The organism is Lysobacter yangpyeongensis, from assembly GCF_042655745.1.
Classification (GTDB): domain Bacteria; phylum Pseudomonadota; class Gammaproteobacteria; order Xanthomonadales; family Xanthomonadaceae; genus Agrilutibacter; species Agrilutibacter yangpyeongensis.
In genome coordinates this window covers 505,179-732,530 of sequence record NZ_JBHSNM010000002.1, presented here as the reverse complement: position 1 = coordinate 732,530, position 227,352 = coordinate 505,179, and the positions used below count along the sequence as shown (strand labels likewise).

197 protein-coding genes, 1 tRNA gene and 3 pseudogenes (2 of these 201 running past the window's edge) are annotated in these 227,352 nt (G+C 69.1%); 97 read left to right on the top strand and 104 right to left on the bottom strand.

Annotation, left to right across the window (positions count from 1 at the left end; all coding sequences use genetic code 11):
* A protein-coding gene (gene pip / locus ACFPN1_RS10115) for a prolyl aminopeptidase (RefSeq protein WP_386754786.1) crosses the window boundary here: on the bottom strand, window positions 1–6 show its start. 951 nt of this gene lie to the left of the window's left edge; 6 of the gene's 957 nt are visible here — the first part of the coding sequence; it begins with the start codon at window positions 4–6; its stop codon lies off the left edge, out of view.
* Window positions 7–419: 413 nt separating this feature from the next.
* Between pip and ACFPN1_RS10110 the strand changes: the two genes are divergently transcribed.
* Window positions 420–1,529 carry an alpha/beta hydrolase gene (locus ACFPN1_RS10110; RefSeq protein ID WP_386754785.1) on the top strand — a complete coding sequence of 370 codons (1,110 nt, stop codon included), beginning with the start codon at window positions 420–422 and terminating at the stop codon, window positions 1,527–1,529.
* A 45-nt stretch (window positions 1,530–1,574) separates the two neighbouring features.
* Here ACFPN1_RS10110 and ACFPN1_RS10105 read toward each other — a convergent pair whose 3' ends face one another.
* Window positions 1,575–2,507 carry an AraC family transcriptional regulator gene (locus ACFPN1_RS10105; protein WP_386754784.1) on the bottom strand — a complete coding sequence of 311 codons (933 nt, stop codon included), beginning with the start codon at window positions 2,505–2,507 and terminating at the stop codon, window positions 1,575–1,577.
* A gap of 171 nt (window positions 2,508–2,678) precedes the next feature.
* Between ACFPN1_RS10105 and ACFPN1_RS10100 the strand changes: the two genes are divergently transcribed.
* The 4 genes from ACFPN1_RS10100 to ACFPN1_RS10085 all read left to right on the top strand — a co-directional run bounded on the left by ACFPN1_RS10100 (window position 2,679) and on the right by ACFPN1_RS10085 (window position 8,234).
* A complete protein-coding gene (locus tag ACFPN1_RS10100; RefSeq protein WP_386754782.1) occupies window positions 2,679–3,680 on the top strand; it encodes an aldo/keto reductase in 1,002 nt (333 codons plus the stop codon).
* A 269-nt stretch (window positions 3,681–3,949) separates the two neighbouring features.
* On the top strand, window positions 3,950–4,372 hold the full coding sequence (locus tag ACFPN1_RS10095) for a BlaI/MecI/CopY family transcriptional regulator (RefSeq protein ID WP_386754781.1): 423 nt from the start codon (window positions 3,950–3,952) through the stop codon (window positions 4,370–4,372).
* Window positions 4,369–5,934 (top strand): M56 family metallopeptidase, encoded by a 1,566-nt coding sequence (locus ACFPN1_RS10090; RefSeq protein WP_386754780.1) that lies wholly within the window; start codon window positions 4,369–4,371, stop codon window positions 5,932–5,934. The genes ACFPN1_RS10095 and ACFPN1_RS10090 overlap by 4 nt, the downstream gene beginning before the upstream one ends.
* Window positions 5,935–6,002: 68 nt before the next feature.
* On the top strand, window positions 6,003–8,234 hold the full coding sequence (locus tag ACFPN1_RS10085) for a DUF5916 domain-containing protein (RefSeq protein WP_386754778.1): 2,232 nt from the start codon (window positions 6,003–6,005) through the stop codon (window positions 8,232–8,234).
* 48 nt (window positions 8,235–8,282) lie between these two features.
* Here ACFPN1_RS10085 and ACFPN1_RS10080 read toward each other — a convergent pair whose 3' ends face one another.
* Window positions 8,283–9,086 (bottom strand): MBL fold metallo-hydrolase, encoded by an 804-nt coding sequence (locus ACFPN1_RS10080; RefSeq protein WP_386754777.1) that lies wholly within the window; start codon window positions 9,084–9,086, stop codon window positions 8,283–8,285.
* 81 nt (window positions 9,087–9,167) lie between these two features.
* On the opposite strand from ACFPN1_RS10080, the gene pdxR reads away from it, so the two are divergent.
* Window positions 9,168–10,643 (top strand): MocR-like pyridoxine biosynthesis transcription factor PdxR, encoded by a 1,476-nt coding sequence (gene pdxR / locus ACFPN1_RS10075; RefSeq protein ID WP_386754776.1) that lies wholly within the window; start codon window positions 9,168–9,170, stop codon window positions 10,641–10,643.
* A 204-nt stretch (window positions 10,644–10,847) separates the two neighbouring features.
* Here pdxR and ACFPN1_RS10070 read toward each other — a convergent pair whose 3' ends face one another.
* The 4 genes from ACFPN1_RS10070 to ACFPN1_RS10055 all read right to left on the bottom strand — a co-directional run bounded on the left by ACFPN1_RS10070 (window position 10,848) and on the right by ACFPN1_RS10055 (window position 14,110).
* Window positions 10,848–11,753, bottom strand: coding sequence for a ParB/RepB/Spo0J family partition protein (locus tag ACFPN1_RS10070; RefSeq protein WP_386754775.1), 906 nt, complete (start codon window positions 11,751–11,753; stop codon window positions 10,848–10,850).
* Window positions 11,750–12,556 carry a ParA family protein gene (locus tag ACFPN1_RS10065; RefSeq protein WP_386754774.1) on the bottom strand — a complete coding sequence of 269 codons (807 nt, stop codon included), beginning with the start codon at window positions 12,554–12,556 and terminating at the stop codon, window positions 11,750–11,752. Before ACFPN1_RS10065 ends, ACFPN1_RS10070 begins: the two co-directional genes overlap by 4 nt.
* 260 nt (window positions 12,557–12,816) lie before the next feature.
* Window positions 12,817–13,470 (bottom strand): 16S rRNA (guanine(527)-N(7))-methyltransferase RsmG, encoded by a 654-nt coding sequence (rsmG, locus tag ACFPN1_RS10060; protein ID WP_386754772.1) that lies wholly within the window; start codon window positions 13,468–13,470, stop codon window positions 12,817–12,819.
* A gap of 34 nt (window positions 13,471–13,504) precedes the next feature.
* A complete protein-coding gene (locus ACFPN1_RS10055) occupies window positions 13,505–14,110 on the bottom strand; it encodes a 4'-phosphopantetheinyl transferase family protein (RefSeq protein WP_386754771.1) in 606 nt (201 codons plus the stop codon).
* A gap of 65 nt (window positions 14,111–14,175) precedes the next feature.
* Here ACFPN1_RS10055 and ACFPN1_RS10050 point away from each other — a divergent pair, with 65 nt between their 5' ends.
* Window positions 14,176–15,540 carry an AMP-binding protein gene (locus ACFPN1_RS10050; RefSeq protein ID WP_386754870.1) on the top strand — a complete coding sequence of 455 codons (1,365 nt, stop codon included), beginning with the start codon at window positions 14,176–14,178 and terminating at the stop codon, window positions 15,538–15,540.
* 197 nt (window positions 15,541–15,737) lie between these two features.
* Window positions 15,738–16,010 carry a GlsB/YeaQ/YmgE family stress response membrane protein gene (locus ACFPN1_RS10045; protein ID WP_386754769.1) on the top strand — a complete coding sequence of 91 codons (273 nt, stop codon included), beginning with the start codon at window positions 15,738–15,740 and terminating at the stop codon, window positions 16,008–16,010.
* A gap of 261 nt (window positions 16,011–16,271) precedes the next feature.
* On the opposite strand, the gene xth is transcribed toward ACFPN1_RS10045, so the two are convergent.
* On the bottom strand, window positions 16,272–17,045 hold the full coding sequence (xth, locus tag ACFPN1_RS10040) for an exodeoxyribonuclease III (RefSeq protein WP_386754768.1): 774 nt from the start codon (window positions 17,043–17,045) through the stop codon (window positions 16,272–16,274).
* 347 nt (window positions 17,046–17,392) lie between these two features.
* Here xth and ACFPN1_RS10035 point away from each other — a divergent pair, with 347 nt between their 5' ends.
* The 8 genes from ACFPN1_RS10035 to ACFPN1_RS10000 all read left to right on the top strand — a co-directional run bounded on the left by ACFPN1_RS10035 (window position 17,393) and on the right by ACFPN1_RS10000 (window position 25,548).
* Window positions 17,393–17,935, top strand: coding sequence for a gamma carbonic anhydrase family protein (locus ACFPN1_RS10035; RefSeq protein ID WP_386754766.1), 543 nt, complete (start codon window positions 17,393–17,395; stop codon window positions 17,933–17,935).
* Window positions 17,936–18,205: 270 nt separating this feature from the next.
* On the top strand, window positions 18,206–18,886 hold the full coding sequence (locus ACFPN1_RS10030; RefSeq protein WP_386754868.1) for an RDD family protein: 681 nt from the start codon (window positions 18,206–18,208) through the stop codon (window positions 18,884–18,886).
* A complete protein-coding gene (locus tag ACFPN1_RS10025) occupies window positions 18,883–19,917 on the top strand; it encodes a stage II sporulation protein M (protein ID WP_386754765.1) in 1,035 nt (344 codons plus the stop codon). Before ACFPN1_RS10030 ends, ACFPN1_RS10025 begins: the two co-directional genes overlap by 4 nt.
* Window positions 19,914–21,482: a DUF4129 domain-containing protein gene (locus ACFPN1_RS10020; protein WP_386754764.1), complete on the top strand. Its 1,569-nt coding sequence runs from the start codon at window positions 19,914–19,916 to the stop codon at window positions 21,480–21,482. Before ACFPN1_RS10025 ends, ACFPN1_RS10020 begins: the two co-directional genes overlap by 4 nt.
* On the top strand, window positions 21,479–22,726 hold the full coding sequence (locus tag ACFPN1_RS10015; protein ID WP_386754763.1) for a DUF4350 domain-containing protein: 1,248 nt from the start codon (window positions 21,479–21,481) through the stop codon (window positions 22,724–22,726). The genes ACFPN1_RS10020 and ACFPN1_RS10015 overlap by 4 nt, the downstream gene beginning before the upstream one ends.
* Window positions 22,723–23,748, top strand: a complete 1,026-nt coding sequence (locus ACFPN1_RS10010; protein WP_386754762.1) for an AAA family ATPase — start codon at window positions 22,723–22,725, stop codon at window positions 23,746–23,748. Before ACFPN1_RS10015 ends, ACFPN1_RS10010 begins: the two co-directional genes overlap by 4 nt.
* Before the next feature lie 70 nt (window positions 23,749–23,818).
* Window positions 23,819–25,120: a DUF58 domain-containing protein gene (locus ACFPN1_RS10005; protein ID WP_386754760.1), complete on the top strand. Its 1,302-nt coding sequence runs from the start codon at window positions 23,819–23,821 to the stop codon at window positions 25,118–25,120.
* 2 nt (window positions 25,121–25,122) lie between these two features.
* Complete coding sequence (locus ACFPN1_RS10000) at window positions 25,123–25,548, top strand: energy transducer TonB (protein WP_386754759.1); 426 nt, start codon at window positions 25,123–25,125, stop codon at window positions 25,546–25,548.
* Window positions 25,549–25,588: 40 nt separating this feature from the next.
* Here the strand turns inward: ACFPN1_RS10000 and ACFPN1_RS09995 are convergent, their stop codons facing one another.
* Complete coding sequence (locus tag ACFPN1_RS09995; protein WP_386754758.1) at window positions 25,589–25,843, bottom strand: YkgJ family cysteine cluster protein; 255 nt, start codon at window positions 25,841–25,843, stop codon at window positions 25,589–25,591.
* A gap of 14 nt (window positions 25,844–25,857) precedes the next feature.
* Window positions 25,858–26,703 carry a shikimate dehydrogenase gene (gene aroE, locus ACFPN1_RS09990; RefSeq protein WP_386754757.1) on the bottom strand — a complete coding sequence of 282 codons (846 nt, stop codon included), beginning with the start codon at window positions 26,701–26,703 and terminating at the stop codon, window positions 25,858–25,860.
* 224 nt (window positions 26,704–26,927) lie between these two features.
* On the opposite strand from aroE, the gene ACFPN1_RS09985 reads away from it, so the two are divergent.
* A complete protein-coding gene (locus tag ACFPN1_RS09985) occupies window positions 26,928–27,821 on the top strand; it encodes a TolB-like protein (protein WP_386754756.1) in 894 nt (297 codons plus the stop codon).
* A gap of 296 nt (window positions 27,822–28,117) precedes the next feature.
* Here the strand turns inward: ACFPN1_RS09985 and hemB are convergent, their stop codons facing one another.
* From hemB to ACFPN1_RS09940, 9 genes are all read right to left on the bottom strand, one after another.
* Window positions 28,118–29,107 carry a porphobilinogen synthase gene (gene hemB / locus ACFPN1_RS09980; RefSeq protein WP_386754755.1) on the bottom strand — a complete coding sequence of 330 codons (990 nt, stop codon included), beginning with the start codon at window positions 29,105–29,107 and terminating at the stop codon, window positions 28,118–28,120.
* Between the two features lie 316 nt (window positions 29,108–29,423).
* The gene (locus ACFPN1_RS09975) at window positions 29,424–30,539 is read right to left on the bottom strand and encodes a sulfate/molybdate ABC transporter ATP-binding protein (protein WP_386754754.1); all 1,116 of its coding nucleotides are present in this window, start codon (window positions 30,537–30,539) and stop codon (window positions 29,424–29,426) included.
* Between the two features lie 151 nt (window positions 30,540–30,690).
* Entirely contained in the window at window positions 30,691–31,545 is an 855-nt protein-coding gene (gene cysW, locus ACFPN1_RS09970) for a sulfate ABC transporter permease subunit CysW (protein WP_386754753.1), read from the bottom strand.
* A 231-nt stretch (window positions 31,546–31,776) separates the two neighbouring features.
* Entirely contained in the window at window positions 31,777–32,643 is an 867-nt protein-coding gene (gene cysT / locus ACFPN1_RS09965) for a sulfate ABC transporter permease subunit CysT (RefSeq protein WP_386754867.1), read from the bottom strand.
* Between the two features lie 441 nt (window positions 32,644–33,084).
* Window positions 33,085–34,104, bottom strand: coding sequence for a sulfate ABC transporter substrate-binding protein (locus ACFPN1_RS09960; protein ID WP_386754752.1), 1,020 nt, complete (start codon window positions 34,102–34,104; stop codon window positions 33,085–33,087).
* 12 nt (window positions 34,105–34,116) lie between these two features.
* Entirely contained in the window at window positions 34,117–35,556 is a 1,440-nt protein-coding gene (locus ACFPN1_RS09955) for an OprO/OprP family phosphate-selective porin (RefSeq protein ID WP_386754751.1), read from the bottom strand.
* A 463-nt stretch (window positions 35,557–36,019) separates the two neighbouring features.
* Window positions 36,020–36,268: a hypothetical protein gene (locus tag ACFPN1_RS09950; RefSeq protein WP_386754750.1), complete on the bottom strand. Its 249-nt coding sequence runs from the start codon at window positions 36,266–36,268 to the stop codon at window positions 36,020–36,022.
* Between the two features lie 100 nt (window positions 36,269–36,368).
* Window positions 36,369–37,361, bottom strand: a complete 993-nt coding sequence (locus ACFPN1_RS09945; protein ID WP_386754748.1) for a chorismate transformation FkbO/Hyg5 family protein — start codon at window positions 37,359–37,361, stop codon at window positions 36,369–36,371.
* A complete protein-coding gene (locus ACFPN1_RS09940; protein WP_386754746.1) occupies window positions 37,358–37,720 on the bottom strand; it encodes a hypothetical protein in 363 nt (120 codons plus the stop codon). The genes ACFPN1_RS09945 and ACFPN1_RS09940 overlap by 4 nt, the downstream gene beginning before the upstream one ends.
* A gap of 238 nt (window positions 37,721–37,958) precedes the next feature.
* Between ACFPN1_RS09940 and ACFPN1_RS09935 the strand changes: the two genes are divergently transcribed.
* The 10 genes from ACFPN1_RS09935 (at window position 37,959) to ACFPN1_RS09890 (ending at window position 45,769) form a co-directional block, all read left to right on the top strand.
* Window positions 37,959–38,243, top strand: a complete 285-nt coding sequence (locus ACFPN1_RS09935; protein ID WP_386754745.1) for a phosphopantetheine-binding protein — start codon at window positions 37,959–37,961, stop codon at window positions 38,241–38,243.
* A 56-nt stretch (window positions 38,244–38,299) separates the two neighbouring features.
* Window positions 38,300–38,992, top strand: coding sequence for a ketosynthase (locus ACFPN1_RS09930; RefSeq protein ID WP_386754743.1), 693 nt, complete (start codon window positions 38,300–38,302; stop codon window positions 38,990–38,992).
* A gap of 47 nt (window positions 38,993–39,039) precedes the next feature.
* On the top strand, window positions 39,040–39,321 hold the full coding sequence (locus ACFPN1_RS09925) for an ApeI family dehydratase (protein ID WP_386754742.1): 282 nt from the start codon (window positions 39,040–39,042) through the stop codon (window positions 39,319–39,321).
* Window positions 39,318–40,325 (top strand): LpxL/LpxP family acyltransferase, encoded by a 1,008-nt coding sequence (locus tag ACFPN1_RS09920; protein ID WP_386754741.1) that lies wholly within the window; start codon window positions 39,318–39,320, stop codon window positions 40,323–40,325. The genes ACFPN1_RS09925 and ACFPN1_RS09920 overlap by 4 nt, the downstream gene beginning before the upstream one ends.
* Window positions 40,234–40,908: a LolA-related protein gene (locus tag ACFPN1_RS09915; protein WP_386754739.1), complete on the top strand. Its 675-nt coding sequence runs from the start codon at window positions 40,234–40,236 to the stop codon at window positions 40,906–40,908. The genes ACFPN1_RS09920 and ACFPN1_RS09915 overlap by 92 nt, the downstream gene beginning before the upstream one ends.
* Window positions 40,909–40,996: 88 nt before the next feature.
* Window positions 40,997–43,387, top strand: a complete 2,391-nt coding sequence (locus ACFPN1_RS09910; RefSeq protein WP_386754866.1) for an MMPL family transporter — start codon at window positions 40,997–40,999, stop codon at window positions 43,385–43,387.
* A gap of 19 nt (window positions 43,388–43,406) precedes the next feature.
* Window positions 43,407–43,844 carry a hotdog family protein gene (locus ACFPN1_RS09905; protein WP_386754738.1) on the top strand — a complete coding sequence of 146 codons (438 nt, stop codon included), beginning with the start codon at window positions 43,407–43,409 and terminating at the stop codon, window positions 43,842–43,844.
* The gene (gene fabG, locus ACFPN1_RS09900) at window positions 43,841–44,608 is read left to right on the top strand and encodes a 3-oxoacyl-ACP reductase FabG (RefSeq protein WP_386754737.1); all 768 of its coding nucleotides are present in this window, start codon (window positions 43,841–43,843) and stop codon (window positions 44,606–44,608) included. Before ACFPN1_RS09905 ends, fabG begins: the two co-directional genes overlap by 4 nt.
* Window positions 44,609–44,714: 106 nt before the next feature.
* Window positions 44,715–45,272 carry a hypothetical protein gene (locus ACFPN1_RS09895; RefSeq protein ID WP_386754736.1) on the top strand — a complete coding sequence of 186 codons (558 nt, stop codon included), beginning with the start codon at window positions 44,715–44,717 and terminating at the stop codon, window positions 45,270–45,272.
* A gap of 92 nt (window positions 45,273–45,364) precedes the next feature.
* On the top strand, window positions 45,365–45,769 hold the full coding sequence (locus ACFPN1_RS09890; protein ID WP_386754735.1) for a hypothetical protein: 405 nt from the start codon (window positions 45,365–45,367) through the stop codon (window positions 45,767–45,769).
* 21 nt (window positions 45,770–45,790) lie between these two features.
* On the opposite strand, the gene ACFPN1_RS09885 is transcribed toward ACFPN1_RS09890, so the two are convergent.
* The 3 genes from ACFPN1_RS09885 to ACFPN1_RS09875 are packed head-to-tail and all read right to left on the bottom strand — an operon-like array spanning window position 45,791 to window position 48,587.
* Window positions 45,791–46,606, bottom strand: a complete 816-nt coding sequence (locus ACFPN1_RS09885) for a glycosyltransferase family 2 protein (RefSeq protein ID WP_386754865.1) — start codon at window positions 46,604–46,606, stop codon at window positions 45,791–45,793.
* Complete coding sequence (locus ACFPN1_RS09880) at window positions 46,600–47,400, bottom strand: beta-ketoacyl synthase chain length factor (RefSeq protein WP_386754734.1); 801 nt, start codon at window positions 47,398–47,400, stop codon at window positions 46,600–46,602. Before ACFPN1_RS09880 ends, ACFPN1_RS09885 begins: the two co-directional genes overlap by 7 nt.
* Entirely contained in the window at window positions 47,397–48,587 is a 1,191-nt protein-coding gene (locus tag ACFPN1_RS09875; protein WP_386754864.1) for a beta-ketoacyl-[acyl-carrier-protein] synthase family protein, read from the bottom strand. The genes ACFPN1_RS09880 and ACFPN1_RS09875 overlap by 4 nt, the downstream gene beginning before the upstream one ends.
* Before the next feature lie 90 nt (window positions 48,588–48,677).
* Between ACFPN1_RS09875 and ACFPN1_RS09870 the strand changes: the two genes are divergently transcribed.
* Window positions 48,678–49,403, top strand: a complete 726-nt coding sequence (locus tag ACFPN1_RS09870) for a YdcF family protein (RefSeq protein ID WP_386754733.1) — start codon at window positions 48,678–48,680, stop codon at window positions 49,401–49,403.
* A gap of 264 nt (window positions 49,404–49,667) precedes the next feature.
* On the opposite strand, the gene ACFPN1_RS09865 is transcribed toward ACFPN1_RS09870, so the two are convergent.
* The 5 genes from ACFPN1_RS09865 to ACFPN1_RS09845 all read right to left on the bottom strand — a co-directional run bounded on the left by ACFPN1_RS09865 (window position 49,668) and on the right by ACFPN1_RS09845 (window position 59,237).
* A complete protein-coding gene (locus ACFPN1_RS09865; RefSeq protein ID WP_386754732.1) occupies window positions 49,668–51,470 on the bottom strand; it encodes a DUF885 domain-containing protein in 1,803 nt (600 codons plus the stop codon).
* Window positions 51,471–51,556: 86 nt separating this feature from the next.
* Window positions 51,557–54,157: an EAL domain-containing protein gene (locus tag ACFPN1_RS09860; protein WP_386754731.1), complete on the bottom strand. Its 2,601-nt coding sequence runs from the start codon at window positions 54,155–54,157 to the stop codon at window positions 51,557–51,559.
* Entirely contained in the window at window positions 54,154–54,600 is a 447-nt protein-coding gene (locus tag ACFPN1_RS09855; protein WP_386754729.1) for a response regulator, read from the bottom strand. Before ACFPN1_RS09855 ends, ACFPN1_RS09860 begins: the two co-directional genes overlap by 4 nt.
* Window positions 54,597–56,828 (bottom strand): PAS domain S-box protein, encoded by a 2,232-nt coding sequence (locus ACFPN1_RS09850; RefSeq protein WP_386754728.1) that lies wholly within the window; start codon window positions 56,826–56,828, stop codon window positions 54,597–54,599. Before ACFPN1_RS09850 ends, ACFPN1_RS09855 begins: the two co-directional genes overlap by 4 nt.
* 111 nt (window positions 56,829–56,939) lie before the next feature.
* A complete protein-coding gene (locus ACFPN1_RS09845) occupies window positions 56,940–59,237 on the bottom strand; it encodes a S9 family peptidase (RefSeq protein WP_386754727.1) in 2,298 nt (765 codons plus the stop codon).
* Window positions 59,238–59,604: 367 nt separating this feature from the next.
* On the opposite strand from ACFPN1_RS09845, the gene ACFPN1_RS09840 reads away from it, so the two are divergent.
* Window positions 59,605–60,651, top strand: a complete 1,047-nt coding sequence (locus tag ACFPN1_RS09840; RefSeq protein ID WP_386754725.1) for a saccharopine dehydrogenase family protein — start codon at window positions 59,605–59,607, stop codon at window positions 60,649–60,651.
* Between the two features lie 161 nt (window positions 60,652–60,812).
* Window positions 60,813–61,463 carry a TIGR00645 family protein gene (locus ACFPN1_RS09835; protein WP_386754724.1) on the top strand — a complete coding sequence of 217 codons (651 nt, stop codon included), beginning with the start codon at window positions 60,813–60,815 and terminating at the stop codon, window positions 61,461–61,463.
* 20 nt (window positions 61,464–61,483) lie between these two features.
* On the opposite strand, the gene ACFPN1_RS09830 is transcribed toward ACFPN1_RS09835, so the two are convergent.
* A complete protein-coding gene (locus ACFPN1_RS09830) occupies window positions 61,484–62,470 on the bottom strand; it encodes a M61 metallopeptidase family protein (RefSeq protein WP_386754723.1) in 987 nt (328 codons plus the stop codon).
* A gap of 108 nt (window positions 62,471–62,578) precedes the next feature.
* On the opposite strand from ACFPN1_RS09830, the gene uvrD reads away from it, so the two are divergent.
* The gene (uvrD, locus tag ACFPN1_RS09825) at window positions 62,579–64,765 is read left to right on the top strand and encodes a DNA helicase II (protein WP_386754722.1); all 2,187 of its coding nucleotides are present in this window, start codon (window positions 62,579–62,581) and stop codon (window positions 64,763–64,765) included.
* Between the two features lie 173 nt (window positions 64,766–64,938).
* The gene (locus ACFPN1_RS09820) at window positions 64,939–65,307 is read left to right on the top strand and encodes an HU family DNA-binding protein (protein ID WP_386754721.1); all 369 of its coding nucleotides are present in this window, start codon (window positions 64,939–64,941) and stop codon (window positions 65,305–65,307) included.
* A gap of 156 nt (window positions 65,308–65,463) precedes the next feature.
* Here the strand turns inward: ACFPN1_RS09820 and ACFPN1_RS09815 are convergent, their stop codons facing one another.
* Window positions 65,464–65,754 carry a DUF2782 domain-containing protein gene (locus ACFPN1_RS09815; RefSeq protein ID WP_386754720.1) on the bottom strand — a complete coding sequence of 97 codons (291 nt, stop codon included), beginning with the start codon at window positions 65,752–65,754 and terminating at the stop codon, window positions 65,464–65,466.
* Window positions 65,755–65,878: 124 nt separating this feature from the next.
* On the opposite strand from ACFPN1_RS09815, the gene polA reads away from it, so the two are divergent.
* Window positions 65,879–68,638: a DNA polymerase I gene (gene polA / locus ACFPN1_RS09810; RefSeq protein WP_386754719.1), complete on the top strand. Its 2,760-nt coding sequence runs from the start codon at window positions 65,879–65,881 to the stop codon at window positions 68,636–68,638.
* A gap of 795 nt (window positions 68,639–69,433) precedes the next feature.
* Window positions 69,434–69,949, top strand: a complete 516-nt coding sequence (locus tag ACFPN1_RS09805) for a DUF421 domain-containing protein (RefSeq protein ID WP_386754718.1) — start codon at window positions 69,434–69,436, stop codon at window positions 69,947–69,949.
* 29 nt (window positions 69,950–69,978) lie between these two features.
* Here ACFPN1_RS09805 and hemF read toward each other — a convergent pair whose 3' ends face one another.
* The 4 genes from hemF to ACFPN1_RS09785 all read right to left on the bottom strand — a co-directional run bounded on the left by hemF (window position 69,979) and on the right by ACFPN1_RS09785 (window position 75,944).
* Complete coding sequence (gene hemF, locus ACFPN1_RS09800; RefSeq protein WP_386754717.1) at window positions 69,979–70,890, bottom strand: oxygen-dependent coproporphyrinogen oxidase; 912 nt, start codon at window positions 70,888–70,890, stop codon at window positions 69,979–69,981.
* 92 nt (window positions 70,891–70,982) lie between these two features.
* The gene (locus ACFPN1_RS09795) at window positions 70,983–71,879 is read right to left on the bottom strand and encodes a hypothetical protein (protein WP_386754715.1); all 897 of its coding nucleotides are present in this window, start codon (window positions 71,877–71,879) and stop codon (window positions 70,983–70,985) included.
* Window positions 71,876–74,236, bottom strand: a complete 2,361-nt coding sequence (locus ACFPN1_RS09790) for a prolyl oligopeptidase family serine peptidase (protein WP_386754714.1) — start codon at window positions 74,234–74,236, stop codon at window positions 71,876–71,878. The genes ACFPN1_RS09795 and ACFPN1_RS09790 overlap by 4 nt, the downstream gene beginning before the upstream one ends.
* A gap of 118 nt (window positions 74,237–74,354) precedes the next feature.
* A complete protein-coding gene (locus ACFPN1_RS09785; RefSeq protein ID WP_386754713.1) occupies window positions 74,355–75,944 on the bottom strand; it encodes an FAD-dependent oxidoreductase in 1,590 nt (529 codons plus the stop codon).
* Window positions 75,945–76,180: 236 nt separating this feature from the next.
* Here ACFPN1_RS09785 and ACFPN1_RS09780 point away from each other — a divergent pair, with 236 nt between their 5' ends.
* From ACFPN1_RS09780 to ACFPN1_RS09755, 6 genes and pseudogenes are all read left to right on the top strand, one after another.
* Window positions 76,181–77,602 carry a cytochrome ubiquinol oxidase subunit I gene (locus tag ACFPN1_RS09780; RefSeq protein WP_386754712.1) on the top strand — a complete coding sequence of 474 codons (1,422 nt, stop codon included), beginning with the start codon at window positions 76,181–76,183 and terminating at the stop codon, window positions 77,600–77,602.
* Complete coding sequence (locus ACFPN1_RS09775; RefSeq protein WP_386754710.1) at window positions 77,599–77,802, top strand: hypothetical protein; 204 nt, start codon at window positions 77,599–77,601, stop codon at window positions 77,800–77,802. Before ACFPN1_RS09780 ends, ACFPN1_RS09775 begins: the two co-directional genes overlap by 4 nt.
* A gap of 72 nt (window positions 77,803–77,874) precedes the next feature.
* A pseudogene (locus ACFPN1_RS09770) lies at window positions 77,875–78,054 on the top strand (GIY-YIG nuclease family protein); the annotation flags it as partial.
* Window positions 78,055–78,299: 245 nt separating this feature from the next.
* On the top strand, window positions 78,300–79,307 hold the full coding sequence (gene cydB / locus ACFPN1_RS09765; protein WP_386754709.1) for a cytochrome d ubiquinol oxidase subunit II: 1,008 nt from the start codon (window positions 78,300–78,302) through the stop codon (window positions 79,305–79,307).
* A 181-nt stretch (window positions 79,308–79,488) separates the two neighbouring features.
* The gene (locus ACFPN1_RS09760) at window positions 79,489–79,758 is read left to right on the top strand and encodes a YcgL domain-containing protein (RefSeq protein WP_386754707.1); all 270 of its coding nucleotides are present in this window, start codon (window positions 79,489–79,491) and stop codon (window positions 79,756–79,758) included.
* Between the two features lie 76 nt (window positions 79,759–79,834).
* Window positions 79,835–83,119: an ankyrin repeat domain-containing protein gene (locus ACFPN1_RS09755; RefSeq protein WP_386754863.1), complete on the top strand. Its 3,285-nt coding sequence runs from the start codon at window positions 79,835–79,837 to the stop codon at window positions 83,117–83,119.
* A gap of 94 nt (window positions 83,120–83,213) precedes the next feature.
* On the opposite strand, the gene ACFPN1_RS09750 is transcribed toward ACFPN1_RS09755, so the two are convergent.
* Window positions 83,214–85,079: a monovalent cation:proton antiporter-2 (CPA2) family protein gene (locus ACFPN1_RS09750; RefSeq protein ID WP_386754706.1), complete on the bottom strand. Its 1,866-nt coding sequence runs from the start codon at window positions 85,077–85,079 to the stop codon at window positions 83,214–83,216.
* A gap of 154 nt (window positions 85,080–85,233) precedes the next feature.
* On the opposite strand from ACFPN1_RS09750, the gene ACFPN1_RS09745 reads away from it, so the two are divergent.
* The 6 genes from ACFPN1_RS09745 (at window position 85,234) to ACFPN1_RS09720 (ending at window position 92,069) form a co-directional block, all read left to right on the top strand.
* Window positions 85,234–86,073: a hypothetical protein gene (locus ACFPN1_RS09745; RefSeq protein ID WP_386754705.1), complete on the top strand. Its 840-nt coding sequence runs from the start codon at window positions 85,234–85,236 to the stop codon at window positions 86,071–86,073.
* Between the two features lie 316 nt (window positions 86,074–86,389).
* Complete coding sequence (gene zwf / locus ACFPN1_RS09740; protein ID WP_386754703.1) at window positions 86,390–87,847, top strand: glucose-6-phosphate dehydrogenase; 1,458 nt, start codon at window positions 86,390–86,392, stop codon at window positions 87,845–87,847.
* A gap of 28 nt (window positions 87,848–87,875) precedes the next feature.
* Window positions 87,876–88,592, top strand: a complete 717-nt coding sequence (gene pgl, locus ACFPN1_RS09735; protein ID WP_386754702.1) for a 6-phosphogluconolactonase — start codon at window positions 87,876–87,878, stop codon at window positions 88,590–88,592.
* On the top strand, window positions 88,592–90,418 hold the full coding sequence (gene edd, locus ACFPN1_RS09730) for a phosphogluconate dehydratase (protein WP_386754701.1): 1,827 nt from the start codon (window positions 88,592–88,594) through the stop codon (window positions 90,416–90,418). The genes pgl and edd overlap by 1 nt, the downstream gene beginning before the upstream one ends.
* Window positions 90,415–91,413, top strand: a complete 999-nt coding sequence (gene glk, locus ACFPN1_RS09725) for a glucokinase (protein WP_386754699.1) — start codon at window positions 90,415–90,417, stop codon at window positions 91,411–91,413. Before edd ends, glk begins: the two co-directional genes overlap by 4 nt.
* Window positions 91,410–92,069, top strand: a complete 660-nt coding sequence (locus ACFPN1_RS09720) for a bifunctional 4-hydroxy-2-oxoglutarate aldolase/2-dehydro-3-deoxy-phosphogluconate aldolase (RefSeq protein WP_386754698.1) — start codon at window positions 91,410–91,412, stop codon at window positions 92,067–92,069. Before glk ends, ACFPN1_RS09720 begins: the two co-directional genes overlap by 4 nt.
* Window positions 92,070–92,242: 173 nt before the next feature.
* Here the strand turns inward: ACFPN1_RS09720 and ACFPN1_RS09715 are convergent, their stop codons facing one another.
* Window positions 92,243–92,599, bottom strand: a complete 357-nt coding sequence (locus ACFPN1_RS09715; protein ID WP_386754697.1) for a hypothetical protein — start codon at window positions 92,597–92,599, stop codon at window positions 92,243–92,245.
* Window positions 92,600–93,184: 585 nt separating this feature from the next.
* Window positions 93,185–95,992: a TonB-dependent receptor gene (locus tag ACFPN1_RS09710; protein ID WP_386754695.1), complete on the bottom strand. Its 2,808-nt coding sequence runs from the start codon at window positions 95,990–95,992 to the stop codon at window positions 93,185–93,187.
* 409 nt (window positions 95,993–96,401) lie between these two features.
* On the opposite strand from ACFPN1_RS09710, the gene ACFPN1_RS09705 reads away from it, so the two are divergent.
* Window positions 96,402–97,826: a sugar porter family MFS transporter gene (locus ACFPN1_RS09705; protein WP_386754694.1), complete on the top strand. Its 1,425-nt coding sequence runs from the start codon at window positions 96,402–96,404 to the stop codon at window positions 97,824–97,826.
* Window positions 97,827–97,992: 166 nt separating this feature from the next.
* Here ACFPN1_RS09705 and ACFPN1_RS09700 read toward each other — a convergent pair whose 3' ends face one another.
* The 3 genes from ACFPN1_RS09700 to ACFPN1_RS09690 form a co-directional block, all read right to left on the bottom strand.
* The gene (locus ACFPN1_RS09700; protein WP_386754693.1) at window positions 97,993–99,828 is read right to left on the bottom strand and encodes an alpha/beta hydrolase-fold protein; all 1,836 of its coding nucleotides are present in this window, start codon (window positions 99,826–99,828) and stop codon (window positions 97,993–97,995) included.
* Window positions 99,829–99,921: 93 nt separating this feature from the next.
* Complete coding sequence (locus ACFPN1_RS09695; protein WP_386754691.1) at window positions 99,922–101,967, bottom strand: glycoside hydrolase family 97 protein; 2,046 nt, start codon at window positions 101,965–101,967, stop codon at window positions 99,922–99,924.
* A 156-nt stretch (window positions 101,968–102,123) separates the two neighbouring features.
* Entirely contained in the window at window positions 102,124–103,740 is a 1,617-nt protein-coding gene (locus ACFPN1_RS09690) for an alpha-glucosidase family protein (RefSeq protein ID WP_386754690.1), read from the bottom strand.
* 158 nt (window positions 103,741–103,898) lie between these two features.
* Here ACFPN1_RS09690 and ACFPN1_RS09685 point away from each other — a divergent pair, with 158 nt between their 5' ends.
* Window positions 103,899–105,422 carry an MFS transporter gene (locus tag ACFPN1_RS09685; RefSeq protein ID WP_386754689.1) on the top strand — a complete coding sequence of 508 codons (1,524 nt, stop codon included), beginning with the start codon at window positions 103,899–103,901 and terminating at the stop codon, window positions 105,420–105,422.
* 10 nt (window positions 105,423–105,432) lie between these two features.
* Window positions 105,433–107,169 (top strand): alpha-amylase family glycosyl hydrolase, encoded by a 1,737-nt coding sequence (locus tag ACFPN1_RS09680; RefSeq protein ID WP_386754688.1) that lies wholly within the window; start codon window positions 105,433–105,435, stop codon window positions 107,167–107,169.
* Between the two features lie 288 nt (window positions 107,170–107,457).
* Here the strand turns inward: ACFPN1_RS09680 and ACFPN1_RS09675 are convergent, their stop codons facing one another.
* The 3 genes from ACFPN1_RS09675 to trxA all read right to left on the bottom strand — a co-directional run bounded on the left by ACFPN1_RS09675 (window position 107,458) and on the right by trxA (window position 111,050).
* A complete protein-coding gene (locus tag ACFPN1_RS09675; RefSeq protein WP_386754687.1) occupies window positions 107,458–108,492 on the bottom strand; it encodes a LacI family DNA-binding transcriptional regulator in 1,035 nt (344 codons plus the stop codon).
* Window positions 108,493–108,721: 229 nt separating this feature from the next.
* On the bottom strand, window positions 108,722–110,392 hold the full coding sequence (rho, locus tag ACFPN1_RS09670) for a transcription termination factor Rho (RefSeq protein ID WP_386754686.1): 1,671 nt from the start codon (window positions 110,390–110,392) through the stop codon (window positions 108,722–108,724).
* A gap of 331 nt (window positions 110,393–110,723) precedes the next feature.
* Window positions 110,724–111,050 carry a thioredoxin gene (gene trxA, locus ACFPN1_RS09665; RefSeq protein WP_386754685.1) on the bottom strand — a complete coding sequence of 109 codons (327 nt, stop codon included), beginning with the start codon at window positions 111,048–111,050 and terminating at the stop codon, window positions 110,724–110,726.
* Between the two features lie 257 nt (window positions 111,051–111,307).
* On the opposite strand from trxA, the gene rhlB reads away from it, so the two are divergent.
* The 5 genes from rhlB (at window position 111,308) to ung (ending at window position 116,418) form a co-directional block, all read left to right on the top strand.
* Complete coding sequence (gene rhlB / locus ACFPN1_RS09660) at window positions 111,308–112,996, top strand: ATP-dependent RNA helicase RhlB (protein WP_386754684.1); 1,689 nt, start codon at window positions 111,308–111,310, stop codon at window positions 112,994–112,996.
* A gap of 96 nt (window positions 112,997–113,092) precedes the next feature.
* Complete coding sequence (ftsE, locus tag ACFPN1_RS09655) at window positions 113,093–113,779, top strand: cell division ATP-binding protein FtsE (protein ID WP_386754683.1); 687 nt, start codon at window positions 113,093–113,095, stop codon at window positions 113,777–113,779.
* Window positions 113,776–114,711, top strand: coding sequence for a permease-like cell division protein FtsX (gene ftsX, locus ACFPN1_RS09650; protein WP_386754682.1), 936 nt, complete (start codon window positions 113,776–113,778; stop codon window positions 114,709–114,711). The genes ftsE and ftsX overlap by 4 nt, the downstream gene beginning before the upstream one ends.
* A gap of 91 nt (window positions 114,712–114,802) precedes the next feature.
* Window positions 114,803–115,645 (top strand): response regulator, encoded by an 843-nt coding sequence (locus ACFPN1_RS09645; RefSeq protein WP_386754681.1) that lies wholly within the window; start codon window positions 114,803–114,805, stop codon window positions 115,643–115,645.
* Window positions 115,646–115,710: 65 nt separating this feature from the next.
* A complete protein-coding gene (gene ung, locus ACFPN1_RS09640; RefSeq protein WP_386754680.1) occupies window positions 115,711–116,418 on the top strand; it encodes a uracil-DNA glycosylase in 708 nt (235 codons plus the stop codon).
* Between the two features lie 85 nt (window positions 116,419–116,503).
* On the opposite strand, the gene ACFPN1_RS09635 is transcribed toward ung, so the two are convergent.
* From ACFPN1_RS09635 to ACFPN1_RS09625, 3 genes are read right to left on the bottom strand one after another with little or no spacing between them, the layout of a single operon-like run.
* Complete coding sequence (locus tag ACFPN1_RS09635) at window positions 116,504–117,424, bottom strand: DUF4097 family beta strand repeat-containing protein (RefSeq protein ID WP_386754679.1); 921 nt, start codon at window positions 117,422–117,424, stop codon at window positions 116,504–116,506.
* Window positions 117,425–117,471: 47 nt separating this feature from the next.
* Complete coding sequence (locus ACFPN1_RS09630) at window positions 117,472–117,951, bottom strand: hypothetical protein (RefSeq protein ID WP_386754678.1); 480 nt, start codon at window positions 117,949–117,951, stop codon at window positions 117,472–117,474.
* Window positions 117,948–118,520, bottom strand: a complete 573-nt coding sequence (locus ACFPN1_RS09625; RefSeq protein WP_386754862.1) for an RNA polymerase sigma factor — start codon at window positions 118,518–118,520, stop codon at window positions 117,948–117,950. The genes ACFPN1_RS09630 and ACFPN1_RS09625 overlap by 4 nt, the downstream gene beginning before the upstream one ends.
* Window positions 118,521–119,072: 552 nt before the next feature.
* Here ACFPN1_RS09625 and rpoH point away from each other — a divergent pair.
* Window positions 119,073–119,963: an RNA polymerase sigma factor RpoH gene (rpoH, locus tag ACFPN1_RS09620; RefSeq protein ID WP_386754677.1), complete on the top strand. Its 891-nt coding sequence runs from the start codon at window positions 119,073–119,075 to the stop codon at window positions 119,961–119,963.
* A gap of 72 nt (window positions 119,964–120,035) precedes the next feature.
* Here rpoH and ACFPN1_RS09615 read toward each other — a convergent pair whose 3' ends face one another.
* The 9 genes from ACFPN1_RS09615 to ACFPN1_RS09575 all read right to left on the bottom strand — a co-directional run bounded on the left by ACFPN1_RS09615 (window position 120,036) and on the right by ACFPN1_RS09575 (window position 131,254).
* Entirely contained in the window at window positions 120,036–121,916 is a 1,881-nt protein-coding gene (locus tag ACFPN1_RS09615) for an XVIPCD domain-containing protein (protein WP_386754676.1), read from the bottom strand.
* A gap of 205 nt (window positions 121,917–122,121) precedes the next feature.
* Entirely contained in the window at window positions 122,122–122,637 is a 516-nt protein-coding gene (locus tag ACFPN1_RS09610; protein WP_386754675.1) for a hypothetical protein, read from the bottom strand.
* A 9-nt stretch (window positions 122,638–122,646) separates the two neighbouring features.
* Window positions 122,647–123,195, bottom strand: coding sequence for a hypothetical protein (locus tag ACFPN1_RS09605; protein WP_386754673.1), 549 nt, complete (start codon window positions 123,193–123,195; stop codon window positions 122,647–122,649).
* Window positions 123,196–123,286: 91 nt separating this feature from the next.
* Window positions 123,287–124,558, bottom strand: a complete 1,272-nt coding sequence (locus ACFPN1_RS09600; protein WP_386754672.1) for an NAD(P)/FAD-dependent oxidoreductase — start codon at window positions 124,556–124,558, stop codon at window positions 123,287–123,289.
* Window positions 124,559–124,605: 47 nt separating this feature from the next.
* On the bottom strand, window positions 124,606–125,928 hold the full coding sequence (locus ACFPN1_RS09595; protein ID WP_386754670.1) for an MFS transporter: 1,323 nt from the start codon (window positions 125,926–125,928) through the stop codon (window positions 124,606–124,608).
* 11 nt (window positions 125,929–125,939) lie between these two features.
* A complete protein-coding gene (gene tal / locus ACFPN1_RS09590; protein WP_386754669.1) occupies window positions 125,940–126,881 on the bottom strand; it encodes a transaldolase in 942 nt (313 codons plus the stop codon).
* Window positions 126,882–126,984: 103 nt separating this feature from the next.
* Complete coding sequence (locus tag ACFPN1_RS09585) at window positions 126,985–129,171, bottom strand: primosomal protein N' (RefSeq protein ID WP_386754668.1); 2,187 nt, start codon at window positions 129,169–129,171, stop codon at window positions 126,985–126,987.
* Between the two features lie 518 nt (window positions 129,172–129,689).
* Window positions 129,690–130,034 (bottom strand): DUF4286 family protein, encoded by a 345-nt coding sequence (locus ACFPN1_RS09580; RefSeq protein ID WP_386754666.1) that lies wholly within the window; start codon window positions 130,032–130,034, stop codon window positions 129,690–129,692.
* Window positions 130,031–131,254, bottom strand: coding sequence for a DUF3667 domain-containing protein (locus ACFPN1_RS09575; protein WP_386754665.1), 1,224 nt, complete (start codon window positions 131,252–131,254; stop codon window positions 130,031–130,033). Before ACFPN1_RS09575 ends, ACFPN1_RS09580 begins: the two co-directional genes overlap by 4 nt.
* A 194-nt stretch (window positions 131,255–131,448) precedes the next feature.
* Between ACFPN1_RS09575 and ACFPN1_RS09570 the strand changes: the two genes are divergently transcribed.
* Window positions 131,449–132,804, top strand: a complete 1,356-nt coding sequence (locus ACFPN1_RS09570) for an MATE family efflux transporter (RefSeq protein ID WP_386754664.1) — start codon at window positions 131,449–131,451, stop codon at window positions 132,802–132,804.
* A gap of 213 nt (window positions 132,805–133,017) precedes the next feature.
* A complete protein-coding gene (gene sppA / locus ACFPN1_RS09565; protein WP_386754662.1) occupies window positions 133,018–134,925 on the top strand; it encodes a signal peptide peptidase SppA in 1,908 nt (635 codons plus the stop codon).
* 67 nt (window positions 134,926–134,992) lie between these two features.
* Here the strand turns inward: sppA and ACFPN1_RS09560 are convergent, their stop codons facing one another.
* Window positions 134,993–135,211, bottom strand: coding sequence for a hypothetical protein (locus tag ACFPN1_RS09560; RefSeq protein WP_386754661.1), 219 nt, complete (start codon window positions 135,209–135,211; stop codon window positions 134,993–134,995).
* Between the two features lie 70 nt (window positions 135,212–135,281).
* Between ACFPN1_RS09560 and ACFPN1_RS09555 the strand changes: the two genes are divergently transcribed.
* Window positions 135,282–136,058, top strand: a complete 777-nt coding sequence (locus ACFPN1_RS09555; RefSeq protein WP_386754660.1) for an SDR family oxidoreductase — start codon at window positions 135,282–135,284, stop codon at window positions 136,056–136,058.
* A 175-nt stretch (window positions 136,059–136,233) separates the two neighbouring features.
* Here ACFPN1_RS09555 and ACFPN1_RS09550 read toward each other — a convergent pair whose 3' ends face one another.
* From ACFPN1_RS09550 to ACFPN1_RS09530, 5 genes are all read right to left on the bottom strand, one after another.
* Complete coding sequence (locus ACFPN1_RS09550) at window positions 136,234–136,785, bottom strand: NADPH-dependent FMN reductase (RefSeq protein ID WP_386754658.1); 552 nt, start codon at window positions 136,783–136,785, stop codon at window positions 136,234–136,236.
* Between the two features lie 45 nt (window positions 136,786–136,830).
* On the bottom strand, window positions 136,831–137,241 hold the full coding sequence (locus ACFPN1_RS09545; RefSeq protein ID WP_386754657.1) for an OsmC family protein: 411 nt from the start codon (window positions 137,239–137,241) through the stop codon (window positions 136,831–136,833).
* Window positions 137,242–137,261: 20 nt separating this feature from the next.
* Window positions 137,262–137,663, bottom strand: a complete 402-nt coding sequence (locus ACFPN1_RS09540) for an OsmC family protein (RefSeq protein ID WP_386754656.1) — start codon at window positions 137,661–137,663, stop codon at window positions 137,262–137,264.
* Window positions 137,664–137,796: 133 nt separating this feature from the next.
* Complete coding sequence (locus tag ACFPN1_RS09535; RefSeq protein WP_386754655.1) at window positions 137,797–138,438, bottom strand: hydrolase; 642 nt, start codon at window positions 138,436–138,438, stop codon at window positions 137,797–137,799.
* A 110-nt stretch (window positions 138,439–138,548) separates the two neighbouring features.
* Window positions 138,549–139,412, bottom strand: coding sequence for a pirin family protein (locus tag ACFPN1_RS09530; RefSeq protein WP_386754653.1), 864 nt, complete (start codon window positions 139,410–139,412; stop codon window positions 138,549–138,551).
* Window positions 139,413–139,551: 139 nt separating this feature from the next.
* On the opposite strand from ACFPN1_RS09530, the gene ACFPN1_RS09525 reads away from it, so the two are divergent.
* The gene (locus ACFPN1_RS09525) at window positions 139,552–140,457 is read left to right on the top strand and encodes a LysR family transcriptional regulator (protein ID WP_386754652.1); all 906 of its coding nucleotides are present in this window, start codon (window positions 139,552–139,554) and stop codon (window positions 140,455–140,457) included.
* A gap of 24 nt (window positions 140,458–140,481) precedes the next feature.
* Entirely contained in the window at window positions 140,482–141,270 is a 789-nt protein-coding gene (locus ACFPN1_RS09520; RefSeq protein ID WP_386754651.1) for an alpha/beta hydrolase, read from the top strand.
* 3 nt (window positions 141,271–141,273) lie between these two features.
* Here ACFPN1_RS09520 and ACFPN1_RS09515 read toward each other — a convergent pair whose 3' ends face one another.
* From ACFPN1_RS09515 to ACFPN1_RS09470, 10 genes are all read right to left on the bottom strand, one after another.
* Window positions 141,274–141,969, bottom strand: a complete 696-nt coding sequence (locus ACFPN1_RS09515; protein WP_386754650.1) for a DUF4124 domain-containing protein — start codon at window positions 141,967–141,969, stop codon at window positions 141,274–141,276.
* Window positions 141,969–142,667 (bottom strand): DUF4124 domain-containing protein, encoded by a 699-nt coding sequence (locus ACFPN1_RS09510; RefSeq protein ID WP_386754649.1) that lies wholly within the window; start codon window positions 142,665–142,667, stop codon window positions 141,969–141,971. The genes ACFPN1_RS09515 and ACFPN1_RS09510 overlap by 1 nt, the downstream gene beginning before the upstream one ends.
* Window positions 142,668–142,838: 171 nt before the next feature.
* Window positions 142,839–143,399 (bottom strand): L-threonylcarbamoyladenylate synthase type 1 TsaC, encoded by a 561-nt coding sequence (gene tsaC, locus ACFPN1_RS09505; protein WP_386754648.1) that lies wholly within the window; start codon window positions 143,397–143,399, stop codon window positions 142,839–142,841.
* Window positions 143,400–143,410: 11 nt separating this feature from the next.
* Window positions 143,411–145,942: a DNA topoisomerase I gene (locus ACFPN1_RS09500; protein WP_386754647.1), complete on the bottom strand. Its 2,532-nt coding sequence runs from the start codon at window positions 145,940–145,942 to the stop codon at window positions 143,411–143,413.
* A 194-nt stretch (window positions 145,943–146,136) separates the two neighbouring features.
* Entirely contained in the window at window positions 146,137–147,177 is a 1,041-nt protein-coding gene (locus ACFPN1_RS09495) for an RDD family protein (RefSeq protein WP_386754646.1), read from the bottom strand.
* A 9-nt stretch (window positions 147,178–147,186) separates the two neighbouring features.
* Window positions 147,187–147,900, bottom strand: coding sequence for a GYF domain-containing protein (locus ACFPN1_RS09490; RefSeq protein WP_386754645.1), 714 nt, complete (start codon window positions 147,898–147,900; stop codon window positions 147,187–147,189).
* Window positions 147,901–147,914: 14 nt separating this feature from the next.
* The gene (locus ACFPN1_RS09485; protein WP_386754644.1) at window positions 147,915–148,667 is read right to left on the bottom strand and encodes a GYF domain-containing protein; all 753 of its coding nucleotides are present in this window, start codon (window positions 148,665–148,667) and stop codon (window positions 147,915–147,917) included.
* Between the two features lie 83 nt (window positions 148,668–148,750).
* On the bottom strand, window positions 148,751–149,239 hold the full coding sequence (locus ACFPN1_RS09480; protein ID WP_386754643.1) for a DUF494 family protein: 489 nt from the start codon (window positions 149,237–149,239) through the stop codon (window positions 148,751–148,753).
* Window positions 149,240–149,323: 84 nt separating this feature from the next.
* Entirely contained in the window at window positions 149,324–150,496 is a 1,173-nt protein-coding gene (dprA, locus tag ACFPN1_RS09475) for a DNA-processing protein DprA (RefSeq protein ID WP_386754642.1), read from the bottom strand.
* Between the two features lie 288 nt (window positions 150,497–150,784).
* Complete coding sequence (locus tag ACFPN1_RS09470; RefSeq protein WP_386754861.1) at window positions 150,785–151,933, bottom strand: LysM peptidoglycan-binding domain-containing protein; 1,149 nt, start codon at window positions 151,931–151,933, stop codon at window positions 150,785–150,787.
* A gap of 274 nt (window positions 151,934–152,207) precedes the next feature.
* On the opposite strand from ACFPN1_RS09470, the gene def reads away from it, so the two are divergent.
* From def to ACFPN1_RS09450, 4 genes are all read left to right on the top strand, one after another.
* Window positions 152,208–152,729, top strand: coding sequence for a peptide deformylase (gene def / locus ACFPN1_RS09465; RefSeq protein WP_386754641.1), 522 nt, complete (start codon window positions 152,208–152,210; stop codon window positions 152,727–152,729).
* A gap of 133 nt (window positions 152,730–152,862) precedes the next feature.
* Window positions 152,863–153,783 carry a methionyl-tRNA formyltransferase gene (fmt, locus tag ACFPN1_RS09460; RefSeq protein WP_386754860.1) on the top strand — a complete coding sequence of 307 codons (921 nt, stop codon included), beginning with the start codon at window positions 152,863–152,865 and terminating at the stop codon, window positions 153,781–153,783.
* Complete coding sequence (rsmB, locus tag ACFPN1_RS09455; protein ID WP_386754640.1) at window positions 153,780–155,075, top strand: 16S rRNA (cytosine(967)-C(5))-methyltransferase RsmB; 1,296 nt, start codon at window positions 153,780–153,782, stop codon at window positions 155,073–155,075. Before fmt ends, rsmB begins: the two co-directional genes overlap by 4 nt.
* Window positions 155,076–155,134: 59 nt before the next feature.
* On the top strand, window positions 155,135–156,835 hold the full coding sequence (locus ACFPN1_RS09450) for an ArnT family glycosyltransferase (RefSeq protein WP_386754639.1): 1,701 nt from the start codon (window positions 155,135–155,137) through the stop codon (window positions 156,833–156,835).
* A gap of 21 nt (window positions 156,836–156,856) precedes the next feature.
* Here ACFPN1_RS09450 and ACFPN1_RS09445 read toward each other — a convergent pair whose 3' ends face one another.
* On the bottom strand, window positions 156,857–157,615 hold the full coding sequence (locus ACFPN1_RS09445) for a glycosyltransferase family 2 protein (RefSeq protein WP_386754859.1): 759 nt from the start codon (window positions 157,613–157,615) through the stop codon (window positions 156,857–156,859).
* A gap of 28 nt (window positions 157,616–157,643) precedes the next feature.
* Here ACFPN1_RS09445 and ACFPN1_RS09440 point away from each other — a divergent pair, with 28 nt between their 5' ends.
* Window positions 157,644–158,696 (top strand): CDP-glycerol glycerophosphotransferase family protein, encoded by a 1,053-nt coding sequence (locus ACFPN1_RS09440; RefSeq protein WP_386754858.1) that lies wholly within the window; start codon window positions 157,644–157,646, stop codon window positions 158,694–158,696.
* Between the two features lies 1 nt (window position 158,697).
* On the opposite strand, the gene ACFPN1_RS09435 is transcribed toward ACFPN1_RS09440, so the two are convergent.
* From ACFPN1_RS09435 to ACFPN1_RS09425, 3 genes are read right to left on the bottom strand one after another with little or no spacing between them, the layout of a single operon-like run.
* Window positions 158,698–160,209 (bottom strand): PH domain-containing protein, encoded by a 1,512-nt coding sequence (locus ACFPN1_RS09435; RefSeq protein ID WP_386754638.1) that lies wholly within the window; start codon window positions 160,207–160,209, stop codon window positions 158,698–158,700.
* Window positions 160,193–160,690 carry a PH domain-containing protein gene (locus ACFPN1_RS09430; protein ID WP_386754856.1) on the bottom strand — a complete coding sequence of 166 codons (498 nt, stop codon included), beginning with the start codon at window positions 160,688–160,690 and terminating at the stop codon, window positions 160,193–160,195. Before ACFPN1_RS09430 ends, ACFPN1_RS09435 begins: the two co-directional genes overlap by 17 nt.
* 16 nt (window positions 160,691–160,706) lie before the next feature.
* A complete protein-coding gene (locus ACFPN1_RS09425; protein ID WP_386754637.1) occupies window positions 160,707–161,636 on the bottom strand; it encodes a lauroyl acyltransferase in 930 nt (309 codons plus the stop codon).
* Window positions 161,637–161,769: 133 nt separating this feature from the next.
* Between ACFPN1_RS09425 and dtd the strand changes: the two genes are divergently transcribed.
* Both dtd and rpoD read left to right on the top strand, forming a co-directional pair.
* Window positions 161,770–162,210, top strand: a complete 441-nt coding sequence (gene dtd, locus ACFPN1_RS09420; RefSeq protein WP_386754636.1) for a D-aminoacyl-tRNA deacylase — start codon at window positions 161,770–161,772, stop codon at window positions 162,208–162,210.
* Between the two features lie 177 nt (window positions 162,211–162,387).
* Entirely contained in the window at window positions 162,388–164,250 is a 1,863-nt protein-coding gene (rpoD, locus tag ACFPN1_RS09415) for an RNA polymerase sigma factor RpoD (RefSeq protein ID WP_386754635.1), read from the top strand.
* Window positions 164,251–164,309: 59 nt separating this feature from the next.
* On the opposite strand, the gene ACFPN1_RS09410 is transcribed toward rpoD, so the two are convergent.
* Window positions 164,310–164,765, bottom strand: coding sequence for a cupin domain-containing protein (locus tag ACFPN1_RS09410; protein ID WP_386754634.1), 456 nt, complete (start codon window positions 164,763–164,765; stop codon window positions 164,310–164,312).
* Between the two features lie 74 nt (window positions 164,766–164,839).
* Between ACFPN1_RS09410 and ACFPN1_RS09405 the strand changes: the two genes are divergently transcribed.
* Window positions 164,840–164,915 (top strand) — tRNA-Ile (locus ACFPN1_RS09405).
* Window positions 164,916–164,969: 54 nt separating this feature from the next.
* On the opposite strand, the gene ACFPN1_RS09400 is transcribed toward ACFPN1_RS09405, so the two are convergent.
* From ACFPN1_RS09400 to ACFPN1_RS09340, 13 genes and pseudogenes are all read right to left on the bottom strand, one after another.
* A complete protein-coding gene (locus ACFPN1_RS09400) occupies window positions 164,970–165,449 on the bottom strand; it encodes a VOC family protein (protein WP_386754633.1) in 480 nt (159 codons plus the stop codon).
* Window positions 165,450–165,671: 222 nt separating this feature from the next.
* Window positions 165,672–166,655, bottom strand: a complete 984-nt coding sequence (locus tag ACFPN1_RS09395) for a GlxA family transcriptional regulator (protein ID WP_386754632.1) — start codon at window positions 166,653–166,655, stop codon at window positions 165,672–165,674.
* A 20-nt stretch (window positions 166,656–166,675) separates the two neighbouring features.
* Window positions 166,676–167,782 carry a DJ-1/PfpI family protein gene (locus tag ACFPN1_RS09390; protein ID WP_386754631.1) on the bottom strand — a complete coding sequence of 369 codons (1,107 nt, stop codon included), beginning with the start codon at window positions 167,780–167,782 and terminating at the stop codon, window positions 166,676–166,678.
* A 287-nt stretch (window positions 167,783–168,069) separates the two neighbouring features.
* Window positions 168,070–168,675 carry a M15 family metallopeptidase gene (locus tag ACFPN1_RS09385; protein WP_465262151.1) on the bottom strand — a complete coding sequence of 202 codons (606 nt, stop codon included), beginning with the start codon at window positions 168,673–168,675 and terminating at the stop codon, window positions 168,070–168,072.
* A gap of 133 nt (window positions 168,676–168,808) precedes the next feature.
* Entirely contained in the window at window positions 168,809–169,996 is a 1,188-nt protein-coding gene (gene prpF, locus ACFPN1_RS09380; RefSeq protein WP_386754629.1) for a 2-methylaconitate cis-trans isomerase PrpF, read from the bottom strand.
* Window positions 169,997–170,150: 154 nt separating this feature from the next.
* Window positions 170,151–170,597: a VOC family protein gene (locus tag ACFPN1_RS09375; RefSeq protein WP_386754628.1), complete on the bottom strand. Its 447-nt coding sequence runs from the start codon at window positions 170,595–170,597 to the stop codon at window positions 170,151–170,153.
* Window positions 170,598–170,616: 19 nt separating this feature from the next.
* Window positions 170,617–171,066: an SRPBCC family protein gene (locus ACFPN1_RS09370; protein WP_386754627.1), complete on the bottom strand. Its 450-nt coding sequence runs from the start codon at window positions 171,064–171,066 to the stop codon at window positions 170,617–170,619.
* Window positions 171,067–171,290: 224 nt separating this feature from the next.
* On the bottom strand, window positions 171,291–173,903 hold the full coding sequence (acnD, locus tag ACFPN1_RS09365) for a Fe/S-dependent 2-methylisocitrate dehydratase AcnD (protein WP_386754626.1): 2,613 nt from the start codon (window positions 173,901–173,903) through the stop codon (window positions 171,291–171,293).
* 217 nt (window positions 173,904–174,120) lie between these two features.
* Entirely contained in the window at window positions 174,121–174,795 is a 675-nt protein-coding gene (modC, locus tag ACFPN1_RS09360) for a molybdenum ABC transporter ATP-binding protein (RefSeq protein WP_386754625.1), read from the bottom strand.
* Window positions 174,782–175,507 carry a molybdate ABC transporter permease subunit gene (gene modB, locus ACFPN1_RS09355; RefSeq protein ID WP_386754624.1) on the bottom strand — a complete coding sequence of 242 codons (726 nt, stop codon included), beginning with the start codon at window positions 175,505–175,507 and terminating at the stop codon, window positions 174,782–174,784. Before modB ends, modC begins: the two co-directional genes overlap by 14 nt.
* Window positions 175,507–176,277, bottom strand: a complete 771-nt coding sequence (gene modA, locus ACFPN1_RS09350; RefSeq protein ID WP_386754623.1) for a molybdate ABC transporter substrate-binding protein — start codon at window positions 176,275–176,277, stop codon at window positions 175,507–175,509. Before modA ends, modB begins: the two co-directional genes overlap by 1 nt.
* A gap of 260 nt (window positions 176,278–176,537) precedes the next feature.
* A pseudogene (locus ACFPN1_RS09345) lies at window positions 176,538–179,309 on the bottom strand (Lhr family helicase); the annotation flags it as partial.
* Between the two features lie 387 nt (window positions 179,310–179,696).
* A pseudogene (locus ACFPN1_RS09340) lies at window positions 179,697–181,499 on the bottom strand (DEAD/DEAH box helicase); the annotation flags it as partial.
* 505 nt (window positions 181,500–182,004) lie between these two features.
* Between ACFPN1_RS09340 and ACFPN1_RS09335 the strand changes: the two are divergent.
* From ACFPN1_RS09335 to ACFPN1_RS09325, 3 genes are read left to right on the top strand one after another with little or no spacing between them, the layout of a single operon-like run.
* Entirely contained in the window at window positions 182,005–182,712 is a 708-nt protein-coding gene (locus ACFPN1_RS09335; RefSeq protein WP_386754622.1) for an alpha/beta hydrolase, read from the top strand.
* Between the two features lie 8 nt (window positions 182,713–182,720).
* A complete protein-coding gene (locus ACFPN1_RS09330) occupies window positions 182,721–183,848 on the top strand; it encodes a sensor histidine kinase (RefSeq protein ID WP_386754621.1) in 1,128 nt (375 codons plus the stop codon).
* Window positions 183,845–184,579 (top strand): LytR/AlgR family response regulator transcription factor, encoded by a 735-nt coding sequence (locus ACFPN1_RS09325; protein ID WP_386754620.1) that lies wholly within the window; start codon window positions 183,845–183,847, stop codon window positions 184,577–184,579. Before ACFPN1_RS09330 ends, ACFPN1_RS09325 begins: the two co-directional genes overlap by 4 nt.
* Before the next feature lie 72 nt (window positions 184,580–184,651).
* Here ACFPN1_RS09325 and ACFPN1_RS09320 read toward each other — a convergent pair whose 3' ends face one another.
* Together ACFPN1_RS09320 and ACFPN1_RS09315 are read right to left on the bottom strand one after the other, a co-directional pair.
* Entirely contained in the window at window positions 184,652–184,996 is a 345-nt protein-coding gene (locus tag ACFPN1_RS09320) for a hypothetical protein (protein WP_386754619.1), read from the bottom strand.
* Window positions 184,997–185,067: 71 nt separating this feature from the next.
* Entirely contained in the window at window positions 185,068–185,307 is a 240-nt protein-coding gene (locus ACFPN1_RS09315; RefSeq protein ID WP_386754618.1) for a hypothetical protein, read from the bottom strand.
* A 288-nt stretch (window positions 185,308–185,595) separates the two neighbouring features.
* Here ACFPN1_RS09315 and hemC point away from each other — a divergent pair, with 288 nt between their 5' ends.
* Entirely contained in the window at window positions 185,596–186,516 is a 921-nt protein-coding gene (gene hemC, locus ACFPN1_RS09310) for a hydroxymethylbilane synthase (RefSeq protein ID WP_386754617.1), read from the top strand.
* Between the two features lie 131 nt (window positions 186,517–186,647).
* Here hemC and ACFPN1_RS09305 read toward each other — a convergent pair whose 3' ends face one another.
* The 6 genes from ACFPN1_RS09305 to ACFPN1_RS09280 form a co-directional block, all read right to left on the bottom strand.
* Entirely contained in the window at window positions 186,648–187,367 is a 720-nt protein-coding gene (locus ACFPN1_RS09305) for a DUF481 domain-containing protein (RefSeq protein WP_386754616.1), read from the bottom strand.
* Window positions 187,368–187,395: 28 nt separating this feature from the next.
* Window positions 187,396–188,349, bottom strand: a complete 954-nt coding sequence (locus tag ACFPN1_RS09300) for a dimethyl sulfoxide reductase anchor subunit family protein (protein WP_386754615.1) — start codon at window positions 188,347–188,349, stop codon at window positions 187,396–187,398.
* A 17-nt stretch (window positions 188,350–188,366) separates the two neighbouring features.
* A complete protein-coding gene (locus ACFPN1_RS09295; protein ID WP_386754614.1) occupies window positions 188,367–189,221 on the bottom strand; it encodes a 4Fe-4S dicluster domain-containing protein in 855 nt (284 codons plus the stop codon).
* Window positions 189,218–189,448, bottom strand: coding sequence for a hypothetical protein (locus ACFPN1_RS09290; protein ID WP_386754613.1), 231 nt, complete (start codon window positions 189,446–189,448; stop codon window positions 189,218–189,220). The genes ACFPN1_RS09295 and ACFPN1_RS09290 overlap by 4 nt, the downstream gene beginning before the upstream one ends.
* The gene (locus tag ACFPN1_RS09285; RefSeq protein WP_386754612.1) at window positions 189,445–192,465 is read right to left on the bottom strand and encodes a molybdopterin oxidoreductase family protein; all 3,021 of its coding nucleotides are present in this window, start codon (window positions 192,463–192,465) and stop codon (window positions 189,445–189,447) included. The genes ACFPN1_RS09290 and ACFPN1_RS09285 overlap by 4 nt, the downstream gene beginning before the upstream one ends.
* A gap of 190 nt (window positions 192,466–192,655) precedes the next feature.
* Window positions 192,656–193,306, bottom strand: a complete 651-nt coding sequence (locus ACFPN1_RS09280) for a LolA family protein (RefSeq protein WP_386754611.1) — start codon at window positions 193,304–193,306, stop codon at window positions 192,656–192,658.
* Between the two features lie 187 nt (window positions 193,307–193,493).
* Between ACFPN1_RS09280 and ACFPN1_RS09275 the strand changes: the two genes are divergently transcribed.
* The 11 genes from ACFPN1_RS09275 (at window position 193,494) to hslU (ending at window position 206,858) form a co-directional block, all read left to right on the top strand.
* Window positions 193,494–194,462 carry a helix-turn-helix transcriptional regulator gene (locus ACFPN1_RS09275; protein WP_386754610.1) on the top strand — a complete coding sequence of 323 codons (969 nt, stop codon included), beginning with the start codon at window positions 193,494–193,496 and terminating at the stop codon, window positions 194,460–194,462.
* A 194-nt stretch (window positions 194,463–194,656) separates the two neighbouring features.
* On the top strand, window positions 194,657–194,968 hold the full coding sequence (locus ACFPN1_RS09270; protein ID WP_386754608.1) for a hypothetical protein: 312 nt from the start codon (window positions 194,657–194,659) through the stop codon (window positions 194,966–194,968).
* A 123-nt stretch (window positions 194,969–195,091) separates the two neighbouring features.
* Window positions 195,092–197,242 (top strand): prolyl oligopeptidase family serine peptidase, encoded by a 2,151-nt coding sequence (locus tag ACFPN1_RS09265; RefSeq protein ID WP_386754855.1) that lies wholly within the window; start codon window positions 195,092–195,094, stop codon window positions 197,240–197,242.
* A 1,395-nt stretch (window positions 197,243–198,637) separates the two neighbouring features.
* The gene (locus ACFPN1_RS09260) at window positions 198,638–200,824 is read left to right on the top strand and encodes a S9 family peptidase (RefSeq protein WP_386754607.1); all 2,187 of its coding nucleotides are present in this window, start codon (window positions 198,638–198,640) and stop codon (window positions 200,822–200,824) included.
* Window positions 200,825–200,952: 128 nt separating this feature from the next.
* Entirely contained in the window at window positions 200,953–201,324 is a 372-nt protein-coding gene (locus ACFPN1_RS09255) for a YbaN family protein (protein ID WP_386754606.1), read from the top strand.
* Between the two features lie 64 nt (window positions 201,325–201,388).
* On the top strand, window positions 201,389–201,715 hold the full coding sequence (gene lptM / locus ACFPN1_RS09250; protein ID WP_386754605.1) for an LPS translocon maturation chaperone LptM: 327 nt from the start codon (window positions 201,389–201,391) through the stop codon (window positions 201,713–201,715).
* 16 nt (window positions 201,716–201,731) lie between these two features.
* Entirely contained in the window at window positions 201,732–202,619 is an 888-nt protein-coding gene (dapF, locus tag ACFPN1_RS09245) for a diaminopimelate epimerase (protein ID WP_386754854.1), read from the top strand.
* Entirely contained in the window at window positions 202,616–203,290 is a 675-nt protein-coding gene (locus ACFPN1_RS09240) for a DUF484 family protein (protein ID WP_386754604.1), read from the top strand. The genes dapF and ACFPN1_RS09240 overlap by 4 nt, the downstream gene beginning before the upstream one ends.
* 156 nt (window positions 203,291–203,446) lie before the next feature.
* On the top strand, window positions 203,447–204,376 hold the full coding sequence (gene xerC / locus ACFPN1_RS09235; RefSeq protein ID WP_386754603.1) for a tyrosine recombinase XerC: 930 nt from the start codon (window positions 203,447–203,449) through the stop codon (window positions 204,374–204,376).
* A gap of 389 nt (window positions 204,377–204,765) precedes the next feature.
* Window positions 204,766–205,323, top strand: coding sequence for an ATP-dependent protease subunit HslV (gene hslV, locus ACFPN1_RS09230; protein WP_386754602.1), 558 nt, complete (start codon window positions 204,766–204,768; stop codon window positions 205,321–205,323).
* A 137-nt stretch (window positions 205,324–205,460) separates the two neighbouring features.
* Window positions 205,461–206,858 carry an ATP-dependent protease ATPase subunit HslU gene (gene hslU, locus ACFPN1_RS09225; protein WP_386754601.1) on the top strand — a complete coding sequence of 466 codons (1,398 nt, stop codon included), beginning with the start codon at window positions 205,461–205,463 and terminating at the stop codon, window positions 206,856–206,858.
* A gap of 182 nt (window positions 206,859–207,040) precedes the next feature.
* Here the strand turns inward: hslU and ACFPN1_RS09220 are convergent, their stop codons facing one another.
* Both ACFPN1_RS09220 and ACFPN1_RS09215 read right to left on the bottom strand, forming a co-directional pair.
* Window positions 207,041–209,653, bottom strand: a complete 2,613-nt coding sequence (locus ACFPN1_RS09220) for a DEAD/DEAH box helicase (RefSeq protein WP_386754600.1) — start codon at window positions 209,651–209,653, stop codon at window positions 207,041–207,043.
* Between the two features lies 1 nt (window position 209,654).
* Window positions 209,655–211,172: a site-specific DNA-methyltransferase gene (locus ACFPN1_RS09215; RefSeq protein ID WP_386754599.1), complete on the bottom strand. Its 1,518-nt coding sequence runs from the start codon at window positions 211,170–211,172 to the stop codon at window positions 209,655–209,657.
* A gap of 214 nt (window positions 211,173–211,386) precedes the next feature.
* Between ACFPN1_RS09215 and ACFPN1_RS09210 the strand changes: the two genes are divergently transcribed.
* Window positions 211,387–211,785, top strand: a complete 399-nt coding sequence (locus ACFPN1_RS09210; protein ID WP_386754597.1) for a hypothetical protein — start codon at window positions 211,387–211,389, stop codon at window positions 211,783–211,785.
* 225 nt (window positions 211,786–212,010) lie between these two features.
* Here the strand turns inward: ACFPN1_RS09210 and ACFPN1_RS09205 are convergent, their stop codons facing one another.
* The 4 genes from ACFPN1_RS09205 to ACFPN1_RS09190 form a co-directional block, all read right to left on the bottom strand.
* The gene (locus ACFPN1_RS09205) at window positions 212,011–212,271 is read right to left on the bottom strand and encodes a DUF6522 family protein (RefSeq protein WP_386754596.1); all 261 of its coding nucleotides are present in this window, start codon (window positions 212,269–212,271) and stop codon (window positions 212,011–212,013) included.
* Window positions 212,272–212,415: 144 nt separating this feature from the next.
* Window positions 212,416–212,913 (bottom strand): cupin domain-containing protein, encoded by a 498-nt coding sequence (locus ACFPN1_RS09200; protein ID WP_386754595.1) that lies wholly within the window; start codon window positions 212,911–212,913, stop codon window positions 212,416–212,418.
* A 136-nt stretch (window positions 212,914–213,049) separates the two neighbouring features.
* Entirely contained in the window at window positions 213,050–213,868 is an 819-nt protein-coding gene (locus tag ACFPN1_RS09195; protein WP_386754594.1) for a D-hexose-6-phosphate mutarotase, read from the bottom strand.
* 117 nt (window positions 213,869–213,985) lie between these two features.
* Entirely contained in the window at window positions 213,986–214,441 is a 456-nt protein-coding gene (locus ACFPN1_RS09190; protein ID WP_386754593.1) for a nucleoside deaminase, read from the bottom strand.
* 246 nt (window positions 214,442–214,687) lie between these two features.
* Between ACFPN1_RS09190 and ubiE the strand changes: the two genes are divergently transcribed.
* On the top strand, window positions 214,688–215,449 hold the full coding sequence (gene ubiE / locus ACFPN1_RS09185) for a bifunctional demethylmenaquinone methyltransferase/2-methoxy-6-polyprenyl-1,4-benzoquinol methylase UbiE (RefSeq protein WP_386754592.1): 762 nt from the start codon (window positions 214,688–214,690) through the stop codon (window positions 215,447–215,449).
* 134 nt (window positions 215,450–215,583) lie between these two features.
* Window positions 215,584–216,507, top strand: a complete 924-nt coding sequence (locus tag ACFPN1_RS09180; protein ID WP_386754591.1) for a GGDEF domain-containing protein — start codon at window positions 215,584–215,586, stop codon at window positions 216,505–216,507.
* Here ACFPN1_RS09180 and ACFPN1_RS09175 read toward each other — a convergent pair.
* Window positions 216,471–216,707, bottom strand: a complete 237-nt coding sequence (locus ACFPN1_RS09175) for a hypothetical protein (protein ID WP_386754590.1) — start codon at window positions 216,705–216,707, stop codon at window positions 216,471–216,473. The genes ACFPN1_RS09180 and ACFPN1_RS09175 overlap by 37 nt on opposite strands.
* On the opposite strand from ACFPN1_RS09175, the gene ACFPN1_RS09170 reads away from it, so the two are divergent.
* The 8 genes from ACFPN1_RS09170 to ACFPN1_RS09135 all read left to right on the top strand — a co-directional run bounded on the left by ACFPN1_RS09170 (window position 216,706) and on the right by ACFPN1_RS09135 (window position 223,508).
* Entirely contained in the window at window positions 216,706–218,655 is a 1,950-nt protein-coding gene (locus tag ACFPN1_RS09170) for a M1 family metallopeptidase (protein WP_386754589.1), read from the top strand. The two genes, ACFPN1_RS09175 and ACFPN1_RS09170, sit on opposite strands and share 2 nt — an antisense overlap.
* A gap of 499 nt (window positions 218,656–219,154) precedes the next feature.
* Window positions 219,155–220,045 (top strand): alpha/beta fold hydrolase, encoded by an 891-nt coding sequence (locus tag ACFPN1_RS09165; protein WP_386754588.1) that lies wholly within the window; start codon window positions 219,155–219,157, stop codon window positions 220,043–220,045.
* Between the two features lie 86 nt (window positions 220,046–220,131).
* Entirely contained in the window at window positions 220,132–220,860 is a 729-nt protein-coding gene (locus tag ACFPN1_RS09160; protein ID WP_386754587.1) for a hypothetical protein, read from the top strand.
* The gene (locus ACFPN1_RS09155) at window positions 220,857–221,201 is read left to right on the top strand and encodes a hypothetical protein (RefSeq protein WP_386754586.1); all 345 of its coding nucleotides are present in this window, start codon (window positions 220,857–220,859) and stop codon (window positions 221,199–221,201) included. The genes ACFPN1_RS09160 and ACFPN1_RS09155 overlap by 4 nt, the downstream gene beginning before the upstream one ends.
* A 72-nt stretch (window positions 221,202–221,273) precedes the next feature.
* Window positions 221,274–221,522 (top strand): hypothetical protein, encoded by a 249-nt coding sequence (locus tag ACFPN1_RS09150; protein ID WP_386754585.1) that lies wholly within the window; start codon window positions 221,274–221,276, stop codon window positions 221,520–221,522.
* Between the two features lie 164 nt (window positions 221,523–221,686).
* Entirely contained in the window at window positions 221,687–222,154 is a 468-nt protein-coding gene (locus ACFPN1_RS09145) for an aminoacyl-tRNA deacylase (protein ID WP_386754584.1), read from the top strand.
* Window positions 222,155–222,304: 150 nt separating this feature from the next.
* Window positions 222,305–223,042, top strand: a complete 738-nt coding sequence (locus ACFPN1_RS09140) for a glycoside hydrolase family 16 protein (protein WP_386754582.1) — start codon at window positions 222,305–222,307, stop codon at window positions 223,040–223,042.
* 226 nt (window positions 223,043–223,268) lie between these two features.
* Window positions 223,269–223,508 carry a hypothetical protein gene (locus ACFPN1_RS09135; protein ID WP_386754581.1) on the top strand — a complete coding sequence of 80 codons (240 nt, stop codon included), beginning with the start codon at window positions 223,269–223,271 and terminating at the stop codon, window positions 223,506–223,508.
* Between the two features lie 198 nt (window positions 223,509–223,706).
* On the opposite strand, the gene ACFPN1_RS09130 is transcribed toward ACFPN1_RS09135, so the two are convergent.
* Window positions 223,707–224,639: a carbohydrate kinase family protein gene (locus ACFPN1_RS09130; RefSeq protein WP_386754580.1), complete on the bottom strand. Its 933-nt coding sequence runs from the start codon at window positions 224,637–224,639 to the stop codon at window positions 223,707–223,709.
* A 240-nt stretch (window positions 224,640–224,879) separates the two neighbouring features.
* Here ACFPN1_RS09130 and ACFPN1_RS09125 point away from each other — a divergent pair, with 240 nt between their 5' ends.
* The 3 genes from ACFPN1_RS09125 to mreD form a co-directional block, all read left to right on the top strand.
* The gene (locus tag ACFPN1_RS09125) at window positions 224,880–225,926 is read left to right on the top strand and encodes a rod shape-determining protein (protein ID WP_386754579.1); all 1,047 of its coding nucleotides are present in this window, start codon (window positions 224,880–224,882) and stop codon (window positions 225,924–225,926) included.
* 206 nt (window positions 225,927–226,132) lie between these two features.
* Window positions 226,133–227,221, top strand: a complete 1,089-nt coding sequence (gene mreC / locus ACFPN1_RS09120; protein WP_386754578.1) for a rod shape-determining protein MreC — start codon at window positions 226,133–226,135, stop codon at window positions 227,219–227,221.
* Window positions 227,218–227,352 carry the 5' portion of a rod shape-determining protein MreD gene (mreD, locus tag ACFPN1_RS09115; protein WP_386754852.1) on the top strand. The gene runs 351 nt beyond the window's last position, so only the first 135 of its 486 coding nucleotides appear in the window; the start codon lies at window positions 227,218–227,220; its stop codon lies off the right edge, out of view. Before mreC ends, mreD begins: the two co-directional genes overlap by 4 nt.

Below are 227,352 nucleotides of genomic sequence, written 5' to 3'. Positions count from 1 at the left end.
ATACATGTGTGCAGAACGTTTGAACTGTGGGGCCGGGCACAGCGTAACTCTTTGGTGCCGGGGGGAAGTCGCCATTGACTACAACAGTGGCGCATACCAATTGCTCGTCCCGGGAAGAAGGGCGGCGTTGGTGCAGTTGTTTTTCGTGTCTGGTTCGAATGCGGACTTGGCAAATGCGTGCATGAACGCCTGCGGAGTGCTGAAGCAGCGCGGGGAGGCGGAATGGGTGCGGGCATCGCGCTACGACCCAGTAGCAGTTGTTCAGTTGCATGAAGAGATTTGGACTTGCCATTTCCAACTGAACGGACTTCACGATCGGCCGGATTTGATGTGAAATGGCCTCCTCGAGTAAGGAAGCGAGCCTGCCAGCGCGACATCGGCAGAGCTCGTGGAGGTATTCCATCGTTTAGGAGCGACCCATGAAGCACTTGATCGCCGCCGTACTATTGGCCGCTATTCCGTTTTCCTCCCAGGGGACGGAAGGGCCCAAGCCGCGCAACCGGGCCGAGGCCACCGCGGTCATCCGCGAGCTGCGCCGCATCGTGACGCCGCACGGCATCGAGCGGGCGGAGACCGTGCGAATCGGCGGCATCGACCAGTTCGTCACCATCCGCGGAAGCGACCGGCGCAACCCCGTGCTCCTGGTCCTCCACGGCGGTCCCGGTTTCGCCGAGTTGCCGCTGGCGTGGCGAAACACGCTGGCGCTGGAGGAATACTTCGTCGTGGTCCACTGGGACCAGCGCGGCTCGGGAAAGACCCACCTGATCAACGATCCCGACGCGGTCGCGCCCACGATGAACAGCGAGCGCTTCATCGATGACATTGAGGAGATAGTCGCGTTCCTGCGTCGCGACCTGGGCAAGCAGAAGATCTTCCTGCTGGGCCATTCGTGGGGCAGCTACATCGGCCTGGAGTTCGCCCGCCGTCGCCCGGAATGGCTGCACGCCTACATCGGCACCGGCCAGGCCACCGACATCCGCGCGAGCGAACGTCGCGGCTACGCCTATGCGCTCGATGCCGCGAGGAAAGCCGGAAATGCCCAGGCCGTGGCGGAACTGGAATCCATCGCGCCCTACGCCGAACCCGGCAAGCCGATCGCGCTGAAGGACATCGCGCTCGAACGCAAGTGGTCGGACTTCTTCGGTGGCGTGATGGCCGGACGGACCGGTCAGGTCGACGGCCAGGCCGCACGGCTCTCACCCGACTACACCGACGAGGAAGCGCCGCACATCTACGACGGCAACGGGTTCTCGCAGAAATACCTCTTCGAACCGCTGATCAACCTCGACCTCAGCGCCTCCACCAGCTTCGCCTGCCCGGTCTTCCTGTTCGAGGGCCGCCACGACCGCACGGTGAACTCCGAGGTCGCATACGAGTGGTTCCAGAAAGTGAAGGCGCCGCAAAAAGGTTTCGTCTGGTTCGAGAATTCCGCCCACGAGGTGATGACCGAAGAGCCGGGCCGTTTCCTGGTGACGATGGTCGAGCAGCTACGCCCCATCGCGGAGAAGGCCGGCGACGTCGCGCCTTGAGCCAGTCGCATCGAGAATCGCCCGGTCGGCGACGCATGCTTCCTTTCAGGCACCGCTGAGCCGCACCGCGGCGATTTCACGCCGCGGCGGCGCGCCGAACAGCCGCCGGTATTCGCGGCTGAACTGCGATGGGCTCTCGTAGCCGACGCGATGGCCTGCCGCGGCGGCTTCCAGTCCGTCGCTCAGCATCAGCCGGCGCGCTTCCTGCAGCCGCAGCTGCTTCTGGAATTGCAGCGGCGACATCGACGTCACGGCCTTGAAGCGCTGGTGCAGCGAGGAGGGGCTCATGTGCGCGGCAGCGGCGAGATCCTCGATGCGCAGCGCGTCGGCGTAGTGCGTCTTCAGCCGCTCGATCGCGCGGGCGATGCGTTGCGCGGGACCGTCGACTTCGCACAGCTGGCGCAGGCGTTCGCCCAGTTCGCCGGTGAGCACGCGGTAGTGGATCTCGCGCAGTGCCAGCGGCGCGAGCACCGCGGCTTCCTCCGGCGTGTCGAGCAGGCGTGTCAGGCGCAGCACGGCGTCGAGCAGCGGTGCGCCGGTGCGGGCGAGGTACAGGGCGCGCGTGGTCGATTCGCGCGCGGGCGCGGCGGGGCCCAGTTGCGCCAGCAGTTCGCTGACCAGCGCGGGATCGATGTCGACGCGCACGCACAGATACGGCTGCGCGGGCGTCGCCTCGAGGATCTGCCCGGTGATCGGCAGGGTCATCGACACCACCAGGTAATGCAGCGGGTCGTAGACGAAGACCTCCTCGCCCAGCTGCGCCTGCTTGCGGCCCTGCACGACCACGCACAGGCAGGGGTGGTAGACGCTCGGGAGCGGCTGCGAGGGCGCGCTGGCGCGGATCAGCGCCAGGCCGGGCACGACGGTCGCGGTGAGGCCGTCCTTGCGGGTGTTTCGTGCAACCCGGTCGGCGAGTTCGGCCTGCTGCGCCGACAGTTCCGGGCGCGCGGCGATCACGTTGGAAGCCTTGTCGTGCATGGCAATGCCTCGCGGAAAGCGTGCCGCGATTATGCGCGCGCGCTTCCGCCGCGGCAGTGCGTGGAACAGCGGTCTGGAGGATCGGGCAAGAATCCGCGAGCAATCGGCTAACGGCACGACGGCACGGGGCGTACGGTGAGCGCACTCCCCCAACGCATCGGAGCGACCCGCATGACCACCGCGAATTTCCCCCGCCGCAGCCTTGGCCGTCAGGGCCTCACCGTCTCCGCGATCGGCCTGGGCTGCATGGGCATGTCCGATTTCTACGGGCCCAGCGAGGAGACGACCAACCTTGCCGTGCTCAACCACGCCCTCGACATCGGCGTGAACTTCCTCGACACCGCCGACATGTACGGCGTCGGCGCCAACGAGCGCCTGCTCGCCAAGGTGCTGGAGACGCGCCGCGACGAAGTGGTGCTGGCCACGAAATTCGGCAACGTGCGCGCGCCCAACGGCGACTTCCTCGGCGTCAGCGGCACGCCCGAGTACGTCGCCGCCGCCTGCGATGCGAGCCTGCAGCGCCTCGGCGTCGACCACATCGACCTGTACTACCAGCACCGCGTCGATCCCAAGGTGCCGATCGAGGACACCATCGGTGCGATGCAGCGCCTGGTCGAAGCGGGCAAGGTGCGGTTCCTCGGCATGTCGGAAGCCTCCGCTGCGACGCTGCGGCGTGCCGCGGCGGTGCATCCGATCGCCGCGCTGCAGAGCGAGTACTCGCTGTGGACGCGCGATGTCGAAGCCGAGATCCTGCCGGCGTGCCGCGAACTGGGCATCGGCTTCGTGCCGTACAGCCCGCTCGGCCGCGGCTTCCTCACCGGCGCGATCCACAATGCCAGCGAGCTCGCCGCGAACGACTGGCGTCGCACCAATCCGCGCTTCCAGGACGGCAACGCCGAGCAGAACCACGCGCTGGTCGAAGCGGTGACCGAACTCGCGCAGGCGCGCGGCTGCACGCCGGCGCAGCTCGCCCTGGCCTGGCTGCTCGCGCAGGCGCCGGACATCGTGCCGATTCCCGGCACGCGCCGTGTTTCGCGGCTGGACGAGAACGCGGGCGCAGCGAGCATCGTGTTGAGCGACGCGGAACTGCAGCGCATTGCATCGGTGCTCGACGCGCACCAGGTCGCCGGCCTGCGTTATCCGGAAGCGAACATGGCGGCGGTGAACCTCTGACCTTCGCTGTCGGGTCGACATCGCGGGCGATCGCGATGTCGGGGCGGGGTGCGGCGCGCGCGGCGCGCCGCGCCCTTTTTTGTGTGCGCGATTTTGCGCGTGTGATGCGGTCTTCCGGCTGCCGGGCGCCGGCCTTGTCGGAAGCAGGTGGTGCGGCCGCGGACCGCCGTCCGTGGAGCGGGACCGACTACTACTATTTCCATAGTTGACAGCCCGGCGAGGGGCCGATTAAGGTGCGCGCCATCAACTAGTTAACTAGTAGGTACGCCATGGCCCGACCACCCTCGCCCACGCTGACCGAATCCGAGCGCGCCATCCTCGAAGTCCTCTGGGACAAGGGCGAAGCCTCGGTACGCGAAGTCACCGACGAGCTCTCGCGGAGGAAGGCCGTCGCCTACACGACCGTGCTGACGATGTTCGCCACGCTCGGCAAGAAGGGTTTCGTGACCCATCGCGCGGAAGGCCGCGCCTTCATCTACCGCGCCGCGATCACCCGCGAGCTGGCCCGCAAGCAGGCGCTCGATCACCTGTTGCAGCAGTTCTTCGACGGATCGCCCAACGTGCTGGCGCAGCACCTGCTCAGCGAGCACGACATCGAGCAGACCGAACTGAAGGCGCTGCAGCGCAAGGTCAGCGCCGCGAAATCCGGTGCTGCCAGGGCCGACGCCACCAAGCCGAAGGGGAAGCCATGATCGCGAACCTGATCGATGCGGCGATCGCCATCGCCGGCCAGCACCTGTGGCAGAGCGCGGTGCTGTTCGCAGTCGCGCTGCTACTGATGCGGCTGCGTCCGCTCGGCGCCGAGCTGCGTTCGTGGCTGCTGCTGTCGGTCTTCGCGCTGGCGGTACTGGCGCCGATGACCGCGCTTCTGCCGGCCGTCCTGCCGGGCACGTCCGTGCCGCCGAAGACCCACGCCGAGCAGGTCGGGCACAACTACGAGATGACGCCGACGGCGGCGGAAGGTGCGTCGCTCAGCGAACAGTCGTTCGAGGCCGGGCTGTGCCCCGACACGCTGTACATGGAAATTCCCAAGTCATGGTCGTCGGTCTTCGCGCTGGCGTGGCTGCTCGGCGCGTTGTGGCAGGTCATGCGGCTCCTGGAAGGCGCGTTCCAGGCGCGCCGGCTGCAACGTTCCGCGCGGCCGGCGCCGGCGCTCATGGCGGCGATGGCGCACGTCCTGCCTCCGCGCACCCGCATCGCCACCACGGCCGTCGATGGCCCGATGGTGGTGGGCCTGCTGCGTCCGTGCATCCTGATCCCGCGCGCGCTGGTCGATACGCTCGAACCGCAGGCGCTGCACGACATCCTTCAGCACGAGATCGCGCATATCCGGCGCGGCGACCTGTGGCTGGCCTGCGTGCTGCGCCTGGCACTGGCGGTGTTCTGGTGGAATCCGTTCCTGCGCCTGATCGATGCGCGGCTCGCGTTGGCCCGCGAGATGGCCTGCGATGCGCGCGCCGCGCACGGCTGCGGCGCGGGTACCGAGTACGCCGGCTCGCTGCTGGCCAGCGTCGAGAAGCTGCTGGCGATCGGCGAGCGACCGCCATCGCTCGCGGTGGGCATGTTCGAGCACCGCAGTCATCTCGCCCAGCGCATCGATGGGCTGATCGAGGACGGTGTCACCGGCGTTGCGCCGGTGCGGCGCCAGGTCGTGATCGCGTCGAGCGTCGCGCTGCTGGTCGCGTTTGCCGGCGTGGCCGCCGCGACCACGCCGCGGCTGACGCTGGCCTCCGCGCCTGCGGCCGAACCCGCGCCGCAGGTGCTGGCGCTGCTCGCGGCCGCACGCAGCGGCGACATCGATACGGCGCGCCGGCTGGTCCGCAACGGGGTCGACGTCAACGCACGCGTGCTCGATGAAGGCACGGCGCTGATCCAGGCGATCCGCGCGCACCGTCCGGCGATGGTCGACGCCTTGCTCGCGCTCGGCGCCGATCCCGATCGCGCCGCGCTGGGCGAGGGCAACCCGCTGATCGTCGCGGCCGCGCGCGGCGACCTGCGCCTCGTGGACCGGCTGGTGCGCGCCGGCGCCGACGTCAATCGCGTGGTGACCTACGACGAGACGCCGCTGATCAACGCCGCCCGCGAGGGCCATCTGCCGACGGTGAAATACCTCGTCGCGCACGGCGCCAACGTCAATCTCGGCGTGGTTGCCGACGGCTGGATGGGACGGTGGCGGTCGCCGCTCAACCAGGCCAGCGATCCCGGCGTGCGTGCGTACCTGGTGAGCCAGGGCGCGGTCCCCGGCCGACCCTAGACCCGCTTTCCTCCTCCGACCCCCAACCGACTCTCCCCGCACAGGGGAGGGAACAGACGAGCATTGCCATGAAGAAATGCGTTGCCCTGCGTTGCACCCGCCTTGCCCTCGCACTCGCCGCCTCGCTCGCCGGCACCGCGCACGCCGCGATCAGCGTCGACGGCCAGCTCGACGAACCCGAATGGGCGCAGGCGCGCGAATACGACGATTTCCGCATCACCGAACCCTACCGGCTGACGACACCCGAAGCCGGCGTGCGCACGAAGGCGCGACTGCTGTCGACGCCGGAAGGCATCGCGGTGGCGTTCGTCCTCGACCAGGCGCCGGGCGTGCAGCGGATCAAGCCGCGGCTTGAACGCGACCAGGTGCGCAATGCCGACCGGGTGAACTTCAACATCGACTTCGACGGCGATGGTCGCACCGCGTACGCCTTCACCGTGTCGCTGTCCGGTTCGATCCAGGACGGCGTGCTGACCAACGAGAACCAGCTCAGCACCGACTGGGACACCGAGTGGAGTTCGGCCGTCAGCGAAAGCGCGACCGGCTGGCAGGTGGAGATGCTGATCCCGTGGTCGGTCGCGCCCATGCGCAACGCCGACAGTGCCACGCGCACCGCGAAGGTGTACTTCGCACGCGTGGTCGGCAGCACCGGCGAGCGCCAGGCGTTTCCGGCGGTGGCGCAGGACCGCGGCGGCCGCTTCGTTTCCGATTTCGACCCGATCGAGATTCCGCAGTATCGCAGCGCGCTGTTCCACTATTGGCCGTACGCGACTGCGCTGCACGACTTCATCGACGATCGCACGCGCTACAAGGCGGGCGTGGACGTGTTCTGGAAGCCGTCGCCGGATTTCCAGCTCAGCGGCACGATCAACCCGGACTTCGGCCAGGTGGAGGCCGACGATCTGGTCATCAACTTCGACGCGGTGGAGACCTTCTTCAGCGACAAGCGCCCGTTCTTCACCGAGAACCAGAGCATCTTCGACCTGCGCACGCCCGATTCGGGACGGCTGATCCACACGCGCCGCATCGGCGAACGCAACGACATCGACGCCGCGCTCAAGCTCAACGGCGCGTTCGGCCGCATGAGCTACGGCCTGCTTGCGGCCACCGAGGACGGCGACGACGGCCGCGACTTCTACGCCGCGCGCCTGCAGCTGCCCGTCAGCGACGCGATGAGCGTCGGCTGGCTCAGCACCGACACCGGGCGCGCGGACATCGATCGTCGCGCGCAGGTGCACGCCGTGGACCTGCGCTGGAAACCGTCGCACTCGCTGATCGTCAGCGCGCAGGCGCTGGGCAGCTTCATCGACCAGCAGGGCACCGCGAGCAACGACATCGGTGCGTGGGTGCGCACGTTCTGGACGCCGACGGACCGCTGGAGTTTCGAGGTCGAGGCGACGCACTTCGGCGAGCGGCTGAACTTCAACGACCTGGGCTACCAGCGCCGGCCCAACGTCAACGAACTGGAAGTCACCGGCGACTACAACCAGCGCATCGCCGACGCGCAGTCCGCGTTGCGCAACATCCGCTGGATCGCCGAACTGCAGGCGCGCAGCAACGACCAGGGTTACCACCTGCCGACCTACCTGCTGCTCACCAACGTCTACAACTTCCGCAGCGGGGACCGGGTGGACCTGTACGTGGCCCCCCGCACCGCCGGCTGGGACGACCGCATCTCGCGCGGCAACGGGCTGTGGCGCACGTCCGGTCGCTACGAGGCGCAGGCGCAGTTCACCAGTGCGCGCTACGGCGACTGGACCTTCAGCGCCAACGCCGGGTTGCTCCCGGTGGGCCTGTCGGCGACGCCATCGCGCACGGTGATGCTCACCGCGGGCTGGTATCCCGGCGACCGCTTCAATGCCGAGTTCGAGTGGGGACCGGAGTGGACCCGCGACTGGCTGGTCTGGCGCGAGGGGCGCACGTTCGGGCGCTACGGGCGGCGTCTCGACTATGCGGGCGTGAACCTGAGCTGGTTTCCCGCCGCACGTCACGAGTTGCGTCTGAAGTCGCAGTGGATCGCGATCCGCGCGCACGACGGCACGCAGTACGAGTTGCAGCCGCAAGGCGACCTGCAGGCGACCGGCGCGGCGCTGCCGGACTTCGACATCAACGAGCTCGGCCTGCAGCTGCGCTACCGCTACCTGCTGGGGCCGCAGTCGGACCTGTTCCTGGCGTATTCGCGCGGCGGCTCGAGCGAGCTCGAGCGCGAAGGCGGCATCGGCACGGGCGACATGCTGCAGGAGGCGCTGGAACTGCGCGATTCCGACCAGTTGCTGGCGAAGGTGCGTTACCGCTTCTGATCGGGGCGGCGCGGCGCGAACGACGCACCGCGCCTGTTCCCGCACGGCTTACGCGGCGACGGCCTGCAGGTAGCGCGCGAACGAGGCATCCACCGCGGCCCGGCCGCCGCCGATGATGTTGCGCCCCCAGGTGTAGCCGAACACGTCGTCGAAGTCGTAGCCGTCGAGCAGCGCCTGCATGTGGCGCACGTCGGTGGGCTTCATCGGCATGAAGTTCGGATAGCTGTACATGAAGGTGACGTGGCGGCGGTCCTGCACCACCTGCAGCGCATCGCCCGGCAGCAGCGTCGCGCCGCGCGGGCCGCGCTTCCAGTGCAGCGCGGTGCTGCCGTCGAAGTGACCGCCGACGCGCAGCAGGGTCACGTCCTGCGAGAGCTTCAGTTCGTCGCCGCTCCAGAAGCGGATGTGCCTGGACGGGCGCTGCACCCAGTCGCGGTCGGCCTCGTGCAGCAGGATCGGCACGCCGCCCAGCGCTTCGCTCCATTCCACCATCGAGGTGTAGAAGTGCGGATGCGAGATCGCCATCAGGTCGACGCCGCCGCGCGCGCGCAGCGCGGCCACGGCCTCCTCGGTGACCAGGCTGACGCACTCCCACAGCACGTTGCCCAGGTCGGCGGGCAACAGCAGCGCGCGTTGCGGGATCGCGAAGTCGGTGGGCAGGCCGAGGCCGAGCAGGCCGGCGTCGTCCTCGATGCGCAGGCGGTATTTCTGCGCGAGCGCGGCGTGGGTGGTCCAGGTCTGGCCGTGCCAGCCCACGTACTGGCGCTCGTCCTCGCAGACCACGCAGCGCGCGGGCGGGGCGTCGGCGGCGGCGTACTGGGTGCCGCAGGTTTCGCAGATGTAGCAGGTCATGGCGGGATCCCTCGGGGCCGGGTTGGTGGGGCGTGGGGTTTACCGTAGGCTGCGACTGGCTCCCCGGGCAGGCCGGCACCGATGAATTCGCAGGAACCAGTTTTCGAGTTCCCGATCCGCTTCGACGAGGGCGACCCGGGCGGCCGCACCCGCCGTCTGCACGAGCAGCTGCGCGCCGCGATCCTCGACGGCCGGCTCGCCGCCGGCGCGGTGTTGCCGTCGACGCGCCAGGCGGCGGCCGGCCTCGGCATCGCCCGCAACACCGTGATCGCGGCGTACGACCTGCTGGTCGCGGAGGGTTACGTGCTGCCGCGCGCCGGTGCGAAGGCGGTCGTCGCCGATGTCGATCGCCTGCAGCGCCGCGGCGAGGCGCGTGCCAGCGTCGCCGCCGATACGCGCATCGCGCCGCACTGGCGAAGCACGGCTGCGGGCAGCCTGGCGCCGCGCATGCTTCCGCCGCGCAGTTTCCGCCTCGGCATGCCCGATCACCTGCAGTTTCCGCACGAGGTGTGGCGGCGCCTGATGGCGCAGTCGCTGCGCACCTGGTCGAAGACCGCGTTCGCGTATCCGCCGTCGCAGGGCATTCCGGTGTTGCGCGAGGCGATCGCGAAGCATGTCGCGTTCGCGCGCGCGGTCGCTTGCACGGCGGAAGACATCGTGGTGACGTCCGGTGCGCAGCAGGCGTTCGATCTGCTCGCGCGGCTGCTGGTAACGCCCGGCAAGACCCGTGTGGCGGTGGAGGACCCGGGTTATCCGCCGCTGCGGGCGGCGTTCGCCGCCGCGGGGGCGACGTTGGTTCCGGTTCCCGTCGACGATGAAGGGCTGTGCGTCGAGGCCTTGCCGCCCGGGGTGCAGGTGATCAGCGTGACGCCGTCGCACCAGTCGCCCACCGGCGTGGCGCTGTCGTTGCGGCGGCGACTGGCGCTGCTCGAGTACGCGCGCGCCCACGATGCGGTGATCGTCGAGGACGACTACGACGGCGAATTCCGCTACGGCGGCCGGCCGCTGGATGCGCTGCAGACGCTGGATCGCGATGCGCGCGTGTTCTACATCGGCACGTTTTCCAAGAGCCTGTTTCCATCGTTGCGCAAGGGCTTCGTGGTGGTGCCGACGTGGGCGCGCGAGCGCTTCATCGCGGTCAAGCACGTGGCCGACGCGCATTGCGACACGCTCACGCAATCGGTGCTCGCGGCGTTCATCCGCGATGGTCATCTCGCCCGGCACGTGCGGCGCATGCGCGGGATCTATGCGCGGCGGCGCGAGGTGTTGCTGGAAGGCATCGCGCACGAACTGTCGGCGTGGCTGGTGCCGATTCCCTCGGAGGCGGGGTTGCATCTGGCCGCGCGCGTGCGCGATCCGGCGCAGGCCGGGCGGATCATCGCGAAGACGCGGCAACACGCGCCGGGCGCGATTGCGGCGGCGGATTACGGGTTTGAACTGCCTACGGTGCCGGCGGTGGTGTTCGGCTTCGGGGTGATCGACGAAGCGGCGATCGTGCCGGCGTTGCGGAAGCTGCGCAGAGCTTTGGAGCTACCCCTCGCCCCGCTTGCGGGGTGAAGGCGGACGCTTATGCGCCACTGGCGCATGTCCGACTGAACGCCCTTGCGCTATGCGCAAGGGCCGGGGGCAGAGCGAGGGACAGCGTCGCGATAGCGACGCAGGGTGAGGGGACGTGTCGCGATGGCGGTGCAACAGCAAAAGCGCCCCTCATCCGCGCTTCGCGCCACCTTCTCCCCGCCGGGCGGGGAGAAGGGGAAGTGCCTATTCGCTCTTCGCGCGCAACCGCTCCAGCACCCCGTCCAGCGAATCCAGGTCGCTGTAATGGATCACCAGGCGGCCCTTGCCGCCGCGGCCGTGCAGGATGCTGACCTGCGTGCTCAGCGATTCGGACAGTTCGCGTTCGAGCGCGGCGATATCGGCCTGCGGCTTGGCCTTCTGCGGCTTCGCCTTGCCGGCGCCGCCCGGCACCTTGCCGGCCGCGAGCAGCTGCGCGCGGTGCTCGACTTCGCGCACCGACCAGCCGTTTTCCGCGGCCTGGCGCGCGAGCGCGATCGCGGCCTGCGGGGTCAGCGTCAGCAGCGCGCGGGCGTGGCCCATTTCCAGCGCCTTGGTTTCCACCAGCACGCGGATTTCCGGCGGCAGTTCCAGCAGGCGCAGCAGGTTGGACACCGCGGCGCGCGAACGGCCGACCGCATCGGCGGCCTGCGCGTGGGTGAGGTCGAATTCGTCGATCAGGCGCTGCAGCGCGATGGCTTCTTCCAGCGGATTGAGGTCTTCGCGCTGGATGTTCTCGATCAGCGCCATCGCGACCACCGTGCGGTCGTCGACTTCGCGGATCACCACCGGCACTTCGGCGAGGCCGGCCAGCTGCGAGGCGCGCCAGCGGCGTTCGCCGGCGATGATTTCGTAAGCCTTGCCGCCGAGGTCGCGCACGACGATCGGCTGGATCACGCCCTGCGCCTTGATCGAGTCGGCGAGCTCGGACAGCTTGCCCTGGTCCATCGTGCGGCGCGGCTGGTACTTGCCGGGCGTCAGTGCGTCGATCGGCAGCGTGCGCAGGGCATCGCCCGGTTGCGCTTCGACCAGCGTGGGCGCTTCGGCGGCGGCCTTGGGGCCGAGCAGGGCTTCCAGCCCGCGGCCGAGGCCGCGCTTCTTGGCTGCGCTCATGCTGCCGCCTCCTTGGCCGGGGTCTTCGCCGCCTGTTCGCGCTCGCGCTGGCGGCGCAGTACTTCGCCGGCCAGGCCCATGTAGGCGATGCCGCCGCGGCTGGCGCGGTCGTAGCCGACGATGCTCTGGCCGTGGCTGGGCGCTTCGGCCAGGCGCACGTTGCGCGGCACGATGGTGCGGAACACGCGGTCGCCGAAGTGCTTGGTCAGTTCGGCCGAGACCGCGTTGGCGAGGTTGTTGCGCACGTCGAACATGGTGCGCAGCACGCCCTCGATTTCCAGCGCGGGATTGAGGTTGGCCTTGAGCGCATCGATGGTGTCGAGCAGGGCGCTGATGCCTTCCAGCGCGTAGTACTCGCACTGCATCGGCACGATGATCGAATCCGCGGCGGTCAGCGCATTGAGCGTGAGCAGCGACAGCGCCGGCGGGCAGTCGATCAGGATGAAGTCGTAGTGCACGCGCAGCGGTGCGAGCGCGGTCTTCAGGCGCTGCTCGCGGCCCGATTCGTTCATCAGGCTGATCTCGGCCGCGGTCAGCTCGATGTTGGCCGGCAGCAGGTCGAAGTCCTCGGCGGTGCGCTTGAGGATCTTCGTGGCGTCGGCTTCGCCGAGCAGCACGTCGCAGATCGTGTCCTCGATCTCGCGCTTGTCGATGCCGCTGCCCATGGTCGCGTTGCCCTGCGGGTCCAGGTCGACCAGCAGCACGCGCTTGGGCGTCTTGGCCAGGGCGGCGGCCAGGTTGACGGCGGTGGTGGTCTTGCCGACCCCGCCCTTCTGGTTGGCGACAGCGATGATGCGGGCCATGCGGCTCGTTGCCTCGGGTAGTGCGGTGGATGGCCAGAGCTCAGGCCGGACCGGGGATTATGCCCGCCTCGCCGGTCGCTTGCCGGAACGGGGTTGCCGTTGGTGCAAATCGTCCGCAAGCGCACCCACGCAAGGCGGGCCCGGGCCGCCATTCGCCGGCCACGTCAGGAGATCTGCGTGGGTCGATGCGAAATTCTGGCGGTCCGGTCGCGGGCCGCGGAGAGATTTCCGGCGCGTTCGATGGCGGCTCGAGACCCGCCCTACGCCTTGCGGCGGATTTCGATGAGGTGGCGCTCGCCGGTCACGCCGGGGACCGACAGGGGATGCGCGGCGGTGACCGCCCAGCCCGCGGGCAGGGCGGCGATCTCGTCGACGGGGTACACGCCCTTCATTGCCAGCAGCACGCCGTCCGGCTTCAGCAGGTGGCCGCCGAGTTCGAGGATCAGCGGCAGGGTCGCCAGGGCGCGTGCGGTGATCGCGTCGTAGGCGCCGGGTTCGGCCACCGCCTCGATCCGCGCTTCGGCCACGCGCACGTCCGGCAGGCCCAGCTGGCGCACGGCCTCGCGCAGGAAGCGCGCCTTCTTGCCGTTGCTCTCGACCAGGGTGACCCGCAGGCCCGGCTTGACGATGGCGAGCGGGATGCCAGGCAGCCCGGGGCCGGTGCCCAGGTCGGCGAGCGAGCCGCCACGCGCGGCGAGCGCGTCGACGAAGGGATGCATGGCCAGCGAATCGAGCAGGTGGCGGCCGACCATTTCCTGCGGATCGCGCACCGCGGTCAGGTTGTAGGTACGGTTCCAGCGCACGAGCAGGGCGAGGTAGGCCAGCAGCGGCGTGGCGAACGCGGCGTCGAGGCCGAGCTCGCGCAGGCCGGCTTCGAGGGTGGGGCGCAGGGCGTCGGGCGAAGTCGAAGTCATCGCGAAAGTATGAACGCGAACGCGGCAGGCGCCCTCAGCGCGCGGGCGGATCGCGCCAGGCCAGCGCGGCGACGTAGCCGGACGCGGGTTCGAATTCGTGCAGCGACCAGTCGCGCGGCCGGCCCAGCCCCGCGGCGCATTCGACCAGCGCCAGGCGCGCGCCGGCTTCGGCGAAGCGCAGTTTTTCCAGGCCGAAGGACAGGCCGTGGCCGTGCGCCTTGAGGACCGCCTCCTTGGCGCACCACAGGCGCAGGAAGGCGCGATCGCGCGCGGCACCGGCCGCGAAGGCGGCGAGCCAGTCGCGCTCGGGCGCGGTGAAGTAGCGCTGGGCGAGGTCGAGCGCGCGCGGCCGCGGCCGCAGGCGTTCGCAGTCCGCGCCGACTTCGACGCCATGACCCAGCGCGATCAGCAGGCCGTCGCCGCTGTGGCTCCAGCTGCAGTCGTAGCCGTCCTGCGGCGCGCCCAGGCGCGGCCGGCCGCGCGGTTCGCGGCCGAGGTTGAGCGTCGCCGGCGTTACCCCCAGGGCGCCGGCGAGCCAGTCCCGGGCCACCGGGTCGGTGGGGGTGCCGTGGGTGTGGGCGTGCCAGCTCCAGCGGATCGGCGCGGGCTCGGGGGCGGTTTCGGGGCCTGCGGGCGCCATGGTCGGGGTGTGGACGCGGGTGCCGGTAACATACCCGAAGGGGGAAACACGCAATGTCCGCAGTCATCCAATCCAGCCAGGGGCAGGCCGCGAGCGCGGCGCTGGCCCAGGGCAGCCCGGCGCGCCTGCTCGCATTCGATGCGACGACGTCCGTCGTGCTCGATCGGTTCGCGCAGGAAGTGCGCGGCGTCGCCGAGCGCCTGCCCGAAGGGCGTTGCGCGCTGAATCTGTGCGAAGACCGCTACCGTTTCATGGTCGCGCTGTGCGCCGCCGCGCTGCGCGGGCAGACCACGCTGCTGCCGCCGTCGCGCGCGCCGGCGGTGGTCGCCGACGTACTCGCGCAGCATGCCGGCAGCTACGTGCTCGGCGATGCGCTCGTGAATGGCGACGACGATGCCGTGTGCGCGCCGCGCGGCTGGCGGCTGCCCGCGACGCTGCCGCGTCGCGACGGCGAGGCGCTGGTGCTGGCCGACGATCTGCTCGTCGCGATCGGTTACACGTCGGGCAGCACCGGCCGGCCCAAACCGAATCCGAAGACCTGGGCGTCGTTCCGCGCGAGCACCGCGCAGAACCTTGCCGCGCTGCACGACCTGCTCGATCGCGACGGCATCACCGCGGTGGTCGCGACGGTGCCGCCGCAGCACATGTACGGCATGGAAATGTCGGTGCTGCTGCCGCTGCTCGGGCCGATCGCGGTGCACGGCGATCGGCCGTTCTTTCCGGCCGACATCGCGCGCGCCGTGCGCGACGCGCCCACGCCGCCGCTGCTGGTCACCACGCCGGTGCATCTGCGCGCACTGGTCGAATCCGATGTGCAGTTGCCGCCGTTGCGCGGCATCGTGTCGGCGACCGCGCCGCTGTCGCGCGAGCTGGCCGTCGGCGCGGAATGCCGTTTCGGTTGCGAGGTGCGCGAGGTGTTCGGTTCGACCGAAACCTGCGTGATCGCGCGCCGCCGCACCGCGCACGAGGACGCGTGGACACCGTTGCCCGGCGTGCGGCTGACGCCGCAACCGGACGGCACCGCGGTGCAGGCGCCGCATCTGGCGCAACCGGTGGTGCTCGCGGATCTGGTGGAAAACCGCGACGACGGCCGCTTCGAACTGCGCGGCCGCAACGCCGACCTGATCGAGATCGCCGGCAAGCGCGCCTCGCTGGGCGACCTCAGCCGGCGCCTGCTCGCCGTCGACGGCGTGCGCGATGGCGTGGTGTTCCAGCTCGATCCCTGCCCGCGCACCGGCGTGGCGCGCATCGCCGCGCTGGCCGTGGTCGCCGAAGACGTGAGCGAAGGCGACGTGCTGTCGGGACTGCGCGCGCATGTCGACGCGGTGTTCCTGCCGCGGCCGCTGCGTCTGGTCGAGGCGTTGCCGCGCAACGAGACCGGAAAACTGCCGCACGCGGCGCTCGCCGGCCTGTTGCGCGGCGCGGACTAGCGGGAAACCACGGGCCGGCGTCCGGCCTTGACGGCGCCTTCATCGCGACAAAGCGAATGGCGATTGGCGGCGTCGCATTCTGGACGCCGCCATCACGCAAGCGCGCACAGACTCCTTCTGCCCCCATCGCGGGAGCGGGAACCGGAGGCCGGTTCCCCACGACTTCTCACTCGCAGCTGGAAGGAGAGACGCACATGATGGGTTTCATTGTTTGGCTGATCGTAGGCGGCATCATCGGCTGGCTCGCGAGCCTCGTCATGAGGACCGATGCCCAGCAAGGGATTTTCCTCAACATCGTCGTCGGCATCATCGGCGCGTTCCTCGGTGGCTGGATCGGCAGCATGCTCGGCATCGGCGGCGCGGACATCAACGACGGGGCCTTCAACCTCACCAGTCTGCTGCTGTCGCTGGTGGGCGCGGTCGTCCTGCTGGCGATCATCAACCTGTTCCGTCGCGGACGCGTACGCTGACGATCACGACGCGTGGCGCGGATGACGAAGGCCCGGGATTCCGGGCCTTTGTTTTTGCGGGGGGATGGAAGGACGGGAATCCCAGGGCGGGATCGAAAGGCGGGAATCAAAAGGCGGGAATCAAAAGCGGGAAGGGGGAACGATGCGCGGTCGTCGTTCGTGCTTTTCGGGATGCTGGCTTTCAAGGGCGAACCGCAGGAAGCGAGCCTGTTTCGTTCCCTTTTCCCGCCTTTCGATTCCCGCTTCTTCGTCCCCGCTTCTTCATCCCCCCGCTATCTCCACCCACACCGGCGTGTGATCGCTCGGCCGCTCGCGCGTGCGCGGCGTGGTATCGATGCCGGCGGCGACGGTGCGCGCGCGCAGCGCCTGGCTCACCAGCACCAGGTCGATGCGCAGGCCCCAGCCGCGCTCGAAGGCGTTGAGCCGGTAGTCCCACCAGCTGTGATGGCCGGGCTCGTCGTTGAACAGGCGGAAGCTGTCGTGCAGGCCGAGGTCGAGCAGGCCGCGCAGCGCCTCGCGCTCCGGCGTGGAGCACAGGATCTTCTCGCGCCAGCGTTTGGGATCGTGCACGTCGCGGTCGTCGGGGGCGATGTTGAAGTCGCCGAGCACGATCAGGTTGGGGTGCTGGCGCAGTTCCTCGCGCAGCCATTCGCGCACGGCTTCGAGCCAGCGCAGCTTGTAGGAAAACTTTTCGCTGCCGACCTTCTCGCCGTTCACCACGTACAGGTCGACGATGCGCACCTCGCCCACCGTCGCGGCGAGCACGCGCTTCTGCGGATCGTCGAAATCGGGGATGGCGGTGACGCATTCGCTGGCGAAGGGAATCCGGCTGACCAGCGCCACGCCGTTGTAGGTCTTCTGCCCGCAGAACACGCTGCGGTAGCCCAGCTCCGCCAGGGCGGCGTCGGGGAACCTGCTGTCCTCGAGTTTGGTTTCCTGCAGGGCGACGACGTCGGGGCCGGCGTCCTGCAGCCACTGCAGCAGGTGCGGCAGGCGCACGTTGAGCGAATTGACGTTCCAGCTGGCGATTTTCATGCGGCGAGTGTAGCGGAGGCCTGCCGTCGCAGGCGCGCGCGGTAGTGCGTCGGCGCTTAGAATGCAGCGGCTTGCCGGCGCTGTCCGCCAATGGCTCCCGCGCTCGTCATCCCAGCGAAAGCCGGGATCCATTTTGACTTTGCCCTTGCTGCCGACAACAAGAGCAACCGCAACATGGATCCCGGCTTGCGCTGGGATGACGAGTCACACACCTGCGGATTGAGTTTGCTCTTGCTGTCGACAACAAACGCAACCGCAGCATGGATCCCGGCCTGCGCTGGGATGACGAAATCAATCGACGGATCGATTGACGAATGCCGGCCTCCCCACGAACCCACGCAAACCCCATGAACATCCGCCCCTACCTCGACAAGACCCCGATCCCCGGTGAGCGCACCTACATCGATCCCGCGGCGAGCGTCATCGGCGATGTCGTGCTCGGCGACGACGTCTCGATCTGGCCCGGCACGGTGGTGCGCGGCGACGTCAACTTCATCCGCATCGGCGCGCGCACCAACATCCAGGACGGTTGCGTGGTGCACGTGAGCCACGACGGACCGCACGCGAAGCTCGGCGGCTTCGCCACGGTGATCGGCGAGGACGTCACCATCGGCCACAAGGCGATCATCCACGCCTGCCGCATCGAGGATGCGGTGCTGATCGGCATGGGCGCGATCGTGCTCGACGGCGCGGTGGTGAAGAAGCACGGCTTCGTCGGCGCCGGCGCGCTGGTCGCGCCGGGCAAGGTGGTCGGCGAGGGCGAGCTGTGGCTGGGCAACCCGGCGAAGAAAGTCCGCATGCTCGGCGATGCGGAAATCCAGGCGCTGTACTACTCGGCGCAGCACTACGTGCGGTTGAAGAACCAGTACCTCGGCGTGGCCACCGCCTGAGCGCGCCGCGACCGGTGCGACGGCGGTTGTGGCGGTCGCCTGCGCGATTTACAGTCGGGCGCACGGGGATGTCGGGGAATGTCGTGCGCAGGGACGTAGTCGTGCGTCGCGTGGTCCGTCGTCAGCCGCACGCCCGCGCCCGCCGATCCCCGTGTTCGCGCGCCGCGCGGAACCCGCACCGCTCCGAGCGATCCGCACCTTGAAGCCGCACGATTCGAAGCACGACCCGGACAGCGCGACGTGAGCAGTACGACTTCGACCGCCGCTGCCATGCTCGATACCTACCGCGAAGTGGTGACGCCCGAAGGCGTCGCCCTGCACCTGCCCGCCGCCGGCCCGGTGCCGCGCGCGCTGGCGTGGGCGATCGACCTGGCGATCCGCATGGTCGCGCTGATGATCGTGGGCATGGTGATGGGCGCGCTGGGCACCGCCGGCTTCGGCCCGTATTTCGTGATGACCTTCGTGGTGTTCTGGTTCTATCCGGTGCTGTTCGAAGTGCTGGGCCACGGCCGCACGCCCGGCAAGCGCGCGCTGGGCCTGCGCGTGATCGCCGCCAACGGCGCGCCGGTCGGCTGGCTCGCCGCCTTCATCCGCAACCTGATGCGCACGGTGGACATGTTGCCCTTCGGTTACGCCACCGGCCTGGTTGCGAGCCTCGCCGATCCGTGGGGCCGGCGACTGGGCGACATGATCGCGGGCACGCTGGTCGTGCACGATGCGCGCGCGCACGAACCGCAGGCGGCGCCGGTCGGCTCGGTGCTGGCCCCGGCGGTGGCGCTGCTGCCGCACGAACAGGCCGCGATCGTCGCCTTCGCCGAACGCGGGCCGCAGCTCACGCACGAACGCCAGAGCGAACTGGCCGACCTCGCCGAACCGCTCGTGCAGGCCCGCGGCACGCTCGCGCTCGCGCGGCTGTACGGCATCGCCAACTGGTTGCTGGGGCGGCAATGAGGCAGGAAACCTTCGTCCAGCGCCACCAGGCCGAATGGATCGCGCTCGAGCAGTGGCTCGACGCGCGCGGCGGCAGTGCGCGCAAGGCGCGTGCGCACCGGCGCGACTGGCATGGCCTGCGCGATCACGAGATGCCCGAACGCTACCGGCGCCTGTGCCAGCAGCTCGCGCTCGCGCGCCGTCGCGGCTACAGCGCGGTGGTCACCGACCGCCTGCAGCAGCTGATGCAACGCGGCCACGGCGTGCTCTATCGCACGCCGGCGCCACGCTGGCGGCGCGCGGTCGAATTCCTGCTGGCGGGCTTCCCGCGCCTGGTACGCGCGGAGAAAGGCGCGATGCTGGCGGCGACGGTGCTGTTCGTCGTGCCGCTGCTGGCGATGTACGTCGCGATCCAGCTGCAGCCCGACCTGTCGAGCGCGCTGTACGACCCGGTGCAGCTGGCCAATTTCGAGCAGATGTACGACCCCGCCGATCCCAACCGCGCGCTCGGCCGCGACGACGGCACCGACGTGGCGATGTTCGGCTTCTATATCTGGAACAACATCAGCATCGCCTTCCGCGTGTTCGCCAGCGGCCTGCTGGCGGGACTCGGACCGATCCTGTCGCTGGGTTCCGAGGGCATCCGCGCCGGCGCGGTCGCCAGCCACCTGCAGGCGGTCGGTCACGGCGATCCGTTCTGGCGTTTCGTGTGCGGGCATGCGGCGTTCGAACTCACCGCGATAGTGATCGCGGGCGGCGCGGGCCTGCGCCTGGGACTCAACCTGATCGCGCCGGGACAGCGCCGCCGCGTCGATGCGCTGGTCGAAGCGGGCCGTCGCGGCGGCCTGCTGTGCGTGGGCGTGTTCGTGATGCTGCTGATCGCGGCGTTCATCGAGGCGTTCTGGTCCTCGATCGGCTGGATGCCGGCGTGGATCAAGTATTCGGTCGCGGCGGCGCTGTGGACGGCGGTGTTCATGTGGCTGCTCGCGGGCGGTCGCAACCGCCTGTACGCCGACGAGGACGCCGCGGCGTCCGGGGCGGGCGGCGCATGAGGATCGACGATCTCACCGTCGCACTGCGCCCGCGCACCGCGTGGGAAGCGGTCGAACTGGGCACCGCGTTGGTGCGCCGGCACGCCGCGGCCGTGTGGAAGCCGTGGCTGCTGCTGTCGCTGCCGGTACTGCTGCTGGTCAACGCGGCGTGCTGGGCGATCGGCGCGGTGTGGCTGGCCGGCCTCGTGATGTGGTGGCTGAAGCCGCTGTTCGACCGCCTCCCGCTGTACGTGCTGTCGCGCGCGGTGTTCGGGCAGGTGCCGGGCAGCGGCGAAACCCTGCGTGCGCAGTGGCGTTTTGGCCGCCGCTGGTTGCCGGCCTATCTGACCTGGCGACGGCTCAGCCCGGTGCGCGCACTGTATCTGCCGATCGACCTGCTCGAAGGCGGCAGCGGCGCCGAAGCCGGCGCGCGGCGTCGCGCCCTGGGTTCGCCGGCCTATGGCGTGGCGACGCTGGTGCTGGTGGTGTTCGCCCACTTCGAAGCCGCGCTGGTGCTCGGCGCGGTCTTCACCGTGGTGCTGTTCGCGCCGGGCGATCTGGTGCAGGAAACCGCCGCCCGTCTGTGGAACGTGTTCGAATCGCAGCAGGACGGCGTGCAGTTCGCCGAGAACCTGCTGCTGTGGATGGCGACCACCGTGCTGGAGCCGTTCTACGTCGGCGCCGGGTTCGGCCTGTATCTCAACCGCCGCACCGAGATCGAGGCCTGGGACATCGAGATGGCCCTGCGCCGGTTGCGCAAACGCCTGAGCCACGTCGCCGCACCGCTGTGCCTGCTGTGCGCGCTGTGGTTCGGCGCGCTGCTGCCCGCGCATGCGCAGGCCGACGAACCGGTCGCCACCACCGCATCGGCGCCACCGGCCGCGGCTCCGCTGCGGCGCGAGGCATCGACGCTGCACGAGGTGTTCGGCGCGCAGACCGTCGACGACGAGGGCTGGCGCCAGTCGGTCAAGCGCGCCTACGAGGATCCGCGCGTCAGTCCGCGGCGCACCGTGATGCAGTGGGTGCCGAAGAATCCGCAACAGCAGCCGACGGAGCGGCCGCCGCTCGCGTTCGGCCGGCTCGGCGAGTGGCTGGCGTCGATCGGCGAATACGGCCTGTGGATCGTCGCCGGCGCCGTGGTGCTCGCGTTGCTGCTCACCGCGCCGCGCTGGCTGCGCTGGATCCGCGATCCCGCGCGTCGCCGCGAGCGCGAACCCGAGGTGGTGAAGCACGACGCATTGCCTGAGGAAGCGCCGCTGCCCGACGACATCCCCGCGGCGGTGCGCCGCCTGTGGCAGGCCGGACGCGAACGCGATGCGCTGGCGTTGCTGTATCGCGCCAGCGTCGAGGCGATGACCCGCCGCGCGCAGGTGGTGCTGGTGCCGGGCGCGACCGAGGCGCACACGCTGCGCGCGTCGCGGCAGTTGCCGTCGGCCGAGGAGCGCGACGTCTTCGCGCGCGTGGTGCGCGTGTGGCAGGTGGCCGCGTACGCGCACGGCCTGCCGGAGGCCGCGGAATTCGAAGACCTGCTGGCGCAGTCCGCGCAACGCCTGCTCACGGCCCTCCCGGCGGGAGGCGCGGCATGAACGCGACGACGGCTTCGAACCGGGTCACGCGCGTGGTGCTGCTGGTGCTGCTGGGCCTGCTGGTGCTCGCGGGCCTGGCCGGCTGGTGGCTGCACAGCTACGAACGCGTGGCGCGCGAAGTGCCGATGCCGCGCACCGGCGAGGCGCGGCGCAACCCGTTGTTCGCGCTGCAGGTCGCGCTGGAACGCGACGGCATCGCGGTGCAGTCGCGGCGCCGGCTGCAGCTGCTGGCCGGCGGCGCCCGCGATCCGGCGGTGCCGCTCGCCGCGCGCGACACGGTGGTGCTGTTCAACGATCCACGCGCGCTGTCGGGCGCGGAAGTCGACGCGCTGCTGCAGTGGGTCGCCGGCGGCGGACACCTGGTGGTGCGCACGCCGCCGCCGGGCCTGCTCACGCGCAACGCCGCGGCGGTGCCGCTGTTCGTGCCGTTGCAGCTCATGCCGATGGACAGCGAACACCGGGCCTGCGAAACGGTGCACGGCGTCGCGCGCGCCGGTGCGCCGGATTCCGCGGCGGCCGATGCCGCCGATGCGGCGGATGCCGGCGATGGCGAAGACGGCGTGCTGTTCTGCGGCGCGCGCCGCTTCACCCTGATCGGCGCCAATCCGGTCCTCAGCTGGGGCGATCTCAAGAACGGCTACGTCTTCGCACGCGTGCGCCACGGCCGCGGCAGCGTGGACGTGCTGGCGGGGCTGGATTTCCTTTCCACCGACCGACTCGAGCAGCCGGCCGGCCATGCGCTGGCGCGCCAGTTGCTGCAGCCGAATTTCGGCGCCGGCACGGTGCACCTGGTGTACGCGACGCAGATGCCGTCGCTGTGGGCCACGCTCGTCCGCCACAGCTGGATGGCCTGGGGCCCGCTGCTGCTGGCGCTGATGGCGTGGTTGTGGCGGCGCATGCAGCGCTTCGGCCCGCCGCTGCCGGCGCCGGCGCTGGAGCGGCGCTCGCTGCTGGAACATGTCACCGCCAGCGGCGCGCTCGCCTACCGTTACGGCTACGCGCAGCGGCTGTACGAAGCCGCGCGCGATGCGTTCCTCGCCCGCCTGCGCCGCCGCGATCCGCAGGCCGCGGCCCTGCAGGGCGAAGCGCAGTTGATGCTGCTCGCCGAACGCTTCCCGGATGTGCCGGCCGACGAGATCCGCGACGCGCTGCAACCGCCGTCGCTGCGCCGGAACGGCCAGAATGATCCTGTTGCCTTCCGCACCCGCATCGCCACCCTGATCCGACTGAGAAACCGACTATGAGCGACACGCTGATCCCACCGCTGGCCCCGGACCATGTCGCCACCCCGCGCGCGATCGCGCCGCTCACCGGCGACGCGCTGACGCAGCGCGCCGCGCGCATCCGCGACGAAGTGGGCAAGGCCTTCATCGGCCAGGCCGAGGCGCTGGACCAGGTGCTGATCGCGCTGCTCGCCGGCGGCCACGCGCTGATCGAGGGCGTGCCGGGCCTGGGCAAGACGCTGCTGGTGCGTGCGTTGGCCAAGGCGCTCGACTGCGGCTACGCGCGCGTGCAGTTCACACCCGACCTGATGCCCTCGGACATCAGCGGCCACGCGGTGTACGACCCGAAGACCGAGACCTTCAACATCCGTCGCGGCCCGGTGTTCACCAACCTGCTGCTCGCCGACGAGATCAATCGCGCGCCGGCCAAGACGCAGTCCGCGCTGCTCGAGGCGATGCAGGAACTGCAGGTGACGATCGAAGGCCACAGCTTCGAACTGCCGCCGCCCTTCCTCACGCTCGCCACGCAGAACCCGGTCGAACAGGAAGGCACCTATCCGCTGCCCGAAGCGCAGCTCGACCGCTTCCTGCTCAAGGTGCTGATCGGTTATCCGTCGCGCGCGGACGAGAAGAAGATGGTCGTGGCGGTCAGCCAGGGCCGCATGGCCTCCGACTTCGATCTCTCGCAGGTGCAGCGCGTGGTCGGGCCGGAGGAGATCGTGGCGATGCAGCTGGGCACCGCGCAGGTCACGGTGGACGATGCGGTGATCGACTACGCGGTGCGCATTGCCGCGGCCACGCGCGACTGGGCCGGGATCGCGCTGGGCGCGGGCCCGCGCGGCAGCCTCGCCCTGGTGCGCGCCGCGCGCGCGCAGGCGGTGCTGGCGGGTCGCGACTTCGTCACGCCGGACGACGTGCGCGAAATCGCCAAGCCGGCGCTGCGCCACCGCATTGCGCTGGCGCCGGAACTGCAGATCGAAGGACAGGAGCCGGACGACGTGCTGCATGCCTTGCTGGCGAAGGTCGAGGCGCCGCGGCAATGAACCGGCATCGTGAGCCCGTAGCCCGGGCTACGTTCTCCGCGGAGCCGTTCCGGTGAACGGGCGGCGCAGCGTGCCCCGTCCCGCACCGGCCTTGCTGGCGCTGCTCGTGGCCTGGGCGGCGCTTGGCCTCGCCGCGAGCATCGGCGCGGTGCCCGCGCCGGCCTGGTGGCTGGCCGGACTGGCGCTGCTGCTGATGGCCGTGCTGGATGCCGCGCGCGTGATCGCCCGCGCCACGCCGCACGTGCAGCGCCGCGTGCCCGACACCTGGCCGATCGGCGTGGAGCGTCCGGTGACGCTGACGCTCGAAGCGGGCGGCGCGCAGCGGCTCGATCTCTTCGACCTGCACCCCGGCAGCTGGGCCATGCAGGGCCTGCCGCGGCGCCTGCAGTTGCAGCGCGGCGAAGCGACCAGCATCGACTACGCATTGCGGGCGAATGCGCGCGGCGACTTCGTCTTCGACGGCGTGCAGCTGTACCTGCATTCGCCGTGGCGCCTGTGGTGGCACTCGCGCGTGGCGGGCGAGCCGCAGCGCGTGCGCGTGTTCCCGAACTTCGCGCCGCTGGCGCGCTTCGCCATGTTCAGCGCGGAACAGGCCTCGCGCCTGGTCGGCGCGCACGTCAAGCGCCGTCGCGGCGAAGGCACCGACTTTCACCAGATGCGCGAATACCGCGTCGGCGACAGCCTGCGCCAGATCGACTGGAAGGCGACCGCGCGCGCGCGCCGGCTGATCTCGCGCGAATACCAGGACGAGAAGAACCAGCAGCTGGTGCTGCTGCTCGACACCGGCCGCCGCCTGCTCGCGCGCGACGGTGAGCTGGCGCACTTCGATCACGTGCTCGACGCGGCGCTGGTCGTGTCCTATCTCGCCTTGCGCCAGGGCGACGGCGTCGGCCTGCTCGCCAGCGGCGGCGACAGCGCGTGGGTGCCGCCGCAGCGCGGCGTGGGCGCGATCGACAACCTGCTGCGCGCGACCTATGCCTTGCAGCCCAAGCCGGTTGCCACCGACTTCCTGCAGGCCGCGACCGAACTCTCGCTGCGCCAGCGCCGCCGCGCGCTGGTGATGCTGGTCACCAACCTGCGAGACGAGGACATGGACGACCTGCTCGCCGCGGTGCAGATGCTGCGCAAGCGCCACCTGGTGTGCGTGGCGAGCCTGCGCGAAGCCGCGCTCGACGCGACGCTCGCGCAGGACGTGCACGACCTGCCGTCGGCGATCCGCGCCGGCGCCACCGCCGAATACCTCGCCAAACGCAACGCCGCGCACGATGCGCTGCGCAGCCACGGCGTGATGGTGCTCGATGTGGCCTGCGCGCAACTGGCCGCCGCGCTGGTGGAGAAATACCTGGCTGTGAAGCGGGATGGATTGCTATGAACATGACGCGTCTTCTTCTGATCGCGTGCGTGCTGGCCGGGATGGCGGCATGCGCGCAACCGGGCCACTACCGCCCCAACCATCCCCTGGATGCGGAGCGCTTCGGCCTGCGCTGCGATGGGGATTTCGACCAGGCGCCAAGCCTGCTGGCCGGCAAGTCCCCGGTCTTCCCGGTCGGCATGCTGAATCCCGAGGTGATCGAGGATCGCAAGATCCGGCACCTGCCGCTGGAATGGTGGGTGGATACGACCTTCTCCGTCGATGCCGACGGGCGCGCGTCCGACGTGCATGCCACGCCGACCTCGCCACAGACGTTCAGCGACCACATGGTCGTGGCGGTGAAATCGTGGCGCTTCACGCCGGCCAGCAAGGACGGCGTCGCGGTCGCCAGTCGCTGCTCGACGCGCTTCGGTTACACGCTCGAATAGGCACCGGCACCTTGCGCCACGCGATCGGACGAATTCCGCCTCACGGGCGAGTCGCGACTTCCAGCGCCGTCAGCGTTTCCATCGCCTCGCCGGACGAGGCCCCGCACATCGAAGCCAGCGGTCGCAACGACGCGCAGAACGCGGGTCGCTCCGGCCTGCCGTACAGCCGGCAGCGGTATTCGTCGTCGAGCTGCACGCAGGGAATTCCTGCCGGCTTGCCGTGCGGCATGCCCGGGATCGGCGAGGTGATCGAAGGCGCGATGCAGCACGCGCCGCAGCGTTCGCGGCAATCCATCGACGGGGCGCGGCTCAGTCCGCGCTGACCAGCACCGCGTCGCGGTCGCGCAGCATCGCGTAGACCGCGTCGGTCTCGGGCCGCACCTTGTGCCAGCGCAGGAAGCTTTCCGCGGCCTGTTCGACCAGCATGCCCAGCCCGTCGATGCAGTCGTGCGCGCGCGCCGAGCGTCCCCATGCGAGGAAGGCGACCGCCGCCTCGCCGTAGCTCAGGTCGACCGCCGCGCCGCGCGGCGCGATCAGGTTCACCGGCAGCGACGGCAATACGCCATCGCGCGTGGCCGAGGTGGCGTTGATGACGAGATCGAAGTTGCCCAGCGAACCCACGTCGTCGAGATAGCGCGGATGCACGCGACCGGGCTGGGCCAGGGCATCGGCGAGGGCGTCGGCACGCTCGGGGGTACGGTTGACGATGAACAGATCGCCGATGCCGGCATCGAGCAGCGCCGGCGCGACGCCCTTGGCGACGCCGCCGGCGCCGATCAGCAGCGTGCGGCGCGCGCGCAGGTCCAGGCCATGGCGGTCGGTGAGATCGCGGATCAGGCCGATGCCGTCGGTGTTGTCGCCGTGCCAGCCGGTGGCGGTGCGGATCAGCGTATTGGCCGCACCGGCGCGTTGCGCGGCCTCGCTGAGGTGGCTGCAGATCTGCGCCGCGTGCGCCTTGTGCGGCAGGGTGATGTTGGCGCCCACGCCACCCTCGGCCGCGAACGCCGCCAGCGCGGCGTCGAAATCTTCCGGTGCCGCGTCGATCGCGATGTATTCCAGCGCGATGCCGGTCTGCCGCGCGAACGCGGCATGGATGCGCGGCGACAGCGAGTGGGCGACGGGATGGCCGATGACGGCGTAGCGCTGGACGGGCATGGAGACCTCGCGCGTATGCGGATGGACCTGCGGGGATCCGGGATGCGCACGCGTTGCGTGCTGTATCGGGACGAACGCGAAGGCCGGGCTCCGGCGGCCGTCCACAGGGCGAGTGTACGCCCGCGATCGCGAACTGTGCAGCGACGACAGGTTTTGCGATGGTCACCAGTCAGCAACTGCGGCACATTGGCGCCTCGTTCACTGTTCAACGACAGGACACCACGATGCGCCGCCTCGCCCTGCTGACTGTTTCGACAATGGCCGCGTTGCTTGCCGCTGGCGCGGCGCAGGCCTGGCTGGCCGAATTCGGCATCGAAGGCATGCACGTGGTGTCCACGCCGGCCTCGGAAATGCGCGCCACCATCAGCCCCGACGGTCGGCGCATCGTCTGGGGCAGCACCGATCGCAGCGGTGGCGCGGGCGGCTGGGACCTGTGGCAGGCCACGTTGAAGCAGGGCCGCTGGCAGGATCCGCAACCGCTGCCGATCAACTCGAAGGCGAACGATTTCGATCCGGCCTTCAGCGCCGATGGGCGCTGGCTATATTTCTTTTCCAATCGCGACGGCGGACTCGGCGGCGATGATCTGTATCGCGTCGCGGTGCACGGCGATGGTTTCGGCGCGGTCGAAAACCTCGGGCCGGGCGTCAACAGCAAGGGCGACGAATGGGCGCCGACGCCGGGTGCGGACGGCAAGACCCTGCTCTTCGCGAGCGATGGCTTCGGTGGTGCGGGTCGCCACGATCTCTTCGTCGCGCACTGGGATGGCAGCGCGTTCGTGAAGCCGACCGCAGTGCCGGGCCTGAACACGCGCAACGACGAATTCGACGCGGCTTGGCTCGATGCTGGCCGCGCAATCGTGTTCACGCGCTCGGCCAACGTCGACGGCAAGCCAATGCAGCTGTTCGTCGCGCAATGCGACGGCGCCCGTTACGTCGATGCCGCGCCGCTGAAGCTTTCGTTCAACACCGACGATGCATGGACCCTCGGTCCGGCGGTGGACTGGAACAAGCCGGGCGAGTTGCTGGTCACCGGCAAGGCGAAGGCGCCCAGCGCCGGCAAGCTGGACATCTACCGGATGAAGGCGCCGGCGGTGACGGGGAAATCGGGTTGCGTCTGACGCCGCTCAGCAATGGGCGGCGAAGCCGGCGATGATGCGCGCGCACTCGTCCGGCGCGGCCTGCAATGGCCAAGGGCCCGGCGAAGGACTCGCCGAGCAAGAGGAAGGGCAAGCGATTGGGCAGGCGTTCGCGAACCCAGGCTTCGAGCGCCGTGTAATCGAGCAGGCGATCAGTCGGATACGCCAGCACGCGCACCGTATCGAAATGCGGGCTCGCGTACTCCAGGAACCGATCGTGCAGTGTGGCGGTGCCGTCGAGGCCGGGAAGCACCACCAGCGAGATCATTGCGTCGCGCTCAACCTTCCCGCAACCACCGCGCCGCATCCAGCGCGAAATAGGTCAGCACGCCATCCGCGCCGGCGCGCTTGATCGAGGTCAGCGCTTCCAGCGCGCAGCCGCGCTCGTCGATCCAGCCGTTCAACGCGGCGGCCTTGAGCATCGCGTATTCGCCGCTGACCTGGTACACGAAAGTCGGCACGCCGAATTCGTCCTTCACCCGGCGCACGATGTCGAGGTAGGGCAGGCCCGGCTTCACCATCACCATGTCCGCGCCTTCCTCGAGGTCGCGCGCGACTTCCTGCAGCGCCTCGTCGGAGTTGGCCGGGTCCATCTGGTAGGTGTACTTGTTGCCCTTGCCCAGTGCCGCGGCCGAACCCACCGCATCGCGGAACGGGCCGTAGAACGCGCTCGCGTACTTCGCGCTGTAGGCGAGGATGCGGGTGTGGATGTGGCCTTCGCCTTCCAGTTCGCCGCGGATGGCGCCGATGCGGCCGTCCATCATGTCGCTGGGCGCGACGATGTCGGCGCCGGCGCGCGCGTGCGAGAGCGCCTGCTGCACGAGTGCTTCGACGGTCTCGTCGTTGAGCACGTAGCCGCTTTCGTCGATGAGCCCGTCCTGGCCGTGCGTGGTGTACGGATCGAGCGCCACGTCGGTGATCACGCCCAGTTCCGGGAAGCGCTGCTTGAGAGCGCGTACCGCGCGCTGCACCAGGCCGTCGTCGGCCCACGCGGCTTCGGCGGTGAGCGACTTGGCCTCGGGCGCGGTGACCGGGAACAGCGCCAGCGCGGGCACGCGCAGCTCGCTGGCCTGTTCGGCGACCTTGAGCAGTTCCTCGATCGAGACGCGCTCGACGCCGGGCATCGAGGCCACGGCTTCACGGCCCTTCAGTTCATGCACGAACACCGGGTAGATCAGGTCGTTCGCGGTGAGCACGGTCTCGCGCATCAGCCGGCGCGAGAAGTCATCGCGGCGCATGCGCCGCAGGCGGGTGTAGGGGTAGCTCATGGCGGGCCATTCTACGCCGCGCGTATCGGGCCGGCCCTGGGCTGGGCGAGACAAACTCTTCCCTCTATCCGCTTGCGGGGAGAGGGTCGAAGCGGCCGATAGGCCGCTGAGGGTAGGGCGGTAGCGAGCGCAGCGAGCGGGCGCTTGCCGCTCTAGACCAAGAGTCTCGTAGCCCGGGTAAGCGCAGCGCACCCGGGGCCATTGTCGCAACTCCTTCCGGGTGTCACGTGTGGCATCGACAGCGAGCATTCGCTGCCCTCGATCGCGGCTTTCCCCGGGTGCGCTGCGCTTGCCCGGGCTACGGGATGCGCCGGCGTCACTCTCGCGAATACACCCGATAACGCAAAGGCTGCACCGCGATCCGGCTGCCCACCGCCGGCGTCTCCGCATCGGGTGTTGCGGCGAAGTCGAATTCGAGCGGTCGCGGCTGGCCGTCGACGTCGAGTTCGAGGGTGATGCGGTCGGCGAGCCGATGCGCCGCGACCACGCGCGCGCTCCAGCCCTCGCCCGCGGGTACCAGCGCGAGATCGTGAGGGCGCACGTACAGCCGTGCCGGGCCGTCGCCGGCCTCGGTCGCAAAGCCCGGCGACTGCCCGTCGGCCAGGAAGCGCCCCGCGTCGACGCGGCCTTGCAGGGCATTCGCGCGGCCGATGAAGTCGAACACGTATTCCGACGCCGGCGCGGTGTAGATCTCGTGCGGCGTGCCGACCTGCTCGATGCGGCCCTCGCGCAACACCACGACGCGATCGGCGAGCTCGAGCGCTTCCTCCTGGTCGTGGGTGACGAACAGCGTGGTCTGCCCGGTCTGGTCGTGCAGCCGGCGCAGCCAGCGGCGCAGTTCGATGCGCACCTTGGCGTCGAGCGCGCCGAAGGGTTCGTCCAGCAGCAGCACGGTGGGATCGATCGCCAGCGCGCGCGCCAGCGCGATGCGCTGGCGCTGTCCGCCGGACAGCTGTTCCGGATAGCGCTCGCCGTGCTCGGCCAGCTGGATCAGCGCCAGCAGCTCCTCGACGCGGCGCCTGATCGTCGCCTTGTCGGGACGCTTCGCGCGCGGCCGGCTGCGCAGGCCGAAGGCGATGTTCTCCGCCACGGTCATGTGCTTGAACAGCGCGTAGTGCTGGAACACGAAGCCGACGTTGCGTTCGCGCAGGCTCAGGCGCGTCGCATCGGTCTCGCCGAACAGCACCTGGCCGCTGTCGGCGTGCAGCAGTCCGGCGATCACCCGCAGCAGGGTGGTCTTGCCGGAACCGGACGGCCCGAGCAGCGCGACCAGCTCGCCCGACGCGATGTCGAGATCGACCGAGTCCAGCGCGGCGACGTCGCTGTAGCGCTTGCTGAGCTGGCGGATGTGCAGGTCCGCGCCGCGGGCATCCGCATGCGGCGAGGAGCTGCGCGCCGGCGCACCGGCCCCAAATGACTCAGTTGCGCCCATTCAATGCCTCCGATGCGTCCTGGCTGCGCGGCGACGAAGCGTAGCTGCGATCAATCGTCAACGGCGTGCCACGCCGCGATTCGATGTGGCTGCGATCGGTCATCACCGGCACACCGGGCGGGGAATCCGACGTCGCGTTATAGCTACCCACTCAATGCCTCCGATGTGTCTTCGCCAGTGCATCGCCATGCCGCGCCTCAAGCCAGAACCTGATCACCAAGGTCACCAGCGCCAACCCGCTCAGCAGGGATGCCGCCGCGAACGCCGCGGTGCTGTCGAATTCGTTGTAGAGGATCTCGATGTGCAGCGGCAGCGTGTTGGTGAGGCCGCGGATGTGCCCCGAGACCACCGAGACCGCGCCGAACTCGCCCATCGCGCGCGCCGCGCACAGCAGCACGCCGTACAGCAGACCCCACTTGATGTTGGGCAGGGTGACGCGGCGGAACATCGTCCACGCGCCGGCACCGAGCGAACGTGCCGCGAGTTCCTCGTCGCTGCCCTGCTGCTGCATCAGCGGGATCAGTTCGCGCACCACGAACGGGAAGGTGATGAACAGCGTCGCCAGCACGATGCCAGGACGCGCGAACAGGATGCGCACGTCCCAGCGTTCGAGCAGATCGGCGAACCAGCCGTGCGTCGTGCTGAACAGCAGCACCAGGCAAAGGCCCGCGACCACCGGCGACACCGCGAAAGGCAGGTCGATCAGTGCGAGCAGCACGCGCTTGCCGGGGAATTCGAAGCGCGTCACCGCCCACGCCATCAGCATGCCGAATACGGCGTTGACCGGGATGACGATCGCGGCGGTGAGCAGGGTGAGTTTCAACGCGGACAGTGCATCGGGTTCGCGCAGCGCCGCCCACCACGCGCGGAAGCCGTCGCCGAAGGCGGCGCCGAGCACCATCAGCAGCGGCAGCACCACCAGGCCGAGCATGACCAGCATCGCGAGCGCGATCAGCAGTGCGCGCAGCCAGCGGGGTTCGTGCAGGACGTCGCGGGGCGGGCTCATGCGTGGTGGGTCCTTCGACTCCGGCCCTTGCAGGGCCTACGCTCAGGACGAACGGGTTTCAGGGAACCAGGCCAACGCCCGGCACGAATGGTTTTCAGGGAACTGCCTCGATCCGTTCGCCCTGAGCGCAGCGCCGCAGGCGCGCAGTCGAAGGGTGCCTCTTGCCCGCAACGGCGCGTGGCCACCATGGCGCACGACCTTCGACGACGGGCGGCTTTCACCTGAGCAAGCTCAGCCACGGCCCTGCTCCCGGCGTTCGTGCGCGAACAGCGACGGAATCGCATTGATCGCCAGCAGGCACACGAACGACGCCGCCAGCAGCAGCGCGGCGATCGCGATCGCGCCGTTGTAGTCGTACTCCTCCAGGCGGATGGTGATCAGTAGCGGCGCGATCTCCGTCGCGTACGGCTTGTTGCCGGCGATGAAGATCACCGAACCGTATTCGCCCAGCGCGCGCGCGAACGCGAGCGAGAAGCCGGTGAGCAGGGCCGGCAGCAGCTCCGGCAGGATCACCCGGCGTAGCGTGGTGAAGCGCGAGGCGCCGAGCGAGGCGGCGGCTTCCTCCTGTTCGTGGCCCAGCGCTTCCAGCACCGGCTGCACCGTGCGCACCGCGAAGGGCAGGCCGATGAACACCAGCGCGACGACGATGCCGAGCGGCGTGTAGGCGACCTTGAGCCCCGCGGCTTCGGCGAAGCGTCCCACCCAGCCGTTGCCGGAATAGATCGCGGTGAGCGCGATGCCCGCGACCGCGGTCGGCAGGGCGAACGGCAGATCGACCAGCGCATCGAGCAGGCGCCGACCGGGAAAGCGGTAGCGCACCAGCACCCACGCGACGAGGCCGCCGGCTATCAGCGCGACGGACGCGGCGACGAAGGACGCACCGAAGCTCAGCTTCAGCGCCGCCTGCACGCGCGGATCGTGGATCGCGCGCAACCAGCCCGCGCTGCCGAGTCCGGCGGCGTGCACCGCGAGCGCAAGCAGCGGCAGCAGCACCACGACGCCGAGCCAGGCCATGCCCAGGCCGAGACTGAGCCCGAAACCGGGCAACGGCCGCCGGCTGCGGAAGGGGATCAGCGATGGCAGGACGGCGGTGGTCATGGAGTGGTGTTGGGCAGGCAGGCAGATTGGGTTCGGTGTGGGATCTGTGCGGTTGTTTCGCTGCGGATGTTTGGTTGAAGCTGGTTTGCCGGCGTCGCTGTAGCTGTAGCTGTAGCTGTAGCTGTAGCTGTAGCTGTAGCTGTAGCTGTAGCTGTAGCTGTAGCTGTAGCTGTAGCTGTAGCTGTAGCGGTTGCTGTTGCTGTTGCTGTTGCTGTTTTTGCCCTTGTTTTTGCTCGTCATTCCCGCGAAAGCGGGAATCCAGTGTCTTTGCCTTTGCCAGAGCCCGGCAGCAAAGCAAGACGCGAAAGTCACGGGATGATCGGACGTTCGCCCGCTGAAAGCCCCGCTTCCCCGGGAATGACGCCTGACGCATCGCCGCCGCCTCGACGGAACTACTCCGGAAACATCACGCAGACCACTCAGGGAACCACGACGGCGCCCTCACCGCGGCCGATAAATCCGATCAAAAAATCCTCCATCGGCAAAATGCGCCGCCTGCGCCCGCTTCCACCCGCCGAACGCGTCGTCGATCGTCACCTGCGTCACCTTCGCGAACTTCGCCAGCTCCGCCGCCGGCACCTTGTCCGGCTCCGCGGGGCGATAGAAATGCTTCGCGGCCAGGCGCTGGCCCTCGGGCGAATACAGGAAGCGCAGATACGCCTCGGCCTGCCGGCGCGTGCCGTGGCGCTCGACGTTGCGGTCCACCCACGCCACCGGCGGTTCGGCGCGGATGCTCAGCGACGGCACCACGAGCTCGAACCTGCCGCGCGTATCGCGCTGCTCCAGCGTCAGCAGCGCCTCGTTCTCCCACGCGATCAGCACGTCGCCGATGCCGCGTTCGACGAAGGTGGTGGTCGCGCCGCGCGCGCCGGTGTCGAGCACCGGCACGTTCCGGAACAGCCGAGTGAGGTAGTCGATGACCTTGCCGCCGTCGCGGTACTCCTTCGACGCCCACGCCCACGCGGCCAGGTAGTTCCAGCGCGCGCCACCGGAGGTCTTCGGATTGGGCGTGATCACGGCCACGCCGGGCTTCACCAGATCGCTCCAGTCGCGGATGCCCTTCGGGTTGCCCTTGCGCACCAGGAACACGATGGTCGAGGTGTACGGCGCGCTGTTGTGCGGCAGGCGCGATTGCCAGTCGGCCGGCAGCAGCCTGCCCTTCTCCGCGATCGCGTCGATGTCGGCGGCGAGCGCGAGCGTGACCACGTCCGCTTCCAGTCCGTCGATCACCGCGCGCGCCTGCTTGCCGGAGCCGCCGTGCGACGCGCGCATGCGCACCGTTTCCCCCGTCTGCCGCTGCCACTGCGCGGCGAAGGCGCGATCCACTTCCGAGTAGAACTCGCGCGTCGGGTCGTAGGACACGTTGAGCAGTTCCGCATCCTTCGCCGAAGCACTGCCGCAGAGCAGGGCCAGCCCGAGCAGCGAGGTACGCAGGAAGCGACGAAGGGGTGCTGCGGTCATGGAATCATCCGGTCAGAAGGAAAGCTGGGCGCGGGTGAACACGGTCTTTTCGTCCTCGCGATCGCCACCGGCAGCGCCGCCGTCGAACGCGGCCTGCGTGTAGTTGGCGACCAGCTTCAGGTTCCGGGTGAGGTACCAGTTGAGGCCGACGCTCCACGCGGAAATGCGGCTCGCCGCGGTCGCCGGATCGGCGAACAAGGGGAAGGCGTCGTCGTCGATGTCCAGTTCGCCATAGCGCGCCACCAGTTCGAAGGCACCCCAGCCTGGGGCAGCCGGCGTAAAGGGATGTGTAGGCCGCGCGACGCCGCGATACGAGGCGGCCTCGCCGGTCAGCACCCAGCTGCCGGTGAGTTGCCAGGCAGTGTTTTCCAGGTGGGCGACGCGGCCGGCATCGTTGCCGCCGGCGAGCCGCAGTTCCTGTTCGGACGCGACGTATTCGCCGAGCAGGCCGAACGGTCCACGGTAGTAGTACGCCTGCGGCGACCAGCGGCGATGCAGGCCGTCGGCCGCGGCTCCGTTGCGGTAGGCGAAGAACGTCGCCTGGCCCGGCGTGCGATAGCGCGGCAGGAAATTGCTGCCGGCGCCGAAGGCATCGCCGACGCTGGCGGCGAGCCCGACGCCCAGGCCCGACCACGCGCTGGTGCCGTGCTTGAACGGCTCCCAGAACACGCGCGCGGCGGCTTCGAATTCGTCGTCGGGATTGGACGCCGCGCTGTCGCGACCATCGACCGTGCCGTTGAACACGCCGACGGCGTAGTTCAGCGTGTCCTGCGCCAGTGCGCCGTGCAGCTGCACGCCGTAGTCGCGTGCGGGCGTGAGTTCGGTCGGCAGGCCGCGTTCGATCGCAGGCAGGCCGCTGCTGGACTGCAGCTGTTCCAGGCCGAAGGGCTGCTTGAACTTGCCCAGGCGCAGCGTCGCGCGCGGATCGAATTTCAGGTCGAGGTAGGCATCGTTGAGCGATGCGTTGTCGCCCGCCAGCTGCGCCTGCACGCGGAAGCCGACCAGCGCGCCCCAGCTGCCTTCGAGCGTGGGCTCGACGCGACGCATCAGGAAGGTGTCGTGCTGCGACTGCGCCGCACCGTCGAGGAAGAAGCGGCCGTCGCCCTGCACCAGTGCATGGAACTTCACCTCGATGTCGTCGCTGGCCGGCGATTTGATCGACAGGCCCTTGGGGCCGAGGGCGACCACGGGCTGCCTGGCGGCTTTCGCCGCCGCTTCGTCGGCCTGCAGCGCCAGTCGGCGTTCGAGCACGCGCAGGCGCTGGTCGAGATCGGCCAGGGCAACGCCGTCGGCACCGGTTTCGGGGGCGACGCCCAGGCGCTGCTCGAGCGCCTGCAGGCGCCGGGCGAGGTCTTCGACCGTCACCTCGTCCGCATGGGCGGGCAGCACGGCGAGCGCGAGCGCCAGGGACAGGGCGGTGCGATGGGGGAAGCGGGCGGGTTGTGCGGACATGGGTCACCGGGGGCGAAGGAAAACAGTGGCGGGGGGCGAGGCGTGACGGAAACGGCCGTGCCTTATCTGCATATGCCGGTTGCGCATCTGGCGGATGCAGCGTGCTCCCGCTGCCTGGGGCCGGCCATGATCCGGGTCAATCCGGTCCGGTGTCGTGGCGAAGGCGGTGTCGTTGGTGCTGCGGGTGTGTTGGCGGGCCAGCAAGACAGCCGTTCGCCCTGAGCGTAGCGAAGCGAAGTCGAAGGGCGGCTTTTCGCCACGATGTCGCGTGCACGCACGCCAGGCAGCCCCTGCGTGCAAGCCCGGGTTTCGCGATGCGGAGGGTGGGGTCCTTCGACTCCGGCGCTGGCGCGCCTGCGCTCAGGACGAACGGTGATTGGGTTGAAGGGACAAAGCCCCGTTCGCCCTGAGCGTAGCGAAGCGAAGTCGAAGGGCGCGCCGCGCGAGCGCCGCCGCCGCGACGTCAGATCAACCCGCCGCCCATGCTCAGGCGGATGGCCGCCACCACGATCACGATCCCGTTGAGGATCAGCCCGGCCTTCGCCCGGCCGCGGTGCTCGCGGCGGGTGAAGAGGATGCCGATCGCGGCAATCACCGCGCCCACCGCGGCGAACGGGATCAGCAGCCAGTTGGTGATGCCGATCACCGGCACCAGCGCCAGCACCATCCACAACAGGGCGACGATGCCCCACAGCAGGCTGATCAGTCCCATCGCAGGTTCTCCGCTGGCCGCGGCGCGGCCGATGCGCACACGATGGCGGCGCGCGGCGCCCGCTTCAAGCCGATGATCGGGTGCGCCGCCAACGCCGGCCTCAGCGCGCGCCGTGCACGCCGTCGATTTCCACGTGCAGTTCGCGCCGGCACACCGCTGCGTGCAGGACGGTGAAGCGCACCGCCGGATCCAGCCGTGCGCGCAGGTGCGCGGCGACGGTGTCGAGTTCCTCGCGGTCGCGCACGTACACCTTCAGCCGCGTGGTGGCGTCCATGTGCGCGGGCAGGTCGGGGCGGCGCGCGCGGGCGGCGGCGATCAGGCTGTCGAGGTTGGCCAGCGTTTCCTCCAGCTGCGCGGCGACGTCGCCGGCGTGCCGGGATTCGTGGCCGACGATGGCGGCCGTGCCGGAAATCAGCAGCGGCATCGACTGGCCGGGCGGCAGCATCGCGCGCGCGAAACTCGGCGGCTGCGGGCCGTAGCGGCGTGGATAGCGGTAGGCGCTGACCTGGCGCGGATTCTCCAGCGGCGTGCCGGGAATGCGCGCCGCGAGCCAGTACACCTGCAGGCGGCGCGCGCCGCTGGCGTGCCCGATCGCGGTCGCCGCCGGCAGGGCCTGCGGATCGAACTCGCCCAGCCCGCGCGCGCGACCGACGCAGAACAGGCGGTAGCGCTCGGCGTCGCCGTCGCCGTGGGTGATGCCGTCGAGGTAGTTCCACATGCGCAGCAGGTGCGGATAGCCGCGCGCACGGATGAAGGCGCCGAGCCGGGCGTAGGCGCGCGTGGCCACCGCTTCGATGCCGGCTTCGTCCTCGTCGAGCTCCAGCGCGCCGAACTGCAGCGCCCCGTCCTCGCTCCAGGCGATGCCGTCCTCGCGCCCGCGCGTCACCGGCGCGCTCGCGCGCCAGCGTTCGAAGACCGGCACGCCGTGCGGTTGCAGCGCGATGCGCAGGTAACGCGGATCGTCGAGCGCCGGTGCGGCGCTGCCGAAGCCGAACACGGCCAGCGTGTCGTCCGCGGCGAGCAGCGCTTCGGCCGACGCGTCGCTGTAATCGATGTGCAGCGTGGGGAACGCCAGCGATTCCACTGCACTCATGGATTGCCCTGCTGCAGGGTGTCGCCGTTGAATGTCTCGCGTGCGGCGCGGCGGCGACGCAGCCAGCCGCGCAGCGCGGCCGGTGCCAGTTGCAGCGCGGTCAGCGCGTAGATCACGCGGAACAGGCGCAGGCGCCACAGCACCCGAGGGTTGTCGAAAACGTCGCCGGCCAACATCGAAATCACGGCCTGTTCCACCTGCCAGTTGTTACGGGGATTGTCGAACGGATGCTTCATCACGGGCGTGTTGAAGCGGTAGATGAACCGCCGGAACCGGCGCAGCCCGCGATCCCGGTGCCGCGCCATCGCCGCCTGCAGCGCGGCCTCGCGCGGCGGTCCGTGCAGCGCGTCGTCGACCACCGGGCGCGGAACCGGTCGGCCGTGGTGCGTGCCGGGCCGCCGCCGATGACGTCCACCGCGAGGGTGGGGTCCGGGGTGGCGGGAGCGGGCGAAGGCGAGGCCGCGGCCTGCAGGCCGGGCGGGTGCGGTTCGGTCATCGCCCCATGATAGTCGCTGGCCGATCGCCGGATGCTTGCACGGGGCCGCGCGATGCAGGATCGTTGCGCCCCCAGCCGTCCGTATTGCCCGGAAATTCCCGATGTCCGAAACGCATGTCGCCGCCCAGACCGCCGCCGAAGCCGAACTGGCCCAATTGCTGGTGGACAGCCTGAACCTCGACGGCGTCGACCCGGCCGGCATCGATCCGGAGGCGCGCCTGTTCGGCGAAGGCCTGGGCCTGGACTCGATCGACGCCCTCGAACTGGCCCTGGCGGTGTCGAAGAAGTACGGCTTCCAGCTGCGTTCGGACAGCGACGAGAACCGCCGCATCTTCGCTTCGCTGCGCGCGCTGTCGGCGCATATCGAGCAGCACCGCGTCGCCTGAGCGCCTGAAGGCTTCAGGCTTCGCCGCATGATCGTCGCCCGCACGCGGCCGGCCGCATGAAGCGCGCGGTCGTTTCGCGCCTGCTGTTCGCGCTCGCGTATCCGCCGCTGGCCTACTGGGCCACGCGTGTCGAAACCGGCACCGCCGCGGCAATTGCCCTGGGCGACCTTGCGCTGGTCTTCCTCGCCGGGCCGATGCTGTACGGACGGGCGTGGGCCTGGGCGCTGGCGCTCGCGCTCGCCGCCGGCCTGTCCGCGCTGGCCGGTGCCGAGCTTCCGCAGATGCTGCTGCTCGCGCCACCGGTGCTGTTCCTGGCGCTGTTGTCCTGGCTGTTCGGGCGCAGCCTGCGCGTGCCGCGCGAGGCGCTGATCACCCGCATCGTCTCGGCGCTGCACGACCAGCCCGCCACGCTGCTGCCGGCCGACCTGTTCCGCTACACCCGCCGGCTCACCGCGGCGTGGGCGCTGCTGCTGGCGATGCTGGCGCTGGTCAACGGCGTGCTCGCCTTCAGCGAGGTGCCCGGCGGCGTGCTGGCGCGGCTGGGTCATCCGCCGGCGTGGGGCATCGCGCGCGCGCAGGGGTCGCTGATCGCCAACCTGGTGAACTACGGCGTGGTCGGCGGCTTCTTCGTCGGCGAATACATCCTGCGCGAACGCTGGTTCAAGGACCGGCCGTACCGGCACTTCTTCGATTTCCTCTACCGCATGGGGAAACTCGGGCCGGACTTCTGGAAGGGATTGTTCCGATGACCGCGGCGATGCCGCGGACCGGCGATGGCGCACCGCATAATCCGTGCATGGAATTCACGATCGCGCCCGACCATCCGTGCCTGCCCGGCCACTTCCCCGGTCGCCCGCTGGTGCCCGGCGTGGTGCTGCTGGACCGCGTGCTGGCGGCGATCGAGGCCGCGCACGGCCCGCTCGGGCCGCTGCGGCTGCCGCAGGTGAAGTTCCTGCAGCCGCTGCTGCCGGGCGAATCCGCGCGCATCGAGCTGGAAGGCGCGCCGCCGCGCTGGCGGTTCCGCGTCCTGCGCGGCGACACCGTGCTCGCCAGCGGCGACGCGGCCGCCGGCGCATGAACGTCGCGCAGCGCAATGCGGCGGCGTGGAAGCGCCGTCCGGAAGGCGGCGGTTTTTTCGCCATCTGGCTGATCCGCGCCATCGCCCGGTACGGCGGGCGCGCGGTCGCGCGCAGCCTGCTGTGGCCGATCACCTGCTACTTCCTGCTGATGCGCGGCCCCGAGCGGCGCGCCTCGCGCGCCTACCTGCGGCGCGTGCTGCCGGTGCGACCGACGCTGTGGCACGTCGCGCGCCACATCCACACGTTCGCTTCGACCATCCTCGATCGCGTGTTCCTGCTCAGCGGCCAGCTCGAGCGTTTCGATTTCGACGTGCAGGGATTGCCGGGGCTCGATGCGCAGCTCGATCGCGGTACCGGTGCCCTCGTGCTCGGTTCGCACCTGGGCAGCTTCGACGCGCTGCGCGCGCTCGCCGCGCGCCGCCCGCAACTGCGCGTGCGCGTGCTGCTGGACAAGGCACACAACCCGGCGATGCAGCAGTTGCTCGATGCGCTCAACCCGCGGCTCGCCGCCGACATCATCGACGCCGGCCAGCCCGGCACGGCCATCGTGCTGGCGATCCGCGAGGCGCTGGCCGAAGGCGCGCTGGTGGCGATGCTCGCCGACCGCGTGCTGCCCGGCGACACCGCGGAACCGGCGCCGTTCCTCGGCGACACCGCGCGCTTTCCGCTCGCGCCCTGGCAGATCGCCGGCGTGCTGCAGGTGCCGGTGACCCTCGCCTTCGGCCTGTACCGCGGCGGCAACCGCTACGAACTGGTGTTCGAGGCGCTCAGCGACGGGATATCCCTGCCCCGGCATGAACGCCGGCAGGTGCTGGCCGGCCTCGTGCAGACTTATGCGGCGCGCCTGCAGCATCATGCGCGGCGCGCGCCGTACAACTGGTTCAACTTCTTCGATTTCTGGCAACCCGATGATGCGACTGCCGTCCGCGACGAAAGCCCTCAGCCTGGCCCTGGCGATCTTCGCGCTCGCCGCCGGCACGACGCTGCGCGCGGCCACGGCTGAGCCCGCGCGCGCCGACAGCGACTGGATCCTCGCGCGCCTGGCGCAGCCGGTGCCGGCGCGCACTTCGTTCGTCGAACTGCGCGGCTCGCGCCTGTTGAAGAAGCCGTTGCGCCTGCAGGGCGAGTACCGCCGTCCCGATCGCGACACGCTGGTGCGCGAGGTCACCGCGCCGTACGCCGAAACCACCACCATCCGCGCCGGCGAAGTGGTGATCGCGCGCGCCGGCCGCACGCCGCGGCGTTTCTCGCTGGCACGCGTGCCGGAACTGGCGGGCCTGCAGACCAGCTTCGGCGCGCTGCTCGGCGGCGACCGCGAGCAACTCGAGCAGCACTACCGGATCGACACGCAGGGCACCCGCCAGCGCTGGACGATGACCCTCACGCCGAAGGATCCGGCGATGCAGGAGAAGCTGGAAACGATCACGCTGTATGGCCGCGGCGCCGAGCTGCGCTGCATCGAGACGCAGCCCGTGCAGGGCGACGCGCAGCGCACGCTGCTGGCGGGCGCCGCGCGCGCGGCCACCGGCGTTACCGGCGCCGGCGCGCTCGCCGCGCTGTGCTATGGCGGCGCGAAGTCGCAATGAGCGAGGTCCGGCGGACAACGGGACAGCAAGCCGCGTCCGCGGCGGTTCGCGACACAGGGGAATGGCCGTGCTCTGGGAAGTAGCGCCGATGCGCGCCAGCCGACGCATCGCCCTGGCCCTGCTGTGGCTGGGCGTGCTCGCGCTCGCCGGCTGGCTGGTCGGCAGCCGGCTGGAGCTGTCGGGCGACCTGCGCAAGTTCATGCCGGCGGCGAAAACGCCCGCGCAGAAGCTGCTCATCGACGAGCTCGGCGAAGGCCCCGGTTCGCGCCTGCTGCTGGTCGCGCTGTCGCACGGCGACGCGCCCACGCTCGCCACGCAATCCATTGCCCTGCGCGAGGCGCTGGCCGCGCAGCCGATCTTCAAGCTGGTCGCCAACGGCGGCGAAACCGGCCTCGAGGCGATCCCCGAACGCCTGCGCCCGTACCGCTACCTGCTCTCGGACACGCTGGACACGCAGGCCTTCGACCGCGCGTACTTCGCCGCCGAACTCGAGCAGCGCGTCGCCGACCTCGGCTCGCCCGCGGCGGCGCTGATCGAACCGCTGCTGCCGCGCGATCCCACGCTGGAAACCCTCAAGCTCGCCGAAGCCTGGCAACCGGCCAACGCACCGCGACGCCTGCACGGCGTCTGGTTCGATCGCGCCGGCCGCGAAGCCTTGCTCGCGGTCGAGACGCAGGCGGCGGGTTTCGATCCGAAGGGCCAGCAGGCCGCGGTCGAGGCGATCCGTGCCGCGTTCGCGCAGATCGGCGGCGCCAGCGGTACGCAGTTGACGGTCAGCGGACCGGGCGCGTTCTCGGTGGAGATCGGCGGCCGCACCGCGCGCGAGGCCGGGTGGATCGGCAGCGTGGATACGGTGATCTTCATCTTCCTGCTGTGGCTCGCGTATCGCAGCTGGAAGGCGCCGTTGCTGGGCGGCCTGCCGCTGGCGAGCGGCGGCCTGGCCGGGCTCGCGGCGGTGACGCTGCTGTTCGACGGCGTGCACGGCATCACCGTCGCGTTCGGCTTCACCCTGATCGGCGTGGCGCAGGACTATCCGATCCACCTGTTCTCGCACCAGCGCGCCGGCCTGTCGCCGTGGGTCAGCGCGCGCGCGCTGTGGCCGACGCTGGGCACCGGCGTCGCGTCGACGTGCATAGCCTATTTCACCTTCCTCGTGTCGGGCGTGGACGGGCTCGAGCAGCTGGCGGTGTTCACCATCGCCGGCCTCGGCGTCGCGGCGCTGAGCACGCGCTTCCTGCTGCCCGGCCTGCTCGATCCGGAGCCGCGCGATCCCGCCGACTCCCCCCGCCTGGCCCGGCTGTGGTCGCGGCAGGCGCGCTGGCCGCGCCTGCACGTCGCGGCCTGCGTGGGCCTGGGCATCGTCGCGCTCGCGATCGCGTGGGGCGCGCCCGGCCCGTTCTGGCAGAACGACCTGTCGCGGCTCACGCCGGTGCCCGCGCCGCTGCTGGCGCGCGACGCGCAGCTGCGCGGTGAACTCGGCGCGCCCGACGTGCGTTACGTGATCGCGCTGGAAGCACCCGACGCCGAAGCCGCGCTGCAAGCGCTGGAGAAGCTGCAGCCCGCGCTGGCAACGCTGCGCGCGCAGCACGCCATCGCGGCCTTCGATTCCGCCGCGCGTTACCTGCCCAGCCGCGCCCGGCAGCGCGCGCGGCAGGCGCACCTGCCCGAACGCAAGGAACTGCAGCGCGCATTCCGGGGTGCGGTCGCGGCCAGCGCCTTCGACGCGGACGCCTTCGATGGTTTCGTCGACGACGTCGAAGCCGCCCGCATCGCGCGACCGCTGACGCCGCGTGACCTGGAGGGCACGCCGCTGGCCGCCACCGTCGGCGGCCTGCTGCTGGAACGCGACGACCACGCCACCGCGCTGGTCTCGCTCAGCGGCCTGCGCGATCCCGCGGCCGTCGCGCGCGTCGCGCGCGCGCATGGCGCGCAGCTGCTCGATCTCAAGCAGGCGTCCGAATCGCTGGTCGCCGCGTACCGCCAGCGGGTGCTGTGGGCGCTGGCCCTGGCGGGCGTGCTGCTGGTGTTCACCGTGTGGGTGGTGCTGCGCCGCCCGCGCCGCGTGCTGCGCGTGCTCGCGCCGATGGCGCTGACCACGCTGGTGATCCTGGCCGTGCTGCGCGGCTGCGGCGTCGAACTCAACCTGTTCCACCTGGTCGCGCTGATCCTTGCCGCCGGCCTCGGCCTCGACTACGCGCTGTTCTTCGACCACGCCGGCGACGACCGCGGCGAACAGCTGCGCACCCTGCACGCGATCATCGTCTGCAGCCTGACCACGCTGCTGGTGTTCTCGCTGCTGGCGTTGTCGTCGATCCCGGTGCTGCGCGCGATCGGCTCCACCGTGGCGCTGGGTGTGTTCTGCAACTTCGTCCTCGCCCTGCTGGTGACGCGGCATCCCATCCGCAGCGAACCGGCGGATCGCGACACGCACGAGGCCACACGCACGGGCATGGACAATGCAACGGCGTTGAGTTCCTGATCTCACTGACGATCCACGCATGATTCTGCGCGATGAAATCCAGGCCCTGATTCCCCACCAGGGCGCGATGTGCCTGTGGGACGAAGTGCTGGACTGGGACGAAGCGACCATCCGCCTGCGCGCGCGCAACCACCGCGACCCGGCGCATCCGTTGCGCAGCGACGGACGTCTGCGCGCCGTGCACCTGTGCGAATACGGCGCCCAGGCGATGGCGGTGCATGGCGGCCTGCGCGCGGCCGGCACCGGCGCGCGCGCGCGACCGGGCGTGCTGGTCGCGCTGCGCGGCGTGACGCTGCAGGTCGAGCGTATCGATGATCTGGCCGGCGACCTCGAATGCGAGGCGCAGGCGCTCGCCGAATCCGCCGACAGCCAGCAGTACGCATTCCGCATCACCCACGCCGGCACGCTGCTCGCCGAAGGCCGTGCGGCGGTGATGCTGCAGGGAGCTTCCGCATGAGCGAGATACCGACGAAAGACCCCGGCACCGGCACGCACGGAACGCGTCGGCGCGCGCTGGTCACCGGCGGCAGCGGCGACCTGGGTTCCGCCATCTGCACGCAGCTGGCGGCCGCGGGCCTGCACGTGATCGTGCACGCCAACAGCAACGTGGCGCGCGCCGATGCGGTGGTCGCGTCAATCCGCGGGGCGGGCGGTTCCGCCGAAGCGGTCGCCTTCGACGTCGCCGATGCCGATGCCAGCGCGGGCGCCGTCGCCGCGTTGCTGGAATCGGGTCCGATCCAGGTCGTCGTCAACAACGCCGGCATCCACGACGATGCGCCGCTGGCCGGCATGAGCGAGGCGCAATGGAAGCGCGTCATCGACGTGTCGCTGCACGGCTTCTTCCATGTCACCCAGCCGCTGCTGCTGCCGATGGCGCGCACGCGCTGGGGCCGCATCGTCAGCGTGTCCAGCGTCGCCGCGGTGCTCGGCAATCGCGGCCAGGCCAACTATGCCGCGGCGAAGGCGGCACTGCACGGCGCGACCAAATCGCTGGCGCGCGAGATGGCGTCGCGCGGCATCACCGCCAATGTCGTCGCGCCGGGCGTGATCGCCGGGCGCATGACCGAGGGCACCTTCTCCACGGAAGCGATCCGGCAGATGGTTCCCGCGGCGCGCGCCGGCACCCCGGAGGAAGTGGCGGCGCTGGTCGCGTTCCTGTGCTCGGATGCGGCGGGGTACATCAACGGGCAGGTGATCGGCATCAACGGGGGAATGGGGTAGGCCTGGCCGGTTCGCACTACAACAATCGCAGTACCAACAAGGGGAAGTTATGCGCAACATGTTTTTCAACCGGATCGTGCTGGCTGCGGTCCTGGTGGCTGCCTCGGTGCCGGCATTCGCCGACGGCGAGGTCGTCAGTTACATCGAGCCAAAGAACGCGACCAATCCGGCGCCGACCATGCGACTGGACAGCTTCCAGCGTTTCGAGGCCGCGCCTATCGCGATGGATCCTCCGTATGCCGGGCAAAAACCCAACGAGATCGCGAAGGAGAGCATCCAGGCGAACCTGGACCTGCGCCTGCAGCCGGTATTGGCCGATTGGAACGCAAAACCGGTGGAAGGCGAGGCTCGTGCATTGAAGATCGAGCCCACCATCCGTCACGTCCGCTTCATTACCGGCGGCAAGCGCTTCTTTGCCGGCGGTCTTGCCGGCGGATCGGCCGTGTTGATGACGGTCAAGCTGAGCGATGCCAGCACGGGCGAAGTCATCGCCGAGCCGGAGTTCTATCAGCACGCGAACAAAATGGGCGCGGCATGGTCGTTCGGGGCCACCGACAAGGCCATGCTGATCCGCGTGGCGGCGATGGTGGTCAATTACCTGAAGGCGAACTACAGCGCCAGCGTCGGCGGTTCCACCACCGATGCGGGCGAAGTGGAGTTCTGAGATTCCTGTGGGCGGGGCGCTGAACAGGCGCCCCGCTTGACGTCGCGTTCAGTGGACGAAGCGGAACATCGGTCCGGCCGGAGGAAAGCCCTATGCGCACACTGATAGCGGTACTCATGCTGACCCTCGCGGCCTGCGCCAGCACCCACCACGTGATGCTCGGCCAGGCGCGCCCGGCCATCGACCCGGCCCAGGTCAAGGTTTACCAGGTGCCGCCGAAGCACTACGAGGAAATTGCGCGCCTCGATGCGAAGAGCGGCGTCGGCTTCGGCACGCAGGGCCAGATCAACTCTGCCATCGACCGCCTCGCGCGCGAAGCGGCCAAGCTCGGCGCCAACGGCGTGATCCTGCTGGGCGTCGACCAGACCGGTTCGCCGGTGAGCCTCGGCGTCGGCGGTGGCAGCTTCGGCCGCCACGGCGGCGCCTCGGTCGGCATGGGCATTCCCACCGCGCAGCAACGCGCGGAGGGCATCGCGATCTACGTCACCGAGGAATAACGCTTCGACTCCGCGTCGCGCTCAGGCGCCGCGCGGCGCGCGCTGCAGCGGCACGCGGGCGAATTCGCCGCTCGGATCGTGGACCAGCGGCGGGTGCGCGCGGGTGGTGCGGTATTCGCGCACGACGTTGCCGTAGTTCCACACCTGCTTCACCACGTGCGAGGTGATGCGGTACAGGTCGCGCAACGGGCGGAAGTGGCTCTTGCGGAACTGTGGGCCCGCCGGTTCGGCGCCCTGGTAGCGCGATTCGATCGGCACCGACACGCAGCGCACGCCGAGCCGGCGCGATGCGGTGATGAGGATCTGCGCCTCGAACACGAAGTCCTCGCCGGGCACGTCGCGCAACGCGGCGACGCTGGCGGGATAGAAGCGCTGGCCGCTCTGGGTGTCGGCGACGAGGAAGCCGCAGCCCCAGGAGATGCCCCAGTCGCCGAACTCGTTGGCCAGGCGCCGGTAGCCCGGCTGTGATGCGCGCTTGCGCAGGCGCGCGCCGATCACGATGTGGTTGGGATAGGCATTCGCCGCATCGAGCAGGCGCGGAATATCGGCGGCGTCGTGCTGGCCGTCGCCGTCCATGGTGATCACGCCGCGCGCGCCGCGGCGCAGCGCTTCGGCGAAACCATCGCGCAGCGCGGCGCCCTTGCCCATGCGTTGCGCGTGGCGCAGCACCACCACCGGCAGGTCGGCGATGCGCTCGCCGGTGCCGTCATCGGAGCCGTCGTCGACCACGATGACGTTCGGGCATTCGCGCAGCGCGCCCTCGACCACGCCGCGGATGCGCAGCGCTTCGTTGAGGGCGGGAATCACGATGTGGACGTCGTTCCTGTCGATCACCAGCGGATCCTGACGGTGAGAGCGCGGCCGGGGCCGGCGGGGAGAGTGGCGGCATCGTGGATACCACGCCCGCCGTTGCGGGCGAGTGCATCGAACAGCGGCAGCATCGGTGCCATCGCATTGCCGGCGGCATGGCGGGCGAGCGGACCGGCCGCTTCCGCAGCGGTTTCGTGGTCGTGCAATGCGGCTTCCAGCACCGGCGCACCCGCGCACTCGTGGCGCGACAGCACCAGCGCGCCACCGAGCAGGCCGCGGCTGGGCGAAACGCCGGCGACGGGACCGGTCGCCTGGCTGTCGTAGGCCACCAGCAGCACCGCCTCGGCGCCGGCGACGAGTTGCGCGAGGGCTTCGATCAGGCCCTGGGCGAAGCTCGCGTCGTAGGCGCTGATCGCGGTGGCCGGCTGCATCGCGCCGGTACCGATCGTCCAGTAGCCGGCGGCGGCGTTGTGCACCGAGTTGTGGAAGCGGGTGGGCGAGATGCTGCGCGGATCGCTGGCGAGCGTCGCGCACATGTAGTCGGTGATGGCCAGGTCGCCGTGGGTGGAGGCGAACACCGACGGCAGTGCGACCGGTTCGCGTCCCGCCGCGGCGCAGGCGGCGAGGGCGACCTCGAGCGCAACGGCGACGGTTTCCGGCGCGCGGCGGCGTTCATTGGGCGCGAGCAGCTGCGGCGACGGCCGCGCGGGTGCGTCGGCGACCAGCGCGCCCTCGCGGACGAACGCGACGGCCGCTTCCCACGACGGCAAACCGGGGGCCCAGAAGCCGATCCCTTCGACGGTGGCGTGCAGCGGCTTCATGCGCGACCGAACACGAGCGAGCAGTTGTTGCCACCGAAGCCGAAGGAATTGTTCATCGCGTTGCCGATCGTGCGTTGCGCGGCCTCGAAACGGATCTGCGGGCCGCAGGCCGGATCGGGCGTGGTGCTGTTGAGGATGCCGGGCAGTTCGCCGTGTTCGAGCGCGAGCAGCGCGAACACCGACTCGACGATGCCCGCGGCGCCGAGGGTGTGCCCGGTCCAGCCCTTGGTGGAACTGGCGTGCAGCGAATCGGGGAACAGCGCCGCCACCGCGAGCGCTTCGACCGAATCGTTGGCTGGCGTCGCGGTGCCGTGCAGGTTGAGGTAGTCGACCTGTTCCGGTGGCAGGCCCGCGCGGGCGAGCGCGTCGCGCATCGCCAGTTGCGCGCCCAGGCCCTGCGGGTGCGGCGTGGACATGTGGTGGGCGTCGCTGGATTCGCCGTAGCCGCGCAGCAGCAGCGCATCGTCCGCGGTGGCGCGTTCCAGCAGCGCGTAACCGCCGGCTTCGCCCAGCGACAGGCCGGTGCGCGCCGCGTCGAACGGCCGGCACGGCTCGGGCGAGACCAGCTGCAGCGAATTGAAACCGAACAGAACGCTGCCGCACAGCGTGTCGATGCCGCCGACCAGCGCGGCATCGCACAGGTCCGCCTCGATCAGGCGCGCGGCCTGCGCGAACACCTTCGCGCTCGACGAGCAGGCGGTGGCGATGGTGACGCAGGGGCCGCGCAAGCCGGTCGCGGCCTGCACGAAGACGCCCGGCGAATGCGGGGTGTGGATCAGCGGCCGGCGCAGGTCCGCCGGCATCGCGCCGTCCTCGAGCCGGGCATAGCCTTCCTCGGTGGCGGCGATGCTGGCGGTGGACGTGCCGATCACCACGGCGACGCGCGCGGCGCCGTGGCGGGCGACGGCGGCGTCGATCGCCGCGCGCAGGCCGTCCTGCTGCAGGGCGAGCCAGGCCAGGCGGTTGTTGCGGCATTCCCACCGCGCCAGCTCCGCCGGCAGCGCCAGTTCCTCGAGGCCCGCGACGCGGCCGATCCAGCAGTCCAGCGGCGCCTGGTCCGGCGCCAGCACCGGCAGGTCGTTGCGGCGCAGGCCGCCGCGGCGCTCGCGCAGCGCCCGGCGCTGCGCCTCGCGGCCGCGGCCCAGTGCCGTGGTGGCGGTGTACGCGCGGATCGCCAGCGGCGCCATCGGCGACGGACGGACATGCGACGACATCGGCGACACGCGGGACTCCTCGGGGGCAGGCGCGGGAGTATAGCCAGCGCGCCGATTCCTCCTGTGCCGCTTATCCTGTGCCGCTCGCCCGACACCCCGCCGGACATGACCAGCCGCATCGCCCACCGCCTGTCGCTCGCGATCGATCGCGACGTGCTGCATGCCGGTGTGGTCGCGCTGGCCGCCTGCGTGCTGAGCGCGGGCCTGGTGTACCTGGGCTACCTCGTCCACGTCTGGCGCGTGGCGCGCCGCGCGCCGTGCGAGCCGGAACAGGGCGAGTGCGTGCTGCTGTTCGGCAAGAACGCGCCGCGCGGCCGCATCGACCGCGACTTCGCCGCCCGCCTGGACCGCACCGTGTGGCTGTGGCAGCGGGCGCCTCGGCGCAGCCTGGTCCTGCTCGGCGGTGGCGCCCGCGGCGAGCGCAGCGAGGCGGAAATCGCGCGCGACGCGCTGTACGAACGCGGCCTCGCCCGCCACGTGCCGCTGCGGCTGGAATCGCAATCGCGCGACACCCTGCAGAACCTGCGCAACGCTCGCGCGCTGCTCGGCGATGGCGTGCGCACGCGGGTGACCCTGCTCAGCAATCGTTACCACCTGGCGCGCTGCGCGCTGTTCGCGCGACAGCTCGGTTTCGACTGGGAACTGTGCGCGGCGGAAGCGACCCTGCCGCCGGGCCCCGCCACGTGGTGGCGCATTGCGGGCGAAGCGGCGTACGTGTGCTGGATCGACGTCGGCACGCGCTGGGCGCGGTTGCTGCGCCACCAGCGGATGCTCGCGCGGGTTACGTAAGAACAACGCAGGGGCCTTGCGACGCTGGCCCCCCGCTTGAAGGATGACGTAAGAGCCCTGGCCCGCCGTCGATCGCGACTGTCCCGGACAGGCGGGTTGATATTCGTAGGGTGGGCACCGGCCCGCCGTCGTCGATCGCGACGTGTCCCGCGCCGACATGCTCGTGTTCGCAACAACGCCCAAATGCAAAAGGCGGGCCGAAGCCCGCCTTCCGCAGCACGATCACGTCCGGCGCGCCGCTACTACCGACGCGCCGGCGTCCCGTCACTTCGCCTTCTGCTTCTGCGCCGGCACGAACACCTCGCGCACCGCCTTGGCCAGCAGCGCCGGCGGCAGCAGGCCCTGGTCGAGCAGGAAGTCGTTGAACGCCTTGCGGTCGAAGCGGTCGCCGAGCGCGAGCTCGGTCTCCGCGCGCAGCTGCATGATCCGCGAGTAGCCGTAGAAGTAGCTGCCCGCCTGGCCCGGCGAATTCACCGAGTAGCGGTCCACTTCCTGCTTCGCCATCGCCTTCGAGAACCCCGCTTCCTCGGTGAGCACGCGCATCACCGTGTCGCGGTCGGTCAGGCCCAGATTGATCATGGGATCGAGCATCGCGCGCGCTGCGCGCAGCAGGCGGAACTGCAGCGCGATCAGCTGGCCCTCGAGCGGTTCGTACGGAACCATCTCGGCTTCCGCGTACAGCGCCCAGCCTTCGACGTTGACCGAGTTGAACGCATACAGCGTGCGCGCCAGCGACACGCCGCGTTCGACCATCGCGGTGAACTGCAGCTCGTGGCCGGGGCGGCCTTCGTGCGCGGTCAGCGTCCACGCGCCGGCCGGGTAGTTGAAGTCGTCGTAGATGCCGTCGGCGCCGGCGTTCGGGTTGCCCAGCGGGAGCACGAACACGCCCTGCTGGCCCGTGTTGCCCACCAGCGGCGCCGGCAGGAAGTGCGGCGCGGACTGCGCGGCGTTCTCGGCCGGCGTGCCCAGACGCATCTGCATCGGCCGCTGCGGCAGCGCGACCACCTTGTTGGCGGCGATCAGGCGATCGAGTTCGGGCATCACGATGTTGCGGTAATGCGGCTCGACCTCGTCGTCCTTGAACTGCGGGTACTTCAGTTCCCGGATCACGTCGACGTAGTCGGTCGACTTCAGGCCCTTGGCCTTGGCCACCAGCGGCGCGATCTGCTGCATGGCGTTGCGGGTTTCCATGAACTCCAGCTGCGCGCGTTCGATCAGCACGCGCGGGTCGATGTCGATGCCGTAGCCCTTCAGCTGCAGCGCATAGAGTTCGTCGGGCAGCTTGTAGTCGGTGCGCGCGGTCGGCAGCACCGTCGACTTCGCCCACGCGGCGTAATCGGCCAGTTGCCTGTCGAACGCGTCGAGCGCGGCGGCCGCTTCGCCGTCGAGCCTGTACTTGCCGAACAGGTCGCGGATGCCCTTGCGGTAGGTCTCGGTGTTGTCGATGGCCTGCTGCACCTCGATCTGCGTCGGCTGCAGCAGGCCCTTGTCGCTGCGTTCGTCGTAGCGCTGGCGCGCCAGTTCCGCCAGCGCCGTCGAGCCGGGCGCGAGGCCCGCGTAACGCTGCAGGCGCAGCACGGCCTTGGCGCGGCGGTCCTGCGGCGTCTGGTCGGAGAGCAGCGACTGGATGCCGGTGAAGACCGTCTGGCCGACGTCGAGCCACGGCCGCACCAGACGTTCGTTCACTTCGCTCGCCTTGATCTGGTCGTCGGCGGCCTGCAGCAGGATCGAGATGTCCTGCTTCACGTTCGGATCGGTTTCCGTCGCCGACTTCGCGACGAGCTCGGCCTTGGCCTTCGCCGTCGCGTCGCGGAAACGCTTCGCATAGCCGGGACCGAAGTCGAACACCTTGTCGTCGAAGCCGGGCACGCCGAAGAACGAGACCTGCTCCGGCTGGAACGGCGCCTGCGCGAGGATGAGGATCTGCGTGTAGGCGTTGCTCTTGGCGACCCAGGCGGGCGCGGGTTTGGCGACAGGTGCGGCGGTCTTCGTCGCCGGCGCCGCATTCGCCGTGGCGGCAACGGGGGCGAGCAATGCGAGGGATATGGCCAGGGTCAGGGTTTTCATTCGTGCGTGGACTCGGGGGTTGGGGAGGGGCAACGTCGCCCAACGCCGGCAGGCACCGCCAGCGCCAAAGGTCACGCCACCTGATGTCACGTCTCCTGAGCGGTGCCGGCGAGCAGTGCGCTTTCGAACGCCTCCGCCGACATCGGCCGGCCGAGGAGATAGCCCTGCAGCACGTCGCAACGCAGCAGGCGCAACAGCTTGGCCTGCTCGTGTTCTTCGACGCCTTCGGCGACGACCTTGAGCGAGAGAGAGTGCGCCAGGCCGATGATGTTGGTCACCAGTGCCATCGTCTCCGGGCTTTCGGTGATCAGGGCGATGAACGAACGGTCGATCTTGATCTCGTCCGAGGGCAGCCGCGCGAGGTAGTTGAGCGAGGAGTAGCCGGTGCCGAAGTCGTCGATCGACACGCGACAACCGAGATCGCGCAGGGCATCGAGCACGTGCATGCTGTGTTCGATGTCGTCGACCAGCACGCTCTCGGTGATCTCGATGTCGAGCGGCTGGTCGGCGACATGGGGCAACAGTAGACCGCGGCAGCCGTCGAGGAAGCCGCTGTGGTGCAGTTCCTGCGCGGACACGTTGACCGCGATGCGGAAGCCCGGGTGCCACTCGCGCCATTGCAGGGCGGTGTGCAGCGCCTTGCGCATGGCCCAGTGGCCCGCCTGCACGATCAGCGTGCTCTCTTCCAGCACGCTGATGAATTCGCCGGGCGCGAGCAGGCCGCGTTCGGGATGGCGCCAGCGGATCAGCGCTTCGGCGCCGATCAGGTTCTGCGTGGCGGTGTTGAACTTCGGCTGGTAGAACAGCTCGAACTGCTCCTCCTCGATGGCCGCGCGCAACTCATGTTCGAGCTCGAGGCGGCGGCTGGCGCGGCCGCGCAGTTCGTCGCCGAAGGCGTAGGTGCGCAGCTTGCGGCGCTCGCCCTCCAGCAGCGCGGCGGCGGCGTGGTGCTCGAGCGCTTCGGGATCCTCGCCCGCCTGCGTGAGCACGAAGCCCGCGCGCAGCTCGATGCGCACTTCGCGGCCGTCGATGGCGAACGGCTCGTGGTGGATCGCCTGCAGCAGGTCGTCCAGCCGCGCCGCCTCGTCCTCGGTGCCGCCGGCCGGGCTGCAGGCGACCGCAAACGTATCCGCCTCCAGGTGCGCCACCAGCGCCTCCTCGCCCATGCGCTCGCACAGGCGGCGGCCGAGCTCGCGCAGCAGCGCGTCGCCGAAGGCGCGGCCATGCGATTCGTTGATCGCGGCGAAGCGGTCGACGTCGGTCAGGGCCACCATCATCGGCCCCTGCTTCAGCCGTTCGCGCAGGCGTTTCTGGAATGCGGCACGGTTGGGCAGGCCGCTGACGGGATTGTGGTAGGCGAGGTATTCGAGCTGCTCGCTCTTGGAGATGAACTGGACCGCAAAGTCGATTTCGTCCGCGAGGCGCTCGAACAGCGCGATCTCCTCTTCGCCGAAGCGCTGCGCCTCGCCCGCGTACAGGCCGATCGCGGCCCACGGCGGCGCACCCACGGGCAGCACCGCCTGCGCGTGGATGCCGCCGGCCTGCCAGTCTTGGCGCGCCCAGGCGGGAATCCGCGTGTCGGTGGCCAGGTCGGACACGATCGTGGCCGCGCTGAAGTTCAGCGCGCGCAGCGCCGGCGCCCACTGCGCGGCATCCGGCATGGCGCGTGCGCGCCGGCTGACCGCGAGCACCGCGTCGAGCGCGCGGTCGTCGCCGTAGGAGCTGACGATGCTGGCTTCGGCATCGCCCAGCTGGCGGATGCACGCGCCGAGGAATCCGCCCTGTTCCACTGCGACCCGGCACGCCGCGTCGAGCACGCCCTGGCGCGTGCCGGCACGCAGCACCGCATTGCCCAGCGCGCTGAGCACCGCGTGCAGCCGCGCCAGGTGCTGGATGCGGCTCTCCTGCGCGAGGTGCGCGGTGACGTCGTGGTTGAGCCCGCGGAAGCCGATGGTGTGGCCTTCGCCGTCGCGCAGCGGCATGCCGGTGCTTTCCAGCACGCGCACGCTGCCGTCGCGGTGCACGAAGCGCAGGCGCAGGTCCTGCCAGGGCGCGGCGGCGTCGGCCTCGCGCATCAGCGCGTCGGCAAGGCCGCGGTCGTCGGCGTGCAGCAGCGTCGCCCACGGCCGCCCGCCGATGCTCGCCGCGTCGTGGCCGAGGACCCGTTCCACCGCGCCGTTGCTGTAGCTGAGCCGTCCGTCGCGGTCGGTTTCCCAGATCCAGTCCTGGCTGCTCTCGACGATGCTGCGGTAACGCTCCTCGCTTTCGCGCAGGGCGCGTTCCATCCGCTCGCGCTCGTTGCGCTCCTGCGCGGTGCGCAAGGCGCGCTCGACCGCCGGCGGCAACCGGCGCAGGTTGTCCTTGAGCACGTAGTCGGCCGCGCCGCGCTGCAGGGCTTCGATCGCGACGTCCTCGCCGATGGTGTTGGAGACGAACACGAACGGCACTTCGGGAGCGACCTCGCTCACCACTTCCAGCGCGTCGTGCCCGCTGAAACCGGGCATGGTGAAATCGCTGAGGATGACGTGCGGCGCGAACTCCGCGATGGTCGCACGCAGCTTGAAGGCGTTGTCCACCCGGCGGAATTCCACCTCCGTGCCGAGCTTGCGCAGGATGTGCGCGATCAGCTCGGCGTCGGCCGAGGAATCCTCGACGAGCAGGACCTTGAGCGGGCAGGGAATGGTCATGGCGTGCCGGGGGTCTGGTTCGCGATCATCCAGTACATGCCGATCTGGGCGATGCGCTCGGCGAACTCGGCGAAGTCCACCGGCTTGACCACGTAGCTGTTGACGCCCAGTCCGTAGCTGGCCAGCAGGTCGCCCTCCTCGCGCGAGGACGTCATCATCACCACCGGTATCGACCGGGTGAACTCGTCGCCCTTCATCACTTCCAGCAGCTGCAGCCCGTCCATCCGCGGCATCTTCAGGTCCAGCAGGACGAGCTTGGGATGGCCATTGGGCCGATCGGCATAGGCGTTGCGGCAGTGGATCCAGTCCAGCGCCTCGACGCCATCGCGGACCCACTCCACGCTGTTGGCGATGCCGCGGCGCTTGAGCGTGCGCAGGGTCATCTCGGCGTCGGCGGAGGAATCCTCCACCAACAGGATCTCGACCTGCTGATATCCGTTCATGCGCTGGTTTCCTCCGGGGCTGCAGTGGGAAGTTCGAAGACGAATTCGGCGCCGTGGCCCGGCTCGGACCGGGCCCGGACCTGGCCGCGATGACGCGCCACGATCCGCTGCACGATCGCCAGGCCGACGCCGGTGCCTTCGAATTCGTCCTGGGAATGCAGGCGCTGGAACACGCCGAACAGCTTGCCGGCGTAGCGCGGATCGAAGCCGACGCCGTTGTCGCGCACGCGATAGCGGACGACGTCGTCGTCGCACTCGCCTTCGATGCGGACCAGCGCCTGCGCGCCGCGTGGCGCGCTGTACTTGACCGCGTTGGAGAGCAGGTTGCTCCACACCTGGCGCAGCAGCACCGGATCGCCGTGCGCGTGCGGCAGGCTGGAGACGTCGATGCGGACCTGCGGGTTATGCGTCAGGTCGGCGTCGCCGAGCGCGTCGTTGATCACTGCGTTCATGTCGACCCGGATCGGCGTCAGCACCTGACGGCTGAGCCGGGAGAACGCCAGCAGGTCGTCGATCAGCGCGCCCATGCGCCGCGCACTGGCTGAGATCTCGTCGACATAGCGCAGCAGCGAGGCGTCAAGGACATCGCCCGCTTCCTCGCGCAGCATCTGCGCGTACCCGCCCATGTGGCGCAGCGGCGCGCGCAGGTCGTGCGAGACGCTGTAGCTGAAGCTTTCCAGCTCGCGATTGGCGTCGGCGAGCTGGCGCGCCTGCGCGGCGAGTTCGCCGTTGAGCTTGCGGATCGCGTCCTGCGCGGCCTTGCGCTCGGTGATGTCCTGGATGAAGGCGTTGAAGCGGGTACGCGACGCCGATTGCGTCGGCCAGATGGTCAGTTCGATCGGAAACTCGCGGTCGCTGCGGTCGAGCGCGCTGATCTCGATGCGGCGGTTGAGCACCCGGGCCTCGCCGCCGGCGAGGCAGCGCTGCAGGCCGATGAGATGCGCCTCGCGGTAGCGCGGCGGAATCACCAGATCGGACAACTGCTGCCCCAGCGCTTCGGCGCGGGTCCAGCCGAACATGCGCTCGGCCTGCGCGTTCCAGTCCTCGATGCGGCCGTCGCCGTCGATGGCGATGAAGGCGTCGGAGGCGGTTTCGATGATCGTGCGCACGCGCTGCTCGCTGAGCAGCAGGCGTTCGTGCGCCTGTTCGGTGGCGGTGACGTCGTGGGCGAGGCCGACGAAGCCGAGCAGTTCGCCGGCGGGGTCGCGCACCGTCGAGACCGCCAGTTGCACGCGCAGGGTGCTGCCGTCGCGGCGCACGTAGGTCCAGCGGTCGACGTCCGTGGCGCCGCGCCGGGCCCGGGCGACGAAGGCTTCGAAGCCGGGTTGCACCGGCGTACCCAATTCGGCCGACAGCGCCGCGGCGCGCGCCTCGACTTCGGCGGGCCGGTGGAAGATCTCCGGGGAACAACGCCCGACCAGCTCCTCAGGTGCGTACCCGAGCGCGTCCCGCGCCGCATGGTTGAACAGCGTGATCACGCCCTCGGCATCGGTGGCGATCACCATCAGGCCCGCGTTCTCCAGCACGGCGCGCTTGAGCGCGTTGGAGCGTTCGAGCGCCGTGCGCAGCGCGGCGCCGCGCCGGAACTGCTGCCACAGCGCCGCGCAGCTGACGAGGAGGAACGCGACGGCGAGGAACCCGCCCAGCGCCATGACGCCGTTGAAGCGGCGCGCGCTGGTGCCGGCCGCCGCGGTGAAGCGGGCGAGGCGTTGCTGCTCGGTGTCGCGCAGGCCGGCGAGCGTCGCGCGGATGGGCTCGAAACCGCGTTCGGCGTAGGGGTCGAAGATCGCGCGCGCGGCGGCCAGGCCCTGCGTGCGGGCGATGCGGGTGGTGGCCTGCATGCGCGCGTGGCGTCGTGCCAGCGCCGCGCCGGCAGCGTCCACGCGCCGGCGTTGCGCGGGGTCGTGGCGGGCGAGGGTGCGCAGCCGGGCCAGCACCGCCACGGCCTGGGTGTATTCGGCGTCGCGTGCGCGCTCCAGCGCGGGGGCGCCGCTGATCAGCAGGCCACGCTGGTCGGCCTCCATGCGGGCGGCGAGGGTTTCCAGCGCCTGCGCGCCGCTGAGGACCTGGCTGGCGTGTTCGACGACCGCGCGGATGGCATCGGCGCGTTGCGCCATGCGGTAGGCCTGCACGACCAGCAGGGAAACCGCCACCAGCGCCAGGGCGAAACCGGCGCTCCAGACCCCATATCGCCACCTGCCGTGGCCTGTTGTCACCGCTCCCTGCATCGTGCCCCTTCCTGGGTTACACGGCGTTGGTACGGAACTGCGGACACCGCAGACTAAGCCCGTACCACGCCGTGACGCCAGTGCGCCGGCCCGCGCCGGCAGGGCACGACCTTAGGGAGACGGTTTCAGGCAGCGCGTGAAGAAGGCCGCGCTCAGTCGCAGCCGGTGCAGCAGGTCGGCGCCCTTCAAGCCGTGTTTCGCGCCGGGATAGGTCATCAGCTCGAACGGCTGACCGCGCTTCTGCAATGCGCTCATCAGCGATGTGGAGTTGGTGAACAGCACGTTGTCGTCGGCCATGCCGTGGATCAGCAGCAGTGGCGAGCGCAAGCCGTCGATGTGCTGCAGCACGCGCGCCTCGCGGTAGCCGTCGGCATTGGCCGCGGGCAGGTTCATGTAGCGCTCGGTGTAGTGCGTGTCGTACAGGCCCCAGTCGGTGACCGGCGCGCCGGCGATGCCGCAGGCGTACTGATCCGATGCCTTCGCCAGCAGCATCAGCGTCATGTAGCCGCCGTTGGACCAGCCGTGCACGCCGATGTGCTGCGCGTCGACCCACGGCTGCGCCTTCAGCCACTTCACGCCCTGCAGCTGGTCGGCCACTTCCACCGTGCCCTGGCGGCCGTACAGCGCACCGCCGAAGGCCGCGCCGCGACGCGGCGTGCCGCGGTTGTCCAGCGTGAACACCACGAAACCCTGCTGCGCCAGGTACTGGTTGAACCAGTGGTCGCCGCGACCGGGCCAGCTGCGCATCACCGTCTGCGTGGCCGGGCCGCCGTAGACGTAGACGACGACCGGATACTTCTTCCCCGGATCGAAGCCGGCGGGCTTGATCAGGCTGTAATGCAGCGTCGTGCTGCCGTCGGCGGCGGTGAGCGTGCCGAACTCCTGCGGCAGGTGCGCGGCACGGTACTTCGCGTAGGGATGCTTCGGGTCGTCGATGTCGTTCGCGAGCAGGGTCGCGAGCAGCGTGCCGTCGTTGCGGAACAGCTGCAGCTGCGGCGGCGTGTCCGGCGTGGACCAGTTGTCGACGTAGACGCTCGCGTTCTTCGCGAAGCTCGCGTGGTGGATGCCGTCCGGCTTCGACAGCCGTTCGATGGCGCCACCGGCCAGCGGCACACGGTACACCTGCACGTCCAGCGGCGAGTCCTTGCCCGCGGCGAAGTAGACGAAGCCGGCGGCCTCGTCGACCGCGAGCACCTCGTCGACCGGCCACGCGCCCGCGGTCAGGGCAGTCGCCGTGCCCTTGGCGTCGATCACGTACAGATGCTGGAAGCCGCTGCGCTCGGAACTCCACAGCACGCGGCCGTCGCGCAGGAAGCGCAGGTCCTTGTGCAAGGGCACCCAGGTCGCGCTGGTCTCGGTGACGAGCGTGCGCTGTGCGCCGGAATCGAGGTCGGCTTCGATCAGCTCCAGGCGCTTCTGGTCGCGCGACTGGCGCTGGAAGGCGAGATGGCGCGGATCGCGCCAGTCGACGCGGGCGAGGTAGATGTCCGGGTTCGCGCCCAGGTCCACGGTGCGGATGGCGACCGGCGTCATGCGCTCCTGCAGGCGCACGGTCTGCGGGCCGCGCCGCGTGTCGATCGCGTGCGCGCTGGTCGCAACGGGGCGACCGAGCGACGTCATGTCGGCCACGCGCAGGCTCACCAACACGTTGCGATCGCCGGCGGCGGGATAGCGCTGCTCGACGACTTCGGTGCGATCGGGATAGACCTCGTAGCGCTTCTGTACCGGCACCGGCGATTCGTCGATGCGGGCGAAGGCGATCGCCGAGTCGTCCGGCGCCCACCAGTAGCCGGTGTGGCGGTCCATTTCCTCGTCGGCGACGAACTCGGGCACGCCGTTGCCGATCACGTCGCTGCCGTCGTGGGTCAGCTGGATCTGCCTGCCCGAGGCCAGATCGATCACCCACAGGTTGCGCGCGCGGATGAAGCTGACGAAGCCGCCCTTCGGCGAGATCTTCGGATCGATGGCGAAGCCTTCGCCGTGCGTGAGCTGGCGCACCGCGGCCTTGCCGGTCTTGTTCAGGTCGTACAGATACAGCTCGCCGCCGAGCGGGAACAGCAGCGACTTCGCGTCGGGCGCCCACTGGTACTCGATGATGCCGCTGAGCGCGGCGGTGCGCGCGCGTTCGCGGCGCGCCTTCTCCGCGTCGCTGAGCACTTCCTCGCCGGGCAGGACGTCGTTGCTGTCGACCAGCAGCTGCGTGGTGCCGCCGGCGACGTCGTAGGCCCACAGGTCGAGACGATTCCGGTTATCGGCCTTGCCGCGCAGGAAGGTCACGCGGCTGCCGTCGGGCGCGATCTGCGGCTTCTCCAGGCTCGGCCCGGACAGCGGCGCGTCGCCGGCGATCGCCTCGAGCGTGAGCTTCTGCGGCATCGCGGCGGTCGGAGAGGTTTGGGCGTGGGCACTCATGGCGAATGTGACGGCGATAAGGAAAGCGGGCCAGCGCATCGGGATGCGGCTCCGGTCGACGGGTAGGATGGGCGATTCTAGGGGCAGCGGTTGCTCCGGCAGTGCGCATGCTTCGTGAAGTTTCGTGAAGTGAAGCGGCTTGCGCTCTTCCCCCTCCCTTTCGGCAAAGGCGAAGGGGAGGGTCGGGGAGGGGTGCTTTTGCCTTTGCTTTTGCTCCTGCTCTTGCTTCTCGGAACAGCAACAGCAAAGGCACTCGCCCCTGCGACGCTCGACCCCACCCCGACCCTCCCCTTCGCCTGCGACGAAAGGGAGGCAGACAAGCCGGCCAACGCGACCGGAACGGCACCACCAGAACGCGGAGTTCCCCATGCATTGGATGATCTACGGCGCCAACGGCTACACCGGCCGCCTGATCGCGGCCGAGGCCGTCCGGCGCGGCCTGCAACCGGTGCTCGCCGGACGCAGCGAAGCGGCCGTGCGCGCGCTCGCAGAAGAGCTGGGCCTGCGCTGGCGCCAGTTCACGCTCGATGTGCCCGGCGCGGTGGAAGAAGGCCTGCGCGGCATCGACCTGGTGCTGCATTGCGCCGGCCCGTTCTCCGCCACCAGCGCGCCGATGCTCGAAGGCTGCCTGGCCACGCGCACGCATTACCTGGACATCACCGGTGAGATCGACGTGTTCGCGCACTGCCACGCGCAGCACGCGCGCGCGCAGGAAGCCGGCATCGTGGTCACGCCCGGCGTCGGCTTCGACGTCGTGCCCAGCGACTGCCTGGCCGCGCAACTGCATCGCGACTGTCCGTGGGCGACCTCGCTGGTGCTGGGCTTCGATGCGGGCGGCGGCTTCAGTCCGGGCACGGCGAAGACCAGCGTGGAAGGACTCGGCAGCGGCGGCCGCGTGCGCGAGGGCGGCGCGCTCCGGCGCGTGCCGCTGGCTTGGAAGACGCGCACGTTCACACGCGACGGCGCCGACCGGATGGCGATGACGATTCCCTGGGGCGACGTGTACACGGCGTACGTCAGCACCGGCATCCCCGACATCGAGGTCTACACCACGGCTTCGCCGAAGACGATCGCGCGCGTGCGGCGCCTGCGCAGGCTCGGACCGGTACTGCGACTGAAGCCGGTGCAGCGCTGGCTGCAACGCCGCGTCGAGCGCCGCGTGAAAGGACCGGATGCGCAAACCCGCGACGCCACGCAGGCGTATTTCTGGGGCGAAGTGCGCGGCAACGGCCGCGCGCAGGTGCGGCGCATGGTCACGCCGAACGGCTATGCGCTGACGGTGACCGCCGCGCTGGGCATCGTGCAGTGCTTCCTCGACAATCCCGCGCCCGCGGGCGGCTATTACACGCCTTCGCTGCTGATGGGTCCCGACTACGTGCTGGAACTGCCCGGCGTCGCGATCGACGGCCCATAGGCTGGGGCGGCCCGGACGCACGATTCCATTGCGAATGGCGTTGCCTGCCGGCATTCCCTCGATGCGTGCAGGGACCGGTTGCGCCGAAGCAGCGATCGTCGACTTGGCAGCCCCACCCGCCGCCGTTACCCTGCGATCCCCCGGTTTTTCGCCCCGTTCCGATGTCCGACGTCCGCTCCGAAGTCAAGCTCAATCCCCTGCCCGCGCTGATCTTCTCCTCGCGCTGGCTGCAGCTGCCGCTGTACCTGGGGCTGATCGTCGCGCAGGCGGTCTACGTGTTCCTGTTCGGCAAGGAACTGTGGCATCTCATCCACGAGACGCCGCGGCTCGGCGAGCAGGACATCATGCTCATCGTGCTCGGCCTGATCGACGTGGTGATGATTTCCAACCTGCTGATGATGGTGATCGTCGGCGGTTACGAGACCTTCGTGTCGCGCCTGCGCCTGGAAGGCCATCCCGACCAGCCCGAGTGGCTCAGCCACGTCAACGCCAGCGTGCTGAAGGTGAAGCTGGCGATGGCGATCATCGGCATCTCCTCGATCCACCTGCTCAAGAGCTTCATCGAAGTCGGGATGGTCGACGGCCTGCCGCTGTGCAGCTCGGCCGCCGGCATCGAGGCGGTCAAGGCGATGCAGCCGCTGATCGACGCCGGTGCGAAGACGCTCAAGGCCTGCACCAACGTCACCGCGACCGGTGTGATGTGGCAGACCATCATCCATGGCCTGTTCATTCTTTCGGCCATCGGCATCGCCTACACCGACAAGCTGATGACCGGCACTACCAGCCGGCGCGAACACGCCCACGCGCACTGACGCACGGGAACCCTCCGCGCTCAGCGCCGGCCCATCACCGCCGCGCGCAGGCGTCGTGCGTCGGCGCGATCGGAGAAGCGCAGGTCGCGGCCGCTGCCGCTGAGGCCCAGGCGCGCGTACGCGGCGGCCAGCGACGGGAATTCCCGCGATGCCGCGTAGCGGCGGAACGTGCGCGTGAAGGCATCGCCGCCCGCGATCCGGTCCAGCTGCGCGACGAAATCCGCCGGCGCGACCTCGCTGGTGCCGCGCAGGCAGCAATCGGCATAACGCGCGAGCACGGCATCGAGGCTGCTGCCACGCGCGCGCAGTGCCAGATCGAGCTCCAGCCAGTAGGCCGCGCCGGCCCAGTACACGCGCATGGTGCCGTGGCGACTCGCGGAGAGCGCATCCAGGCGCATCCCGCTGTGCTCGCGCCGGCCGCGACCGAAACCGGCGTCCAGGCGGCGCCAGGCTTCCGCCGCGTCGAGCAATCCGCCGCGGGCGCGCAGCACGTTCTGGTAGTAGCTCGCCAGGCCCTCGGCCAGCCAGCGGCCTTCGTCGCCCAGATAGGGATGGAACAGGTGCGAGAGTTCGTGCACCGCGGTCCAGTCCGCGCGCAGTTCGTCCAGGCCGGCATCCGGGCGCACGTACAGCAGCACGGCGACCTGGCGCCGCCGCAGCGTCTGGCCCCACGGCACCGGACTGCTGCCGCCGCGGTCGGTTTCGCTGACGCGCACCGTCGCGTCCTGCAGCGGGAAGCGGCCGTAGGCGGTGAGCGTGGCCCGCGCGGTTTCGGTCAGCCACTGGCGCAGCATCCGCGCACGCGCTTCGTCGATGTCCGGCGATATCCGCAGATGCAGGGTGCGGTCGCCGTCGCGCAACTCATCGCCGTCGAGCCGCAGCGTGGCGCTGGTGTCGTCGGCCGCGGCGAGCGGCAAGGCCCGGCATAGCAGGAACCCCGTCACGAGCGCGCAGGACAGCCGCCGGAGCAGCACCGGAATCAGCAGCCTGCGCAGTGCATGGGACATCGGCCTGACCGTGCAGCGGACGCGTCGCCCGTCGCCGCCACTGTGCCGCGCCGCGCGTGAAGCCGGCCTTTCTCAGCCTGCGACACGCGCCGCCGGTAGAATGCGTGGATGGATGTTTCGCATTTGCTCGACGCGCTCAACCCCGCCCAGCGCGAGGCCGTGAGCGCACCGCCGGGCCACTATCTCGTTCTCGCGGGCGCCGGTTCCGGCAAGACCCGCGTGCTCACCCATCGCATCGCCTGGCTCAACGAGGTCTTCGGCGTGCCGCCGCACGGCATCCTCGCGGTGACCTTCACCAACAAGGCCGCCGGCGAGATGCGCGCGCGCGCCGAGCACCTGCTGCGCCACGGCGCGCGCGGCATGTGGATCGGCACCTTCCACGGCATCGCCCACCGCCTGCTGCGCCTGCACTGGCAGGAAGCGAAATTGCCGGAAGGCTTCCAGGTGCTCGACAGCGACGACCAGCTGCGCCTGGTCAAGCGCGTGGTGCAGCAGCTGGAGCTGGACGACACGCGCTTCCCGCCGCGGCAGATCGTGTGGTGGATCAACGCGCAGAAGGACGAGGGAAGGCGTCCGCAGCACATCCAGCCCGAGCGCAACGACGACTGGCTGGACGTGATGCATCGCGCGTATGCGCTCTACCAGGAGCGTTGCGACCGCGCCGGCCTGGTCGACTTCGCCGAACTGCTGCTGCGCGCGCACGAACTGCTGCGCGACAACCCGGCGCTGCTCGCGCATTACCGCCACCGCTTTCGCGAGATCCTGGTCGACGAGTTCCAGGACACCAACGCGATCCAGTACGCCTTCATCCGTGTGCTCGCCGGCGAGAGCGGCCACGTGTTCGTGGTCGGCGACGACGACCAGTCGATCTACGGCTGGCGCGGGGCCAAGGTCGAGAACATGCAGAAATTCCTGCGCGACTTCGCCGACGCGCAGACGATCCGCCTGGAGCAGAACTACCGTTCCACCAGCACCATTCTCGATGCCGCCAACGCGGTGATCGCGCACAACCCGGATCGCCTCGGCAAGAAGCTGTGGACCGACACCGGCCACGGCGAACCGATCGACCTGTACGCGGCCTACAACGAGATGGACGAGGCGCGTTTCGTGGTCGAACGCATCCGCCAGTGGGTGCGCGACGGCGGCGATTACGGCGACGTCGCCATCCTCTACCGCAGCAACGCGCAGTCGCGCGCGTACGAAGAGGTGTTGCAGGAAGAGCCGAAGATCCCGTTCCGCGTCTACGGCGGCATGCGCTTCTTCGAGCGCGCCGAAATCAAGGACGCGCTGGCCTACATGCGCCTGATCGCCTCGCGCGTGGACGACGCCGCGTTCGAGCGCAGCGTCAACACGCCGGCGCGCGGCATCGGCGATCGCACGCTGGAAGAGGTGCGCCGGCGCGCCCGCGCCGATGGCGTCGCGCTGTGGGAAGCCGCGCGGCGCATCACCGCCGACAACACGCTGCCGGCGCGTTCGCGCAACGCGCTGGCGGGTTTCATGGCGCTGCTCGACGACCTCGCCAACGAGGTCGACACGCGCCCGCTGCCGGACAAGATCGACCACGTGCTGGCGCGTTCCGGCCTGCGCGAGCACTACGCCAACGAGTCGCGCGGGCAGCTGGATTCGCGCACCGACAACCTCGACGAGCTGGTGTCGGTGGCCTCGCGCTTCACCGGCGGCGAGGACGAGGAGGAAGCCGCGGCCATGCCGGAGCTGGTCGCCTTCCTCAGCTACGCCGCGCTGGAAGCCGGCGAAGGCCAGGCCCAGGCCGGCGAGAACAGCGTGCAGCTGATGACCCTGCACAGCGCCAAGGGCCTGGAGTTTCCGCTGGTGTTCCTCGGTGGCCTGGAGGAGGGCCTGTTCCCGAGCCTCAAATCCACCGAGGAATCCGGCCGCGTGGAAGAGGAACGCCGCCTCGCCTACGTCGGCATCACCCGCGCGCGGCAGAAGCTGGTGCTCAGTTACGCCGAGACGCGGCGCATCCACGGCATGGACATGTACGGGACGCCCTCGCGTTTCCTGCGCGAGATCCCCGCCGCGCTGCTGCACGAAGTGCGGCCGAAAGTGCAGGTCTCGCGACCGATGTACGCGGCGCCGCCGCGCCGCGACCTCGGCCATGCGGCGATCGAGGTGCCGGCTTTCCGCCTCGGCCAGGACGTCATGCATCCCAGTTACGGCCGCGGCGTGGTCACCGATTTCGTCGGCAGCGGCGCTTACGCCAACGTGCAGGTGAACTTCGAGAACGCCGGCAGCAAGTGGTTGAAGCTCGCATCGTCGAACCTGCAACCGGCCTGAAGCATGGCCCGGACCGGAGCCGTCCTGCCGCCTTCCGTCGCCGCCCCGGAAAAAAACCGAAAAAAGTGCAAAAAGATGCTTGGCGGCGCGGCTTTTGTGCCCTACATTCCGCTTGCCGAGGGGTTTTTCCAGGCATACCTCAAACCAACTCTCCATCCGGGGGATATAGAAAAATGGCGAAGAAGAAAGCTGCTCCGAAGAAGGCCGCCGCCAAGCCGGCCGCCGTCAAGCCGATCAAGGAAGTGCTGGGCAAGTCCGGCCTGGTCGCCCACCTGTCGGAAACGACCGGTGTCGCCGCGAAGGACGTGCGTGCGGTCATGGGCGCGCTGGAAAGCGCGGTGCACGCTTCGGTCAGCAAGAAGGGCGCGGGTGCCTTCACCCTGCCGGGCCTGCTGAAGATCAACGTCGTGAACGTGCCGGCCAAGCCGAAGCGCAAGGGCATCAACCCGTTCACCAAGGAAGAGCAGTGGTTCGCCGCCAAGCCGGCCACCGTCAAGATCAAGGTCCGCGCGCTGAAGAAGCTCAAGGACGCCGCGGCCTGATCCCCCGGATCACGCTGATGCAATCGAACAAGGCCCGCTTCGGCGGGCCTTGTTTTTTGCTGCCTTGGCGATTGTGCGGTGGATCGCGTCAGCGGCGCTTCCGTCCCGGCAGTGCGGTCCCGTCAGCAGGGTTTGCGACCTAAGCCGCGCCGAGGGTCAGTTCCACTGGAACAGCTTCCACATCACCGGCGATACCGGCCCTTCGCCCTTGCTGCTGTCGAGGCGGCCATCGCCGTTGCGGTCGATCAGGTAATAGGGCTTGCCGCGCCGCGGCGTGACCTTCACCACCTGCAGCTGGCCCTGTACGCGGTATTCCTCGATCCGGTCGCCATCGACCATGCGGCTGGTGACGTCGGCATCCTGCAGGCCGGCCGTGGGATCTTCCTCGGCCATCGTCGCGCAGCCGCCGATGGCCAGGACGAAGAGGAGCGGGGCGATCATGCGCATGGACATTCTCCGGGTGCTGGCGATTGCACGCAGCATACGCGCCCGGGCGTGATCCGGTCGCATGCGTGGCGACGTGTCCGTGGCAGAACCGTGCCCGTCATTGCGCCCGCGTAGAATCCCCGCCATGAAGCGACTCGTCCTGATCGATGGTTCCAGTTATCTCTACCGCGCCTTCCACGCGCTGCCGCCGCTGAGCAACGAGGCCGGCGAACCGACCGGCGCGCTGTTCGGCGTCGTCAACATGCTGCGCGCGCACCTGAAGGAACAGCCCGACTACATCGCCTTCGTCGTGGACGCCCCGGGACCGACGTTCCGCGACGCGCTGTATCCCGAATACAAAGCCAACCGCAAGGCGATGCCGGACGAACTGCGCGCGCAGATCGAGCCGATGTGCGAGATCGTGCAGGCGCTGGGCTTCCGCATCCTGCGCGTGGGTGGCGTCGAAGCCGACGACGTGATCGGCACGCTCGCCACGCAGGGCGCCGACGACGGCATCGAAGTGACGATCTCCACCGGCGACAAGGATTTCGCCCAGCTGGTGCGCCCCGGCATCGCCCTGGTCAACACCATGAGCGGCAGCCGTTACGACTCCGAATCAAGCGTGGTCGACAAGTTCGGGGTGAAGCCGGAGCAGATCGTCGATTTCCTCGCGCTGATGGGCGACAGCATCGACAACGTGCCGGGCGTGGAGAAATGCGGGCCGAAGACGGCGGCGAAATGGCTCGGCGAATACGGCACGCTGGACGCGGTGATCGCGCATGCCGGCGACATCAAGGGCAAGATCGGCGACAACCTGCGCGCCGCGCTCGATCGCCTGCCGCTCAACCGCGAGCTGGTCACCATCAAGGTCGACGTGCCGCTGGATTACCGGCCGCAGGACCTGGTGCTGCAGCCGCGCGACACCGAGGCGCTGCGCCGCCTGTACGCGCGCTACGGCTTCAAGCAGGCGCTGCGCGAACTGGAAGGGCCAGCGGCGGCGGACGAGGACGCGGCGAAGATCAGCGTGCGCGGCACCGCCGCCGGTTATGCGCGCGGCAGCGCCGCGACGGAGGCGGTCGATCCTGCGCTGTCCGCGCCCGGCCAGTACGAGTGCATCCTCGATGACGCGCAGTTGCAGGCCTGGGTGGCGAAACTGCAGGCGGCCGACGCCTTCGCCTTCGACGTCGAGACCGACTCGCTCGATCCGATGCGCGCGCAGCTGGTCGGCATCAGCTTCGCCGTCGAACCGGGCCACGGCGCGTACCTGCCGATGGGCCACACCTATCCCGGCGTGCCGGCGCAGCTGCAGCGAGACCTCGTGCTGGCGGCGGTGAAGCCGCTGTTCGCCGATCCGGCGAAGAAGAAGATCGCGCAGCACGGCAAGTACGACCTGCACGTGCTGCGCCGCCATGGCGTCGAGGTGCAGGGTTACGCCGACGACACGATGCTGGAGAGCTTCGTCTACAACGCGACGGCGACGCGCCACGACATGGACTCGCTGGCCAAGCGCTACCTCGGCTACGAGACGATCAAGTACGAACAGGTGACCGGCAAGGGCGCGAAGGCCATTTCCTTCACCCAGGTCGCGCTCGACGATGCCACCTGCTACGCCGCCGAAGATGCCGACGTGACCCTGCGCCTGCACCGCGCGCTGGCGCCGAAACTGGCGGCCGAACCCGCGCTGGAACGCGTGTACCGCGAGATCGAGATGCCGCTGGTGCCCGTGCTCGAGCGCATCGAGGCCAACGGCGTGCTGATCGATGCCGACGAACTGCGTCGCCAGTCCGCTGACCTGGGCAAGCGCATGCTCGCCGCGCAGCAGAAGGCCACCGAACTCGCGGGCCGCAGTTTCAGCCTGGATTCGCCCAAGCAGCTGGGGCAGCTGCTGTTCGACGAACTCAAGCTGCCGGCGCTGGTGAAGACGCCCAGCGGGCAGCCCTCGACGAATGAAGAGGCGCTCGAAGCCATCGCCGACCAGCACGAACTGCCGCGGGTGATCCTCGAATACCGCGGCCTGGCCAAGCTGCGCAGCACCTACACCGACAAGCTGCCGGAGATGGTGAATCCGGACACCGGCCGCGTGCACACCAGCTACCACCAGGCGGGTGCGGCAACCGGGCGGCTCGCGTCCAACGATCCGAACCTGCAGAACATCCCGATCCGCACCGATGACGGGCGCCGCATCCGCGACGCGTTCATCGCGCCGCCGGGGCGCAGGATCGTGTCGTTCGACTACTCGCAGATCGAACTGCGGATCATGGCGCACCTGTCGGAGGACGCCGGCCTGCTGCGCGCGTTCGAATCCGGCGCCGACATCCACCGTGCCACCGCCGCGGAAGTGTTCGGCAAGCCACTCGATGAAGTGAGCGGCAACGAGCGCCGCGCGGCCAAGGCGATCAACTTCGGCCTGATGTACGGCATGAGCGCGTTCGGCCTGGCGCGCAACCTCGGCATCGCGCGCGGCGAGGCGCAGGACTACATCGCGCTGTACTTCTCGCGCTATCCGGGCGTGCGCGACTTCATGGAGCGCACGCGCCAGCAGGCACGCGATCGCGGTTACGTGGAAACCGTGTTCGGCCGTCGCCTGTACCTGGAGAACATCAACGCGCGCAACCAGGGGCTGCGTGCCGGCGCCGAGCGCGCGGCGATCAACGCACCGATGCAGGGCACCGCGGCCGACATCATCAAGCGCGCGATGGTCGACGTCGACGGCTGGCTCGCAGCGCATCGCGATCGCGCGCTGATGGTGCTGCAGGTGCACGACGAACTCGTGTTCGAAGTGGATGAGGCCTTCGTCGACGTGTTGCGCACCGAAGTGCCGGCACGGATGGCGGCCGCCGCGCAGTTGCGGGTGCCGCTCGTGGTCGACAGCGGGGTGGGCGAAAACTGGGGGCAGGCCCACTAGAAACATCCCAACGCGAGCGGTTCGGATGCGCGGCCGCGACACCCACGCACCTGACCGGGGGAGGGAAAGGGCGGGCGGTTTCGTTAACCGGGTTTTTTGCCGCCAAAGCGCTCCGGCCACGGCCGGTTGGCCGATGTTTGCCGAAGTTGGGGGAATGAATTCCCCCTGAATCCAACAAATCGTTAACCTTCCTCTTCACGAACTATCCATGTCCGGGATGGTCTTATTGCTCGCGACAGGTGCAACGCCTGTCGCTGATCTCTCCCTCCCCTGGAGTGATCCCAGGAGTGAAGGCCCCTCCCCAGGCCCCACTCCTCCAGCCCCGCCGGCCCCCCCTGCCTGCGGGGCTTTTTATTGCCTGCGCTTTTTGCGCAGGCAATAAAAACCCAAAGTTTTGCTGCGCAAAACTTCGGGCCCCGCTATGTGCACCCAATCCCCGCGGCTGTCGCCGCGCCCCCTTACCAAGGGGGCTTTCCACCAGAGAGATCCTGGAAATGGAGCCTGGAGGAAGAGCGGAGAAAAGGAGCGTGCCGAGAAAGCTTTGGGGTGCCTGGATGAGTCGTTCTTCGCAGCCGCTCGAAGGCGATTTCGTGCGAGCGATTCCTCTCACCCGTATGTGGGCATACATCCCTCTCGCCTGCGGGCAGAATTCCCTCTCCCCGCGTGCGGGGAGGGTGCCCCATCGGGGCGGGTGAGGGGCGGCGAGCGCAGCGAGCTGCCTTTCGCGGCTCCCGCGTTTACTGCGCCTGCGCCGCCGCTGCGCTACGTTCGCGGCACGAACCGGGGAGTAGCGCCATGAGCGACGGGTCCGCAAGTCTTCTGCAGCTGAGTCTGCCCTGGTACCAGTTCGTGCTGCGGGCGGTGCTGGTGTACTTCGCGGTGATGGTGCTGGTGCGGATATCCGGCAAGCGCGCGGTCGGGCAGTTCACGCCGTTCGACCTGGTGCTGCTGATCCTGATCGGCAATGCGGTGCAGAACGGCTTGAACGGGGGCGACAACTCGCTGTCGGCGGCGGTGATCCTGTCGGCGACGCTGCTGGCGCTGAACTACGGAGTCGCGTTCGTGTCGGCGCGGTATCCGCGCATCCGCAAGGTGGTCGAGGGCGAGCCGGTGATCCTCGTACACGATGGCCATGTGCATCGCGACGTGCTCAAGCGCGAACTGGTCAGTCGCGCCGACTTCGACAAGGCCATGCGCGAAGCGGGTCTGTCGGATGTCGACGAGATCCACCAGGCCGTGCTGGAAACCAACGGCCACATCACCATCATTCCGAAGCCGTCGCCGGGGCAGCAGAAGTCGGGCGCGCACTGAGCGGTCGGCACGCAGCCGGTCCGGCTTCGTCAGCCCAGTTCCGCCAGCCAGTCGCGCGGCCGCAGGTAATCGGCGAGGCGCGCCTCGGCGCTGCCGGCTTCCGGTGCGTAGCCGTATTCCCAGCGCACCAGCGGCGGCAGGCTCATCAGGATCGATTCGGTACGCCCGCCGCTCTGCAGGCCGAACAGGGTGCCGCGGTCGAACACCAGGTTGAATTCGACGTAGCGCCCGCGCCGGTACAGCTGGAACTGCCGTTCGCGCTCGCCGTAGGGCGTGTCGCGGCGGCGCTCCACGAGCGGCAGGTACGCGTCGAGGAAGCCGTCGCCCACCGCACGCAGGTAGGCGAATTCGCGCTCGAAGTCCCCGTGCAGGTCGTCGAAGAACAGCCCGCCGACGCCGCGCGTTTCGCCGCGGTGCTTGAGGAAGAAGTACTCGTCGCACCACTGCTTGTGCGCGGCGTAGCGCGCCGCGCCGCCGAACGGTTCGCACAGCGCGCGCGCAGTGCGGTGCCAGTGCAGGACGTCCTCGTCGATGGGATAGAACGGCGTCAGGTCGAAGCCGCCGCCGAACCACCACGCCACGGTTTCGCCGTCGCGCATCGCGCGGAAGTGGCGCACGTTGGCGTGCGTGGTCGGCAGGTAGGGATTGCGCGGATGGAACACCAGCGACACGCCGACCGCGCGCCAGGAGGCGCCGGCCAGTTCCGGCCGCGCCGCGCTCGCCGACGGCGGCAGCTTGGTGCCCGATACATCCGAGAAGCCGATGCCCGCCTGCTCGAACACCGCGCCGTCGCGCAGGACGCGTGTGCGCCCGCCACCGCCTTCTTCGCGCACCCACCGGTCCTCGACGAAGCGCGCGCGACCATCGGCGGTTTCGATCGCGGCGCAGATGCGGTCCTGCAGGCCGGTGAGGTAGTCGCGGACGGTGTCGAAGTCGTTCATCGGCGCATTGTAGGGCGGCGTGCGGCGCGTCCGGAATCGCGTGCGGCCGGACGACGGTGAACCTTCCACGACGTCGACGGACGTCGACGCGATCAGCCGTCCCCGCACTCCGCTTCGGTCGGAATCAGCGGCAGCAGGGCATCGGCGTATTCCTCGGCCGCCCGGATCGCGTTCATCTCGTTCGCGGCCGATGCATCGCGTTCATAGACCGACTTCAGGCGCAGCGCCTTGTCCTCGGCCGCATGCGCGGCTTGCCGCAGGGTCTGCAATGCCGTGCGGCAATCCATCCCTTGCGGTCGATCCGGAAGTGCGGAGGCGCGGTGGGGCGCGACGGCACCGGCCGAGCCTGCGGCGGTGTCTGCAGCGGTGCGCTCGAGCGCCACGGAAAGCACCCGCGATTCGGTCGGCGCATAGCCGATCCGCATCGGTATCGACTCGTCGGCGTCGGCCCCGCAGCCGTTGAACACCCAGCGTTCCGATACGACGTCGGCGGATTCGCTCAGCACCTCGGCATCAATCGATGCGGGGTTGCCGCACTCCGCATAGGCTTCCTGGCCCTGCAGGTACGCCGCCAGGCGGATTTTCCGGTCGGTCAGGCTGCGTCCGTTGAAGGGCAGCGACAGGCCCGTTTCCAGCGCGCGCAGCTCCCATGCGCAGTGCCCGGGCGCATCGTTGGCGAGGGGCTCCGCGTGACGACGCTCGAACTCCGCGCGGTGCTCCGCTGTCGGCGCGCCCACGTTGGACTCGCCATCCATGTCGCGACCCGAGGCGATCTCTTCGGCGTACGACTGCTCCCAGCCTGCGAGCGCCGCGCGCAAGGGCACGGCGAGCGCGGGGAGCCGTTGCGCGCAGGCTGCCGCGATCAGCCGGTAGTCCATCGCGGTGCGATAGACGCGTACGTCATCGAGCGACCGCTCCCGGGCATGCGCGACGGCACACGCCGTCGCACCGATCGCCAGCAGCCACGCAGCCGCGGTGCGTCCGCTCACTTGAGGGTCCGCTCGAACAGCTCGTAGATCCGCCGGTACTCGTCGTACCACGCGTCCGGATGGGTGAAGCCGTGGCGTTCCATCGGGTACGGCGCGATTTCCCACTTGTCCTTGCGCAGTTCGATCAGGCGCTGCGTGAGCATCACCGAATCCTTGAAGAACACGTTGTCGTCGATCATGCCGTGCGCGATCAGCAGGTTGTCCTGCAGCTTGTCGGCGTACTCGATCGGCGAGGAGACCTTGTAGGCCTCGGGATCGAGTTCCGGCGTGTTGAGGATGTTGCTGGTGTACTCGTGGTTGTACTGCGACCAGTCGGCCACCGGACGCAGCGCGGCGCCGGCCTTGAACGTGCCCGGCGCGCGGAACAGCGCCATGAAGGTCATGAAGCCGCCGTAGGAGCCGCCGTAGATGCCGGCGTGGTCGCGGTCGCCCTGTTTGTTGGTCGCGAGCCAGTCGAGACCATCGAGGTAATCCTCGAGCTCCGGATGGCCCATGTTGCGGTAGATCGCCGTGCGCCAGTCGCGGCCGTAGCCTTCCGAGCCGCGGTAGTCGAGGTCGAGCACGATGTAGCCGTGCTGCACCAGCAGGTTGTGGAACATCTGCTCGCGGAAGTAGTTCGGGTAGCGCTCGTACACGTTCTGCAGGTAGCCGGCGCCGTGCACGAACATCACGATCGGATATTTCTTCCCGGGCTCGATCGTCTTCGGGCCGTAGAACTTGCCCCACACCGTGCCCGCGCCGTGCTTGCTGGGCACCTGCACGTATTCGGGCTGGATCCATTCGCGCGATTTGAATGCGTCGGTGCGCGTATCGGTGAGCTGCCGACCCTTGCCGGTGGCGATGTCCACCACCGACAGCTGCGGCGGCAGGTAGCTGCCCGAATGCCGTACCAGCAGCTGGTGGCCGTCGGGCGACAGGGTGAAGTCCTCCACGCCGCCCAGGTCGGTGACCTCGTGCAGGTTGCTGCCGTCGCGGCCGACCGCGCACACGTCGTAGCGGCCCGGCCACTTGCGGTTGCACAGGAAGTAGAACGTCGCGCCGTCCGCCGACAGCTGCGGCGCCGACACCTCCCACTTGCCGGAGGTCAGCGGGTGCGGCTTGCCGGTTTCCGCGCCGACGTACAGGTGCGAATAGCCGCCTTCTTCGGACAGCAGCCACAGCTGGCCGTCCGGCGTCCAGCCGAAATCGTTGAAGCTCCAGTTGATCCACGCCGGATCGGTGAGGCGGTGCCGCGGCTGCAGCTTCGCGCTGGCGAGGTCGAGCGTGGCGATCCAGCGGTCCTTGTTGTCGATCGCGCGGATCATCACCGCGACGCTGCGGCCGTCGTCGGTCCAGCGGATCGAGGGCGGGCCGCTGTTGTCGCCGCTGGTCAGCACCTGCACGTCGCGGTTGCCCTTCAGCGGCTCCTGCTTCGCCGCCTTGCGCAACGCGGCCAGCGGGTCGTCCTTGATGCCGGGCAGCGCATCGAACTTCACTTCGGTGACCTTCGCCGTGGCCACTTCCACCAGCCACAACTTCTGCGGCAGCGGGGCGTTATGGCCGACGCGGGTGCGCGCTTCCTCGAATTCCTCGTAACCCGACTCGGTCACGTAACGCGGCAGCTTGCCGGCCTGGCCGGCGTCGGCGTCCTTCGCGGTGGTTACCACCAGCAGCCAGCGCGCATCGGGCGACAGCAGGCTGTCGACGATGGTGACGTCGTTGCCGAGGTAGGCCGGCAGCGGCGCGCGCGAGGGATCCTCGCTGCGCCAGCGCTCGTCCTGTTCGCGCGCGGCATCGCGGCGCGCCTTGTCGTCGCGCAGCGTGCGGAGCATGTCGAACTGGCGTTCGCGCAGGTCGTCGGCCTTGGGCGCGGCGCCCGGATCCTTCTCGGCCTTGACCACCGCGGCCTGGGCGACGCCGGTGCCGGCGCGCCACCGGTACCAGTCGTTGCCGACGCGGAAGACCAGGCCGCCGTCGCGGCTCCACTGCGGCAGGGCTTCGGCGACGTCGGTGCGCGTCACCTGGGTGAGCGCGCCGCTGCGCAGGTCGCGCACGAACACGTCGCCGCCGCGCACGAAGGCCATGCGCGCATGGCCAGCGTCGAAGACGGGGGTGGCCGCGTCCAGCTCCGCACGCGCGCTGCCGTCGACCTTCGTCGCCGCGCCGCCATCGACCGGCTGGCGGTAGGTATCGCGGATCGCGGCGCCTTCGCGCTTGAGCAGGTATTGCACCTGCTTGCCATCCCACGACCACCACGCCTGTTCGACCGGCGAACCGATCCAGTCCGGGTCGGCCATGGCCTGGTCGAGCGTGATCGGGGTTTGCGCGAGGGCGGAAGTAGCGAGCAGCAGGACGGAAAGCGGCAGCAGACGGCGCATGGGCGTGACCGGTGGAAAGAACCGGGCGGCAGGTTAGCAGCCGTGCCCGTCGCGGACCGGGCCAAAGGTCATGCCGCGTCGCGACCGGTGCCGAATGCACAGGACCGGCAAGCCGGCGTCAGTGCGTCGCGTGCGGCGCCTGGTGCGCGTCGCCGGCCCGCCGCGCCACCGCGGAACCGGCCGGCGCCAGGCCGCGATCGGCCGGACCGTTGAGGCGCGCGCCGTCGCGCGGATCGAAGCGCGAACCGTGGCAGGGGCAGTCCCAGCTGGATTCGGCCGCGTTCCAATGCACCACGCAGCCCAGGTGCGGACAGACGGCCGAATGCAGGTGCAGTTCGCCGTCGTCGTCGCGCCACGCGGCGATCTTGTGCAGGCCGTCGCGCAGGATCGCGGCCTGGCCCACGCCGATGCGTGAACTGTCGTCGAGCTCGCCGCCGCTGAGCAGTTCGCCGTAGTACGGCACGAAGTTGAGGTTCTCGCGCAGGTACTCGTCGGCTGCGCGCAGCGTGCGCCGGTCGGGCGCGTAGATCTCGCGCCACGGCGAATCGCGGCCTTCGACGAGGTCGGCGATCAGCATTCCGGCGATCGTGCCGTGGGTCAGGCCGTTGCCGGAATCGCCGGTGGCGACGAAGACGTTGTGGGCGCGGCCGGGATTGCGGCCGATGAAGGCGAGCCCGTCGATCGGCTCGATGATCTGCCCGGACCAGCGATAACCGACCGCGCCGGCCATGGGGAAATGCTGGCGCGTCCAGCGTTCCAGTTCGGCGAAGTGCCGCTGCGGGTGTTCGTCCTGCCCGACCTTGCGGTCCTCGCCGCCGACGAGCAGCCAGTCGACGCCGTCGGCGCGCGCGCTGCGCACGTAGTGGTACGGATCCAGCGTGTCCCACAGCAGCGCGTCGGGCACCTCGCCGGCGCTGATGCGCGCGGCGATCACGTAGCTGCGGTACGCGGCCTGCTTGGTGTGCAGCGCGAGTCGGTCGTTGAACGGCACGTGCGTGGCGACCACGATGGCGTCGCAGTCGATGCGCGTCCCGTCGTGGGTCAGCACGTGCGCCTCGCGACCGCCTTCGACGTGGCTCGCGCTCGCGCCGTGCAGGCGGCCGCCCGCGGCTTCGATCGCGCGCGCCAGTCCCGCCAGATAACGCAGGACGTGGAAGCGGGCCTGGCCGCGGAAACGCAGGGCATCGCCGAACCCCGCCAGCGCGCCCGGTGCGCCGGGAACGCGCTCGCAGGCCACGCCGGCGCGCGAGGCGGCGTCATATTCGCGATCGAGGATGCCCGCGCGCCGATCGCCCAGGCCCTGCACCAGGTAGCCGTCGACACGGGCGAAATCGCAGTCGATGCGCTCCACCGTGCAGATCGCCTCGATCATGTCGATGGCCGCGCCGTGGCTCTGTGCCGCCACGCGCGCGCGTTCGCCGCCGTGCAGCTGTTCCAGTTCGAAATAGCGATCGTCCAGCGCGTTGCACAGGTGGCCGGTGGTGCGCGCGCTCTGACCGCCGCGCAGGCCGCGCTCGTCGATCACCAGCACGTCCTTGCCGATCGCGGCCAACCGATACGCGGTGGTCAGCCCGGCGATGCCGGCGCCGACCACGCACACCTGCGTGCGTTGCGAACCGGGCAGCGGCGGGAGTTCCGGAACGGTTGCCGTATCCATCCACAGCGACAGGCTGCCGCCATCGCTGCTGCCGTCGGGCGCCCTGTCCATCGCGCACTCCTTCGCCGCGGTCGATACCGTACGGGTCGAGCCTGCGCGGGCGGAGGTGAACTCCGCGTCCATGCGCCGTGAGGCCTGGGTGATGCGATGCGTGCGAGGCGTCGCGCGCGACTGCTCCGGTCGGGGCCTCGTGCAACTGCTCCTGTTCCCGGCGGGATTTGCGGCGCACAATACGCAGCCGCGGCGCTCCCCACGTGCCGCGGAGAGGTCGCGTGGATGCATCGTGGTTGTCCCCGTTGTTCCTGTCGCGGGTGCAGTTCGGCTTCGTCATTTCCTGCCACATCCTGTTCCCGGCCTTCACCATCGGCCTGGCGAGCTGGCTGGCCTTCCTCGAGTTCCGCTGGCTGCGCACGCGCGACACCGTCTGGCGCGACCTCTATTTCTTCTGGCTGAAGATCTTCGCCGTGTCCTTCGGCATGGGCGTGGTCAGCGGCATCGTCATGAGCTTCCAGTTCGGCACCAATTGGGCGGTGCTGAGCGAGAAGGCGGGCAACATTCTCGGGCCGCTGCTCTCGTACGAGGTGCTGACGGCGTTCTTCCTCGAGGCGACGTTCCTCGGCGTGATGCTGTTCGGCGCCAGGCGCGTGCCGGAGAAACTGCACTTCTTCGCCACCTGCATGGTCGCGCTGGGCACGCTGATCTCCACCTTCTGGATCATCTCGGCCAACAGCTGGATGCAGACGCCGCAGGGCTACACGCTCACCGCCGACGGCGTGTTCGAGCCGGCGAGCTGGTGGGCGATCGTGTTCAATCCCTCGTTCCCGGTGCGGCTCGCGCACATGGTGCTGGCGGCATTCATCACCACCTGCTTCGTGATCGGCGGCGTCAGCGCGGGTTACCTGCGCCGCGGCGTGCACGTCGAGGCCGGGCGGCGGATGCTGAAACTCGCGGTGGTGTTCGCGGCGATCGCGGTGCCGGTGCAGATCTTCGTCGGCGACCAGCACGGGCTCAACGTCGGCGAACACCAGCCGGTGAAGCTGGCGGCGATCGAAGGCCATTGGGAAGCGGGTCCGAAAGGCGAGGGCGTGCCGCTGGTGCTGTTCGCGCTGCCCGACCAGAAAGCCGAGCGCAACGATTACGAAGTCGCCGTGCCGCGGCTGGGCAGCCTGATCCTGACCCATTCGCTGGATGGCGAGATCCAGCCGCTGAAATCGGTGCCCGCCGACGACCGCCCGCCGGTCGCGCCGGTGTTCTTCGCCTTCCGCGTGATGGTGGGGCTGGGCACGTTGATGCTGCTGGTCGTGATCGCTTCGCTGTGGCAATGGCGGCGCCGGCGCCTGTTCGACACGCCGTGGCTGCTGAACGGCTGGCGCGCGATGACGCTCACCGGCTTCGCTGCGCTGCTGGCGGGCTGGTACGTGGTCGAAATCGGCCGCCAGCCGTACGTGGTCTATGGCCTGCTGCGCACCGCCCAGGCGGTGACGCCGACGCTGGCCGCGGGCAGCGTCGCGACCTCGCTGCTGGTGTTCGCCGCGGTGTACTTCACCGTGTTCGGCGCGGGCATCTGGTACCTGCTCAAGCTGATCAGAAAGGGACCGCAGCCGCACGAGCCGGTGCCGGAGCGCGACGCGGGCGAACGCACGCCGGCGCGTCCGCTGTCGGTGGGGGATCGGGCGGTGGAGGATGCGGCGACGGGGAGGGGGGCATGAGTACTGCTTTTGCCGTTGCCGTTGCCGCCGTTGCCGCCGTTGCCGCCGTTACCGTCGCCGATGCCGCCGTCGCCGTTGTTTTTGCTGTTGCCTTTGCCTTTGCCCGTCATTCCTGCGAAAGCAGGAATCCAGTGCCTTTGCCCCACGGAGTCTTCAAGGATGAAGCAACCCGCCGTCTACATTCTGGCCAGTGGCCGTAATGCGACGCTCACACGGGAGTCACCAGTGCACTCGTCCAGCGCGTCTGGCAGCACCGCGAACACGCGCTAGACGGATTTGCCAGCCGCCACGGCGTCACGATGCTCGTCTGGTACGAACTTCACGGCTCGATGGAGGCGGCGATTACGAGGGAGAAGCAGGTCAAGGCGTGGAAGCGGCAGTGGAAGATCGAGTTGATCGAGAAAGGAAATCCGTATTGGCGGGATCTGTGGGGGGAGATTCTCGATCACTGATCGGAAGACGGGAGGCACTGGATTCCTGCTTTCGCAGGAATGACGAGCAAGGGCGAAAGCAGCAGCAATAGCAACGGCAACGGCAAGAGCTGCAACAGCAACAGCAGCAGCACAGCAGAAGCAGAAGCACAGAAGCAGAAGCGCCAGTACCAGCACCAGCACCAGCACCAGCACCAGCACCAGCACCAGCAATCACGACGCCGCAGGCGCAACGGCAGATCGCACCCAACCGCACAGGAAACACGATGGACTACTGGCTCCCCATCATCTGGTTCGCCGTGATCGGTTTCGGCGTGCTGATGTACGTGCTGCTCGACGGCTTCGTGCTCGGGCTCGGGATCCTCGCGCCGTTCGCCGAGGACGAGCACCAGCTCGATCACATGATGAATACCGCCGCGCCGATCTGGGACGGCAACGAGACCTGGCTGGTGCTCGGTGGCGCCGGCCTGCTCGCGGCGTTTCCCAAGGCCTATGCGGTGGTGCTCTCGGCGCTGTATCTGCCGGTGCTGCTGATGCTGATCGCGCTGGTGTTCCGTGGCGTCGCTTTCGAGTTCCGCTTCAAGGCGACGCGGGCGAAGCCAGCGTGGGGCGCGGCCTTCGCGCTGGGCTCGATGTTCGCGGCGTTCGCGCAGGGCGTGATCCTCGGCGCACTGGTCGAGGGCATGCCGCTGCAGGGCGGCAAGTACGTCGGCGGTGCGTTCGGCTGGTTCAGCCCGTTCTCGATGCTGACCGGCGTCGCCGTCGTGTTCGGCTATGCGCTGCTGGGTTCCACCTGGCTGATCCTGAAGACCGAAGGCCGCATGCAGCAGATCGCGCGCACGCTGACGCGGCCGCTGGTGCTGGTGGTGGTGGCGTTCATGGGCCTGGTCAGTGCGTGGCTGCCGTTCCTGGACTCGCGGATCATGGCGCGCTGGTTCGAAGGCGGGAATTTCTGGTGGCTGGCGCCAGTGCCGCTGCTGGCGCTGCTCAATGCGTTCGCGCTGTGGCGGGCGGCGATGCGGCAGGGGCGCGACGCCGCGCCGTTCCTGCTGACGCTGTGCTTCTTCGCGCTCGGCTTCGCCGGGCTGGTGCTGGGCATCTGGCCGAACATCGTGCCGCCGGGCCTGTCGATCTGGGACGCGGCCTCGCCGCCGGCGTCGCAGGGTTTCGTCGGCGTCGGCCTGATCGTGCTGCTGCCGGCGATCCTCGGTTACACGTGGTGGTCGTACAGCGTGTTCAGGGGCAAGGTCGCGGCGGACGCGGGGTATCACTGACGCACTGCTGCTCCCCACGCAGGGCTGCACTGTCGCCCGGGGCGAGCACGGCCGCGCCTTCACGCGGCCGATGAAAAAGGCCGGTGAACGCGCCCATTTTCGAGCGTGAAAATGCTCCCCGCGCGGATGCGGACGGTTATGCTGTACGCGTTGTCACGCGGCGAGTCCGTCCCCCGATCGCATGCAAGCCTACGTCTACAAGAGCCTGCGCAAGGCCGACACCTACGTGTACCTCGGGGCGCGCGACGATTTCGCGCGCCTGCCCGAACCGCTGCGCAGCCAGCTGGGCAGCCTGCAGTTCGTGCTCGAGGTGGCGCTGACACCCGAACGCCGGCTCGCCCGCGAGGACGTCGAGGTGGTGCGCGGCAACCTCGCCGCGCGCGGCTTCCACCTGCAGTTTCCGCCGACGGTCGCCGACCCGATGACGGATGACTGGGGCACCGATGCCTGAGGCGATTGCAACGGCGCCCGACGTGCAGCCCGCCGATGCGCCGGCCCGGGCCGCGGCCCGCAGCCCGCGCCAGGTCATGGCCTGGATCGCCTTCGCATGCGGTATTGCGTTGGCCGGCCTCGCCGGTTTCGGCGGGATCGCGGCCGTCGCCGCGTTGCTGGCGCAGCCCGCGTTCGCGCTGGCGGTGGCGCAGCGGCGTGGCCGCGAATTCGCCGCGCCGCGCGCATTGCTGGTCGAAGCCGGCTGGCTGGCGGCGCTGTGGAGCGGTGCGGCGGTGCTGGTGTTCGCGCTGGTGGCCTGGCCGCTGTCGGCACTGATCGACGGCGGCTCGCTGAGTGCGGCGCTGGGCCTGAGCCTGGTGGCCGGCGTCGTGGTGCTGGCGCTGTGGCGCCTGTGGCCGCTGTGGCACGGCATGGAAACCGAGGGCGGCGCGCCCGCGCGGCACTGGAGCGAGCTGGGCGAACTCGATGCCGGCGCCTGGCGCGGCTGCGGCGTCGCCGCGATCGTCACCGTCCTGCTGGGCGTGCTGGTGCTGCTGGCGTGGCCGGACCTGCTGGGCGCGACCGCACGCTGGTCGCTGGCGGCGCTGCTTGTCGCTGCCTCGCCGCTGCTGCACTGGCTCCTGCAGCGCACCGCGCCGGCCGACGCGCTGCCGGAACCCGAAATCGACGTCGAACCGGACACCGGGAGCGCAAGCGAACTCCCGCTCAGCGGCCTGCCGCTGGAAGCCGAGCTGTATGCCGCCGCACGCGCCGGTCGCGTGGAGCAGGCCCTGCAGCTGATCGACGCCGGGGCCGACGTGCACGCGCCGCCGCCGCACGAGGACCGCGACCAGCGCAGCCTCGCCGTGCTCGCCGCGGTGCTGCCCGACCTGCGCCTGCTGCGCGCGCTCATCGCCCACGGCGCCGACCTCAACGCCGCGCACGCCGGCATGACGCCGCTGCTCGCCGCCACCCGCGACAGCTGGCACGGCCGCCCGGACGCGGTGATGACCCTGCTCGCCAACGGCGCCGATCCGCGCGCCGTCGACCATGACGGCAACACCGCGCTGCATCACGCCGCGCGCAGTTCCGATCCGGGCGTCGCCGCACTGCTGCGCGATGCCGCCGCCGAGATCGATCCGCTCAACGTCGACGGCCTCTCGCCGCTCGGCGTCGCCTGCTCGGTAGGCAACTGGCGGCTGGCGAAATTCCTGCTCGAGCGCGGCGCCAAACCCGAACCGCCCGGCGGCCAGCCGGCGCTGCTCGCGGCGGCCGGCGGCGAGGAAGACGACGTCGCCGGCGTGCAGCTGCTGCTCAAGCACAAGGCCAGGGTCGACGCGCGCGATGCGCACGGCCGCAGCGCCCTGCACGAAGCCGCGTTCGCCGGCCATGTCGAGATCGTCGAAGTCCTGCTCGCCGCCGGCGCCGATGCCGCCGCGACCGATCGCCTGGCGCGCACGCCGGTGCTCGAAGCCGCGCGTGGCGGCCGCCTCGCCGTGCTCGAACGCCTGCTCACGCAGTTGCCCGGTGCCTCGCGCAGCGGCGCGCCCGGCCACGAGGTCGCCGCGGTGGACGCGCACGGCCGTGGCGCGCTGATGCTGGCGGCGATGTCGGAGAACGCCACACCCGCGCTGATCGAACGCCTGCTGGCGCTCGGCCTCGATGCCGACGCGCGCGACTTCGAGGACAAGCGCGCGATCGACCGCGCGGCCGAAGCCGGGCGCTGGGCGCTGGTCGCGGCGCTCGATCGCGCCTATCCGCTGCCCTCGGCGGTGAGCGATGCCGCCGATGCGAGCGAACCGCTGCCCGATCGCGCCCCCGCCGCGCTGCTGCGCGAAGGCCTGCACGAGCGGCGCGGCAGTGAACTGGGTGGGCTCGCGCAGCTGCTCGGTCCGGCCGAACTGGGCGCGCTGCTGCACGACGAAGCGCCCGCGCCCGGCGCCGACCAGGTCGAACGCCTGCTGCTGTGGGGCGCCGATCCGTCCGTGCGCGACCCGAACGGCGACACGCCGCTGTTTGTGCTGCTCGCCCGCGGCCCGGCCGCGTTGCCGGCGCTGCACGCGCTGCTGCGGCGCGGCGTGTCGCCGGCCGGCAGCGGTGGCCTCGCACGCTTCCTCGCCGCCTGCTCGGCCAGCGAACAGGCGGCGCGCGGGCTCGAATACTTCGCCCTGGACCTGCTCGAACGCGGCGCCGACCCCTTCGCACCGTCGCCCGCCGGCGATCCGCCACTGGCCCTGGCCGTGCGCCTGGGCTGGTCGCGCCTGGTCGACCGCCTGCTCGCGATCGGCGTGAGCCTGGACAGCCGCGACAGCCACGGCATGAGCGCGCTGCACCTGGCCGCCGCGCTGGGTCGCGAGGCGATGCTGAAGAAGCTGGTCGCCCATGGCGCAGCGCCCGACCTGCTGGCCGCCGACGGGCAGACGCCGCTGGGCGTCGCGCTGTCCTCGGGCCGCCGCGATCTCGCCGACTGGCTCGACTGGCGCGGCTGGCCGCTGCCGCGGCGCCCGCTGCGTGCGCAGGACGTGCCCGCCGCGGCGATCGTCGGCGATGCCGATGCGGTGCGCCGCCTGCTCGACCTCGGCCTGCCCGTCGATGCCGCCGACAGCCAGGGCTGCAGCGCGTTGCTGCGTGCAGCCGGTGGCGGCCATCGCGCGGTCGTCGACCTGCTGCTGGCGCGCGGCGCCGATCCGCAACTCGCCGCGAATTCCGGCGCGACGCCGCTGTCCGCGGCGGTGAGCATGCGCCATGTCGAAGTCGTCGATCGCCTGATCGCCGCCGGCGTCTCGCTCGAGCAGCGCCTTCCCGGCGACCTCACCGTGCTGATGGTCGCCTGCGCGCTCGGCCTGCCCGACATGGCCGCGCGCCTGCTGTCGGCCGGTGCCGACGTGCAGGCCACCGACGCGCAGGGCCGCACCGCGTTGCATTGCGCGGCGATGTTCGGGTTCACCGCGCGCGAGCGCGCGCGCCTGGTCGCGTTGCTCGACACGTTGCTGCTGGCCGGCGCCGAAGCCGATGCGCCCGCCGCCGGCGCCACGCCGCTGCTGTTGCTGCTCGGGGCGCGCGCGGAACCCGGATCGGCTGCGGACGAGGAAGTGCTGATGGCCGGCATCGACCAGTTGCTCGATCACGACGCGCGCCTGGACGCGCAGGATCCGCGCGGCTTCGGTCCGCTGCACCTGGCCGCGCTGCACGGGCTGATGCGCGTGGTGCTCAAGCTGCTGCGCGCCGGCGCCGATCCGGGCCAGCGCGACACGCTCAACCGCACGCCGCGCGAGATCGCGGTGATGCGCGGCTTCGTCGACATCGCCGCCGAACTCGCACCCGCGCCGGTGGCGCCGGGCCAGGACGTGTCGATGGCGCGCTTTCTGCGCGATCGCTGAGCGCGGATCGCGGATCGCTCTGATCGAGGATTGCTGATCGCGGCTCGGCCGCGGCGCATTGCCGCGGCCGTCGTCGAAACCCGTCCGTTTGCCGTTACGCCTGGCTGGCCGCGTCCTCGCGCGCGGGCTTGTCCGCCACGATCTCGCCCAGCACGCCTTCGCCGGCGTCGGCGCTGAACAGGTCTTCGAGCTCGCGCCGCGCATCCTGCACGGTCTGCTTCAGCGCATCCTCGTCGTCGCGCACTTCGTACTGCGCCTTGAGCAGACGCTCGTCGTGCTCGTGGAAGCGCTGCGCATGCTGGCGCGCGGTGTCCGCCGGCACGCCCAGTTCCACCAGCACCTGTTCGCCCAGCTTGAGGCTGGAATGGAAGGTCTCGCGCATCACCTTCGCGCCCAGGTCCATCAGGTCCCAGGCGTGGCGACGGTCGCGGGCGCGCGCGAACACGGTCGCGTCGGGATACAGGCGGCGGATCGCTTCCACTGTGCGCAGGTTGTCGTCCTGGTTGTCGATCGCGATCACGAACACCTTCACGCCCGCCGCGCCGGCCGAACGCAGCAGGTCTGGCTTGGCCGGATCGCCGTAATAGATCAGGTTGCCGAAACGCCGGGAGAAATCGACCTGCTCGATGTCGTTCTCGATCGCGATGAACGGCGTGCGGTGCGCGGCGAGCATGCGCGCGACGATCTGGCCGAAGCGGCCGAAGCCCGCGATCAGCACCTGCGGATGGCCGTCGGGAATCGCGTCGAAGGCGCGCTTGGGTTTCGCCACCGGATGCGCCGCGAGCAGGCGCGACACCGAGATCACCAGCAGCGGCGTGAGCGCCATCGACACGCCGACCGCGGCGACGAGGCGATCGCGCAGCGCGTTGTCGAACAGGCCTGCCTTCACCGCTTCGCCGAACACCACGAAGGCGAATTCGCCGCCCAGCGCCAGCACCGCGGCGAGTTGCAAGGCCTCGCGCCGGCCCGCGCCGCCGGGGCCCAGGCCCACCGCGACGAGCAGCGCGAACTTGATCGTCATGAACGCGAGCACGATCGCCGCGATCAGCAGCGGTTCGGCGAGCACGCGCTGCACGTCGATGCTCATGCCCACGGCCATGAAGAACAGGCCCAGCAGCAGGCCCTTGAACGGATCGATCTGCGATTCCAGCTCGTGCCGGTATTCCGAATCGGCCAGCAGCACGCCGGCGAGGAACGCGCCCAGGCCCGCGGACAGGCCGGCCAGCTGCATCACCCACGCCGCGCCGAGCACGGTCAGCAGCGCGGCACCGGTGAAGACTTCCGGCATCCGCGTGCGCGCCACGATGCGGAACAGGTGCCGCAGCACGATGCGGCCGCCCAGCACCACCACCGCGATCGCCACCACCGCCTTGAGTACCGCCAGGCCGATCGGTTCGCTGCCCTGCACGCGCGCGTGGCCGAGCAGCGGAATCGCCGCCAGCAGCGGGATCGCCGCGAGGTCCTGGAACAGCAGGATCGCGAACGCGAGGCGGCCGTGTTCGCTCGCCAGCGCCTTGCGCTCGGACAGCAGCTGCAGGCCGACCGCGGTCGAGGACAGGGCCAGGCCCAGGCCCGCGACCAGCGCCGCCTTCCAGTCGAAGGTGTTGCTCAGGGTCGCATCGCCGAGCAGCGTCGCGCCCAGCATCGCGGCCACGGCCAGGGCGAGTCCGCTGAGCAGCACCTGCGCGCCGCCCGCGCCGAACACCGGCTTGCGCATCACCCGCAGGCGCGCGGGCGACAGCTCCAGGCCGATCACGAACAACATCATCACCACGCCGATCTCCGACGCGGTCAGCACGCGGTCCGCATTGCGGATCACGCCGATGCCGTGCGGCCCCAGCGCCACGCCCGCGGCGAGGTAGCCCAGCACCGCGCCCAGTCCGAAGCGCCGGAACACCGGCACCGCGATCACCGCGGCGAGCAGGAACACCAGCGCGAGTTCGAGACCACCATCGTGCATACGCCACCTCCGTTTGCGCGATTATGCCGCCCGGATGTGCGCGAGCCGCACGGGCGAGCGTCCGGCGCCGCTCCGGCATGCCAGGCAGCGCGGAGCGGCCGTTCCGGCGCCGCGCTCGCGTCCTATGGGAAGGGTCACGATGACGGAGATGGACATGCACACGATGTCGTTCAGAACGGTCGCGACGGTGGCCGTGGCATGGCTTGCGCTGGCCGGCGTCGCACACGCGGGCGAGGCCAGCGGCTACTTCCGCATGGGCGAGACGCGTCTCGACGTGCGCCATGCGGTCGCGGTGATGGAGGACGCGCCGCTGGACGATGGCGAGCGCAACACGCTGGTCTTCCTCAGCGCCGCGCCGCTCGATGCGGGCCAGGTCGCGGCGGCCTTCGACCCGATGGACGCAGTGCGCGAACAGGAACCTGCCGGCGGGTACCTCCGCCTGTGCATCACCGTCGATGGCGGCGATTGCGGCCTGTTCTTCTCGCCGGAAGGTTTCAACAGCGGCGGCTACGGCGAACTCGCGCTCGAGGAGCAGGGCGACAGGCGCATCGCCGGCCGCTTCGCGCTCGCGCAGCCGGAAGATTTCATGGGCAAGGACTACCAGTTCGACCTGCGCTTCGCCGCGGACATCACGCCGGCGCCCGGCAGCGGTCTGCCATCCGGTGGTGGCGCACCGGGCGCGGCCTACAACGCGTATCTGAACGCGCTGGCGAAGGACGATGTGGCCGCGCTGCGCGCGATGGCCGGCGAAGACGGGCAATGGCGCTATCCCGAGGACGATCCGACGGCGGCCAGGGAAGCGCTGAAGTCGGCCCGCGACGGCCAGCCGCTGCGGGCCGAGATCGCCCGCGGTCGCCTGCACGGGAACAACGCGATCCTGTGGGTGCGCGGCGTGGACCGCGACGACATCGAACGCGCGGGCCGCGTGCTGATGGTCCGGGACGGGAAGGACTGGCGCTTCGAGGAAGCGGATCTCGAGAGCGTCGACCAGTAGGTGCGCTCTCGCCAATCCGTGGCAGCAGGTGCCGGAGCAAGGCGCCCGCGATCCTGATGCCACCGATCCGGGCATCGGTGTCCCGCACGGACCGGGACTGCGACTGCCGAGCAGGCTGGCCGACGACTGATCGATGTGCCTGCTGCAAGCAGCGAAATCCTGCGGCTTGGGTCCGGCATCTGCGCATGGTGGCCTGTGCGCGCCGCACCTGCCGCCTGGATGAAAACGCCCGCTGCAATGCCGCGGCAATCGTATACAACGCCGGCGTGAACGGCGGGGGGATTAGACTCGGCCGATCTTTCCCGGCCGTCCGCGAATGTCCCGACCCGCTTCCCTGCTGGTGATCTTCGGCGCGACCGGCGACCTCGCGCAGCGCATGCTGTTCCCGTCGCTGTACGGCCTGCAGGCCGACGACCTGTTGCCGCCCGCGCTGCGCATCCTCGGCACCGGCCGCACCGACGAGGAGGCGAGCGCCTTCCGCGCGCAGATCGGCGAGGCGGTCCGTCGCAACGTCGCCGCCGGCGAATGCAACGAGAGCGTGCTGCAGGCGCTGCTCGAACGCATCGATTACCTCGCCGCGGACACCGGCGACAGCGCATCGCTGGAGCAACTGGGCGCGCGTATCGGCGAACAGCGCGGCGCGGCCGACATCGTCTACCACCTGAGCACCGCGCCGCGCTTCTACGCGCCGATCTGCGCCGCGCTCGGCGGCATGGGCCTGGCCGGCCCGGGCACGCGCGTGATGCTGGAAAAGCCGATCGGCCACGACCTGGCCAGCGCCACCGCGATCAACGACGCCGTCACCCGGCACTTCGACGAGGAGCGCGTGTTCCGCGTCGATCACTACCTCGGCAAGGAAGGCGTGCAGAACCTGCTCGCGCTGCGCTTCGGCAACGCGCTGTTCGAACCTCTGTGGAACGCGCGCCACATCCAGCACGTGCAGATCACCGTTGCCGAGACCGTCGGCGTCGAAGGCCGCGGCGACTACTACGACCACTCCGGCGCGATGCGCGACATGCTGCAGAACCACATGCTGCAGCTGCTGTGCCTGGTCGCGATGGAGCCGCCCGCGCACTTCGAGCCCTCCGCGGTGCGCAACGAGAAGATCAAGGTGCTGCAGTCGCTGCGCCCGATCGGCCGCAACGAGGTGCTGGGCGAAACCGTCGCCGGCCAGTACACCGCCGGCGCGGTCGATGGCCGTGTCGTGCCGGGTTATCTCGACGAGCTCGGCCGTCCCAGCCGCACCGAAACCTTCGTCGCGCTGCGCGCGCACGTCGACAACTGGCGCTGGTCCGGCGTGCCGTTCTACCTGCGCACCGGCAAGCGCATGCCGGCGCGCCGCACCGAGATCCACCTGCAGTTCCGCGCGGTGCCGCATTCGATCTTCACCGGCGCGCAGGTGCAGCCCAATGCGCTGACCATCCTGCTGCAGCCCGAGGAACGCATCGAGCTCAACCTGATGAGCAAGACGCCGGGCCTGGACCGCGGCGGCGTGCGCCTGTCGCAGGTCTCGCTCGACCTCGACATGCACGAGGAATTCGCCGCGATCCGCCGGCGTCCGGCGTACGAACGCCTGTACCTCGACGCGATCGAAGGCAACGGCACGCTGTTCGTGCGCCGCGACGAGACCGAAGCCGCGTGGGCCTGGGTCGACGACATCTTCGACGGCTGGCGCCACACCGACCTCACGCCGCGGCCGTACCCTGCGGGAACCTGGGGGCCGGCCGCGGCGGTGGCGATGGCCGAACGGCACGGCCACAGCTGGCGCGACTGACACCGTGGCGACGAACGGGAGTGTGCAGATGGCGTGGATCGAACACCGTTACCCGGATGCCGACGCGCTCGCCGCCGCGCTCGCCGCGCGCCTGGAGGACGTCCTGCGCGAGGCGACCGCTTCGCGCGGCCACGCGCTGCTCGCGCTCGCCGGCGGGCGCACGCCGCTGCCCGCGTACCGCCTGCTCGCGGCGCGTCCGCTGGACTGGCGCAAGGTCGTGCTGATGCCCACCGACGAGCGCTGCGTGCCGCACGACCACCCGGCCTGCAACCTGCGCGAGATGCGCGCCGCGTTCGCCGGCGCCGATGGCGTGCGCTTCGCCTCGCTCACCGTCGACGACGGCGATCCGGAGCGCTCGGCGGTGAACGCCGGCACGATGCTCTCGCAGCACGCCGGCGCGTTCGACGCGGTGGTGCTGGGCATGGGCAAGGACGCGCATACCGCGTCGCTGTTTCCGGGTGCGGAAGGTCTCGCGGCCGCGCTCGACCCGACCGGCACCACGGATGCCTGCCGCATCGATCCCGAGCCGCTGCCGCCCGAAGCGCCGTTCCCGCGCATTACCCTGACCGCCGCGCGCCTGCTGCGCGCGCGCGCCGTGCACCTGGCCCTCACCGGCGCGGACAAGCACGCGGTGCTGCGCGCCGCTCAGGCGGCGTCCGATCCGCTGCGTTATCCGGTCGCCGCGGTGCTGGACGCCGCCGCCCGCCACACGCCCGGATCCGTGCACATCCACTGGAGCGAATGATGTCGCTGCATCCCGTCACCGAACGCGTCACCGCCCGCATCGCCGAACGCAGCCAGGTCTCGCGCGGCGATTACCTCGCGCGCATGGACGCGGCGCGCGAAACCTCGCCGGCGCGCACGCGCCTGAGCTGCGGCAACCTCGCGCACGGCTTCGCCGCCGCGGGCGAGGACAAGCCGCACCTGCGCGGCACGCGCGGCGGCAACGTCGGCATCGTCACCGCGTACAACGACATGCTCTCGGCGCACCAGCCGTACGAGCCCTATCCGGCACTGATCCGCATGGCCGCGCGCAATGCCGGCGGCAGCGCGCAGGTCGCCGGCGGCGTGCCGGCGATGTGCGACGGCGTCACCCAGGGCCGCACCGGCATGGAACTGTCGCTGTTCTCGCGCGACACCATCGCGCTGGGCACCGCGATCGCGTTGAGCCACGACATGTTCGACGCGGTGCTGTGCCTGGGCATCTGCGACAAGATCGTGCCCGGCATGCTGATCGGCGCGCTCAGCTTCGGCCACCTGCCGGTGATCATGGTGCCGGGCGGGCCGATGCCCAGCGGTCTGCCGAACAAGGAGAAGGCCGCGGTGCGCCAGCGCTACGCCGAAGGCAAGGCGACGCGCGAGGAGTTGCTCGAAGCCGAAGCCGCGTCCTATCACGCGCCCGGCACCTGCACCTTCTACGGCACCGCGAACTCCAACCAGATGCTGATGGAAGCGATGGGCCTGCACATGCCCGGCAGCGCCTTCGTCCATCCCTACACCGCGCTGCGCGATGCGCTCACCGTCGCGGCGACCGAGCAGGCGCTGCGCATCACCGCGCTGGGCGAGGATTACCGTCCGATGGCGCACACCGTCGACGAGAAGGCGATCGTCAATGCGCTGGTCGCGCTCGCCGCGACGGGCGGTTCCACCAACCACGCGCTGCACTGGGTCGCGGTCGCGCGCGCGGCGGGACTGATCATCGACTGGGATGACCTCGACGAGCTCTCGCGGGTGACGCCGCTGCTCGCGCGCGTGTACCCCAACGGCAGCGCGGACGTGAACGCCTTCCAGGACGCCGGCGGCCCCGGTTTCGTCATCCGCGAACTGCTCGACGCCGGCCTGATGCACGAGGACATCCGTTGCGTGCACGGCGGTAGCCTGCGCCAGCAGACGCTCGAACCCTGGCTCGACGGCACCACGCTGCGCTGGCGAGAACCGCCGGCCGCGACGCGCGATCCGACCGTCGTGCGGCCGGTGGCGGAGCCCTTCGACAGCGAAGGCGGGCTGCGCCGCCTGCAGGGCAACCTCGGCCGCGCAGTAGCGAAGATTTCCGCGGTCGCGCCCGAATACCGCGCGATCACCGCGCCGGCGAAGGTGTTCGATGCGCAGGACGCGCTGCTCGACGCCTTCAAGGCCGGCGCGTTGCAGGGCGATTTCGTCGCCGTGGTGCGCGGCCAGGGCCCGCGCGCGAACGGCATGCCGGAACTGCACAAGCTCACGCCGACGCTGTCGGCGCTGCAGGACCGCGGCCAGCGCATCGCGCTGCTGACCGACGGCCGCATGTCGGGCGCGTCGGGCAAGGTGCTTGCCGCGATCCATGTCTCGCCCGAGGCCGCCGACGCCGGCGCGATCGCGAAGATCCGCGACGGCGACATCCTCCGCATCGACGCCGATGCCGGCACGATGGAGGCGCTGGTCGATGCGGCCGAGTGGGCCGCGCGCACGCCCGAGCATGCTTCGCTGCAGCCCAACCGCAGCGGCCTGGGCCGCGAGCTGTTCGCGCTGATGCGCACGCAGGTCGGCACCGCGGAGGAGGGCGCGTGCAGCCTGTTCGTCACGGAGACGCCATGAACGCCGCTTCGCGCCCGCTCGCGCTGATCGCCGACATCGGCGGCACCAACGCGCGTTTCGCGCTCACCGATCCGGTCACCGACGCGCCGGAAATCATCGAGCCGCGCACGCTGGCCACGGCGGAGTACGCCAGCCTGCAGCACGCGGCCGAGCACTACCTCGCCGAAGTCGGCGCGCGTCCGGACAGCGCGGCGATCGCAGTGGCCAGCCCGGTGCACGGCGAGGAGATCCGCCTGACCAACCGCGCGTGGTCGTTCACCCGGGGCGAACTGAAGCAGGCCCTGGGCCTGCGCCGGCTGGCGGTGATCAACGACTTCGGCGCGGTGTCGTGGGCGGTGCCCGCGCTGCAGCCGGACGATTACGTGACCCTGCACGGCCGCGACGACGCACCGCTGCAGGGACCGGTCAGCATCATCGGCCCGGGCACCGGGCTGGGCGTCGCGCTGCTGGTCGGCGATGCGCAGCGTGGCTGGAACGTGGTGGAAACCGAAGGCGGCCACGTCAGCTTCGCGCCGCTGGGCGACGAGGAGCAGATGATCGCGCGCTGGCTCACCGCGCGCTTCGGCCGCGTGTCCACCGAACGCGTGCTGTGCGGCGCGGGCCTGTCGTACGTCGATGCGATCCTGCGCAGCGACGGCCACGCGCCACCCGACGTCGCCCTGCGCGATCCGGCGGAAATAGTCGCCGCGGCGCTGGAAGGCCACGACGTGATTGCGCGCCGCGCGCTGGCGCGCTTCTGCGCGGTGCTGGGCAGCGTGGTCGGCGACACCGCGCTGATCCACGGCGCGCGCACGGTGATGATCGCCGGCGGCATGGTGCCGCGCTTCATCCCGTTCTTGCGCAGCAGCGCGTTCCGCGAACGTTTCCTCGCCAAGGGCCGTTTCGTCGCGTACCTGGAATCGATGACGATCCGCGTCATCACCCATCCCAACCCGGGCCTGCTCGGCGCGGCGGTTGCCGCGCGCACGGCCCTGCAAGCGGAGTCACCCCGATGAGCTCCATCCCGACCCTTCTCCATGCCCAGCGCATCGACCAGGCGCTTTCGCGCGCGCCGGTGGTGCCGGTGCTGAGCATCGCCCGCATCGAGGACGCCGTGCCGCTGGCGCGCGCGCTGGTCGACGGCGGCCTGCCGGTGCTGGAAGTGACCCTGCGCACCGAAGCGGCGATCGGCGCGATCCGCGCGATCCGCGAGCAGGTGCCGGAAGCGAGCGTCGGTGCCGGCACGGTGCTGAGCGCGCGCGACCTGTCCGCGGTCGAAGCCGCGGGTGCGGGCTTCGCGATTGCGCCGGGCGCGACTGATGCGCTGTACGCCGCGGCCGGTGATGCGCAGATTCCGCTGCTGCCCGGGATCGCCACGGCGAGCGAGCTGATGCACGGGCTGGAACTGGGCTACCAGCGCTTCAAGTTCTTCCCCGCCGAGTCCAGCGGCGGCATCGCCGCGTTGAAATCGTTCGCCGGCCCGTTCGCGCAGGCGAAGTTCTGCCCGACCGGCGGCATCGATGCGGCGAAGGCGCCGGCCTACCTCGCGTTGCCGAACGTGATCACGGTCGGCGGTTCGTGGATGGTCCCGGCCGATGCGCTCGCCAGCGGCGACTGGGCGCGCATCGCGAATCTCGCGCGCGAGGCGGCGGCGCTGCGGACCGCGCGCTGAGTCGGTCCTCCCGATGCATCCCGGACCCGGGTGCGCTGCGCTTACCCGGGCGACGTCGGTCTCCTTTCCAGTTGCGGGATTCTCTCGCTCGTCATCCCCGCGAAGGCGGGGATCCAGCGACTTTGCTTTCTTTTCTTTGTTTCGCTTCTGTCGTCATCCCCGCGGAAGCGTGATCAGTGACTTTGCCTTTCTTTGCTTTGCTTCTGCTCGTCATCCCCGCGAAAGCGGGGATCCAGCGACTTTGCTTTTCTTTTCTTTGCTTCGCTTCTGCCCGTCATCCCCACGGAAGCGGGATCCAGTGACTTTGCTTTCGTTTCTTTGCTTCGCTTCTGCCCGTCATCCCCGCGAAAGCGGGGATCCAGTGACTTTGCTTTTTTTGCTTTGCTTCTGTTCGTCATCCCCGCGGAAGCGGGATCCAGTGACTCTGCTTTCGTTTCTTTGCTTCGCTTCTGCTCGTCATCCCCGCGAAAGCGGGGATCCAGTGACTTTGCTTTTGAGGCTTTGAGGCTTTGAAGCAACAACAACAGCAAAGGCTTTCGCCCCTGCGGGGCGAGTTACTTTTCTTTGCTTGCCCAAAGAAAAGATAACCAAAAGAAAGGGCACCCCGGAGCTGCGCGCCCTCCGCTTCGCTCCGGGTCCGCGGACGGGCCGGGGTTTTTCGATGCGACATCCCTGTCGCATCGAAAAATGCGCGGCGTCCTGCCGCGCACCCTGCGGGCCTGATCCGCCCCGCCCGCCGCTGCGCTACGGGGCCCCGGCAACGTCAACGTCAACAACAAACTGCAAGAGCAACCGCGAGAGCAACCGAGCAACCGCGAGAGCAACCGCATGGACCAATGCGTCGTCCCATTGCGCGTCATCCCCGCAAAGGCGGGGGCAGCGAATGTGCTTCGAAGCCTTGAGCCCTTCTTCGCCCGTCATCCCGCGGAAGCGGGAATCCAGCGCCTCTGCTTTTGCCGTCTTGAAGGCTCGAATCGACATCAGGCGTTACCGCCACAGCGCACCCGCAAACCCGACGCAGGAACAGCCGCCCGCACCTTCATCGAGCCCACAAAAGAAAAACCCTTGCCGGGGGAGAGACCCGGCAAGGGCTGGTGTCCGGCGGAGGCCCGTGCTCAGAACTTGTAGTTCACGCCGAACAGGACCGTGCGGCCCCACTTGATGTACTCGAGCGGGCGATCCTTGGTGCCGGCATAGGTCTGGTACGCGGAGTCGGTCAGGTTGTTCACCTGCAACAGCACGCTCAGGCCCTTAAGGGCTTCGTTCTGGAAGTTGTAGCTGATCTGCGCATCGGTGATGTCCTCGCCGACGACGTAACGCAAGGTGCGTTCGCCCGCGAAGTTGCCGATCTCGCCGATGAAGTCCGAGCGCCGGCGCTGGCTGACGCGGAATTCGAAGCCACCGCGCTCGTAGTACGCCGTCAGGTTGTAGACGCGCTTGGAAAGGCCCGGCAGCGTGATCGGATCGTTGCCGACGCTGGAGCTGTTTTCCGGCGCCTGGACCTTGATGCTGCTGTCGTTGTAGCTGGCGCTGGCGACGATGCCGAAGCCCTGCAGCGGCTCCCACAGCATGTCCAGCGGCAGCGAGGCGGTGAGTTCGACGCCCTGGAGCTTGCCGCCCTTGCCGTTGAACGGACCACTCAGCGTGCCGGTGGCCTGCGCCGGCGGGCACGGCTGGTTGGAACCGGCCGGCGTGGTGCAGGTGTCGGGCGGCGTGTAGTCGGCGATCAGCTCGGAGAAGTCGTAGTCGCGGCTCTGGTTGAAGATGTAGGTGCGCAGGTCCTTGTAGAAATACGCGGCCGCCACGTACGCCTTGGTGCCGAAGTACTTCTCGTAGGAAACGTCGAACGCGTTGGCGCGCCACGGATCCAGCAGCGGGTTGCCGCCGCTCGCGCCGGGCCGGCCGGTGGCGCTGTCGACGCCGAAGTCCAGCGACGAGCGCAGCTGGTCGACGCGCGGGCGGGCGACCTGGCGGGCCAGCGCGACGCGAACCGTCTGGTCGGCGGGCAGCAGGAAGGCCAGGTTCATGCTTGGCAACACGTCGGTGTAGGTCTTGCCGGCCTCGAAGCGGCGGATCTCGCTGCCCGCGGGCTGGGTGTGGTCCCACACGTTCGATGCCGAGGACTGGTCGGCGTGCTGAAGCTGCACGCCGACGTTGCCACGCACGCCGACCGAACCCCAATCGGTGTCGATGTTGGCGCGCACGAATCCGGTGGTGAGCTTTTCCGACACGCTCCAGGCCTTGGAGATCAGCCAGGGCGCGTCTTCGTTCGGATCGAAGGTCATGTAGCGCGCGACCGCACCCGGAACGTTCCAGGAGGGGATCAGGCCGACGCCGGCGAAGCCGAGGTCGACCAGGCCGTACTGCAGGTCCGGCGCGATGGTGGTGTCGCCCTGCGCACCGACATTGATGTTGCCTTCGGGCTGGTGCTTTTCCTTCTCGCGATCGGCGTAGTTCAGGCCGACGTCGATGCCGGAGAACCAGCTGCCGGCAAAGCCCGGCGCCGGAAGCGAAGCGGTGAGGCGGAAGCTCTTGAGTTCGTCCACCACCTTGGGCGTCTTGCCGTAGCCCGATCCGTAGATCGTGCCGCGCAGGAACAGCGCGTTCGGATCGGAGTAGTCCAGGCCGGGCGTCAATTGCGAGAAGCCGCTGCCCGAATAGTGCAGGGTGAGCGAATCCAGCTGCGGCGCCGGCGCGAGCTGGGTGTTGTTTTCCAGGTTCACCTCGTCGCGCTTGGCCTTGGAGTAGCTGATGTCGGCGTTGATGCGGGCGGAACCGACGCTGAAGTCGTTGTTCCAGCCGAACGCGTCGATCTTGTCCTCGCGCTTGTTGTACATGCCGCGCACGAGCGGATAGATGTTGTGCGCGACGCCATCGGTGAAGGTGCCGTTGCCGTTGACCTGCACGTCGGTGACGGCGATGCGCCCGAAGCCGCCGTTGTAGTCGCCCAGGTTGGCTTCGAACTGGTTGGCGGTGTCTTCCTGCGTGGCCTCGGAATGGAACAGGTCCAGGGTGCTGGTCCAATCGCCGGACGGGCGGAATTCCAGCGTGCCCATGACGCCGTCGCGCTCGACATAGCCGGTGCGGCGCAGCGCCTTGATGCCGTCGGACCACCACGTGCCGGCGGCGACGCCCGGACGCCAGTCGGCGCCGAGTTCCTTCCACGGCTCGTACAGGCCGACCTGCTCTTCCTGGATCGGCGTCTTCGAATGCGAGTAGCCCAGCGCGACACCGACGGTGCGGTCGGCGAACTGGCCGATGTAGCTGGCATTGATGCGCTCGCCGTAGCCGGAGGCATTGGCCGCCTTGCCCAGCGAGTTGTGCTGGCCGCGGACGCTGAGGGCGGTGACGCTCTTGTCGAAGCGCAGTGGGCGCACCGTCTGCATGTCGATGGTGCCCGACAGGCCCTGGCCGACCAGGCCGGCGTCGGGCGTCTTGTACACCGTCACGCCGCTCATGAGTTCCGACGGGTACTGGTCGAACTCGACGCTGCGGTTGTCGCCGGTGCTGACCAGCTCGCGGCCGTTGAGCAGCGTCGTGGCGAAGTCGGGCGACAGGCCGCGCACGCTGATGACCTGGGCACGACCGGCGACGCGCTGCGCCGACAGGCCGGGCAGGCGCGCGATCGATTCGGCGATGCTCACGTCGGGCAGCTTGCCGATGTCCTCGGCCGAAACCGATTCGACGATCGAAGTCGATTCCTTCTTCGTCGAGATCGCGCCTTCGATGCCGACGCGGATGCCGGTCACGGTGACCGATTCCAGCGTCTTGGCCTGCCTGGCGGCGGCGCTGTCTTCCTGCTCCTGCTGCGGCTTGGCTTGCGTCTGCTGCTCTTCGGCCGTCTGCGCCTGCGCGCCGGCGGCGAGCATCATCGTGGCCGAGGCCAGCGCGACGCTCAGCAGGTTTCTCTTGAACTGCACCATCACTCCCCCTCCGGAATGAGCTTTCTCGTGTTCGCTGGTGGTGCGCACGTCGCCGTGCGGTTCCCCTGCGGATCTGTGTAGGTACGCGCTGCCCGAAGACAGGCGCGGGTCGATGGTAGTCCCGGGCATGTCCGCACAAATTCCCCTGCATACGTATTCATGGAAAAGCGCCGGCAAAACCGGCATTTACGTCGCCCGTGCGCGCTTGGCGTGCAAACGTGCAACCGTGGCAGGGTGAATCGCACCGCCGGTGCGGATCGGTGCGCATCGCGCCTCGTCGCGGGCTGCATACGTATTCAACCGGACGCGGCGCGACGCCCCTGCGCAGAATCGGGCGGATCCGGCCGGCAAATGCGACGCCACGCAGCGTTCGCACCGCGATGCCGGCAGCAGACCCTCGGGAGGGGCAATGAGCAGCATCGATACGGCGGCAGGTGGGGCAACGCAGCACGCGACCATGCGCGTGCTGCTGATTTCGGCGGCCGCAGCACTGGGCGGCTTCCTGTTCGGATTCGACACGGCGGTGATCAACGGCGCGGTGGACGCGATGCGCACCGGCTTCGGCCTGAGCGCCGCGGCGACCGGCGTCGCGGTGTCGTGCGCGCTGCTCGGTTCCGCGCTCGGCGCGTGGTACGCGGGGCCGCTTGCCGACCGCTACGGCCGCGTGCAGACCATGCGCGTGGCGGCGGCGTTGCTCGCGATCAGCGCGCTCGGCGCGGGCATGGCCTTCGGCGTGTGGGACCTGATCGTGTGGCGCGTGGTCGGCGGCATCGGCGTGGGCGTGGCCTCGGTCATCGCGCCGACCTACATCGCCGAGGTGTCGCCGGCGCATGTGCGCGGGCGCCTGGGCTCATTGCAGCAACTGGCGATCGTGCTCGGCATCTTCGCCGCGCTGCTCAGCGACGCGTGGCTCGTCGGCGCGGCGGGCGGCGCGGCGCAGCCGTTGTGGCTGGGCCTGGCGGCGTGGCGCTGGATGTTCCTGGTCGCGGTGCTGCCGGCGCTCGTGTATGGCGCGCTGGTGTTCGGCGTGCCCGAATCGCCGCGGCATCTCGTCGCCAGAGGCCGCCTCGCCGAGGCGCGCGCGGTGCTGCTCGACGTGCTCGACCTGCGCGATCCGGCCGCGCTCGACGCCAAGCTGCACGACATCGAACGCAGCCTGCGCCTGGAATACCGGCCGACGCTGCGCGACCTGCGCGGCCCGAGCGCAGGCCTGCTGCCGGTGGTGTGGATCGGCATCCTGCTGTCGGTGTTCCAGCAGTTCGTCGGCATCAACGTCATCTTCTATTACTCCTCGACGCTGTGGCATTCGGTGGGCTTCAGCGAAGCCGATTCGTTCTCGATCACCGTGGCCACCTCGATCGTCAACGTGCTGGTGACGCTGGTCGCGATCGCGCTGGTGGACCGGCTCGGACGCAAGCCGCTGCTGGTGATCGGCTCGGCCGGCATGGCGGTGACGCTCGGGTTGATGGCGTTGTGTTTCTCGCACGCGGCGGGCACCGCTTCGCAACTCACGCTGCCGACGCCGTGGGGCATGACCGCGCTGGTGGCGGCGAATGCGTACGTGGTGTTCTTCGGCCTGAGCTGGGGCCCGATGGTGTGGGTGCTGCTGGGCGAGATGTTCCCCAACCGCATCCGCGCGATCGCGCTGGCGGTGGCGGCGTCCGCGCAGTGGCTGGCCAACTTCGCGATCACCGCGACGTTCCCGTCGCTGGCGGAGATCGGCCTGACGTTCGCGTATGGCTTGTATGCGGCGTTTGCGGTGCTGTCGCTGGTGTTCGTGCTGCGTGCGGTGCGCGAGACCAAGGGGATGGAGCTGGAGGAGATGCGGGATTGAGGGTGGGGTGACCGCTCATCGGCTGCACCGGCCCTTCTTCTTCTCCCCGCATTGCGGGGAGAAGATGCCCGAAGAGCCTGCCCCCGAATGCTTTAATCGGGGGGCAGATGAGGGGTGCTTTTGACTTTGTTGTTGCTCTGCGCCAGCGGGGCGAGGGCAATCGGCGCTACTTCCCCAGCAAAAACACCAACGGCACGTCCACACGCTCCCGCCACGCGCGTTCGCTGTGCTCGGCACCCTCGAACCGCCGCGTGATCCAGTCGCGCCCTTCGACATGGCCGTTCGCGCGCATCGCCGCATCCATCCGCTGCTGGTACGGCGCGTACTGTGCATCCAGCGTCGCCGTGCCGAAGTCGTAATAGATCCGGTGGCGGCGCGGATCGGGCAGGTGCGTGGACAGCCAGTCGATCATCGCGCCGTCGCCGATCGGCCAGTGCGTGGAGATCGCGCCCACGCCGCCGAACACGTCCGGATACTCCGCCACCGCGTACAGCGAGATCAGCCCGCCCATGCTCGAGCCCATCACGACGGTGTCGCTGCGCCCGCGGCGGGTGCGGTAGGTGGCGTCGATGAACGGCTTCAGCTCCTCGACGAGGAAGCGCAGGTAGTCGTCCGAGGTGATGTCGGTGCGCGCCAGCGGCGGAAAGCCCTCGACGCCGACGGCGAGCGACTCGCCTTTCACCGCCTTGCGCGGCATGTATTCCTGCAGCCGCCGCGGCGTGTTCCAGATGCCGACGACGATCGCCTCGCGGACGCGGTGCTCCGCGATCAGCCGCGTCATCGTCTCGTCGATGCCCCAGTCCACACCGGTGTACGAGAGTCGCGGATCGAACAGGTTCTGCCCGTCGTGCATGTACACCACCGGATAACGGCGATGCGGATGTTCGGCGTAGCCCGGCGGCAGCCATACATCGACATTGCGCGCGGGCACGTACGCGGATTCGACGTCCTGCCAGCTGTCGACGCGACCTGTCGCCTCCAGCGCCGGCGCACGACGCGCGTAGGCCCAGGTGAGGAAGGCGGGCAGCATCCGCGCCCAGCTGGCCTGGTTGTGCGCGCCGCCGTCCAGCGTCAACAACACCGAATCGCAACGGTCCGGGTGCGCGCCGTAGTCGGTGTTCACCGAATAGCCCAGCTGCTGCAGGCCTTTCGCGCGCAGCTCATCGCCGTCCTTCCAGCCGAGCAGCAGATCGCGGGTGTCGTCGAGCACGTCGACGATGCCGTCGCCGTCGCGATCGTCCTTCTCCTCGGCCGTGCCGACCGCGAAGAAGTAGCGCGCGCCGTTGCGCGGCGATGTGGCGTCGACCATGCGCTGCGCCAGACGGGTGCGCTGTACCGCCCGCGCATCGCTGCCGTCGGCCGCGAGCCACAGCGACGGCGAGAAGGCGCCAACGCGGCCGAACAGCTCCGGATACTGCCAGCCCAGGTTGAACGCGTTCGCGGCGCCGAGCGACCAGCCCAGCACGGCGCGCGCGTCCGCTGACGGGCGCGTGCGGTAGCGGCGATCGATCTCGGGCACCAGCGTCTGCGCGAGCCACTGCGAATACGCATGCGCGTTCGCGCCGACCGGTCCGTAGCGCGTGGCTGCGACCAGGCTGCGGCCGGCCACGCGGTCGGAGAAACCGTAGGCCGCCATGCGGTCCGGTGGCATGTCGATGGCGACGACAATGAGCGGGCGGATCGTGTCCTCGGCGTACAGGCGTTCCAGCGTGGCCTGCAGGCCGACGGCTTCCATGTCCTGGCCGTCGTTGACGTACAGCACCGGATAGCGGCGTGCTGCGGCGGCGCCGTAGGCAGGCGGTAACCACACGCGGACATGCAGCGGCGCGGGCGCGACGCCGGGCGCCGCGATGCCGAAGCTGTCGACCACGAGCGGACCGTGCGCCGGAGCGACCGCGCCCGGGGCGTGATGCGCGCACGCCGACAGCAGCGCAGCCAGCACCAGCAGCTGCGCGGCACGAAACAGCGCACGGCGAAACGGTCGATGCAAAAAAGACGTCATGCGTGCTTGCGCCGATAAGGAAAAACCGCGCCGGGCGGTCGCCCGGCAGCCGTGATCGTGTGACTGCGCGGATTCGGATTGAACATCGTGGCGTCAGCGCTTCGGCACGAACCGGATCGCCGCGCCGCCGCCCGCGCCCAGTCGCAGCGTGAGCGTGTCGCCGCGCCGCACCGTGCGCTCCTCGACGACGAAGGCGAAGGGATGGGTCTTCCAGTCCGCGCCTTCGCCGTCGCGATAGATCTGCGCGGTGTAACTGCGACCGGCCTCGAGGAACGACAGCGGCACCTGCAGCGTGCGTGCGTTCTCGTCGGTCACGCTGCCCAGATACCAGTCCTCGCTGTGGCGGTCCTTGCGCACGATCGTGGCGTAGTCGCCGACTTCGCCGTTGACGACGTGCGATTCCGACCAGTCGGTGGGCACGTCGCGGATGAAGGCGAACGCGTCCATGTGCTGCTCGTAGTGTTCCGGCAGGTCCGCGGCCATGTGGATCGGGCTGTACAGCACCACGTAGTCGGCGAGCTGGCGCGCCAGCGTGTTCTGGATCGGCTGGCCGCCGCGGCCCTTCAGGCTGACCACGCCGGGGGTGAAATCCATCGGCCCGGCGAGCATGCGCGTGAAGATCAGGTTGGGCTCGTGCTCGGGTGGATTGGGCGGATCGCCCCAGGCGTTGAATTCCTGGCCGCGCGCGCCTTCGCGCGACACCCAGTTGGGATACGTGCGGCGCAGGCCGGTGTCCTTGATCGGCTCGTGCGCGTCGATGGCGATATGGTGCTTCGCGGCCGCCTCGAGCACGCGCAGGTGGTGGTTGCTCATGAACTGGCCTTCGTGCCATTCGCGCACCACGGGGCCGTTCGCCACGTCCTGCCGTTCGATCTGGCCGGCGTCGCAGACATAGCCGGTCTTCACCGCGTCGATGCCCAGACGCTGGAACAGCGTGAACGCCTCGTCCATCTGCCGCTCGTAATGGCTCACCGCGCAGGCGGTCTCGTGATGGCCGATCAGATGCACGCCTTTCGACTGCGCATACGCGGCGAGCGCGGCGAGGTCGTAATCCGGCGTGGCCTGGCGGAAGTCGAAGTTCCAGCCGTTGGCGAACCAGTCGCCGTCCCAGCCCAGGTTCCAGCCCTCCACGAGCACGCCGCGGAAGCCGTACTTCGCGGCGAAATCGATGTAGCGCTTCGTGTTCTCCGTGGTCGCGCCGTGCTTCGGGCCGGTGCCCCAGGTCTGTTGGTCCAGGTGCAGCGACCACCACACGCCGACGTACTTGGACGGCTTGAACCAGCTGACGTCGCCGAGCTGGTTGGGCTCGTTGAGGTTGAGGATCAGGTTGGATTCGACCAGTCCTCCGGCGCGATCGGCGATCTGGATCGTGCGCCACGGCGTCGCGAACGGCGTGCGACGTACGACCTTCGCCGGCGCCTCGCCGCCGGGCGTCAGCATCGCGCGCAGGCGGCCGTCGCCGCCCCTGGCCAGGTTCATGCCGGCGTAGTCGACCAGCGCGGCTTCATGGATGGCGAGATGCGTACCGTCATCGGTGCGCAGGGTGATCGGCGTCTGCGCGATGCCGACTTCCGCCAGCGGCGTGCGCTGGTACAGGTATTCCTCGCGGTTCCATTCGAAGGCGGGAATCCACCACGCGGTCGCCGGCCGCGCGAGCGCGAATTCGGTGAGTTCCTCCTGGATCTGCACCTCGTCGAGTTTGGGTTGCTTCGGGAATTCGTAGCGGAAGCCGACGCCGTCGTCGAAGACGCGGAACACCAGCTCGATGCGGCGATGGTCGCGATCGCCTTCGACGAAGTTCGCGTGCAGTTCGTTGTAGTGGTTGCGCACGTAGCGGCGTTCGCCCCACGGCTGTTCCCAGGTCTCGTCGAAACTGCGCGAGGACTGGCCGTCGAGCTTCAGGCCACGCAGGAACTGGCGGTCGTTGCGCAGGATGAAGCCCAGGCGCGAGTCGGCGATGAGCGGCTGGCCCTCGCGCAGCACGCGATAGGCGAGGCGGCCTTCGCCATTGAGGTCGAGTTCGACCTTGAGCGTGTGGTCTGGCGATTCGACGCTGGCGACGGTATCGGCGTGCGCGGCGAAGGCGGCGGCGGACAGCGCGAACGACAGCGCCAGCGAGTACTTCAGGGGACAAGGCATCTGGACTACCCCGGATCTGGAAGGTTGCGTTGCTTCCCGCGGCCGCACGGAGCGAAAGACACTGGGTTTCCGCTTGACCGGACATTCGGTCCCCTCACCCTGCGTCGCTGGCGCGACGCGGTCCCTCTCCCCGCAGGCGGGGCGAGGGAAGAGACTTCAGAACGCGGCGTAGAACGCGCCATGCGCCGGCAATCGCCGCGTGTTGCCGTCGATGTGGCCATTCGTGATGCCTGGAGCAACGACGGGATTCGCTGCGCGCAATCCCTCGGGCAAGACCCAGTCGACCGCACTCGCAGACAGATTGAACACGACCAACAGCTTCTGCCCGTCGCCTTCGCGCACGAACGCCAGCACCGGCTCGGGTGCATCGAGGAAGCGGATCGCGCCTTCGCGCAAGGCCGGCTGCGTGCGGCGCCAGCGCAGGAACGCGCGCGTGGCGTTGAGTACCGAATGCGGATCGGCCTCCTGCACGGCGACGCTGCGTTCGCGGTGCTCGGGCGGAATCGGCAGCCACGGCTGGCCGTCGCTGAATCCCGACTCGTTGCCGCCGTTCCACGGCATCGGCGTGCGACAACCGTCTCGACCCTTGAAGTTCGGCCAGAAGGTCTTGCCGTAGGGATCCTGCAGCGCGTCGAAGGGCACGTCGGCTTCGGGCAGGCCCAGTTCCTCGCCCTGGTACAGGCACACCGAACCGCGCAGCGAACACACCAGCGCCACCAGTTGCGCGGCGAACGCATCGCTGGCGTGCGCGCCGCCCCAGCGCGTCACCGCGCGGCGCACGTCGTGGTTGGAGATGGCCCAGCACGGCCAGCCTTCGGTCATGCTCGCTTCCAGGCGCTCCACCGTGCCGCGGATGTAGGCGACGCTGAAGTCGTCGACCAGCAGCTCGAAGCTGTAGCCCATGTGCAGGCGGCGGTCGTTGACGTATTCGGCGGTGGTCGCCAACGAGTCTTCCGAGGAGATCTCGCCGAGCGTGGTGGCCTCGGGATAGCGGTCGAGCATCGCCCGCAGCTCTTCGAGGAACTTCAGGTTTTCCGGCTGCGTGTTGTTATAGAGGTGGTACTGGAACGCATACGGATTGTCGGGGCTGAAGCCGCGCCCCGTGCGCAGTTCCGCCGGCTTGGGCGGGTTGTCGCGCAGCCGCGCGTCGTGGAAGCAGAAGTTGATCGCGTCCAGGCGCAGGCCGTCGACGCCCTTGTCCAACCAGAACCTCACGTTGTCCAGCGTCGCTTCGCGCACGGCCGGGTTGTGGAAGTTGAGGTCGGGCTGCGAACTCAGAAAGTTGTGCAGGTAGTACTGGCCGCGGCGCGGCTCCCATTTCCACGCTACGCCGCCGAAGATCGACAGCCAGTTGTTGGGCGGCGTGCCGTCGGGCCGTGCGTCTGCCCAGACGTACCAGTCCGCGCGGGGATTGTCGCGGCTCTCGCGGCTCTGCCTGAACCATTCGTGCTCGATCGAGGTGTGGCTCAGTACCTGGTCGATCATCACGCGCAGGCCCAGCGCGTGCGCCTTCGCCAGCAGGCGTTCGAAATCGGCGAGCGTGCCGAACAGCGGATCGACATCGCGGTAATCGGCGATGTCGTAACCGAAGTCGGCCATCGGCGACTTGAAGAACGGCGAGATCCAGATCGCATCGACGCCGAGGCTGGCGACGTAGTCGAGCTTCTCGACGATGCCGGGCAGGTCGCCGACGCCGTCGCCGTTGGTGTCCAGGAAGCTGCGCGGGTAGATCTGGTAGATCACCGCGCCACGCCACCAGCGGTTCGTTGCCATCGCCTTCCGGCCCCTGTTCCTGCAGAGCCGCGACTATTCCATGCAACCTGCTCGGACGAACGGGCCTTCGGCCATGCCATGGCTTGAATACGATTACATTTCATTGTGCAGTGCAGACGCTGACTACCATGCGTGCCGCGATCTATCGAGGAAGGCAGATGAAGCAAAGCGACGTGCCGCAGGGCAACGCATTCCGTAAGCCGCAACTGTCGTTCTGGCAGATCTGGAACATGTGCTTCGGTTTTCTCGGCATCCAGTTCGGCTTCGCCCTGCAGAACGCGAACGTGAGCCGCATCTTCCAGACACTGGGTGCGGACATGGACACGCTGCCGGGGTTGTGGATCGCCGCGCCGCTGACCGGCCTCATCGTCCAGCCCATCGTGGGTTATCTCTCCGACCGGACCTGGACGCGCCTGGGGCGTCGTCGTCCCTATTTCGTGGCCGGCGCGGTGCTCGCGTCCGGCGCGCTGCTGCTGTTCCCGAACGTGCCCGTGCTGTGGATGGCGGCAGGATTGCTGTGGATCCTCGATGCGTCGATCAACATCTCGATGGAGCCGTTCCGCGCCTTCGTCGGCGACCAGCTGCCGGTGCGGCAGCGTGCCAGCGGCTACGCGATGCAGAGCTTCTTCATCGGCATCGGCGCGGTGGTTGCCAGCGCATTGCCGTACGTGCTGGCGAAGTACGGCATCGCCAACACGGCCGGGCCGGGCGAGGTGCCGGACACGGTGCGGTATGCGTTCTACGCCGGCGGCGCGGTGCTGCTGCTGGCGATCGGCTGGACCGTGCTGCGCACCCGCGAATACCCGCCCGAGACGCTGCATGCGTGGGACGAGGCACCGCCGCTGGCGCGACGCACGCGCGAGGCGGGCATCGTCCGTCGCAACGCGGCGATCTGGCTCGCCATCGGCATTGCCGGCATCGCGCTCGTCGCCTTGCGCGGCTGGGACCGCCAGCTGTACGTCTTCGCGGGACTGATCACGGCCTACGGCCTGGCGCTGCTGCTGCGTTCGGGCATGCGCGGCGAAGGCGCGTTCACGCACATCATGGACGATCTTTACGACATGCCGCCGACGATGCGCCAGCTGGCGGTGGTGCAGTTCTTCTCCTGGTTCGCCCTGTTCGCGATGTGGATCTACACCACCGGCGCGGTGACCAGCGTGCACTTCGGCAGCACCGACACCACATCGGCCGCGTACAACGAGGGCGCCAACTGGGTGGGCGTGCTGTTCGCCGCGTACAACGGTTTCGCCGCGCTGGCGGCGGTGCTGATTCCGTGGATGGTGAAGCGCTGGGGCCTGCGCCTCTCGCACCTGGTCAACGCGACGCTCGGCGGCCTGGGTCTGCTGTCCTTCGCGGTCATCCGCGATCCGCAGTGGCTGCTGCTGTCGATGGTCGGCGTCGGCTTCGCCTGGGCCTCGATCCTGTCGCTGCCGTACGCGCTGCTCTCCGACAGCGTGCCGGCGCAGAAGATGGGCGTGTACATGGGCATCTTCAATTTCTTCATCGTCATTCCGCAGCTGGTGGCGGCGAGCCTGCTGGGCGTGCTGCTGAAGCTGTTCTTCGGCAGCCACCCGATCTATGCGCTGGTGATCGGCGGCGTCAGCCTGATCGTCGCCGGTCTGTGCGTGCTGCGCGTGCGCGAACCCGCGCGCCAGCCAGCCGTCGCCACCGCCAACTCCTGAGGAAGAACGCATGGGTCGTAGACTGATCGCCGCGGCGTGCGCGCTGCTCGTGGCCGGATGCGCGCGCGACGGTGCGCCGTCGCGGCAAGCCACCGAAGCAGGCACGGCACCGGTGCCTCGCGCGGCGCAGGCGGGCGCCGCCGCCGGTTACGTCGGCACGCGCGAGCCGTTCGCTGCCAATGCGGTGTACTTCGTCCTCACCGACCGTTTCGTCAACGGCGATCCCGGCAACGACCACCGCGACCAGGCCGCGGGCCCCAATCACACGTTCGACCGGCCGGTGCCGGGCGCGCCTCCGGGACGCAGCGACAATGTCGGCTACCTCGGCGGCGACTTCAGGGGTCTGCTCGACAACGCGCAGTACATCCGCGACATGGGTTTCGGCGCGGTGTGGATCACGCCGATCGTCGACAACCCCGACGAGGCCTTCACCGGCGGCGATCCGGTGAAGTGGGGCGGGATGTTCACCGATCAGGGCAAGACCGGTTACCACGGCTACTGGGGCGTGAACTTCTACAGGCTCGACGAACACCTGCCGAGCGCGGAACTCGATTTCGCCGGGTTGACGAGGGGCCTGAAGCAGCACGGGCTCAAGACCGTGCTCGACATCGTGTGCAACCACGGTTCGCCGGCGTACACGATGCCGCAGGACCAGCCGAAGTACGGTGAGATCTACGACCGCGACGGCACGCTGATCGCCGACCACCAGAACCTGCGACCGGAACAGCTCGATCCGCAGCACAACCGGCTGCACGCGTTCTACAACACCACGCCGGGCCTGGCGCAGTTGTCGGACATCAACGAGAACGATCCGCGCGTGCTCGATTACTTCGTCGGTGCGTACTCGCAGTGGATCGACCAGGGCGCCGACGCCTTCCGCATCGACACGATTCCGTGGATGCCGCACGCGTACTGGCATGCCTTCACCACGCGCATCCGCGAAAGGCACCCGGGCTTCTTCATGTTCGGCGAGGCGTTCAACTACGACGCTGCGTCGATCGCGCCGCACACGTTCCCGCGCAATGCGGGGGTGAGCGTGCTCGACTTCCCGCTGAAGGAACGCATGGCCGAAGTGTTCGGCCGCCAGGGCGGCGGTTTCGAGCGCATCGCCGAACGACTGTACCTGGAGGACGGTCCGTACCAGAACCCGTACGAGCTGATGACCTTCTACGACAACCACGACATGGCGCGGCTGGACGCCAGCGACGAAGGCTTCATCGACGCCAACAACTTCCTGTTCACCGCGCGCGGGATTCCGGTCATCTACTACGGCTCGGAAACCGGCTTCGAACGCGGCACCGCCGAGCATGCGGGCAATCGCAACTACTTCGGCCAGGCGCGGATCGACGCAGCGCCGCAGAGCCCGATCTACCGGGCGCTAAGGCGCATCGGCCGACTGCGCGCCGCGACACCGGCGTTGCAGCGCGGCCTGCAGGTGAACGTACTGATGCAGGGCGATCGCGCCGCGTTCTATCGCGTGTTGCAGCAGGATGGCGTGCATCAGATCGCCCTGGTTCTGCTCAACAAGGGCAGCGTCCCGGCGGCGTTCGACCTGAAGGACGTGCAGGCTGGGCGCTGGCATGCGGCGATCGCGGGCGGCGAGGTGGACGTTGCGGACGGCGGTGCGCTGAAAGCCAGCGTGCCGGCGCACGGTGTCGAGGTCTATCTGCTGGACGCGGCTGTCACCAATCCGCAGTTGCGCGCGACGCTGGCGCGCGCGCGGGTCGGCGCGCATCCGCGCGGCTGATTCCGAGCTCCGTCATCCCAGCGCAAGCTGGGACCCCCTTTGTTGTTGGCTTTTTGCCTTCTGACGGCAAGGCCACAGCCAAGGCAAGATCAAAATGGATCCCCGCTGGCGCTGGGATGACGACTTCCGGAGTCTGGCGCGACATTGTGCTGTTGCCGTTGTTCTTTCGCGACAAGCTAAGAAGCTACTTCGTAAGCTCGCGCGAGCTGACCCACGCCCAAAATGGATCCCAGCTTGCGCTGGATGACGAATCAGGGGTTGGCCGTTTTCAGCGAGCGGATGCGGCGCCTATGCAGCGCTGCTCGACCGCCGCACCACCAGCGTCGGCGGCAGCATCACGCTGTCGGCGGGTTCGCCGCGGACCTGCTTCAGCAGGGTCTCCACCAGCAGTTCGCCCGCTCGCGTCGTGTCCTGGATGACCGAAGTCAGCGGCGGACTGGCGAAGCGCGCCATCGGGATGTCGTCGAAACCGACCACGGCCACGTCCCAGGGCACGTGGCGGCCGTGTTCGTTGAGCGCGCGCATCGCGCCGATGGCGATGAGGTCGCTCGCGGCGAAGACCGCATCGAAGGGCCGGCCGCGTTCCATCAGCGCGATCGCCGCGGCGTGGCCGGCCTCTTCCGAACTTTCCGCATCCACCTGCAGGTCGGCATGCATCGACGCGCCCGCCTTCTGCAACGCGGCGTCGCACCCGCGGTAGCGGTCGAAGAATTCCGGCGAATGGTTCGACGCGTTGCCGAGGAACGCCACGCGCTTGCGCCCCATTTCGATCAGGTGCTCGCCGACCAGCTGGCCGCCGCGGAAGTTGTCGCAGCCGATCGAGATGCCCGGCTGGTCCGGCAGCACCGGCCCCCAGCGCACGCAGTGCGTGCCCTGTTCGACCAGCTGCTCGAGCTTGCTGCGGTAGGTCATGTAGTCGCCGTAGCCGAGCAGGATCAGGCCGTCGGCCTTCATGCTGTCCTCGTAATCGGCGTGCCAGTCGTCGGACAGCTGCTGGAACGACACCAGCAGGTCGTGCCGGTTGCGCGCGCAGGCGCGCGTGATCGAACCGAGCATCGACAGGAAGAACGGGTTGATGTGCGACTCGTCCGGGGTCGGGTCTTCGAACAGCAGCAGCGCCAGCGTGCCCGAACGCTGCGTGCGCAGGCTCGAGGCGCGGTGGTCGACCTTGTAGTTGAGCGCACGCACCGCTTCCATCACGCGCTCGCGCGTTTCCGGGTTCACCAGCGGACTGCCGCGCAGCACGCGCGACACGGTCGCCTGCGAGACGCCGGCGCGATGGGCGATGTCGACGGAAGTGGCGCGGGTCTTCTTGTTGCGCATGCGGGCGGAACGGTGGCGGACCGCCGGAGTGTAGTCGGAAAGGAACGCGGGGCGCTCGCCCTTCTCCCCGCGGTGGCGGGGAGAAGGTGCCCGCAGGGCGGATGAGGGGCGCTTCTTCTGCGCCGGCCTCAAGCTGCGTCGCGCCGTTCCTCTCCCACCGGCGGGAGAGGAGCGTACAAAGAACGACGCCGGCAAGTGCCGGCGTCGTGCGGTGCAGTCGCGGGAGAACTCAGCGCTTCATCGAACTGAAGAACTCGTCGTTCGACTTGGTGTTCTTCATCTTGTCGAGCAGGAATTCCATCGCGCCGATCTCGTCCATGCCGTGCAGCAGCTTGCGCAGGATCCAGATCTTCTGCAGCAGCTCCGGCTCGATCAGCAGGTCCTCGCGGCGGGTGCCCGAGCGGTTGATGTTGATCGCCGGGTACACGCGCTTCTCGGCGATGCGGCGGTCCAGGTGCACTTCGCTGTTGCCGGTGCCCTTGAACTCTTCGTAGATCACCTCGTCCATCTTCGAACCGGTGTCGATCAGCGCGGTCGCGATGATGGTCAGCGAGCCGCCTTCCTCGACGTTGCGCGCGGCGCCGAAGAAGCGCTTCGGGCGGTGCAGGGCGTTGGCGTCGACGCCGCCGGTCAGGACCTTGCCCGACGACGGCACCACGTTGTTGTAGGCGCGGGCGAGTCGGGTGATCGAGTCGAGCAGGATCACGACGTCCTTCTTGTGCTCGACCAGGCGCTTGGCGCGCTCGATCACCATTTCGGCGACCTGCACGTGGCGCGCGGCGGGTTCGTCGAAGGTCGAGGAGACCACTTCGCCGCGCACGGTGCGCTGCATTTCGGTCACCTCTTCCGGGCGTTCGTCGACCAGCAGGACAATCAGGTGCACGTCCGGGTGGTTGGTGGTGATGGCCGTGGCGACCTGCTGCATCATCATCGTCTTGCCCGCCTTGGGCGGCGAGACGATCAGCGCGCGCTGGCCTTTGCCCTGCGGCGCCATCAGGTCGAGGATGCGGCCGGTGATGTCCTCGGTCGAACCGTCGCCGCGCTCCAGGCGGAAGCGCTTGCGCGGGAACAGCGGGGTGAGGTTCTCGAACAGCGTCTTGTTCTTCGACGCTTCCAGCGGCTCGCCGTTGATCGTGTCGACCACGGCCAGGGCGAAGTAGCGCTCGCCGTCCTTCGGCCAGCGGATGCGGCCGGACAGGTGGTCGCCGGTGCGCAGGTTGAAGCGGCGGATCTGGCTGGGCGAGATGTAGGTGTCGTCCGGGCCGGCCAGGTAGCTGGCCTCGTGCGAGCGCAGGAAGCCGAAGCCATCGGGCAGGATTTCCAGCACGCCGTCGGCGGCGACGCCTTCGCCGTGGCGGGTCAGGACCTTGAGCAGGGCGAAGATGACGTCCTGCTTGCGCGCGCGGGCGACGCCTTCGGTGATCTGCAGCTGGTCGGCGATTTCCAGCAGCTTGGGCGCCGGCATGCGCTTGAGGTCGCCGAGCGAGTAGGTCGGGAAGCCTTCCGGCACCTGCGGGTGCGGACGCGGGACGAAGGGTTCGGCGTTGCCGCCGTCGTCCTGCATGCCGCCGCCTTCGCGGTAGCGCTCGCGCTGGCGTTCGCGACGGTTGCGGAAGCGGTCGCGGCGGTTGCGGCCGCCGCCTTCGAAGTCGCGGCCTTCGCGCTGTTCGCGCGGCTGGCCGTTGTTGCCGTCGCCGCCATTGCCGGCGGGCTGGTCGTTGGCGGGGGCGGCGGAGGCCTCGGCGGCGGGCGGCGGCGGTGCGGCTTCGCGCGGCGGGGCCGGCGCGGCAGCCTGGGGTGCGGGTTCGGCGGCGGCGGGGGCGGCGTCGGCCTTTACGACGCGTGCCTTGCGCACGCGCTTCTCGGCGGTTTCGCCGGAATCGGGGGTGTTATCGGACAAGCAGGGAATCCTCGCTAAGCGGCGAGCGCTCGCGTCGGGCGAGCGGGACGTCAGGGACGTGGGTGTTGAGAAGAGGGGCGCGGCGCCACGGATACGTGCGCCTGCAGGGCGAAACTAGCACCGCGGCTGCATGGCGGCAAGCGGGGCGGGGCCTGGGGTTCATCTTTCCAATCCCTTCTCCCTCCGGGAGAAGGTGGCGCGAAGCGCCGGATGAGGGGCGGGAACCCGGGAACGATCAGCGGGCCGATTTGGTCGGGCGTTTGAAGTTCCCCCGTCGCCGACCCTCACCCCAACCCTCTCCCGGGGGAGAGGGGCAACAGCCGCGGGCGGCTCAAAGCGCCTTGTCGATCATCTGGCTCAGCTGGGCCTTGCCGACGGCGCCGATCTGCTGCGAATGGATCTGGCCGTTCTTGAACAGCAGCAGCATCGGGATCGAGCGCACGTGGTACTTCATCGCGCTGGCGCGGTTGTGGTCGACGTTGACCTTCACGATCCGGGCCTTGCCGGCGTAGGTGTCGGCCAGTTCGTCCAGCGCGGGGGCGATCATCTTGCAGGGGCCGCACCACTCGGCCCAGAAATCGACGAGGACCGGCTCGGACGAGCCCAGCACGACGGCATCGAAATCGGCATCGCCGACATGCATCACTTTGTCGCTCACGCAAATCTCCTGGATCGGGCCCTTCGGGAAGGGCGAGGGCCCCGGCAGGCGGCGGGGCGAAGGGACTGGGTTAAACTGGGGCGTTTCGCGCTGGCTTCAAGGCCCGTTCCGAGGGTACAGCCGCGCCGACATCCCACCGGAAGGTCTGGCTGAACAGCCCACTGGACCAGCAGCCCACCCCAATCCGGCCCCGGCAGTCTGCGATGGCAGGCAGCCACCATGCAAGCGCGCGAGCCGCGCGAGAATGAAACACACTGATGAGTGACAAGCCGTTAACCGATATCACGTTCGATTCGTTCGAGCTCCATCCCAGCCTGCTGGCCGGGCTCGAAGCCGCGGGCTTCACCCGCTGCACGCCGATCCAGGCGCTGACGCTGCCGCTGGCGTTGACCGGGCGTGACGTCGCCGGCCAGGCGCAGACCGGCACCGGCAAGACCCTGGCGTTCCTGGTCGCGGTGATGAACCGCCTGCTGACGCGTCCCGCGCTGGCCGAACGCAAGCCGGAGGACCCGCGCGCGCTGATCCTCGCGCCGACCCGCGAACTGGCGATCCAGATCCACAAGGACGCGGTGAAGTTCGGCAGCGACCTGGGCCTGAAGTTCGCCCTCGTCTACGGCGGCGTCGATTACGACAAGCAGCGCGAGCTCCTGCAGAAGGGCGCCGACATCATCATCGCCACGCCCGGCCGCCTGATCGACTACGTCAAGCAGCACAAGGTCGTCTCGCTGCACGCCTGCGAGATGTGCGTGCTCGACGAAGCCGACCGCATGTTCGACCTCGGCTTCATCAAGGACATCCGCTTCCTGCTGCGGCGCATGCCCGAGCGCACCACGCGGCAGACCTTGCTGTTCTCGGCGACGCTGTCGCACCGCGTGCTCGAGCTCGCCTATGAGCACATGAACGAGCCCGAGAAGCTCGTCGTCGAAGCCGAGACCGTCACCGCCGCGCGCGTGCGCCAGAAGGTGTTCTTCCCGGCCGACGAGGAGAAGCTGCCGCTGCTGCTCGGCCTGCTCTCGCGCAGCGAGGGCGCGCGCACGATGGTGTTCGTCAACACCAAGGCGTTCGTCGAACGCGTCGCGCGTTCGCTGGAGAAGGCCGGTTACCGCGTCGGCGTGCTCAGCGGCGACGTGCCGCAGAAGAAGCGCGAATCGCTGCTCAACCGCTTCCAGAAGGGCCAGCTCGAGATCCTGGTCGCCACCGACGTGGCCGCGCGCGGGCTGCACATCGATGGCGTGTCGCACGTCTACAACTACGACCTGCCTTTCGATGCCGAGGACTACGTCCACCGCATCGGCCGTACGGCTCGTCTTGGAGCAGAGGGCGACGCGATCAGTTTCGCCTGCGAGCGCTACGCGATGTCGCTGCCCGACATCGAGGCGTACATCGAACAGAAGCTGCCGGTGGCGCCGGTCGAACCCGAACTGCTGATCGCGCTGCCGCGTACGCCGCGCGAAGTGCCCGCCGGTGGCGATGCCGACGAAGAAGCCGGCGAGAGCATCGGCGCGATCTTCAAGGAAGCGCGCGAGCAGCGCGCCGCCGACGAGGAGCGTCGCGGCGGTGGCCGCAGCCGCGGCGGTCGCGGGGGCAGTGGTCGACGCGAGGGTTCGCGCGATGGGGCCAAGCGCGAAGGCGCTCCGCGTCGCGAGCGCGCGCCGGGCGAGGCCCGTCCGCCGCGTGCCGAACGCCCCGCGCCGGCCGCTCCCGCCGCCGCAGCCGCAGCGCCTGCGATCGAAGGCGAGCGCGCGCCACGCAAGCGCCGCCGCCGTCGTGGCGGCCGCCGCATCGAAGGCGCAGAGGCCGCGATCCAGGGCGTCGGCAATGGCGCACCGGTGAATGTCCAGGCGAAGCCGGCCACGCCGGCGGCTGCGGCCAAGCCGGGACTGCTCGCGCGCATCGGCCACGGCCTGAAGAAGCTGATCACGCGCGCGCCCAGCTCGCAGCACTGAGTGCCAGCGGTCGCGGCGGGACGGGTTCCGTCGCGACTAGCCATCGTCGTTCGCGCCGCCGATACTTGCCGCCAGCCTGTCAGCACTCCGGACCGAATGGCCGTCCTGCGCTTCGACAACGTCAGCAAACGCTACGACAGCGGTCATCACGCCCTGACCGACGTCAGTTTCGAAGTCGCTCCGGGCGAGATGCTGTTCGTCACCGGCCATTCCGGCGCCGGCAAGAGCACCCTGCTCAAGCTCATCCATCTCGGCGAGCGCGCCACGCGCGGCGCGGTGCTGTTCGGCGAGAAGAATCTGGCCCGGGTACGCGGCAGCCGCATCGCCCTGCACCGGCGCGAGGTCGGCGTGGTCTACCAGGATCACCGCCTGCTCACCGATCGCAGCGTCGCCGACAACGTCGGCCTGCCGCTGGTATTGCGCGGCATGCGCCGCGGCGACATCGCCCGGCGCGTGCGCAGCGTGCTGGAGAAGGTGGGACTCGCCGCGCGCGCGAACGCCTTTCCCGGCCAGCTTTCCGCCGGCGAACAGCAGCGGGTCGGCATCGCGCGCGCGATCATCGGCGAACCGAAACTGCTGGTCGCCGACGAGCCCACCGGCAATCTCGATCCGACGCTGTCGGCGGAAATCCTGGCTCTGTTCGCGTCCTTGCCCGAGCGCGGCACCAGCGTGCTGGTCGCCAGCCACGACCTCAACCTGCTCAAGCGCATGAAGAAGCGCGTGCTCGTGCTCAACCAGGGGCGCCTCGTCGACGACATCTCGCCGCAGGATCTGGCCGAATGAACATCGAAGGCGAGCTCCGCCCGCAGTCGCGCCTGGGCATGTGGTTCGACCACCACGTGTACAGCTTCGTCGCCAGCCTCGGCCGCCTGTTGCGCAAGCCGTGGGCGACCGCGCTCACCGTCGGCGTGATGGCGGTGGCGCTGGCGCTGCCGCTCGGGTTGTGGGTCACGTTGCAGAACGTCGCGCGCTTCGCCGGCGATGTGCAGCAGTCGCGCCAGGTCAGCGTGTTCCTCAAGACCGACGTCGTGGCGGCGCGCGCGAAGGCGCTCGCCGGCGAACTGGAATCGCGCCCGGACGTCGCCGCCGTCGAGCTGCGCACGCCCGAGGAGGGGCTGGAAGAGCTGCGTCAGCGCGGGCTCGGCGACTCGCTCGCGGCGCTGGAAGGCAATCCGTTGCCGAGCCTGCTGATCGTCACCGCGCAGGGCGATGAAGCGCCGCTGGCGCAATCGCTGCAGCAGCTGCCCGAGGCCGACGTCGTGCAGCACGATGCCGCGTGGCGCGCGCGGCTCGACCAGTGGCTGCGTTTTGGCCAGCGCCTGGCGTGGGTGCTGGCCGGCCTGCTGGGACTGGGTGCGCTGCTGGTGGTCGGCAACACGGTGCGACTCGACATCCAGTCGCGGCGCGAGGAAATCGGCGTGCTGCAACTGCTGGGCGCGAGCGATGGCTTCATCCGTCGCCCGTTCCTGTATCTGGGCGCGTGTTACGGCGTGCTCGCCGGCGCCATCGCGCTGGCGCTGCTGACCGGCGCCGATCTCGCGCTGCGCGCGCCGCTGGCCGAACTCGCGCGCAGTTACGGAAGCGGTTTCAGGCTGCAGGGTTTCGATCCGCTGCAGGCGGCGGGTATCGTGCTGAGCGCGGGCGTGCTGGGTTGGCTGGGGGCCGGCTTCGTGACCGGTCATTACCTGCGGCAGACCCGTCCGACGGAAACCTGAGCCGAAAAGCCGACGGGCGTCGCAACCCCGGCGGATAAATCCCGAGCGCAGCGCGTACACTCGCGGCTCCCCTGTCGCTCCGATGTTTCCAATGCCATCGCAGGACCTGCGCCACCTCGACAATGCCGCGCCGCGCGTAATGGTGGTCGACGGCAGCAAGCTGGTGCGCAAGATGATCGGCGACGTGCTGGTGCGCGAAATGGCCGATGCCGAACTCGTCGCCTGCGGCAGCATCGACGAGGCGCGCGAAGCGCTCGCGCGGGGCGCGGTCAACCTGGTCACCACCTCGCTGGTGCTGCCCGATGGCGACGGCATCACTCTGGCGCGTACCGTGCGCGAGGCGTCGGGACAGGCCTACGTGCCGATCATCGTCGTGTCCGGCAACGCGCAGGATGCGCTGGAAGCGCGCCGCTTCACCGAAGACGTGACCGACTACTTCGACAAGGGCCTGGGTTACAGCGCGCTCGCCGCCTTCATCCGCGGCTACGTGCAGCCCGAGCCGATCCCCGGCGCGCGCGTGCTGTACGTGGAAGACAGCAAGGTCGTCGCATTGGCGACCAAGCGCATGCTCGAACGCAACGGTCTCACCGTGGTCCATTTCGTCGGTGTCGAGGAAGCGCTCGAGTACCTGGAGCAGCACCGCGGCAGCGGCGATCCCGGCGCGGACCTGGTGCTCACCGACGTGTACCTCAAGGGCGAGCTGGAAGGCAGCGACCTGCTAAAGCGCATCCGCAACGACTTCGGCTACGGCAAGCGCCGCCTGCCGGTACTGGTGATGACCGGCGACGCCAATCCGGACAACCAGAGCGAGCTGCTGCGCATGGGCGCGAACGACCTGGTGCTCAAGCCGATCGAGGAACGCCTGCTGGTGACCAAGACGCTGTTCCAGCTGCGCGTGGCGAAACTGCCGGAACAGCGCGCGCTGGACGCGTAGCGAATCTTCCTCGCGTCCGACGTCGGTCACTCCGACAGGGGAGTCATGGCGGCTATGCTTCGCGCATGAACGAAGCCGTCGACCGCATCAAGCTCGAACCTTCCTGGAAGTCGCGCATCGGCGACTATCTGCAACGCGACGACATGCGGCAGTTGTCCGCGTTCCTGCGCGAACGCAAGGCGCAGGGCGCGCGCATCTTTCCGCCGGGGCCGCAGATCTTCTCCGCGCTCGAGGCGACGCCGTTCGATCGGGTGAAGGTGGTGATCCTCGGCCAGGATCCGTATCACGGCTTCGGCCAGGCGCACGGCCTGTGCTTTTCGGTGCAGCCGGGCACCGCCGTGCCACCGTCGCTGGAGAACGTCTACAAGGAAATCCAGCGCGACCTCGGCATCGCGCGGCCCGACCACGGTTGCCTGACGCATTGGGCCGAACAGGGCGTGCTGCTGCTCAACGCGGTGCTGACCGTGGAAGAGGGACGCGCCGGTGCCCACCAGGGCAAGGGTTGGGAAGGCTTCACCGACTGCATCGTCGAGCGGCTCAACCGTGAGCGCGAGCACCTCGTGTTCATGCTCTGGGGCAGCTACGCGCAGGCCAAGGGCAAGGTGATCGATCCGCGCCGGCATCTGGTGCTCAAGGCGCCGCATCCCTCGCCGCTGTCGGCGCATCGCGGCTTCATCGGTTGCGGCCATTTCTCCGCGGCCAACGCCTACCTCGCCCGCCACGGGATGGCGCCGATCGACTGGTCGCTGCCGCCGCGCGCTGCGCTCGCCTGATCGCGAAGACGAAAGTGCCGGCGGTGCCGGCACTTTCATGGTTCCCGGTATCCGCTCGCTTTCGCGATGCGGCCTCGAAGCGACTTCAGTCCAGCTCCAGGCGCGCGTCGCCGGAGAACGACTTGAAGGTGATCTCGCCGTCGCCGTTGCCGTAGCGGTGCTCGAAGCTGGAACCCGGGCCGTGCCGCGGTCGGGTGATCTGCGTATCGGGTGCCTGCAGATCGCCGCTGAAACTTTCGCCATGCACCTGCGCCGACAGGTTCGACGGCATGCGCAGGGTCAGGTTGCCGCTGACGCTATCCAGGCTGATGCGGCCGCCCGGTTCCAGCGCGGTGCTGACGCCCAGATCGCCCGACACCGTGTTGCCGGTGAGCTTGCGCAACGCGCTCTGGTGGCCGGCGACGTCGATGTCGCCCGACACGGTTTCCACGTGCACTTCGCCGCTGAGGCGGCCGCGCAGGTCGATGTCGCCGCTCACGCTTTCGGTGTTGACCTTGGGGCTGTTGAGGATCAGCTTGAGGTCGCCGCTGACGCTGTCGATGGTGGCTTCGCGCGGTGCGCCGACGACGGTGATGTCGCCGCTGACGCTGTCGATCGCCAGCTCGCCCGAGGCGATGCCGCTGACGTCGATGTCGGCGGACACGCCATCGATATCCAGGTCCGCCTGCAGCGGCACCATCAGCCGCAGGTGCGAGGGTTCGCTCTTGTCGCTGCCGGAGAAGAAGCCGAGGCCGCCGGTTTTCGGGTACTTCACCTTCACCAGCAGGTGCTGCGCGTCGCCGGTGATCTCGAGCTTTTCGACGCCCTGGCCGAGGCTGCCTTCGACCTTCACTTCGCGGCGGTCCCAGGCCCGCACCTCGATGCTGCCCTTCAGGTTGTCGACGGTGAGGTGGCCGCGCGCGTCCAGCGGGCGGGTTTCGTTGATCGGCGTGGCGGCCAGTGCGCTGTTGAACAGCGCCGATCCGGCGAGCGCGCCGGCGATGAGCAGGGAAGGGAATCGGGACATGGGATTTCTCCGGACAGCTTCTGGAATTCCTGGGACAGTGATGTGGATCAGGTGTAGGCCATGCGCTGGGCGAGCGCGAGGCGGTGGGCGTAGGTGCGGCGCAATTGTTCCAGCAGCAGGACCGAATCCGGATCGCGCGCGAGCGCGGCGCGGATCGTGGCGGCGTCGCGATCGAGCGCTTCCACGGTCGGCTGCAGCGTCGCCGGGGTCGGCGCCTGCATTTCCTGCAGCGCTGCCTGGTACTGGCGGGTCAGGCCGTCGGCTTCACGCTGCACGAGCGTCGGGGATGCGGGCGCGGCGACCTGCGTGCCGCGGGCGAACCAGCCCGCGACGCCCACCGCCAGCACCAGGCTGGCGGCGAGGGCGAGCGGGCGCAGCCAGCGCCGCGATCGCGGCGCGGTGCGCTGCGCCGGCAGGCGTGCGGCGATGCCGGGCCACAGGTCGTGCGAGGGCGGCGTGTCCTGACGCAGGGCGCGCAGTTGCCAGCGCAAGGCGTCCGGAAAATCGTGATGGTCGGTGGTGTTCATGCGTGTCCCTCCAGCCGCGCGCGCAACAGATGGCGGGCGCGGTGCAATTGCGCTTTCGAGCTGCCGACGGCCATGCCGAGTTCGGCGGCGATTTCCTCGTGCTGCCAGCCTTCCACGTCGTACAGGACCAGCACCGCGCGGGCGCGCGGCGGCAGGCTGGCGATCGCGCGCTCCAGGTCCATCGTCAGCGCGGTCGAATGGCCGGCGGAGTCGGCCGTGCCCAGCGTGTCGAAGGCATCCTCGTCGCCGTCGTCGTGCGGCCGGCTGCGGCGGCTGCGCAGGTCCATCAGGGCGGTGTTGACCGCCAGCCGGTGCAGCCAGGTGGAGAAGGCCGATTCGAAGCGGAAGGCCGGCAGCGCCTGCCAGGCGCGGACGAAGGCGTCCTGGGTCAGATCCTCGGCCCGGGCGCCGTGCCCGCCCACGAGCCGGGCGATCGCCCCGTGGACCCGGCCCACGTGGCGCCGGTACAGGCCCTCGAAGGCGGACACTTCGCCCCGCGCGGCCGCGGCGATCAGCGCGCGTTCGTCGTCGGTGCCCGTTTCGGGCTGGGGGTCGGTTTCGAGGGGCATCACGGCAGTGAGCATAGCCAGACAGATGCGGCGACCACGCGGAGTGTTTAAACGGGTGCGGGGGCGCCCAATCCGGTCAGGGCGCCAGGGGCGCTTCCCGCGAGCAAGCTCCTGGGGTCCAGGGTTCCACCTGTTGAGGTCCGCGGGTCCTTGGCTGGACCTTCTCAGGTTCAGGCTCGGGGCTTTGAGGTCCACCGCTGGACCTCCCCCGGTTGAGGCTCCGGGCCTTGAGGTCCACCGTTGGACCTTGTGAGGTCCAGGTCCCGAGCCCTGAGGTCCATGGCTGGACCTTCCCAGGTCCACGTTCGGCGCCTTGGGGGCCATGGTTGGACCGCCTGGGGTGCATGCTCCGGGCTGTAAGGTCCATGGTTGGACCTGTTGGGGTCCAATCGCGCGCAGGGGCGTCCGACCCGGCCGCCGGCCCATGAACAGGCGTCCGCACGGGGACGGGCGGTTGCCGCTACGGGCGTCCGGACCCGTTCCATCCATGCAACGCTCCGGAACTTCCCCAGTCTTTAGCAGTCCCACACCTCGACTGCTAAGATCCTGCCCATGACCCAGACTGCCTCCACCGCCCTCGTCGCCAACAACCTGCCGATCCCCGCCTTCAACGGGCTGGCCGCGCTCGGCTCGCTGGACGCCTACATCGGCGCGGTGCACCAGATCCCGGTGCTCACCGCCGAAGACGAACAGGCGCTCGCCCGCCGCTACCGCGACCACGACGACCTCGACGCCGCCCGCGAACTGGTGCACTCGCACCTGCGCTTCGTCGTCCACGTCGCCCGCGGCTACAACGGCTACGGCCTGCAGATGGGCGACCTGATCCAGGAAGGCAACATCGGCCTGATGAAGGCGGTCAAGCGCTTCGATCCCGACCAGGGCGTGCGCCTGGTGTCCTTCGCGGTGCACTGGATCCGCGCCGAGATGCACGAGTTCATCCTCAAGAACTGGCGCATCGTGAAGGTCGCCACGACCAAGGCGCAGCGCAAGCTGTTCTTCAACCTGCGCAAGTCCAAGACCCGCCTGGGCTGGATGAACGCCGAGGAAGTGCGCGCCGTGGCCGCCGACCTCAACGTGTCCGAGCGCGAAGTGTTGGAAATGGAATCGCGCCTGTCCGGTCGCGACATCGGCTTCGATGCGCCCGCCGACGAGGACGACGAACACGCGCCGCCGTCGCCGGCCGCCTACCTGCGCGCCGACGCCGAGGATCCCGCGCAGGCCTACGAACGCGCCGATGGCGAGGACAACCAGCTCGAGCTGCTGCGCGAAGGCCTGGCCAACCTCGATGCCCGTTCGCGCGACATCATCAAGCGTCGCTGGCTCGATGCCGACAGCAAGATCACGCTGCAGGAGCTGGCCGACGAATACGGCGTCAGCGCCGAACGCATCCGCCAGATCGAAGCGAACGCGCTGAAGAAGATGAAGGCGCTGTTCGCGGCGTAAGGCAACCACGACGCGGAAGCGTTGAAGACGAAACGGCCCGGAAAATTCCGGGCCGTTCGTTTTTGCGGACGGTCAGTGGGCCTGGACCGCCTGCGGCTTGGGCGCCTGCGCGTGCAGGCGTTGTTCTTCCTGCTGCTGCAGTTGCACGTTGATCGCGACCTGGCGCGCCTGCTCGCTGCTTTCGGCCAGCGATTGCGACGAAGCCTGCTGCGTGCCGATCGCGTCGGTGGTGCGGTTGAGCGCCGGTTCGTCGCGCAGCGGGTTGACCTGGACCGCGCGCGCGAGGCTGCCCTGGGTGTTCAGCTCGACCCGGTCGATCCGATCGATCCGCTCGCGCAGCACTTCGACCGTCAGCGCACCCGCCAGCTGCTCGCTATGTGGCCCGGGCTTGATGCCGCGTTGCGCTTCGGCCGCGTGGACCTTTTCCAGCACCTGCTGATAGCGCGCGTGGTACGGATGCTCCGGATGCGTCAACAGTTGCTGGTCCGCCTGCCTGAGCAGTGCCTGCGTCTTCGGCCCGGCCACACCCAACCCCTGGAGCCCGTGCTCGCGCTGGAACGCCTGCAGTGCATGCCGAGTCCGGTCGCCGAAGTCGCCGTCGGCGACCAGGGGTCTGTGGTCGGCATCGCGGTAGCCCAGTCTCCGCAGGGTTTCCTGCAGGCGGGTGACTTCCTTGCTCTTGTCGCCGTGCTGCAGAACGGCGTCGTCGCCGGCACCGCGCCGGGCCTGCGGGGCCGGTGAGGCGGCCATATGGGGCGATTGCGAGCGCCCTTCGCTGTGGATCAGGTCGCGCGCCTTGGCCAGCGGATCGGTCGCATACAGTTCCACGCCACGACTCTGCTTGGATTGCAGGTAGCGATCGAGCGGAATCATTTCCACCCCTTCGCCACCACGCGACTGGCTGATCATCAGGTTCCCGGAGTTCGGATCGCGGACGACCATGGTGATGTGGTCGATGCCCTTGTATCGGCCGGCAGGTTCCCAGCTTTGCTTGCCATTGTTCTCGCCGATGATCATGCCCTCCGCGAGCATGTCGGCCGTGAGCGGCGACCTGTGCAGGATCCCCGTCCGCTCGACCGTCTGCCGGATCATCTGATCGGATGTCGTCGTGGTGAACAGATCGCGGTTGTTGAAGACAGTACGCCCGGCTTCTCTGTTCACCTCGGACATGGAGGCGTTCTGCAGTTCCTTGACCCAGCCTGCGCAGTCGATCCTGCCGTTGGCCAGGTTCTTTGCGCCAAGACCGTACCTTACATGGTCGTATCGGATTCCCAGATCGTACGCAGCATTGAGGGTGATGCCAGCTACGGCCGCTTCCTGATTGGCAGGCGGGCTCTGGTGCTGAGTCTGCACGTGATCGGCGGTTGCAACACTGCGCCAGGCATCGTTGGGTGCGACACCGCGGTCGATGAGCGTCCGATACTGAGTGCGCATCGCGTTCAGCGCGGTCGCTGATTCTTCGAGCGTGATGCTGCCGTGGTTGGCGCCACCGTAGTGGCTTCGCCCTTCCTTGCTTGGATCACCGAAGCTCGCCCATTCGCAAGCGAGTGCGTATTGGGCGTTGTGGAGGGTCGCGTCGGGCTTGCCCACGATGTAATCGTGGATGGCCGGGCGCTTGGTGACTATCAGGTACTCGGAAAAGATCCGGTCCTGGACCTGTGGAGTGAACCGCTCACCGGGTTGCAACCCCAGGCGCGCCACGGCGTCATCCATCGTCTGGGGAATGATCTGGTACTTGCCGACGGCGAATAACCTGTCGGGGTCGCGGCGAGAAGCGTGTTGCAGTTCCTGGAGCTGCCCAACGGTAAGTTGGGAAAAATCGATGGGACGGTCGGCCGGGCGTATGCGCTGATTCCCTTCCGAATCGACATATGTGCCCCGGTTGTAGGCGTTGTAGGCGGCTGCGCCGGATTCTCCTCTCCGGATAAGGTCGAGTAGTGGATTCCCGCTCATTGAGTAACTTCCTGTCTGGTCAAGATGGATGAATGGATTGCCTGAAGAAACTTCGTCCTGAATCTTCCTCAGCCATCGCAAGCGGATTCGCTTGCCATGAACCGGACACTTGCCAGATCCGGTTCATCCTGGCGCTTCATGCGCCTTGCCGCTGTCGCGGCATTCCTGCTGCCGAGCCGTGAGTCGCCTGCGCGCGGCGAATACGTCACTTCTCCTGGATGACCTCCCAATCCAGGACCTGAAGACCTGAGTCCTCCCCGCTTACATTCCAATCCTTGAGCTCGCCCAACCCGGTGACTTCCAGGCGCAAGCCGGACCCGTTGCGGAATATGGAGAGACTCCTGGCATCGCCGCTGTAGGCGCTCAGCTCTGGAATCTCGTCGCAGGCCCGGCATGACATCAGGCTCGCGTCGCCAGCACACAGCGCGACGTGATCGGCACCTGCCACGTTAGCCTTGCACATCGGGTCGACGGCTGGCGTCCACCCGAGCGCGATGGCTTCGCTCCGGAAGTCGGCGTACGCCATACCCTTCTTGGCCACGCGCGCCAGCGCAGCGGTGGCGGAGGGGCTCATATCCTTGGACGAAGTGCTTTCCATCGCGGGCGCGTTCTCAGTGGGGTGGGGCTGTGAGCCGACATGCTCCATTGAGTTCGAGGAGGAAGCGCTGCAAGCAGTCAGCCAGAAGGCCAGAACCGGCACGACAATCTTCAGGGTGCGCATATGCAGTCCTCAGTCCGCGGCGTGGAGAAAGGCCGACCAGCGCTGCAGCCACTGTGTTCGTTGGGCAGCGTCGATGTTGGTGGGACTGCAGGCGCGCACGTTCTCCAGACCGCTGACAGCGCTGCATGTCCAGTCGGCACCGAGCTCTTGCGCAGGATCGAGCACGACGGCGCTGACAATGCGCTGGCCCAGTATCCCCAGCATCAGGTCGGGCCAGGGAGAGGGGTCGTTCGCATCGGAATCTTCGGCGTAGTGCTGGCAGATCTGATCGAACGGCAAGGCGTCGTCCTTGCTGCACGCGTCGCTGAAGTTGCTTTTCAGATACGACGCTACGCCGGGATCGTCTACGTTCAAGCCAGTACGCGTGAGGCCGGCCAATTGCGAGACAAGATCGTTGCCGTTTCGGGGATTGGAAGCGGCGGGATCTGCCGGAGCGACTGCGGGCGCCTGGGAAGCTGGCGGCGTTGTATCGGTGCGTGCAATGCCTTCAGCCGGTGCTGGTTGGCAGGCCGCCAACAGGGTGAGCGCACAGCAGGCCCATGCGTGCCGGTATGACATCGGTCCTCCTTGAACGATTTTGTTGTAGCCCTTGTTGGGCCCGGCCATTTAGGCATGAAAGGCAGGAGGCGCACAAATCGCGTCCGGCCGCCTACGGCAGGGGTGGTCTTTGCTCCCCCAGAATGATCCGCGCATGCCGCTGATAACTCCAATACGCCCAGGCCCAGTCGATCAGGACGATCAGGCGGTTGCGGAAGCCGATCAGGAAGAAGATGTGGATGAAGAGCCAGAACCACCATGCGGGCAGGCCGGAGAGCTTGAGCCGGCCGAGGTGCACGACGGCGGCCATGCGTCCGATCGTGGCGAGGTTGCCGAAGTCGCGATAGCGGAACGTCGGCGCGGGTTCGTTGCGCAGGCGCGCGCGGATGACGCGCGCGACGTGCGCGCCCATCTGCTTGGCCGCGGGCGCGACCCCGGGCACCGGCTTGCCATCCTGTTGCACGCTGGCGAGGTCGCCGGCGACGAACAGTTCGGCGCGGCCGGGCACGCTGAGATCCGGTTGCACGAGCACGCGGCCGGCGCGGTCGCGCGGTGCGTCGAGCAGCGCGCCCAGTGGCGAGGCCGCCACGCCGGCGGCCCATAGCACGGTGTGCGAGCGCACGCGCGCGTCGCCGAGCGTGTAGCCATCGGCATCGATGTCGGCCACCGGCGTTCCGGTCAACACCTCGACGCCGAGTCGTTCCAGTTGCGCGCGTGCGCGTGCAGACAGCGATTCCGGGAACGAAGCGAGCACGCGTGGCCCGGCTTCGATCAATCGCACCTTCGCTTCGGCCGGATCGATGCGGCGGAATTCGTTGCGCAGCGTATGGCGTGCGATTTCGGCCAGCGTGCCGGCCAGTTCGACGCCCGTGGGACCGCCGCCGACGATGGCGAAGTCCAGCCACGCCGCGCGTTCTTCCGCACTGGCCGCGGCCTCGGCGCGCTCGAACGCGAGCAGCAGGCGTCGGCGGATCGCCAGCGCATCGTCGAGCGTCTTCAGGCCGGGCGCGTGCGGTGCCCAGGCGTCGTGGCCGAAATACGCGTGCGTCGCGCCGCTGGCCAGCAACAGGAAGTCATAGCGCAGGCTGTCGCCGTCCGTCAGCGTCACCGTGCGCGCGGCCGCGTCGATGTCGATGACCTCGCCCAGCCGCACTTCCACGTTGCGCTGTCCGCGCAGGATGTGCCGCAGCGGCGCGGCGATGTCCGGCGCCGACAGGCCGGCGGTCGCCACCTGGTAGAGCAGCGGCTGGAACAGGTGATGGTTGCGGCGATCGACCAGGGTGATGCGGACGCCGTCGCGGGCCAGCGCGCGCGTGGCCCACAGGCCGGCGAAACCACCGCCGACGATCACGACGTGGGGAATGCCTGAGGGCGGAGTCGTCATGCCGCTATTGTCCCCGTCCCGCGTATCGCGCGCGAGTGCCGCGGGGGTCACGCGGCATCGCGGTCGATGCGCGAGGTGCGCTGCGTCTCGGGCATGCGCAGGTACACCAGCAGCGACACGCCGATGCAGGCAGTGACGTACCAGTAGAAGCCGCTTTCGATGCCGGCGCGCTTGAACCAGAGCGCGACGTATTCCGCGGTGCCGCCGAACACAGCGACGGTCACCGCATACGGCAGGCCCACGCCGAGCGCGCGGACTTCGACCGGAAAGAGTTCGGCCTTCACCACCGCGTTGATCGCCGTGTAGCAGCTGACGATCGACAGCGCGGCGAGGATCAGCCAGAACGCCTGCGCCGCGGTCTGGACGTGTTGCAGCGTGGTCATGATCGGCACGGTCAGCAGCAGGCCGGCGATACCGAATGCGACCAGCACGGGGCGCCGCCCGATCCGGTCGGACACGGCGCCGACCGCCGGCTGCATCAGCATGTACACAGACAACGTCGACGCGTTGAGCAGCGCCGCGGCGCGACTGTCGAGCCCGGCGCTGTTGACCAGGAACTTCTGCATGTACGTGGTGTAGGTGTAGAACGCCAGCGTGCCGCCCATGGTGAGTCCCGCCACGGTGAGCAGTTCGCGCGGATGGCGCAGCAACACGCGCAACGTGCCCTGCTGCGTCTGCGCGGTGGCCGGATCGCGTTCGCTGCGGTCGAAGGCCGTGGTCTCGCGCATGTTCCGCCGCAGCCACAACGCGGTGACCGCGGCGAGCGCGCCGATGGCGAAGGGAATGCGCCAACCCCACGCGCGCAGCTGTTCCTCGCTGAGGAACATCTGCTGCAGCACGATCAATACCGCCAGCGCCAGCAGCTGGCCCATCACCAGGGTCACGTACTGGAAGCTCGACCAGAAGCCACGATGGCGTTGCCCGGCCATCTCGCTGAGATAGGTGGCGGAGGTGCCGTACTCGCCGCCTACGCTCAGGCCCTGCAGCAGGCGCGCGAACACCAGCAGCACCGGCGCGGCGACGCCGATCGCGGCGTGGCCGGGAGTGAAGGTGATGATCAGCGAGCCGGTGCACATCAACAGCACCGACAGCATCAGCGCGCGGCGGCGGCCGTGGCGGTCGGCGTAGCGTCCCAGCAGCCAGCCGCCCAGCGGCCGCATCAGGAAGCCCACCGCGAACACGGCGGAGGTGTTGAGCAGTTGCGAGGTCCGGTCGCCCGCGGGGAAGAAGCTGTGGGCGAAGTACAGCGAGAACGCGGCGTATACGTACCAGTCGTACCACTCGACCAGATTGCCGACCGAACCCGAGAAGATGCTGCGCAGGCGCTGCGCCGAAGTGAGCGGGTCGCTGGAGGTCGTGGCGGTTTGCATCGGCTGCCCGTTCACATCCGTGCGGCCAGCAGCCGTTCCAGCTTCACCTGGTCGGCCGCAAAGCGGCGGATGCCGTCGGCGAGCTTCTCCGTCGCCATCGCGTCGTCGTTGTGTTGCCAGCGGAACGCGGTTTCGTCGAGCACCGCGGGCGGGACTCGACGCGCGCCATCGTCGGCCAGTGCGCGCGCGACCGGCGCATTGGCGGCATCCAGCTGCGCGAGCAGCTCCGGCGCGATGGTCAGACGGTCGCAGCCGGCCAGCGCCAGCACCTGGCCGGTGTTGCGGAAGCTGGCGCCCATCACCACGGTGGCGTGCTGCTTGTAGTGGTTCCAGATCCGGGTGACCGAACGCACGCCGGGATCCTCGTGCGGCGACGCGGGCGCGGCGCCGCCTTGCGCGAGGTGCCAGTCGAGGATGCGACCGACGAAGGGCGAGATCAGGAACACGCCCGCCTCGGCGCACGCGACGGCCTGCGCGAAGGAAAACAGCAGCGTGAGGTTGCAGCGGATGCCTTCGCGCTCGAGGCGTTCCGCCGCGCGGATGCCTTCCCAGGTCGCGGCGATCTTGATCAGCACGCGCTCGCGACCGATGTCCGCCGCTTCGTACAGGGCGACCAGCTTGCGCGCCTGGGCGAGCGTCGCTTCGGTATCGAAGCTGTGCCGCGCATCGCATTCGGTGGAGACGCGACCGGGGATCAGCTTGAGGATTTCCGTGCCGATGGCGACGGCCACGCGATCGCCGGCATCGGCGATGCGTGCGTCCGCATCGGGACCCTGCGCGTTTGCGATGGCCGCATCGATCAGCGGCGCATAGGCGGGAAGCGCGGCGGCCTTGAGCATCAGCGAGGGATTGGTGGTGGCATCGAGCGGACGGAAGCGCGCGATCGCCTCGATGTCGCCGGTGTCGGCGACGACGGCGGACACGGCACGCAGTTGTTCGAGTTGGCTGGGCATGCGCCGATTCTGCGGGAAGGAGTGTCCAGCGCGAAGCCTGCGCCGAAGAACGACTTCGCGCAGGTGAGCTGCAAAGCGAAGGGCGCAGTACTCCTCGCTGCTGCTAGTACAGATCCACCGGATCCACATCCAGCGACCAGCGCACCCGTCGCGCTTCCGGCAGTGCGTGGATCGCCGGCAGGGCCGCGTCCAGCGCGGCGTGCAGGGTGCGGCGTTCCGGCGCCGACAGCAGCAGCTGCGCGCGCTGGTAACCCGCGCGCCGCGGCATCGGCGCCGGCAGCGGGCCATGCAATTCGAGCGCGTCGCCGGCGTCGCGCAGTGCGGCCCGCGCGGCCTGCAGGAACGCGTGCGTCGCCTCGAGTTGCTTCGCTTCCGCGCGCAGCAACGCGAGGTGCGCGAACGGCGGAAAGCCCGCGGCTTCGCGCTGCGCGAGTTCGGCCTCGGCGAAGGCGCGGTAGCCGCCGCCCAGCAGCGTCGCCAGCAGCGCGTGCTGCGGGTGGTGGGTCTGCAGCAGCACGTCGCCGGGTTGCGCGGCGCGACCGGCGCGACCGGCGACCTGGATCAGCAGTTGCGCGAGTTTTTCCGGCGCGCGGAAGTCGGCACTGAACAGGCCTTCGTCGACGCCGACGACGGCGACCAGGGTGAGGTTGGGCAGGTCGTGGCCTTTGGCCAGCATCTGCGTGCCGACCAGGATGCCGGGCGCCGAGCCGAAATCGTGCAGCAGCTTCTCCAGCGCATCGCGCCGCTGCGTGGTGCCGCGATCGATGCGCAGCACCGGCACGTCGGGAAACCGCTTCGTCAGCGCCTCCTCGATGCGCTCGGTGCCCGCGCCCTGCGCCTGCAGGGCGAGGCCGCCGCAATCCGGGCATGCGTCCGGCGCCGGCCGCCGCGCGCCGCAGTGGTGGCACTGCAGGCGACGGCCACCGGCGTGCACGGTCATCGGTGCGTCGCAGCGCGTGCATTGCGCGCTCCAGCCGCAGTCGTGGCACAGCAGTACCGGTGCGTAGCCGCGCCGGTTCTTGAACACGAGGGCCTGCGCGCCGTCGTGCAGCGTCGCGGCGATCGCCTCGAACAGTTCCGGCGACATGCCGGCATCGAGCGGACGCTTGCGCACGTCGACCACGCGCACGCGCGGCGGCCGCGCCCTGCCCGCGCGCGCCTGCAGGCGCAGATGCGCGTAGCGCCCCGCTTTTGCATTGCGAAGGGACTCCAGCGACGGCGTGGCGCTGCCGAGCACGATGGGAATGCCGAGCGCCTTCGCGCGCACCAGGGCGAAGTCGCGCGCGTGGTAGCGGATGCCGTCGAGCTGCTTGAAGCTGCCGTCGTGCTCCTCGTCGATGACGATGAGGCCGGCGCGCGGCAGGGGCAGGAACACCGCCGAGCGCGTGCCGACGATCACGCGCGCCTCGCCGCGCAGGCACGCCGCCCAGGTGCGCGCGCGTTCGCCATCGCCCAGGCCCGAATGCAATGCGTGCACGGGCACGCCGAGGCGCTCGCGGAAGCGGCGCAGCGTCTGCGGCGTCAGCCCGATCTCGGGCACCAGCACCAGCGCCTGGCGCCCGCGGGCGAGGCAGTCGGCGATCGCGTGCAGGTAGACCTCGGTCTTGCCGCTGCCGGTGATGCCGTCGAGCAGGACCGGCGCGAAGCCGTCGCGTGCGGCCAGCAGCGCGTCCACGGCGGCCTGCTGCTCGCTGTTGAGTGCCGGCCCCGCCGACGGCGAAGCGGGAGTCCGGGTATCCGGAAGCGGCTCGCGCTCGACCAGACCGCGACCGGTCAGCGCGCGGGCCGCCGCGCGCCAGTCGTCCAGCTGCTCCGCGAGGGCGTCCTCGGAACGCTCCGACGCGGCGAGCAGCTCGGCCAGGCGCCGCGGCTTGCCGCGCAGGCGGGGCAGCGCGGTCAGGCCCGCTTCGGTCAGCCGCCAGCCCCAGGCGCGGGTGTCGGCGAGCGCCTCGCCCTGGCGCAGCGGCGCGGGCAGGGCCGTGGCGAAGACTTCGCCCAGGGGCGCGTGGGTATAGCGCGCCAGCCAGCGCAGTGACTCCAGCAGTTCGCCCTGGAACAGCGGCGCGGCGTCGAGCCGTTCGCCGCTGCGCAATTCGGGCGCCTGCGGATCCGGCGCGCCGGTCCCGGTGATCACGCCCACCAGTTCGCGCGGGCCAAACGGCACCCGCACGCGGCAGCCGACGTCGCCGGCTATCGCCGCGCCCGTGGCCGGCCGGTAGTCGAACAGACGCGGCACCGGGACGGGCAGGGCCACGTGCCAGATCGCGGGGGCGGGTGTGGGGGCGGACATGGGTCAGGCCATCTTCGGCGAAGCCGGGCCGCCACGCGTGGAGGCGCGGAAAATCCCGTTCAGTCCGGCACCCGCGCAAGTCGCGTTATCCCATTCAGCCCGGTCGGTCGCCGGGTGCGGGAAGCGGGGATGAAAGTTGCGCGTCATTCTTTCCTCAAACATGACGTACGTCACGCAACTATCGGAAGCAAAAGGAGATTCGGGTTTATCCACACGAGTTGTGGATAAGTCTGTGGAATCACGGCGCCGACACGCGCGCAATGCCGTAAACACAAGCCCCCCGCACAGGTTGGTGAAAAAAGTGCCAACGTCGCTATATCTTTCAAAATCAGATAGTTGCGCGTGAAACACCGCCACCGTCCGGCTCCGCATCCATGGCCCCTTCACCCGGATGACGAAGTTGTTACTGCTGTGCACAACTGCTCCGCACGCAGGCCGCGCCACGTCTGGAGGAGCGCCAGATCGCGCGGTGTCAAGCCGGGAATTCCCCGGTTCAGAACCCGGCACGCCGCCGGCGCTCAGCCGGCACCGGCCGGGTCGTCCGGCAGCGTGGCCAGGACCCGCCGCGACGCCGCGAAGCGATCGCCGAAGCGGGCGATGCCTTCGGCCCGCAGGCGGGGGGCGTGCTCGGCCAGGTAGATCCCCAGCGCCTGTGGACCGGTCAGCCGGTACTGGACGCTCAGGGAGGCGCGGCCGGGCGCAGGCGGCGGATCGGTGACTTCCAGGATCCGGGCATCGAGGAAGCCGGGCAGGGCGCAGATCTCGGCGACGTGGCCGGCGAGCCAGCGCAGGTACTCGCCGCGGATGGCCGCGTCCAGGTCGAGGTTGACCTCGTACACCACGCCGCCGGGCACGCCGCTCACGCCACGATCCCCGCCAGCACTGCGAACATCACCACGAACAGCACCAGGAACATGTAGATCGAGCCGATCACGAAGTAGCGCACGGCGGTCAGCGCCCAGTGGTCGCCGTACACCCGGTGCTGCATCACGAACAGGTAGATCGGGATCCAGATCCAGATCGCCGCGTCCACCAGCGAGGTCACCACGGGCACCCAGCCCTGGTCGCCGGCGGCATCGTCGAACGCGTTCATCACGAACATCAGCAGGATCGCCAGCAACAGCCAGGCGTGGCTGTAGAGCGCGACGACCAGGTGTTCCAGGTAGCGCCGGCCCGAGCCCAGGTACAACACCTTGAGCAGCAGGGCGAACACCGGCATCAGCAGGAACAGTGCCGTCGGCACCGCACCCAGCGCGGCCTGGACGAAGTGGTTGGCGTCGTCCATGTGCTCCAGGTTCTGCTTGGCGCGGCCGATCTTGCGGTTGACCCAGCGATCGACGAAGCCGGGCATCAGCGGCACGTCGACGGGATTGGTCTTCTCGTCCCAGTCGCGATCGTTGAAGCGCCATGGGTCTTCTTCGGCCGGTTTCGACGCCGTCTTGCCGGAGGCCGGGTCGGCCTTGTCGGCCGCAGCGGGCGTCGTCGTCGCCGTCGCTGGCGTCGAAGCCGGGGTGCCGGCAACAGGCTGGCCGCCGCGCTTTTCCGCTGCCTGCTCGATCTCGACGATGCGCGAAGCAGCTTCGCCCTGGATCTTGGCCCGCGTGGCGATCAGCGCCGCGTTCACGCCGGGGACCTTGCGGGCTTTGTCCTCTTCGATTTCGAGTTTCTTGAGCAGGCGCGCCTCGACCGCCTTCACCTCCTCGACGGTCTGCGCGCGGCCGATTTCCGCCGCGCCTTCGCCGCCGAACTGGACCGCGGGTTCGTCGACGTGCACCACCAGCTTGCCGACGAAGAACGTCAGCAGGCTCACGATCACGAAGATCCGCAACGGCGCGATGTAGCGCACGCGCTGGCCCGCCAGATAGTTGCGGGCGACGCGACCGGGCACCATCAGGTCGCGCAGGGTGCGGAACACGCGGCCGTCGAGATGCCAGAACGACTCGAACACTTCTTCCAGCGCGTGGCCGAAATGCCGCGTGGGGCTGTGCACGGACTGGCCGCACTCATGGCAGTAGTGGCCCTGCAGCAGGGTGCCGCAGTTTTCACAGTTTGCCGGCGCGTGTTGCGCGTCCGAATCCGTCATGCCCGCTCCCCGCCGCATCGTCTGCCGTCGTCGACAGGCGGCTAAGATAGCGACCCGGCCCGCGGCTTCCAATCCGGCCGCGACTTCCCATCGATCGCGGCACTGCGCACGCCGCCCGTGCGGCCGGCGCACAACGATCCGCTGCATCCCAATGCCAGGCGGTGCCGCATCGCCCGCATCTGCCACTATCCCCCATGGTCATCGAATCCGTCCTGCCCACGCGTCCGCGTTTCGCCCACGAAGTGCGCAACACCGCCGTGCTCGCCGCGCCGCTGGTCGCGGGGCATGTGTCGACCGGCCTGATCGGTTTCGTCGACAGCGTGATCGCCGGCCACCACCACACCACCACGCTGGCATCGGTCGCCGTGGGCACCGCGCTGTTCTGGCTGCCGATGATGATTCCGATGGGCACGCTGATGTCGTTGCCGCCGGCGGTCTCGCAGCTGGACGGCGCCGGGCGGCGCCACGAGATCGGCGCGCTGTTCCGCCAGGGGCTGTGGCTGGCGGCGATGCTCGGCGTGCTGCTGTTCGGCTTCCTCAGCGCCGCGGTGCTCGCGCTCGAACCGATGGGCATCGCCGCGGAGATCCGTCCCGGCGCGATCGCCTTCCTGCACGGCATCCGCTGGGGCGTGCCGGGTCTCACGCTGTACCTGACCATGCGCTACCTCAGCGACGGCCTGCACTGGACGTTGCCGACGATGCTGCTCGGCTTCGGCGGCCTGCTGGTGCTGGTGCCGCTCGGCTACGTGCTGACTTACGGCGTGGGCGGCCTGCCCGAGCTCGGCGCCGGCGGCCTGGGCATCGCCTCGGCGATCATGATGTGGGCGCAGGCGCTCGCCTTCGCGCTGTACCTCGCACGCGCGAAGCGCTTCGCCGACCTGCGCCTGTTCGGTCGCTTCGACGAGCCCGACGGTCCCGCGCTGCGTGCGTTGCTGCGCACCGGTCTGCCGATCGGCGTGACCGTGACCATGGAAGGCGGCCTGTTCATCGCCACCGCGCTGCTGATCGGCCGTCTCGGCGAGATCCCGGCGGCGGCGCACCAGATCGCGATCAACGTGTCCGCGCTGTGCTTCATGGTGCCGATGGGCGTGGCGGAGGCGACGACCGTGCGCATCGGCCATGCGCTCGGCCGCGACGATGCGCGCGGCCTGCGTCGCGCCGCCCTCGCCGGGTACACGATCGTGCTGGCGACGCAGGCGCTGTCGGCGCTGGTGCTGCTGACCGGCAACGAATTCGTGGTCGGCTTCTACACCGCCGATGCCACGGTCGCGGCGCTCGCGGCGTCGCTGCTGCTGTACGCGGCGGCGTTCCAGTTTCCCGATGGCGTGCAGGTGCTGTCCGCGGGCGCGTTGCGCGGGCTCAAGGACACGCGCGTGCCGATGCTGCTGGCGGCGCTGGCCTACTGGGGCATCGGCATGCCGGTGGGCGCGGGCCTCGGGCTCGGCCTGGGCTGGGGGCCGCGGGGCATGTGGATCGGGCTGATCTTCGGCCTGACCATGGCGGCGGTGCTGCTGTGCACGCGCTTCTGGCGGTCGGCGCGCAACGCGTAGGGGGTCCGGCCCCGTGATCCGTCTGTCCGTCGATCCCACCCGCCTGTTTGGGTAAAGCGGTCGCCGCCACGGCGGACGAGGTCGGCGTCGGCGGCCGCCCGACGCGCCCGCAGCTTACGCAGGCACAACGGTCATGAGGTCACGATGACCTGTGGCGGGTGAAACCGCCGCAGCGGGCAGGTACCCTGCCGCAATCGCTCTGGAGTCAAGTACATGAATACCGTTCCCCGTCGCGGCCCCGTCGCCGAATTCTTCGTCGGCCTGTGGACCGTGATGAACTTCACCCGCCGGCTGATCGTCAACTTCATCTTCTTCGGCCTGCTGCTGCTGTTCCTGCTGGTGATGCTCGCCATCGCCGGCTCCGGCGGAACCAAGCCGCTGCTCGACAACACGGCGCTGGTGATCGAACCCACCGGCCCGCTGGTCGAGCAGTTCTCCTCCGATCCCGCCGAGCGCGCGTTCAAGCACGCGATGGGCGATCGCGAGGGCGACGAGATCCAGCTGCGCGACCTGCTGCGCGTGCTCGACGCGGCCAAGGACGACGAGCGCATCGAGCGCGTGGTGCTCAAGCTCGATCGCCTGCAGGCGTCCGGCATGGCCTCGCTGCGCGAAGTCGCCGAGGCGATCGCGAAGGTGAAGGCAAGCGGCAAGGAAGTCGTCGCCTACGGCGAGATGATGGACCAGAAGCAGTACCTGCTCGCCGCGCAGGCCAGCGAGGTGTATCTCGACCCGATGGGCGGAATGCTGCTCGAAGGCCTCGGCCGCTATCGCCAGTACTACCGCCAGGGCCTGCAGGACAAGCTCGGCGTCGACGTGCACCTGTTCAAGGTCGGCGAATACAAGTCGGCGGCCGAACCCTACGTGCTCGATGCCGCTTCGCCGCAGGCGAAGGAAGCCGACCTGTTCTGGATGAACGACGTGTGGCAGCGCTACCTCGGCGACGTCGCGAAGGCGCGCAAGCTCGATGCGGCCAAGGTCGCCGAGGGCATCGACCAGCTGCCCGCCGGCATCGCCGCGGCGCAGGGCGATCTCGCGAAGTACGCGCTGCAGCAGAAACTCGTCGACGGCCTCAAGACCGCCGAGGAAGTCGGCGACATGCTCGCCGAGCGCGGCGCCGCCGACAGCGATGCGGAGGACGGCTACCGCCAGGTGTCTTTCGACGCGTACCTCCGGCACCTCAACGCGAAGATCAATCCGCTCGACGAGCGCCCGCAGGTCGCGGTGGTGGTCGCCGAGGGCGAGATCAGCGGCGGCGAGCAGCCGCCGGGCCGCATCGGCGGCGTGTCCACGGCCGAGCTGCTGCGCAATGCGCGCGAGGACGAGCACGTCAAGGCGCTGGTGCTGCGCGTGAATTCACCCGGTGGTGAAGTTTTCGCCAGCGAGCAGATCCGCCGCGAGATCGCCGGCCTGAAGAAGGCGGGCAAGCCGGTGGTGGTATCGATGGGCGATCTCGCCGCGTCGGGCGGCTACTGGATCTCGATGAACGCCGACCGGATCTATGCGGATCCCTCGACGATCACCGGTTCGATCGGCATCTTCGGCCTGATCCCGACCTTCCCGCGCGCACTCGACAAGATCGGCGTGCACAGCGACGGCGTGGGTACCACGCGCTTCGCCGGCGCGTTCGACATCACCCGCCCGTTGCAGCCCGAAGTCGGCCAGGTCATCCAGACCGTGATCGACAAGGGCTACCGCGATTTCACCGGCCGCGTCGCCAGCGCGCGCAAGCGCAGCGTCGAACAGATCGACGAAGTCGCGCGCGGCCGCGTGTGGAGCGGCGCGCAGGCGAAGGAACGCGGCCTGGTCGACGACTTCGGCGGCCTGCAGGATGCGATCGCCGATGTGGCCAGGCGCGCGCGCCTGGGCAAGCCGGGCAGCTACCAGGTGCGCTACCTGGAGAAGGACGTGCCGCCGTTCGCGCAGTTCTTCTCGCGCTTCGCCGAAAGCCGCATCGGGGCGCGACTGTTCCAGCATTCGGCGCTCGCGCAGGGGCTGGCGCAGACCATGCTGCCCAGGGCGTTGCCGCAGACGGCGCAGGATCTGCGCTTCCTGGAAAGCGCGATCGAGCCCACGCGCGGCGTGCCGGTGAAGGCGCTCGCGTACTGCTTCTGCGGCTTCTAGGCCACCACGCGATCGCTACGAAAACGCCCGGCACTGCCGGGCGTTCTTCGTTGCGGAACAGCGGCGCCTATTGCGTCTGCCGGTCGATCTCCGCCTGTTCCTGTTCGGCCGCCTTGTCCAGCGTGTCCTGCACGCCCTTGGCCTTGTCGAGCGGCGCCTGGATCGCCTGCGTCAGCGCGGCATCGGACTGGGCTGCCCGCGGTTCGACGGGCCGCTCCTTTTCGGGCGGTTGCGGCCGGGAACAGGCGGCGAGCAGCAGCGCACAGCACAGCAACGGTCGAAGCATGGCGGGGTCTCCGGTCGGGCCGCGGGCTATGCTACGCCCCTCGCGCAGGCAGCATCGGGATGGAGAGCACATGGACCCCAAGCGTTGGCGACTGGACGGGCAACTGGCGCTGGTCACCGGCGGCAGTGCCGGCATCGGTCGCGCGATCGCGCGCGAACTGCTCGGCTTCGGCGCCGACGTGCTGCTGGCCGCGCGCGACGCGACCGGGCTGGAATCGGCGCGCACCGAGCTGCTGGAGGATTTTCCCGAGCGCGAGGTCAACACCTTCGTCGCCGACGTCGCCGACGAGGAACAGCGGCGCGAACTGCTCGACTGGGTCGAGGATTTCGGCGAAGGCCTGCACGTGCTGGTGAACAACGCCGGTGGCAACGTCACCAAGGCCGCCACCGACTACACCGAGGACGAGTGGCGGCAGATTTTCGAGATCAACCTGTTCTCCGCGTTCGAGCTCTCGCGTTATGCCTACCCGTTGCTGACGAAACACGCGGCCTCGTGCATCGTCAATGTCGGCAGCGTGTCGGGCGTGACCCACGTGCGCAGCGGCGCGCCCTACGGCATGAGCAAGGCGGCGATGCACCAGATGACCCGCAACCTGGCGGTGGAATGGGCGGAAGACGGCGTGCGCGTGAACTGCGTCGCACCGTGGTACATCCGCACGCGGCGCACCTCCGACAAGCTCGCCGATCCGGACTACCTCGACGAGGTGCTGCTGCGCACGCCGCTGGGCCGCATCGGCGAGCCGGAGGAAGTGGCCGCGGCGGTTGCGTTCCTGTGCCTGCCGGCCTCGGCCTACGTCACCGGGGAATGCATCGCGGTGGATGGCGGGTTTTTGCGCTACGGGTTCTAGGCGAGACCGCCTATCGCGCCGTGGCGTTACGAAGTCCCTGACGCTCGCTTTTGGAGCGGGCCATGCCCGCGACGTTGTTGCGCCCGGTGGAGCATCCGCGGACAGGTTTTCCCGCGCAGGTGTGGCCAGGCCGTGTCGCGATCGCGCCCATGGGGCGCTCCTGCGAGGAAGCTGCTCAGGCGCGGATGAAATGAGCGAAGCCGGCCACGAACTCGGCCAGCAGCTTGCGCGTCGCCGGATCGGTGAGGTCGCCCTCGGCATCCATCAGCGTGTGCGCCCGCGACACCAGCAGACGGCCGCCGGACCAGTAGCGCACGCGCAGCGTGCGCAGCACCGGCAGCCAGGCGTTCTGCGACAGCACCGTGCCGAAGCCGCCGGGCGAGGCGCCGATCACCGCGAAGGGACGATCTCCGAACACGCGCGGAATGTCCTCGGCCGGGCGCGACAGCCAGTCGATCGCGTTCTTGAATACGCCAGGAATGCCGTTGTTGTATTCGGGCGTGCACAGCAGCACGCCATCGCTGGCGGCCACGCGTTCCTTCAGCACGGCCACCGCGGCCGGCAGCCCGTCGCGTTGTTCGACGTCGCCGTCGTACAGCGGAATGCCGTGCAGCGTGGCGGCTTCGAACTGCACGTCGTCGCTGGAGAGCTCCTGTGCGGCGCGCAACAGCGCCGTGTTGAACGAGCGGGCGCGCAGGCTGCCGGAAATGCCGAGGATCCTGACCATGGAGACTCCGTGAGGCAGTGATGTGACGACGTGACGAAGGACGTATCAGCCGGCGAGCGAGCTGTCGATGCGCACTTCACCCACCAGCACGTTGTGGATCGGGCAGGCGTTGGCGATCTGCAGCAGGCGCGCGCGCTGTGCGTCGTCCAGCTCGCCCTGCAGGACGATGCGGCGGGTGATGTCGGTGCCGCTCTTCGGCTTGCCCGCCGGATTGAACTGCAGCTCGACCTCGACCCCGGCGAGCGGCCACTGCTTGCGCGCGGCGTACATCTGCAGCGTGATCACGGTGCAGGCGCCCAGGCTGGACAGCAGCAGGCGCGTGGGATCGGGGCCGCGGTTGGCGCCGCCCGTGTCGGGCGGCTCGTCGCCGAGCCAGGCGTGGTCGAGATCGTCGCTCAGGCTGACCGTGTAGGGGACGGTGCCGCTGCGCGCGTAAACGGTGGAAAGCGTGGTCATGCGGGTTTCCTTCTGCCGGATCAGCGGCCGCGTTCGCTGGTGATCACCGCACCCTCGCGCATCGCCTTCGTCACCGGCGTGTTGGCGACGATCTCGAGCAGGCGGTTCCACTGTTCATCGCTGAGCAGCTGGTCCGAATGCAGGGTGCGGTGCACGTGCGGCTTGCCGTCGTCGTCGAAGCTCAGGGCGAGTTCGGCGCGGAATTCACCCAGGTTCCAGCCCTTGCGCTGCGCGTACATGCGCAGGGTGATCGCGGTGCAGGCCGACAGCGAGGCGAGGTAGTAGTCGAACGGCGCGGGCGTGGCGCCCTGGCCGCCGAGCGCTTTCGGTTCGTCCGTGTCGAGATCGAAGCGACCGGCGTGGATGTGGTGCAGGTAGTTCGCGTCGGTGGACACCACCGTGGCGAGGTTGACCTTCTTCATGTCGGCTCCTGCGGCGCGCTGGCCGCGACGTTACGCCATCGTTCCAGGCAAGGGAATGAAGACGCCGCTGCCTGGAACGGCAAGCGGCATCGAATGCAGCCGGCACGCCGCGCGGCCGGCTGTCGCGGTCGCGCTATTCGCTGCGGTCGTAGGAAAACTGGATACCCGCGGTACCACCGGTTTCGATGAAGAGATTCATGAAGGCGGGCACCGTTTCCCGGCGTTGCCAGTCGCGCTGCAGTTCGCAGAACAGCTGCGGCACGCTGATCATCCGGCCGCCAGCCTGCTCGATGCGGCGCAGCGCCATCTCGTGCGCGGCGACCGAGGTGCCGCCGACGGCGTCGGCGACGACGTAGACCTCGTAGCCTTCCTTCAGCGCATCGAGCGCGGGGAAGGTCAGGCAGGCCTCGGTCCACAGCGCGGTCATGATCAGCTTCTTCCGCCCGGTGGCCTCGACCGCCTTGCGGAACTCGACGTCTTCCCACGAGTTGATCGTGGTGCGGTCGTAGGTCGGGTAATCGCCCAGGACCTTGCGCAGCTGCGGGATCGGCGGCTTGTTGAGGCCGGTCTTGACGTTGACGGTGGAGTGCACGATCGGCAGGCCATAGGCGACCGCAGCCTTCGCGGTGCCGACGATGTTGTCGACCAGCAACTGGCGGTCCATCGAGGCGATCGAATTCACCTGCACGGGCTGGTAGTCGATGATGACGAAGGCGGCGTTCTGCGGCGTGAGCAGGTGGTCGTTGACGGGATCTCGGATCGGTTCGCTTGCCATGGGAGTGCTCCGGTGGTGGTGTGCCGTGCGGCACGGTGGCTGCACCCGCGCGCGGTCGTTGCGCGGGCTGGACAAAAAAGCGCCGGCCCGAACGGACCGGCGCTTGCGGCTTACTGCATGCGGCCAAACTTGCCGCTGTTGAAGTCGACGATGGCCTCGTGGATCTGTTCCTGCGTGTTCATCACGAACGGGCCGTAGCCGACGATCGGTTCGTCGATCGGTTCGCCGCTGAGCAGCAGTACGGTGGCATCGGTGTTCGCCTCCAGCGCGACGTCGCTGCCGTCGCGGGCGAGCGTCACCATCTGCGCTTCGCGCGTCACCGCCGAGCCGTTCACCAGCACCGTGCCCTTGAGCACGACCAGCGCGAGCGTGCGGCCTTCGGGCAGCGTGAACGTCGTGGTCTTGCCGGCGTTGAGCCGCACGTCCCACACGTCCATCGCGGTGAAGGTGCGCGCGGGGCCGCGGTGGCCGTCGAACTCGCCGGCGATCACGCGCACGCGGCCGGCGCCATCAGCCAGCTCGACGCTCGGGATCTCCGCATCGAGCAGGGTCTGGTAACCGGGTGCGGCCAGCTTGTCCTTCGCCGGCAGGTTCACCCACAGCTGCACCATCTCCAGCGTGCCGCCGCTGCGGGTGAACTCGTGCGAGTGGAACTCCTCGTGCAGGATCCCCGATGCCGCGGTCATCCACTGCACGTCGCCCGGGCCGATCTTTCCGCCCGCACCCGTGGAATCGCGGTGCTCGACTTCGCCCTCGTAGACGATCGTGACCGTCTCGAAGCCCCGATGCGGGTGCTGGCCGACGCCGCGCGGCGCGGTGGCCGGATCGAACTTGTAGGGACCGGCGTAATCGAGCAGCAGGAACGGGCTCAGGTCGCGGCCGTGGCTGTTGTAGGAGAACAGCGAGCGGGCCGGGAAACCGTCGCCGACCCAGTGCGGGCGGGGGGCGCTGTAGACGCCAAGGATCTTCTTCATGGTCACTCCAACCGTTTCGCGGGGCCGCGGGATGGGGCCCTTCTGCGTTGGAGCGCATCCTGATCCCGGAACGATGGCGCCGGTAGTCGGCAGGATTTACCCTCAGAGTCCTGTTTTGTGAACGCTGGCGGGCTGGCCGATGCTGGACCTGAACGACCTCTACTACTTCGCCCAGGTGGTCGAGCACGGCGGCTTCGCCCCGGCCGGGCGCGCCCTGGGCATGCCCAAGTCCAAGTTGAGCCGGCGCATCGCGCTGCTCGAGGAGCGGCTGGGCGTGCGCCTGATCCAGCGTTCGACGCGGCACTTCTCGGTGACCGAGGTCGGCCAGACCTTCCACGCGCACTGCCGGGCGATGCTGGTGGAAGCCGAGGCGGCGGAGGAAGCGATCGAGGTGACGCGCACCGAGCCGCGCGGCGTCGTGCGCATGACCTGCCCGGTGGCGCTGCTCGACACGACGGTCGCGCCGATGCTCGCGGCCTTCATGGTCGAACACCCGCGCGTGGAAGTGCATCTGGAGGCGACCAACCGCCGCGTCGACGTGGTCGGCGAAGGCATCGACGTCGCGTTGCGCGTGCGCCCGCCGCCGTTGCAGGACAGCGATCTGGTGATGCGCGTGCTCGCCGAACGCAGCCAGTGCCTGGTCGCCAGTCCGGGCCTGGTGGAACAGCATGGCGTGCCGTCGGGTCCGGCTGATCTCGCGCGTTTCCCCAGTCTCGATCTCGGCGCGCCGCAGAACGAACACGTGTGGCACCTGTTCGGCCCCGACGGCGCGCAGGCGAGCATCCACCACCAGCCGCGCTTCATCACCCGCGGCATGCCGGCGCTGCGCGCGGCGGCGATCGCCGGTGTGGGCGTGGTGCAGTTGCCGACGATGATGATCGCGGCGTCGCTGGCCAGCGGCGAACTGGTGCGCGTCATTCCCGAGTGGCGGCCGCGGCGCGAGATCGTGCACGCGGTGTTTCCGTCGCGGCGCGGCCTGCTGCCGTCGGTGCGCGCGTTGATCGACGATCTGGCGACGCGTTTCGCCGCGCTGGGCGACGATTGAGCCACCACGCCCCCAGGAGTACACATGTCCCGGAATGCCGCGCTGCGCAGAACCGTGTTGAAGCTGCTCGTCCTGCTCGTGCTCGCCTACGCGGCCGGGGTGATCCTGCTGTATGCGCGGCAACGCAGCCTGATGTACTTCCCGCAGGCGACGCGCACCGCCGCGACGGATGCCGACTTCGCGCTCGACAGCGACGGCCTGCACCTGCGCGGCTGGGTGGTCAATCCGGGGCAGCCGAAGTCGATCCTGTATTTCGGCGGCAATGCGGAATCGGTCGAACGCAATCGCGACGACTTCGCGCGCTGGTTCCCCGGCAGCACCGTCTACCTGCTGCCGTACCGCGGCTACGGTGCCAATCCGGGCACGCCGGACGAACGCGGCCTGTATCGCGACGCGCTCGCGCTCTACGACCGCGTGCATGCGCAACGACCGGACGCGCCGATCGCGGTCATCGGCCGCAGCCTGGGCTCGGGCGTCGCCGCTTACGTGGCCGCGCAACGTCCGGTCGCGCGACTCGCCCTGATCACGCCGTTCGACAGCATGGCGGACGTGGCGCAGGCGCATTACCCGTGGTTGCCGGTGCGCTGGCTGGTGCAGGACCGCTTCGACTCGGTCGCGCACCTGGCCGCGTATCGCGGGCCGGTGCTGGTGGTGCGTGCGGGGCGCGATGCGGTGGTGCCGCCGGCCAACACGCAGCGGCTGATCGTCGCGCTGCCGCAACCGCCGCAGGTGCTCGCGCTGCCGCAGGGCGAGCACGGCACGGTGCAGGACTTCCCCGAATACGGCGCGACGCTCGCCGCGTTCCTGCGCTGAGCGCTACTGCCGGCCGCAGGTCGTGTCGCGCACCACGCGGGTCAGGCGCTGCACTTCGGCTTCGGCCTTCGCGCGGTCTTCGGTGACGCCGAAGCGCAGCGCCGATTCGGCCTCGCGCAGGCGCCGCCGCCATGCGTCGCACACCGTGCCGTCGGGCACGCGCTGGCACTGGTCGATCTTCATTTCGCAGGCGGCGGTGTTGTTGCCGCTTTCGATCATCCCGCCCAGGCCGGTGGTGGTGAGCGTGACGCAGCGCGGCTTCGGATCGCCGCTCTCGCTCAGGTAGCTGTCGTTGTCGTAGGTGTGGCACTCGTACAGCCACGGCGGTGGCAGGCGCTCGCCGTCGGCGATGGCGGGCGCGGGTTCGACCGGTGCCGGCGGCGGAGGCGGAGCGGATTCCACCGGTGGCGCGAGCGGTGCGGGCGCGCGCAAGGCGGGCGGCACCACGACGGCGGGCGCGGCGGGGGTCGGCACGAACGGCGGCGCGGTGGACGTCGGCGCGGCTTCGATCACGCGGCGTTCCTGCTTGCTGCCCTTGGGGCAGGGCGTGCCGTTCTGGATGGTGAGGGCGCCGTTGGCGTCGGTGCAGCGGTAGATGACCACGCCCTCGGCCGAAGCCTCCTGCGCGGCGAGCAGGGTGGCGCCGAGCAGCACGGTCGCGAGGGCGGCGCGGCCGCGGCCGCGAATGGCAAAACGCATCAACTGTCTCCGCAGTCGTTGGTCAGGCGTGCATCGATGCCGCGGGTCTCGCGGTCGATCTGCGCGCGCTCGCTGGGCTGGGCGATGTTCCAGCGCCGGTTCAATTCGTAACGCTCGTCGCGCAGGCGATCGCAGACTTCGGCCTGCGGCAGGCGGTGGCATTCGTCGTACACCCATTGGCCGGACGGCACCGCCGGCACGAGCACCGCCGGCCGATGATGCGGGCGCCCATCGTCGCCGATGCGCACGCGGCCGCGGACGTCGCCGTCGTGGAAACCGATGTCCGCGCTCACGCCGCCGCCACGGCGGTGCAGGGGAACGGCCGGATAGCCGAAGCCCCACAGCGGTTCCCAGCGCGCGCGGCCTTCGCCGGTGTCGCTGGTGTAGCGCTCGCCGTCGGGCGCGATGCATTCGTACAGCGGCTGTGGCGGCGTCATCACGATGTAACGCGGCGCGGGTTCGCGCGCAGTGGCCGGCGCTGCCGGCGCGGCGGCGGGGGCGGGCGGACGCGGCGGCGGGTCGGTCGGGCGCACCATGTTGCGCGCTTCCTGCTTCTCGCCGGCGCGGCACGGCGTGTCGCGCAGCGTGAGGTGGCCGGAAGCGTCGGTGCAGCGGTAGATGGTCACGTCGGCGGCGCGCGCGCTCACCGCCAGCAGCGGCAGCAGGACGAGCGAGGCGAGGGGACCGGCGCGGTTCATCCGGTCATCTTGCGCCGGGCGGCCGGGGCAGGGAAGCCGGCGTCCGGCGGCGTTGCCGCGAGGTTCAGCCGCTTCCGCGCCGGGCGAGCCGTCAGCACCTGTCAGTGCCTGTCGCATCTATTGCGCGCGCGCGCAGCGCGAATCGCGCATGCCGTGGCGCCGGGTCCGGCGTCAGGTGCGCAGCACGTTGCCGGTGAGTGCGTCGCGGATCGGCGTGGGGGCGGCGAGTCCGCCGGTCTCGCCGTCGCAGACGCCGTCGAGTTGCGAAAGCAGGGCCGGATCGAGCGCGTCGCGGCGGAACGCGGGCGGCTGGCCGGCAAGATTCGCACTGGTCGACACGATCGGCATTGCGAACCGCGTGCACAGCTGCGCGACGAGCGGATGCGCGCTTACCCGCACCGCGACGCCGGCGTGCGCACCGGTGATCCAGCGCGGCATGCGTGCCGTGGCCGGCACGATCCAGGTGTTCGCGCCGGGCCAGCTGGCCTCGACGAGGGCCCGGCGCTCGGGCGGCAGGGCGTTCCAGTCGATCAGGCCCTCGAACTGCGCGCGCCCGGCGGCGACCAGGATCAATCCCTTGTCGACCTCGCGCTGTTTGATCGCGAGCAGGCGCCGCACCGCGGCTTCGTTGAACGGATCGCAGCCCAGGCCCCACACCGCTTCGGTCGGATACGCGATCACGCCGCCGCGGCCTAGCGCGGCGACGGATTCGCTGATCGAAAGCGTGTCCATGCCGCGCGGAATCAGAACGGCGGCTTGCCGGCAGCCGTCGTCCGGGCCGCCTTCTTCGCCGCCTTCTTCACGGTTTTCTTCGTTGCCTTCGTCGCCTTCTTCGCCGTCGACGTGGCGGTTTTCTTGGCGGCCTTCTTCGCGGTCTTCGTGACGGCCTTCTTCGTCGCCGCCTTGCCTGTTGCGGCCTTCCGGGCCGCAGCCTTCTTCACCGCTGGCTCCTTCTTCGCCGCCGCCTTCTTGCCGAAGCGGCCGCGCATCGGCTTGCCGGTGGTTTCCATCAGCTGCTGCGCTTCCTCCAGCGTCAGCGAGGCCGGCTCGCGGTCCTTCGGAATGCGGCCGTTGAGCTTGCCGTCGGACAGGTACGGGCCGAAGCGGCCGTTGAGCACCTGGATGTCGCTGCCCGGGAATTCCTTGATGATGCGATTGCGCGCGATCTCTTCCTTCTCCTCGATCAGGAAGACCGCGCGTGCGAGGTCGATCGTGTACGGATCGTCCTCCTTCTTCAGCGACGCATACGTGCTGCCGCGCTTGGCGAAGGGGCCGAAGCGGCCGATGCCCACGCTCACTTCATGACCGTCGCTGACGCCGAGCTTGCGCGGCAGCTTGAACAGCTCCAGCGCGTCCTCGAGCGTGATGGTGTGCATCGACTGGCCGGGACGCAACGAGGCGAATTCCAGCTTTTCGTCGGTGTCCTTGTCGCCGATCTGCGCGTAAGGCCCGAAGCGGCCCAGGCGCACGCTCACCGGCTTGCCGCTCTTGGGGTCGGTGCCGAGTTCGCGCGCGCCGGTGGCTTCGCTGCGGTCGACCGACTCGGTCTTTTCTTCCACCAGTTCCTTGAACGGACCCCAGAACTTCTCCATCAGCGGCACCCATTCCTCCTCGCCGCGCGAGACCGCATCGAGCTCGTCTTCCATCTTCGCGGTGAAGTCGTAGTCGACGTAGCGGGTGAAGTGGCTGCTGAGGAATTTCGACACCGCGCGGCCCACGTCGGTCGGACGGAAGCTGCGGCCTTCCATCTCCACGTACTTGCGGAACAGCAACGTCTGGATGATCGAGGCGTAGGTCGAGGGGCGGCCGATGCCGTATTCCTCCAGCGCCTTCACCAGCGCCGCTTCGGTGAAGCGCGGCGGCGGCTGGGTGAAATGCTGGTCGGCGTGGATGCGGTCGAGCGGGACGCGGTCGCCGGTCTTCATCGCCGGCAGCTTGCGGCCTTCGTCCTCGTCCTCGGAGGTCTTGGTGTCCTTGCCTTCCTCGTACACGGCGAGGAAGCCCGGATCGACCACGGTCGTGCCGCTGGCGCGGAAGCTGTGTTCGGAACCGGCGGCGAGATCGACCGATACCGTGTTGAGCGTGGCCGGCACCATCTGCGAGGCGACGGCGCGCTTCCACACCAGGTCGTAGAGCTTGCGTTCGTCGTCGCTCAGATAGCGCGCGACCTGCGCCGGCGTGCGCAGCGCCGAGGTCGGGCGCACCGCTTCGTGCGCTTCCTGCGCGTTCTTCGACTTGGTCGTGTAGAAGTTGGGCTTGTCCGGCAGTGCGCGCGTGCCGTAGTCGCGGGCGATCACGTCGCGGATTTCGCCGAGCGCATCGACCGACAGGTTCACCGAGTCGGTACGCATGTAGGTGATCAGGCCGACGGTGCCTTCCTCGCCGACGGTGACGCCTTCGTACAGCTTCTGCGCGACCTGCATGGTCTTGCGCGTGGTGAAGCCGAGCTTGCGCGCGGCTTCCTGCTGCAGCGTGGAGGTGGTGAACGGCGGCGCCGGCCGGCGCTTGCGCTCCTTGCTGGCGACGTCGGTGACGTGCAGCACGCCCGCGGCGGCCTTGACGATGCGCTGGCGTGCGGCCTCGGCCGAGTCGCCGTCGGTGATGGTGAACTGTTCGAACTTCTTGCCGTCCAGCTTCGTCAGCTTGGCGGTGAACGGCTGCGACGGGTGCACGCACTCGGCTTCCACCGTCCAGTATTCGCGGGCGATGAAGGCTTCGATCTCCTCCTCGCGCTCCACGATCATGCGCAGTGCCGGCGACTGCACGCGGCCGGCGGACAGGCCGCGCTGCACCTTGCGCCACAGCACCGGCGAGAGGTTGAAGCCGACGAGGTAGTCGAGCGCGCGGCGCGCCTGCTGCGCGTCGACCAGATCGCTGGCGATCGAGCGCGGCTGGGTCATCGCCTCGCGGATCGCGCGCGGCGTGATTTCGGTGAAGACGACGCGGTGCAGCTCCTTGTCCTTGAGCAGGCCGCGTTCTTTCAGGATTTCGGCGATGTGCCAGCTGATCGCCTCGCCTTCGCGGTCCGGGTCGGTCGCCAGGTACAGGGCGTCGGCACTCTTGGCGGCCCGGGCGATGGCGTCGACGTGCTTCTCGTTCTTGTCGATCAGGTCGTAGCGCATGGCGAAGCCGCGCTCCGGGTCGACCGCACCCTCCTTCGGGACCAGGTCGCGGACATGGCCGTAGCTGGCCAGGACCGTGAAGTCCTTGCCGAGGTACTTGTTGATCGTCTTGGCCTTGGCGGGCGACTCGACGATGAGGAGGTTCTTAGGCATGGGGTCCGGTTCCAGGCGTTCCGGGGTCTCGGGGGAGGAACGCCAAACGACAGCAGAGAAGGCAACGCCCGGGCCGGGGGCCACGGGCGTCGGGGATCTTGTTCTTTTTCTAGTGGAATCACGAGGCGGCCGGGGCTGTCAAGCCGCGGCCGTCCGGACTGTGGTCTTCACCCCGCGGAGGGGGTAACCGGGCCTCAGCCGCCGGCGCGCTGCAGGTAGTCCTGGAACGCCCCGCCCGCGATGGCGGCGATCAGGACCGCGTAGCCGATCATCAGCAGGACGCTCAGGGCGATGATCACGATGGCCACGGCGCCCAGTTCGCGGCGCTGGCGTTCCGGATGGGCGGTGTAGGCCCATTTGTCCACGACCAGGGTCCCCGCCACCATGTCGTGGAGCCCGCGTTTGCGCTCCGTGAAGGCGGCGATGAGGTAGCCGATGTACAGGGTGAAGTAGCACAGCAGATGCGACGCCCAGCGGCCCAGCGCATTGCCGCGGCTCAATCGCTGACCGTTTTCGTCGGTCACCTTGATGCCCAGCGCGAGCTTGCCGAGCGTGGCCTGCAGGGAGGACGACTCGAAGCCGATGTAATAGAGGCCGCTGATGATCGGATAGGTCACGTAGACGCCCACCAGCATCAGCGCAAGGCCCATGCCCATCGATTCCGGCCTCATGCCGGCTGCGCCCGCGACGCCGAAGCCCGCAAACGTGACGGCGATCAGCACCGCGTAATAGGCGATGCCGACGAGGAGCGAATCGATGCACAGGGCTGCATAGCGCTTCCAGAACCCGGCATAGACCACTTCGCCGCCGAACACGTGTGCGGTGTTGCCGTCGATCGAAGCGCGCGGCGGGGCGTAGGGCGAGGTCGGCTCGACGGCTGTATACGGATGGGCGGCGGAGGGCGACGCGTTCGTCGAGGCCAGGCTGCCCAGCGGCGCTGCCGTCGCAACACGGTCCGGTGTGGTCGCGACAGTTGCGGCAGCCGGCCCCGGTTCCGCCATCGCATAAGGATTCACGCCCGCCGACAGCGGCACGGCTTCCGGCGTCGCGCGACCGGCGGCTTCGTTCAGTGCCTGCATCATCATTTCGCGCCAGGTGCGCCACTGCGGCATGCCTTCGCGCCAGACCAGCGTGTCGGGCTGCAGCTGGCCGGCCTCGTGCAGGGCGGCCAGGTCGCTGGCGGCGACGGGGCCGAGGCGGTTGCGCTGATAGTCGCTGTAGTACCACTGGCTCATGCGGTGTGCTCAGGTCGAAGTCGGAGTGGGGCGGCACTGTATCGGGCGGTAGCGCGCGGGCAGGTCGCCGCCGCTGCAGTCCCAGTCCGAAGCGTCTTCATCGGCTTCGAACAATAGCGTCTTGCCGTCCTGCGCGCCGAGGCCGCGCAGCGTGATTTCGAAGGCGCAGTGGCCGCCTTCGAGCGTGCCCACGCGCACCGCGCCGATATGCGGCTCCCGCGTGAGCCGGGCTAGCAGCGGCGCCAGGTCGGCGCTGTCGTTGTCCGGACAGACGCGCTCGCGCGCGAAGTGTTCGGCAACCGCCATCTCCAGCGTGTTCGCCGATGCCATCACCTGCGCGATCTTGGCGCGCTGCACGTAATCGCTGTAGGCCGGGATGGCGATCGCGGCGAGGATGGCGATCATGGGAACGGCGACCACGGCACACACGATCAATGCGATCAGGCAGCCGGACATGCCCTTCCTGACGGGCGCGCGCTGCATCGGCGCGCCGTCCATCACGCCCGCTGCAGGCAGCGGGGGCGGCTGGGCCGGGTCGGGCGTGATCGAATCGATGTCGAGCTCGACCGCCAGGCGCTCCAGCGGCAGCCACTGGGCCATGCCTTCGCACCACACCAGGCTGTCGCGGCGCAGCCGGCGCTGGCGGTAGTGCTCGCGCAGTTCGTCGGGGGAAAGCGGGCCGATGCGGGTCCGTGCATCGTCGGCGTAGTACCACTGGTTCATCGATACGCTCCTGCTCAGCCGCCCGCGTGGCATTCGGGTGGACGGTAGGCGTCGGGCATGTCGCCACCCCGACATTCCCACGCGAACCCGTCCGCGCCGGGACGGCCCAGGTACTGCAGCTTCCTGCCGTCGGTGGCCTGCCCATCGGCATTGATCGCGACTTCGAATGCGCAGCCGTCCTCGATCGCCGCAAAGCTTACGTCCAGGGAGAAGCGCCGGTTGATCTCACGACGGACCTTCTGCACGCCGGCGTCACCGTTGTCCGGGCAACGACCGGTGCGTGTCGCATAGTCGGCCACCACCTGCTGGAGACCGCTCGCCAGTCCCGCCACCTTGCCGATGCTCGTGGCGCGCCGCGCGTAGTCCCTGTAGGAAGAGAGCATCACCGAGCCCAGGATCATCGTGCCCGGAACGACGATCGCGATGACGGCGATCGCCGCGATGGCGCCCGTCGACAGCGTCTTCTTCGGCCGCAACGGTGCGCGCGTGTACTTGCCGCGGGACGTGGTCGGCGGCGCGGCGGGCGGGATGGACAGGGGCACGGGTGCCACGGGCGGCATCGGCGGCGGCGCGGCGGCGTCCTGGGCCATGCCCTGGATACCGATCTCGACCGCGAAGCGTTCCAGCGGCTGCCATTCGCGCAGGCTCTGATGCCAGACGAGCGTGTCGCGCTGGATGCGGCGCTCCCGGTAATGCTTGCCCAGTTCCCCGGCCGAAAGCGGCCCCACGCGCCCCTGGCCGGGGGCGTGGTAGTACCAGTCGATCATCCTCTCCCCCGAGGCCGCGCGTAACCGGATCAGTCATGGCGACGGCGACGTCCTCCCCAGGCGGCGCCGGCGCAAAAGCGTGACTAATGTACCGGTTCGGGTTCGTCCGCGAACATCTGGGTTTCCATCCAGGCGTACGCGGCCTCGCTGCCGGGCTGGTTGAACAGCACCATCAGCACGACCCACTTGAGGTCGTCCAGATCGAGCTCGTCCTGGTCCAGCGCCATCGCGCGATCCAGCACGAGTTCGCGCTGGTCGGCGTCGAGGATGCCGTGCTGTTCGAGGAACAGCAGGAAGCCGCGGCATTCGACGTCGAGCTTTTCGAGTTCGGGGCCGAAGTAGATGCGGGTGGGGCCGTCGGCCCGCGGCGTGGCCGTGCTGGGACGCTGCGAGGCCAGCGCGTCGAGCCACTCGAAGGCCTTGTTGATCTCGGCCGGACTGAAGCCGGCCTGGCCCAGTTCCTCGAAGAGCGGGCCGCTGCGGAGCGAATCGTGGTCGCGGACGAGGTCGGCGTCCTCGGTGAAGTAGTGCTCGAACAGGTACAGCAGGACGTCCAGGATGCTCTCTTTCATTTCCCTCGGCCTGCGCCGCTGGCGGCGCGGTGGGCGGGTTGGGGCTTACGTGGGTGCCGCAAGAACCGTGCCTCTCGGATCGGATCAACGACTCCTGTGATACCGGCCGTGCTGCTTGGTAACCCGGCCGTCAAGCTCCATGAGCACGAGCATGGAGGACAGCCCGGCAGGCGTCAATCCGGTGCGCTGAACGAGCTGGTCCATATCTGTTGGGTCGTGGCCGAGCGCATTCCACAACTTCTGGTATTCGGGATCGCCGCACATCGGGTCGGTTTGTGACCGGGGTGGGCCCTTCCGGCGACGCTGCGGGGCAGGCGGCGGGCCCGGGTTCGCCGGCGCTGCGCGGGAATCCGCGAGGCGGCCCCGCAGGTCGCCGGCCAGTTCCCGCGCGGCCGGGGCCACCGCGGCGATGACCTGCTGGACGCTGTCCACGAGCACTGCGCCGTCCGCGATCAGGCGGTGGCAGCCGCGCGCCAGCGGGTTGTGGATCGAGCCGGGGATAGCCAAGACCTCGCGCCCTGCCTCGGCAGCCAGGCGAGCCGTGATCAGCGCGCCGGAGCGCTCCGCGGCCTCGACGACCAGGGTCCCCAGCGCCAGCCCGGCCAGGATGCGGTTGCGGCTGGGGAAGTGCTCGGCCCGGGCCTCGGTGCCCGGCAGGTGTTCGCTCACCACGGCGCCGGCTTCGGCAATGCGCGCGTGCAGGCCGGTGTGCGTTCGCGGATACGGGACGTCCGGCCCGGTGCCCAGCACGGCGATCGTGAGGCCGCCGGCGTCCAGGGTGGCCGCATGGGCGGCGGCATCGACGCCGGCCGCGAGGCCGCTGGTCACCGCGAAGCCGGCCGCGGTGATACCGCGGGCAAAGGCCCGCGCGTTGTCGAGTCCCGCCGGCGTCGCGGCGCGGCTGCCCACCACGGCGATCGACGGATGCCACAACAGGGCCGGCGAGCCGGCGACGAACAGGGCGAGGGGGGCGTTGGCGCAACGGCGCAGTAGCGGGGGGTAATCGGGATCGTTCCAGCCCAGCAGGTGCCGGCCGGGTTGCTCCAGCCAGCGGGTGGCCGCGTGCAGCTTGTCCGCATCCGGGCGCCGCAGCGCTGCGATCTGCGGCTCGGTCAGGCCGCACGCGCGCCACGTCGCGGTTCCCGCGGCGAGGGCGGCGGTGGGGGAAGCGAAGTGTTCCAGCAGCGCCTTGCGCGGCGCGGCCGCACCGCAGGCGGCGATCAGGTGCAGCAGGGCTTCGACGTCATCGGTATGCATGCCACCAGCCTAGGCGGCCGATGGCGACTGCACAGCCGGAGCTTGTCGTTGCGGCGTGTAGGAATTTTCCCCGGCCGTAGCGCAGACGCGCGGATGCGTCCGGCATCGCCTTCGATGTGCGAATAACAGTGCGGTGCTTGCACGGGTGCTCGCGACGCGCGGTCGGCAATCCGCACGTGGCTTCCTGTCGGGAATTGCCGATCGCGCGTCGCGTGGATCCGCGCGCGGACCGTGCCGCAGAAACGACAACGGCGCCTTCCGGCGCCGTTGTGCGGGTAGTGCAACCGATCAGTTGGTCGCGTCGGGATGCTTGACCTCATAACCGACGCGGGTCGGCCGGATGCTGTCCATCACCAGCGCATAGCTGACCTTGTCGAAGGTGCGGAACACCATCATGTGGCCGGCGAATTCGTCGGGCAGGCGCACCTTGCTGCCGGCGCCCACGGTGTCGTGGCTGCGATCCATCCCGACCGCGACGCGATCCACCGTATCGGTGCCGACGCGCCAGCTGGAGAACACCGTGCCGTTGTCCACGCCGTCGCGCGCGCCCACCGACAGCGCGACCACATCGCGCGGACCGCCGGAGGTGAGCATGTCGGCCACGGCGAGCACCTTGGCCTTGCCGTACTCGAACTCCTGCCTGGGCGGATGCGGGAAGAACTGCAGGTCGTAGGGCTGGGCTTCGACCGGAATCAGCCGGTCGCCCACGCGCACCTCGCGGCCGACCTGGTCGACGAGCAGGGTGCTGGCTTCGGCCTGACCACCCTCGCCGCGGCTGACCGTGGCGGTGGTGATCTGCATCAGCTCGTAGCCGAGGAACTCGCCCTTGCCGGCCGGCACCTGGTGGTGCCACAGCTGCTCGGTGAGCCGGTCGGTGCGGCCGCGGAAGTCGAGGTCTTCCGCCTTGGTAGTGGTGACGTCGCAGCAGCGCTTCGGATTGATCGCGTTGTAGCGCACCGTCGGCCGCACGATCGCGTAACGCTGGCCGGGCTGGGCGTCGGCGAGGCCCCGGACGTAGGCGACCTGGTTGAGCGATGCACGCAGGCGGTCTTCTTCCAGGCCCACCACGTACGGCAGGTCCTCGAACTCGTCGACGACGCGCAGGTTCTTCAGGAACGGCTCGACGTCCTTCAGCGGCACACCGGTGACCGGCGCTTCCTCGCGCGGACCGGGCGTGACCGCCACGCGGTCGAGGTAGGCGAGCGAGATGACGTCGCCCGGATAGATCAGGTGCGGATTCTTGATCTGCGGGTTGGCCTGCCAGATTTCCGGCCACAGCCACGGACGCTTCAGGAACTTGCCCGCGATGTCCCAGAGGGTGTCGCCGCGGCGGACCGTGTAGGTGTCGGGATGATCACCGCGCATTTCCTGCGCGACGGCCACGGTGGCGATGGTCAGGAACGCAGCGGTCAGAACCGTGCGGATTGGTTTAAGCATGGCGGCCATGTATCTGATTCCCCTTGCCAGTTTTCCCCACAGGCCCGGGCACTATAGCCCAGAAGATGCGCGCGTTTGCAAGCGTTTATCGGGCTTTGCGGGGTTACAATCCGACCTGTGCTTGACGATGTGACCGCGGCCCCCATTTTTCCGGGAAGCCGCCTGCCGGAGCGCACAGCGCTTCAGTGACCGGTCGCATGTTTCCCCTTACCGCCGCTTCGCCCCTGCGGCGATCCGGCTCCCTCCGGCTGGAGGGGTCCAGAGATCCACACCCATGGCCCTGCTTCCCATCCTTGAATTCCCCGATCCGCGGCTGCGCACTAAGGCGGTTCCGGTCGATCCGGCGGTCATCGCCGATCCGGCCTTCCAGCGCCTGCTCGACGACATGTTCGAGACCATGTACGACGCGCCGGGCATCGGTCTGGCGGCCAGCCAGGTCGACGTCCACAAGACCTTCATGGTCATAGACGTGAGCGAAGACAAAACCCGGCCGCTGGTCTTCATCAACCCGGTGATCACCGCCCGCGACGGCGACCAGGTCTACCAGGAAGGCTGCCTCTCGGTGCCTGGCATCTTCGCCGACGTGACGCGCTCCAACCGGGTCACCGTGCAGGCGCTGGATCGCAACGGCGAGCCGTTCGAGCTGGACGTCGATGGGCTGCTCGCGGTCTGCATCCAGCACGAGATGGATCACCTGATCGGCAAGCTGTTCGTCGACTACCTCTCGCCGCTCAAGCGCGAGATGGTGCGCAAGAAGCTGGCCAAGCAGCGCCGGCTCGCGGGCGACGCGGCCTGACGCAGCCGCGTAAGGCGCGAAGCCAAGTGCATTGCGCCGTATCCCCCAAGCCGCCGCGCGCGGCCGCTGTCCGTATTCCTTGGCGAAGGTGCAATGCGCTTCGCTTGTTGCACCCTACGAGTGATCGATGGCCTTGAGAATCGTCTTCGCCGGCACCCCCGACTTCGCCGTGCCCAGCCTGCGCGCGGCCGCGCAGCGCAATGAAGTGGTCGCGGTGTACACGCAGCCCGATCGTCCCGCCGGTCGTGGTCGCGAACTGACTCCGTCGCCGGTCAAGCGCGAGGCACTGCTGCGCGGCATCGAGGTGGTGCAGCCGGAAAACTTCAGGTCGGCGCTGTCCAAGGACGCGCTGCGCGCGCTGCAGCCGGACCTGATGATCGTCGTCGCCTACGGATTGATCCTGCCGCAGTCGGTGCTCGACATCCCGACCTACGGCTGCTGGAACGTGCACGCTTCGCTGCTGCCGCGCTGGCGCGGCGCCGCGCCGATCCAGCGCGCGATCGAAGCCGGCGACCGCGAATCCGGCGTATGCCTGATGCAGATGGAGAAGGGCCTGGATACCGGGCCGGTGCTGTTGTCGCAGTCGCTGGACATCGGCGCGGAGGAAACCGGCGGGCAACTGCACGATCGCCTCGCCGCGCTGGGTGCGCAGGTGCTGGCCGATGGCCTGGGCCTGCTGCGCGCCGGCATCCGCCCGGTGCCGGTGCCGCAGCCCGACGTCGGCGTCACCTATGCGCACAAGCTCGACAAGGCCGAGGCGAAACTGGATTGGGCGCAGCCCGCGGTCGTGCTCGCGAACAAGGTGCGCGCATTCAATCCGTGGCCGATGGCCGAGGCCACCATCGCGGGCGAACGCCTGCGCCTGCATGGTGCGGTGGCGCTCGCGGATGCCCACAACGCCACGCCGGGCACGTTGTTGCGGGCCGGCCGCGACGGCCTGGATGTCGCCTGCGGCGACGGCGTGCTGCGCGTGCGCGTGCTGCAGCGCGAAGGCGGCAAGGCGATCACCGCCGCCGACTATCTCAACGGTCGCCCCGACCTGAGGCGCGCGTGAGCAACGGCGCCGCTCCGCGCGTGACGGCCACGCGCGTGCTCGATGCGGTGCTGCATCGCGGGCGTTCGCTGAAGGCGGAACTGGCGGCGCAATTGCCGGCGCTGGGGGATCCGCGCGATCGCGCGCTGGCCGAAGCCATCTGTTTCGCCGCGTTGCGCCAGCCCGCGCGCCTGGAAGCCGCGCTGAAGGCGTGGGTGCCGCGACCGCTGGGGCGGCGCGACGACGAACTGCGTGCGCTGCTGTACGCCGGCTTCGTGCAGCTCGATCCGCTCGCCTTGCCCGCGCACGCCGCGCTCGCGGCCACGGTGGACGCGGCGCGTGCGCTGGGACGCGCCCACCAGGCGGGCATGGTCAATGCGCTGCTGCGACGCGCGCAGCGCGAGGGCCTACCTTCGGTCGATGCCGCCGCGCACTGGCCGCACTGGTTGCGCACGCGCCTGCAACAGGACTGGCCGCTGGAGCACGCCGGCATCCTCGCCGCCAGCGCGCAACCGCCGCCGCTGTGGCTGCGCGTGAATCGCCTGCAGCAGTCGCGTGACGCCTATCGTCAGCGCCTGCTCGAGGCGGGCATCGAATCGCACCTCGATGAAAACGCCGCGGATGCCTTGCGCGTGGAGGGCAGCGTGGCGATGGCGCAACTGCCGGGCTTCGCCGAAGGCGCGGTGTCCGTGCAGGATGTCTCCGCACAGCGTGTCGCCGATGCACTGGCACTGCAGTCGGGTGCGCGCGTACTCGATGCCTGCGCCGCGCCCGGCGGCAAGTCGGCGCATCTGCTCGAACGCGATCCGGCCCTGCGCCTGACCGCGCTGGACGTTGACGGCAAACGCCTGGATCGCGTGCGCGGCACGTTCGCGCGCCTGCAGCTCGGCGCGAACGCGCGCCTGCTCGCCTGCGATGCGACACGCCTGGAGAGCTGGTGGGACGGCACGCCGCTCGATGCCGTGCTGATCGACGCCCCATGTTCGGCGACCGGCATCGTGCGCCGGCAACCCGACGTGCTGCTGCACCGGCGCGAATCCGACCTGGCGCCGCTGCTCGCCACGCAGGCGCGCCTGCTCGATGCGCTGTGGACCACGCTCGCGCCCGGCGGCGTGCTGCTCTACGCGACCTGCTCGGTGCTGAAGGCGGAGAACGAAGGGCAGGTCGCCGCGTTCCTCGCCCGCACCGCGGATGCGCGCGCCGACATGCTCGACGACAGCTTCGGCCGGATCAGCGGCGCCGGGCGCCAGCGGTTGCCCGGCGAAAACGGCGCCGACGGTTTCTACTACGCCCGCCTGCGCCGCAGCGCGTGACGCGGCGTCGCGCCTCGGTCCGACATGCTTCCCACGCCACGCCGCTATCATTCCGCGCCATGCTGAAGACCGCCAAATCCCGCGAGACCTGGCTGTTCTGGATCCTGGCCCTGCTGGTGCTCGGCGCCGGCCTGGGGCTGCGCGATCCGTGGCCCGCCGACGAGCCGCGCTTCACCCTGGTCGCCAAGCAGATGATCGAAAGCGGCGACTGGCTGTTCCCGCATCGCGGTACCGAGCTGTATTCGGACAAGCCGCCGTTCTTCATGTGGCTGCAGGCCTCGGCCTACACGCTCTTCGGCAACTGGCGCGTGGCCTTCCTGCTGCCGTCGCTGCTCGCGGCGTTGGGCACGCTGTGGTGCGTGGTCGATCTGGGCAAGCGGCTGTGGACGCGCCGCATCGGCCTCTACGCCGGCTACGCACTGCTGTTCACGCTGCACTTCACCTACCAGGCGAAGAAGGCGCAGATCGATCCCACCGTCGTGTTCTGGATCACGCTGGCCAACTACGGCCTGCTGCGGCACCTGTTGCGCGGCGGCGACTGGCGGATGTGGATGCTCGGCTGGTTCGCCGCGGGCATGGGCACGATCACCAAGGGCGTGGGCGCACTGGCATTGCTGATGCTCGTGCCGGCCGCGTTCGCCGTGTTGCACGGATGGCGCGGCGTCGTGTTCCCCTTGCGGCGCTGGCGCGTGCTGCTCGGCCCGCTCGCTTTCCTGGTGGCGGTGTCGCTGTGGCTGGTGCCGATGGTGACGAGCGCATTGCACCATCCGGATCCGACGTATCGCGCGTATCTCGACGACATCCTGTTCCGGCAGACCGCCGGGCGCTACACGCGCTCGTGGGACCACCACCAGCCGGCGTGGTACCACCTCGGCGTGATGTGCTCGATGTGGCTGCCGCTGCTGCTCGCGCTGCCGTGGGCCTTGCCAGCGTGGAAGCGCCGCCTGCAACGCCGCGATCCGCGCTATCTGTTGCCGATCGCATGGTGGGCGCTGATCGTGCTGTTCTTCTCGATCCCGCACGGCAAGCGCGACGTCTACATCCTGCCCGCGTTGCCGATGGCGTGCCTGGCGTTCGCGCCGCTGCTGCCGGGCATCCTGCGCAAAGTGTGGCCGCGACGCATCGCCTTGGGGTTCGCGGTGGCCTTCGCGCTGCTGATGACCGGTGCCGGACTGTCGATGCTGCTGGGGCATCCCGGCTTCGAGGACAAGCTGATCGGCGACCGCGGCCTGAGTACGTCTTCGGCGCCGTTCGCGTGGTCGCTGCTGGCGATGGGCATTGGCGCCTGGGCGAGCGTGCTGTGGTTCGGCCGGCGCCGGCCGGTCGCGGCGATGCTGTCGACGCTCACCGTGATCTGGGTGCTGTACGGGCTGCTGTTCTACCCGCTGCTCAACGATTCCAGTTCCGCGCGCGGGCTGATGGCCGATGTCGATCGTCGCCTGCCCGCTACGACGCAGCTGGGCCTGGTGGCGTGGAAGGAACAGAACCTGCTGATGGCGCCGCGCCGGGTGACCACGTTCGGCTTCCGCATGCCCTGGGGCGAGCAGTTGCGCCACGGCATCGAATGGCAGCGCGAAGCGCCGGCGCAGCGCCTGCTGCTGGTGCAGGAGCCGGCGTTGTCGGAGTGCATCGACCGCTCCAAGGCGGAATTCGCGGGTCGCTCGAACCGGCGCGCGTGGTGGCTGGTGCCGGCCGACGCGGTCATTCCCGGTTGCGTGCCCGAAGCCAAGGCGCCGAACGCGGACAACGACGAGTCGTGAAACCCGCGCGGCGCCGCGTCGCTACGGCTTCTGCCCGTTCTGCAGCAGCCACAGCATGATGGTCTTCTGCCGCACGTAGTTGGCGCGGACGTAGGCATAGACCAGTCCGTGCCAGCCGTCGAGGAAGCCGCCGCGCAGCAGGTAGCCGCGCCAGAAGCGCCACGCCGGCGACACGATCAGCTTGCCCAGCGTCGCGCGCTTGCCGCGGGCGAAATCGTGTTCGGCCATCATCCGAGCGTAGCGCTGCGTCTTGAGCAGCTGCTGCTCGAGCGAGCGGTACGGGTAATGGATGAGGTCGCCGCGCAAGACGCGCACCTCGCCGTCGACGCTCGCCGCTTCGTGCACTTCGCGCGTGCCGCGCCAGCCGCCGCGACGACGGTCGAACAGGCGCAGGACGCGATCGGGATAGGCGTTGCCGTGGCGCAGGAAACGGCCGAAATACTCGCTCAGCCGCGCAAAGCGGTAACCGGCCGCGCCGGCGAACCCACGCGCGCGCTCCGCCTCGATCGCCGCGCGCAACGCGTCGTCCACGCGCTCGTCGGCGTCCAGGCACAACACCCAGTCGTGCGCGGCCTGCTCGATCGCGAACTGCTTCTGGCTGCGGAAGCCGTCGAACGGCCGCAACAGCACGCGCGCGCCCAGCGAACGGGCGATCTCCACGGTGGCGTCGGTCGAATGCGAATCCACCACCACGATGTCGTCGCAGAACGACAGCGAGGCGATGCAGTCGGCGATGCGGTCGGCTTCGTTGAACGTGATAATGCAGGCCGACAGCCCGATCGAAGCCGGCGGCGAAGGCGAGGAAGCGTTGATGGCGGATTACCTGTTGTTCGCGACGGAGCGCTACGCGTTGCCCATCCTGCAACCGCTGGCGCGGGCGCTGCAAGCCGTGGGCCACGGCGTGCACGCGTGGTTCGTCGACGGCGCCGCCGGGGCCACGCTGCCGGCGCCGGTGCGCAGCGTCGGGCTGCGCGAAGCGGTCGCGCTGAAGCCGCGCGCGGTGTTCAGCGCGGCGAACTGGGTGCCGACCTTCGTGACCGGGGCGAAAGTGCAGCTGTTCCACGGCTTCAACGTCGAGAAGCGCTCCGACGAGCGCGGCCACTTCCGCGTGCGCGGACTGTTCGATCTGTACTGCACGCAGGGGCCGGCGACCACCGCGCCGTTCCAGGCGCTGGCCGCGCGCGAGCGACACTTCGCCGTGGTCGAAACCGGCTGGCCCAAGCTCGATCCGCTGTTCCGCGACGACGACGGCAGCGCGGAGGCGCTGCGCGCGCCGGCGGGTGCGCGCCCGGTGGTGATGTTCGCGTCCACGTTCACCGAGCGCCTGAGCGCGGCGCCGCACCTGTTCGACGCCATTGCCGCCGAAGTCGCGCGCGGCGAACGCTACTGGCTGCTGACCCTGCATCCGAAGTGCGCGCCGGAGCTGTTCGCGCGTTACCGCGCGCTGGCCGGCGCGAACGCGGCCTTCATCGAAACCGAGCAGCTCGTGGCGGCACAACGCGCGGCCGACGTGCTGGTGGCGGACACCACCTCGGTGGTGTCCGAGTTCGTGGTCCAGCGCAAGCCGGTGGTGACCTTCCGCAATCGCGCACCCAAGCCGCACATGCTCGATTTCGCCGAGCCGACGCAGTTGCCGGCGATGCTCGCGCATGCATTCGCGCCCGATGCGTCGCTGCGTTCGGCGCTCGCGGCCTATGCCGATGCGATCCATCCGTATCGCGATGGCCGCTCGTCCGAACGCGTGATCGCCGCGACCGAGGCGCTGTCGCGCGGCGAACTGGGCGAGCTGGCGCGCAAGCCGCCGGGTGCGTTGTGGCGCCGGCTGCAGATCCGGCACGAGCTGGGCTACTGGGGTCGCTGAATCACCAGCGCAGCGGACGCCGCGCCAGCGTTCGCGCCAGCTGCGCGTAGAGCGCGGCCGCCTCGGCTTCGGGCAGGAAGCGGATGCGCAGCGGCGGCGCCAGCGCCGAAGCGCCGGCCGTGTCCAGCCACAGCGTGGCGGTGCCGCAGCGCCGGTCGAGTGGATTGCGAGTGAGCTGCAGCGCCTGCAGCTTGTCGAGCTCGGCGAAGCGCCAGTGGCGGCTCCACCAGCCTTCGCGCACCGCGATCACGTCGGCGTTCACCGCATAGGCCGCCGCCCGCATGTGGCGCCGCGCGACGTACGCGGCCCACGGCAGCCACAGCAGCGCCAGCAACGCCCAGGGGCCCACGAACCAGGCGGCCGCGGCCGTCAGCACCAGCGCGACCGGCAGCCCCGGCAGCACCAGGCGCCACCACGCGCGGCGCGGCAGCGCGCGCCAGTCCAATTGCAGCCAGGCGGCGCGCGGCAGGAGATGTTCGATCAGCGCGTCGCAGGCGGCCGGCGTCGCGACCGGAACGAGCTCGCGCAGCGTGCGCTGCTGGTTGTGCTGTTCGGCGACGGCGGTGTCGATATCGAGGCTGCGCCGCTGCAGCAGCCGGTGCAGCAGCGTTTCGCGCAGCGTCCACGCCTGGATGCGCCGGCGCGAGGCGCTGGTCCGCCAGCGCGCGAGCAGGCCGCGTTCGACCGTGAGCCGGCGTCCGGTTTCGGTGAGGGTGAAGCCGTAGTGCTGCAGCAGCGCGAGCACGATGGAGAACAGCCGCAGCAGCGCCACGACCAGCAGCGCCAGGCTGAGGCCGGCGACCGCAAGGAACGCCGGGTCCTGCGTGCCGTTGTGCGATGCCCAGCCCAGCGCCCATTCGCCCCAGCGTTCCATCAGGTCGGGCACGAGCCGCGGATTGAACTGGGACAGGCCACCGATCGCCGCGCCGACGACGATCAGGCCGCGGTTGGAGATCAGGCCCAGGCGCAGGATTTCGCGCGGCGGCAGGGCCAGCAGGACGCGGGCTTCCGCCGCGGGCGCGGCGACGGCGGGGTCCGGGGCCGGACGACGCCGGACCAGCGCCTCGAGCGCCAGCGCATCGGCGAGCTTGAGCACGCGCATTTCCGCTTCGGGCTTCTGTCCGCCGGCCGATTCCAGGCGCACTTCGGCCACGCCGAACAAGCGGTGCAGCACCGACTGCTGGAGCGCGACGTTGTGGATGCGCGCGAAGGGAATCACGCGCACGCTGCGCTCGAGCACGCCGCTGCGTACCACCAGCGCGTCGCCGCTGAACCCGTAGCGATAGGTGTAGTAGCGCCACACCGACACCAGCGCCAGCACGCCGACGCCGATCAGCGGCCACAGTTCATTGCGGTCACCGCCGAAGAAGAACGCGGCCACCAATGGCAGCACGAACTGGCGCAGCTGCTGCAGCAGCACGAACAGCCAGGACATGGGATGCAGGCGGTGATCGGCCGCTTCGGCGCCTCCCGCTGTCGACACCTCGTGGCCTGGATCAGGCGTCGTCGTCATCGCGATCGATCTGGCGGCCAAGGATGTCGCGCAGGCGTTCCGCATCGGCGGCGTCGAGATGCGCCAGCGTCACCGCGCTGTGGCGCGTGCCCGCGGTGTGCACGGCCAGGGTGGCGAGCCGGCGTCGGCGTTGCAGTGGACCGCGCCGCAGGTCGAGGTGCTGCACCCGGGTCAGCGGCACGCGCGTCTCGCGCTGGAACATCCGGCCGCGACGGATCGCCAGGCCGTCGTCGTCCAGACGCCACGCGACATGGCGGAACTGGCGCAGTCCCAGCCACAGGCCGGCGATGGCGAACAGCAGTGCAGCGCCGAGTGCCGTGAGCAGACTCGGTCCCTCGACCACTTCGCCCACGACGAATCCCGCGAACGCCGCCGGCGCTGCGATCCAGACGCGCGACAGCGCGAACAGCCAGCGCGCGCGCGCCGGCAGCGGCTGCCAGTCGGCCATGGCCGGCGCGGCGGCGGTCGCGGCGTTCTCCATCGAAACCTCGTCCATCTCAGCGGATCTCCCGATACGGATTGTCGTAGCCGCTGCCGGAAGGGCGCAGCGTGTAGCGCTTGTAGGTCCACTGGTACTGCGCCGGATCGCGGCGCGCGATGCGTTCCAGCCCCTCGTTGAGCGCCGTCACCGCGACGACCGGATCGGCATCGGCGACCGCTGCCGGCGCGGGCTGGATGTGCAGCGCGAAGGCCGGGCGCCCGTCGCGTCCGCCATCGATGCGTTCGCAGTAGGCGAAGACGACGGCGGCGCCGGTGCGGTGCGCGAGCCGGCCCAGCAGGGTCATGGTCAACGCGGGCACGCCGAAGAACGGCGCGAACTCGCCGTCGCCGCGCTTGGGTTGCTGATCGGGCAGGACCCCGACCACCCCGCCGTCCTTGAGCAGCTTGAACAGCTGGCGCACGCCCGGTCCCTCCGCGCGCACCTGGGTCACCCGCTGTGCATGGGCATCGTCGGCGCGTACGCGGCGCAGGAAGGCATCGCCAATCGCCGATTCCGGCGGCGCGTACAGGATCGCCAGCGGCGTGTGCGAGGCGAGCCACTGGTTGAGCAGCTCCCAGTTGCCGTAGTGCGGCGCGGCGACGATCACGCCGCGCCCGGCCGCGATCGCTGCATCGAACAGCTCGATGCCGTGATGCTCGCGGATCAGCGCGAGGTTTTCCTCGTGCGGACGCGTCCACAACCGCAGCGTCTCGATCGCCTGGCGCGCGGTCGTGCGCACGATGCGCTGCTGCAATTCCTCGCGCTGCGCGGGCAACAGCTCGGGGTGGATGAGCTCGAGGTTGCGGCGGGCGACGCGCGCCTCGCGCAGGTTCCGGCGCAGCATGACGGCGGCGAGCGCGTCGCCCAGCCGCAGCAGCCAGGGCCAGGGCAGGCGGGTGAGCAGGGCGGCGAGGCCGTGGAGAAGGCGGGCGATGAAGTCGGCCATGGGCGGCGAGTGTAGCGGCCACCCGTGCGGCACCCCGAGCGACTCAGCCTTTAAGCTCTGTCCGATTCCCGATTCCCGATTCCCGATTCCCGATTCCCGATTCCCGATTCCCGATTCCCGATTCCCGATTCCCATGCTTGCCCTGATCCAGCGCGTCACCGAAGCGCGCGTCACCGTCGACGATGAAACCGTGGGCGCGATCGGCCCCGGCCTGGTGGCCCTGGTCGGCGTCGAGCCCGGCGACGGCGAGGCACAGGTCGCGCGCATGGCCGAACGCCTGCTCGGCTACCGCGTCTTCGCCGACGCGCAGGGGCGCATGAACCTGGGACTCGCGGACACGGGCGGCGGCCTGCTCCTGGTCAGCCAGTTCACCCTGGCGGCCGATACCCGCAGCGGCATGCGGCCGGGCTTCTCGACCGCCGCGGCGCCGGAGGCAGCTGAACCCGTGTTCAACCGGCTGCTGGCAACGTGCCGGCAAAAGCACGCGCCGGGGGTGGAAACCGGGCGCTTCGGTGCCCATATGGTGGTCAGCCTGGTCAACGACGGTCCGGTGACCTTCCTGCTCAAGGCGTAACGCGGGCCTTTGGCCCGTCGCCCCTTCGCAGGAGCGACCAGCCAACCCGCGAACCCCCGTCCCACCCGCGCGCCTCTACCTCACGGGCGCGGTCCGCTCCAGCAATCCCGCAAGCCAAGCACCCCGCCGCGCAGTATAATGCTTGGTTCCCTTAGTACCCCTCCCGGTGTCCAGTCCATGGCCAACGAACGTCCAGCGCCCCAGTCCGATATCAAGCAGCTGATCAGCAAGGGCCTGGAGCAGGGCTACCTGACCTATGCCGAAGTCAACGACCACCTCCCCGACGATCTCGTCGATGCGGAGCAGATCGAAGACATCATCGGCATGATCAACGGCATGGGCATCGAGGTGCACGAAGTCGCGCCGGATGCCGAAACCCTGCTGCTCGCCGGCGAAGCGAGCCCGGGTGGCCGCGACGTCGACGAAACCGCGGCCGAGGAAGCCGCCGCCGCGCTGACCGCGCTGGACGGCGAAGGCGGCCGCACCACCGACCCGGTGCGCATGTACATGCGCGAGATGGGCACGGTGGAACTGCTGACGCGCGAAGGCGAAATCGCCATCGCCAAGCGCATCGAGGAAGGCCTGAACCAGATGCAGGCGGCGCTGGCCTCGTTCCCGGCGACCATCCAGCAGATCCTCGCCGACTACGAGATCCACAAGACCGGCAAGAAGCGCCTGGCCGAGATCGTCGTCGGTTTCCTCGACGCCGAGCCCGAACCCGAGCCGGTGCCGGTGCCCGTCGCCGCTGCCGAAGTCAGCGAGGAGGAAGACGAAGACGACGACGTCGAAGTCGCCGACGACGAAGCCGCCGACGAAGGCCCGACCGGCCCGGATCCGGCCGAAGTCGCCGCGCGCATGGAAAAGATCGCCGATGCGTGGGGCCGCTTCGAAAAGGCCTATGCCAAGCACGGTCCGAGCCACAAGAGCGTGATCAAGGCGCGCGAGGAGATGGCGGAAGTCTTCGTCACCCTCAAGCTGCCGCTGGGTCTGACCGACACGCTGGTGAAGAACCTGCGCGACGTGCAGAACCGGGTCAAGGATCACGAGCGCCGCATCCTCGACCTGTCCACCCGCGTCGCCAAGATGCCGCGCAAGGACTTCATCCGTGCCTGGGAAGGCAACCAGACCAACCTGGGCTGGGTCGACGACGTGCTCAAGCGCAAGCAGAAGTGGTCGTCGGGCCTGCGCGACGTCAAGGACCAGATCATCGCCGAGCAGGAAGCCACCATCGCCATCGAACAGGCCAATTTCCTGACCCTGGCCGACCTCAAGGACATCAGCCGCGCGATGGCCTACGGCGAAGCCAAGGCGCGCAAGGCCAAGAAGGAAATGGTCGAGGCCAACCTGCGCCTGGTGATCTCGATCGCCAAGAAGTACACCAACCGCGGCCTGCAGTTCCTCGACCTGATCCAGGAAGGCAACATCGGCCTGATGAAGGCGGTCGACAAGTTCGAGTACCGCCGCGGCTACAAGTTCTCGACCTATGCGACCTGGTGGATCCGCCAGGCGATCACCCGTTCGATCGCCGACCAGGCGCGCACCATCCGCATCCCGGTGCACATGATCGAGACGATCAACAAGCTCAACCGCATTTCCCGCCAGATGCTCCAGCAGTACGGCCGCGAGGCCACGCCGGAGGAGCTGGCCAAGGAAATGGACATGCCGGAAGACAAGATCCGCAAGGTCATGAAGATCGCGAAGGAACCGATCTCCATGGAAACGCCGATCGGCGACGACGAGGATTCGCACCTGGGCGACTTCATCGAGGACACCAACGTGGAGTCCCCGGTGGATGCGACGACCAACATCAACCTCTCGGAAACCGTGCGCGACGTGCTCGCCGGCCTGACCCCGCGGGAAGCCAAGGTGCTGCGCATGCGCTTCGGCATCGACATGAACACCGACCACACCCTGGAAGAGGTCGGCAAGCAGTTCGACGTCACCCGCGAGCGCATCCGCCAGATCGAGGCCAAGGCGCTGCGCAAGCTGCGTCACCCGAGCCGTTCGGAACAGCTGCGTTCGTTCCTCGACATCGACTGACGTCGCCGCGCCGTACCGAAACCGAAGAGCCGGCCCATGGCCGGCTCTTTTTTTGTTCCTCAGTAAGGCGTCCCGTCCCGGCGACGGTACGAGCGCTCACCCGCCTCCAGCTTGAGGTCGATGTCCGGATAGGTGCACGCATCGGTGTCCCGGCGCCGACTGCCCACTTCGAGCAGCACGGCGTCGTGCTCGGATCGGTTCTGCAGGTGATGTCCGTTGGCATCGCCGGCGCGGAACCCGGCGGAATCACCTGCGCGCAGTACTTCTTCGCCGTCGTCCGTCACCAGCACCACTTCGCCTTCCAGCACGTGCACGAACTCGTCCTCGGCCGAGTGCCAATGGCGCTGGCTCGACCAGGTTCCCGGCGGCAGACGCAGCAGGTTCACGCCAAACTGGGTCAGCCCGGCGGCGTCGCCTAGCGCGGTGCGGATGCGTTGCGCGCAGGGCGCGTCGTAGGGCGGCGGATAGCCGGTGCCGGTGCGCGAGGGGAGCGTCGCGGCGTCGATCTTCTTCATGCGTTCCTCGGGGCGGCAAGCCGGCTCCATTCTAGGATGGGCGTGCGATGGCAGGCATAATTCCCGACGCGCACGGGCCTATAGCTCAATGGTTAGAGCAGAGGACTCATAATCCTTTGGTTCCAGGTTCGAGTCCTGGTGGGCCCACCACATCGTGTAGCGCAGGCTTCGTCGTCGTGATGACGATCGCGATCCGCGCCTGTCTCAGCCGCGCCGCGCGGCTTCGATCGCGGCGATGTCGATCTTGCCCATCTGCATCATCGCTTCGAATGCGCGCTTCGCCGCGGCGCGGTCGGGATCGGTGATCGCCGCCGTGAGTGCGCGGGGCGTGATCTGCCACGACAGGCCCCACTTGTCCTTGCACCAGCCGCAGGCGCTTTCCTCGCCGCCGTTACCGACGATCGCGTTCCACAGGCGATCGGTTTCGGCCTGGTCGTCGGTGGCGACCTGGAAGGAAAAGGCCTCGCTGTGCCGGAACATCGGCCCACCGTTGAGTCCCAGGCAGGGAATGCCCATCACCGTGAACTCGACCGTCAGCACGTCGCCTTCCTTGCCGGAGGGGTAATCGCCTGGCGCGCGATGCACCGCATCGACCGAACTGTCCGGAAACGTGGCGGCGTAGAACGTCGCGGCTTCCAGTGCGGTGCCGTCGTACCACAGGCAAATCGTGTTCTTGCTGACCATCGTGTTCTCCCTTGTCCGGAAGCGGGTGCGGGCGTCGCCGGCGTGCGCCCGACGCAGATGCGCCGACGCGCAGCATGCCACGGATGTCGTGCACGGCTCGCGTGCGGCGCCGTGGCGCGGATACAGCCTATCGGACACGTTGCGGCCGCCGTGTGCAGTGCGGGAGATTCGGGGAGCAGGTGTCGTGAACCAGCCCACGCACGCAGGGTGGGCTCGAGTCCCCTACGCGGCGCGTTCGTCCAGCGCGTGGCGCGAAAAACGCGCGCGATAGTCGCTGGGCCCCACGCCGAGACGACGCTGGAATGCACGCCGCAGCGCCTGCTCGTCGGCGTAACCGGCCAGCGCGGCCACGGACTTCAGCGGCAGCGCGGTTTCCTCGAGCGCGCGGCACGCGGCTTCCAGGCGCATCGCATCGACCGTCTTCGCCGGCGTGCGGCCGACGTGGGCCGCGTACAGGCGCGCGAAGTTGCGCGCACTCATCCCGGCGCGCTCGGCGAGCACTTCCACGCGCAGGTCGCCGCGCAGGTTCGCGGCCATCCAGGCGTGGAGATCGGCGAAGCGCGCATCGCTGCTCGCCTGTGCCTTCAGCGGCACGCTGAATTGCGATTGCCCGCCGGCGCGCTTCACGAACACGACCAGTTCGCGCGCGGTCTCGATGGCGACGCGGTGGCCGTGGTCTTCCTCGATCAGCGCGAGGGTGAGGTCGATGCCCGCGCTGACGCCGGCCGAGGTCCAGATCGCGCCGTCGCGCACGAAGATGCGGTCGGCATCGACGTGCACCGACGGGAAGCGTTCGCCGAGCTGCTCGGCCCAGTGCCAGTGCGTCGCGGCGCGGCGGCCGGCCAGCAGTCCCGCTTCGGCGAGTACGAAGGCGCCGGTGCACACCGAGGCGACGCGTCGCACCGCAGGCGCGGTCTGCGCGACCCAGTGCGCGAGCGCGGCCGGCGCCTCGAAGCGCGTGCCCGCGCAGCCGCCGGGCACCATCAGCGTGTCGATACGCTGATCGCGCAAGACCTCGACTGCATCGGTGTCGATGCGCAGTCCGCAGCCGGTGGTGATCGCGCCGCCTTGCACCGACACGACGCGCACGTCGTAGCGGTGCGCGGCGTCGAGCAGGCGGTTGGCGGTGGCGAAGGCCTGCAGCGGACCGCTCAGATCGAGCAGGTTCATGTGGTCGTAGGTGGTGACGGCAACCGTGCGCTTCATGGCGGGCATCCGGCGCTGCATCAGCGGGCAGCGGGCGACCAAGCGTACTCAAAGTCGATCGCGACGCCGCGTGCGGTGGTGCGACCGTAGCGGTGCTCGACCGCGGCGAGCACGGCGTCGAACAGCGGCAGGGCGGCGCCGGTCGCGATCACGTCGATGCGATGCTTGGTGTCGGCCGGCTGCGCGCTGTCGGGCAGCCAGACCAGGCCGGAACCGCCGCGCACCTGCGGCGTGGCCGCCACGCCGTAGGCGGTGCTGCGGCCGGTGCGCGAAAAGGCATCCGCGGTCAGCGCCAGGGCGACGTCGTCCATGCCCGGCGTGAGCGGCAGCGCGAGGCGCTCCGTCGGGTGGAACCACTTGTTGGTCGCATTCAGCTTGAGCAGCGGCCACAGGTTGCCCGCGCCCGGCTTGAACGCATCGCTGTCGTGCGTCGTGCTCCAGTCGCGCACGCCAAAGCCGGCGCCGACCTGCAGCGCCGCGTCGTGGCCCGCGATGGATTCGAGCAGCGCCAGCGCGGTGGGAATCGCGGCGCTGATGCCGGCGCTCGACGCCAGCCGTCCGTCGACGACGTAGCGCGTGTTGGCCACCCACGTCGTCTGCGGGTAGTGCTCGCGGCGGTGCGACTCGGTGGCCCAGTGCGCGGTGGCGCGATGGCCCGCGAGCAGGCCCGCGTTCGCGACCACCAGCGCGCCGTCGCAGATGCTGACGATCGTCGCGCCCTTCGCGTGTTGTGCGCGGATCCAGGCCAGCAGTTGCGCATCGTCGCGGCGCACGACGGCGGGAACGACGACGTAGTCGGCGCCGTCGGGGAAGCGCGCGTCGAAGCCGCGCACGTCCGTATCCGCCTGCAGGCGCAGCGCCGGCCGCATCTGCATCGCGCCGGGCTGCAGCGAGACGGTGAACGCGTCGACGGCGCCGGAGCGCTGCAGCACCGCGTAGGGGATGACGAAGTCGGTGAGCTCGGTGCCGGCGTTGTGGCCGACGACGGCGACGACCGGTCGGGCGCGTCCGTGCGGGGCGGCGTAGGGGGCGAAGTGGTCCGGCGTGGGGGCGGTGGTGCTCGCGGTGGCGGTGAAGATCAGGCCGAACGACAACACCAGGGTGGTCAGGGCTTTGAGGACGGACATGGCGGCAGGGACGTGGTGGGGCGTCCACTGTGCGGTCAGTGCTCGCGGCGCTTGTGCCAGTGATCGATCATTTCCTGCCAGGGGCGTACGGGCTGAGGCCAGCAGCGCCATTGGGGCCGATTCCGCTTCGCCGCCCCTCATCCGCCCCTGCGGGGCACCTTCTCCCGGAGGGAGAAGGGAACAGCGACAGCAACAACGACAGCAACAACGACAGCAACAACGACAGCAACAACGACAGCAACAACGACAGCAACAACGACAGCAACAACGACAGCAACAGCAACGGATCAGCGGATCACGAAGTCGTAATAGCGCTTCGGTTCCGGCTCCGGATCGAGGGTGAAGTGCCACCACTCCAGCGGATAGTTGCGGAAGCCGGCGGCTTGCATGATCACGCGCAGGCGCTCGCGGTTGCGCCGTTGCGCGACGGTGGCTTGCGGCGAATCGGTGTTCGCGAGCGGATCGAAGAAGTCGAAGCCGGTGCCCATGTCGAGCGGCTTGCATTCGCCGCCGGCGGCGTCGCACTGCAGCAGCGTGAGATCGGCGGTGGCGCCGCGGCTGTGGCCGGAAGTGGGCGAGATGTAGTCGCCGAGCAGGGCGCGCTTGTCCAGGTTCGGGTAGTACTGCGGCTTGGTGCGCTGGTCGGCGAGATCGTGGGCCCAGGCGACGAAATGCCGCACCGCACGCGCGGGCCGGTAACAGTCGTAGATGCGCAGGCGCATGTGCTCGCCGCGCAGCTGCATCTCGGCACGTGCCAGTGCACGTGCGGCCGGGACCTGCAGGAAACAGCGCGCTGCTTCGTAACCGTCCACGCGCGTACCGGTGAAGTTGTCGCTGCCGGCGTAGCGCATCTGCAGGTCGATGTCGGGTACCAGGCTGCGGATGTCGACCATGCCGGCCGCGTCCGGAGTATCCGCAGCGGTCAACGGCATGGATGCAGTCATCGGCGCCGGTGTCGAAGCGCAGGCCGCCAGCGCCACGGCAACCGCAATCACGACGAGCCCGCGCGGCTTCATCCGCGCCGGCTCAGAAAGAATCGGCCGGCACGCGCACCGCGCCTTCCATCAGCACGCGCGCGCTGCGGCTCATGATCGCCTTGGTGACGGTCCACTGGCCGTCGACGAGCTTCGCCTGCGCGCCGACGCGCAACGTGCCGGAGGGATGGCCGAAGCGCACCGCTTCGCGCTCACCGCCGCCGGCGGCGAGGTTCACCAGCGTGCCGGGAATCGACGCCGCCGTGCCGATCGCGACCGCCGCGGTGCCCATCATCGCGTGGTGCAGCTTGCCCATCGACAGCGCGCGCACATGCAGGTCGATGTCGCCGGCGGCGATGCGCTTGCCGCTGGAGGCGGTGTAGTCCTGCGCCGGGGCGACGAAGGCGACCTTCGGCGTGTGCTGGCGCGTGGCGGCGTCCTCGACCTTCGCGATCAGGCCCATGCGCACCGCGCCGTGTGCGCGGATCGTCTCGAAGCGCGCGAGCGCGGCCTTGTCGTCGTTGATCGCGCCCTGCAGCTCGGTGCCGGTGTAACCCAGGTCGGCGGCGTTGAGGAAGATGGTCGGAATGCCGGCGTTGATCAGCGTTGCCTTGAACGTGCCGACGCCCGGTACTGCGAGATCATCGACGAGATTGCCGGTCGGGAACATCGCGCCGCCGCCTTCGCCTTCGTCGGAAGGATCGAGGAATTCCAGCTGGATTTCCGCGGCGGGGAAAGTCACGCCGTCGAGTTCGAAGTCGCCGGTCTCCTGCACCTGGCCGGCGCTGACCGGCACGTGCGCGACGATGGTCTTGCCGATGTTCGCCTGCCAGATGCGCACGGTGCAGCTGCCGTCGTGCGGGATCTTCGCCGGATCGATCAGGCCGTTGGCGATCGCGAACGGACCGACGGCGGAGGACAGGTTGCCGCAGTTGCCGCTCCAGTCGACGAACGCGGTGTCGATGGACACCTGGCCGTAGAGGTAGTCGACGTCGTGGTCCGGCTGCGTCGACTTCGAGATGATCACGCATTTGCTCGTGCTCGAAGTCGCGCCGCCCATGCCATCGGTGTGCTTGCCGTAGGGATCGGGCGAACCGATCACGCGCATCAGCAGCGCATCGCGCGCCGCGCCGGGCACCTGCGCCGCGGGCGGCAGGTCCTCGAGGCGGAAGAACACGCCCTTGCTGGTGCCTCCACGCATGTAGGTGGCGGGGATGCGGAGTTGGGGGGCGTGGGTCATGGGTCTGCTCTGTTGGAGTTCATGCCGTCATCCGGGCCTGGCAACGGAGTTGCTGTTGCGCGGCCACGGGACGCGGTGCGATGGCCTGGTCCTCGCAGGGCCCGCAAGGCGACCGAGGCTCGAGGCGAAATTGTCGGCGCCACCGACACCAGGTTCAATCGGCTGCGCGCAGCTCCTGGGCGAGCCCGATCAGGATGCCTTCGGGACCACGGATGTAGCAGAGACGGTAGATGTTTTCGTAATCGACGACTTCATCGACCACGGATGCACCGAGCTTCCGGAGGCGGGCGAGGGTGTCATCGAGGTCCTCGACGGCGAACATGACGCGCAGGTATCCCAGCGCGTTCACCGGGGCCGTGCGGTGGTCGGAGGCAATCGCGGGAGCGTCGAAGCGCGACAGCTCGAGGCGGCTGTGGCCGTCGGGGGTGCGCATCATGGCGATCTCGACGCGCTGGCCGCGCAGTCCGGTGATGCGGCCAGCCCACTCCCCTTCGATGGGCATGCGGCCCTCGAGGTCGAGGCCGAGTTCAAGGAAGAACGCGATGGCGGCATCGAGGTCCTCCACCACGATGCCGACGTTGTCCATGCGCTTGACGGTCATGACGCGTCCCTGCCGGCCATCACGGGTTATCGGGGATGTTGGGTTCGACCAGCTGCGCGAGCAGCGCCAGCGACTCCTGCCAGCCGAGATAACAGAACTCGACCGGGATTGCGTCGGGAATGCCCGTCTGCACGACGTGCAACTCGGTGCCGGTCATCACCGGCCTGAGCGTCACCGTCACTTCCATCTGGCCGGGCAGGTTGGGGTCTTCGAACTGGTCGTTGTAGCGGAGCTTCTCGTTCGGCACGAGTTCCAGATACGTGCCGCCGAAGGAATGGCTGCTGCCGGTGCCGAAGTTGGTGAACGACATGCGATAGCCGCCGCCGACGCGCGCGTCCATCGCGTGGACCTTGCCGGTGAAGCCGTGCGGCGGCAGCCATTTCGCCATCGCGTCGGCATCGAGGAAGGCGCGGTAGATGCGGTCGGCGGGGGCCTTGAGCACGCGGTGCAGAGTGACGGTTCCGGGCATGTCGTTCTCCTGGTTCAGGATGGTTGGAGGGGCCTTACGGAAACACGACGATCGGGGGGCGCAGTTTTCGACACCGTTGTGGGTGACGTAGGGTGGGCTCCAGCCCACCTTTCGCTTCGCCACGCTCTCCGGTGGCGGGACCACGCGTAGGGCGGGTCTCGACCCGCCGTCGCCGTGCCGGAAACGAGCGGCGGGTCGAGACCCGCCCTACACCGACCATGCGGTCATGCCGCCTGCGCCGACTCCAGGAAATCATTGGCGAAACGTTGCAGCACGCCGCCGGCCTCGTAGATCGATACCTCCTCGGCGGTGTCCAGGCGACACAGCACCGGCACTTCCACGCGCTCGCCGTTGCGGCGGTGGATCACCAGCGTCAGCATCGCGCGCGGCGTGCGCGCGCCGCTCACGTCGAAGGTCTCGGTACCGTCGATGCCAAGCGTCTTGCGGTCGGTGCCGGGCAGGAATTCCAGCGGCAGCACGCCCATGCCGATCAGGTTGGTGCGATGAATGCGTTCGAAGCCCTCGGCCACGATCGCCTCCACGCCCGCCAGACGCACGCCCTTCGCCGCCCAGTCGCGCGAGGACCCCTGGCCGTAGTCGGCGCCGGCGATGATGATCAGCGGCTGGCCGCGGTCCATGTAGGTCTCGATCGCTTCCCACATGCGCGTGACCTCGCCCTCCGGCTCGATGCGCGCGAGCGAGCCCTGCTTCACGTTGCCCGCTTCGTCGCGGACCATTTCGTTGAGCAGCTTCGGATTGGCGAAGGTCGCGCGCTGCGCGGTGAGGTGGTCGCCGCGATGCGTCGCGTACGAATTGAAGTCCTCTTCCGGCAGGCCCATCTTCGCCAGGTATTCGCCGGCGGCGCTGTCGAGCAGGATCGCGTTCGACGGCGACAGATGGTCGGTGGTGATGTTGTCGCCGAGCACCGCGAGCGGACGCATGCCGCTGAGCGTGCGTTCGCCGGCCAGTGCGCCTTCCCAGTACGGCGGGCGGCGGATGTAGGTCGACATCGGGCGCCAGTCGTACAGCGGGCTCACCTTCTCGCCGTGCTCCACGCGCACTCTGAACATCGGCTCGTACACCTGGCGGAAATGCTCGGGCTTCACACTCGACGCGACGATCGCATCGATCTCCGCGTCCGAGGGCCAGATGTCCTTCAGCGTGATCGCGCGGCCGTCGGCGTCATAGCCGAGTGCGTCCTTCTCGATGTCGAAGCGCACCGTGCCGGCGATCGCGTAGGCGACCACCAGCGGCGGCGAGGCGAGGAAGGCCTGCTTCGCGTACGGATGGATGCGGCCGTCGAAGTTGCGGTTGCCCGAGAGCACCGCGGTGGCGTACAGGTCGCGCTCGATCACTTCCTGCTGGATCTGCGGATCCAGCGCGCCACTCATGCCGTTGCAGGTGGTGCAGGCGAAACCGACGATGCCGAAGCCGAGCTGTTCCAGTTCCGGCAGCAGCTTCGCTTCTTCCAGGTACAGCTGCACGGCCTTGGAGCCGGGCGCGAGCGAGGTCTTCACCCACGGCTTGCGCGTCAGCCCGCGTGCGTTGGCATTGCGTGCGAGCAGGCCGGCGGCGATCACGTTGCGCGGGTTGCTGGTGTTGGTGCAGCTGGTGATCGCGGCGATGATCACCGCGCCGTCGGGCATCAGGCCCGCGGCTTCCTGCGTGCGCGCGGCGTCGAGATTGCCGGCAATGCCGCGCTCGGCAAGTGCGGAGGTCGGCAGGCGCTTGTGCGGGTTGGACGGACCGGCCATGTTGCGGACGACCGTCGACAGGTCGAAGGTCAGCGTGCGTTCGTACTGCGCGTGCTTGAGCGCGTCGGCCCACAGCCCGGTGTGCTTCGCGTAGAGCTCGACGAGCCGGACCTGTTCGTCGTCGCGGCCGGTCAGGCGCAGGTAGTCGATGGTCTTGTCGTCGATGAAGAACATCGCCGCGGTGGCGCCGTATTCGGGCGCCATGTTGGAGATCGTCGCGCGATCGCCCAGCGTCAGTGCGGCCGCGCCTTCGCCGCGGAATTCCAGGTACGCGCCGACGACCTTGGCCTGGCGCAGGAACTCGGTCAGCGCGAGCACGATGTCGGTGGCGGTGATGCCCGGTGCGGGCTTGCCGGTGAGTTCGACGCCGATGATGTCGGGCAGGCGCATCCATGAGGCGCGGCCGAGCATCACGCTTTCGGCTTCCAGGCCGCCCACGCCGACTGCGATCACGCCCAGCGCATCGACGTGCGGCGTGTGGCTGTCGGTGCCGACGCAGGTGTCGGGATAGGCGATGCCGTGGTCGTTGTGGACGACCGGCGACATCTTCTCCAGGTTGATCTGGTGCATGATCCCGTTGCCCGGCGGGATCACGTCGACGTTGCGGAATGCCTTCTTCGTCCACTCGATGAAGTGGAAGCGGTCCTCGTTGCGGCGATCCTCGATCGCACGGTTGCGCGCGAACGCATCGCGATCGAAACCCGGCGCTTCCACCGCGAGCGAGTGGTCGACGATCAGCTGTGTCGGCACCACCGGATTGATCTGCGCGGGATCGCCGCCCTTGTCGGCGATCGCATCGCGCAGGCCGGCGAGGTCGACCAGCGCGGTCTGGCCGAGGATGTCGTGGCAGACCACGCGCGCCGGGAACCAGGGGAAGTCGAGGTCGCGGCGGCGTTCGATCAGCTGCGCGAGGTACGCGTCCAGCATCGCCGGATCGGCGCGGCGCACCAGGTTCTCGGCATGCACGCGCGAGGTGTAGGGCAGCGTGTCCCAGGCGCCGGGAGACAGGGCATCCACCGCGGCGCGCGCGTCGAAGTAATCGAGCTGGGTGCCGGGGAGCGGCTTGCGGTGCTTCGTGTTCATGATCGGGCCTGGGCGGTGCGGGCCGCGCGGCGGAACCGCTGCGAGCGTGAGAAAGCGGCAATTATCCCGCAATCGGCGCGGGGGCCGTAGCCCGGGTAAGGCCGCAGGCCGCACCCGGGGGCGCCAACAAGGGCCGGCACCGTGGCGCCTGCAGGCGCCGGGCGCGTCCAGCGACGCTGCCAAGCGGGTCTGGTCGCGCGCGCTGCGCTCATCCGCGCTACACGTTCACGCTCTTGGTGGCGACCTGCGCACCTTCCTGGCGCAGCTGCCCGCCCTCCATCAGCAGCACGCGATCGGCCAGGAACTCCACCTCCGCGCGCGCATGGCTGACATACAGCATCGGGATCCGCGTCTCGTCCTTCACCCGCTTGAGGAACGGCAGGATCTGCTGCTTCAGGCGCTCGTCCAGCGAGGACAGCGGTTCGTCCAGCAACAGCAGGCGCGGCGAATACAGCAGCGCGCGGCCCAGGGCCACGCGCTGGCGTTCGCCGCCGGACAGCAGCGCGGGGCGGCGTTCGAGCAGATGGCCGATCTCCAGCAGCTGCAGCACGGTGTCGAGATCGAACAGGCGCCGCGACGGCGCCAGCCGCGCGTGACCGTACAGCAGGTTGTCGCGCACGCTCAGGTGCGGGAACAGTTGGCCGTCCTGGAACATCAGGCCGAAATGGCGCTGCCACGCCGGCACGAAGATGCGCCGCGCGCGGTCGACCAGCACGTCGCCGTCCAGGTGCAGGCTGCCCGATTGTGGCTTGAGCAGGCCGGCGATCAGCAGCAGCAAGGTGCTCTTGCCCGAACCGGACGGACCGAAGATGCCGGTCACGCCGCCTTCGATGCGCGCGGCCGCATCGAGACGGAAACCGCCGCGCGCGTAGGCGAATTCAAAGTTCAGCATGCGCGCCCCGGTGGTCGCCGAAACCGAGCCGGCGCTCGGCGCGCGCGCTGATCCAGTGGCTCGCGAGCAACGCGGCGACGGCCAGCGCGATCGACAGCAGTGCCAGGCGCATCGCACCGGCTTCGCCATCGGGCACATGGGTCAGCGAATAGATCGCCAGCGGCAGCGTGCGCGTCTGGCCGGGGATGTTGCCGACGAAGGCCATGGTCGCGCCGAATTCGCCCAGGCTGCGCGAGAAGCACAGCACGCAGCCGGCGATCAGTCCGGGCGCGGCGAGCGGCAGCGTGATCGTGGCGAACACGCGCCACGGGCGCGCGCCGAGCGTTGCGGCGGCGTGTTCCAGGCGCGCGTCGATCAGGCGGAAGGCGATGCGGATCGGCTGCACCATCAGCGGGAAGGCCATCACCGCCGAGGCGAGCACGGCGCCCTTCCAGTTGAAGGCGACGACGAGGCCGAAGCTGTTTTCGAGCCAGCGCCCGAGCGGCCCCTGCGTGCCCAGCAGCAACAACAGCAGATAGCCGGGCACCACCGGCGGCAACACCATCGGCAACTGCACCAGCGCATCGACGAGGAAGCGGCCGGCAAAGCGGCGGCGTTCCAGCCACCACGCGAGGGCGATCGCCGGCGGCAGACAGACCGCGGTGGCGCATAGCGCGACCCTGGCCGAGAGCCACAGCGCCTGCGTTTCCTCCGGCGACAGCCAGGTCGCCATCAGGGCACCAGCACCGTGAAGCCGTGGCGGCGGAAGATCGCCGCCGCCTGCGGCGTGCGCAGGAAGCGCAGGAACGCGCGCGCCTCGCGCCGTGCGTGCTTCGTCAGCGCGAACGGGTAGACGATCGGCGCATGCGTCTGCGCGGGAAGCGGCGCCACGACCACCACCGCGCCGCTGATGCGCGCATCGGTCGCGTAGACGATGCCGGCGCCGCATTCGCCGCGTTCGACGAAGGCGAGCGCGGTGCGCACGTCGTCGGTGCCGACGAGGCGGCCCTGCAGTGTCGTCAACCAGCCGAGTTGTTCCAGCGCCTGCTTCGCGTAGATGCCCGCCGGGACCACATCGGGTTCGCCGGTGCACAGCTTGCCGTGGAAGGCCGCGGCGATGCGGAAGTCCGGTCGCATGCGCGCGGTGAACGGCTTGCTCCTGGGCGCGATGAGCACCAGCGTGTTGCCGAGCAGGTCGGTGCGGGTGGCACTGTCGATGCGGCCGCGCCGGGCGAGGTAATCCATCCACTGGCGGTCGGCGGATGCGAACAGGTCCGCCGGCGCGCCGGCGTCGACCTGCTTGGCCAGCGTGGACGATGCGCCGAACGCGAGGCTCGGCTGCGGATGCCCGGCGCGACGCCAGTGCGCGGCCGCGTCGTTGAGCGCATCGGTCAGGCTGGCGGCGGCGAATACGCGCACGGGCGCTTCGGTCGCGCTTCCCGCGGCGTACAGCGGGCCGCACGACAACAGCAGGCCGAGGAGTAAGGCGCGGAGGACGCGCATGGGCAACGCCGTGGGAGAGGTGCGGCGATTCTGACGCAGTGTCCAGGCGGGGGCCATCGCGGGGGCAGCGGCGTGCTTCCTGCTGCGGCGTTCGGGGATTGCAGCACGGAGACGCGAAGCCGGAATTACTGAATGCACGGGTCGGAGCCGTTGGGGGGCGGTTGGAGCTCCTGAAGTCAGGCGATTTCGACGTTGCGCCTTGAGTTCCGCGGACAATCAGGTGTTTGTTTGCTGTCGATCCGCCTCGACTCCGCGAACCCTCAGTCGCCCGGTTCCTGCCGCGGATCCGCCGCGATCGCATCGACGCGCTCGTCGATCCACGCGCGGATGTCCGCGGGCAGGTCGAGCCCGCCGGCGGCATAGGGCTCCGGCTCGCGCATCAGGACGCGGTGTGCGGTGCGCTGCTCTGCCGCGGGAAGTTCCATCAGCCAGACGACATCACCGGCCACGAGCGTGGCGACGGGCACGCCATCGCGCCACAGCACGCGCGCGCCGAGCTGGCGCGGCACCTTCGTCCCGGCGACGACGGTGCCGACCAGGTTGAGCGGATCCAGCGCCGACAGCGCCAGCCATTCGCCATCCGGCGCGCGCTTGCGCATCTGGCGCAGCGCGGCGATCGCCTCGGGCAGGGCGAACTGTTCGCCCGACAGGCCGGCGATGAAGCGGCCACCGCGGATCTCGCCGCGGGCCTCGAGGCGGTGGTACACGCGCAGCAGGTCGCGCCACGGCGGCAGCCACGGCGCCTCGCGTTCGAGCACGCGCCAGCAGACGACGCCGTAGCGGCGCAGCAGGGTGCGGGCGATGTGGTCGAGGGTGTCGGCCGTCTCCGTATCGGGCTTTCGCTCGTCATCCCCGCGCAGGCGGGCATCCGGTGTCTTTGCCTTCGCGTTTGCTCTCGCCGTTGTTTTCGCCGCCGCCGGAGAAAAAGCGAAAGTCGCCGGATCCCCGCCTGCGCGGAGATGACGATCCGGAGGCGACGCGGCGCCGGGCTGGGCACGCGCGACACGTCGCGTCAGCGTCCACCGCCCTGCATCCTCGATCCCCATCAGCGCGGTGCGACGTCCGCGACGGCCGAAACCCGTCGGCCGCTTCGACTGCGGCACCAGCAAGGCGCGCAGCCCGGCGAAGCTGTCGCAGGTGACGCGGCCGCGCGCGACCAGTTCGGCCAGTGCGTCCTCCAGTTCGGCATGCAGCAGGTGCGCGCCGCCAACGAGTTCGTCGAAGAACGAAGCGCCGTGGTCCCTGAGGTAATCGGCGACGCGCTGCGCGCGCGAGGACAGCGCGGGGCCGTCGTCGAGCGCGTCGGCGGTGAGCGGCGTCCACAGCGGCAGGTGGCGGCGCGGCAGCAGCACGATCGGCGTGGCGCGCACGGGTGCGGTGCGGCCGTTACCGCTCGCGCTGTCCGATGTCGCGCCGCGCAGGCGCGTCCACGCGATGCGGCCCGCGGTGCACAGGTCGTCGAGCCAGGAGATCGAATAGTCGTTGACGCGCGCCGGCAGCAGCTCGGCTTCCCACGCCACCGCGGGCGCTTCGAAACCTTCCAGCTGCGCGAGCACGCCCGCCAATGCTTCCGGTCCGCTCACGCGCGCCGGTTTCGCCACGCGCTGCCATTCGAACAGGAAGCGCATGAAGTCGCGCGGATCCACCGGCTCGATCTCGCGCCGCAGCTTGCCGATGGTGTAGCGGTGGATGCGCGCGAGCAGGTGGCGTTCGCACCACTCTTCCTCGATCGCGTGCGGCGAGAAGCGCCCGCGCATCGCGTAGCCCTCGGTCTCCAGCTTCACCAGGGCGAAGTCGATATCCGATTGCGGCAGCGCCAGCGATGCCGCGAGCGTGGCCGCCGGCGTCGGCCCGAGGCCGGTCAGGCGCGAGCGCAGCAGTTCGACCAGCGCGTCCTCGCGGGTCCACGCTTGTTGCGCGAATTCGGCCGGGGCTTCGATCGCGGGTTCGCGCCTGGCGCCGGGGTGGAGGGCGTCGGCCTGCGGCAGGCGTTCGGCGGGGAACCACAGGCCTTCGCCCACCTGCAGCCGCGTGGCGCGATGGTCCTTTGCCAGCCGCTGCAGCCACGGCGTCCACGCATTCGCCCCGGCCTCGTCGTGGGTGACGCAGCCCAGGCCCATCAACGCGTCGTGCATCTCGTCGGCGTTGCGTACCTGCGGCCAGGCCTGCGCGCGCACTTCCTCGATCGCGCCCGGGTCGAGGCGGCCGAGGTCGTCGGCGCTGTCGGCGTCGGCGTAGCGGCGCGCCATCACCGCCTGGGTGCGACGTTCCTCCAGCGGCGCGTCGTCGAGGAAGGCGTACGGGCGCGCGTTGAGCGCTTCGGCGGCGAAGGGCGAGGGTGCGGTGAGGTCGCGTGCGACGACTTCGACTTCGCCGCTTTCCATCCGGCGCAGCAGCTGCAGCCAGCCCTCGGTGTCCATCGCCTCGTGCAGGCAGTCGTCGAGCGTCTGCGCGACCAGCGGATGGTCGGGCACCTCGCGCTCGCCGACGATGTTCTCCAGGCACGCCACCTGGTCGGGGAACACGGTCGCGAGCAGGTCCTCCGACTTCATCCGCTGCAGCTGCGGCGGCACCTTCTTGCCGCCGACGAAGCGCGGCAACGCCAGCGCGGTGGTCGCGTTCCAGCGCCAGCGCACGCCGAACAGCGGGGCATCCAGCAACGCCTGGACCAGGATGTCTTCCGCGGACGACGAATGCAGGTATTTCGACACCTCGATCAGCGGGAAGCTGTGGCTCGTCGACAGCGACAGCACGATCGCGTCCTCGGTGGCCGCGGCCTGCAGCTCGAAGTTGAACTTGCGGCAGAAGCGCTTGCGCAGCGCCAGGCCCCAGGCGCGGTTGAGGCGGCTGCCGTAGGGCGAGTGGATGATCAGCTGGGTGCCGCCGGATTCGTCGAAGAAGCGTTCCAGCACGATTGTGCGTTGGGTGGGCATCACACCGGTGGACGCCTGCTGGCGGCCGAGGTAGTCGGCGAGCTGGATCGCCGCAGCGGGAGTGAGGCCGACTTCGTCGACGAGCCAGCGCGCGGCCTGCGCGGTGACGGCGCCGTCGTTGATCACGTCGGCGAGCTGGGCGATCGAAGCCGCTTCGCTGGTGTTTTCTTCAATCCCGGAATGCTCGCTGCCGTTCCCTTCTGCTTCGAGGTGCTCGCTGCTGTTCCCTTCAGCTTCGAGGTGCGCGACGTTGTTCCCTTCTCCCTCCGGGAGAAGGTGGCGCGCAGCGCCGGATGAGGGTCCGACGGAGGTGTCGTGCGTGCCGTTTGCGGTTTTCGAGCCGCGCTCGCTGATGTCTTCGCGCGAGGTTCCGGCATCGTCGCTTCGCCCGACCCTCACCCCCGGCCGGCCCGTCGGCATGGCCGGCGGGCGTTCGTCGGAGCGCGCGCCAGTGGCGCGCAAGCGCTCCTCCTCACCCCCTCTCCCGTCGGGAGAAGGACTCAACAGTGCCGCCACTTCCCCGCGCAACCGCGAAACCCCCCGCGAAAGTTCATCCGTCCGCCCCGGCGCCTCGCCCAGCCAGAACGGGATGCTCGGCGGCATGCCCTGCGCGTCTTCCACGCGCACGCGGCCGGCCTCGACGCGCAGGATGCGGTAGCTGGCGTTGCCCAACTGGAAGATGTCGCCGGCGATGCTCTCGATGGCGAAGTCTTCGTTGATCGTGCCGATGTTCTGCGACTGCGGCTCGAGGATGACGCTGTAGTCGGCGGTGTCGGGGATGGTGCCGCCTGACATCACCGCGGTCATGCGTCCGCCGGCGCGGCCGCGCAGGCGCCTGTGCACGGCGTCGCGGTGCAGGTAGCCGGCGCGGGTGCCGCGGCGCGTGGTGAAGCCGTCGGCGAGCATCTTCACCACGGCGTCGAAGTCCTTGCGTTCGAGCTTCGCGTACGGCCAGGCGCGGCGGAACCAGTCGAACAGCGCGTCCTCCTCCCATTCGCGCGCGGCGCATTCGGCGACGATCTGCTGCGACAGCACGTCCAGCGGCGCCGGCGGGATGATCACCGCGTCGAGTTCCCCGCGGCGCACGCAGTCGAGCAGCGCCGCGCATTCGGCGAGGTCGTCGCGCGAGGACGGGAACAGGCGGCCCTTGGGCACGCCGCCGACGTGGTGGCCGGAACGGCCGACGCGCTGCAGGAAGGCGGCGATCGCGCGCGGCGAGCCGAGCTGGCAGACCAGGTCGACGTCACCGATGTCGATGCCCAGCTCCAGCGACGCGGTCGCGACCAGCACCTTGAGCTGGCCGTTCTTCAGCCGCTGCTCGGCGTCCAGGCGCAGTTCCTTGGCGAGGCTGCCGTGGTGCGCGGCGACGTGCTCCTTGCCCAGGCGCTCGCCGAGGTGGCGTGCGGCGCGTTCGGCCATGCGCCGGGTGTTGACGAAGACGAGGGTGGTCGAATGCTGTTCGACCAGCTCGGCCAGGCGCGTGTACACCTGCTCCCACTGGTCGTTCGACATCACCGCCTGCAGCGGCGTGGGCGGCACTTCCAGCGCGAGGTCGCGCTGTTTCGCATAGCCGATGTCGATGATTTCGCAGTCGGGCGTGTTGTCCGCATCGACGTAGGCGCCGCCGACGAGGAAGCGCGCCACTTCGTCGATCGGCTTCTGCGTCGCGGACAGGCCCACGCGGGTGATGCGGCGCCCGCACAGCGCTTCCAGCCGCTCCAGCGACAGCGCGAGGTGGCTGCCGCGCTTGCTCGCGGCGACGGCGTGGATTTCGTCGACGATCACCGTGCGCGCGGTCGCCAGCATCGCGCGGCCGGAATCCGAACCCAGCAGCACGTACAGCGACTCGGGTGTGGTGACGAGGATGTGCGGCGGCTTCCTGCGCAACTGCGCGCGCTCGCCCTGCGGCGTGTCGCCGGTGCGCACCGCGGTGCGGATCTCGACGTCGGGCAGACCCTGGCGCGCGAGCTCCTCGCGGATGCCTTGCAGCGGCGCTTCGAGGTTGAGGTGGATGTCGTTGGACAGCGCCTTCAGCGGCGAGACGTAGACGACGTGGGTTTCGTCGGAGAGCCCCTGGTCGAGGCCCTCGCGTACCAGCGCGTCGATCGCGGAGAGGAAGGCGGTGAGCGTCTTGCCCGAGCCGGTCGGCGCGGCGACCAGGGTGTGGCGGCCGGAGCGGATCGCCGGCCACGCCTGCGCCTGGGCTTCGGTGGGGCCGGGGAAGGTGCGCTCGAACCACGCCGCGACGGCGGGGTGGAAACCAGCGAGCGGGGAGGCGGGGGACGACACACCGGCATTATCCCGCCCGGGCGCGGGACGGGCCTGAATGGTGCCGGCGCTGCCCTCAAAGGTGAAGTTCAGGCGGATCTGGCCCTGCATGCGGCGAGGATGCGGGGGTGGTGTCTCATGTCGTGAGACGGCGCGGGCCGGGAGCTGCTCGGCGTAGCGTCCACAACAGCAACAGCTTCCGCGCCCAAGGGCGCGGGTCACTTTCTCTTGCTTGCCCAAGAGAAAGTAACCAAAGAGAAGGGCCCCCCGAATGCTCGCGCCCTCCGCTTCGCTCCGGGTCCGCGGACGGGTCGGGACTTTCGAAGCGACATCCATGTCGCTTCGAAAAGCGCGCGACGTCCTGTCGCGCGCCCCTGCGGGGTCTGATCCGTCCCGCCCGCCGCTGCGCCACGGGGCCCCCGGAAGCAAAGGCGAGTGCAACGGCGCGCCTGCCGCTTCGCCGGCAGCGAAGGGCCGTCGCGGTTTCGTGGCCGCCCGCTGGCACCTCCTCGCAGCGCCCCCCACAATGCCCCACATGAACGACTCCGCGACCTCCCTCCTCGACACCGTCGAACACGAAACCGGCCCCGCGCCGCAATGGAGCGTGCTGTGGCTGCACGGCCTGGGCGCCGACGGCCACGACTTCGCGCCGATCGTGCCCGAGCTCGTGCGCAAGGGCTGGCCCGCGCTGCGCTTCGTCTTCCCGCATGCGCCGGTGCGCGCGGTGACGATCAACAATGGCGTGCGCATGCGCGCCTGGTACGACATCCGCGACCGGAACCTCGCCAACCGCGCCGACGAGGCCGGCCTGGAGGAGTCGGTCGCACAGACCGAAGCCCTGATCGCGCGCGAAGCCGCGCGCGGTATCCCGGCCTCGCGCCTGCTGCTGGCCGGCTTCTCGCAGGGTGGCGCGATCACGCTGGCCACCGCGCTGCGTCGCACGCAGCCACTGGCCGGGATCATCGGGCTGTCCACCTACCTGCCGATGGCGGAGCGGTTGGTGCGCGATGTCACGACTGCAGCGCCGTCGCAGCCGCTGTTCATGGCGCACGGGCAGTTCGACCCGGTGGTGCCCTATGCCGGCGGCGACTTCGCCGCGCAGCGGCTGCGCGAACTGGGCTTCGCGATCGACTGGCACGCGTATCCGATGGCGCACCAGGTCTGCGCGGAGGAGATCCGCGACCTCGGCGACTGGATGCAGCGCCGTTTCGAAGCCGCGGGCGACGGCGGCTGACCGCAGCCATGGCCGAGCGCGCGCCGAGCGAACCCTGGCTGCCGGACCTGTGCCGGCTGCCGCGGCTGGCGGTGATGCTGGGCATGGCCGAACTCGTCGTCGTCGTGCTCGCCCTGGCGCCGGGTGGCGCGCACTGGGACATCGACCGCTTCGTCACCGGCAGCGCGTTCTCGCTGTGGCTCGCGCTTACCGCCTCGGTGCTGTTGTGCGTGTCGCGGCAGTGGCTGTCGAAGCTGTCGCAGCCGGTCGGCGCCGCGGTCGCCTTGTTCGGCAGCGGCGCCGTCGCGGCGCTGGGCGCCTCGATGGCCTACGTGATCGACGACAGCCTCGGTTACGGCCTGGTGCCGAACAACGTGTCGATGCCGCGCTTCCTGTGGGGCTCGGCCGCGACCACCACGCTGATCGTCGCGGTCGTGCTGCGCTACCTCTACGTCAACGACGGCTGGGCCGCGCAGGTGCGCGCCAGCGCGCGCGCCGAAGCCGATGCGCTGCAGGCGCGCATCAAGCCGCACTTCCTCTTCAACAGCATGAACACCATCGCCGGCCTGGTGCGCAGCGATCCGGTGGTGGCCGAACGCGCGGTGCTGGACCTGTCGGATCTGTTCCGCGCCGCACTGGGCGCGGGCGAATCCGATTCCACGCTGCGCGAGGAAATCGAGCTGTGCGAGCGCTACTTCGCGATCGAGCAGCTGCGCCTGCGCAACCGCCTGCGCGTGGCCTGGCGCAAGGCCGAACCCCTGCCGTGGCGCATGCCGATGCCGCGCCTGGTGCTGCAACCCCTGCTCGAGAACGCGGTGCTGCATGGCATCTCGCGCCTGCCGGGCGGGGGCGAGGTGGAAGTCGAGCTGGCGCAGGTTGGCGACGAACTGGCCATCTGCATCCGCAATCCGGCGCCGCCGCCGCGCGAAGGCGATATCCTGCCGACGCTGGATGCCGGCAACGATGCGCCGCGGACGGGCAATCGCCACGCACAGTTCAGCATCGCCCAGCGCCTGCGCTATGCCTACGGCCCGGGGGCCCGGATGACCGCGGCGTGGCACGAGGGCTACTATCAGGTCGACCTGAGGCTGCCGGTCGCCACTGCAGGCGCCGGATCGCCGGAGGGCACCGGCACGGCAAGCAAGAGGACCGCATGAAGGTAGTCATCGCCGACGACGAGCCCCTGGCACGCGAACGACTGCGCGACCTGCTGGCCGAGATCAAGGGCGTGGAGGTCGTCGCCGACGCCGCCGATGGCCACGAAGCGCTGCATGCCTGTGCCACCCACCATCCCGACCTGGTGCTGCTCGACATCGCCATGCCGGGCATCGACGGCCTGGAAGCCGCGCGCCACCTGGCCGCCTTCGAGCCACGGCCCGCGGTGGTGTTCTGCACCGCCTACGACGCGCATGCGTTGTCGGCGTTCGAAGCGGAAGCGATCGACTACCTGGTCAAGCCGGTGCGTCCCGAACGCCTCGCCGCCGCGATCGACCGCGTGCGCACCTTTGCCGCCGGACGCGGCCAGGGCACGACCTCGCCCACCGCGCCGACGCAACGCCGCACGCACCTGTGCGCGCGCCTGCGCGGCAGCCTGCGCCTGATTCCGCTGGAGGACGTGCATTACCTGCACGCGGAAGAGAAGTACGTCATCGTCCACCACGCGCGCGGCGAGGACCTGATCGAGGAATCGCTGAAGTCGCTGGAGGAGGAATTCGGCGAGCGCTTCGTGCGCATCCACCGCAACTGCCTGGTGGCGCGGCACGAGATCGTCGAGCTCAAGCGCAGCCCCGACGGCCATGTGCAGGCGATCCTGCGCCATGGCAAGCAGCCGCTGGAGGTCAGCCGGCGGTGCGTGGCGGGGTTGCGGGAAACGTTGAAGCACCTCTGACGTTTCTGCGGGTTTTGCTCTCCGCCCTTGCTCTTCGCCCTTGCTCTTCGCTCTTGCTCTCGCCTTTGCTCGTCATTCCCGCGAAAGCGGGAATCCAGTGACTTTGCTCTTGAAGCTCTGAATCTTTGAAGCTTTGAAGCTTTGAAGCTTCGAAGCAACAACAAAGGCTTTCGCGCCTGCGGCGCGAGTTACTTTTCTTTGCTTGCCCAAAGAAAAGGTAACCAAAAGAAAGGGCACCCCGAATGCTCGCGCCCGGTGCGCGCCGCGCACCGGGTCCGCGGTCGGGCCGGGGTTTTTCGACAGGACATCCCTGTCCTGTCGAAAAATGCGCGGCGTCCTGCCGCGCACCCTTCGGGCCTGATCCGTCCCGACCGCCGCTGCGCCACGGGGCCCCTTCAGGGTCAACAGCAACAGCAAGTTCGACTGCAACACAGCAACAGCAACAGCAACAGCAACAGCAACAGCAACAGCAACAGCAACAGCAGCAACTAAAGCTGCAACCGCAACCGCAACCGCAACCGCAACCGCAACCGCAGGCGCAGCCGCAACCGCAACTGCAACTGCAACCGCAACTGCAACCGCAACCGCAACCGCAACCGCAACCGCAACCGCAACCGCAGGCGCAGCCGCAACCGCAACTGCAACCGCAACTGCAACCGCAACTGCAACCGCAACTGCAACCGCAACTGCAACTGCAACTGCAACTGCAACTGCAACTGCAACTGCAACCCCCACCACTGCCGTATCGCTGCAACCGCAACCGCAACCGCAACCGCAACCGCAACCGCAACCGGGGCCGGAACTGCCACCCTCGACTCGCTGAAGCAGCGGCGGAAGTTCAGCGCGAGTCGCCGGAAGCCCTCGCTAGCGCGCGCCAACCGCAATACCCGCTGCGGACCGGCCGCCGGGTTCGCCGCCGCCGCGAAGATGGGGCTCGCCCGCGAGTTCCCATCCATGCAGACCCGTGCTCCGCGGCTCGCAAGCGATCGGCCGCCCAAACCGGCGATAATGGCCGCATGAAACCGCTGCTCCGCATCGCCACCCGCAAGAGCCCGCTCGCCCTGTGGCAGAGCGAACACGTCGCCGCCGCGTTGCGTGCGGCGCATCCGGGCCTGGAGGTGGTGCTGGTGCCGATGAGCACGCGCGGCGACGAAGTGCTCGATCGCTCGCTGGCCGCAATCGGCGGCAAGGGCCTGTTCCTCAAGGAACTGGAGCTGGCGATGCTGCGCGGCGAAGCCGACTGCGCGGTGCATTCGCTCAAGGACGTGCCGATGGAACTGGAGCCCGGCTTCGCCCTGCCGGCGATCCTGCAGCGCGCCGACCATGCCGACGCATTCGTCAGCAACCATCACGACAGCCTCGCCGCGCTGCCGCAGGGCGCGGTCGTCGGCACTTCCTCGCTGCGCCGGCAGGCGCAACTGCGCGCGCTGCGTCCCGACCTGCAGCTGCGCGACCTGCGCGGCAACGTCAACACGCGCCTGGCCAAGCTCGATGCCGGCGACTACGACGCGATCGTGCTCGCCTGCGCAGGCCTGCAGCGCCTCGGTTTCGATGCACGCATCCGCGCACGCATGGACGCGCCGCAATGGCTATCGGCGCCGGCGCAGGGCGCGATCGCGATCGAGTGTCGCGACAGCGACGAGACGATCCGCACCCTGTGTGCCGCGCTCGACCATGCCCCCACACGCACCTGCGTGGAAGCCGAGCGCGCGATGAACCGCGCGTTGCACGGCAGTTGCCACGTGCCGGTCGCCGCCTTCGCCTGGCTTGCGGGCGAACACCTGCATCTGCACGGACTGGTGGGCTCCGCCCACGACGGCCGCGCCGTGCGCGCGCAGGGCGAAGGACGCGGCGACGCACCGGAGGGGCTCGGCCTGCAAGTCGCGCAGATGCTGCTCGCGCAAGGCGCAAGCGAGCTGATCGCCGCGCACCCGTAGGGCGGGCCATCCGCGGGGGAGGCATTTGCAGGAACGGCCCAAGGCTGCGAGGGCGATGCCGCACATCGGTGATGCGGTGCCTCGCCCTGCGGGTCGCGCCCATGGGCGCTCCTACGCTGGATGCGTCGCGCTCAGAAGTAGCGCCGCAGGCCCAGCCACGCTTCGGCGGTATCGGTGCCACTGGCGCCGAGCGAGTCGTAGCGGATGACGTAGTCGCTTTCGATCAGCCAGTCGCGGGGCAGGGTCACGTCCAGTCCGAACATCTGCTTGACGAAGCGTTCGCCCTCGCCGGTCTCGAACTGCACGCGCTGGCTCCACAGCGCGCGGCCGCCGAAACGGTGGCCCAGACTGATGCCGCCGCGCAGCACCGGCCCTGGCACCGCGACGCCGTCGTCGTAGGCCGGTGCAAGGCGGTAGCCCGCGCCCACTTCGACGCCCACGCGCGTAGCGCCGTCGCGCACCAGCTGCATGCCGTAACGCGTGCCGATGCGTGCGCCGTTGGAATACGACGAATGCGAATCGCGCGGACGCGCCGGTGCGCTCAGCCCGCGGATCCCGCGCATGCCCGGCAGGCGCGGCGAGGGCCGCGCGGCCACCGGCAACGGCCGGAGTTCGCGTTCCCATTCCTCGTCGCCGCAACGCAGCTGCAGGCAGCCGGGGCGGAACCAGATCGGGTCGATCCGGAATACCTCGGCCGGCAGCTGGCTCGCCTGCAGCGCGGGCACGGCCGCGGTGTCCTGCACGGGCAGCGTGAGGGCGGGAGCGAGCAGGGCGGCGGCGAACCAGGAGGCGGGCATCGCGAAGGCGGTGGCGGCGCTGGAATACGGCCGGCGGATTATGCCAAGCCGCACCGGCGCGTCCGCTGTGCCGATGTGGCTCTCAGTAGTAAAGCGTGACCAGGTGCCGGGCCTGGGCGAAGAACAGCCAGCGTTCGACGCCGGCGCCGGCCAGCGCACTCAAGGCTGCAGCGGCCAGCCACGGCGCCGCATCGACGTGCACGAACAGCCACACCGGCACCAGCAGCAGCGCGGGCAGCACCGCGAACAGCATGACGGCGATCTGCCGCAGCCGGCGCGCGTGCCGGCGCGCGAGCACGAAGCCCATCTCGCGGGTGAGGTAATTCGTTTCGGTGTGCGGACGCTCGAACACGTCGACGCTCCGCCCGGGCAGGCCCACCGCATCGGCGCGGCGCATCGGCAGCGGCGTCGTGTCGATGTCGCGCCAGTAGCGGTGCTTCACGATCGCCAGCACGATCGCGCCCGCGATGCCCGCCATCGCCGCACCGTTGCCGATGCCGCCGTCCCAGGCGAGCAGGGTCGCGCACAGCAGGCCGCCGGTGAGCAGCGCGAACAGCAGGTAGACCGGCACCACCGCGCGATGGCGCCAGGCGGGAATGGGCTTGAGTGAGGCGTAGATCATCGCGGTGCAATACACGGTCGCCAGCGTGCACGCGATCAGCGCGAGCGCGGCGACGGTGCGTGTCGCGACGACATGCGGCGCGGGCGTCACCGGATGCGCGGCGATCGCCGCGCCGAGCAGTACGACAGCCAGCGCCAGCGCGGGCACGCAGGTGAGCACCGCCATCACGCCCTCGCGCGACAGCCACGAGGTGCGCCACTGCCAGAACGCGCGCCAGGCCCGCGCCGGCTTTCCCAGGTGTGCGAGCGAACTGAGCAGCCCGACCGTCGCCAGTGCGAGGCCGAGCATGACGCCGGCGAGCGGCGACCAGGAGCGGCCCCAACCCGCCAGCGCTGCGACGGCGCTCCACAGCAGCAGGCCATAGCCGGCGCCGGAGAGCGTGGTGAAGAAGATGACGGAGAAGGCGGGGTTCATGCGATGTGATCGTCCACTCAGCGCGACAACACACGATCGAGCCAGCGCAGCACTGGCGGCAGCGCTGCGGTGTCGAGCGATTCGGTGGCGGGTTCGACGGGCTTGTCGGTCTCGCCGGCGCGCCGTGGTCGCGGCGGCAGGTAACGGTTGACCGGCTGGTAACCCAACTCCGGCATCAACGCGACACCGCCGCGTTCGGCGACCAGCTTCGACACCTTCGACTCGGGATCGCCCAGATCGCCGAAGTGGCGCGCGCGGGTCGGGCACACCTGCACGCAGGCGGGCTCGCGTTCGGCCTCGGGCAGCTTTTCGTTGTAGATGCGGTCGATGCACAGCGTGCATTTCTTCATCACGCCTTCGACGTGCGAGTACTCGCGCGCGCCGTACGGACACGCCCACGAGCACAGCTTGCAGCCGATGCACTTGTCCTCGTCGACCAGGACGATGCCGTCCTCCGCGCGCTTGTAGCTGGCGCCGGTCGGGCACACGGTCACGCACGCCGGCGTTTCGCAGTGCAGGCACGAGCGCGGGAAATGCAGGGTCATCGCCGGCTGCGCGGCGAGCTGCTGCGCGAGCGGCGCGTTCGAGCTGCAGGCGGAGGCCGAGGTGCTCTGCGCGAAGTTCAGCGCCTGCTCGCCCGGATCGTGCGCAGGCGTGGTGAAGTCGGTGGCCGCGATCTCGTAGCTGTGCACGCGGTTGAACCACACGCCACTGGGATCCTTGCCGTACGGCTGCTCGTCGGTGAGCGGCGCGGCGAAACCGCCGGCGTTCCATTCCTTGCAACCGACCGCGCAGGCGTGGCAGCCCACGCAGGTGTCGAGGTCGATCACCAGGCCCAGCTTCTTCGTCGACGGAGGCGGCAGCGTAGTCACTTCTTCGCGCCTCCCTTGTTCGAGCCGCCTTTCAGCAGCCACAGACCGATGACGAAGGCGCCCAGCGCCAGCAGCACACTGGGCATCAGGCCGATCAGCACGTCGCGCATCGACGCGGCGCCCTTGGGCAGGCCGCCGATCGGATCGATCACGCCGTAACCCAGCAGCAGGATCAGGGCGAAGCCGAGCCCCACGCACAGGTAGCCGGCGAACCTGCGTGCGTTCATGCCTGTTGTTCCTTCTTGCGCTGCGCGCGGAAGCCAGCGCCGTAGCGCAGCGGCCGGTTGTCGGCTTCACCGAGCGCCAGCGGCGCGAACTGCGGCTCGCTCTGTTGCATCGGATCGTCGGCCCGGGCGATGCGCACGCGCAGGTCGAACCACGCCGCCTGCCCGGTGACCGGATCGGCGTTGAAGTAATCGCCGCGCGGGGTGATGTCGCTGATCAGGTGATTGAGCAGGAAGCCCTTCTCGCCTTCCGGCGCGTCCTTGCCCAGGCGCCACGCGCCACGGCGCTTGCCGATCGCATTCCACGTCCACACCGTGTCGGGCTGCACGTTGCCGGCGAATTTCGCCTGCACCGTGATCGTGCCGTGATGCGAAGTCACGTCGATCCAGTCCTCGTCGGCAATGCCGTACTTCGCGCCGGTCGCCGGATGCAGGTAGAGGTAGTTGCGCGTGGCGATCTGCCGCAGCCACGCGTTCTGCGAGCCCCAGGCGTGGTACATGAACATCGGGCGCTGGGTGATGGCGCTCAGCGGGAAGCGGTTGTCGACGTCCTCGATCTGTTCGCCTTCGAACGGTTCGTACCACATCGGCAAGGGATCGAAATACGTCGCCACGCGCTCGCGATGCTGCGCCGGCGGCTGCTGCGCGCCGAAGCCGAGCGCGGCGAGGCGGAACTTCTGCAGCGTCTCCGAATACAGCTGCAAGGTGATCGGCGCGGTGCCGGCGAGGAAGCCCATCTTCTGCGCCCACTGCAGATAGCCGCGGTTGGCCATCTTGTAATAGCGCGCCTCCTCGGGAATCTCGCTGCGCCAGAAGCCGCCGTTGTCGATGTAGCGCTGCAGCTGATCCGGATTCGGCGCGCCCTTGGCTTCGAGCGAGCCGTCCTCGCCGCGCCAGCCGGCGAGCAGGCCCACGCCCGGCGCGCGTTCGTGGCGCTGGATGTAGTCGGCGTAGTCGCGGTACTTCGGCGAGCCGTCCTCGTTGCACAGGCCCGGCAGACCGAGCCGTGCGCCCAGTTCGATCAGCACGCTCTGGAAGCCGCGCACGTCGCGGCCTTCACTTTGCGTGGCGGCATCGAGCACCGGATGCCGGATCGCATCGATCGCCGCATCCGCATCCGAGATCGGCCGGTCGAGCAGCGAGATCGCATCGAAGCGTTCGAGATAGGTCGTATCGGGCAACACCAGGTCGGCATAGGCGACCATCTCCGACGCGTACGCATCGGCGTAGATGATGCGCGGGATCTTGTAATCGCCGGCCTCGTCCTTGTCGGTGAGCATCGCGATGGTCTCGCGCGTGTTCATCGACGAGTTCCAGCTCATGTTCGCCATGAACATCATCAGCGTGTCGATCCGGTACGGATCGCCCGCCCAGGCGTTGCGGATCACGCCGTGCATCATCCCGTGCGCCGCGAGCGGGTACGCCCACGAATACGCGTGATCGATGCGGCGCGGGTTGCCGTCCGCATCGACGACCAGATCCTCCGGCGCATGCACGAAGCCGAGCGGCGCCGCATCGAGCACGCCATTGGCCTGACGGGCCTTGCCCGGGCGGTTCGGCGGTGCGATCGGCTTGGGGAACGGCGGCTGGTAGCGGAACGAACCCGGCGTGTCCACCGCGCCCAGCAGCAGCTGCAGCAGGTGCAGCGCGCGGCAGGTATGGAAGCCGTTGCTGTGCGCGCTGATGCCGCGCATCGCATGCATGGCGACGGGGCGGCCGATCATCTCCTCGTGCGCGCGGCCGTGCGCGTCGGTCCACTGCACCGGCAGACGGATCTCGTGGTCGAACGCCGCTTCGGCCAGTTCGCGCGCGATGCGACGGATGGTGTCGGCGGGGATGCCGCAGCGTTCGCTGACCGCGTCGGGCGAATACTGCGGGTCGAGATAGCGCTCGACGATTAGGTGGAACACCGGCACGGCGCGGCGGCCGTCGGGCAGAACGTATTCGCCGACCACGGCGGGAGAGACGCCAATTGCGTCAGCGCGCGCTTCTGCGCCCTCCCTTTCGCGCAGCGAAGGGGAGGGTTGGGGAGGGGTGCCTTTGCTGTTGGTTTTGCGGTTGCCCTCAGCAGGATCAAGAGCGACCCCCTCCCAGCCTCCCCCTTCGCTACGCGAAAGGGGAGCGGCGGACGCGTCGCTTCGTGCAGACGCGCCGCGATCCCAACACAGCGGATGCCCCTCGGCATCGCGCGCAAACAACCCATCGTCCCCGCCATGCGGGTTCTGCACCACCAGCCAGTGCGCATTGGTGTAGCGCACCAGGTAATCCAGATCGATGCGGCCCGCCTTCAGCAGCTCATGGATCAGCGCGAAGGCGAACAACCCGTCGGTACCCGGCCGGATCCCGATCCATTCGTCGGCGATTGCGCCGTAACCGGTGCGCACGGGATTCACCGCGACGATCTTGGCGCCGTGCGCCTTGAGCTTGCCCAGGCCGAGCTTGATCGGATTGGAGTCGTGGTCCTCGGCCACGCCCCACAGCATCAGGTACTTCGCGTGCTCCCAGTCGGGCTCGCCGAATTCCCAGAACGAGCCGCCCAGCGTGTACAGCCCGCCCGCGGCCATGTTCACCGAGCAGAAGCCGCCGTGCGCGGCGTAGTTGATCGTGCCGAACTGCTGCGCCCACCAGCCGGTCAGCGCCTGCGACTGGTCGCGTCCGGTGAAGAAGGCGAGCTCGTCGGGATTGCGTTCGCGGATCGGCGCGAGCCAGGACGTCGCGATGTCCAGCGCCTCGGCCCATTCGATCTCGCGGAACTCGGCCTTGCCACGCTCGCCTACGCGCAGCAGCGGCTTGCCGAGCCGCGCCGGCGAATAGTGCTGCATGATCCCGGCCGAGCCCTTCGCGCAGAGCACGCCCTTGTTGACCGGATGCGCGGGATTGCCCTGGATGTAACGCACCTTGCCGTCGGCCAGCCACACCTTGATGCCGCAGCGGCAGGCGCACATGTAGCAGGTGGTGGTCTTGACCTCGTCGCCGGGAGACGGCGAGTAGTCGATCAGGGGTTCGGCAGGCGCGCGCATCCGCGCATTGTAGGGCGGGTTTCAACCCGCCGGCTTTTGGTCGAGTCCCAATCACGCCAGGCAAGCGTTTTGCGATGCCCGTGTTCCGGGAATTCACCGTGCGTCGGGCGGCCGGTCGAGCGGCGGATCGAGACCCGCCCTACATTTGCGCACGTGGGCACGTGCCGCGTGGAGTCGACTTGAACCCTTCCTAGGGCGCCTCGATGCGGATCGCCGGGTCGTCGAAGCGCGAATAACGGATCGTGGTGCGCGCGTGCGTGCCGCCGGCATCGCCGACCACTTCGATCTTCAGCGGATAACCGTCGTCGCCGACCCACAGCGTCGATTCGCCCGGCGTGGGCGCGGTCGTGCGCAGCAGGTACTTCTTCGCGGACTGGCCTTCGACGCTGTCGCTGCCGAGCGCCTCGACGGTCATGTTCGCCTTGTTCTCCGCGAACCGTGCGGGATCCCGGTAGCCGGTGATCTGGCCCTTGGGCAGCGGGACTTTCATGGTGTGGCCGTTGGCCGTCATGTACATGGTGTCGCCGATCACGTGCTGCGTGCCCATCGGCGTCTTCATGCGATAGCGGTCGGGGGCAACGAAATCCATCTCGATGGTCATCGCGCCGCGATCGCTCGCGGTCTCCATGGTGGCGTGGTAGCTCTTCACACCGAGGAAGCGGTCCATCGCGCGGCCGACTTCGTCTTTCGCGCCGAGCGGATTCGCCACCGGGGCGATCGTCGCGGCGCTTGCCGTGGCGGCCGATGCCGCCGATTCCGGCGCCGGCGGCGCATCGCGTTTGCAGGCGGCGAGGCCCGCGGCCAGGGCGGCGGCTAGCAACAGCGGGCGCGAAACGGTCATGTCGGCTCCTGGAACAATAGGTGCGCACGGAAAGCGCGGGACACGCTGCCATGGACAACGCCAAAGGCGCAGGTGCTCCGGCCAGGCGGCTGCAACCGGGAGCCGCCCATGTTTTGCCATACTGGCACGCCCCGGGATGCGCGCGTCCCGCGGTCCTTCCCCTCGCTCGCCTGCCGGCACTCCGATCATGGAACGCATCGAACGCATCCACGCCCTGCATCGCATCCTCAGCGCCTCGCGCTATCCGGTCACGGTGCAACGCCTGCAGGAAGACCTGGAGTGCTCGCGCGCCACCGTCTACCGCGACCTCGCCTATCTGCGCGATTACCTGATGGCGCCGGTGGTCGGCAACGGCGAAGCCGGCTTCCAGTACGACCACAAGGAAGCGCAGCGTTTCGAACTGCCGGGCCTGTGGCTGAGTTCGGAAGAACTGCACGCGCTGCTCGCCGCGCAGCAGTTGCTGATGCGCAGCGGCGGTGGCGTGCTGTCCAATGCGCTGGCGCCGCTGCAGCAGCGCATCGAAAAACTGCTCGACGAACACGCCGGCGGACGGCGCCTGCCGGTCGAACGCGTGCGCGTGGTGCCGCATCGCACCCGCCGCCTCGACGAGACCGCGTTCCGCATGGTCGCCACCGCCGTGCTGGACCGGAAGCAGCTCGTGTTCGAATACCGCGCGCGTTCCACCGACGAGAAGACCCGCCGCACGGTGTCGCCGCAGCGCCTCACGCATTACCGCGACAACTGGTACCTCGACGCGTGGGACCACGACCGCGACGCGCTGCGCAGCTTCTCGGTCGATCGCATCGGCGCCGCCAAGGTGCTGGAAGACACCGCGCGCGACGTGCCGGACGAGGAGCTCGATCGTCACCTCGCCTCCAGCTACGGCATCTTCTCCGGCACGCCCAAGGGCTGGGCGACGATCGTGTTCAGCGCCAAGGCCGCGCGCTGGGTCGCCGACGAGCACTGGCATTCGCAACAGCAGGGCCGCTACCTGCCCGACGGCCGCTACGAACTCAAGCTGCCCTACAGCGCCGGCCGCGAACTGCTGATGGACGTGATGCATTACGGCAGCGATGCCGAAGTCGTCGAGCCGGCGTCGCTGCGCGAACAGGCGCGCTCGCTGCTGGCGCTGGCGCTGAGCAATTACGAACGCTGAGCTGATCACATTCCGCGTGATCCGTAGCCCCGGGTAAGCACAGCGCACCGGGGGGCTTCTCGCGATGCCGCGTGATCAGGCCCGGGTGCGGCCTGCGGCCTTACCCGGGCTACATGAAGGCAACGTTCGGCGACTGTCGCAGCCCCTGAGATGCCCCGGCACGAGGCTGGCTCCATCCACAGGGAGCCCGCGTCATGCGCCAGTCCGACACCGCCATCCACGACGAATTCCAATCGCGCATCGCCACCGCGCTGCGTTACGCGCTGGCCATCGGCGCCACCCTGGTGTTGCTGTTGCCGGGCGCGCGCGGTTTCAGCGACACCGTCGGCTGGCTGCCGCTGTGGCTGCTGGCGATGCCGGCGATGGCGCTGTGGGCGCTGCACGGTTTCCCGTTGCCCGGTCGGCACGCGACGGAAGCGCCGGCGACGCGTCGGCGCCGCAGCGGTCCGCAGGCGCGTCGACGCGTACGCACGCTGGCGCGGCGGGCGCTGGCCCGCGCGGCCTGAGCGGGCCGGCGCCGGCCTTCACGCCAGCGCCCCGATCGGGCAAAGCCCCCATGACCTCGGACACGGCGGCCGGGCCGGACCCCTGTGCTAGCGTGCGGGCCTTTCCACCATCGCTGCATGCCCATGTCCCAACTGCCGACGGCCCGCAAGGCCGCGAAAAGCGCGGCGCTCACCGTGCTCCTCTCCGCCGGCCTGGCCGCGACCCTGGGTGCCGCCCACGCCGAGGACGCTCCGAAGATGAAAGACCCCGCCGATCCCTTCGCCTGGCTCGAAGACGTCGAAGGGAGCCGTTCGCTCGACTGGGTCCGCGCGCAGAACGCGAAGACCGAGGCCGCGCTCACGACAACGCCGCAGTTCCGGCAGCTGGAAGGCGACATCCGCGAGATCCTCGATTCCAACGCCAAGATCCCGGGCGTCGAGAAGATCGGCACGTACTACTACAACTTCTGGAAGGACGCGCAGCACCAGCGCGGGCTGTGGCGCCGCACCACGCTGGACGAATACCGCAAGCCCGAACCGCAGTGGGAAACCGTGCTCGACCTCGACGCGCTCAACGCCGCCGAGAACGAGAAGTGGGTGTGGCACGGCGCGCAGTGCCTGAAGCCTGCGCAGCCCGGCGGTGCCTACGAGCGCTGCCTGATTTCGCTGTCGCGCGGCGGTTCCGACGCCGACGTCACCCGCGAATTCGACCTGAGCAGCAAGAGCTGGGTGAAGGACGGCTTTTATCGTCCCGAGGCCAAGGGCGGGCTGGGCTGGATCGATCGCGACCGCGTCTACGTCTATACGGACTTCGGCAAGGACTCGATGACGCCGTCGGGCTATCCGCGCATCGTCAAGGAATGGAAGCGCGGCACGTCGCTCGCCGCGGCGACGCAGGTGTACGCCGGCCAGGCCGACGACATGTACATCGCGGCCTTCCACGACGACACGCGCGGCTTCGAGCGCGACTTCGTCAGCCGCACGCTGGCCTTCTACAACGACGAGCTCTACCTGCGCGGTAGCGATGGCACGCTCGCGAAGATCGACGCGCCCAATTCCGCCAACAAGTCGGTGCACAAGGAGTGGCTGCTGCTGGAGCTGCGCGATCCGTATGAGGCCGGCGGCAGGACGTATCCGTCAGGCAGCCTGATCGCGACGAAGTTCGACGACTTCATGGCGGGCAAGCGCGACTTCACCGTGCTGTTCGCGCCGACCGAACGCACCTCGCTCTCGGGCTACGCGTGGACGCACAACCACCTCGTCCTCAACGTGCTGGAAGACGTCAAGAACCGCATCAGCGTGCTGACGCCGGCGGCCGGCGAGTGGAAGCGCGAGCCCTTCGTCGGCGCGCCGACCATCGGCACCGTCAGCGTCGCGCCGGTCGATGCCGAAGAAGGCGACGCGGTGTGGATGACCGCGACGGATTACCTCACGCCGACCACGCTGGCGATCGCGGACATTGGCCAGCAGCCGGAAGTGCTCAAGACCAACCCGGTGTTCTTCGACGGCAGCCGCAACGTCGTCGAGCAGCACTTCGCCACCAGCAAGGACGGCACCCGGGTTCCGTACTTCCTCGTCAAGCCGAAGGGCCTGAAGCTGGACGGCAGCGCGCCGACCCTGCTGTACGGTTACGGCGGCTTCGAGATCTCGCTGACGCCGGGCTATTCCGGAAGCGTCGGCAAGGGCTGGCTGGAGAAGGGTGGCGTGTACGCGGTCGCCAACATCCGCGGCGGCGGCGAATACGGCCCGCGCTGGCACCAGGCCGCGCTCAAGGCCAATCGCCACAAGGCGTACGAGGACTTTGCCGCGGTCGCGCAGGACCTGATCGCGAAGAAGGTGACCTCGGCCAAGCACCTGGGCGTGCAGGGCGGCAGCAACGGCGGCCTGCTCACCGGCAACATGCTGACGCAGTACCCGGACCTGTTCGGCGCCGTCGTCGTGCAGGTACCGCTGCTCGACATGAAGCGTTACAGCCACCTGCTCGCCGGTGCGTCGTGGATGGCCGAGTACGGCGATCCGGATACGACGGACTGGGAGTTCATCAGGACGTTCTCGCCGTACCACCTGTTCGATCCGGCGAAGCGGTATCCGCCGGTCATCTTCATGACCTCGACCAAGGACGACCGCGTGCATCCGGGCCACGCCCGCAAGATGGCGGCGAAGATGCTGGAAGCCGGCAAGGACGTGACCTACTACGAGAACATCGAAGGCGGCCACGGCGGCTCGGCCAACAATGCGCAGGCGGCGCATATGAGCGCGCTGGCGTATACGTTCCTGTGGGAAAAGCTGAAGTAGGGAAGATCAAAGCCCCTCTCCCTCCGGGAGAGGGGGTGAGGAGGAGCGATTGCGCGCCACTGGCGCGCGCTCCGACGAACGCCCGTCGGCTATGCCGACGGGCCGGCCAGGGTGAGGGTTCGGCGAAGCGGTGTTGGTGAACAACCAAGGAGATGCTCAGCGCTCCTTGCCATCTTCCCCGTCGCCCCAACCCCCCCTCCGCCGCACCCTCATCCGGCGCTACGCGCCACCTTCTCCCGGAGGGAGAAGGGAAGTGCGGAAGCGAAGAAATTCAGAGCCCCTCTCCCTCCGGGAGAGGGGTTGGGGTGAGGGTCCGGCGAAGCGGTGTTGGTGAACAACCGAGGAGCTGATCCGCGCTCCTTGCCGTCTTCCCCGTCGCCCCAGCCCCACCCCTCCGCCGCACCCTCATCCGGCGCTACGCGCCACCTTCTCCCGGAGGGAGAAGGGAAGTGCGGAAGCGAAGAAATTCAGAGCCCCTCTCCCTCCGGGAGAGGGGTTGGGGTGAGGGTCCGGCGAAGCGGTGTTGGTGAACAACCGAGGAGCTGATCCGCGCTCCTTGCCGTCTTCCCCGTCGCCCCAGCCCCACCCCTCCGCCGCACCCTCATCCGGCGCTACGCGCCACCTTCTCCCGGAGGGAGAAGGGAAGTGCGGAAGCGAAGAAATTCAGAGCCCCTCTCCCTCCGGGAGAGGGGTTGGGGTGAGGGTTCGGCGAAGCGGTGTTGGTGAACAATCGAGGAGCTGATCCGCGCTCCTTGCCGTCTTCCCCGTCGCCCCAGCCCCACCCCTCCGCCGCACCCCCATCCGGCGCTACGCGCCACCTTCTCCCGGAGGGGAGAAGGGAAGTGCGGAAGCGAAGAAATTCAGAGCCCCTCTCCCTCCGGGAGAGGGGTTGGGGTGAGGGTCCGGCGAAGCGGTGTTGGTGAACAACCGAGGAGCTGATCCGCGCTCCTTGCCGTCTTCCCCGTCGCCCCAGCCCCACCCCTCCGCCGCACCCTCATCCGGCGCTACGCGCCACCTTCTCCCGGAGGGAGAAGGGAGAGAGCAAAGCCCCTCTCCCTCCGGGAGAGGGGTTGGGGTGAGGGGCGGCGAAGCGGCAATGGCGAACAACCAGGAGTTTGTCCGCGCTCGTTGCCGTTCTCCCCGTCGCCCCAGCACCATCCCTCCGCCACACCCTCATCCGGCGCTTCGCGCCACCTTCTTCCGGAGGGAGACAAGCACCACGCTCCTTGCCGTCTTCTCCCTGCCCCAGCACTATCGCTTCGGCGTACCTGCGGCGTTCGCACGATCTCGACTAGGGCACGTCGGGGCGCCCGGCGCTTGTTCCGCGCCGCCGCTTTCACGGTTCGCACTCACCGCATCCGACCCAGTTGCGATATCCCTCCCTGGACCCCATCCATGAAGCCCACCTTCCTGCTGGCCACGCTGTTCACGAGCACGCTACTGATGACTACCCCCGCATCCGCCGCCCTCCCGCCGCCGCCCGACGCAGCGAAGAAGCCGCACGTGGTGAAGGCGCCGCACGGCGCCACGCGCACCGACGACTACTACTGGCTGCGCGACGACACCCGCAAGAACCCGGAGATGCTGGCGTACCTCAACGCCGAGAACGCCTACGCCGATGCCGTGATGCAGCCGCTGCGGCCGCTGCAGGACAAGCTCTACGAAGAGATCGTCGCGCGCATCAAGCAGGACGACGCCTCGGTGCCGTACCGCGAGCGCGGCTGGTGGTACTACTCGCGCTTCGAGACCGGCAAGGACTATCCGGTGCACGCGCGCCGCAGGGACGGCGCGGGCGTCGATGCCACCTCGATCCAGCAGGCCAACGCCGGCGCCGACTTCGCCACCGAGCAGGTCCTGCTCGACGTCAACGCAATGGCCGCCGGCAAGGACTATTTCAGCGTCGGCGATTACGAAGTCACCCAGGACAACACCATCCTCGCCTGGGCCGAGGACGACGTCGGCCGCCGCCAGTACACCATCCGCTTCAGGAACCTCGCCACCGGCGAGGTCTACGCCGACGCGGTGAAGGGCGTCTCGCCCAACCTGGTGTGGGCCGACGACAACAAGACCCTGTTCTACGTCGAGAACGACCCGGAAACCCTGCTCACCGTGCGCGTGAAGAAGCACGTGCTCGGCACGCCGGCGGCGCAGGACGAGCTGGTATACGAGGAGCACGACGACAGCTTCTACATGGGCATCTCGCGTACCCGCGACGACCAGTTCATCTGCATCGAGGTCAGCAGCACCGTCTCCGACGAACTGCGTTGCGCGCCCGCGGCAGATCCGAAGGACTTCGTCGTCCTCGCCCCGCGCGAACGCGACGTCGAATACGACGCCGACCACCACGGCGGCCGCTGGGTGATCCGCACCAATGCTCCGGATTCGAACGGCAAGCCCGCGAAGAACTTCAAGCTAGTCACCGCGCCGACGGGCGCGACCTCGCGCAAGGAATGGAAGGACTGGATCCCCGCGCGCGACGACGTCTACATCGACGGCTTCGAGCTGTTCGACGGCTTCACCGCGATCGCCGAGCGTTCCGAAGGCCTCGAGCGCGTACGCGTGCTCGCCAACGACGGCAAGTCCGAGCACGTGAAGGCCGACGAGCCGGCGTACTCGATGGGCCTGGCGACGAATGCCGAACCCGACACCGAGTGGCTGCGCTACAGCTACACCTCGATGACCACGCCGAACACCACCTACGAGCTCAACACGAAGACCGGCGAGCGCCGCCTGCTCAAGCGCGATCCGGTGCCGGGTTATGACCCGGGCCAGTACACCACCGAGCGCCTGTGGGCGACCGCGCGCGACGGCACCAGGATCCCGGTGTCGCTCGTGTACAAGAAGGGGTTCAAAAAGGACGGCACCGCCGCGCTGCTGCAGTACGGCTACGGCAGCTACGGCCTGTCGATGGACCCGGGCTTCAGCAACACCGTGGTCAGCCTGCTCGACCGCGGCATGGTCTACGCCATCGCCCACATCCGCGGCGGCGAGGAAATGGGTCGCGCCTGGTACGACGACGGCAAGCTGTTCAAGAAGAAGAACACCTTCACCGACTTCATCGACGTCACCGATTTCCTGGTGAAGGAAGGCTATGCGGCCAGGGACCGTGTCGCTGCGCATGGCGGCAGCGCCGGTGGCCTGCTGATGGGCGCCATCAGCAACATGGCGCCCGACCGCTACCGCGTGATCCTGACCCAGGTGCCCTTCGTCGACGTGGTCACCACCATGCTCGATCCGACCATCCCGCTCACCACCAACGAATACGACGAGTGGGGCAATCCGGAAAAGAAGGATTCCTACGACTACATGCTGTCGTATTCGCCCTACGACAACCTGACCGCGCAGGCGTATCCGGCGATGTTCGTCGGCACCGGCCTGTGGGACTCGCAGGTGCAGTACTACGAACCGGCCAAGTACGTGGCGAAACTGCGCGACCTGGACACCTCGGGCCGCACGGTGATCTTCCGCACCAACATGGACGCCGGCCACGGCGGCAAGTCCGGCCGCTTCCGCAGCTACAGGGAACGCGCGGAGATGTACGCCTTCATGCTGGATCAGCTGGGTGTGACCGCGGACAAATAAGCGCCGTCGCCCGCCCCGTCGCCATCCCCGCAGCCACACCGTCATCCCCGCGAACGCGGGGATCCATGACGTTGCTCCTCGTCAGTGGATCCCCCGGCGCGGGATGATGGCCGCCGCATGATCCCCGCATGACCTCGACCCGCTTCCGCTGGCTCTGGTGGCTGCTGGCCTACGCCAGCCTGGGCCTCGGGCTGGTCGGCATCGTCGTACCCGGATTGCCGACGGTGCCGTTCGTGCTGCTGGCCGCCTTCGCCGCGACGCGCGGTTCGCAGCGCCTGCGCGCGTGGTTGCTGGCGCACCGCCACTTCGGCCCGCTGATCCACGACTGGGAAGCACACGGCGCAGTCAGCCGCCGCGCCAAGCGCCTGGCGACCGGGATGATGGCGCTCTGCGCGGTGGTGATGTTCCTCACCGCGCCGCGGGTGTGGATGGCGGCGACCGGCACCGCCACCATGGCCCTCGTCGCCGCCTGGTTGTGGCGGCGGCCGGAACCGCGTTGAGGCATCCGCGAAAGCAGCGCGCGCGATGACGCGGGCCGACAACGCCGCGCGCTACACTCCCGCCATGAACGCAACCCGCCTCGCCACCATCGCATTCGCACTGGCCCTGCTGGCCGGCTGCGGCAACAAGGGCCCGCTGGTGCTGCCGACGCCGCCGATCGATCCGGCCACCGCGCCGGCGGACACGACGCCGACCGAAAGCACCCCGACCGAAACCGCGCCCACGCCCGCCACGCCGACCGAAACCGAACCGGCCGAACTGCCCGCGCCGCCGCCGGTCGACGAACGCACCCCGCCGCCGGCCGAAACCACGCCGCCGCCGCCGGAAGAAGCGCCGACGGAGGACGAAACGCCGCCCCCGCCCGCCACCGACACCGGCGGCAATGGCTGAAGCCGCCCCCTCGTCCGTGGCTGCCGCGCCACACGCCGGGCGCGTGCTGCGTTTCAGCAAGATGCACGGCGCCGGCAACGACTTCGTCGTGATCGATCTGCGCGATGGCACGACCACGCTCGATCCCGCGCTGTGCCGCGTGCTCGGCGACCGCCACACCGGCGTGGGCTGCGACCAGATCCTCACCATCGAAGCGCCGCGCAGCGCCAGCGCGGTGGCGAGCTACCGCATCTGGAATTCCGACGGCTCGCTCGCGCGCCAGTGCGGCAATGGTGCGCGCTGCGTGGCCGCGTGGCTGCTGCGCGACGGCACCGCGCAGGGCGACCGCTTCGACGTCGACAGCCCGGTCGATACGCACCACGTCGAGCGCCTCGCCGACGACCCGCTTGGAAACAACGTGTTCCGCATCGCCATGGGCGTGCCGCGCTTCGCCCCGGCCGACGTGCCGCTGCACGGCTTCGATGCGATGCGCGACGAATACGTGCTCGAGTACAACGACGCCGTCTACAGCTTCGGCGCGGTGTCGATGGGCAATCCGCATGCGGTGATCGAAGTCGACGACGTCGCCGCCGCGCCGGTGGAACCCGTCGCGCAGCTGCTGCAGTCGCTGCCGGCGTTCCCCGACAGCGTCAACGTCGGCTTCGCCCGCGTCGAAGCGCGCGATCGCGTGCGCCTGCGCGTGTACGAGCGCGGCGCCGGCGAAACCCTGGCCTGCGGCAGCGGCGCGTGCGCGGCCGCGGTGGTGCTGATGCGACGCGGCCGCGTGGATCGCGAGCTCACCATCGCGCTGCCCGGCGGCGAGTTGCAGATCGCCTGGCCGCGCGACGACGCGCCGGTCACCATGGCCGGTCCGGCCGCATTCGTGTTCGAAGGAACCTTCCTCATAGGAGCAGGCTTGGCATGAGCGATGTGCAGGAAAAGCTCGGTGCGCATGAAGTCGCCGCGTGGTTGCGCCGGCATCCGCAGTTCCTCAAGCAGTTCCCCGACCTGGCGCTGAGCCTGGTCGTGCCGCGCGACGAAGGTCCTGCGGCGTCGCTGGCGAGTTACCAGCTGGAAGTGTTGCGCGACAAGAACCGCGAACTCGCGCGCCGGCTGCAGGACCTGTTCGCCAACGCGCAGGAGAACGAGCGCCTGGCGGTGCGCACGCACCAGCTCACGCTCGCGCTGATGAAGCAGCACAGCGCCGCCGACACCCTGCGCGCGATGGCCGCGACGCTGGCCGAGGACTTCAACGGCGACCTGGTGCGGATCGTCACGTTCGCGCCGGTGCCCGGGCTCGAGGACGCCGAGTGGCTGCAGCACATCGCCGCCGACGACGCGCGCCTGCACCCGTTCCGCGACTTCATCGCCGGCAACGAACCGCTGTGCGGCCGCCTGCAGCCGGAGAAGCACGCGCTGCTGTACGGCGTGCGCGCCGAGGAAGTGCAGTCCAGCGCACTGCTGCCGGTCGCCGGCGTCGGCCTGGTCGCAGTGGGCAGCCGCGATCCCAACCGCTTCTTCCCCGGCATGGGCACGCTGTTCCTGCGCATGATGTGCGAGGCGCTGGGCGTGGCGTTGCGGCGGTATGGGTCCTAGTCGCTGCTGCCGCAGTTGTGGTCGCTGTTGCTGTTGCCGTCGTAGTTGCTGTTGCTTTTGCTCGTCATTCCCGCGAAAGCGGGAATCCAGTGTCTTGCTTTCGTCCCCACGGCATGACTCTGCTTCCCCAAAGCAATGACAAAGGCAACCGCCAACATGACCGGACATTCGTCCGCTGAAAGCCGCGGGGATGACGAGCAAAAGCCAGCGCCCGCCGCCCTCGACGACTTCCTCGCCTACCTCGCCGTCGAGCGCCAGGTCTCCGCGCACACCCTCGACGCCTACCGCCGCGACCTCTCCGCGCTCGCGCAATGGGCCACCGGCAAAGGCCACGGCGACATCGAACACCTGCACGCCGACCAGCTGCGCGCCTTCTCCGCCGACGAGCATCGTCGCCAGCAATCGCCCAAGAGCATCCAGCGCCGCCTGTCCGCGTGTCGCAGCTTCTACGCGTGGCTGTTGAAGCACGGCCGCATCGCCGCCAATCCCGCCGCGGCCGTGCGCGCACCCAAGGCGCCGCGCAAGCTGCCGCAGGTGCTCGATCCGGACGAAGCCAAGGCGCTGGTCGAAGTCCCCACCGACGCACCGCTGGGCCTGCGCGACCGCGCGCTGCTCGAACTGTTCTATTCCTCCGGTCTGCGCCTGAGCGAACTGTGCGCATTGCGCTGGCGCGACCTCGATTTCGATGAAGCCCTCGTCACGGTGCTGGGCAAGGGCCGCAAGCAGCGCAGCGTGCCGCTGGGTTCGCACGCGCGCAATGCGTTGCAGGAATGGCGCGCATCGACCGGCGCCGCCGCGGACGCGCCGGTATTCCCGGGCCGCAACGGCCCGATCACGCCCCGCGCGATCCAATTGCGCGTACGCCAGCTCGCGCAGCAGCAGGGCCTGTTCAAGCGGGTGCATCCGCACCTGCTGCGGCATTCCTTCGCCAGCCACATCCTGGAATCCTCCGGCGACCTGCGCGGCGTGCAGGAACTCCTGGGCCATGCCGACATCGCCACCACGCAGATCTACACGCACCTGGACTACCAGCACCTGGCCAAGGTGTACGACGCCGCGCATCCGCGGGCGAAAAGAAAGAAGTAGGGCGGGCTTGCGCCCGCCGTGGGGAACAAGAGCGCCCCTCATCCGGCGCTGCGCCCATAGCGGGCGACTGTCCGCTTCGACCTTCTCCCCGCGATGCGGGGAGAAGGGAATCACTTCCCTCCCACAGGATTCCCTGGCGTGGGTACTTCCTCCCTCGCTCTGCCCCGGCCCTTGCGCCATGCGCAAGGGCCGGGGCAGAGCGAGGGACAGCCTCGCGAAGTCGCGTAGCGGGCAGGGTGAGGGGACGTCGCGTGCCCGGGAGCCACGCACGCATCGCCCCCGCATCAAGCCAACGTGAAGCAACCCACCACCAACATGCCCATGACTTCCCGCCCGCTTGAACCCCCGCACCAAGGCCCCCAACTCGGTGGAACCCCACGGAGACCCCCATGGACCCCAGCCGCAATCCCGACGTCTTCCACGCCACCACCATCGTGTCGGTGCGCCGCAACGGCCGCGTCGCCGTCGCCGGCGACGGCCAGGTCACGCTCGGCCACACGGTGATGAAGTCGAACGCGCGCAAGGTGCGCCGCCTCGGCCGCGACGGCCAGGTGCTCGCCGGTTTCGCCGGCGCCGCCGCCGACGCCTTCACCCTGTTCGAACTGTTCGAAGCCAAGCTCGAGAAGCACGGCCAGCTCACCCGCGCCGCGGTGGAACTGGCGAAGGAATGGCGCACCGAACGTCGCCTGGGCAAGCTCGAAGCGCTGCTGATCGTCGCCGACAGGGAAACCTCGCTGATCGTCGGCGGCACCGGCGACGTGATCGAACCCGAGGACGGCATCGTCGCGATCGGTTCCGGCGGCCCCTACGCGCTGTCCGCCGCGCGCGCGCTCGCCGCGCACACCGAACTGGATGCGAAGGCAATCGCCACCGAGGCGCTCAACATCGCCGGCGACATCTGCATCTATACCAATCGGAACATCGTGGTGGAGGAGTTGGGTGAATGAAGGCGGGAGTGGGGAATAGGGAATAGGGAACGAACGTTTCTCGCCGCTTTCCGTCCTCAGCCCTTCACCGCATCCGACCGTCGTCGCCAACTTCCGTTCCCCATTCCCTGTTCCCCATTCCGGCTTCTCAAATCCCCATGTCCCCCAAACCCGACACCACCCACGCCACCATGACCCCGCGCGAGATCGTGCAGGAGCTCGACAAGCACATCGTCGGCCAGCACTCCGCCAAGCGCGCCGTCGCCATCGCCCTGCGCAACCGCTGGCGCCGCATGCAGCTCGCGCCGGAACTGCGCGACGAAGTCATGCCCAAGAACATCCTGATGATCGGTCCCACCGGCGTCGGCAAGACCGAGATCGCGCGGCGCCTGGCCACGCTCGCCAACGCACCGTTCGTGAAGGTCGAAGCCACGCGCTTCACTGAAGTCGGCTACGTCGGCAAGGACGTCGAGCAGATCGTGCGCGACCTCGCCGACACCGCGGTGAAGATGTACCGCGAGCAGGCCAAGCAGCGCGTGCGCACGCAGGCGGAGGAACAGGCCGAAGACCGCATTCTCGAAGCCCTGCTGCCGCGCCGCGCGGTGACCCTGTTCGGCTTCCAGGGCGATCCCGAAGGCGTGCAGAACGAGCAGCCGCCCAAGGAATCCGAAGCCGACGACAAGACCCGCGCCAAGCTGCGCAAACAGCTGCGCGCCGGCGAACTCGACGACCGCGAGATCGAGATCGACTTCGCCGTCAACGTCGGCGTCGACATCATGGCGCCGCCCGGCATGGAGGAAATGGGACAGCAGCTGCGGCAGATGTTCTCGCAGGTCGCCGGCAGCAAGACCCACAAGCGCAAGCTGCCGATCCGCGCCGCGCGCGCGCAGCTGATCGAGGAAGAGGCCAGCCGCCTGGTCAACGAGGAAGACGTGCGCGACGCCGCGATCGAAGCCTGCGAGCAGCACGGCATCGTCTTCATCGACGAGATCGACAAGGTCGCCAAGCGCAGCGACGCCGGCATGGTCGGCGGCGATGTCAGCCGCGAAGGCGTGCAGCGCGACCTGCTGCCGCTGGTGGAAGGCTCCACCGTCAGCACCAAGTACGGCTCGGTGAAGACCGACCACATCCTGTTCATCGCCTCGGGCGCGTTCCACCTCGCCAAGCCCTCGGACCTGATCCCCGAACTGCAGGGCCGCTTCCCGATCCGCGTCGAACTGGGCGCGCTGAGCAAGGACGACTTCGTCCGCATTCTCACCGAGCCCAAGGCCGCACTGACCACCCAGTACGTCGAGCTGCTGAAGACCGAAGGCGTGACCCTGACATTCGCCCCCGACGCGATCGAACGCCTCGCCGAGATCGCCGCCCAGGTCAACGAACGCCAGGAAAACATCGGCGCCCGCCGCCTGCACACCGTGCTGGAACGCCTGCTCGACACCCTCAGCTTCGAAGCCCCCGATCGCGACGGCACGTCGATGACGATCGACAAGGCCTACGTCGACGCGCACCTCAACGAGCTGGTGAAGGATCCGGATCTGAGCCGGTACATCCTTTAAGTCGCCAGATCTTTCCGCCCGCAAGCCGATGCTTTCCGCCCGCAAGTCGATGCTTCCGCCCGCAAGTCGATGCTTTCCTTCTCCCCGCACAGCGGGGAGAAGGTGCCCGAAGGGCGGATGAGGCGCGCTTTTTGCCGTTGCTTTGGTGATTCCGGATCGACCTACGAATCCGCAAGCCCCGATCAGCGCGCGATCGCTCCCATCAACTGGTCGCGTAGATCACCATTGGCCAAACTCGCCATCAGGTACACGCCGCGGCCCTTGCTGCGCTTGGCCCATAGGTCGCCTACCAGACGTTTTTCTTCTTCCTGATCGGCGGTGAAGCGATCGCCGCCCTTGTACTCGACCACCAACAAACGATCGTCCTTCAGTTTCGCCACGAAGTCCGGATAGGTGCGTTGCTTCGCGGTAGGCATCCAGAACTGACTTTGGTGCACCAGGTTGCGTACCCAAAAGCCGACATCGTCCAGCAGGTCGATCTGCCGCGCGCACTCGAATTCCTCGCCGACGTTCTTCAGGTCGCCGGGCACCGGGTAGTAGTGCTTCCGGAACCGGTAGCTACCGCGGTAGTAGTCGTGTGCCGGATAACGCGCCATGTTCGCCGGATAATGGAAGCCGTGATCGGGGCCATCGTCGGTGACAATCTCCAGCGCTCCGCCGAACAGCGCCTGCTGGAAGCCCTTCCGGTAGGCCCGGTCCTTTGCGACCAGCAGTTGTTCGGCCAGCTTGCGGCGCAGGATGAATTGCCCCTTCAACAGTTGCGCCAGCGAGAACCCGCGATCCTCGAGCAGGCCGCGTACGGCGCGTCGTAGCCACTCGCGCAGCACCGGTTGCTTGATCGAGGGATCGCGGACTTCCAGATCCAGCCAGCCGACCAGGTCCGCTTCGCTGCGATCCTGTGCGAAGCCGGGCAGGTAAGTAGCCACGTCGTCCTTGACCGCGTGGTAGCTGACGCCGCGGCCATCGAGGTCGACCTCGAAGGTCATGCTGTCGTCATTGAAGCGGAAGCTCGACAGGTCCGGCGGGCTCGCCAGCAGGTCCCATTTGAAATCGGTGGCGACCATGCCGCGGTCGATCAGTTCGAGTTCGCCTTGTTCGATTGTGCAGAGGCGCGGTACGCGGAATACTTCACCGCGCTCGCTCGGCGCCTTGGCGGCGGCGGTCAGGTCGAGGTGGCGTTCGACCTGCGCGGCGAGTTCGTCGCGCTTGCCAGGAGGCGCGGTGAGAATGATGGCCTCGCCTGTTTCCGGCTGGATCTCGTCGGTGATCTCGACGATACCGCCGTTGCCGTTCTCGTTGGCGATGAACACCACACGCTCCGTGTCTCGCGCGGGAACGCCGGAAAGGTCCGGAGCCTTGCGTACCTCGATACGAGTGGTCGGCAGTGCCGGCGCCAGGACTTCGCCGCCTTTGAGCTCGAGCTCACCCGGTCGTGCACTTTCCCGGCGGATCGCCGTGGCCGCTTCCATCGGATTGAAGCCAATATTGACCAGCGATTGCGTTAGTTCGCCTGCAGCCCTGCCGAAACTGTCGCTGACGACATGCGCATACGCCTTGTTCATGGCTTCCTGTCTTCGCCGCGTGGCATGGGGCATGCGCAGCACGCGGCCAAGCAGCTGCTGGATATCCTTGTCGCTCCTGACCTGCGCCACCGAGCAGAACACGTAGGCGAAAGAGCAGTCCCAACCCTCCTTCAGCGCCTGCTTGGTGATGACAACTTCGATGGGGCAATCCTTCGCGAACAGATCGATGCCGTCGATCCCACGCTGATCGCCGGTGGCGACCGCGACTGCATTTTCGTGCAACCCGTCGGTTTCGATCAGGTGCTTCCTCACTTCCGCGACGGTGGCCGCGCCGCGGGCGCTCTCGGCCTGCACCAGCAGGATCGGACGGATGTAGTCCGGCTCGTCCATTGCGATCTTTGCCAGCGACTTGCGCCGTGCCACCGCGCTGCTCACCGCCGCCTGCCATTCGCCGTTGTGCTCCTTTAGCACTACGGGGAACTTGATCATGTCCTCGGCCTTCAGTTCGAAGGCCGACACGCTAACCAGCACGTTGGAGCTCGCGACATCCGGTGTCGCCGTCAGCTCGACAACGCCGCGCGGGCCTAGACGCTCGTAAACCGCATAGGACAGTGGTGTGGTGGCGTTGTGCGCCTCATCCATGATTACCAGCGCGCCGTGCAGCTTCAGCAGATTGGCGAATGAAGCCAGCGCCTTGCCGTCCGCGCCCTTGTCCAGGTAATCCAGTTCCTTGGTGCTGCCGGCGAAATGCGCCTCCAGGTCCTCGTGGTGCTCGTAGACCTTGCGACCTTCCTTGTCGGTCACCCGCAACGCGGCCACCGTGGAAATGACGACACAGACCCGGGCCCCCACATCTGCGGGTCGCATCTGCGCGAAATCGGCCACGTCGAACACAGCGACCTGTCCGCCGAACGCGTCGTCGAGTTCCTGCCGATACGGGTGGCGCGGGTCGAGGAAAGCATCCAATGTCTGCGTCTTGATCTGGGTGGTGGGCACCATCCACAGCACCAGCGGGAACTGGCGATCCAGCAGCGCTCGCCCGGCGGACTGGATGATGTGCGCACCCATCACGGTCTTGCCGCCTCCGGTCGGAATGCGCAGGCAGACGTAAGGAACGGTCGGCAAGCCGGGCATCGGCTTGTATTGATCCAGCAGCCCCTTGTCCACCGTTTGCGCGAAAGCAGACGCAGCGTCCTGGACGCGAGCGGCTTCGAAGTAGCGCTCCAGGCTGTCGAGCGCACGTCGCTGGTACAGCTTTAGGGCGAGGCTCATGTCAGCGCGCCTTGATGTCGTAGGGCGTCTGCCGGAACGCGATGCCCAGTTCGTGCAGCTGCTCCTCAGGCAAAGCGCAGGCTTCACCGTAGATCACCTTCGGTCCGTCGAACGGATGCAGCGAGCGCAGCACGCGCCGGGTCAGCACATTGCCGCCGGATCGGGTGTCGTCGCCCAGGATGCCGTTGAACAGCAGGTAGTAGCCGGTGCCGTTGTGCTCGCCGAGGAAGGCGTCCTTCTTCGCCCGTGTCGAACGCGCGGTGCCGGTCTCGGCGAACCAGACGTGCGCGGCGAGATGCTCGAAGCGGATGCCGTCCCGGATGTGGCCGTTCTCGTCGAACACGGGAACGCCGAGCTTGTAGTAGCGGAAGCCGCCGCCGCCTTGCCATTCGACGGCTTCGGAAATGCCACCCTGTTCGCCGTCGACTACTTTCTTCAGCCGTGGTTGGCAGTGAGTGCGGGCGTGGCCTCCCATCTCGACGCCAATCCAGCGACGGCGCATCTTGTGCGCGACGGCGGTGGTGGTGCCGCTGCCGAGGAAGCTGTCGAGGACGAGGTCGCCCTCCTTGGTAGCGATATGAATAACTCGTTGAAGCAAACGCTCCGGCTTTGGAGTCATGAAGTTTTCGTCGCCAAATATCGCCACGACTTCCTTCTTCGCTTCCTGCGTATTACCGACTTCCGAATTTAGCCACAGTGTCTGCGGAACAACTCCCTGCTTGACCTCTGAAAGAAACCGTTTGATGCGGGGGTTGTTATTTCCGTCTGCACCCCACCAGATGCGGCCGTTTCGATCCATTTCGAGAAATTTTTCCTTGGATACGCGCCAATACATCCCATTGGGTGGACCTGGCACGACGCGGCCGCTAGGGCATGCGATCGGATATGTTCCGGCGCCATAGAAGTTTCGCGCGGAGAGGTCGCCTGAAGTCCAAGGTCCCCGAGGGTCGTTGTCGGGGTTCTTATAGCTCGCATTCTGTTTTTCAGAACGTGGCATCTCGTTTGGACGCCAGGCTTCGGCGTTCTTCGCATAAACGATCATGTGGTCGTGATCAACGGAAAAGTGCTTCGCCGTGTTCTTGGGTGAAAAGACCTTTTGCCAGATTACGTTGGCGATGAAATTCTTTCGTCCGAAGACCTCGTCGCACATGACTTTGAAGTAGTGCGCCTCGTTGTCGTCCAGCGTCACCCAGATAGAGCCATCTTCCGACAACAGCTCGCGCAACAACTCCAGCCGCGGATACATCATCGACATCCACTGCGAATGCTCGATGTTGTCGTCGTAGTGCTCGAACGCACTTCCGGTGTTGTAGGGCGGATCGATGAAGACGCACTTCACCTGCCCCGCGTAGTACGGAAGCAATGCCTTGAGCGCATCGAGGTTGTCGCCCTCGATGAGCATGTTCGGGGAATCGGGTTCGCCGTAAGAGAGGTTGGCCACCGGTTCCAGCAGCCGGTAGGGCGCCAGCGCCGCACGCGTCAGGTCCGCATCGCGGTTGAACCAGGACAGCAGCGGCATCTAGGTCTGCCCCGTCCGAACGTACCCGTGTGCGCCGCGTCTGACCGCGACGCGGCAGCCCGTTGCCCGGCAGAGGACCGGTGCGCTGCGGGTCGGTGTGGCCGACGGGGATGCGGGCATCTAACGAATCGGGTTCGTAACTAACCCGATAAGTTAAACATGTTGAACCCAAAACGTTAATAGCGTCCTCGCGGCCTTCGTAACTTCGCTGGCCATGAAAGACGAGCGCCAAGAGTTTTCGCGACGACTGGCCCAGGCCATGGAAAAGGCCGGCTACAAGCCGCGCCCCGGCGAGCTCCACAAGGCGTTCAACAGCAGCTACGCGGGCACGTCGGTGTCCGAAATGACCGCTTCGCGTTGGTTGAGCGGCAAGGCGATTCCAGCCCAGGACAAGTTGCAGGTATTGGCTGCGCTATTTGGTGTCGAGCCTCACGCGCTGCGTTTCGGTAGCAGGAAGGTGGCCGTCGCCGACGACCGCGCCGGGTGGGCCGAGGCCATCACGGCCCAAGACCGCGCGATGTTGGACGCGTTTCTGTCGCTGCCTGCGAAACAGCGGGGGTTGGTGCGTGAACTGGTCGCAGCGTTGGCGGCCGCGGGCGCGAGCAAGGGTTGAGCCTCGGTACGGTGCGGCCGCCGGTGGTTGAGTAGCGGCGGGACATTCGGGCGTCACGTCCCCTCACCCTGCGTTGCTTCGCAACGCTGTCCCTTGCTCTGCCCCAGCCCTTGCGCATGGCGCAAGGGCGTTCAGTCGGACATGCGCCAGTGGCGCATAAGCGTCCGCCTTCACCCCGCAAGCGGGGCGAGGGGAAATAAAAGCGGGGGCTGGCAGAGAACGCCCTCAACCTTCGGCCACCACCTTCCCCTCCCCATCCACCACCACCCGCACGCGGCGTTCGCCGTGATAGAAGCTCGCGCGCCAGAAGCCGCTGTCTTCGCCGGTGCCGCGTTCGCACAGGACGGTGATCTTCCGGTCGGCCATCAGCTGGCGGAAGGTCGCCACGTCCAGGCCGAGGCCGCGGGCGATGCGGGCGCCGTCGATTTCGATGGGCGGCGCGGGCGCTGCGTCGAGCAGGTCGATCGGGATGGCGGGCCGTGGCATCGGCACAGGTTGCGGGTGCGTCGCGCCACGCGCCATGACCTGCGTCAGGTGCTACGGCGACGCCGTGCGTTGTGCGGCGTGGTTCGACACCCGGGGTAACGCCAGGCGTCGGAATATCAGCGCTGCACGCGGTGCGGGTCGCGCCTACTTCGTCTGCGCCGCCGCCTGCTTGCGGGGATCGTCCGCCGGGTTGATGTAGTTGATCTCGAACGGGCCCGTGCTGTTGATCTGCACGACGGCACCGTTCTTCGTGCTGGCTTCGTGCTGCATGTGCGCGGGCAGCATCACGTAGTCGCCGGGGACGAAGTCGGCTTCGTGCGCGTCGGTGGTTTCGCCCATGGACAAGGTGACGTCGCCTTCGACCACGGTGACCTGTTCGTCGGTGGGGTGCCAGTGGCGCGGGACGCGGTAGCCGGGCGGGGCTTTGAGGCGGATGGCGAAGGGGCCGGGCTTGCCGGGATCGCCGGCCAGCACGAAGGCCTGGGCGCCGGGCGGCAGCGAGGGCGGTGCGTCGCCCCACTGAATAGTGGCGGCATGCACCATCGCGTGGCTGGAGGTTTTGGCGGCAGGCGCGGGTTGCGGTTCCGCGGCGAGCAGCGCGCCGGGCAGCAGGCACAGGCCGAGCAGGAGGAACGGTTTCATGGACGCATCTCCGGGGTGATGGTCCGTCGCGGTGCCGTAGCGGACCGGGAGGAGGAAGCCGACGGCGCGAAGCGGCCGTGGCAACGCGCATTGTTCGCCGCGTTCGTTAACGCGATGCGATAACGCGCCACGGCACTCAGCCCAGTCGCTGCATTCCCGACCAGCGGCCGCCCGGTGGCAGATGCACGGGCTCCAGCACCTGTCCGGCCTCGACGCAGAGGAAGCGGCGATGCTCGCCGGGCGCGAGGTCGGCGATGCCGGCGGCGAGCGTTGCGCCCGGATTCCACACCACCGTGTCGGCGAAGCCGTGCTGGTCGATGCGCAGGCGATGCGGGCCGTCGTGCAGGGACAGCGGATGCAGCGGCGCGACGTAGATGCGATCGGTTTCGGCGTTGAAGCGCAGTTCCGCCGTGGTCTGCTGCCGCACCGCGCCGCCCGCGGTGCTGTCTTCGTAGCGGCGTCCGGCCAGTCCGTGCAGGGCGACGGCGTCGAGATCGGTGACGGCCAGGTAGGTGTGCAGGGCGGCGCTGAAGGCGAATTCGTGCGCGCCGGTGTTCTCGATCTCCAGCGCGACGGTCAGCACGCCGGCATCGAGCCCGACATGCAGGCGCGCGCGGAAGGCGTGCGGCCACGCCGCGCTGGTCGCGCCCGGCACCAGCTCGAAGGTCGCACGGTCGCTGACGCCGACCAGGCGCCACGGCGTGGTGCGGGCAAAGCCGTGCTTGGGCAGCGCTCCGCGCCCGGCGAACTGCGGAAAGATCACCGGGATGCCGCCGCGGATCGCCGTGCCCGCGCCGTAGTGCGCGCGTGCGCTCAGGAACAGGCGTTCGCGGCCATCGGCGGGGATCCACGAGAGAACGTGCGCGCCGTGCAGGGCGACCAGCGCGGTCGCGCCGTCGCGGCCGACCAGACGGAGGCAGGGCGTTTGCTGGAAGGTGGTGGGCTGGGCTTGCATCGGGGCGGGGTGGTTGGAGCGCTTTCAACGCGTCGCTGCGGCGGAACCGTCGCGTGGACCGCAGGAGCGCCCCGTGGGCGCGACCGGCGGGACCACGGGCGTGCGCGTCGCGTCGCCTCAATCCTCGCCGATGTCCTCGTTCCACACTTCGGGATGGGCCGCGATCCACCCGCCGAGCATCTCGATGCATTCGTCGTCGCCCAGGTCGATCACGTTGACGCCGTTCTCGCGCAGCCAGTCGATGCCGCCGCGGAAGTTCACCGATTCGCCGACCACCACGGTGCCGATGTTGAACTGCCGCACCAGGCCGCTGCAGTACCAGCACGGCGCGAGCGTGGTGACCATGATCGTGTCGCGGTAGCGGCGCTGGCGGCCGGCCTTGCGGAAGGCGTCGGTCTCGCCGTGCACGGACGGATCGCCTTCCTGCACACGGCGATTGTGGCCGCAGCCGAGCAGCACGCCGTCGTTGCGGTAGAGCGCGGCGCCGATGGGAATGCCGCCTTCGGCCAGGCCCTGGCGGGCTTCGGCAACGGCGGTGGCGAGGAGGGCGCGGTAGTCGGGGGCTTCGAGCATGGGGGCGGGGGCGTCGGGTGGGGGCGTGGGGTGGGGGTGATGCTGAAGGAGAAGGCGGGAATGGGGAATAGAGAATAGGGAATAGGGAGTAGGGAACGCCTGGGTGCAGCGAGCTGTGGTGTGCCGTGGCGGGATCGGGAAATTGACCGCGAGGGATGTCCACCCGCCATGAATCTCCCATTCCCCATTCCCCATTCCCTATTCCCTATTCCCGTCTTCCAAACCCCCAGATGCAATAATCCCCGCATGAGCGAACACGACACCTCCCGCGGCACCACCCACTTCGGCTTCCGCGACGTGCCCGTCGCCGAGAAGCAGAAGCTGGTCGGCGAAGTCTTCTCCTCGGTCGCCGGCAAGTACGACCTGATGAACGACCTGATGTCGCTGGGCATCCACCGGGTGTGGAAGCGCTACTTCGTCGGCACCTGCCAGGTGAAGCGCGGCGACCGCGTGCTCGATCTCGCCGGCGGTACCGGCGACATCGCCCTGCTGCTGCGCGACCGCGTCGGCGCGACCGGCAGCATCGTGCTGGGCGACATCAACGGCGAGATGCTCAAGGTCGGCCGGGACCGCATGACCGATCGCGGCGTGGTGGCAGGCATCGAGTTCGTCGAATGCAATGCGGAGAAGCTGCCCTTCCCCGATGCCAGCTTCGACCTGGTCACCATCGCCTTCGGCCTGCGCAATGTCACCGACAAGGACGCCGCGCTGCGCGAGATGCAGCGCGTGCTCAAGGTGGGCGGGCAGGCGCGGGTGCTGGAGTTCTCGGAAGTGAAGGCGGACTGGTTCAAGCCGATCTACGACTTCCACTCCTTCAACATCCTGCCGAAGCTGGGCAAGCTGTTCGCGAACGACGCCGACAGCTACCAGTACCTGGCCGAGTCGATCCGCAAGCATCCGCCGCAGGACGAACTGAAGGCGATGATGGAAGCGGCAGGCTTCGCGCGTTGCTCGTACAGGAACCTGAGCGCGGGCATCGTGGCGATCCATACCGGCTACAAGGCCTGAGCCACGCCGGCATCTGAATCGTTTTGTTTTCTCCCTCACCCGCACGGGTGAGCGCGGCTGTGCATCACTCAGCTTTGTGATGCACGCCGATATGCTCGACCGTGGCGACTTTGCCGCAACCGGACGAACGTCCTATGGCGGGCCTGGGTGTCTATCGCGCGCTTTCTCGGGTGTTCCCGCACTCGTTCCGCGCCAAGCTCATGGCCGTCGTCGCCGGCTGCACGTTGCTTCCGCTCGGGGTCTTCCTGGCGTGGTTGCTCTTGCATGACGGCCCCACCCAGCAGCAACTGGTGCTGAGCGTCTCGCTGACCGTGATCGTCACGCTGCTGGGCGTGCTGGCCGCACTGTTCCTGCTCTACCACCTGTTGACGCCGCTGCGGATGATGGTGGACGTGGTGCAGGCGTATCAGCACGAGCACCGCCTGCCCGAACTGCCCGAGGACGGTCGCGACGAAGTCGGCCTGCTCATGCGCGGCATCAACTGCGGCCTGCGCGAGATCGACGACGGCATGCGCGAACTCGAAAAGCATGCGCTGGAGGATCCGCTGACCCATGCGCTGAGCCGGCGCGGCAGCGATCGCAGCCTGCACGAATGCATCGAGCACGCCGAGCAGGGCCAGCCGCTGATGCTGTACGTGCTCGACGTCGACAACCTCAAGCCGGTCAACGACGTGTACGGCCATGCGGCGGGCGATCGCATGCTCACCGATCTCGTCACGACGTCGCAGCGCTGGCTGCGCGATCACGACTGGATCGGTCGCTGGGGCGGCGACGAATTCCTGATCTGCATCCACGACGAACCGAGCCCGGCGAACGAGCGCGTGCAGCACTGGCTGCGCGACCTCGCCGCGCCGCGCCCCGACGGCATTCCCATCAGCGTGAGCATCGGCTGCGCGCAGTACCGCCCGGGCACGGATGCGGCGGAGCTGTACCGCGAGGCCGATGCCGCGATGTATGCCGCCAAGGCGCGGGGCGGGTCGATGCTGGTGTGCGACGACGGCGACCATGGCGGCCACGGTGGTCACGACGGATCGCTGCGGCGGTTGGCCAGCGGCTGAGGCGGCTGTACGGAATCTGGCGGTTCGCCGGAATGGGGGACCCGGTCGCGCCCGTGGGGGCGCCCTTGCGGTGCGGTGCCGCGACGGCGGGTGTTGCGCCTGTAGTACCGGCCCATGCCCGCGACGATCGCGCCGGCCACGACGCCCGCGTCCAGGGCGCTACACTCGGCGCTTTCCCACGCACGCAGGTCCTGTTCCATGCGCCATTCGATCCTGATGCTGTCCCTCGCGGCCGCGCTCGCCGCCACCAGCGGCTGCCAGCGCGCGGCCACTCCCGCCGACGAGGCGGCGACCGCCGCCACCGCTCCCGCCACGGCCACCCGCATGATCGACGAGCATTCGTATGCCCAGCCCGACAAGGTCAGGACCAAGGACCTGGCACTGGAACTGAAGGTCGACTTCGACAAGAAGGTGCTCGACGGCAGCGCCACGCTGACGCTGGACTGGCTGGACCCGAAGGCCACGCAGCTCGTGCTCGACACCCGCGATCTGACCATCGGCAAGATCGTCGGCGAGCGCAGCGACGGCAAGTGGGAAGACCTCAAGTACACGCTGGCCCCCGCCGACAGGATCCTGGGCAGCAAGCTCACCATCGAGACGCCCAAGCGCAATCCGCGCGTGCGCATCACCTACACGACCTCGCCCGATGCGTCCGGCCTGCAGTGGCTGACCGCCGCGATGACCGAAGGCAAGAAGACGCCCTTCATGTTCAGCCAGTCGCAGCAGATCCACGCGCGTTCGTGGGTGCCGCTGCAGGACACGCCGAGCGTGCGCTTCACCTACACCGCGCACGTGATGGCGCCGCAGGACACGATGGTGGTGATGAGCGCGGCGATGGAGCCGGGCAACGACAATTCCGGCGACAAGCGCGACGGCGACTACACGTTCCGGATGACGAACGCGATTCCGTCCTACCTGCTCGCGATCGGCGTCGGCGACCTGGTGTTCAAGCCAATCAGCGAGCGCAGCGGCGTGTGGGCCGAGCCGGCGTCGGTCGATCGCGCCGCGAACGAATTCTCGGACACCGAGAAGATGATCCAGACCGCCGAGAAGCTGTACGGCCCGTACCGCTGGGAACGCTACGACATGCTGCTGCTGCCGCCGTCGTTCCCGTACGGCGGCATGGAGAACCCGCGCATGACCTTCCTGACGCCGACCGCGATCGTCGGCGACAAGTCGCTGGTCTCGCTGATCGCGCATGAGCTCGCGCACAGCTGGTCGGGCAACCTGGTGACCTTCTCCACCGCCAAGGATGCGTGGCTCAACGAGGGCGTCACCACCTACGTGGAAGGTCGCATCGACGAGGAGCTGTACGGCAAGGAACGCGCCGACATGGAGCGCGTGATCGCGCGCAACGAGCTCAGGCAGGAGTTCACCGAGGAGAACAAGCCGTTGCAGGTGCTGGCCGGCATTCCGGGTGAGCTCAAGGATCCCGACGACAACCTGGGTTCGACGGTCTACGCCAAGGGCGCGTGGTTCATGCAGTTCCTCGAGCAGCGCTTCGGTCGCGCCGACTTCGATGCGTTCCTGCGCGGCTACTTCGACCACTTCGCGTTCCAGTCGATCTCCTCGCAGCAGTTCGCCGATTACGCCAAGGCCAACCTCCTGGACAAGTACCCGGGCAAGGTGACGCAGGCCGAGTTCGACGAATGGCTGCACCAGCCGGGCATCCCGGCCACCGCGCCGCAGGTGACTTCGGCGCGCTTCGACGCGGTCGATGCCGCGCGCAAGGCCTTCCTCGACGCCGGCACGCTGCCCGCCGCCGACGCGACGAAGCAGTGGACCACGCAGGAGTGGGTGCACTTCATCGAAGGCATGCCGGAAACGCTCAAGCCCGAACAGCTGGCGGCGCTCGACCAGGCCTTCCATTTCACCGGTACGCCCAACGGCGAGATCGCCCAGCGTTGGTACCCGCTGGCGGTGCGCAGCGGCTACACGCAGGCCAACGGCGAGATCGCGAAGTTCCTGCAGCGCGTGGGTCGTCGCAAGCTGATCATGCCGACCTACAAGGAACTGGTGAAAACGCCGGAAGGCCTGAAGCTGGCGGAAGACGTGCTGGCGAAGGCGAAGCCCGGCTATCACCCGATCACGACGGGATCGGTGGAGGCGACGATTGCCGAGGCGAAGGCAAAGGCGTCGGCGAAGTAAGTTTTGTACACCCCTCACCCTGCTTCGCTGCGCGAAGCGGTCCCTCTCCCCGTTTCACGGGGCGAGGGGCAGTTCCTTCTCCCCGCGTGCGGGGAGAAGGTGGCGCGAAGCGCCGGATGAGGGGCGATCGGAGCGGGAAGGCGTGAGCGCGACAAGCCTTGCAAGAAGCCACACCCCTCACCCTGCTTCGCTGCGCGAAGCGGTCCCTCTCCCCGTTTCACGGGGCGAGGGAGGTCAAGTCCTTCTCCCCGCGTGCGGGGAGAAGGTGGCGCGAAGCGCCGGATGAGGGGCGAGCGGAGCGGGAAGGCGTGAGCGCGACAAGCCTTGCAAGAAGCCACACCCCTCACCCTGCTTCGCTGCGCGAAGCGGTCCCTCTCCCCGCTTCGCGGGACGAGGGAGCAGTACGGCGGCGTCGCAAGTAATGCGAGCCCCACGCAGAAGCCTTCTGCGCCGGACAACCGTCATTGCCATCGGGCTGGTGGCGATAGCATTCGCCGCCATGGCGCTGGACCCCTACCGCCTGGTCCGTCTGGAATTCACCCGCGAACGCCTTGCCGCGGGTCTCTCATCCGCCAGCATCGACGTCGCCGGCCACCGCTGGGTCTACGCCTACAACGACGACGCGCCACGCGACGCGCCGGTGGTCGTGATGATCCACGGCTTCACCGGGATGAAGGAGAACTGGTACCCGCTCGCGCAGCGCCTGCGCGGGCGCTACCGCTTGCTGATTCCCGACCTGCCCGGGTGGGGCGAGAGCGAACGCAGGGCGGGCGCCGACTACGGTTTCGTCGCCCAGGCCGCGCGCGTGGATGCGTACATCCGCGCACTGTCGCCGGACCGGCCAGTGGTGCTGCTCGGGCATTCGATGGGCGGCGGCATTGCGGCGGTGACGGCGGCGCGGCATCCGCGCGAGGTCGCGCGCGTGGGCCTGTTCGATGCGGCGGGCGTGCGTTTCCGGGACAACGCCTTCGGACGCGAAGTCCTGGCCGGGAAGAATCCGTTCGCCGTCACCGATGCGGCGTCGTTGCGACGCTACATCGACACGGTCTTCCACGATCCGGCCGCGAAACCCGCCGTCCCGTGGCCGGCGTCCGTCGGCGTGATCGAGCGGCGCCGCCGCGATGCCGGATTCGAACAGCGCGTGCTCGACCGCATCGGCCGCGGTCCGGAACGGTTCGTGCCCGGCGATGACGCCGCGCGCATCCGCCAGCCGGCCCTGCTGCTGTGGTGCCGGCAGGACGCCGTGATCGATCCCAGCGCGCTCGCGCTGTACGCTGCGCGCATGCCGCAGGCGCAGCAGGTGCTGCTCGACGGCTGCGGCCACATGTCCATCGTGGAGCGTCCCGATGCCGTGGCCGCCGCGGTGAGCCGGCTCGCAGACCCGCCGTAGCAGCGCCCCATTGGCGCGATCCACGATCGGTACCGCATCGCGCCCATGGGGTCCTACAACAAGACGGAAGCCATCGACTCATGACCATGACCAGACTGTCCCTGATCGTCGCTGCAGTCCTCGCGCTGTCGGCCTGCGATTCCGCCGAACAGCAGAAGGCCGCCGCGCAGGCCGCCGCGGCCGCGCGGGCCGCCGCGAAGGAGCAGAAGGCGCAGGAGCTGGGCAAGCAGTTCGACCTGCAGTACGCGCAGCACAACTGGGTGCTGGCGCGCGCGCACGGCGAGGAACTCGTGGTGATGTATCCCGACAGTCCCGTCACCGCGCGCATCCGCGCGCAGTACGAGGAAGCCAAGGCCAAGGCCGAGGCCGCGCGCGAGCAGCAGCGCATGGCGGCGTTGTGGGAATACCAGAGCATCGAGGTGAAGGGCGGCCACCAGCTGTCCGCCGCGATCTATTCGAAGAAGCCGGTCGACACCGGCGTGGGCACCGCGCAGCCGGTGCGGCTGATCTTCCGCGACCATCCGTCGTGGGGACGCAGCAGTTATCTCGTGCTGGAGAACGGCGACTTCGACTGCTACGGCGGCTGCAAAGTGCAGGTGACCCTCGACGACAAGGCGCCCAAGGCCATGGCGGCTTCGCGACCGAAGACCGACGAGGCGATCGCGATGTTCATCGAGGACGAACGCGCGCTGTGGCGCATGGCGGGAAGCGGGGCCAGGACGATGAGCATCGAATTCCCGGTGAAGATGGGCGGCAAGCGCACCGCGGTGTTCGAGGTCGGTGGGCTGGACAAGGGCAGGCTGCCGAAGTGGTGAGCTGCCGCACCATTGTGTTGGTATTCGCGGCGGCGTTGGCCGTGTCGGCTTGCAGCGCGCCAGCAAACTCTGCGGCATCGGGTTCGCAGGAGGGCACGGTCGAGTTCGCAGAGCCAAGGACCGAACTTTCGTTGCCGGTGCCGGGTTCGAAACGGGCAAATGCGCTCGAAGCGATGGTGAAGGCGGATGCCTTCACACTGTATTCCTTGCAGCCGTGGACACCGCCGCATCCACCAACGCCCGCACCGGATGCGCGATCGCCGGAATACGACGCCTACTCCAAGGCACAAAGTGCAGCGTGGGAACGCAGCCAGCGCGAGTGGTGCAGCCGTGACGCATGACTTTACGACAACAAGCTGCTTGGAAAGACCCGGGTCGTCTCCGGCAAACCACGCAGCCAGGTCGAGACGGCCTTGCGTGAGTCGCTGCGGGATGTGCCCAACTACGCCACCGCTTGCGTGGCCGAATACCGGCATGCGGTGGAGTTCCGCGCCGACGGCCACCTCTACCAGGTCCTGCTTTGCTATCACTGTGGGCAGCTGGCGGTCCTGATCGATGGACAGAGCGATGGGGACGAGCAGACCTACAACATGGGCGACGAGAAAGCGCTCGACGCCATTCTCCGCGCAGCCGGGGTGCGGCTGGCACCCAAATCGGAGTAATCAGCGTTTCACGCCCCCGGGCCGCGACGGGAGTAAGCTCGACCGCGACGGCGTGCCGGCCCGCAGGACCTGCAGCGCCCGGTCGGCGCCGCAGGATGCGCGCGCCGCGTCCACCAGCGGCGCCGCCGCACGGGACGGAAGGCGGATGCCTCGCGGAGGGAGTCATGTTGTCCCCACGCCTGCACAACCTGCTCGATGAGCACCACGCGCCATACCAGACCCTCGTCCACGACCGCACCGTCACCGCGCACGAGACCGCCGCCGCTTCGCACGTCCATCAGCAGCAGTTCGCCAAGACGGTGATGCTGAAGGTCGACGGCAGGCTGGCGATGATGGTGATGCCCGCGGCCTATCGCGTCGATCTCACCCGCCTGTCGCGCGCGCTCGGCGGCGGCGTGGTCGAGCTCGCCAGCGAAACCGAATTCAAGGACGCCTTCGCCGATTGCGAGGTCGGCGCGATGCCGCCGTTCGGGCATCTGTACGGCATGCCGGTGTACGTGGATTCGCGCCTGGCGCAGCAGCCGGAGATCGCCTTCAACGCCGGCTCGCACACCGATGCGGTGCGCATGCCGTACGAGGAATTCGAGAAGCTGGCGCAACCCGAGCTGCTCTGGCTGGCGCATGTGATGTGAGGCTGGAGGAGCGGCGAGGACCGCTTCCTCCGCTTGCAGCGTGTTGGCGACCGTTCGTGGACGACGCGGACGCGCGCTGACCGCGTGTCAACGCGCGGATCCGATACCGCGCGTTTCCCCACACCTGTTGTCCGACGCAAGGAGTTGCCGATGGACCGTGTGCTGAAGACCTGGATCGCCCCCGCGCTGCTCGGTGCCGCGGGCCTCGCCGCCGCCCCGGCCTGCGCGGCCAAGACGCTGTTCTTTTCCGGCATGACCTGGACGGTGCGGCCGAACGGGCAGGGCGGGCCGCGCAACAACACCTGGTGCGAGGACAACGCCTTCGTCGATGCCAACGGCGACCTGCACCTGCGGATCAGCAAGCTCAAGGGCAACAAGTGGTGCGCGGCGGAGATCGTCAGCGATCTGCGTTTCGGTTACGGCACCTACCAGTTCCAGCTGAAGAGCCGCGTCGACCTGCTCGACCGCAACGTGGTGCTGGGCTTGTTCAACTACCCGACCGCGGACGTCGGCCCCGATGCCACCAACGAGATCGACATCGAGTTCGCGAAGTGGGGCGATGCGAAGGCCGACATGCTCAACTACACCGCCTGGCCGGTGCAGGCCGCGCTGGGGCCGTGGGGCAACACGTTTCCGCTCGCGCTCGACGGCAGTGCGAGCACCCATCGCTTCATCTGGCAGCCGACCTACATCCGCTACCAGTCCACGCACGGCCATTACGACGACAACCGCTTCCCCATCGCCGACTGGACGTTCGCGCCGGCCGATTACGCGCAGCGCATCGCGCACGCGGCGATGCCGGTGCACATGAACCTGTGGCTGTTGGCGGCGCCTTCGAACAGGAAGGGGGTGGAGGTGGTGGTCAGTCGGTTTACGTATACGCCGTAGCTTGTATACGCCGTGGCGCTGGTCGTCAGGGGTGCGCCGGGTGTTGTTTTTGCTCGTTGTTCCCCAGGACCGCGCGGGGGTTGCTTTTGCTCGTCATTCCCCAGGACCGCGCGGGGGTTTGCTTTTGCTCGTCAGTCCCCAGGACCGCGCGGGGGGTGCTTTTGCTCGCCATCCCCCAGGATCGCGCGGGGGTTGCTTTTGCTCGTCATTCCCCAGGGACGCGCGGGTGTTGTTTTTGCTCGTCATTCCCGCGAAAGCGGGAATCCAGTGGCTTTGCTTTTTGGTTTTTGCTGTTGTTTTTGCCGCACCCTCACCGGCGCGGCCCGCCAGCAACGCGAGTGCCGATTATCCTGGGCAACGGCAAAGGCGCTGGATTCCCGCTTTCGCGGGAATGACGATCAAGAGCAAGGACGAGGGCAAGAGCGACGACATTGGATTCCCGCTTGACCGGACATTCGTCCGTTGAAAACCGCGGGAATGACGATCAGGAGCAAGGGCAAGAGCGACGACACTGGATTCCCGCTTTCGCGGGAATGACGAGCAAAAGCAGGGGCAAGAGCAAGAGCAGATCAAGCCCAACGTCAACAACCCCAGCAATCAAACCGACCGACGCAAAAAAGGCCGCCCTCAGGCGGCCTTTCGCACAATCACTTCCCGCCGCTACTCAGAGTGCATACCCGAACTGCTGCTTGAACTGCTCGGCGAACTCCTCGTAGTCGAAGCGCTGGTTCTGCGTGCCCGGGTGCTCGACCTTCAGCGCGCCCATCAGGTTGCCGATGCGGCCGATGGTCATCCAGTCGTAGCCCTTCTCGATGCCGAAGATCAGGCCGGCGCGGAAGGCGTCGCCGCAGCCCGTGGGATCGGTGACGCGGCGCTCGTGCGCGGGCGGCACGTCGTACTTCTTCTCGGCGGTGTGGATCTCCGCGCCCTTCGGGCCGCGCGTGCAGATGTAGGCCTTCACCCGCGAGACGATGTCCTTCTCGCTCCAGCCGGTGCGTTCCTGCAGCAGGTTCGACTCGTAGTCGTTGACCGTCACGTAGTCCGCCAGCTCGATGAAGTCGCGCAGTTCGGCACCGTTGAACAGCGGCATCGCCTGGCCCGGGTCGAAGATGAAGGGAATGCCGGCTTCGGCGAATTCCTTCGCGTTCTGCAGCATGCCCTCACGGCCGTCGGGGCTGACGATGCCGAAGCTCACGCCGGGCACGTCCTTCACGTGGTTCTCGTACGACCGCATCATCGCGCCCGGATGGAAGGCGGTGATCTGGTTGTTGTCGTGGTCGGTGGTGATGAAGGCCTGCGGCGTGAACAGCTCGTCGATGATCTTCACGCGGTCCAGGCGCACGCCCATCTGCTCGAAGTGCTCGCGGTAGGGGCCGAAGTCCTGGCCGACCGTGGCCATCGGGATCGGTTCGCCGCCCAGCAGCTTGAGGTTGTAGGCGATGTTGCCGGCGCAGCCGCCGAACTCGCGGCGCATCCGCGGGACCAGGAAGGACACGTTGAGGATGTGCACCTTGTCCGGAAGGATGTGGTTCTTGAACTGGTCCGGGAACACCATGATGGTGTCGTAGGCCAGCGAGCCGCAGATCAAGGCTGCCATCGGCAAGTCGTCCTGGTGGAGTGCCCCGGCGAGGGGCGGATCGGATGGGTCCCGGACGGTGCCGGGGGCGCCCGCAGGCGCGCGGCGCGTAGGGTAGCCGTTGCCCCGGGGGGCGGGCCAGCGGCTGCTCATTTTTTGAGCAAAATTTCCTTGTCTGGACAAGGGGCTGCGCGTAGTCTACCGGGCTCCCTGTGCCCTTCCCCTGGACCGGTTTCGACCGGCAAAACGGCTGATTTCGCGATGTTCAAGAAGTTCCGCGGCATGTTCTCCAACGACCTGTCCATCGACCTGGGCACGGCCAACACCCTCATCTATGTCCGCGGGCAGGGAATCGTGCTGAACGAGCCGTCCGTGGTCGCGGTGCGCCAGGACCGCGTGATCGGCGGCAACCGCTCGGTGGCGGCGGTCGGCTCGGAGGCCAAGCAGATGCTCGGCCGCACCCCGGGCCACATCAACACGATCCGGCCGATGAAGGACGGCGTCATCGCCGACTTCACCTACACCGAGGAAATGCTCAAGTACTTCATCCGCAAGGTGCACAAGTCGCGCTTCCTGCGCCCCAGCCCCCGCGTGCTGGTCTGCGTGCCCTGCGGTTCGACCCAGGTCGAGCGCCGCGCGATCAAGGAATCGGCCGAGGAGGCCGGTGCCCGCGAGGTCTACCTGATCGAGGAACCCATGGCCGCCGCCATCGGCGCCGGCATGCCGGTGACCGAGGCCCGCGGCTCGATGGTCGTGGACATCGGCGGCGGCACCACCGAAGTCGCGGTCATCGCCCTGAACGGCATCGTCTACTCGCAGTCGGTGCGCATCGGCGGCGACCGCTTCGACGAAGCCATCATCAGCTACGTACGCCGCACCTACGGCACCCTGATCGGCGAAACCACCGCCGAGCGCATCAAGCTCGAGATCGGCTGCGCGACCCCGCAGAAGGATCCGCGCTCGATGGAAGTCTCCGGCCGCAACCTCGCCGAGGGCGTGCCGAAGATGGTCAAGCTCAATTCCAACGAGGTCTACGAGGCCCTGCGCGAACCGCTGGCCGGCATCGTCGCCTCGATCCGCCTGGCGCTGGAACAGACCCCGCCGGAACTGTGCGCCGACGTCGCCGAGCGCGGCATCGTCCTCACCGGCGGCGGCGCGCTGCTGCGCGACCTGGACCGCCTGATCAGCGAGGAAACCGGCCTGCACGTGCAGGTCGCCGACGATCCGCTGACCTGCGTCGCCCGTGGCGGCGGCCGCGCGCTGGAACTGGTCGACATGCACGGCAACGAGTTCTTCGCGCCGGAGTGAGGCGTGCAGAAGCGGGAATAGGGAATAGGGAAGGGGGAATGATGATTTCCCGGCGCATCCTGTGATGCAGCTTCCTGCACCTCCAGTGGGCTTACTGGATATTCCCCTCCTGCGGTCACGCCGGATGCCTGCTGCGCGTGCTGGCTTGCGGGGAACCAACGTTCCCCATTCCCCACTCCCCATTCCCGCTCTTTCGATCCCCTGACGTGCCTCCCTACGCCGGTCCTTCCGCAAGCCGCTCCGGCGAGATCGCCGAGACCCTGCGGCTGCTGGCTTATCTGGCCCTGGCCGTCGTCCTGATCGTGCTCGACCACCGCGGCGGCTGGCTCGCGCGCACGCGCCAGCAGGCGCAGGCGCTCGTGCAGCCGGTGCGCGCCGTGGCCGGGCTGCCCGGTCGCGTGATCCAGAGCGTCTCCACCGACGCCGGCACGCTGGGCCAGCTCACCGCCGAAAACCGCCGCCTGCGCAACGAGCTGCTGGTCGAACGCGCGCGCATGGCGCGGCTGGCGACCGTGAATGCCGACAACGCGCGGCTGCGCGCGCTGCTGGGCGCGTCCGAGCAGGGCAGCCTCGACGTGCAGCTCGCCCCGGTGCTCGACATCGACCTGGACCCCACCCGCCAGCGCCTGGTCCTGCGCGCCGGCAGCGGCGACGGCGTGCGGGTGGGCCAGACCGTGATCGACGCCGGCGGCGTGGTCGGGCAGATCATCGAAGTGGCGCAGCTGCAGTCGACGGTGCTGCTGATCACCGATCCGGACCATGCCATTCCCGTCGCGATCGCCCGCAACGGCGTGCGCCTGGTCGCCTACGGCACCGGCCGCGCCGACCAGCTCGCGCTGGCGAGCGTGCCGCTGTCCAGCGACGTGAAGGTCGGCGACGTGCTGGTGACCTCGGGCCTGGGGGGGCGTTTCGCCGCCGGCTTCCCGGTCGGCACCATCACCGCACTGCGTCCGGACGAGAGCCGCGCCTTCCTGGTCGGCGACGTGAAGCCCGCGGCCCAGCTCGATCGCGGCCGCGACGTGCTGCTGCTGCGGACCTTGCCGGCGCGCCCGGTGATCGGGGAGCCGGGAGCGGGGATCAAGGATTCGGGACTGGAAGCGAAAGCCGACGCTTCGAAGCCGGCAGTGGATGCTGACGCGCCCCAGCAGGGCGCGAAGCCGGCCGGCGCCACCGCGCCGCAGAAGGGTGCCAAGCCCGCTGCCGCACAAGGCTCGCTGCCGCCCAGCCCGCCCGCCGCCAGACCCCGAATCCCGAATCCCGAACCCCGGGTCCCGGCCCCAGAGGAGCAACGCTGATGCGCGCGCGTTCGCCCTGGATCCTGCCGCTGAGCCTGCTGATCGCCCTGCTGCTGGCGCTGCTGCCGGTGCCGCCGATGCTGCAGGCGTTGCGCCCGTACTGGCTGGCGCTGGTGATGGCGTACTGGGTG

Bases quoted from the DNA above. Each gene is read 5' to 3' on its own strand.
- zwf (WP_386754703.1), top strand. From the start codon at position 86,390: ATGTCCCGACCCGCTTCCCTGCTGGTGATCTTCGGCGCGACCGGCGAC.
- ACFPN1_RS09130 (WP_386754580.1), bottom strand. From the start codon at position 224,639: ATGGCAGCCTTGATCTGCGGCTCGCTGGCCTACGACACCATCATGGTG.
- ACFPN1_RS09855 (WP_386754729.1), bottom strand. From the start codon at position 54,600: ATGAACGGATATCAGCAGGTCGAGATCCTGTTGGTGGAGGATTCCTCC.
- ACFPN1_RS09265 (WP_386754855.1), top strand. From the start codon at position 195,092: ATGTCCCAACTGCCGACGGCCCGCAAGGCCGCGAAAAGCGCGGCGCTC.
- ACFPN1_RS09480 (WP_386754643.1), bottom strand. From the start codon at position 149,239: ATGAAAGAGAGCATCCTGGACGTCCTGCTGTACCTGTTCGAGCACTAC.
- ACFPN1_RS09850 (WP_386754728.1), bottom strand. From the start codon at position 56,828: ATGCAGGGAGCGGTGACAACAGGCCACGGCAGGTGGCGATATGGGGTC.
- ACFPN1_RS10070 (WP_386754775.1), bottom strand. From the start codon at position 11,753: ATGAGCGCAGCCAAGAAGCGCGGCCTCGGCCGCGGGCTGGAAGCCCTG.
- ACFPN1_RS09300 (WP_386754615.1), bottom strand. From the start codon at position 188,349: ATGAACCCCGCCTTCTCCGTCATCTTCTTCACCACGCTCTCCGGCGCC.
- cysW (WP_386754753.1), bottom strand. From the start codon at position 31,545: ATGAGCCCGCCCCGCGACGTCCTGCACGAACCCCGCTGGCTGCGCGCA.
- sppA (WP_386754662.1), top strand. From the start codon at position 133,018: ATGAATACCGTTCCCCGTCGCGGCCCCGTCGCCGAATTCTTCGTCGGC.
- ACFPN1_RS10045 (WP_386754769.1), top strand. From the start codon at position 15,738: ATGGGTTTCATTGTTTGGCTGATCGTAGGCGGCATCATCGGCTGGCTC.
- cysT (WP_386754867.1), bottom strand. From the start codon at position 32,643: ATGACCACCGCCGTCCTGCCATCGCTGATCCCCTTCCGCAGCCGGCGG.
- ACFPN1_RS09260 (WP_386754607.1), top strand. From the start codon at position 198,638: ATGAAGCCCACCTTCCTGCTGGCCACGCTGTTCACGAGCACGCTACTG.
- pgl (WP_386754702.1), top strand. From the start codon at position 87,876: ATGGCGTGGATCGAACACCGTTACCCGGATGCCGACGCGCTCGCCGCC.
- ACFPN1_RS09195 (WP_386754594.1), bottom strand. From the start codon at position 213,868: ATGCAAGCCCAGCCCACCACCTTCCAGCAAACGCCCTGCCTCCGTCTG.
- modA (WP_386754623.1), bottom strand. From the start codon at position 176,277: ATGCGCGTCCTCCGCGCCTTACTCCTCGGCCTGCTGTTGTCGTGCGGC.
- aroE (WP_386754757.1), bottom strand. From the start codon at position 26,703: ATGCCCGTCCAGCGCTACGCCGTCATCGGCCATCCCGTCGCCCACTCG.
- ACFPN1_RS09595 (WP_386754670.1), bottom strand. From the start codon at position 125,928: ATGCAAACCGCCACGACCTCCAGCGACCCGCTCACTTCGGCGCAGCGC.
- rsmG (WP_386754772.1), bottom strand. From the start codon at position 13,470: ATGACTTCGACTTCGCCCGACGCCCTGCGCCCCACCCTCGAAGCCGGC.
- ACFPN1_RS09775 (WP_386754710.1), top strand. From the start codon at position 77,599: ATGAGTACTGCTTTTGCCGTTGCCGTTGCCGCCGTTGCCGCCGTTGCC.
- uvrD (WP_386754722.1), top strand. From the start codon at position 62,579: ATGGATGTTTCGCATTTGCTCGACGCGCTCAACCCCGCCCAGCGCGAG.
- ACFPN1_RS09390 (WP_386754631.1), bottom strand. From the start codon at position 167,782: ATGTCCGTCCTCAAAGCCCTGACCACCCTGGTGTTGTCGTTCGGCCTG.
- modB (WP_386754624.1), bottom strand. From the start codon at position 175,507: ATGGCGACCTGGCTGTCGCCGGAGGAAACGCAGGCGCTGTGGCTCTCG.
- ACFPN1_RS09170 (WP_386754589.1), top strand. From the start codon at position 216,706: ATGCGCCATTCGATCCTGATGCTGTCCCTCGCGGCCGCGCTCGCCGCC.
- tsaC (WP_386754648.1), bottom strand. From the start codon at position 143,399: ATGGACACGCTTTCGATCAGCGAATCCGTCGCCGCGCTAGGCCGCGGC.
- ACFPN1_RS09335 (WP_386754622.1), top strand. From the start codon at position 182,005: ATGCCCCACATGAACGACTCCGCGACCTCCCTCCTCGACACCGTCGAA.
- dtd (WP_386754636.1), top strand. From the start codon at position 161,770: ATGCTTGCCCTGATCCAGCGCGTCACCGAAGCGCGCGTCACCGTCGAC.
- ubiE (WP_386754592.1), top strand. From the start codon at position 214,688: ATGAGCGAACACGACACCTCCCGCGGCACCACCCACTTCGGCTTCCGC.
- ACFPN1_RS09160 (WP_386754587.1), top strand. From the start codon at position 220,132: ATGACCAGACTGTCCCTGATCGTCGCTGCAGTCCTCGCGCTGTCGGCC.
- ACFPN1_RS09285 (WP_386754612.1), bottom strand. From the start codon at position 192,465: ATGCGCGCGCCTGCCGAACCCCTGATCGACTACTCGCCGTCTCCCGGC.
- ACFPN1_RS09575 (WP_386754665.1), bottom strand. From the start codon at position 131,254: ATGACGGATTCGGACGCGCAACACGCGCCGGCAAACTGTGAAAACTGC.
- def (WP_386754641.1), top strand. From the start codon at position 152,208: ATGGCCCTGCTTCCCATCCTTGAATTCCCCGATCCGCGGCTGCGCACT.
- ACFPN1_RS09700 (WP_386754693.1), bottom strand. From the start codon at position 99,828: ATGACGTCTTTTTTGCATCGACCGTTTCGCCGTGCGCTGTTTCGTGCC.
- xth (WP_386754768.1), bottom strand. From the start codon at position 17,045: ATGAAAATCGCCAGCTGGAACGTCAATTCGCTCAACGTGCGCCTGCCG.
- ung (WP_386754680.1), top strand. From the start codon at position 115,711: ATGAACGAAGCCGTCGACCGCATCAAGCTCGAACCTTCCTGGAAGTCG.
- ACFPN1_RS09280 (WP_386754611.1), bottom strand. From the start codon at position 193,306: ATGACCGTTTCGCGCCCGCTGTTGCTAGCCGCCGCCCTGGCCGCGGGC.
- ACFPN1_RS09835 (WP_386754724.1), top strand. From the start codon at position 60,813: ATGTCCGACGTCCGCTCCGAAGTCAAGCTCAATCCCCTGCCCGCGCTG.
- ACFPN1_RS09425 (WP_386754637.1), bottom strand. From the start codon at position 161,636: ATGGCCGACTTCATCGCCCGCCTTCTCCACGGCCTCGCCGCCCTGCTC.
- acnD (WP_386754626.1), bottom strand. From the start codon at position 173,903: ATGAACACGAAGCACCGCAAGCCGCTCCCCGGCACCCAGCTCGATTAC.
- ACFPN1_RS09845 (WP_386754727.1), bottom strand. From the start codon at position 59,237: ATGAGTGCCCACGCCCAAACCTCTCCGACCGCCGCGATGCCGCAGAAG.
- ACFPN1_RS09545 (WP_386754657.1), bottom strand. From the start codon at position 137,241: ATGACCACGCTTTCCACCGTTTACGCGCGCAGCGGCACCGTCCCCTAC.
- ACFPN1_RS09125 (WP_386754579.1), top strand. From the start codon at position 224,880: ATGTTCAAGAAGTTCCGCGGCATGTTCTCCAACGACCTGTCCATCGAC.
- ACFPN1_RS09165 (WP_386754588.1), top strand. From the start codon at position 219,155: ATGGCGCTGGACCCCTACCGCCTGGTCCGTCTGGAATTCACCCGCGAA.
- ACFPN1_RS09215 (WP_386754599.1), bottom strand. From the start codon at position 211,172: ATGCCGCTGCTGTCCTGGTTCAACCGCGATGCGGACCTGACGCGTGCG.
- ACFPN1_RS09515 (WP_386754650.1), bottom strand. From the start codon at position 141,969: ATGCGTTTTGCCATTCGCGGCCGCGGCCGCGCCGCCCTCGCGACCGTG.
- ACFPN1_RS09955 (WP_386754751.1), bottom strand. From the start codon at position 35,556: ATGTCCGCACAACCCGCCCGCTTCCCCCATCGCACCGCCCTGTCCCTG.
- prpF (WP_386754629.1), bottom strand. From the start codon at position 169,996: ATGACCCACGCCCCCCAACTCCGCATCCCCGCCACCTACATGCGTGGA.
- ACFPN1_RS09615 (WP_386754676.1), bottom strand. From the start codon at position 121,916: ATGAGCGGGAATCCACTACTCGACCTTATCCGGAGAGGAGAATCCGGC.
- ACFPN1_RS09645 (WP_386754681.1), top strand. From the start codon at position 114,803: ATGCCATCGCAGGACCTGCGCCACCTCGACAATGCCGCGCCGCGCGTA.
- cydB (WP_386754709.1), top strand. From the start codon at position 78,300: ATGGACTACTGGCTCCCCATCATCTGGTTCGCCGTGATCGGTTTCGGC.
- hslU (WP_386754601.1), top strand. From the start codon at position 205,461: ATGTCCCCCAAACCCGACACCACCCACGCCACCATGACCCCGCGCGAG.
- ACFPN1_RS09325 (WP_386754620.1), top strand. From the start codon at position 183,845: ATGAAGGTAGTCATCGCCGACGACGAGCCCCTGGCACGCGAACGACTG.
- ACFPN1_RS10065 (WP_386754774.1), bottom strand. From the start codon at position 12,556: ATGGCCCGCATCATCGCTGTCGCCAACCAGAAGGGCGGGGTCGGCAAG.
- ACFPN1_RS09875 (WP_386754864.1), bottom strand. From the start codon at position 48,587: ATGGCGCCGCTGGCGATCCGCGCGTACACCGCCACCACGGCACTGGGC.
- ACFPN1_RS09535 (WP_386754655.1), bottom strand. From the start codon at position 138,438: ATGGCAAGCGAACCGATCCGAGATCCCGTCAACGACCACCTGCTCACG.
- ACFPN1_RS09695 (WP_386754691.1), bottom strand. From the start codon at position 101,967: ATGCCTTGTCCCCTGAAGTACTCGCTGGCGCTGTCGTTCGCGCTGTCC.
- ACFPN1_RS09240 (WP_386754604.1), top strand. From the start codon at position 202,616: ATGAGCGATGTGCAGGAAAAGCTCGGTGCGCATGAAGTCGCCGCGTGG.
- ACFPN1_RS09470 (WP_386754861.1), bottom strand. From the start codon at position 151,933: ATGCTTAAACCAATCCGCACGGTTCTGACCGCTGCGTTCCTGACCATC.
- ACFPN1_RS09555 (WP_386754660.1), top strand. From the start codon at position 135,282: ATGGACCCCAAGCGTTGGCGACTGGACGGGCAACTGGCGCTGGTCACC.
- ACFPN1_RS09175 (WP_386754590.1), bottom strand. From the start codon at position 216,707: ATGGAACAGGACCTGCGTGCGTGGGAAAGCGCCGAGTGTAGCGCCCTG.
- ACFPN1_RS09430 (WP_386754856.1), bottom strand. From the start codon at position 160,690: ATGGAGAACGCCGCGACCGCCGCCGCGCCGGCCATGGCCGACTGGCAG.
- ACFPN1_RS09600 (WP_386754672.1), bottom strand. From the start codon at position 124,558: ATGACGACTCCGCCCTCAGGCATTCCCCACGTCGTGATCGTCGGCGGT.
- ACFPN1_RS09950 (WP_386754750.1), bottom strand. From the start codon at position 36,268: ATGGGACTGATCAGCCTGCTGTGGGGCATCGTCGCCCTGTTGTGGATG.
- ACFPN1_RS09985 (WP_386754756.1), top strand. From the start codon at position 26,928: ATGCGCCGCCTCGCCCTGCTGACTGTTTCGACAATGGCCGCGTTGCTT.
- ACFPN1_RS09520 (WP_386754651.1), top strand. From the start codon at position 140,482: ATGTCCCGGAATGCCGCGCTGCGCAGAACCGTGTTGAAGCTGCTCGTC.
- ACFPN1_RS09945 (WP_386754748.1), bottom strand. From the start codon at position 37,361: ATGAGTGCAGTGGAATCGCTGGCGTTCCCCACGCTGCACATCGATTAC.
- ACFPN1_RS09890 (WP_386754735.1), top strand. From the start codon at position 45,365: ATGCGCACACTGATAGCGGTACTCATGCTGACCCTCGCGGCCTGCGCC.
- ACFPN1_RS09710 (WP_386754695.1), bottom strand. From the start codon at position 95,992: ATGGTGCAGTTCAAGAGAAACCTGCTGAGCGTCGCGCTGGCCTCGGCC.
- ACFPN1_RS09960 (WP_386754752.1), bottom strand. From the start codon at position 34,104: ATGACCGCAGCACCCCTTCGTCGCTTCCTGCGTACCTCGCTGCTCGGG.
- hemB (WP_386754755.1), bottom strand. From the start codon at position 29,107: ATGAGCTACCCCTACACCCGCCTGCGGCGCATGCGCCGCGATGACTTC.
- hemC (WP_386754617.1), top strand. From the start codon at position 185,596: ATGAAACCGCTGCTCCGCATCGCCACCCGCAAGAGCCCGCTCGCCCTG.
- ACFPN1_RS09490 (WP_386754645.1), bottom strand. From the start codon at position 147,900: ATGAACCAGTGGTACTACGCCGACGATGCACGGACCCGCATCGGCCCG.
- ACFPN1_RS09785 (WP_386754713.1), bottom strand. From the start codon at position 75,944: ATGGACAGGGCGCCCGACGGCAGCAGCGATGGCGGCAGCCTGTCGCTG.
- ACFPN1_RS09385 (WP_465262151.1), bottom strand. From the start codon at position 168,675: ATGGTCGACATCCGCAGCCTGGTACCCGACATCGACCTGCAGATGCGC.
- ACFPN1_RS09180 (WP_386754591.1), top strand. From the start codon at position 215,584: ATGGCGGGCCTGGGTGTCTATCGCGCGCTTTCTCGGGTGTTCCCGCAC.
- ACFPN1_RS09935 (WP_386754745.1), top strand. From the start codon at position 37,959: ATGTCCGAAACGCATGTCGCCGCCCAGACCGCCGCCGAAGCCGAACTG.
- ACFPN1_RS09330 (WP_386754621.1), top strand. From the start codon at position 182,721: ATGGCCGAGCGCGCGCCGAGCGAACCCTGGCTGCCGGACCTGTGCCGG.
- ACFPN1_RS09880 (WP_386754734.1), bottom strand. From the start codon at position 47,400: ATGAAGCCGCTGCACGCCACCGTCGAAGGGATCGGCTTCTGGGCCCCC.
- rpoH (WP_386754677.1), top strand. From the start codon at position 119,073: ATGACCCAGACTGCCTCCACCGCCCTCGTCGCCAACAACCTGCCGATC.
- ACFPN1_RS10015 (WP_386754763.1), top strand. From the start codon at position 21,479: ATGAACGCGACGACGGCTTCGAACCGGGTCACGCGCGTGGTGCTGCTG.
- hslV (WP_386754602.1), top strand. From the start codon at position 204,766: ATGGACCCCAGCCGCAATCCCGACGTCTTCCACGCCACCACCATCGTG.
- ACFPN1_RS10025 (WP_386754765.1), top strand. From the start codon at position 18,883: ATGAGGCAGGAAACCTTCGTCCAGCGCCACCAGGCCGAATGGATCGCG.
- ACFPN1_RS09790 (WP_386754714.1), bottom strand. From the start codon at position 74,236: ATGCGCCGTCTGCTGCCGCTTTCCGTCCTGCTGCTCGCTACTTCCGCC.
- ACFPN1_RS09925 (WP_386754742.1), top strand. From the start codon at position 39,040: ATGGAATTCACGATCGCGCCCGACCATCCGTGCCTGCCCGGCCACTTC.
- ACFPN1_RS09270 (WP_386754608.1), top strand. From the start codon at position 194,657: ATGCGCCAGTCCGACACCGCCATCCACGACGAATTCCAATCGCGCATC.
- ACFPN1_RS10020 (WP_386754764.1), top strand. From the start codon at position 19,914: ATGAGGATCGACGATCTCACCGTCGCACTGCGCCCGCGCACCGCGTGG.
- glk (WP_386754699.1), top strand. From the start codon at position 90,415: ATGAACGCCGCTTCGCGCCCGCTCGCGCTGATCGCCGACATCGGCGGC.
- ACFPN1_RS09410 (WP_386754634.1), bottom strand. From the start codon at position 164,765: ATGAAGAAGATCGACGCCGCGACGCTCCCCTCGCGCACCGGCACCGGC.
- ACFPN1_RS09500 (WP_386754647.1), bottom strand. From the start codon at position 145,942: ATGCCTAAGAACCTCCTCATCGTCGAGTCGCCCGCCAAGGCCAAGACG.
- ACFPN1_RS10110 (WP_386754785.1), top strand. From the start codon at position 420: ATGAAGCACTTGATCGCCGCCGTACTATTGGCCGCTATTCCGTTTTCC.
- ACFPN1_RS09395 (WP_386754632.1), bottom strand. From the start codon at position 166,655: ATGAAGCGCACGGTTGCCGTCACCACCTACGACCACATGAACCTGCTC.
- ACFPN1_RS09755 (WP_386754863.1), top strand. From the start codon at position 79,835: ATGGCCTGGATCGCCTTCGCATGCGGTATTGCGTTGGCCGGCCTCGCC.
- ACFPN1_RS09220 (WP_386754600.1), bottom strand. From the start codon at position 209,653: ATGAGCCTCGCCCTAAAGCTGTACCAGCGACGTGCGCTCGACAGCCTG.
- ftsX (WP_386754682.1), top strand. From the start codon at position 113,776: ATGAACATCGAAGGCGAGCTCCGCCCGCAGTCGCGCCTGGGCATGTGG.
- polA (WP_386754719.1), top strand. From the start codon at position 65,879: ATGAAGCGACTCGTCCTGATCGATGGTTCCAGTTATCTCTACCGCGCC.
- ACFPN1_RS09915 (WP_386754739.1), top strand. From the start codon at position 40,234: ATGCGACTGCCGTCCGCGACGAAAGCCCTCAGCCTGGCCCTGGCGATC.
- ACFPN1_RS09625 (WP_386754862.1), bottom strand. From the start codon at position 118,520: ATGCCCCTCGAAACCGACCCCCAGCCCGAAACGGGCACCGACGACGAA.
- ACFPN1_RS10030 (WP_386754868.1), top strand. From the start codon at position 18,206: ATGCTCGATACCTACCGCGAAGTGGTGACGCCCGAAGGCGTCGCCCTG.
- ACFPN1_RS09200 (WP_386754595.1), bottom strand. From the start codon at position 212,913: ATGAAACCGTTCCTCCTGCTCGGCCTGTGCCTGCTGCCCGGCGCGCTG.
- ACFPN1_RS09205 (WP_386754596.1), bottom strand. From the start codon at position 212,271: ATGCCACGGCCCGCCATCCCGATCGACCTGCTCGACGCAGCGCCCGCG.
- ACFPN1_RS10090 (WP_386754780.1), top strand. From the start codon at position 4,369: ATGATCGCGAACCTGATCGATGCGGCGATCGCCATCGCCGGCCAGCAC.
- ACFPN1_RS09675 (WP_386754687.1), bottom strand. From the start codon at position 108,492: ATGCGCAACAAGAAGACCCGCGCCACTTCCGTCGACATCGCCCATCGC.
- ACFPN1_RS09830 (WP_386754723.1), bottom strand. From the start codon at position 62,470: ATGTCCCATGCACTGCGCAGGCTGCTGATTCCGGTGCTGCTCCGGCGG.
- ACFPN1_RS09975 (WP_386754754.1), bottom strand. From the start codon at position 30,539: ATGGGCGCAACTGAGTCATTTGGGGCCGGTGCGCCGGCGCGCAGCTCC.
- ACFPN1_RS09705 (WP_386754694.1), top strand. From the start codon at position 96,402: ATGAGCAGCATCGATACGGCGGCAGGTGGGGCAACGCAGCACGCGACC.
- ACFPN1_RS10035 (WP_386754766.1), top strand. From the start codon at position 17,393: ATGAACATCCGCCCCTACCTCGACAAGACCCCGATCCCCGGTGAGCGC.
- xerC (WP_386754603.1), top strand. From the start codon at position 203,447: ATGACCGGACATTCGTCCGCTGAAAGCCGCGGGGATGACGAGCAAAAG.
- edd (WP_386754701.1), top strand. From the start codon at position 88,592: ATGTCGCTGCATCCCGTCACCGAACGCGTCACCGCCCGCATCGCCGAA.
- ACFPN1_RS09635 (WP_386754679.1), bottom strand. From the start codon at position 117,424: ATGTCCCGATTCCCTTCCCTGCTCATCGCCGGCGCGCTCGCCGGATCG.
- ACFPN1_RS10000 (WP_386754759.1), top strand. From the start codon at position 25,123: ATGACGCGTCTTCTTCTGATCGCGTGCGTGCTGGCCGGGATGGCGGCA.
- ACFPN1_RS09275 (WP_386754610.1), top strand. From the start codon at position 193,494: ATGGAACGCATCGAACGCATCCACGCCCTGCATCGCATCCTCAGCGCC.
- tal (WP_386754669.1), bottom strand. From the start codon at position 126,881: ATGCCCAGCCAACTCGAACAACTGCGTGCCGTGTCCGCCGTCGTCGCC.
- ACFPN1_RS09210 (WP_386754597.1), top strand. From the start codon at position 211,387: ATGAAAGACGAGCGCCAAGAGTTTTCGCGACGACTGGCCCAGGCCATG.
- ACFPN1_RS09370 (WP_386754627.1), bottom strand. From the start codon at position 171,066: ATGCCCGGAACCGTCACTCTGCACCGCGTGCTCAAGGCCCCCGCCGAC.
- ACFPN1_RS09190 (WP_386754593.1), bottom strand. From the start codon at position 214,441: ATGCTCGAAGCCCCCGACTACCGCGCCCTCCTCGCCACCGCCGTTGCC.
- ACFPN1_RS09685 (WP_386754689.1), top strand. From the start codon at position 103,899: ATGAAGCAAAGCGACGTGCCGCAGGGCAACGCATTCCGTAAGCCGCAA.
- fabG (WP_386754737.1), top strand. From the start codon at position 43,841: ATGAGCGAGATACCGACGAAAGACCCCGGCACCGGCACGCACGGAACG.
- ACFPN1_RS09805 (WP_386754718.1), top strand. From the start codon at position 69,434: ATGAGCGACGGGTCCGCAAGTCTTCTGCAGCTGAGTCTGCCCTGGTAC.
- ACFPN1_RS09145 (WP_386754584.1), top strand. From the start codon at position 221,687: ATGTTGTCCCCACGCCTGCACAACCTGCTCGATGAGCACCACGCGCCA.
- ACFPN1_RS09910 (WP_386754866.1), top strand. From the start codon at position 40,997: ATGCGCGCCAGCCGACGCATCGCCCTGGCCCTGCTGTGGCTGGGCGTG.
- ACFPN1_RS10080 (WP_386754777.1), bottom strand. From the start codon at position 9,086: ATGACCTGCTACATCTGCGAAACCTGCGGCACCCAGTACGCCGCCGCC.
- ACFPN1_RS09840 (WP_386754725.1), top strand. From the start codon at position 59,605: ATGCATTGGATGATCTACGGCGCCAACGGCTACACCGGCCGCCTGATC.
- rhlB (WP_386754684.1), top strand. From the start codon at position 111,308: ATGAGTGACAAGCCGTTAACCGATATCACGTTCGATTCGTTCGAGCTC.
- ACFPN1_RS10055 (WP_386754771.1), bottom strand. From the start codon at position 14,110: ATGGCGCCCGCAGGCCCCGAAACCGCCCCCGAGCCCGCGCCGATCCGC.
- pdxR (WP_386754776.1), top strand. From the start codon at position 9,168: ATGAATTCGCAGGAACCAGTTTTCGAGTTCCCGATCCGCTTCGACGAG.
- ACFPN1_RS09690 (WP_386754690.1), bottom strand. From the start codon at position 103,740: ATGGCAACGAACCGCTGGTGGCGTGGCGCGGTGATCTACCAGATCTAC.
- ACFPN1_RS09255 (WP_386754606.1), top strand. From the start codon at position 200,953: ATGACCTCGACCCGCTTCCGCTGGCTCTGGTGGCTGCTGGCCTACGCC.
- hemF (WP_386754717.1), bottom strand. From the start codon at position 70,890: ATGAACGACTTCGACACCGTCCGCGACTACCTCACCGGCCTGCAGGAC.
- ACFPN1_RS09140 (WP_386754582.1), top strand. From the start codon at position 222,305: ATGGACCGTGTGCTGAAGACCTGGATCGCCCCCGCGCTGCTCGGTGCC.
- ACFPN1_RS09435 (WP_386754638.1), bottom strand. From the start codon at position 160,209: ATGACGACGACGCCTGATCCAGGCCACGAGGTGTCGACAGCGGGAGGC.
- ACFPN1_RS09550 (WP_386754658.1), bottom strand. From the start codon at position 136,785: ATGGTCAGGATCCTCGGCATTTCCGGCAGCCTGCGCGCCCGCTCGTTC.
- ACFPN1_RS09375 (WP_386754628.1), bottom strand. From the start codon at position 170,597: ATGACCGTCAAGCGCATGGACAACGTCGGCATCGTGGTGGAGGACCTC.
- ACFPN1_RS09400 (WP_386754633.1), bottom strand. From the start codon at position 165,449: ATGGTCAGCAAGAACACGATTTGCCTGTGGTACGACGGCACCGCACTG.
- ACFPN1_RS09865 (WP_386754732.1), bottom strand. From the start codon at position 51,470: ATGAAAACCCTGACCCTGGCCATATCCCTCGCATTGCTCGCCCCCGTT.
- ACFPN1_RS09530 (WP_386754653.1), bottom strand. From the start codon at position 139,412: ATGAAGAAGATCCTTGGCGTCTACAGCGCCCCCCGCCCGCACTGGGTC.
- ACFPN1_RS09680 (WP_386754688.1), top strand. From the start codon at position 105,433: ATGGGTCGTAGACTGATCGCCGCGGCGTGCGCGCTGCTCGTGGCCGGA.
- ACFPN1_RS09585 (WP_386754668.1), bottom strand. From the start codon at position 129,171: ATGTCCGCCCCCACACCCGCCCCCGCGATCTGGCACGTGGCCCTGCCC.
- ACFPN1_RS09610 (WP_386754675.1), bottom strand. From the start codon at position 122,637: ATGCGCACCCTGAAGATTGTCGTGCCGGTTCTGGCCTTCTGGCTGACT.
- ACFPN1_RS09525 (WP_386754652.1), top strand. From the start codon at position 139,552: ATGCTGGACCTGAACGACCTCTACTACTTCGCCCAGGTGGTCGAGCAC.
- ACFPN1_RS09450 (WP_386754639.1), top strand. From the start codon at position 155,135: ATGCTGAAGACCGCCAAATCCCGCGAGACCTGGCTGTTCTGGATCCTG.
- ACFPN1_RS10095 (WP_386754781.1), top strand. From the start codon at position 3,950: ATGGCCCGACCACCCTCGCCCACGCTGACCGAATCCGAGCGCGCCATC.
- ACFPN1_RS09760 (WP_386754707.1), top strand. From the start codon at position 79,489: ATGCAAGCCTACGTCTACAAGAGCCTGCGCAAGGCCGACACCTACGTG.
- ACFPN1_RS09510 (WP_386754649.1), bottom strand. From the start codon at position 142,667: ATGAACCGCGCCGGTCCCCTCGCCTCGCTCGTCCTGCTGCCGCTGCTG.
- ACFPN1_RS09905 (WP_386754738.1), top strand. From the start codon at position 43,407: ATGATTCTGCGCGATGAAATCCAGGCCCTGATTCCCCACCAGGGCGCG.
- ACFPN1_RS09920 (WP_386754741.1), top strand. From the start codon at position 39,318: ATGAACGTCGCGCAGCGCAATGCGGCGGCGTGGAAGCGCCGTCCGGAA.
- ACFPN1_RS09930 (WP_386754743.1), top strand. From the start codon at position 38,300: ATGAAGCGCGCGGTCGTTTCGCGCCTGCTGTTCGCGCTCGCGTATCCG.
- modC (WP_386754625.1), bottom strand. From the start codon at position 174,795: ATGCTGAACTTTGAATTCGCCTACGCGCGCGGCGGTTTCCGTCTCGAT.
- ACFPN1_RS09605 (WP_386754673.1), bottom strand. From the start codon at position 123,195: ATGTCATACCGGCACGCATGGGCCTGCTGTGCGCTCACCCTGTTGGCG.
- ACFPN1_RS09750 (WP_386754706.1), bottom strand. From the start codon at position 85,079: ATGCACGATGGTGGTCTCGAACTCGCGCTGGTGTTCCTGCTCGCCGCG.
- ftsE (WP_386754683.1), top strand. From the start codon at position 113,093: ATGGCCGTCCTGCGCTTCGACAACGTCAGCAAACGCTACGACAGCGGT.
- ACFPN1_RS09720 (WP_386754698.1), top strand. From the start codon at position 91,410: ATGAGCTCCATCCCGACCCTTCTCCATGCCCAGCGCATCGACCAGGCG.
- ACFPN1_RS09560 (WP_386754661.1), bottom strand. From the start codon at position 135,211: ATGCTTCGACCGTTGCTGTGCTGTGCGCTGCTGCTCGCCGCCTGTTCC.
- ACFPN1_RS09995 (WP_386754758.1), bottom strand. From the start codon at position 25,843: ATGGATTGCCGCGAACGCTGCGGCGCGTGCTGCATCGCGCCTTCGATC.
- ACFPN1_RS09290 (WP_386754613.1), bottom strand. From the start codon at position 189,448: ATGAACGCACGCAGGTTCGCCGGCTACCTGTGCGTGGGGCTCGGCTTC.
- ACFPN1_RS10010 (WP_386754762.1), top strand. From the start codon at position 22,723: ATGAGCGACACGCTGATCCCACCGCTGGCCCCGGACCATGTCGCCACC.
- ACFPN1_RS09495 (WP_386754646.1), bottom strand. From the start codon at position 147,177: ATGAGCCAGTGGTACTACAGCGACTATCAGCGCAACCGCCTCGGCCCC.
- ACFPN1_RS10100 (WP_386754782.1), top strand. From the start codon at position 2,679: ATGACCACCGCGAATTTCCCCCGCCGCAGCCTTGGCCGTCAGGGCCTC.
- ACFPN1_RS09820 (WP_386754721.1), top strand. From the start codon at position 64,939: ATGGCGAAGAAGAAAGCTGCTCCGAAGAAGGCCGCCGCCAAGCCGGCC.
- ACFPN1_RS09485 (WP_386754644.1), bottom strand. From the start codon at position 148,667: ATGATCGACTGGTACTACCACGCCCCCGGCCAGGGGCGCGTGGGGCCG.
- ACFPN1_RS09570 (WP_386754664.1), top strand. From the start codon at position 131,449: ATGGTCATCGAATCCGTCCTGCCCACGCGTCCGCGTTTCGCCCACGAA.
- ACFPN1_RS10105 (WP_386754784.1), bottom strand. From the start codon at position 2,507: ATGCACGACAAGGCTTCCAACGTGATCGCCGCGCGCCCGGAACTGTCG.
- rpoD (WP_386754635.1), top strand. From the start codon at position 162,388: ATGGCCAACGAACGTCCAGCGCCCCAGTCCGATATCAAGCAGCTGATC.
- ACFPN1_RS09540 (WP_386754656.1), bottom strand. From the start codon at position 137,663: ATGAAGAAGGTCAACCTCGCCACGGTGGTGTCCACCGACGCGAACTAC.
- lptM (WP_386754605.1), top strand. From the start codon at position 201,389: ATGAACGCAACCCGCCTCGCCACCATCGCATTCGCACTGGCCCTGCTG.
- ACFPN1_RS09860 (WP_386754731.1), bottom strand. From the start codon at position 54,157: ATGACCATTCCCTGCCCGCTCAAGGTCCTGCTCGTCGAGGATTCCTCG.
- ACFPN1_RS09815 (WP_386754720.1), bottom strand. From the start codon at position 65,754: ATGCGCATGATCGCCCCGCTCCTCTTCGTCCTGGCCATCGGCGGCTGC.
- ACFPN1_RS09745 (WP_386754705.1), top strand. From the start codon at position 85,234: ATGCACACGATGTCGTTCAGAACGGTCGCGACGGTGGCCGTGGCATGG.
- ACFPN1_RS09630 (WP_386754678.1), bottom strand. From the start codon at position 117,951: ATGAACACCACCGACCATCACGATTTTCCGGACGCCTTGCGCTGGCAA.
- dprA (WP_386754642.1), bottom strand. From the start codon at position 150,496: ATGCATACCGATGACGTCGAAGCCCTGCTGCACCTGATCGCCGCCTGC.
- ACFPN1_RS10085 (WP_386754778.1), top strand. From the start codon at position 6,003: ATGAAGAAATGCGTTGCCCTGCGTTGCACCCGCCTTGCCCTCGCACTC.